This is a genomic window from Candidatus Thiothrix sulfatifontis, assembly GCA_022828425.1.
Taxonomy (GTDB): domain Bacteria; phylum Pseudomonadota; class Gammaproteobacteria; order Thiotrichales; family Thiotrichaceae; genus Thiothrix; species Thiothrix sulfatifontis.
In genome coordinates this window covers 1147393-1375053 of sequence record CP094685.1, presented here as the reverse complement: position 1 = coordinate 1375053, position 227661 = coordinate 1147393, and the positions used below count along the sequence as shown (strand labels likewise).

Here is a 227661-nt window from a genome sequence, read left to right as displayed (position 1 = left end):
TTGCAAAATCATCTTCTGCAATATAGCGAATATCGCTTAAATCAAGTCGTCCATCTTCGGTAACGTTCTTTATTCCAAGAAATATTGCACCTGATTCACTTTCTTTAGGTGTTGCATGGGGTCCATCATACAAGCCGTCATATACTGCTTCTAAATTAACTTTTTGCCATTCAAAAATCATAATTTAGTTTCCTGAATAGCCGTCATCAAGGTATTAGCTTCACGATGAAGGGCGGAGAGTTCAGCGTGGATTTCGGTGATGCGTTTTTGGTAGTCGAAGGCTTCGTTGACATCGACGGTGTAGCCGACGTAACGACCGGGCGTGAGGCTGTAATCGTTCGCGGCGACTTCCGCCAAATCGACGATTTTGCACAAGCCTTCCACATCCCGATACGCGCCATCAGGAAAATAATCCTCCAACGCCTGCCAATCCTTCACCGCCTGTTTCAGGCTCACCAATTCATCGCTGTTTTTTTCAAAATAGCCCTTCACCAACGCCCCCAACGTTTTTAACAACTTACCCTGCGCATCCAATTGCTTTTTCAACGCCTTATTATCAGGCGTACCCTGCACAGATTTTTCCAACGCCGCAAACGCTTTACGGGCTTGTTCCCACGACGCTTGATAGCCTTCCAGCCCAGCACTCAACACTGCCACCGGCTGTTCAAACACACCGCACAAAGCGCGACTACTCGCCAACGTCAGCGCTTCATCAACAATAATTTCCGCCCGCAATTCCGCAATATCCCACTCCGTGCCTTCCAACACCCCCAAACACGCCCGCCGCAACCCTTCCGCCGCCGCCCGCAACGTAATCGCCACATCCGCAATATTGGCTTCATGCTGTTCTGCCGCGTGGCGAATCGCGTCTTTATCACCCCGATACGCCGCCATCATCGCGCTGAAATTCACCAACTGCCCCGGCGAATAATCGTTAATGGTATTCGTGACCACACGGAACGTAGCCCGCGCATCAATCATCAGGATTTTGTCTTTATTCGCCGCCCGCTTACCCTTATCCAAAAACCACACATGGCACGGCAACGAGCGCGTGTAGAAAAAGTTATTCCCCACCGACACAATGCAATCCACCGCCTGCGTTTCGATCAACGTCTGCCGAATCAGCTTCTCGCTATTGCCCGCATCGGTCGCAGAACTCGCCATCACAAACCCCGCCCGCCCCTTCGCATTCAGGTAATGGTAGAAATACTGAATCCACAAATAATTGCCATTATCCGCCGCCGGAATTCCCAAACGCGGCGGCGCTTTCTTCTTTTTATCGGTGTCGGCATCATCGGCGGTAACGGCTTCCACCTTGCCAAACAAACGCACGTCGTTTTTAACGTACTGGTTATCCTTATCGACTTTTTTCACATTAAAAGGCGGATTCGCCATCACAAAATCGCATTGCCCCACTAACTCATGCGGGTCAGCCAAAAAGCTGTTGGCTTCCAAAATCTTGCCATCCAAGCCATGAATCGCGAGGTTCATTTTCGCCAACTTCACGTTATTGGATTTTAATTCCGTGCCGTAGCAACGAATCGCCGCATTGACAGAAGCCACCCGCCGGTTTTCTTCCAAGAAATGTCCAGTTTGCACAAACATCCCGCCAGAACCACACGCCGGGTCATGAATCACCCCGCGATCCGGCTGAATCAGGTTCACGATCAACTGCACCAAAGCGGGCGGCGTAAAGAATTCACCGCCTTCCTGCGCCCCCGCGCCATCCATCGAAAACTTCATCAGAAAGAATTCGTAAATACGCCCGAACACATCACCCGTCAGGTTCTTAACGCTGTCTTTATTGAACACGCGGATCAGTTCGCGCAACAGCTTATCGCCCTCACCTTCACTCGCGAGTTCGTTATAATTTTTCGGTAAAACCCCTGCCAATTCAGGGTTGGCGGCTTCAATCAGTGCCATCGCGTTATTCAGTGCATCGCTGATCGACTCGCCTTCCGGTCGGTTTGCCAAATAGTCGTACCGCGACATCTCAGGAATGAACATTGCGCCCTCACCCTTGAATTGATCGGGTGATAACAACTTTTGGGTACGCCCCGGCGCAACGGGTGGCAAATTGGCTTCGAGTCGCACTTTAGCCTGTTCAAAACGGTTTTGCGCGTAACGCAATAAAATCAAGCCCAACACAGGTTCTTTGTATTCGGCAGCCGTGAGTTTCGAGGTCGCACGCAAGGTATTCGCGCTATCCCAAAGATCGGCTTCGAGCTGTCTGATTTCTTTTTGGTTCAAGGGGGTCACATCCGGTGAAGGGGGTTTAAACAGAAGCCGGAATTATACGGAGATTTGACAGATGGCGGGGGAAATTTGGAGCGGGTGATGGGAATCGAACCCACGTATGCAGCTTGGGAAGCTACCGTTCTACCATTGAACTACACCCGCTTATTGAGATAGTGTCAGCAGATCGCTATTGTAGTGCGTTTTCGCCGAGACAACAATGATGATGATGACATTTGCTGGCAAAGTACTGGCGTGGTTCGACCGGCATGGGCGCAAAGACTTGCCTTGGCAGCAAAATCCCACCCCTTACCGTGTCTGGGTGTCGGAAATTATGCTGCAACAAACCCAAGTCACCACCGTCATTCCCTACTACGAACGCTTTATGCAACGCTTCCCCGATGTGCAATCGCTCGCCGCTGCACCGCCAGACGATGTGCTGAAACTCTGGGAAGGCTTAGGTTATTACAGCCGCGCCCGCAACCTGCACAAAACCGCACAACAAGTCCGCGACATCTACGCAGGCGAATTCCCTACCGACATGCCCGGCATGGAAACCTTACCCGGCATTGGGCGTTCCACCGCCGCCGCCATTCTTTCACTCAGCCACGGGCAACGCGAAGCCATTTTGGATGGCAACGTCAAGCGTGTATTGGCACGTTACCACGCCGTAGCAGGCTGGGCAGGCGAACCACGTGTGCAAAAACAACTCTGGGCATACGCCGAACAACACCTGCCCGCTGAGCGCAATGCCGCTTACACCCAAGCCATGATGGACATGGGCGCAACCCTCTGCACCCGCAGCAAACCGCTGTGCCTGCTTTGCCCCTTGCAAGACAATTGCCAAGCGTTTAAACAAGGCAAACCACAAGCCTACCCCGGCAAACGCCCGCCAAAAGCGCTACCCGAAAAAACCGCGCTGGCGTTGCTATTACGCAATACTGCGGGCGAATTACTGTTGCAACAACGCCCCCCAACCGGCGTTTGGGGCGGATTGTGGAGTTTCCCCGAATTTGCCGATGAAACCGCCATGCATGACTGGCTGGCACAGCATTTCGCCCCGACACAGACCATTGCAACCCGTTTACCCGTATTAACGCACACGTTTTCGCATTATCGCCTGCATTTACAGCCCTTGCAGCTCGATTTAGACGCGCAACCCGCACGGATAATGGAAGGCAACGGCTGGCTCTGGTATAAAGCAAACACCGAATATACCGGCGGGCTGTCAGCCGCTGTCCGCCAATTTTTCCAGACCATTGACTGAATCACTGAGGAAAACACATGACACGCATGGTGAACTGCATCCATTTAGGCCGCGAAGCCGAAGGCTTAGACCGCCCCACTTACCCCGGCGCCTTGGGCGTGAAGATTTACGAAAACGTTTCCAAAGAAGCCTGGGGCAAATGGTTGAAACAACAAACCATGTTCATTAACGAATACCGCCTCAGCACCATCAACCCCAAAGACCGCAAATTCCTGCAAGAAGAAATGGAAAAATTCTTCTTTGGCGAAGGCGCGAGTGCGATTGATAATTTCAAGCCGGTCTGAAGAAACCCCTCAGTTGGCAGGTGGTTTCCAGATCATGGCTTCCATCTGCCAATTGGCTAATACATCTTTCGGCGGCACTGAACCATCCGGGCCATTCCATGTACCGCCAAACAAATACAGCACATTGCCAGTTTTCGGCGCGTAACACAGCACTTTGCCAGATAATTCCTCCGCCCCAGCGCGACACTCTTCGGTTTCACCGTAGGCATAGACTTCGTTGAAACGGCTACCCAGCGCATGACCCAAGCCATTACCGATCAAATTATCGTGCACCATGACCGAAAACACTTTTTCGTGTTTCGCATCAGGGTTAATGCTCAACAGCGGTTTTAAATCCTGACTAACGGTGATAATCGGGTATTCCTGACCTTCCGCATAATTGATGCGCTGTGCAACATTTAAACCCTGAAAAGCCATGGTAATGTCATGCAGGTTGAATGGCGTATTGCCGTTGATTGGCCCAATGCCATCCACCGACAGCATTTCGATGGGTTTAACGGTCGGTTGCACCACGGTATTGGCTTGATCGTCACAAGCAGTCACACTCAACAACGCCACGGTTGCGCCTAACACCCATCTCTTTCCAGCCAAACGTTGCATATTCGCTCCTTTACTTAATCGCCGCATCAACATTCTTCCATAAAAAGCCCAGCCGTGCATTTTTATGCTTCCCTGTTTATAGTCCAGAACCTTAGCCATCACCTGAAAAATACCATGCCTGAAAATCCCGTCTGGCTGATTGATGCCAGCATTTATGTGTTCCGCCCGTGGTTCATTCGCCAACCCATGGTGTTAGATCGTGAGGGCAATCCCGTGAATGCGGTGCTGGGTTTCCTACGCTTTATTTACAACCTGCTGCAAACCGAACAACCGCAGCGCATTGCGTTTGCTTTCGACATCAGCCTGCAAACCTCCACCCGCAAAGCCATCTACCCCGCCTACAAAGCCAACCGCACCCCTGCCCCCGCCGAACTCAAAATGCAATTCCAACTGTGCCGCGATTTTTTGGATGCGCTCGGCATTGTGCAAGCCGCCAGCCCGCATTTTGAAGCCGATGACGTGATCGGTACGTGGGCAAAACAGCAACGCAATAACGGGCAAGCCTGCATGATTATCAGCGGCGACAAAGACTTAGCGCAATTGGTCGGGGAAGGTGATATTTGGTGGGATTACGGCAAACGCACGCCGCTGCCGCCCGGTGGTGTGAAAAAAGAATTCGGGGTCTGGCCTGCGCAAATCGCCGATCAACTCGCGTTGGCGGGGGATGTGGCGGATAACATTCACGGCATTCCGGGCGTGGGCATGTCGACCGCCGCCAAACTGTTGCAGAAGTTCAGCAGCGTGGAAGTATTGCTATCGCGCATCCCCGACATCGGGCTGATGAAAACGCGGGGGGCAAAACGCCTGCAAGAGTTGGTCGAGGAACATCAAGCCACGGTACGACTGGCACGGCAATTAACCGAGATTTATTGCGACGTGCCGGATGTGCCGCTGGATTTACGGCGTAAGGCTAAAGATTTGGTGCAGTTGCAGGCATTGTGCGAACGGTTGGGGCTGACAGAACAACAATTTCACCTATGGCAAAACGTGTAGGGGCGTATTGCATACGCCCATCCCCGCACGATTTAAGAGGGCGTATGCAATACGCCCCTACGCATCATCCGTCATGCCCATGTCGTATTCTTCGCTGCGCTCCATCCATTCCATCTCAACCTCCTCCAATTTGGCATCGAGGTTGCTTTTGTCGAGCACCAGTTGCTTGAGCTTGTGGCGGTTGGCATCGCTGTAAATGTCGGGGTCGGCAAGCTGTGCTTCTAACGCGACTTGTTGTTGCTGGAGCTTGTTCATTTCCTGCTCCAACTTGTCGATCTTTTTCTTTAAGGGCTGTAACTGTTTGCGCTTCTCGGCGGCTTCGCGGCGCTGGTCTTTACGTCCGGCGGAGGTGTGCGCGGCAGCTTGATCACCCGGTTTGCTGGCAACTTCTTCCGCACGGAAACGGTTTTGCAACCACGCCGCGTAGTCGTCGAGATCGCCGTCGAATTCCAGCGCTTTGCCGCTATCCACCAGCAACAGCTTGTCGGTGACGGTTTTGAGCATGTGGCGGTCGTGCGAGACGATGACCATTGCACCCTTGAATTCCTGCAACGCCATGCTGAGGGCGAGGCGCATATCGAGGTCAAGGTGGTTGGTTGGTTCGTCCAGCAGCAGCAAATTCGGGCGTTGGTAGATCAGCAAAGCCAGCGCTAGACGCGCTTTTTCGCCACCGGAAAAGGGCGCAATCGCTTCTTCCACTCGTGTGCCTTGGAACGCAAATCCGCCAAGGAAATTGCGCAAATCTTGTTCGCGAGCTTGTTTATCCATGTCGCGCAAATGTTGCAGCGGCGATTGATCCACTTTGAGTTGTTCGAGCTGATGCTGGGCGAAATAGCCAATTTTGAGGTCGGGGGCTTGCCAGCTTTCACCGGCTTGCGCTGGCAATTGTCCGGCAAGGAATTTGATCAGGGTAGATTTACCCGCACCGTTGGGGCCGATCAGCCCGATGCGGTCGCTGGGGAAAATTTGTAACTCCACTTTTTCAATGATGGTTTTGTCGGCGTAACCGAGGCGTGCTTCGCGCACATGCAACAAGCGATCCGGCAACTTTTCGGGGTCGCGGAAGCTGAAATGGAATTGCGAATCGACATGCGCGGCGGAGATGACTTGCATCCGTTCCAAGGCTTTGAGGCGGCTTTGTGCTTGGCGGGCTTTAGTGGCTTGGGCGCGGAAACGGTCAACATACTTTTGCATGTGTTCGCGTTCGCGCTTTTGCTTTTCGTAAGCGGATTGCTGTTGAGCGAGTTTTTCCGCACGGGTGATTTCAAAGGTCGAATAGTTGCCGGTATAGAGCGTCAGGCGGCTGTGTTCGATGTGGGCAATGTTGGTGCAAATCGCGTCGAGGAATTCGCGGTCATGCGAAATCAGCAGCAGCGTGCCACGGTAATTTTTCAACCAATCTTGCACCCAGATGACAGCATCGAGGTCAAGGTGATTGGTCGGTTCGTCGAGCAGTAACAGGTCGGAACGGCACATTAGGGCTTGCGCGAGGTTGAGGCGCATCCGCCAGCCGCCGGAAAAACTGCTGACGGGGTTATGAATTTGTTCGGGTTTGAAACCGAGTCCGTGCAGCAAGGTGGCAGCGCGGCTTTCAGCGGTGTAGCCGTCGATGGCATCGAGGCGGGCGTGGAGTTCGCCGAGGTGTGCGCCGTCGGCGTGTTCGAGTTGCTGGCGCAGGCTGACGTATTCGGTGTCACCTTCGAGCGCGTAATTGAGCGCGGACTGGTCGGTGGCGGGCGTTTCTTGCTGGACGTGCGCGATGACCCACGCGGGCGGTATCGAAAAATTGCCCGTGTCTTGGTGCAATTCCCCGCGAATCAGCGCGAACAGGGTGGATTTGCCGACACCGTTCGCACCCGTAACCCCGACGTTCTGACCGGGATGGATGCTGAAGGAAGCGGATTCGAGCAGGGCTTTGGCGCCGCGCCGTAGGGTTAGGTCGGAGAAGACTAGCATGGGTTGGTTCTATCGCTCATTCTGATGCCGTAACGAATGGGCGAGTATATCACCAAACCTAGCACTCTTTTCACTTGCCAGCATCCAACAGCTTAGCTAGACTTATGACTAACCAAGGAGCCAACCATGCAAGTCAACATCCACGAAGCCAAAACCCAACTTTCCCACCTCATACAATGCGTGCTGAACGGGGAAGAAGTCATCATTGCCCGCAACAACCAGCCCGTGGTACGCCTGCAAGCACTCACCAAACCACCTGCCAAACGCAAGCTCGGCTCACTTCGCGGTTTAGTCAAACATATCGCTGCTGATTTCGACGCACCACTGGATGATTTTCAAGAATACATGGTATGAGAGCATTATTGGATACGCATACCTTGTTATGGCTAGTCGATAGCCCAGACAAACTGCCTGCCGCAGTCACAGCCATCTGCGAAGACGAAAACAATGCCCTATTCATCAGCGTTGCCAGCTTTTGGGAACTGTCGATCAAAATGAGCTTGGGCAAAATTGAACTCGAAGATAACGCGCTGGCAAGGCTGCAAACCTGGTGTGACGAGAATACTGTGCAACTACTGCCCATGCAGGTCAGCCATTGCCAACAAGTGCAAACCTTACCATTCCATCATCGTGACCCGTTTGACCGTTTGCTGATTGCGCAAGCCATCTGCGAGAAATTAGTTCTGCTCAGCGCTGATGGACATTTCGCTGATTATGCGGTTGATGTCATCTGGAAACATTAACTGAACCCTCCACACCAATCATCTGCCAAACACCCCACTTCATCGAATCCCCTCACCTTAATTAATCATACAGCCGTAAAATCAAGGTCATAAAATCTGTTATTAGACTACTTTCAGGACACCCCCCATGAAAAAGTTTCTTGTCGTCAATGCTGGTCTTGCCGCGCTCATGGGTTCAAGCATGGCAGAAGCAGGCTTTTCCCCTTATTACGCTGGAGCAGCCATTGGTGCATCCCAAAACAACGGCAATGAAGCCCAATTTTGTGATGAATGCACTGGCTCACAATTCACCATGCACAAGAAAAATACCGGCGGCGCCAAAGTCCACAAAGTCTACGCGGGTGCCAATTTAAACCCGGTGTTTGGCGTCGAAGCGGAATATGCCAATCTTGGTGACACCTACGCTATCGACATGTACCGCCCCGAATTCGGCATTCCCGGCGGACGCGCTGAATACGCCAAAGCCCGTCAAAAAACCCGTGGCATCGGCATCAGCGCCAAAGCCAATCGCCGCATTACCCGCAAGACCTCGGTCTACGGCAAAGCCGGTGCATTTGCTTGGGAAAATAAAAACAGCATGGATTACACCAACCTCGACGGCATCAATGAACGCTACAAAAGCACCGACCGGGGCGTCAGCCCAACGGTAGGGCTTGGCGTTGAACACGAAGTCACCGATAAAATCAGCATTCGGGTGGGGTGGGATCGCACTTTTGACACCGGCAGCAGCGACCGTTTCTTGGAGTTGGATGCGAATAAAAACGTTGTTGATCTACACAGCGTTAAAACCGACACCGACATGATCTACGTCGGCGCAACCTTTAACTTTTAAACCGACGGCGGGGCAAATAAACACTTGCCCCCAGCCTTCGTGATAGCGGCAATACGTTCCGCATGTGCCGCCAATTCATCTTCACTTGCCGGAATTACCCGCAAGCGACTCACGTCTGCCGTCACGCGCCGAATGACTGCTCCACCTTGTTGTCCGTCACGATTGCCATCTTCTGCCCCTAGCAACAAGCTGACTTGCCCGCCCGTCATTGCTAGGTAGACATCCGCCAAAATCTCCGCATCCAGCAACGCGCCATGCAACGTGCGGTGAGCATTATTGATTTCGTAACGCTTGCACAACGCATCCAAACTGGCGCGTTGACCGGGGAACAATTGCCGTGCCATCCGCAACGTATCGGTCACGCTGCAATCATCCGTGATCGGCTGATGCGCCGGGTTCACCAAGCGCAATTCGTGATTAAGGAAACCAATATCAAACGGCGCATTGTGGATAATTAGCTCAGCCCCACGCACATACGCGAGAAAATCATCCATAATCGCTTCAAAACGCGGCTTATCTGCCAGAAAATCATTGGTGATGCCGTGAACTTCAATCGCCCCCGCATCAATTTCGCGATCCGGTTGCAAGTAAACGTGGAAATTATTCCCCGTCAAGCGCCGGTTGAGCATTTCCACGCAACCGATTTCGATAATGCGGTGCCCCTCTTTCGGTTCAAGGCCGGTGGTTTCAGTATCGAGGATAATTTGGCGACTCATAATTTCTTCTCGTCGATGGCTTGATTAGCCAATTGATCTACCCGTTCGTTTTCGGCGTGTCCGCTATGGCCTTTCACCCAGCGCCAATCAATCTTGTGTTGGGCGGAAGCGATATCCAGACGTTGCCACAACTCTTGATTTTTGACCGGCTTGCCCGCTGCTGTTTTCCAGCCTTTGCGTTTCCAACCGGCTAACCATTCGGTAATGCCTTGGCGGACGTATTGGGAGTCGGTGGTTAATATCACGTCGCAGGGGCGTTTCAACGTTTCCAAGGCTTGGATGGCTGCCATCAGTTCCATTTGATTATTGGTAGTCAGCGGTTGATAGCCATAGAGTTCGCGCTCTACACCATTATAGCGTAGCAAAGCACCCCAACCACCCGGCCCCGGATTGCCACGGCACGCCCCATCGGTGAAAATTTCAACGGCATTATTTGACATCTTTTGGCTCTTTACGGGACGCACGCCCTGCCCCCGGATTCACAATCATCCCCGGACGCAACAACGGTTTTACCTTACGCGCAGGCAATAACGGCGTCATATTGGATACTTTTTTCTGCACATGAATAACGTACACATTGCCCGTCATTAAGCGGTACTGACTGCCCAAATGGTCTAACCAACGTGTCCGTTTGAAGAGGTAATCGCCGCCAAATACCGGGCAAAAACCAGCCGATGCGGTTTCACACACTTCAAACCCTAATACGCTCAACCATTCACGCACCCGAAACGTGGAATAAAACTGGCAAGGCCGAGCTTTAGGGTTATGCCAGTAGCGCAGTTGCGCCAATCCCTTGAAACTCATCGGGTTAAAACCAATCAAGATGCAATGGCCTTCCGGCACCAACACCCGCTCAATTTCACGCAACACTTGATGCGGGCTATGCATACAATCCAACGCGTGGCTGGCAACGACCAGATCCAAGTTATTTAAGGCAAACGGCAATTGTTCAGGCGTGCCGACAATACTGGCTTGTTCACCGGGCAATATGCCTAAAGAAAACTGGCTCGCCACCCGTGATTCTTGCAAAAATGAATGCTGCCCCGCCAACACACCCGTTTCCAGCGCGTAATAGCCGAAAATGTCCGCGCTCATCCGACTGACAATGCTTTGCACCCGCGCCAAGGTTGCCTGCCCTGCCGACGTAGCGTACCAATCCCGACACAGTTTGACTCCGGCGGGTGGCAATGAAGTGGTAGAGGTGGCGTTCAGCGATTTTTCCTTGTTCACAAGTGACAGACGTATTATATTCGCAACAGACAAGACTAATCAGAAAAAATTATGAGAGTATTCAGTTACTCGACTGCTATCGTGTATACCATTATAACGACGAATCAAGAGCAACATAAGAACAACAAGGTCAATGGGGTTTTAAACATGATAATAATAAATAAGCAGACGCTGATGGCAGCGTCTATCCTAGCACTGTTTACCGGCACCGGCTGCTCCAACACCCTAGGCAAAGCGGAACAGGCCAGCCAACAACCGACGCTACGCAAAGCCGCTTTACACACATCCAATCTTGCTAACGCGCAACCACAAAAGCCGACCTTGGATGAAGATTTCGATACCTGGGAACGGGTATTTCGGGGTTTCCAGCTCAGCGATCAATACAGCAAACACCCGCAGGTGCAACGCTTTGTTAATTATTACGGGCGCAATCCGGCACAATTAAACCTACTCTCCGAACGCGCCAGCGTGTTCCTGCACATGATCGTACACGAAGTGGAACGCCGTGGAATGCCCAACGAATTGGCACTGCTGCCTTTTGTGGAAAGCGCCTTCGACGCGGACGTATTTTCTCATGCCGGTGCAGCGGGTCTGTGGCAATTTATCCCCGATACCGGGCGACGCTACGGCTTACAGCAAGCGAAATCCTACGATGCCCGCATGGATCCGTTTGCCGCCACCGGCGCGGCATTGACGTATTTGCAAAAACTTAATGATGATTTCAACGGTGATTGGTTATTGGCACTCGCCGCTTACAATTGCGGTGAAAACCGGGTGCAACGTGAAATTGACCGCAACCGCGCCAAAGGCTTGCCCACCACGTTTTGGCATTTGTCATTGCCCAAAGAAACCCGTGAATACGTACCGCGTTTGCTGGCCTTCAAAGAGTTGATTGGCAATGCGCCGCGTTACGGCATTACGCTGCCAAAAACGCCGAATCAAGCCCGTTTAGCGCAATTGCACATCGACAAGCCGGTGGATTTACGCCAAGCCGCCTTACAAGCCGGTTTGGAAGCTGACACCTTATTGAATTTAAACCCGTGTTTCCGCAGCGGCGTGACGACTCCGCAATATTCCAACCGCATTGTGCTGCCGCGCCAATACGCCCAGCAACTGATGACCGTGATTGATGCTTTGCCTGCTGCCAGTCGCCCGGTGTATGCCAGCGCCCCGGCGAGCGGTTACAACAACTTGGCGACCACCCGCATTGGCAAAAAATCCAGTAAAATTGCCAAAGCCAAAACGAAAACCAGCGCCAAAGTGCATACCGTGCGCCGGGGTGACACCTTGCAATCCATTGCCCAGCGTCACGGCACGTCCGTACAAACCTTGATGAAACGTAACAGCAAACGCAGCTCCAAATTAAAAGTGGGCGAGCGTTTGGAGGTGATTGCAGCGACCGAGGGAGCGATTGGCCACTCATGAGCGAACTAATTGTCATGTTTGATAAACAAATTCTCAAACGCCTTGCGGTAAAAAAAACCAGCATTACCTTTGGGCGGCATGGCAAATCCGACATTGCGCTACCCGACCGCACCATCAGCAATAACCACGCGCGAATTACCGTGGTGCGCGATGATTGCTTTTTGGAAGATTTGCAAAGCACCAACGGCACTTACGTCAACCAACAACAGATTGACCGCCATTTGCTGACAGATGGCGACATCATTGGTTTGGGGAAATACCAAGTGGTGTTCCGTACTGATCAGGGCTTAGCGGTGCAACTCAAACGCCTCAGCATCCACCCCAAACTGATGGATTCAAGTTACACGGCCTGGCTGCAAGTGCTGGATGGCGGCAAGTCTGGGTACATTATCCCCTTAAAAGCCGAACGTTTGGTGCTGGGCAATCAAACGACGGGGCAAATCGTCATTGAGTGCTCTCCCCAAGGGCAGTATATTACGCGGGAAACGGGGACGATGAATAACCACCGTACCCGCACGTTGGTCGCTGGCGATACCCTGCGAGTAGAAGAAACCAGCTTCCAATTTTGCCTGAAGGATCCTGATGCCAGTAATCTCGACGCCCCTCCCCACTAAGCCTAATTCCATCTTGCGGCGTAGCATTCAACGCCGCCGCGCGGCTCTGCCTCAAGCGCTACACACACAATTTTCCGCCCAAGCCGTCCGCCATTTGACCGCGCAACGCCTGTTTTGTAACGCGCGGCACATTGCGTTGTATTTACCCGTAAGAGGAGAAGCCGACCCCCGCACTGTGCGCAAACACGCCTTGCCGCACCAACGTTTTTATTTGCCGGTGTTATCGCCTTTCAAAGATGGAAGACTGTGGTTTGTACGCTGGGATGCCAATACCCGGTTTCGCTTGAATCGCTTTCGCATCCCCGAACCTTACCCGCGTTACCGTGAGGCCAGACCAGCCGCTTGGCTGGATTTGGTCATTACACCCTTGGTTGCTTTCGATCATACTGGTACGCGCATGGGCATGGGTGGTGGTTTTTATGACCGAACTTTTGGCTTCAAACGCACCCGACTTTGCGGCAAACGCCCCTATCTGTGCGGCTTCGCTTATGGCTTTCAGCAAGTCGATCATTTGATACGCCAGCCGTGGGATGTGCCGCTGGATGCCGTCAGTTCTGAACGGAGTTTTTTTCATTTCGACACTGGCATATATTAGAATATACTGATATAGTGTTTGCATGGTCAGGTTCAACCTGATATGACATAACCGCATAGGAGACATTGAGATGAAAAAATTATTAATCGGTTTAAGCCTGTTGGCTTTCTCGGCTGGCGCAAGCGCTAACGACTTCTTTGGTGGCAACAACGGCGAATGGAAAATGGGTCCGCAAGGCCCTTACTACGAAGAAAGTGATTTTCCAGAATGGACGCCAATGTACTGGATGGAAGAAATGATGGACAGCTTCGACAGCGAAGATGGCTATGGCGGTGGTGATGAAGGCTTCATGGGTGGTATGCCATTCATGGGCAACAATAGCAATATGCCGTTCATGGGCAACAATAACAACTACCCAATGATGGCGCCGCAAATGGGTATGCCAATGGGCACGCCGATGATGGCTCCACAAATGGGTATGCCAATGGGCGCTCCAATGATGGCTCCACAAGGTATGCCGATGGGCGCTCCAATGATGGCTCCACAAGGTGTGCCAATGGGCGCTCCAATGATGGCGCCGCCGCCGATGCCAGCAATGCCAACTGCTCCGGGCGCAACCCCAGGCCCTTCTGCTAAATAATTTTAGCCAAAGCAGTTATACTAAGCAGGTCGGTTTATCCGGCCTGTTTTCGTATTAGCATGACAAAATACACTAGGAGCGACTCCATGAAAAAAATGATTGTAAGCATCCTCTTGGCAGGCATCGCAGGCAATGCCAATGCAGGCGGCTGGGGCTTTGACAACTTCGATATGAATCCCAATATGAATTGGGGCAATAACCAATCATGGGGCAACAGCCCCGGCAATGGTTTCAATATGGGCAATAGCCCGTCATGGGGAGGTGGCCCGAATATGGGATGGGGAAATGGCTCGACCATGCCGTTTAACTGGAATAATCGCCCATCATGGGGTAACACTAATCCTTGGAACAATGGCATGAACATGCCCTTCAACTGGAACAACGGCCCCTCATGGAATGGCGCTAATATGCCGTTCAACTGGAACAATGGTCCGAGTTTTCCCGGCATGGGCTGGAGCAATAACACCCAACCCCGCTATGCACGCCCAATGGCACCGTTTGGAATGCAACCCGGCATGAACAACAATTTGCCACCGTTCATGATTCCGCCAATGCCGCCGGTAGCGCCGACCGCACCTAGCGTCATGCCAGAAACATCAACAACTGCGCCCGCGACCGATACTGCATCACCCGCAGCGACGCCAGCACCAGCGACAACGACAACCACTCCAGGGCCTGTCACCCAGTAATCACTTGGTAGGGGCGAACAATGATTCGCCCCCCACCTGCTGTATCTCGCCTCGAAACTGTCACGGAACGACCAACTTGCTAAGCTATCGACACGCTTTCCACGCAGGCAACCACGCGGATGTCCTCAAACACTTAGTATTGGTGTCAACGCTGGAATACTACTTACGCAAAGATAAACCCTTCTGGTACATCGACACCCATGCTGGCAGCGGCTTATACCAACTCCGCAGCGCGGCAGCCCAAAAAACCCGCGAATTTGCCCAAGGCATCCAAACCCTGTGGGAAGCGTCCAATGTGCCGGACGAACTGCAAGTTTATCTGCAACAAATCCGCTCGCTCAATCCCAGCACAACACTGAACCATTACCCCGGTTCACCTTGGTTAGCCGCCAATTTACTGCGCAACGCTGACCAATTACGCCTCTTTGAATTGCACCCCAGCGATTTCAGCGCACTGAACCAAAATTTAGGCGACGACAAGCGCGTTCACATTAGCAAACAAGACGGTTTGCAAGGCTTACTCGGCTTATTGCCCCCGATTACACGCCGTGCCGTCACACTCATCGACCCGTCTTACGAACTCAAAACCGACTATAACGACGTAATCAGCACCCTTAGCAAAGCCCACCAACGCTTTGCAACTGGCACTTACTTGCTGTGGTATCCGGTAATTGAACGCCAGCGCGTCAAACAAATGGCAGCAGCTTTGCAACAAACGGGGATCGCAGGCATTTTGCAACTCGAATTTTGCCCCTTAACCGATAGCATTGGAATGGGCATGACGGGCAGCGGCTTATTCATCATCAACCCACCTTGGTTACTCGCCGGACAAATGCAAACATTGCTACCTTGGCTTAACCAGCAGATGGCACAGGGCAACGGACACTTCACCGTCGCTTACATCACCCCCGAAAAAAATACCGGAAGCAAAGGATAACCCCATGCAATACTGGCTGATGAAATCAGAACCCGATGTATTCGGTATTGATGACTTACAGAAAGTAGGCATCGAACCGTGGGATGGTGTGCGCAATTACCAAGCTCGCAATATGCTGCGCGACCAAATGCAAATCGGTGATCAGGTATTTTTCTACCATTCCAATTGCGACGTTCCCGGCATCGTCGGTATCGCCAAGATCGCCACTCAAGGCTACCCCGATGACACCGCTTTTAACCCGGAAGCAAAATACTTCGACCCCAAGAGTGACCCACAAAAACCACGCTGGTATCGAGTCGATGTGCAATTCGTGCGCAAACTAACCCGAACCATCAGCTTATACGAAATGCGGGAACAAGCTGCTTTGCAAGACATGCCGCTAGTGCGTAAGGGCTGCCGCCTATCGGTCATGCCAGTAAGCGCAACCGAGTGGCAAACGATTCTCGACTTAGAATAAACCTCAGGGTTTATCCTCAGCCCCCGGTCGACACGCGGCTGCTCCTGGCCCAAAGAGTGGACAAAAATCCTTGGGCATCTCAGCGTTTGGTGCTGGCGCGGGTGCGTCAGGTAATGATTTTTCAGCGGGTTTTATTGCCGCTGGGGGAGCTTCTGGTACTTTGGGCGACTCATTGAAACGTGACAAGCGCAAATCATGAAACACCCGCTTCGCCTCCCAATAATCTTTTTGATATTGATGGCGCGTTAGTAAAGCCTGTTTGGTATCGGCATCCACCTTTAACGTTTCCACGCGTTCATCCATCAAACGCAGTTGGGTAAGAAGCGCATCCGCTTGACTGACTAAGCGTGCGTGTTTGGCGTATTCTTCAACCCCGACTTTCTCTTGCATCTCAAATTCACGTGCTAAGGTCGTTAAATGTTGCGCTTCTTGCGTGTAGGCGAGAGGCAATATCGCAGTCGGCATGGCAGGTACGTCATTTTCCAGCACCGTCGGCTCGTGAGACTCACGGGACAAATAGAACAATAATACAGCAGCAAGTGCAATACTAAATAACAACACAGGCAAAACAACCCGCAATAAACCTTCCAATTTTTCAATAAGGGACGGCTCAGGCAGGTCTTGTTTAATGACTAATTTTGGCATGGGGCATTCCACTTCATTGATACGACCATTCACAACAGTGCGATGCCAACATAACAGCTCTTTATTGAGTTATACCAGTAACCGACTGACGAAATGGTGTTTTTTGCTTGTATACGGGCACAATCACTATATAAGCTTGAATAGTAAATGAATGCAATAGAAATGAACAAAGCCAACAAGGAAGTTGGCTTTTTGACTAAAATATAATCTTATATGGCTTGTTCGTTCGCGGGAGGCGTAACGGGAGGTGGCGGCGTCGTTGGGGGAACGGTCAGCTCTTGTTTCAACTGATCCACGCCTTGTTTCAAACTCTTGTTTAACTCTTGTACGCTGTCAGACAACGCTTTATCCAAATCTTGCAGACCGTTTTCCATGAAGGTATTTAGTTGATCAGCCACTGCGCCCATTGCGCCGCTGACCATCGAACCCATGGTTTTTTGCACATCGACTTGCCACACATCTTTATTGCGGATTAACACCGTGCGTAACGGTATCGTCATATCGCCTTTTTCACCGCTATGCAGCACCGTTGCCACTTCAGCAGTCGTGCCATCCACCTTGATTTCACCCGTCTCGAAACGCTTGGCGGCAACACTTTTACTGGTAAGAAATTGCAAATATTGCGCACTCTCCCACGTTGTCAGATTTTTAGCCGTATCCATGTCTTCCGCCAGCACCGCCTGCCAAAACTTATCGGCAACTTCACGCGCTTGTTGCGACTCCGAAGAGAAAATGCACCCAGACAGCAACACGCTGGCTATGAGTAAATAAAAACCCAAAAAATAGATTTTATAGCTGTTAACGTTCATCGCTCACACCCTCCCTTCAAGAACACCCGCTTCAAGCACACCTGTCAGCATCGTCGGCTTAATGGTATTTTCCAGTATCTCATGGTTTGCTACCGCGACGGTCACTTTGCTGTAATTAGGGGTATAGCCGGTGTAAATCTGCTGTCCGGCGTCACCAGCGCGACCGTACTCCCACAATACCGGCACCGTATGACCCACTTGTTGCGTCAGCCACTGCTGCTTCAAACGTTCGCCCATTGCGTGCAAGGTTTGGCTACGGGCTTTCTTCAGCGGTTCAGCCACTTGGTTTGGCAAACCCGCTGCTTTTGTTCCCGTGCGGATTGAATAGGTGAAAATATGCAGGTGTCCAAAGCCCACCGACTCCACATACGCCAGCGTTTGCTCCCATTCCTCAGCGGTTTCCCCCGGAAATCCAACGATAATATCGGTGGTCACGTTGAAACCCGGCACACTGCGCCGCGCTTCAGCCACCAATTGCGCAAACTCGGCGGTCTTGCAACGCCGTGCCATGCGCCGCAACACCGTATCTGCGCCACTTTGCAAGGGCAAATGCATGTGTGGCATTAAGCGTGGATTGGCAAAAAGTGCGAAAAAATCATCCGGCAAATCCCACGGCTCGACCGAAGCAAAGCGAATACGCGGCATATCGGTTTCACGCAAAATGGCTTGCACGAGCGCATACAATGAGGTGCCCGTATCGCTGCCATAGCCGCCAACATGCACCCCAGCCAACACGACTTCCTGAATGCTTTGCTGATGCAATGTATTGATTTCTGAAACAATGTCGGCTTCAGTACGGCTGCGCTCATCGCCACGCGCCACCGTCACAATGCAAAACGTGCAACGGTAGCGGCAACCATCTTGAATTTTGATAAAAGCGCGGTGGCGCCCACGCAAAAACAACGGCGATTCCCCCGGCTCACTCGCCATCGCAGGCATCACCGGCAGGGAAAATTGTTGCATCACCGTTTGGGGAAGTTGGTCTTTTTCGGTATTGGGTACGACTAAATCCACACCCAACGTTTGGGCGACTTCATCCGCTTGCAGGCTGGCATAACAACCGCTAACCACCAATTTAGCGGCAGGGTTTTCGCGGTAAAGGCGGTGCATGAGACGACGTGATTTGCCGGATGCCTCATGCGTTACCGCACAAGTATTCAGCACTAACACGTCAGCATCGGGCGCGTTGGGGACAATTTCATGCCCCTCTGCACGGAATTGCTGCGACCATTGTTCCAATTCCGCCTCATTTAGACGGCATCCCAACGCTTTCAGATGGACTTTCATGTACCTACTTACAAATTCTCAGGGTGAGTTTCAACATCGGCAGCATCGCGCAAACCTTTCAGGAACGCTTCCAATTCACGCCCGCCGGTGCTTTGGCTGTAAACGGCTTCAGCATCCGCACCCAAAGCAGCGTCACCGGCTTTAACCGATTTCAGCGCAACAATAGCGTAATCCCCATTGCCTAAGGCAACGCTGCCCCACGTGGATTTGCCTGCTGCCGGATGCGTCATGGCAAATGCCTGTTGCACAATCTCAGGCGACAGTTTTGCATCAGTACGTCCAATCAAGCCTGTTTTTTCGACCGCTGTTTCCACACCAAGGCCAGAGGCTGTCAACGCTGCCCAGGATTGCGCGGTGGTCAACTGTTTTAACAATTCCTCACCTTTTTGCGCCGTCAACTTGCGGGCTTCCTGCGCCAGCAACGCAGTACGAATCTCTTCACGCACCGTATCCAGCGGTTTCTGTGCCGCAGGTTCATGGTTAACCACGCGAATCACCACCGCATTGCCATCTTCCAACTCCAATACCTCGGAGTTTTTGCCAGACTTCAACACGTCTTCACTGAAGGCCGCCGCACGTACTTTGTCGTTCGCGGCAATGCCCTGCCCTTGCACCGGCGTAATCCAGTCGGTTTGTTGCACAGTCAAACCCGTTTCCTTAGCAGCGGGTGCAAGATCACCGTCTTGCTCATACGCAATCCGCCCCAGCACTTCGCCCTTGTCGAGGAAGGCTTGTTCGGCTTGTTCCTTGCGATAATCGGCCTCCACTGCGGCACGGGATTCTTCAAACGTTTTTGGCTGTGCCGGTTTAATTTCAGTCACACGGATAATTTCATAACCGGCTTCGGTTTTTACCGGCTTCGAGGTTTCACCCGCATTGAGGGCAAATACCGCCTTTTCAAACTCAGCGCCCCAGTCACCCGCCACAATTGCCCCCATCTGCCCGTCTTTTTCGGCGGCAATTTTGTCATCGGAATCAGCGCGGGCAATCGCCTCAAAGGTGCGCGTCCCGGCTTGGATTTCGGCATACAGTGCATCAATACGCTTTTTAGCATCGGCGTCTTTGGCGGGATCATCAACCCCGACCAAAATATGGCTAACCATACGTTGTTCTGGTTGCGCGTAGGTATCCGCATTCGTCTCAAACCACGTTTTCAACGCCGCCTCGTCCACGCTCACTTGTGCGGCAAGGTCATCGCGTTTGAGTTCCACATACGCCAATTGCGCCCGCTCATCGGTCATATAAGACGCTTTGTTTTGCTCATAATACTGGGCAATCTGCTCATCGGTAACTTGCACTTGCGTCTGAAAATCTGCCAGCTTCAAGGTGAAGATTTCCAACTCACGTTGCTGATTGCGCAGGACTTGGTATTGTTCCGCTTCTGATTTCGGCAAGAAAGCCGTTGCCAGCACCGCATTGCGCAACTGCTGTAGGGAAAGATCAGTACGCACCTGCATTTCAAACTCAGCAGGGTCACGCCGCTGCATTTTCAGGAAGTTTTCGTAAGTCGCTTTATCGAACTTCCCATCTTTTTGAAATACCGGGATAGCAGCAATGGCATCAGCCACTTCCTGATTACTCGCACGGTAGCCACCATCACGAATGGTTTGCTGGACTAAGGTTTGGTTAATGACGGATTCCAGCGCGTTACTTTTGAGCGCATCATCCATGCCTTCTGGCAATTGTCCACCGAATTGCTGCTTCAATTGCACCAGCGCATTTTGTACGGCTTGCACCGGGATGTCTTCACCGTTGACAACCGCTGCAACGCGCTTGTCTCCCCCTTGCAAATAGTCGTAGATCCCGGTCAGTGCGAAGGGAACGATAATGACGCCTACGATAACATAGGCAATCCAGCCTTTGGCTTTGTCATGAATTGATTGCAGCATGGTCTTTTACGTTTTTGTGTGTAATGTTGATTAATGAACAATTAATGCGCACGCCCCACGCACGCAAGATCGCCATCATACAGGAAGAAAGGGGGGGATGAAATGGAAAAAGTTGGCGGAGCGGACGGGACTCGAACCCGCGACCCCCGGCGTGACAGGCCGGTATTCTAACCAACTGAACTACCGCTCCGCGATGTTGTGTTGAACAACTTGAAACAAACAAAAAGGATGCTGCTTGAGCATCCTTTCATAAATAGTTGGCGGAGCGGACGGGACTCGAACCCGCGACCCCCGGCGTGACAGGCCGGTATTCTAACCAACTGAACTACCGCTCCGCGATAAAAACTGTGATGAAGATGGTGGGTAGTGAGGGGCTCGAACCCCCGACATTCGCCTTGTAAGGGCGACGCTCTACCAACTGAGCTAACTACCCGTCGTTCATCAGAGGTCGCTACTGTACAGTATCTTTTAGGGCTTTACCAGCCTTAAATGAAGGAATTTTAGCAGCAGCGATAGAAATTGTTTCACCAGTACGCGGATTACGCCCAGAACGTGCCTGACGCTCACGCACAAGGAACGTACCAAAGCCAACCAGAGCCACTTGGTCGCCTTTTGCCATCGACTCGCTGATGACTTCAATAAATGCCTTGAACGCTTTATCGGTATCAATTTTAGTCAAACCGGACTTCTCTGCTACTGCATCAATCAATTCTGCTTTATTCATAGAACTTTCCTTATGAATTCATTATAGGGGAAAACTGAAACACTCCTGCCACTTCGCGGTCAGCAGAGCCACCCATGCGGATACGCCCGCTAGTTATACCAGCGCTATCTAAAATATGTCAACAAAATGACGGACTTCAGATGCACAGAAACATTTCAGCCTCCAGTGTAGACACGTTAATGCGGTCTCGCCGGAGTAATTTCCTCCTCCTCAGACGCCACCACCGGCGCTGCGGCGGGCGCTTCGGCATCATCATCCAAATCTTCGTCGTCAGCCAGTGGAATTGGCGCGTGTTCCAACGCCAACGCTAATACTTCGTCAATCCACTTCACAGGACGAATTTCCAAACCTTTTTTCACATTATCTGGCACCTCTGCCAAATCTTTTTCATTTTCTCGAGGAATCAATACCAACTTGATACCACCACGGTGTGCCGCTAACAACTTCTCTTTCAGCCCGCCAATTGGTAACACCTCGCCACGCAAGGTGATTTCACCCGTCATTGCCACATCAGCACGCACAGGGATGCGCGTCATGGCGGATACCATCGCTGTTACCATGCCGATACCCGCGCTAGGGCCGTCTTTAGGGGTTGCACCTTCTGGCACGTGGATATGGACATTGTTCTTACGCAATGATCTGCGTGTAATCCCCAAACTACGCGCCCGACTTTTGACCACAGTCTCAGCGGCGTGGATAGACTCTTTCATCACCTCGCCTAGGCGCCCGGTGCTTTTGATCATGCCATTGCCCGGCAACAAGGCACTTTCAATGGTCAGCAAATCACCACCAACCGAAGTCCACGCCAAGCCTGTCACCTGACCCACTTGGTTAACTTTGTCCGCGCGTCCAAAATCGAAACGTTTCACGCCAAGGTATTTCTCAATGTTACGCGGGGTAACAGAGCTCTTCTTCTTGTCAGTTAATAGATGCTCTTTGACGGCTTTGCGGCATAACTTGGAGATTTCACGATCCAGATTACGCACCCCGGCTTCACGGGTGTAATGCCGAATAATGTCCATCACCGCGCTATCGCTAATGGTCAGCTCGCCTTTTTTCAAGCCGTTTGCCTTGATCTGCTTTGGAACCAAGTAATTTTTGGCAATGCTGAGTTTTTCATCCTCGGTATAACCCGGAATGCGGATGACCTCCATGCGATCCAACAACGGCCCTGGAATGTGCATACTGTTGGAAGTCGCCACGAACATCACATCCGACAAGTCGAAATCCACTTCCATGTAATGGTCGGCGAAGGTGTGGTTTTGTTCCGGGTCTAATACCTCTAACAGCGCCGACGACGGATCACCGCGAAAATCGGTGGCCATTTTGTCAATTTCATCCAGCAAGAACAGCGGGTTGCGCGTGCCTACTTTGGTCAAATTCTGAAGAATTTTACCGGGTAATGAACCGATATAGGTGCGCCGATGCCCGCGAATTTCGGCTTCATCGCGTACTCCGCCCAATGCCATCCGCGTAAATTTACGCCCAGTCGCACGCGCAATGGATTGCCCTAAGGAGGTTTTACCCACCCCCGGCGGCCCTACCAAGCACAGAATTGGGCCTTTGATCTTTTTGACGCGCTGCTGCACCGCAAGGAATTCGAGGATACGTTCTTTGACTTCTTCCAAGCCGTAATGGTCTTCGTTGAGCACCTTTTCGGCATCAGGCAGGTTGTTATTAACTTTGGATTTTTTCTTCCAGGGCAAATTGACCAGCGCGTCGATGTAGTTGCGTACCACCGTGGCTTCCGCTGACATCGGCGACATCATTTTGAGTTTTTTCAACTCGGCGTCGGCTTTGTCTTTGGCTTCCTTGGGCATACCGGCTGCTTCGACTTTGCGCAGCAACTCTTCCATTTCATTAGGCGCAGCATCGTCCATTTCACCCAGTTCTTTCTGGATGGCTTTAATTTGCTCGTTGAGGTAATACTCGCGCTGGCTGCGTTCCATCTGTTGCTTGACGCGCCCCCGAATCTTTTTCTCGACTTGCAGCAAGTCGATTTCACCTTCCACCAACTCCATCAGGTATTGAATGCGCTCTTCGACGTCAAGCATTTCCAACACTTTCTGTTTTTCCGCAATCTTCAAACCCAGATGCGCGGCAATGGTATCCGCCAAACGTACCGGATCATCAATGCTGGATAAGGAAGAGAGAATTTCTGGTGGAACTTTTTTATTCAGTTTGACGTATTGTTCAAACAAGCTCACCAAAGAACGGCTCAGCACATCAATTTTGCGGCTGTCAGCGGAAACCGAAGCAGCTACTTTAACCCGTGCAGCGGAAAAATCACCGTCATTATCAATCGCGATAATTTCCGCACGCTCCAGCCCTTCCACCAATACTTTCAGCGTGCCATCCGGCAGCTTCAGCAATTGCAAAATGGTGGCAAGCGTCCCCATGGTGTGCACATCATCTAACTCAGGGGCATCCACTTCGGCGCTTTTTTGAGCAACCAACAGGATTTGCTTGTTGCTATCCATCGCCATGTCCAAGGCTTGGATGGACTTGTTACGCCCGACAAACAAGGGGATCACCATGTGTGGGTAAACCACAACATCACGCAACGGTAAAACGGGAACGATGATTGATTCAGCCATAATAAGTACTCACTGTGGCAGATAGGGAGGGTGGCGTACCGAGGCAGACACCTCGGTACGCCAACAAATGTTATTCGCCTGCGGCTAATTGCTGCTGCGGCTCGACATTTTCATAGATCAGATACGGTTGGGATTCGCCTTTGACGACGGAATCATCCACCACCACCTTGCTGACGTTCTGCTCGGATGGCAGGTCGTACATGGTATCCAGCAAGATTTTTTCCATAATAGAGCGCAAACCACGCGCCCCGGTTTTGCGCTCCATCGCTTTACGTGCAATCGAATGCAGCGCATCATCGCGGAAGACCAATTCTGCGCCTTCCATCTCAAACAGCTTGGCGTATTGCTTGGTCAAGGCATTGCGCGGTTCGGTGAGAATTTGCACCAATGCCGTTTCATCCAGCTCTTCCAAGGTGGCAATAACTGGCAAACGCCCCACAAATTCTGGAATCAAACCGTAATGCACCAAGTCTTCGGCCTCGATGTCTTTGATAACTTCACCGAAACTGCGGCTTTCTTCCGGTGATTTCACCTTGGCAGAAAAGCCAATGCTGCCCTTTTCGGTACGGCGGCGGATGACTTTATCCATACCGGAAAACGCACCGCCCACAATGAACAGGATATTGCGGGTATCAACCTGCAAGAATTCTTGCTGCGGGTGTTTACGCCCACCTTGCGGGGGTACAGAGGCTACCGTGCCTTCGATCAACTTCAGCAGGGCTTGCTGCACGCCTTCGCCCGACACATCACGGGTAATGGAAGGGTTATCGGCTTTGCGCGAAATCTTGTCGATTTCGTCGATATAGACAATGCCCGTCTGCGCTTTTTCGACATCGTAATCGCATTTTTGCAGCAATTTCTGGATGATGTTTTCCACATCCTCGCCCACATAACCGGCTTCGGTCAGGGTCGTGGCATCCGCAATCGTGAACGGTACATTCAGCAAGCGTGCTAACGTTTCCGCCAGCAAGGTTTTACCGCTACCCGTTGGGCCAATTAGCAAAATGTTGCTTTTTGCCAGTTCGACTTCATCCTTGCCGCCACCTTTTTTGTACAAGCGCTTATAGTGGTTATAAACCGCTACTGAAAGCACGCGCTTTGCTAATTCCTGACCAATCACGTATTCATCAAGGTTGCCTTTGATCTCACGCGGCGTCGGCAGGGAAGATTGTTCATCAGACCCTTGCGCGGTGTGCATTTCCTCTTGAATGATGTCATTACACAAATCCACACATTCATCACAAATGAACACCGAAGGGCCAGCGATCAGCTTGCGCACTTCGTGCTGGCTTTTTCCGCAGAAAGAGCAATACAGCAGCTTGCCGCTATCGTGATCGCCTCTTCTATCTTTACTCATCAGAACCTCTATCCTGTGCCGCTTCACGACACATCAACGATGTAAACCAAAGGACTATGTTGTGTCCGTATGACTGCTTTCAAGCTATATTATTCTAATAAACTTGTCTTGTTACAAGAATACTCGCCTTTTACAAGTATTTTATGCTTCTTTTGCTAAAAAATACCTGTCCAGACACGAAAACAGCCTGTAAAGACAGGCTGTTTTCTGACAAATGGCTATATAGATCGGACTTTAATCCGACAATCCATCACGTGCGAACTGTCAAGACCTCATCAATCAAGCCGTATTCACGCGCCTGCATCGCATCCATAAAGTTATCCCGATCCGTGTCTTGCTCAATACGCTCAACCGTTTGCCCGGTATGACCCGCCAATACCTTGTTTAAAACCTCACGCATTTTGAGAATTTCACGCGCTTGGATTTCAATATCAGAAGCTTGTCCACGCGAGCCACCCGACGGCTGGTGAATCATAACGCGCGAATGTGGCAGTGCGAAACGCTTGCCCTTCTCACCCGCTGCCAATAACACCGCGCCCATGCTGGCGGCTTGACCGATACACAAGGTGCTGACTTGTGGCTTGATAAACTTCATGGTGTCGTAAATCGCCATGCCTGCGGTAATCACCCCACCCGGTGAGTTGATATACAGGTGAATATCTTTCTCAGGGTTTTCGGATTCGAGGAACAGCAACTGTGCCACAATCAGATTAGCCATGTAATCTTCGACTTCACCCACACAGAAAATGACCCGTTCCCGCAGCAAGCGCGAGTAAATGTCAAAGGCGCGTTCGCCACGAGCAGATTGCTCGATAACCATTGGCACGCCAACAGCGCGTGGTTCAATCGGGTTTATTCCAAACATTACAACCTACCTTTATCTGTTTACGGGACTCAGGCTTGTGCCTGTTCCGGCTTTTTGGGGTTCATGACGCTATCGAAGTCGCGGGTTTCGTCGTTGACGGTGGCCTTTTCCATCACCCATTCAACGATCATTTCTTCCATTACCGCTGCTTCGATGGTCTGCATGGCTTGACGGTTGCCACGGTAGTAGTCTTTCAGCGCTTGCGGGTCTTCGTAGCTGGCAGCCACGGTTTCCAACATTGCCTCAACCCGTGCCGGGTCGCGTTGCAGGCTGTGTTGGCGAATCACTTCACCCACAATCAAACCCAACTTCACGCGGCGCTCTGCTTGCGGCGCAAACAACTCGTCGGGGATATTATCCGCCGGAGAGCCAGTGTTTTGCGAGAACTCATCACGAACGTAGCGGATTTCTTCCGTCACCAGTGACTTGGGAATATCAATAGCGTGCAATTCCGCCAAACCGTCCATCACCTGCTGCTTGAGCTGGGTTTTGATGGCGGTATCGAGTTCACGCTGCATATTCTTTTTGATTTCAGCACGGAAATCATCGACAGAACCGCTTTCCACGCCGAATTTAGTGATGAAATCGGTATCAACTTCTGGCAGCACAGCAGCGCGAACTTGCTTCATGGTCAGCTTGAATTGTGCGGTTTTGCCTTTCAGATTTTCAGCGTGGTAAGTATCAGGGAAAGCCACATCAATGGTTTTCACGTCACCGGCTTTCATGCCAACCAGACCGTCTTCAAAGTCTTTCAACATGCGGCCTGCGCCGAGTTCGACCGAATAATCTTCGGCAGCACCGCCTTCAAAGGCTTCGCCATCGACAGAACCGTCGAAATCGACTTTTACCGTGTCGCCTACCGCAGCAGCGCGGTCAACTTCATTCCATTCTTGATTTTGCTTGCGGATGACATCAATCATCTTGTCGAGATCAGCGTCAGCAATGTCTGCGACCGGGCGAGTAATCGTCAGGGTTTCAACGCCTGCAATCACCACGTCGGGGTAAACTTGGAAACTCGCCACGAATTCGAGATCTTTACCGGCTTCCATCGTTTTCAGGTCGATTTCTGGCAAACCGGCGACACGCAATTTTTCTTGATTAGCGGCATCTTGGAAGGCAGAACCCAGCAATTTTTCCACGACTTCGTAACGCACGCCATCTTCATAGCGCTTTTTGACCACGCCAAACGGCACTTTTCCGGGGCGGAAACCGTCGATTTTAACGCGACCCATCATCCCTTTCAGGCGTTTTTCTACTTCTTGGTCGATTTTTTGGGCAGGAACTGCCACTGTCATTTTGCGGTCGATGTTACCGATTGTTTCGACAGAAAATTGCATGTAAAAACCTCGTTACGGGTCTGACATCCACCAATGCAGGGCAGATAATCATTAAAATCAAGGAGTTAAAGTGGTGCGAAAAGAGAGACTCGAACTCTCACGCCTTGCGGCGCTGGTACCTAAAACCAGTGCGTCTACCAATTCCGCCATTTTCGCATGTATCTATTGCGGATTCCGGTCAGCAAACCTTACCGAGAATCACGAAGGAGGCGATTATACACAGCCCTTTGACTTTTGCATAATATTTGAAGCGGGAAAAAAGTGGGGTGGCTGATGGGACTCGAACCCACGACCACCGGAATCACAATCCAGTGCTCTACCAACTGAGCTACAGTCACCACTGAAAACATTGTCTGCTGGGGGCATTAATGGCGCGCCCGGCAGGGCTCGAACCTGCAACCTACGGCTTAGAAGGCCGTTGCTCTATCCGTTGAGCTACGGGCGCAAGTAAGAGTTGAATTGTTGGTCGGAGTAGAGGGATTCGAACCCCCGACCACCTGTACCCAAAACAGGTGCGCTACCAGGCTGCGCTATACTCCGACGTTGAGAGGTAGAATACGTTGATTTCATTCCTCAATCAAGAGCGCGAACTATACGTAGCACACGCTTTTGCGTCAAGCCCTAAATGGGGTTTTTATGCAGCTTTTGCTGTCGCGGGTTTCAATTCCACCACATTATCACTGACGACCACCCCTGCTTCCTTGTGTGAGTGTTTCTCATACAAGAAACGCAACACGTCGGCACGATAATGGTTGTACGTAGGGTTATCCGCCAATGCCAGCCGATTGCGCGGGCGCGGCAAATCCACTTTCAGAATTTCCCCCACCGTCGCTGATGGCCCATTGGTCATCATCACAATTCGATCCGACAGCAACACCGCCTCATCCACATCATGCGTCACCATGATCACCGTCTTGTGAGTGGCGGCAGTGATTTTCATCAGCTCATCCTGCAAATGCGCACGGGTCAAAGCATCCAACGCACCGAATGGCTCATCCAGCAGCAACACTTTCGGATCCATCGCCAACGCCCGTGCAATCCCCACCCGCTGCTTCATCCCGCCGGAAATTTCATTCGGAAACTTATGTTCCGCATGAGTCAGCCCCACCATTGCCAAGGCTTCGTGGGTACGCTGCTTAAGCTGTGCCTTCTTTTCCGTCGCGCCAAACACCCGATCCACCGCGAGGTACACATTGTCAAAGCACGTCAGCCAAGGCAGCAACGAATGGTTCTGGAACACCACCGCCCTATCCGGCCCAGGCCCTTTGATTTCGCGGTCAGCACACAACGCCACCCCACTGGTATGGTTCAGCAACCCCGCCACGATATTCAGCACGGTCGATTTACCGCAGCCCGAATGCCCAATCAGGGTAATAAACTCGCCTGCCGCGATGTTCAAATTGACCTCTTGCAGCGCCTGAAACGGGCCTTTCTTGGTGTTAAACACCATATCGACGTGTTCAAGCTGCACGTATTTGCTGGAATCCATAACCACCTCACTCGGTTCGCAAACGGCTGGCAAGCAGCAACAAAAATTGTTCCAATAGCAGACCAATCAGCCCCACCACGAAAATCGCAATAATGATGTGTTCAACGTTCAAGTTGTTCCACTCATCCCACACCCAGAAACCCAAACCGACCCCGCCAGTCAGCATTTCCGCCGCCACGATCACCAACCACGCCACGCCAATAGCAAGCCGCACCCCGGTCATCACATACGGTAAGGTTGCAGGCAACAAAATCTTGGTAAACATCTTCCACGACGACAGATTCAACACCCGCGCCACATTGAGATAATCCTGCGGAATCCGCGACACCCCGACAGCGGTGTTAATAATCATCGGCCAGATCGACGAGATGAAAATCACCCAAATTGCCGCTGGCTCAGCCTTCTGAAACACCAGCAAGCCAATCGGCAACCACGCCAACGGCGACACCGGACGCAGCAAGCTAATAATCGGTGCGAGCATGTCGTTGAAAAACTTCACCCGCCCGATAATGAAACCCACCGGAATCCCCACCAATGCCGCCATGCCGAAACCAATCCCGACCCGCGCCAACGAATTGAGAATATTCCAACCAATGCCTTGATCATTCGGGCCATTTTGGTAAAACGGGTCTTTGAACAACTCCACGGCGGATGCCCATGTTGACACCGGCCCCGGCAATTGCGGGTTGGTGGCGGAAACTAGCGACCACAGCAGCACGAAGCCGAGCAGTCCTAGGAAGGGGGCTAGTAGCCCTAGTGAACGTTCTTTCCACATACGAAACTCCTTACACCTTGACCGCAAACCCATCTGCATACGCTTTCGGGTCTTTGCCATCCCATTTCACGCCGTCGATCAGCGTCGATTCGCGCATATCGCTGGCGGGGATGCTGACTTTCGCCAGTTCTGCCGCTTGCTTGTAGATGTCGATTTGGTTGACCTTTTTGGCGGTTTCCAAATAGTCAGGGTGATCTTTGAGCAAGCCCCAACGTTTGTGCTGGGTCAGGAACCACATGCCATCAGACAGGTACGGGAAGTTCACCGCGCCGTCGTTGCAGAACTTCATGTAGTTGTCGTCTTTCCAGGTTTTGCCGATGCCGTTGTCGTACTCGCCTTTCATGCGCCCTTCGATAACGCTGGCTTCGGTATTGACGTAGGCTTTGGCAGCAATCGCTTTGGCAACCTCAGGACGGTTTGCCATGTCGTCGATGTATTTGGAGGCTTCCAACACCGCAGCGGTCAAGGCACGCGCTGTATTCGGGTTGGCTTTCACCCACTCAGCGGTGGTGCCGAGGATTTTTTCCGGGTGATCTTTCCAGATGTCTTGCGAAGTCACGGCGGTAAAACCGATCTTGTCGGCAATCGCCCGCGCATTCCACGGTTCACCCACACAGAAGCCGTCCATATTGCCGATGCGCATATTCGCCACCATTTGCGGCGGCGGTACGGTGATGGTTTTCACGTCTTTCATCGGGTTTACGCCTAAACTGCCCAGCCAGTAGTAGAGCCACATGGCGTGCGTGCCGGTCGGGAAGGTTTGCGCAAAAGTATATTCACGCGGGTTGTCTTTCATGAATTTGGCAAGGGATGCGCCATCGGTCACGCCCTTCTCATGCAACTGGCTGGAAAGGCTGATCGCCTGCCCGTTATTGTTGATGGTCATCAGGTTTGCCATGTCTTTTTGGGGGCCACCGATACCCATTTGCACGCCGTAAACCAAGCCGTACAGCACATGCGCTGCATCCAATTCGCCGTTGGTGAGTTTGTCGCGTACCGCTGCCCATGACGCTTCTTTGGTCGGGGTAATGGTTAAGCCGTACTTTTTGTCGAAGCCTTTCAAGTTCGCCATCACCACGCTGGCGCAGTCGGTGAGCGGGATGAAACCGACATTGATATTGGGTTTTTCCGGTGCATCCGAACCCGCTGCCCATGCCGCATTGCGCACGCCCGCAGGCACCATTGTCATGATTGAACCCGCTGCCATCAGCAAGCCACTTTTCAGCAAGAAATCGCGGCGGCTAGGGTTGGTGACGGACGTATCCGGTTTTTTGGTATCGCTCATAAAAACCTCAAATTCATTTCGTGTAGACAAAAAAAAGCCCTGACGCGCCTGTTGGGGAGGAGGAACCAACAGGGGGTCAGGGCAGCTTTACCCAAATACCGTACTACATCGCACGGTTAGGAGGAGGAGTCACTTCAAATCGTTGCAGTCGCCGTTGACTGCTTGGTGATTACAATGCAAGGGGTGTGCCAAGTATAAAAATAACGGGTTGGTGACGAGTTTGGTGGGTTTCGCTGCTGCTCTACCCACCCTACGATTCATTAGAATGCACTTATGTTGTGCTTTTTTGGCTTGAATCGGGCGTAATTGGTGCAACCTCAGCATCATTCCCTTATAATCATCCTATCTCATCATCCTATCTCATCATCCTAGGAAACATAGGCATGAAAACCGTTAACGTCAGCAGCCTGAAAAACAACCCCAGCGAAGCCTTGCGCTACGCCCACGAAGATATGGTATTGGTCATGAACCGTGACCAACCCGACGCACTGATGATCGGGCTGAACCAAACCGGCGGAATGCTGGATATGCCCGGTGTACGCACCGCGTTAGCCACCTCGCTATTCAAAGACAGCGCATTATCACTGGCACGTTCCGCACGGCTGGCAAACATGGTGCTGGCAGATTTCATCGCACACGTTTCCCGGCTGGGCATTCCCGTCATTAACCAAACTGCCGCCGAAGCCAACCAAGACATGGACACGCTGGAACAATGGCTCGCGTTGTAATTGCCGATGCCAGCCCATTGATTGGGTTAGCCATTGTCGATGGCTTGCAATGGTTGCCGCACCTGTTCGGCGAAGTTTGGCTACCCGAAATCGTGTGCAATGAAGTATTACCGGGCAAACAAGCGCGTGGCGAAGCCGCTATACAAGCTGCGTTATCCGCTGGCTGGTTGCGAGTCTGGGAACACCCCTTCCCTGCCCTCACCGGGCTTGACCTCGACGAGGGGGAAAGTGCCTGCATCAGCCTTGCTTTGCATCATCCCGACCCCGTGCTGCTGATCATGGATGAACGTGCCGGACGCGCAGTCGCCTTGGAGAAAGGGCTAACCATCACCGGCACTGCCGCCATCATTGGCATGGCAAAACAGCGCGGCTTAATCCCTGCCGCCCGCCCAGTATTTGAAACCCTGCACCAAGCGGATTTTCGGATTGCCGCCGCCGTTATCCGCCAAATCTTGACGCGGATTGGAGAATAAACACGCGATGAAACTGTTCTACTCCCCCACCTCCCCCTACGCCCGCAAAGTGCGCATGGTCGCGATTGAAACCGGCTTAGCGTCGCAAATCGACGTGGTATCGGTCAACGTCGCGCAGGAACAACCCGAACTTTTCGCCGCCAACCCACTCGGCAAAGTTCCCGCATTAGTGCTGGCAAACGGCGAAGCCTTGTTCGATAGCCCGGTGATTTGCCGCTATCTCGACAGCCTCAGCGGTAACACCTTGCTTCCACCATCCGGCTGGCAACACTGGGAAATAGTGCGTTGGGAAGCCCTCGCCGACGGCGTGATGGATGCCGCCTACAACCGGGTGATGGAAGAACGCAGCCGCCCCGAACACGAGCGTTCCCCCGCCGCCATGACACGCTGGGAAACGGAAATCACCCGCACCTTGCAACACATCGAAACCTGCCTCGACAGCTTGGGCGAAGACCTCACACTGGCACATCTGGCATTGGGTGCAGCGATTGGCTATCTGGAATTCCGCTTGCCGCACCTGTTGCAAGCCGCCGCTTGCCCGCAAACGCTGGCTTGGTATGCGTCATTCCGTGAACGCCCTGCGATGCAAGCCACTCAACCCGCCTAACCACCAGAGGCACACCATGCGTATCGGTTTTGAAACGTGGGAATCGCCCGTCGGCACATTGACTATCGCCGCCACCGCTGAGGCGGTGTGTGCCGTCGCTTTCGACAGCAACTGGCAACATATCCGCACCGCTTTGGGTGAGGTGCAAGCGCACAGCAACGCCCTGACACGCGAAACCATCAGCCAGTTGCAGGCATATTTTGCCGGAACACGGCGCACCTTCGACTTACCGCTAAGCGTGCATGGCACAGATTTCCAGCAACGCACTTGGCAAGTGTTGCGCGACATTCCCTATGGCGAAACCCGCAGCTATTCCGAACAAGCGCAAATGATTGGACAACCGCAAGCAGTGCGGGCGATTGGGCATACCAACGGGCTGAACCCGATCAGCATTATCGTGCCGTGCCATCGGGTGATTGCCAAATCGGGCAAACTCGCGGGTTATGCGGGCGGGTTGGCGGCGAAGGCGGATTTGTTAGCGTTGGAAGGCTGTGAAGCAAATCACTGTACTACCGCTTTCCAATAATCAATCAAGGCGCGTAAGCTAGCGGAAAGTTGTTTGCGGCTGGGATAATACAGAAAGAAATCCGTATCAGTAGGGCAATAATCCGCCAATACTTGTACCAATTGTCTGCTTTGCACATCATCGGCGACCTGCTGTTCCAGCAAATACGCAAACCCCAACCCTTGCAACGCCGCTTCGTGCATCAGGTTGGAATCGTTCGCGGTTAACCTGCCCTGCACATCAACGGCGTAAGTCTCTTTATCCCGCGCAAACTCCCAGTGGTAAATTTCGCCATTGGGGAATCGCCGACGGATACATTCAAATTGCGTTAATTCCGGCGGCGTTTGGGGAATACCGTATTGCCCACAAAACGCGGGCGAAGCCACCACGACAAAGCGTTGTTTTTGCCCAACGGAATCGCCACCATGTCTTGCGGCAAGGTTTCCTGACAACGAATTCCCGCATCAAAACCGCTCGCTACAATGTCGAGCAAATGATCATCGCTAATCAGTTCCAATTGCACATCGGGGTAAGTTTCCAGAAAGCCAGCGAGTTTCGGCGCAAGCAGAAACCGTGCAGCATCCGGCGGCACACTCAAACGCAACGTGCCACGCGGTGTTTCCCTAAACGCATTAATACCATCAAGCGCGTCTTGAATGTCCCACAACGCAGGCTGCAAGCGTATCAATAATGCCTGCCCCACCCTGTTAACGCGACACTGCGCGTGGTGCGGTGGAATAAGCGCACGCCTAATTGCTCTTCGATATGGCCGAAGCGTGTGACTCAACGCGGAAGCCGACACGCCAATTCCAGCGCGGCTTTGCGGAAACTGCCATGTAAGGCAATGGCATGAAAGGCAGTCAAATCGGGCAAACTGGGACGACTCATTGTTGAGTTATTCTCACTAACGCATTTAGGATTATGCAGATTATCAAACAACCCAAGGTGCTGCATACTGAGTACAACTTAACAATACGAGGAATGCAGTATGCAACACCTCTTCAGCGAGTTAGCAGACGAAAAGAGGCATCCATGAAATCTGATCGTTACCAGCGCGGCTGGGAAAAGCTAAAGGAAATCGACGGTCACGCGGGAGAACGGGTAATCGAAGCGTTGAAAGACATAGCCCCGGATCTTGCTCGCTATACCATCGAGTTTCCATTTGGGGATGTTTACTCGCGCGGCGTTCTTTCACTCAAGGAACGTGAAATCGCCACCGTAGCTGCGCTGGCGGCATCGGGTAATGCGCAACCACAGCTCTGAACGTTCATATTCACGGTGCGCTGAATGTCGGCTGCACAAGGCAAGAAATAGTGGAAATCATGATCCAAATGGCAGTGTACGCGGGGTTTCCGGCTGCACTGAATGGCGTATTTATAGCCAAAGCGGTTTTTGTGGAACGAGATAGCGCGGGTCAGTCAAATTGCAACGCCAAGATACAGAACCAGCATTACAGAACCTGCCATTAGCAAACGTTTCAAGGTATTCCCCTTTGCTCCTGATGTTTTGCCATCAATGCCGCCACCCCGCGCTCGTTTTCTCTGCCACTGGCTTCGAGGGCTTGCATGACATTGCGCTGATCTGCCGCACTGCGGTTTTGGCTCAGTTTGTATTTGGCTTGCAGCGATTCGATGGTGATTTCAAAACCGACGATGGCTTCCAGCATTTTGGCGGGGTAGCTCGGAATCCATGCGTTGGGGGTGTCGCCTTCGTAGTAATGGCTGAGGCGTTCCACCTGCGCTTGCAGCCATGCGGTATCGTGGATGACGCGCACTTTGCCGTAGACATGAACGGCGGTGTAATTCCAAGTGGGTACACCCGCGCCTTCGTACCATGTGGGTGAAACGTAGGCGTGAGCTCCTTGGAACATTGCCAACACCTGTGGGTTTGCTGACAAGTGCTGCCATTGCAGGTTGGCTTTGGCAAGATGACCGGACAGCGTGAGCGTGTCGCCCTGTTCCAGCAGAAAAGGGATGTGGCTGGCGAAGGGAACGCCTGTATCAACCGTGACCAGCGTACCGAATGCATTGGCTTGGATGAAGCGCAGAATTTCGGCTTGGTCGTGTTCGGCAAAGTGTTTTGGGATGTACATCAGAACTCCAATATCACTAGAGCAAGGTTTTCAGTTTGCGCCCGCCCGTGATCGCAAAGCCTTCACGCTCATAGAATGCGAGAGTGCGTTCAAAAGCAGGCAATGGCGGCGTGGTCATTTCCAAGCGTGTCCAGCCCCTGCTTGCACCGAAGGCACGGGCGGACGCCAGCAATTGTTTGCCTGTGCCATGCGAGCGGTAAGTGGGGCGCACGTACAATTCGGGAATCGTGCCGAAACTGCCTTCAGCGTACAGCGCGTAACTTTGGTACAGGGTCAAAAATCCTGCGGCTGTGCCGCCTTCATCCGTTGCCACGAACACATGATAATGCCCGTCGCGGATAAAGGTTTGCAGGCGTTCGGTGGTTGCTGGCAGGTCAAAGTTGAATGCCTGTTCGCCAATGGCTTGCATGATTTCCTGCAACAATTCGCCGACCAGCACGGCGATGGTGGGGGCATCAGCGGGGGTGGCGGGATGGATGTGCATGGTTATTCCCTCTCAAACACGTTCAATATCGGGCAGGTTCGCATACACCGCTGCCACCGTTGCGCTGCTTTCCAACACCTGCACCACCACAGGCAGCGGCTCAGCAAAAATCCCCGGTAAATCCTGTTCGTGCGAATTCAACAGCGGAAATGCCAGCTTTTCGGTGGGCGGGCAGAATTCGGCAGCCACGCCCGGCTTATTGCCACGCGCATCGACCCGATACCAGCCGTAATCAGGCAAGTAGAGTGCGTTCAGCCCGTGCAGGCAAAACGGCGGTTCATCGGTAATGGTCAAACGCTGATAACACAAGCCCGCCGGAATGCCATTCGCCCGCAACAACGCTGCCAGCAAATGGCTTTTGGCGTAGCAATAGCCCGTGCCGTGTTGCAACACCTCCGACGCTTTGCATGTCAACGGGTTCAGGCGGTAATCCCAACTGTGTTTGATGGCATCGCGCACAAACTCGAAACAGGTTTTGGCGATAGCTTCCTGTGTGGTGCAACTTGCCGCTAGTGCTTGGGCTTGTGCCAAAACGTCTGGGTGTTGCCAGTCGATGTAGTCGCTATTGACTAGGTAGGTTTGCATGAATTTGAGTTAACCTTGCTTAATGACTAAACCGACCAATTTCCGCACCATCGGACTGACCAGAAAAACAATGGGGAAGGCGACTGAAAAAGCAAATCCCCAAGCTTTTAGCCAAATATGCAAAAGGTTATCCACCATACCGACGTTGAAGATGCTAATGACGAGTGACATGACACATGACATAAGCAATGCCATGAAAAAAGCAAACACAATGGGCTGATATTTTTTGTCGATCATAAATTATTCCAAGAAGCTAAATAGTTGTAGTGTCACCATTATCGCTTGCACTTTACCGATCGGTCAATTACGATAATAACCATGAAAGCATCCACCGATACCCGCCAACGCCTGCTCGACAGTGCCCGTGAACTGCTCTACTCGCGCAGCTACGGCAACGTGGGCGTGAAGGAAATCTGTGACATGGCAGGGGTACAAAAAGGCAGCTTCTACCACTTTTTCCCTTCCAAGCAAGAGCTGACGCTGGCAGTGCTGGATGAGTTCTTCATTATTTCAAAACAGGAGATTTTCTCCCGTTCGTTCCGCCCTGAATGGTCGGGAATGAAGCAACTGAACGCCCTACTGGAAAATATTTATGTATTCCAAAAAGGCACCAAGGAACAAATCGGCAAAACGCTGGGTTGCCCTTACGGAAATATGTCGTCAGAAATGAGTACGCAGGATGAAGTCATCCGCCAGCGTCTCAATGGTCTGTTGCAGCAAATGGAAATGTCACTGAAAACCGCGCTGGATAAAGCCTTGCACGAGGGGGAAATTTCCCCGTGCAATACGGCTGCCACGGCTGCGGCGATGTTTGCCTTCATAGAAGGGCTAATGCTGTTGGCAAAAACCCGCAATGATCCCGAATTGATACGCGAAATCGGTGTTGCCATGCTGACTATCCGCATTGGAGAGCAAGCGATTAGCTGAAAAAATTTTATACTAAAACTTGACTGACCAGTCGGTAAAATTCTGCCCGTTTTTAACCACATCCGTAAATCGTAAGGAGTTGCACAATGACCGCTACTGCCCAAACCAGCCCGATGGGTTTTGATAAAGCCTTGTTTGACCAATGGTTCGATGAACGTTTTCAGCACAAAATGGATGAACGCGAAGCCAACCACATCCCCTCCATGACCATCATCTCTACCAAAGGGACACTGGATATGGCTTATCCCCCGTTCATTCTTGCCTCCACCGCCGCTGCCTTAGGCTGGGACGTGACAGTATTTTTCACGTTCTATGGTCTGGATTTGCTGAAAAAGAAGCTGGATTTGAAAGTCAGCCCACTCGGAAACCCTGCCATGCCTATGAAAATGCCGATGGGACCGGAATGGTTACGCAAGACCAATTTGCCCATCCCCAATGTGCTGATGGCGGGTATTCCCGGTTTCGAGACTGCCGCTACGAGCATGATGAAGGAAACCATGAAACAGAAGGGCGTCGCCTCTATCGAGGAGCTGCGTGAGTTGGCATTGGAAGCCGAAGTAAAAATGGTGGCGTGTCAGATGACAGTGGATTTGTTCGGTCATGACAAAACCGACTTCATTGATGGTATCAGCGACTGGGTGGGTGCGGCGAGTTTCCTGCCGATTGCACAGAAAGCGGATGTGAACCTGTTTATTTAATTTCGCCATTCATCAAACCTATAAGACTATTACCATGTTAGAAAACAACACCGTCTCAACGCGATCTATCGCGTTAATGCCAGATACGCTTGCGGGTATTCTTGACTGGGATACCCTCGATCAGATTTGGAATGCCATACAGCATTCGGAGAATACCCAATGGCATCTTCACAATAATGATGCCTCTACCGCTGGTTATGTTCGGCTCAATGATGTCAATACCAGTGGTGACATTAGCGCTGCGTTAACAGCACTTAAAGACTACCTTCGACAATCACATCAGCGTGACTACTGCGGACTCGCCTTCGCCGACTCATTAACAACACCCACATTAGTTCGTGTTTTTGACCCCAAATATCTCACTTCCATGTGCAATATTTATGGCAATACGCCCGCGCCAAGTTGGGTAATTTCAACAATGGATGCCTCACAGCTTGCTTCCAAGAAAATGACCTCATCAAAATTGCAAAATCATAGTTTAGGCAAGGCACTACCCAACGCACCAAAACACCCACAGATAGCAGATTCTCTTGATGCTAGACGCATGGGATGCCCGCTACCGTTAGTGCATACTGCCCGCTCACTGCGTCGCTTAGCCGTGGGGGAAATACTCGAAATCGTTACGATTGAGCCGGGTTCTGTCAACGATATTGAATTTTTATGCAAATCCACAGGCTCAAAACACATAGCACTAGCGGAAGGAGAATACGGTTATTCATTCTATATAGAGCGCGGTCTCGATATGAAAACCAACAATGAATCACGGCATCCTCTCGATTGAGGAGCTGCGTGAGTTGGCATTGGAAACCGATGTAAATAACGTTTATTGGGAATCACTAAAGATGAAATACGCGCAAATCTTTCAGTACAGATTGACACTTTCGCCAGAGCAGTATGATACGCATTGGGTAAAACCCTATGCCACGGCAATCGCTGATGTGCCGGGGCTGATTAGTAAAACATGGATGGCGGATTTTGAGAATGGTGTCTTCGCGAGCTTCTACCTATGGAATGACAAGGAATCTATGGACTGCTTTATGGCATCGCCTGCTATTGCACAGGTGGCTGCTGAACCTTTCTTGAAAGATCTGGTAATAACCGCTATTCCGGTTCAGGAAGAGGCATCTTCGATCACACGGGGTATTTAAGGGTGTAACCCCCTTTCATTGTTACTGACTATACCAACCAAGGAGAAGCCACATGAGTTATCTGAAAACTGTTGCTACCAGCGAAGCCACTGGCGATGTTGCCGACGTTTACCAAGAAATGACCGCCAGCTTTGGCGGCGTGCCGGGCATTATGCAGGTGCATAGTGCCGTGCCTTTCCACTTGCGTCAGAAGTGGGAATTCATCAAGCACAGTATGCAGAATCCGAACTTGTCGGGCGCATTGCAAGCCACCATTCGCATGACCGTTTCACAGAGTACAGCGTGCGCTTACTGCATCGACATGAATGCGGGAATGCTGATCAATATGTTCGGCTGGACACCCGACCAAGTGGCTGCAACGCAAGCCGACCCTGCCAATGCCAATTTGGATGAGCGCGAAACCGCCCTGCTACTGTTCATCCTCAAAGCGGTTAAGGATTCCAACAGCACCACACAGGCGGATGTCGATACGCTGCGGGCATTGGGCTACAGCGATGAAGACATTTACGAAGGCTTGGCACTGGGCGCGTGGATGGTGGCAGGCGACATTGTGTCGAATGCGCTGCATGTTGAACGCGATTTTTAACCCGCTACCCCAGCCGTAACCGTTCCAACGCCACGTAACTATTCCCCATCGCGATCGGCTGGCTGGCATCGCGCAACACCCACGGCGCGAGGCAATGCACTGACGGCAAATAATCCACCGTCGGGTACGGCAAGCTCAAGGTTTCCGCAGCTAAACGGTACAACGGCGTGCAATACACCCGCGCCAACAGCGCAGCAGAGTCAGCGGGCAAGGTTGCCAACTGACCCGTTGCGTGCATTTGCGCCAAAAAGTACGCGCCATGCGAATGCCAGGGGAAATTAGCCGCATAACGCGCAAACACGTTGAAATCGGGCAGCAAACGTTCCGGCTCATCCGGCGCATAGCGGTAACGCCCCAACAACGGCGGCTGGATCAGGGCAAGCGGCACATCCAAATATTCCGGTCGGGTTAGTAATTCAGCAATACGCACGCGATTATGCGGCTCATCCAACCAGTGCGCGGCTTCGAGCAAAGCACACAGCAAGGCTTGATGCGTTTCGGGATTGGCTTCCGCCCACGCTTGGGTCACGCCCAGCACTTTTTCAGGACCATTGTTCCATAAATCGTAGCTGGTAACGGCAACCTGCCCGATGCCTCGGCTGACGGCTTGCTGATTCCACGGTTCGCCCGCGCAATAGCCATCAATCTGACCTTGCGCCAAGGATTCGACCATTTGCTGCGGGGGAATGACGCGGATTTCCACATCCTGCCCCAATACCAAACCGCCATCCTGCAACCATGCTTGCAACAGGTAATGGTGCTGCGAAAAAGGGTAGACGCAACCGAATACCAGTTTGCGCGGCGTTTGCGCACTTAAAAGATGCTTGAGACCGTGCGAGCGCACCGGAGCGGTGCATAATGCCTGCGGGTAATGTTCCCGCATGGCTTCCATCAACGGGCTGGCGACAGTAATCGCGCTGCCATTCAGAGCCAAGGCTAAACGCGGCTTGCATGGGAATGCCCAAACCGTCGATGCCCAAGGTTGCCGCCAAGGGCATGGGGGCAAGCATGTGCGCCGCGTCGAGTTCGCCGAACGCCACGCGGTCGCGGATATTTGCCCACGACACTTCGCGCTGCAAGGTGACGTGCAGGCCGTATTTTTCAAAGAAACCGCGCTCCAATGCCGCTACCAGCACGGCACAGTCGGTAAGAGGCAAAAAGCCGATGCGTAAGTCTTGTTTCATCAGAATTTCCCCCCTAGCAGAGCCATTGCCGCGACGAAATTGCGGGCGGCTTCACCGATTTTCATATTGCGATCCATCGCCATTTTGCGCAGGAGTTGGTATGCCTCTTCTTCCGTCAGATTGCGGTGCTGCATGAGGATGCCCTTGGCTTTATCCACATCTTTGCGGTCTTGCAGGCGCGATTTGTAGTCTTCCAGCTCATCTTTGAGCTTTTGGTGCTCTTGAAAACGGGCAATCGCCACTTCCAACACCGATTTCAGGCGTTTTCCGGGCAAATCATCGACGATGTAGGCACTGACTCCGGCACTAATGGCAGCGCGGGTGGTTTCAAGGTCGCTTTGTTCGGCAAAAAATACGATGGGTTTGGGCATTTCGCGGCTGACATTGCGCAACGATTCCAACGTGTCACGGTCGGGGCTTTGCATGTCGATGAGAATGATGTCGGGCTGGTGGGTACGCACGGCGGCGAGCAGGTTTTCACCTTGCCCAACGCGGATAATGTGGGCGTAACCGGCGGCAAGGAGCGCGACTTCGAGACTCGCGGAACGGTCGGGGTCGTGATCGACCAACATGAGTTTGTGCATGTGAACCTTGTTATAAGCAACAGCTAATGTAAGACCAATGCAAAAATTACGCCATTTTGCGACTAACGCATGGGCGACACAGAATAGGTTATGATGGTGTTTTCGGAAATTGTATTGTCAGGAGTTTTACCATGCGAATCCTTCACACCATGCTGCGCGTCGGCGATTTGGATCGTTCGATTGCGTTTTACACCAATGTCCTTGGTATGCAACTGCTGCGCCGCAAAGATTACCCGGCGGGCGAATTCACTCTCGCCTTCATCGGTTATGGCGACGAAATGGAGAATACCGTGCTGGAGCTGACCTACAACTGGGGCGTGAACCAGTACGAACTCGGCACGGCTTTCGGGCATATTGCGCTGGAAGTGCCGGATGTGTACGCCGCGTGCGACAAAATGCGGGCAGCGGGCGGCAAGATCATTCGCGAAGCCGGGCCGATGAATGCGGGCACGACCATCATTGCTTTTCTCGAAGACCCGGATGGTTATCAGATTGAATTGATTGGTGAAAAGCACCAGCGCACTTAAAACAATACCATGCAATTACCCGAACGGGAACACTACCGCTACCAGTCTCGCTACTGCGAAGAAAATATCTGGCATCTGTGTCAGCAGCCAGAATTCCGGCACAGCGAGGTGGTGGTGATGGCGGCAACAGGTAGGTTTTTCCCCATCCTCTGCCAGCGCGGTGCGAATGCGCCGACTGAACCGCTGCTGTGGGATTACCACGTCGTGTTGCTGTGGCACGCCGCGCCGGATGCGCGTTACCTCCTCGATTTCGATACCACCCTACCATTTTGCACGCCGGTCGCGGATTATTTCCGCCAAGCGTTTTTGGATGAATCCGTGTTAAAACCGAGGTTTGTACCGCTGTTTCGGGTCATGCCTAGCGCGGAATATGCCGAGAAACTGTTGAGCGACCGGCGGCACATGCGCGATGCGAATGGTTGGTTGGCAGAGCCGCCGCCTTGGTCGCCGACCAGCCTTACCGACAGTAATTTGCACAAATTTACCGATATGAACGATGCCGACTATGGGCAAATCTTGACGGCAGCGCAGGTGTTGAGGCACACGGGTAAATTGAGGCAATAACGCGCATAGCGCAGTTCTTCGGTTTTACGCAGCACGCCTAAGTTTTAGGCTTGGTAGCCCCCGGTTTGCCTGTGACGATTTTTAGCAGGTAGTCCTCATCCCAGCCCGCGTTGAGGCGTTTGTTTTTCACGCCGAGTTTGACGGTTTTCTCGGTTTTGATTAAATTGAGAGCAATATGCCGGACAACTGCCATGTTGGCATCGCTGTTGCCGGAACGCATTCGTTGGTCATCTTCACGGAAAGCATAGTCCAACACCCAATGCAGGTTGTTCTCTATGCCCCAATGCGCCCGCACGATTTGCCCCAAACGTTCGGGGTTGGCGGCATCCATGCTGCTGATGAAGTAACGCGTTTCCTCAGTGGTTTTATCCTTGCATTCGCGGATAGCGGTGACGGCAATGATGCTGGTGAGTTTCGTCCAATGGGGATGGTTTTTCTTTAGCCACTTAATGTCTGAAGTAGCCCGCACGATGCGGGTTTCAATCCGCCCATGCCCGCCGTCATAACTGGTATGCCCAATCGGTGGGCAGGTGTTGGCAGATTCAAAGAACAGCTTCACCTCTTGGTGGAGTGTGCCTTGGTTGCCCTTCAGACTAAGCAGGTAATCAGCCCCCTGATCCACGATCTGCTGGGCAATCGCCGTTTGGCATCCCATGGCATCTATGGTCACGACTGCCCCTGTAATATTAAGCTGCATCAACAGTTTAGGAATGGCGGTGATTTCATTGGACTTGTCATCTACCCGCTGTTGCCCCAGTACTAACTGGTTTTGGCTTGCCCACGCACTGACCATGTAAATGGCGGCTTTATCGGATGCGCTATCGAGACTGCGGCGCAAGCATTTACCATCAATCGCAATGATTTCACCGCCACTGAGGTCGGTCAAGTCCGCTACCCAACGGCTAAAACACTCACTGAACCGCTGGGTGTCGATCAAGGCAAAAACCCGCCCAAACGTATCGTGTGATGGGATGCCATGCTTTAAATCCAATACGGCGGTAAACCACTTTTCCTTGGCTTTGCCAAACTGTTCGATGGATGCCCAATCATCTGCGCCGCAAATCGCCGCACACAGGGTGATGAAAAAAATATCACTCAGTTTGTGCCGCTTGCGGCGATCCATGCGTGGGTCAGGGATTGAAGCAAAATGGTCGGCTATCGAAGCGGTTGAACGGAGTTTCATGGAGCCACAAAAAGCCTGACAGGAAATGAGATTATGGTGGTTTTGTCAAGAGCGTTTTAATGCGATTGCCCTATGCAAGTCGCGGGTAGCGGTTGCACGGGAAGCGCTTGCACACTGCCACTGTTGAGGTATTCACCTTCAATAGCCGAGGTTTGCATGGCTTCGTTGCTGATTATTTCCACTTTCAGTTGGGTGCGACCCTCTTCCGTCAGGTGTGTGAATGCGCCCAGCAGCAAGCCGGATTCGTGTACAAAAGCGGTTTCCAAAGGCATCAGCTTCAGCGGGTCGAAGCTGAAATTAGGCCAGTCGGGTTGTTGCCAGTTCCATGTCATGAGTCATTCGCCGTTATTCTATAGCTCATTTATAGCTGTATTTTGTGAGGTATAGGAATGATGTGATCGTTTATTTTAGACATTCAGTCATTATTCCAAAAATTGGCATACGCACTGTCTGTGCCAGGCGCATCACCAATCTTTTGGCATACTCTGCCTCTATAGCAAATAGCGTCAGCAAAGGATAATTTGGCATGTCTGCCCGCGATCTGTTTCATCAAGCCGTTGTCATTGCACTGCAAAAAGAAGGATGGGTGATTACACATGACCCGCTCGCCGTTCCCATCGGTGGCATTGATCTCTACATTGATTTGGGTGCAGAACGGTTATTAGCCGCAGAACGTGAAGGGCAACGTATCGCTGTTGAAATCAAGTGTTTCTCTCTGCCTCGTTAGTTTCCACCTTTCATACAGCACTAGGGCAGTACCTCAATTACCGACTGGCGTTAGAGGAAAATGAGCAACAGCGTGAGCTTTATCTTGCCATACCGCATGATGCTTCAGCAATTCTTTTGTTGCCCTTTACGCAACTTGCCTCAGAACGTCGCCAAGTTGACTGTTGGCCTGCCGATCCAGCGGAGTGAATTTCATGCGCTTGCTCAGCCCGTTTGCTGACGAAATGCCCGATCCATCAGCAACAAACCCCAGCCATCCGGCAAGGAGTCGTAAAGAACCCCGTGCAAGACCGCCAAATTCCTGTGGCTCTGGGGAAAGCTTGCGGTTCTGCCTGAAGCGGCAGCGTGCTGGGTGACAGATCAAACCCCGTCTCGAGCCACGCTGGATCATACTGGAAATAAAGCCGCCCCCGCGCATCTGTTTCACAGCCTCACCCACGGGGTCGGATTGTCAGCGATGGAATCGCCAGTTTTACAAGCCGCTTGATAATTTTTTCATAAACGCCCCCGTTGGCGCGGCGTAGTTTGCAATTCGGCGATGGTTTGCAGTGGTTTTTCCGCAAACAGGCGATTGAAATCATCCATACAATTCAGGGCAAACGCGAGTTTCAGCAAACTGTGAAAGCTGATTTGCCCCGTGGTTTCAAAACGTTTGATACTGGCTTCGGCAACGCCGGATTTTTCTGCCAACGGTAACATGGCGTATCCGTGAAAAAAGGCTGGGGTTGGACTTACGGAGGCATTCCCGCAGACAATGCGTTTTTCATTCGGGGATAGCCCATCATGACACCACGTAACCTGTTTGACCTGATCCTGCTGGCAGCCCTGTGGGGCGGGTCGTTTCTGTTCATGCGCTATGCAGCGCCGTCATTCGGGGCGGTGGCGCTGATTTGGCTGCGAGTGGCGATTGCAGCGGCGTGCCTGTTGCCGTTGTTGTGGTGGCGCGGGCAAAGCGGGCTGTTACGGCAAAATATGGGCGCAATGCTGGTGGTGGGTTTGCTGAATTCCGCTGTGCCGTTTGTGCTGATTGCCTGGGCGGTGCTGTCGATTACGTCGGGGTTGGCGTCGATCCTGAATGCGGTCACGCCGATTTTTACCGCGCTGATTGGCGCATTGTGGCTGAATGAGCGGCTCAGCAAGTCGCAGATGCTGGGCTTGCTGATCGGGTTTGTCGGGGTATTGCTGCTGGCGGCGGACAAGGCCGATTTCAAGGCGGGCGGTTCCGGCTGGGCGATTGTGGCGCTGCTGGGCGCAACCTTGTGCTACGGAATTGTGACCCATTATACCCGCCACAAGCTGGCTGGGGTTCCCTCATTAGTCACGGCAACCGGGGCGCAACTGGCGGCGGCGATTGTGTTATTGCCGTTGGCGTATGCGTTTTGGCCTGCGGTTATGCCTGACGTTAAGGCATGGCTGGCGGTGATTGGGCTGGGCGTGGGGTGTACCGCGCTGGCGTTCGCGCTGTTTTTTCGGTTGCTGGCGCAAGTGGGGGCGTCGCGGGCGGTGACGGTTACGTTTTTGATTCCGGTGTTTGGGGTGTTGTGGGGCAGCCTGTTTCTGGGTGAAGCGGTGAGTGCGTCGATGCTGGTAGGTGGGGCAGTGATTGTGTTGGGAACGGCGCTGGCAACAGGGGTGGTGCGTTTGCCCGCCGTTTTAGCTTAAGATCACGGCTTTGCAGCCAGTTCAGGTCAATACCATGTCAGACAATGCCAGCAACCCCGCCGAACCCGTGTGGACAGTTGTCCAACAAGCCGCCGCCGATGACGGTTTACACCTGTTACGGCTGCTGGATGTGGGGGTGAATTTCCCGTTTCGTAACTACCCGGAACGCTTCAGCATCTTGTGGGAATTTACCGAACTCGACGCCGAAGGCTTGCCCAGCGCGGCAGAACTCACCCGCATGAAGGATTTTGAAAATGCCTTGTGTGCGGTGATGCAAGCCGACCATGCCGCCTTATTGGTGATGGTGTTCACTGAGCCTACCCACCGCGAATTTATCTGGTTGGCACGCAACAAATCCGCTTTCCAAAATCGGCTCAATACAGCGGAAAGTTTAGGCGCGAAACTCCCGATCACGCTCGACCATGAAACCGATGCGCAGGGCGAGTTTTACCTGTCGTATGCCACGAAAGTGGTGGAACGCTTGAAACCCGTGCCATGAAATTACCCGAATGGGAGCACTACAACCAACGCTCCAAGCCCCTATCAGTAACGCGACGTTTGCCAATAGCGGCGAGTCAGGGCGCAACAGCCATTGTGACAGCCCAACCATCACCAAACAAAACAACACCGGTCGGATTAAAAAACGCCAATCAATCGGCTGAAACAACCACCCCAGCTAAACGCTGCTCTGGCAACGCCTCTGCCAGCAACGCCTGCGCATCCAGCGGTGTAACGGCAGGAACCAGTAATCCGCCCTGCTTCGGCTGAATCAGCCCGTGGTGCTTGAATTTGCTCGAAATGCACATTGCAGCGCCCAAACACACGATCCAGCCAACTTTGTTGCAACTGCACCCATTGCAAGCGTGACAGTTTCATACTCACTTCGTGGCGGGTGAATAAGCCGCAGCGCTGGATATAACGCTCGCCCCGCTGCACCAAGCTGTAATCAAAAAAGCTCAACATCGCACCAGCGACCGACAACAACCCCGTGATCACCACCACCAACAACGCAATACCCAGCGCCAGCACGACCAGATTCAGTGGCAGAAAAATAACGGAGGCAATCGTCAATACCCGAACGATTCCCATCGGTGCGCTGGTTAGTCGCCGAGAACCGTAGATCCCCGACATGCCTAGCATCAACCACACAAAGCCATTACTGCGAGGCCAGTCCCGGCATATGCTCGAAATTCGTGCCGAAAATACCCGCCGGCAAATTCAGTGGCAGAAAACAACGGAGGCAATCGTCAGTGCCCGAATGATTTCATTGGTGCGCTGGTTAGTCGCCGAGAAATAGATTTGCACCAGACTTTCCGAATCATTTTGCAAGATTTCCGCGTCGCGGCTAACCCGCCGGAAATGTTCCAGCACGTCATTCCGGCGTGTTTCAGTGCGCGAGCAACACCCATTCATCCAAGGCTTCATTCCTGGCGGCTCAGACCACGGTCATAGCGCGCAACTGCATGCAACTGGCTACCGGCTTTCAACAAAGCAGGCCAGTGGCGGAAATCAGAATCCGGAGTGCAAGCGTCAGTTCCCGGCAGTGCTCTCATTGGTGGGCAAACGGGTAGTCGCCGAGTGATCTACTGGTCAGTCAGCCACGTCAGCATCTGACACAAATCATTTTGCAAAGATTTCCGCGTCGCGGCTAACCCGCCGGAAATGTTCCAGCACGTCATTCAGGCGTATTTCAGTGCGCGAATCCAGTTCCAGTTGGTTTCATCCAGCCATTCATCCAGGCTTCTTCCTGCGGTTCACCATGGTCAAGCGGTAACGCAACTGGCTACCGGCCTTCAATAAAGCAGGCCAATGTCTGCCAGTGCTCTAATTGCTGGGCGAACGGGTGTCGCAAGTTGAGATACCGGTCAGTCAGCCACGTCAGCAACTGACACAAAATACCGGCGGCGGTGATCGGGAGCGCACCTTGCAGGCGCTACAGTAACCAACGCGCGCGTAACAAGTGAAAATCGGTTTTGAGGGTTGTATGCACTCAGCAGCACATTGCCTGCCACAAAAAATACAATCGGCGATGACTCAATCTGGAAGCTACCCAGTTGCAAGGTTGTGTGGGTCAGCCCCCGAAAAACCAGCATTTCGTATTGCTGAGCCGCGTCGAAAAAAGGCGGATGGGTTGAGTTTTGCGCATCCTGCACATGCTGTTCATCAATACTGAAACCCATAATCTCTTCGACTTCCACTTCCCAGCCAGCATCGTGCGGCAAATATCCAGCCAGGCACATCTGCCGCTGCCATGCAACCCGCGCTGGAAGCCTTGGGATTATGAAGTCACCACCAGCACCATGACATCCGGCTTGAGCGGGGTAGTGATTACCCCGCAGGGCTTGCAAGGCGGGGCTGATCCGCGTCGGGATGGCACGGTGTTGGGGGACTGAAACCCAATAATCCCTCGACTTCCACTTCCCAGCCAGCATCGTGCGGGTAAATATCCAGCCAGACAATCCCGCTAGAGGTGGCAGCCTGTTGCAAAGTAATGGCTTCTGCCTGCATGGTTGAACTGCTGATCTGGGTAATGTTCACGCCCGCTTGCCCGCCCACGGCACAACCGCCGTCACTAACGCCTGCACCGCCACCAACGGGTCGGTTTCATCCGTGGTTCTCACCCGCACGCCGTATTGCTTCATCTGATTGATAAAACTTTTCCCACAGGGGCCGGTGATCAAATAATCCAACGCTAACAGCGGGTGATCACCGCGCTTGTCCCATGCGTGGATCGACATTTCCATCGGCAACTCCAATGACTCGACGGGTTGCAGCGCTTGCTCGGCAGTCCATTCGTACATTAGAAAGCTGCGGGCTTTGCTGGCGTGCCCGGTAACGGTACGCAAATTTTGGCTGGTAACGCCGATTTTCATAAGGGTGGCTCTTCATCAGGGGGTTGGTCATGCGCGGATGGTACAGCACGTTACCAACCAGCGTCTAATCTTAGCCCAACAACGCCTGCAATTCCGGCAAACACGAGCCGCAATTCGTGCCTGCATTCAAGCAACGCCCAATCGCCTCCACACTGCTCAAACCCTGCTCCGCAATCGCCTTGCGGATGGTTTTTTCGCCCACGTTGAAACACGCGCACACCGTGCGTCCTTTGTCTTCGCCTGCCACTGCCGGTTTGCCTGCCAGCAAACTGGCGCGATCGGCTGGGGACAGCGTTTCCTGTGCAAACAAGCTCACCAGCCAATCGCGGGGGGGCAAACGGGCGGCGGATGCGCTGATGAACAAGCAGCTTTCTAACTGCCCACTGATGAAACGCGCAGCGCGGTAAGTTTGGCGGGCCACGTCTAGGTATTCCGTCCAGTTCACGTCGTCGGCGTGTTGGCATAGCAGGTCGCGGGCGAAGGTTGCCCAATCTGCTGACGGTTGTTGACTGGCGAGTTCGTAACGCCAAGCGTTGGGGACTTTGATGGCAGTCCAGTAATCGGTGAGGGGAGTTAATTTCCTTCGCGAAATCAAAAAACCCTGCCAAGCTGCCTGATACGCCTCAATCGCCACCACTGCGTGTTTGCCTTCCGGCTGCCCCGAAATCGGGTCAACAATTGCCGGAATCAACGCCCCCACGCCTGCCGCGCCGCTGAATTGCCCGCTCCAGTGCATCGGCACAAACAAGCTGCCGCGTTGCTGGTCACGGCTGGTTTTCACCTTGACCAAGATGGATTGGGTGGCGGTGTAGATCCGTGCAATCCCGCCGTCTTGCAAGCCTTGATCCCGTGCATCACAGGGGTGCATTTCCACGTAAGGTTCGGCGACGTGCGCGGACAAGCGCGGCGAAATGCCAGTGCGCGTCAGCGTGTGCCAATGATCGCGCACCCGCCCGGTATTCAACACAAACGGGAATGCGGGCGTGCGTTGTGATTGCGGCAAACGCGGTTGCACGGCGATGAATTGCGCCTTGCCGGATGGGGTGAAAAATTTGCCATCGGCAAACAAGCGTGTCGTCCCCTGCCCTGCGGCATCCAGCGGCCATTGCGTCGGTGGTAACTGGTCGTAATCCGCTGCTGTCAGCGTTTGCCACGCGCCCAGGTTGAAGCAACGTGCGCCGTGATTTTCAAACGCGGAAAGCGCAGCATGTTCGCGGAAAATTTCGTGGGCGGATTGATACGCAAACGCCGCACCAAAGCCCATTGCCTGCGCCACGTCAGCCAAGATTTTCCAATCCTGCTTGGCCTCGCCCGGTGCAGGCAAAAACGGCGGTTGGCGTGAAATCGTGCGGTCGCTGTTCGTCACCGTGCCGTCGCGTTCACCCCATGTCAGCGCGGGCAAACGGATATGCGCCAAATCCACGGTATCGGTATTGCGCACGCAATCGGATACCACCACCAGTTCGCACGCCAGCAAGGCGCGGCGCACTTGCGCACTGTCCGGCAAACTCACCGCCGGATTTGTACCCATAATCCACACCGCTTTGACCTTGCCCGCTTCCATCGCTTGGAACAAATCCACCGCTTTCAATCCTGCCTGTGGCGCAATGCGCGGCGATTGCCAGAAACGTTGCACCAAGTCGCGGTGCTGCGGGTTGTCGATGTCGAGATGCGCGGCAAGCTGGTTGGCAAGCCCGCCGACTTCGCGCCCGCCCATCGCATTCGGTTGTCCGGTGAACGAAAACGCGCCAGCCCCAACTTTGCCGATACGCCCCGTCAGCAAGTGGCAATTGATCAGCGCATTGCCTTTGTCCACGCCGCTGGAGGATTGGTTGATGCCTTGCGAAAACACCGTGACCACCCGTTGCGTCGCTGCAAACAGCTTGAAGAACTGTTCCACGGCTTCAACCGCGAGATTGCATTGGGTTGCGACGGCTTGCACTGAAGACGCTGTGGTTTTCGCCAAATCCACCGCCTGTTCCATACCGTTGGTAGATTGGCTGACGAACGCGGCATCGGTATGCCCATTTTCCGCCAACCAGTTCAGCAAGCCGTTGAACAGGAACGCATCGGTGCCGGGGGCAAGCCCCAAGTGCAAATCGGCAAGGTCGGCAGTTTGGGTACGGCGCGGGTCAATCGTGACCACTTTTAACGCGGCATTGTACTTTTTCGCTTTGACCATGCGCTGGTACAGCACGGGGTGACACCACGCGGTATTGCTGCCCACCAACACGATGAGTTCCGCCGCTTCCAAATCTTCGTAGCTGCATGACACGAGGTCTTCGCCAAAAGCGCGTTTGTGTGCTGCCACTGCCGACGACATGCACAGGCGTGAATTGGTGTCGATATTCGCCGCGCCGAGGTAGCCTTTCATCAGCTTGTTGGCAACGTAATAATCTTCGGTCAGCAGTTGACCGGAGACGTAGAACGCCACCGCGTCTGCGCCGTGTGCCGCGATGATCTGCTGGAAACGGCTGGCAATGGTGGACGTTGCCACATCCCAGCTCACGCGCTGCCCGTCGATTTCGGGGTAGAGCAAGCGTTGCGGGTGGTCGAGCGTTTCCGCCAAGGCTGTGCCTTTGGAACACAGCCTGCCGAGGTTGGCGGGGTGTTCCTTGTCGGGGCGCACCTTAAATGCGCCCGCCGCGTCTTGTTCGACGATGACCCCGCAGCCTACGCCGCAGTAGGGGCAGATGGTTTTGGTTTGCATAAATCATTCCTTAAGAACCCTCACCCCAACCCCTCTCCCAGAGGTAGAGGGGCTAAGAGAAGAGAGCCATCTTTATCTTGCTCCCCCTCTACCTCTGGGAGAGGGGGCTGGGGGGTGAGGGTGTCTTAAAGCTGAAGAAACACCCTGCCCCCCTCCACCTTCACCGCAAACACATTGCTACACCCATGATCCGGCGCAAGCGCATTGCCGCTGCTCAGGTCGATCTTCCAGTTGTGCAACGGGCAAGTGACGGTCGAGCCGTGCATAATCCCCTGCGACAACGGCCCGCCTTTGTGCGGGCAAGCGTCGCGAATCGCGTACACCTGATCATCCGACCCGCGAAACACGGCGATGTCGGTGTCACGGGTTTTGATCAGGCGCGAACCGAGTACCGGAATTTTGTTTAATTCGACGACTTCTATCCATTTGCTCATTATTGTGTACTCCTAGGCTTCGATCATGATCGGGGTGAATTCAGCGGCTTCTGCACCGTCGGCGCGGGCTTTCCACGGGTCGATTTGCGCGGGCTGTTGCGAAATCAGGAAACGCTCGTACAAGGCTTTGCGGTTGGCGGCATCGCCTAAAATCGCGGTTTTGACCTTTTCCAAGCCGACGCGCTCAATCCACGGGGCGGTGCGTTCCAGATAATGCGCGTCTTCGCGGTAGAACTGGCAGAACGCGCCGGTGTATTCCAGCACTTCCTCCTCAGTGGCGACTTTGCACAGCAAGTCGGTGACACGCACTTTGATACCGCCGTTGCCGCCGATGTGCAGCTCGTAGCCGGAATCGACGCACACCACGCCAATGTCCTTGATGGTCGCTTCCGCACAGTTGCGCGGGCAACCGGAGACTGCCAGCTTGAACTTGTGCGGCATCCACGAACCCCATGTCAGCTCTTCCAGCTTTACGCCGAGTCCGGTGGAATCTTGTGTGCCGAAACGACACCATTCGCTGCCGACACAAGTTTTCACGGTACGCATTGCCTTGCCGTAAGCGTGACCCGACACGAAACCCGCCGCGCTCAAATCCTTCCACATCGCAGGCAATTGTTCTTTTTTGATGCCGAACATATCAATACGCTGCCCGCCCGTGACTTTCATGGTCGGCACTTGGTATTTGTCGGCAACGTCGGCAATGGCGCGTAATTGGTCGGAGGTACACATCCCGCCAAACATGCGCGGCACGACCGAATACGACCCGTCTTTCTGGATATTGCCGTGAGCGCGTTCGTTGATGTAGCGCGATTGCGCATCGTCCACGTATTCAGTCGGGTAAGCGCACAGCAGGTAATAATTGAGTGCGTTCCGGCACGACGGGCAACCATCCGGCGTTTTCCACTCGAAATGTTCACGCACCGCAGGCATGGTTTTCAGGCTGTGCTGAATAATGCCGTGGCGGATGTCGTCATGGGTGTAATCGGTGCATTTGCACAGCGGTTTGGTTTTCGGCGTAGCGGAATAGTCGCCGCCAACGGTATGCGCCAGCAAGGATTCGACCAAGCCGGTACACGAGCCGCACGAAGCCGATGCCTTGGTATGCGCCCGTACTTCATCCAGCGTGAACAGTTTTTTCTCGGTAATGGCTTTTACGATGTCGCCTTTGCACACGCCGTTACAGCCGCAAATTTCGGCATTGTCCGGCAAGCTGGCAACGCGGGTGTCGGGGTTATGCCCGGAATCGCCCAAGTGGTGTTGCCCGAATAGCAGGGTGTCGCGGAAGGCGGATACGTCCGTGCCGTCTTTCATCAATTGGAAATACCAACTGCCATCGACCGTATCGCCGTACAGCACCGCGCCCTTGACCTGATTGTCTTGCAGCACGATCTTTTTGTACGTGCCGGACGCTGCGTCTTTAAACACAATGTCTTCGGTCTTATCGTTGCCGATAAAGTCGCCAGCGGAAAACAACTCAATCCCCGTCACTTTGAGTTTGGTGGATGTCACCGTCCCCACGTAGCGGGCAATGCCATGTTTGGCGAGGTGATTGGCAGCAACTTTGGCTTGCTCAAACAGCGGTGCAACCAAGCCGTAGGCAATGCCGCGATGTTGCACGCATTCGCCAATCGCGTAGATTTTCGGGTCGGTGATAGTTTGCATGGTGTCGCTAACCACGATGCCGCGTTCGCAATACAAGCCGGCGGATTTGCCAAGTTCGGTGTTGGGTTTGATGCCGACTGCCATCACCACGAGATCGGCGGGAATTTCGGTGCCGTTTTTGAAACGCACGGCGGTAACGCGCTCTTGCCCAAGGATTTCAGCGGTGCTGTGTTCCATCAGGAAAGTCATGCCGCGCTCTGCCAGCGATTTTTGCAGCATGGCGGCGGCGGGTTTGTCGAGCTGGCGTTCCATCAGGGTGTCGAGCAGGTGGACGACGGTGACGTTCATGCCTTGCTTCATCAAGCCATTCGCCGCTTCCAGCCCCAGCAAGCCGCCGCCGATGACGACCGCGTGTTGATACTGGCTCGCGGTGTCGAGCATGGTGTCCACGTCTTTGATGTCGCGGAAACCGATCACGCCCGCTTTATCCGCACCGGGCAAGGGCAGCATGAACGGCACGGAACCCGTGGCAATAATCAGGCGGTCGTAATGCGCTACCGTGCCGTCGGTAGCGATGACTTCGCGGCGGGCACGGTTGATTTGCTCGACCTTTTTGCCTTTGTGCAAGGTGATGCCGTTGTCGATGTACCACTGTTCGCCGTTGAGCATGATTTGCTCGATGGTCTTTTCACTGGCCAGTACCGGCGAGAGCATGATGCGGTTGTAATTGCCGTAAGGTTCTTCGCCGAATACTGTGATGTTGTAGTGGTCGGGGGCCAGTTTGAGCAGTTCTTCGAGGGTGCGTACCCCTGCCATGCCGTTGCCGATCAGTACTAGATTTTCTTTCTGCATTGTTGCGTCTCCTGAAAACAAAAAAGCCCTGAACCGTTACGCCGGAGAGGGCGTAGGGTTCAGGGCTTCGTTACCCGTGATATGTGTGTCACGCAACAGTGCGTGGTGGGCTGTACCTCGATCGCCGTTGACCGGGGGGCAGCTTGTTGTGGGGAGTTATGCAAGGGTTGTGCCAAGGGCGGCTGCGCCGTTACCCCCCTTCCCCAGCCCTTCCCCCGCAAGGGGTGAAGGGGGTAAGAGGATTGGGTGCGGGTGTGAGGATGCGCTAACTTAGGGAGTGGGTGGGGAGGTTTGCACTGGAATGGGGAATTTCAGTGGCGTTAGTATTCCCACGGATTCACGATCTCAACGCCTGTCGGTTTGAAATCATCCACATTGCGGGTCACAACCGTCATCCCGTGAACCATCGCGGTTGCCGCAATCAGTGCATCCCGATCTGAGCGCGGGTCTGGCACATGCAGGCTGGCACATTGCCGCGCAACAGCGGTATCCACTGCCAACACACGTTTAGCAAAGCTGGGCAACACTTGGGTTTCCAACCACTGACGTAAGATTGCACCTTGGGTAGCATCGCGCCGTTCCAGCAATAAGATGCCGGTTTCCAGCTCCAAAATGCTGATTGCCGACACAAACAAGCTAGTAGCAGGCACGCTTTGCGCCCAAGTGACGACGTGCGGGTCTGCCTTGCCGGTTTTAGCTTTGCGTAGTTCGGAAACCACGTTGGTATCCAACACATACATCAGAGTAACTCCGCAGACTGGTACAGTTTGCCGCTCAAACGTGGTGGCTCGAATTCGATGTCAGCCGCTGCTGGCATTGCTAACAAGTCAACGATACTCACCTGCTGACCAATGATGCGCAGGTATTCTCCAATACTGAGTAACACGTGGGCGGGTTTGCCCCGGTCAGTGATAAATACCGGGCCATTGAGTGCCGCTTTCTTGGCACGGCTGGCATCCTGATTGAATTCGCGGCTGGAAAGGGTCGTGATCATGACAACACCTCTTGCATTAAGTCATTGTAGAAACAATACTACAAAAATTCGATCAATAGTAGCCATTAGGCTTACGTTTTGGCGGTTGATTCTGCCCAGAACACGCGCATATCTGCGTTGTCCACGCGCTCGTAAATCGCTTCGACCGCGACCGTTAAGCCGATGGATTCCAGCGTGACGGTTGAGCCGGGGTAGTAATAGGTGGAACGCCATGCCTCGCTGCGCCGTTGTACCACCACTTCGGCAATGTCTTGCTCGATCAGCACGTATTCCAACAGGCTGGGCAAGGCGAGGTATTCGGCGCGTTTTTCGGTTTTATCCTTGCGGTGGGTGCTGCCTGATAGCACCTCCACAATCAGAATCGGGCTTTCGCGGACATAGGTATCTTGCGATGGGTCATCGTCACACACCACCATCAAATCGGGATAGCGAAAACGCTTGGCGGTGGTTTTCACCAGCATGTCACTGGTCATCGGGAAACAGGATTTACCGCGCTGGTAATACCAGATCAACGCATACAAGTTGCCTGAAATACGATTATGGTTGGTGCTTGCTGCCGCCCTTGCGTACACCTTTCCCTCGACATATTCGTATCGCTGTTCGCTCTCGCGTTCGCCTGCGAGGTAATCTTCGACGCTGAGGTAATCGCGTGGGTGTACTGGTAGCATCGGACTTTCTCCTAAACGAGTTCTTCGTTTGAAATTAGCACAAGTGGCAAAATGGCGGTATTTTGCTGCGAATGTGTGTTTTATTTATAGGATTCAATCATCAACTTATGATAGAGTTTTAGGCAGTTCGTCAAATGTTGGCGACAACCCAATACACGCCATAGCAATCATAACAACACGCGACTGACCCTATGCTGGTTTCGACGTGGTAGGGCGGTAGCGTGTTTACGATTCGTATGGTGCTCTTTGAAAGACGGCAACCACAATCCCAAAATACGAGGAACACTTGACGAACTAAATGGATAGTCTCTGCTTGTTGGTTGAGGGAAGGCTGCCTGTTCTGAGATTCCTAAACGCCATCCAACAAGACATTTATGCCCAGTGCTGCCGCACACAGCATAAAATTATTTAACGTTAGGTACCAAAATAGCTCTACCAAAACAACAGACAAAAGGAAATAATGCTTAATGTCAGATAGAATTGCTGATAGCACGATTAAAGGTTTTTTATATCAATTTAATAAAACCATTCTTGAGATAGTTAATGCTGACAGAGAGGACATAATTACCGTTGAAGGTGTAGTGGAAGACGTAGATGTTCTAACCGCCGGTGGTGAACTAGAGGCTATTCAATGCAAATACCATGAGTCAAAAGATAAGTTTATACCAAGCCTAATATTCAAGCCTTTACTCCAAATGGCAGAAGCTTTCGATAAAAATCCAACGGCAAAGATTAAATACACAATTTTTATTTATGTCCCGAATGAAAATCATGGTGAGAAAAAGATTGAGCCTTCAACTCTATATTCTGCTTTAACCACCACTGATAAATCCTTATCAAAAATCGCATCGAGAATTTCAACAAAATTCGACAAGGGTGAATTCTTAAAGAATACAAGGATTGTTTTTGGTCCTTCTTTAGATGAAATTGAAGACAACACGAAAGCCGCCCTAGAGTTGCTCGAAATTCAAGGAAGTGATGTTGATACGTTACTTTATCCAAATTCGATAGCAAAAATTGCAAAATTGTCGAGCATTAAAGATGAGAAGAAGAGGCAGATAACAAAGACTGAATTATATAAGTACCTTTCAAACGCTACATATACAGCAATATCCAAATGGACACTAGCACTAAAAAATCGAAGCGAAATACTCAAGCGTATCAAACAACAACTATCTACTTCTTTCTCTCAAAACAGCCGGGACAGATATTTTTATATTAATAAAAACGAAATCAATGACTATGAAGAAAGAGTTGTCGTATTTTTTGGAAACTATATAAATAAATACTATTCTAAGCCGAGCCACCTTAAGGCACCAACATTTATTATCAACGACAATTTCGAAGCCATCAGGGATCTTGAGTCCCGATTATACAAGAAAGGATTGAAAGCAAACACGGGGCTTGTTGGAAACTTTTTTGAAGTAGAATATTTTTACAGGGATCCAATGCGAAAAATTATTGGTAATCGTGTTGAGGAGCGAGAGTTCGATTTTAGGTTGCTAGCAATGGAATCTGAACAAGAGGCAATAAATCATAGAAAAGGTGATGACTTTTATTTGGTTAGTAACAAAATACCAAATAGTATTGAGCTAACTGACGTGAATTTATACCAAGTTGGAACAAGCAACTTTAATGAACTTGAATATGTAATAGGGATGAGGAATAGCCATGAGTAAAATTGGACACGTATTATCAAGTTCTCCAGAGAAAATATCAATTGGAATTGGTAATCTTAAGACTCTTGAAGAAAACAAGACTGATTTACAAGTTGGTAAATTCCTGAAAATTGAAGATGGCAATCACAATTATGCAGTTGCAGTCATTAATAACTTGACGGCTCAAAAATTCGAGAAAAATGGCTCTGTCGAATGGAGTTTTGTGATAGAAGCTTCTCCAGTCGGCGCTCTTATAAAAAATGACGATATTTTTGAATTCAAAAGAGGAACTCAAGTATTGCCAGTCCCTACGGAAATTGCGCATTGCTTCAGTTCCGAAGATCTTTCCATAATCTTTTCAGATGATAGTAATTTTGGCTTTGAAGTTGGTAGGCTATCAGGAAATCCTACTGTGCCGTTTTGTATTGATGGTGATAGGTTTTTTGGTAAGCATATTGGGATCGTAGGGTCTACAGGATCAGGAAAGTCGTGCGCAGTGGCAAGCCTCATTCAAAACGCCGTTGGTATTTCCAATGCAAAAAACTCGAATAAGGACACGCAAAAGAACGCTCATGTCATAATATTTGATATCCACTCAGAGTATTCGTCAGCCTTCACTGTTGACGATGAAGAAAAGTTCAGCCTTAACAAGCTTGATGTTGACAATTTAAAGCTCCCATATTGGCTAATGAATGCAGAAGAATTAGAATCTATTTTCATTGAAAGCAATGAACAAAACTCACACAATCAAGTATCCCAGTTTAAGCAAGCAGTCACTCTAAATAAGGAGAAGCACAATCCTGATTTAGATAAAGTTACATATGACTCTCCTGTTTTTTTCAGCATCGAGGAAGTTTATAACTATATTTTCAATAAGAATAATTTGACTGTCTATGAAAAAAACAATCTAAAGTATTTTGCAACACTAGATGAGGATGTCAAATTTGACGAAGAGCGTCTTTGGAAGAAAATTAATTTTTTATCATCAACTGGAAATTCTAAGCATCCAAAGCTTGATGCAAAAATATCCAAGGATGGGGGATTTAATGGTGAGTTTGACCGGTTTATATCAAGATTAGAGACCAAGCTAAATGATAGGAGGCTAGGTTTTTTGCTTAATCCTATTAAAAACGACGGCTCAGCATATAAGACGAATGACTTCAATGAAGTGTTAAAGCAATTCTTAGGATATATTCATAAAGCTAATGTTACTATTGTAGACTTAAGCGGTATACCATTCGAAGTTTTAAGTATAACCGTAAGTCTTATATCTAGGTTGATGTTTGATTTTGCATTTCATTACTCGAAAATAAGACATGCCACAGATCAAACCAACGATGTTCCCTTTTTAATTGTTTGTGAGGAAGCTCACAACTATATTCCAAAGACAATCAGTGCGGAATTTAAGGCTTCTAAGAAGTCTATTGAGAGAATTGCAAAAGAAGGACGTAAGTATGGACTTAGCCTAATGGTTGTGAGTCAACGACCGTCAGAAGTATCAGAAACGATATTCTCTCAGTGCAATAATTTTGTAGCCATGCGACTTACAAATAGAGTCGATCAGAACTACATAAAAGCTTTGTTGCCTGATAGCTCAAGTAGCCTTATAGATTTACTGCCGTCGCTCAACCAAGGTGAAGCCTTTGTTGTTGGTGATTCAGTAATCATTCCAAGTCTAGTCCAGTTGCCTAAGCCAAACCCTGAGCCTAAATCTGCAAGTATCGATACTTATAAGGAATGGGCTGAAAGTTGGAAAGACATTACGTTTGATAAAATAGTAGAACGGTGGAGAAAGGAGGGGTAGGTTGATGCGCCTCAGCCACCAATTAATCACCGAATCCAGCGTATTGCCCAACGTCGCCACCGCAATTAGCAGCCAAAACGCATCCTGTTCGTTGAGCAATAACCCAATGAGCAGGGCTTCCCATTGAGCGGAAATCAAAGTAACGGCGAGTAACACCGAAGTGAACAACAGCAGATAATCCATTACGGCATTATCTGCCAAACAGACGGACTATGCCGCTGCTTTCGCCGCATTAGGTTTCATGTAGCTAAACCTAAATCCACAATCGTTCAAAGCAACTGCCATCAGCAAGCCGGTATACCGAGAAATCCCGCTCATCCACGGTCAGTATGTGCCGGACTTTGAGTATACCTGCCAACATCACCAACACTGCGTCGGTAATATCAATATCAAAAGGGGCAGAATAGATTAATCGACGGCAAAATCTAAAGCGGATTCAGTGAAATCAATCGAATCCGCCCCCCTATCCTTTGATTTAGCCCATGCCGCCACATCCAGAATTTGTGATAAACTGGGACATCACGCATCGCCGGAAGCAAGCATGAAGCCCAGAGTCTACATCGAAACGTCAATTCCCAGTTATCTCACTGTCAGACCAAGCAACAACATTCGGGCAATGGCGAACCAGAACACAACAATCGAGTGGTGGAAGAAAAACCGTGGATCCTATTATCAGAGAAACACGCGAATTGCGTAACCAATATGCAGCACAATTTAAACATGACTTAGATGCCATCTTTGAAGATATTAAAGCAAGGCAAGAAAAATCAACGCGGAAGCGGGTATCTTTTCCACCACGCAAGCCTGCTGTCATCAAAAAGTGCGCTTAATCAACAGGAATCCCATGACCCCAGAAGAACTCAAACGCTACCGCGAACGCGCCAAGAGAGCAAAGCGCGAACTCCTCAAAGAAAAACAACAATACGGATACATCAACGACGGCTCAGGCAAACGCTACCTCGCCCCCGTCTATTACATATTGGCTGGCGATAATGACAAAGCATTAGCCTTTTACTCATGGTTTGAAGAAGAGTTCGATGATGACATCGGCGAACCCGTCTTCGATTTGTATTGGGCACTGGCTGAATTTCGGGCTGGCAACACAGTACAAGCACGTTACCGCCTACAAATCGTCATGCTCAACAATTTGTACCTGCTGCCATTCCTGTTCAACAAACCCATCGACACACTGGATATATGGCACGGGTCAACCCAAGCCGACAACAGTTACCTAAGGGAAATTCAAGAATACCTGCATGAACCCACCCCCGCAGAACGCCAATGGATTGAAGCTGAATACAACAGCCAACCGTTCACAACCTTACGCCAAGAATACATTGCCACGTACCATCAGTTAAAACACGAACGCGATGTTCCAAAGCGTAAGGAAATACTGGATAAATGGCGCAAATTCTCCGCAACCTTTCTGCAAAAACCCGCTTAGTCACCACCGCTATCACGCCCCCACACATGCTATATTTGCATCAAGCCCTTCATGCTTTTAGATCATGGCTGCCACGGAAATCATTGGAGTGTGCTAAGTTTAACACGTTTCAGCAGACACGAGCCTAGACCATGACCGACCTCAACACCCAACTGGTTTCCATCCTCAGTCGCGTGCGCCGCCCCGGTAATTTTTACGCCAGCGGCAACGTTGATTTTGCCTTGCCACGCCTTGAAGTTGAGGGCGTTGGCAATATTGCTTTGCCGCTGTTACCCCAGCAAATCAGCGCGTTGGTGCAAGCTGCCGAGCAAGCCCCTTACGGCAAGGGTGAGGAAACCTTGGTCGATACCAGTGTGCGTAAAACTTGGCAGATTGCCCCTGAAAAAATCCGCATCAGTGGTAAACAGTGGCAACCCATGCTGGATGGCATTGTCGCGCAAGCCGTCGATGGCTTGGGGGTGACAGGTGAGGTTCATGCCGAGTTGTACAAAATGCTGGTGTATGACGAAGGCAGCTTTTTCGTCAATCACCGCGATACGGAAAAGGCGGCGGGCATGTTCGCCACGCTGATTCTTGCCCTGCCTGCCAGCTATACGGGCGGCGAATTGCGCATTGAACACGCGGGGCAAAGCGTCACCCTCAATGTGCAGGCGGATGATCCGGCAGAAATTGCGTTTGCCGCTTTTTATGCCGATTGCGTGCATGAAGTCCTGCCCGTTACCAGCGGTTGCCGCATGGTGCTGGTGTATAACCTGTGCCGCAATGGAGCAGGGGAATTGCCGCGCCCGCCGGATTACCAACAGGAACAAGCCAAAGCCGCCGCCTGTTTGCGCCAATGGACGACGATGGAACATACCGGCGAAGACATTCCGCTCAAGTTGGTGTACTTGCTGGAACACGCTTACACGCCGGAAGGCTTGAGTTTTGCGGCACTCAAAAACGGCGATGCGGCGATTGCCAGCGTGATGATTCCGGCGGCTGAACAAGCCGATTGCGATTTGTATCTGGCACTGGTGTCGGTGGAAGAGTCCGGCTGGGCAGAATACGGCGGTTCGTATGGGCGCAAAAAACGCTACTGGGAAGAAGATGACGAGGATGACGATGACTTTGAAATCGGCGAAGTGACCGAACAGGATCAGTACATTGCTGATTGGCATACGCCGCAAGGGGCGCTGAATGCGCTGGACAGATTGCCGTTTGACGATGAAGAGTTGTGCTTGCCCCACCGTTTGCAAAGCCTCGCTGCCGATGCCCTGCACTTCCACGAAGCCACCGGCAATGAAGGCGCATCGTTTGAACGCACCTACCGCCGTGCCGCGCTGGTCATGTGGCCTCGCGCTTACCGTGTCGATGCGTTGAGCGTGGGCGGGGTGGAGGCGATGCTCAACTACCTTGACTACTTGATGACGTTATCGCAACGGCAGGAAGCCGTGCATTTTATGCAAGGGGTCATCAGCAACTGGGAAAGCACGGATAGCAGTTGGCATCCCAGCCGTGCCGATGCGCCATACCTGAGCCGCTTTCTCCAGTACCTGCTGGTGCTGGCGGACACCCACTTAATCGAAGCCGCGCTTACCCGCATTCCGATTGCAGGGAAATCCTACCAGCGGGAAGACAACCCCGTGCTGCTGGCAGCCTTGGCGTTATTACCCGATGCGCAGGCGCAACACTTGCTGGCGGCTCTGCTTGAGAAACGGGCGGCTGACCGTCTGGCAGCGTGTGGGCAATTGTTGCGGCTGGCATTGCCGCGTTATGCGCAGGCGGAAAGCGCTGCGTTTCTGCCCGCCGCGCAAGCTTTGCTGGACAGTCTGGCGAATACTGAACCTAGCACCAGCCCCTATCGGGTGGTTGAGCGGCTGACGGTCGAACACGTGGTGGATGTGTTGATCGCTATCGGCAATGTCGATGCCGGTTTGGGCAAACAGGCGGTGGTACATTTGTTGGCACAGCGGCAACGCTTCCCGATGGATGACAGCCTGATTCCGGCGGCGATCATGGCAGCCATTGCGGACGATTGCCCGCCCTTGGTAGTGGGGTTGCTGCAACAGCAATGTCTGGCGTATCTGGAATCTTGCATTAGCGAACCGCTGGCAGCACCCGCTGACTGGACACGCGCAGCCGATTTTGAGTGTCCGGGCAGGGATAATGCGGATTGTGAAGCCCTCAAACGTTTTATGCTCGACCCGAATCAATCCAGTTGGGCTTTTGTTGCCGCCGAAAGCCGCCGTGATACCTTGGCGCGTATTGCAGATTATAAGCGGCTGGATGTTAATATGATGACACTCAAGTCGGGGCGACCTTACACCCTTCATTTTGTTAAAACACAGGCCAGTTATGAACGCAAAGTGGCGCAACGCCAGCGGGATGAGGGGAATCGGGAATGCTTGCTGGGCTTACGTTTTGGTGGTTAATGCGGGAAATGGGCGCAGTCAATTGGGGATATTATACCGTATGATTAAACGTTTCCGTTTCCTGATCGTGGCACTCAGCCTGATGGTGGTATTTCTGGCTGGTCCGACGGCTGAACGCGACCTGCGTATCAAGCCCGTACAGTTGCCGGATGACATTGATCAATATCTGGCGGTGTCTGAAGCCAGCTTGCCCGACATCATCCCCGGTGCGGAAAAAACCGTGGTGTGGGCAAATCCGACCCAAACCCGCACCCCGCTGTCCATCGTTTACCTGCATGGTTATAGCGCCACCCGCCAAGAAACTGCCCCGCTGAGCGACATGCTTGCCAAACGCTTGGGGGCAAACCTGTTTTACACCCGTTTAAGCGGACACGGACGTGACGGTGAGGCATTGGCGCAAGCCAGCATCAACGACTGGCTGAATGATGCCCATGAAGCCCTTGCCATTGGTAAACGGCTGGGCGAACGGGTCATTGTTATTGGCACATCCACTGGCGGAACCCTCGCCACTTGGTTGGCAGTGCAGGACGATAGCGAAGCCGTGCTGGCTTATGTGCTGATTTCACCCAATTTCAGGCCCTACGATGCCACATCGGAAATGCTCCTCTGGCCGTGGGGGAAATACATTGCGCAATTAGTGGTCGGCAAAGAATACGCTTGGACACCGCATAACCCGCAACATGCCCATTACTGGACACACCGTTACCCAACCACTGCCCTAGTCAACATGATGGGTCTGGTTGATCTGGTGCGCGATTCAGCCTTGGAAAGCATTACCAAACCGGTGTTAGTGCTGTACTCCCCACAAGATACCATCGTTGCCCCGGCTGAAATTGAACACCACTATGCACGGATTGGTTCGCAAGCCAAAACCATCCATGCCATTCGCAACAGTGGCGACCCCGACAACCACCTGTTGGCAGGAAACACGCTTGCCCCTAATAACACCCAAAACATCACCAACATCATTCTGGATTTTGTGGCAAAACTGCCGCCTGCCAGATAGCACCTCCACAAGATGAACTACCCCATCACCACCCACGCCAACACCCCATACCGCCCCCCTTTCGCCACTGCCACCACCAGCACAAACGGCAACAACGGCATCCGCATCACCCCCGCCACCACCGTCAGCGGATCACCGATAACCGGCAACCAACTCAACAACAACACCCCCCACCCATAACGCTGAAACCACCGTTGCGCCCGTGCCAAACTTGCCGCCTTCACCGGAAACCAGCGTTTACCCTGAAAGTGTTCCAGATAACGCCCCAACCACCAATTAATCACCGACCCCAGCGTATTGCCCAAGGTCGCCACCACCAGTAACAGCCACAGCACTGCCTCCCCCTGAAGCATCAAGCTCACCAGCAAGGCTTCCGATTGCGCGGGAATCAGCGTGGCAGCCAACAGTGCCGATAAAAAAAGCAGAAGGTATGACATCATTTTCCCATCAAACCACGAAACATTGTCATACGCCAGCAACAATCACCTGCTAGATTAATAGGTTTACCACTGCCCTCGGAGTAAACCACCATGCTCGAACGCTATACAGGCTGCACCGTCAGTGAGGCTTACGCCACCGGCAGTAACGGCATCCACATGCCGCGCTACCCCTACTACGCCGCGTATGATTTGCCGGGCGAATGCCATTACTACTACCGCCGTTCGGTGCAATACCTGACCTGCCAGACAGCGCGTTTCCTGCTCATCGGCGGCGAAGCCACCACCTTGGTGAAAGAAGGCGTGGTGGATTTCAGCCGCGATTTAAACCCCTGGTGGCACGGCTTTTTCCAAGAACACTTCGGCAAGCAAATGGGTGAGGTGGTGCGTTACGCAGGCGGACACAGCTATCTGGAATACCTCGGCAACCACCCGCAAGCGAAACTGGTCGTCCCACACCCCTACCCCGCCGATCAAATTGCCAACGACCATTACTATCTGGAAAACCCGGAACTGATCGTGCAACTCAACGACAAGGGGCGCATGGCAGACATTTCCTCGCATTGCATCCCCTATGAAGTCTACGACGCCGCCACCTTTGCAGGCAAAACTTGGCGGGAACATTGGGAATTGCCCTTCGTCATCAAGCTGGCAGCCCCCTCCGGCGGTGGCGATGGCGTCGCGATTTGCCAGACCGAAGCGGATGTGCAAGCCGCGCAAGAACGTTTTGGCGGGCATCGGGTCAAGGTTGAACATTTCATCGGCGGTTACTTAGCCAATTACAACCTCAACCTGCACGTTGAGCGTGCCGGTACGATCCGTTTCATTGGCGGCTCGGAACAGCGCATTTCCGCCAGCGCCCGCTACGAAGGCAATTTCATTGACCTCTGCTGGCACCCTTCCCCCGAACTCGAAGCCATCGCGGTGGAGATTGCCCGCAATGCCGCAAACTTGGGCTGGTTTGGGGTGTGCGGGCTGGATGTGATCAAAGCCGCCGACGGCAAGCTGTATTTCATCGACCCCAATTTCCGCCTCAACGGTTCGACCCCGTTCCATTTCATCCGTGAACATTTCCTGACGCATTTCCAACGCCCCAATCTGGAAACCGGCTATTTTTGCTACCAAGGCAATCCGCTGGCGTTTTTGGAAACATTCCGCCCTGAAATCGAGAAAAAAATCCTGATGCCAGTTGGTTTGTACTACGACCCTAGTTATGATCAGAAGACGCGGGTTTATTTGGCACAAGTGACCGAAAATGACGTGGATGCCCATGTCAGCCTGCGTGACACGTTGGCGCAGCGCGGGCTGCTGCCGGGGATTCATTTATAATTGACGCAGCACACATGGAAATTGACCAAAGCCCCTTCCAATACATTGAAGGGGAAAGTCCTGTTTTATTGGAATTACCGCATGGCGGTCACTTGACCCCGGATGAGGTCAGACCTTACTTGCACCCCAAGTTCACGCCCGGCGACCGCCGCGAAGATGCCGATGAATTTTCTGACGCGCTCTACCTCGATTTGCCCAGCAAGCCGCACGTATTGCGTTTCCGGTTTTGGCGTGCGCACGCCGACCCCAACCGCCGTTACGACGATTTCAGCGCGGATGGCGTGGTCAAAACGCATACCAGCCAAGGCGTCAAAATCTATCAATCCGAACGCGGAATGCCGGAAACCGTGCGGCAAGCGGTCATTGAACGTTACGTGATGCCGCACCAGCAGCAAATGCTGGCATTGCTGGCGAATCCGGCGATTAAACAAGTGCTGTTTTGCCACACCATGCCGGGGATTGGCACGAGTGTTTCCAAAGATCGGGGCAATTTGCGCCCGCTGTTCATGTTTGGCAACGGCGGCGACCTGCACGGCAAGCCGCACCACAATTGCTATGCGCATAAAAAGACGTTAGAGCTGATGTCGAGCATTATTGAAGACCATTTCCACGAGCTGGATGTCGGTTTCAACTTTTGCGATGTGATCCGCTGCAACAACCCGTATTCAGGGATTAACTCGTTGGGGCGTTTTACCTGTGAGCAATTCAAGGGCAAACACCCGTTCACGCTGGAAATTAATCGTGATTTATTGTTGCACAACCCCGAAAACATCATTCCGGTGCGGCACATTATCGACCTGATCGTGCAGGAATTGGCAGCGGGGCAAGCCTAAGCCTACCCGCTGCCGCTACAACTTGCGTTTAACTACGCGCCGTCAACCACTCGCCAATCGCAGGTGGAATCGTTTTCTGCGCTTTGCCGCTCACGTAAATACCGATGTGACCGCCTTTGAAAGACAGCTCGGTATAATCGCTGCTACCCGTCGCCCCCTTCAAAGCACGTGATGCATCCGGTGGCACGAGATGATCTTGCTCCGCAAAAATATTCAGGATCGGCGCAGTCACATTTTTCAAGTCGATGGTGTACTCACCAACCTGCACTTCACCTTTCAGCAATTTGTTTTGCTGGAAGAAATCCTTGATGAACTGGCGGAAAGTTTCACCCGCCTGATCCGGGCTATCGAAAATCCACTTTTCCATGCGCATGAAGTTTTTCAGGGTCTGGCTATCACCCATCACATCCACCATGCCGAGGTATTTCTGCCCCATTAGCTGGTAAGGCTTGAGGTTGAGGAATGTCCAGTTGAGCATTTCGCCGGGAATATTACCGATGGTATCGACCAGTTGGTCAATGTCGATGTTTTGCACCCAGTGGCTCAGCATATTATCCGGCGTTTGGTAATCGACTGGCGTCACCATCGTCACCAAATTTTTCACCTTTTCAGGGTGCATGGCGCTGTAACACAGGCTAAATGCACCGCCTTGGCAAATCCCTAACAAATTAACGGCATCAACCTCATGCCGCGCACGCACTTCATCCACGCAGTTATCCAAATAACCGTTGAGGTAATCATCCAGCGTCAGGTAACGGTCGGACGCATCCGGGTAGCCCCAGTCGATCAAATACACATCTTGACCCGCATCCAGTAAACCTTTGATAGTGGAACGGTTTTCCTGAATGTCGGTCATATAAGGGCGGTTTACCAGCGCGTACACAATCAGCAGTGGCACTTTATTCGTCGGCTCGGCAGTACCGGTGTAATGCAACAACTTGAGCTTGTCTTCGGTGTAAACGACTTCAAACGGGGTTACGCCTGAAGAAATCTCACCGACTTCCATCAGATTGGTCATACCCTGCGCGAGTTTTTCATTGAAGGTTTTAACTTCGTTCAGAATCTGGTCTGGACGCATTTGAAACGGCATGTTCGTTCTCCTTGAATATCCAGTGCAGGTTAGGCGTTCTTGGTGCTGGCGCTAGGGGTTTTCGGTTTCGCGGCTGCTTTAGGTTTCGGTGCGGCAGGTGAGGCGGCTAAAGCATCCACTTTGCGGGATAATTCTTGTAATTGTTTACGCAAGGTGCGGTTTTCGCGGCGCATTTCTTGCTGCTTGGCAAATGCGGCGTTCAACTCTTTACGGGTTGGCAAATTCGCGGCTTCATAGGTGCTGTCCAATTCCGCATTGATGCCTTGTTTGAGCGCCATCAGCGAATTCACCAAATCGCCATACACCACCTGATATTCGTCAGTCATGGCAAACTTGGCGTAGACCTGTTCGTTAACATCGACCCACAGATCGTAGAGTTCGCGCAAAGAATGGATTTTCTTGTCTTCCGCCCGCAGGGTGGCGACACGCTCACGCAACACTTGCACCGACTCAATGCCCTGTTTCGCAAAAGCTTTCAGGTAATCATCCATCGCTGCCTGATAATTCGCCCCCAGTTGCACCAGTGCTTGCTGGCGTTCTTGCGATTCACGGTTGTACCCCACAGCGGGTGTCGCCAAGACTTTACGGAATTGCTCCATCCAGTTTTCCGAGGTTGGCAGGTGGAAACCGCCCGCGCCGACTTGCTGGAATGCTTGCATTCCCATGCTATTCATCACGCGCTGCCAGCTATCCAGCGCTGCTTGACCGACGCCGAAACCGTGGGCGGTGAATTTACCCATTTCGAGTTGACCGCAACACTGACGGAAACCGGCTTCCATCGCGTTCATCCACGCATCCATTGCGTCGGATCCGTTGCCGTCAGCGTGTTGTACATTGTAGGCATTTTCCGCAAGGTTCATGTACACCTTGCCCATTTCGACCATACGCTGGAAGGCATCGGTAGACGCGCCGGGAACAGTGTGCGGGCTAACCGCTTTCCACCATTGCTCCAGCCCTTGCGTCCAGGCGGGCGCGGCTCCAAAACCCGGTACCGCTTGTGGCTGCCCCATTTTGGAGAGATCTGACCACGCATTCCAATAACGCTGTTGCGCATCAGACCAGTTTTTCATCATATCGTCCGACCAATCTACCATGACAGTACCTATCCTCCACGTATAAAAATATTGCCTTTTGCCAGCTTACCATGCTATTTTGTGCATCGCAACAATGTTGACAGTGTGGTACTTTTACGACTTGCCAAAGCCACCTCTGCCAGCTTATTGTTGACACGCTAAAGATATACCACAGATTTTGTGACATTTTATACCCTAGGAGAACGTTTCATGCGCGAAGATATTGTGATCGTAGCCGCTGGCAGAACTGCACTTGGTACTTTTGGTGGTTCACTCGCCGCCATCCCTGCTTCTGAACTCGGCGCAACCGTCATTAAAGGCTTACTGGAACGTTCTGGCTTGAAACCTGAACAAATCAATGAAGTTATCTTAGGTCAAGTTCTGACTGCGGGTGTCGGTCAAAACCCTGCACGTCAAGCGGTGTTGTCTGCTGGTTTGCCGGTTGAAGTTCCAGCGATGACCATTAACAAGGTTTGCGGCAGCGGTTTGAAAGCAGTGCATCTGGCGTATCAAGCGGTGGCGTGTGGCGATGCTGACATCGTGATTGCAGGCGGGCAGGAAACCATGAGTGCTTCTGCCCATGTCGTGCCTAATTCACGCAACGGTCAGAAAATGGGCGACTGGAAAATGGTCGACACCATGATCAAAGACGGCCTGTGGTGCGCGACTAACGACTACCACATGGGCATGACGGCGGAAAACATCGCCGCGCAATACGGTTTTACCCGTGAAGCACAAGACGAATTCGCTGCCGGCTCCCAGCAAAAGACGGAAGCCGCGCAAAAGGCAGGCGTGTTCAACGACGAAATCATTCCGGTCGTGATCCCGCAGCGTAAAGGTGAGCCGCTGGTTTTCAACACTGACGAATTCCCACGCGCTGGCACCACCGCCGCTTCGTTGAGCAAACTGCGCCCTGCATTCAAAAAAGACGGCTCAGTCACGGCGGGTAACGCTTCCGGCATTAACGACGGTGCGGCGGCGGTGATCGTGATGACCGCATCCAAAGCGGCTGAATTGGGCTTGACCCCAATGGCTCGCATCGTCGCGTTCTCTAGCGCGGGCGTTGACCCGGCTATCATGGGCACAGGCCCCATCCCTGCCACCACCAAATGCTTGGAAAAAGCAGGCTGGCGCGTGGCTGACCTCGACTTGATCGAAGCCAACGAAGCGTTTGCCGCCCAAGCGATGTCGGTTAATGAGAGTCTGGGCTTTGACCTAAGCAAGGTCAATATCAGCGGCGGCGCGATTGCGTTGGGTCATCCGATTGGTGCTTCCGGCGCACGGGTGCTGGTCACGCTGCTGCACGGCATGAAGCGTACCGGCGCGAAAAAAGGTCTGGCGACACTGTGTATCGGTGGTGGTCAGGGTGTCGCGATGGCGGTTGAAGCGGTTTAATGACAACATTTGAGGAGTATAGATGATGAATAAAGTTGCACTGGTAACAGGCGGTACGGGCGGCATTGGTAATGCGATTTGCAAGCAATTTGCAGCAGATGGCTACAAAGTTATCACTACCTATTTCGAGCCGGAAGAGCAAGCCAAAGCATGGCAAGCCAAACAAGATTACGAAGCAGCGATTTACCCTTGCGATGTCAGCAGCTATGACGATTGCGCCAAACTGAAAGAAGCGGTGATCGCGGATTTCGGTCAGGTGGACATTATCGTCAACTGCGCGGGCATTACCCGTGACGCCACCTTCAAGAAAATCACCCCGGCGCATTGGGCTGCGGTCATGAAAACCAACCTGGACAGCGTTTTCAACGTGACGCACCAGTTCGTGAACGAAATGGCTGAGCGTGGCTTTGGTCGCGTGATCAACATTTCTTCCATCAACGGTCAGAAAGGCCAGTTTGGGCAAACCAACTACAGCGCGGCCAAAGCGGGCGTACACGGTTTCAGCATGGCGTTGGCGCAAGAAGTGGCGCGCAAAGGTGTCACTATCAACACTTTGTCACCGGGCTACATCGCGACTGAAATGGTCATGGCTATCGCGGAAGACGTGCGTAACAAAATCATTGCGCAAATTCCGGTAGGCCGTTTGGGTACGCCAGAAGAAATGGCAGCCATCGTGTCTTTCTTGGCATCCGACAAAGCAGGCTTCATCACGGGTGCGAACATTTCCGCTAACGGCGGTCAGTTCATTCACTAAGTTAAACAGGGGCGTATTCAATACGCCCCTACCCCCGCTATTCCCTGCTTTTGTGCATCGCCGTACTGTTTTTGTGTGCATAACAAAACATTAACCTATAAAATCAGGCTTGATTTTATTTGTTTCATCACAGTAGCACCGACGAAGATCCTATGGCCGAAGAACGCATTATTAAGAAATACCCCAATCGCCGCTTGTACGACACCAACCAGAGTTGTTATATCACCCTGAGTGATGTCCGCGATTTAGTCTTGGCGGAAACGCCTTTCAAAGTCATCGACCGTCAGTCTGGCGATGACATTACCCGCAGTATCTTGCTGCAAATCATTATGGAACAGGAATCGGGCGGACAGCCCTTGTTCAGCACCGATATTCTGGCGCAATTTATCCGCAACTACAGTGACGCGACCCGCAAGGGCTTTATGGAATACATGGAGCAAAGCGTCGGGCTGTTTACCAGCCAGCAAACCGCAATGCAGGAACAGATGCACAAAGTGCTGGCTGGCACACCGCTGGAGATGTGGATGAAAGTCGGCGAGCAAAACATCGAGACTTGGAAAAAAATGCAGGAAAGCATCTTGGGCAATGTGCAGCCGAAGAAATAATGCACCCGTTTAACCTGCCGATTGCCCGTTACCGTTTGACGCTGCGGGCGCTGACCCCGATTCAATTCCCCGCTTATGCTGGCTCGACTTGGCGCGGCGCGTTTGGTCATGCCTTGCGGCGCACGGTGTGCATTACCCGTGAGCCGGATTGTCGCCAGTGTTTGTTGTGGCGTTCCTGTGTTTACAGTCAGGTGTTTGAAACGCCTGCGGGTCAGGGGCCATTGCTGGAAAAGATTAATGCCGCCCCCCACCCTTACATTATGCAGCCCTTGGCAACATCCGGGCGGCAGTATGCGCCGGGGGAAGTGTTTGCGCTGGAGTTGAGTTTGCTGGGGGCGGCGATCGGGCATTTGCCGTATTTGATCCACGCAATGCAGCAGGTGGGGGAACGCGGAATCGGTAAGGGCGATGGGCGTTATGCGTTGATGGCGGTGGCACAGGAGCTTGCGCCGGGGGCGGGGGAATGGGCGCAAATTCAGGCGGAGGGGGGAAGTTTGCAAGCGTTAGCGGGGGTTGTGCCGCTGATTCCGCCGATGCCACAAGGGGTGCGAGTACGTTTGTTGACGCCGTTGCGCTTGTTGCAGGAGGGGACGCCGATACGCAGCAGCCGGTTTATGTTTCAGTTGTTTATCAATGCGTTGATGCGGCGGATTACCTTATTGCACGCTTATCATGCGGGAGTGGAATTGCCGGGTGATTTTAAGGCGTTGAGCCAGCAAGCGGCGGCGGTGACATTGGAAGAGGCGGATTTGCACTGGCATGAGTGGGCGCGTTATTCCAATCGCCAGCAAAATCATGTGCAGATGGGCGGGCTGGTGGGTAGCTTTTCGCTGGAATTGAGCGGGTTGGAAGATTTCTGGCCTTGGCTGTGGTTGGGGCAATGGGTACACGCGGGGAAAGGCGCGGTGATGGGCATGGGCGGGTATGCGCTCGACTGCTATACTGGGGAAAAGGCGATTTGAGAGGCAAGCATTATGCAGTTTCAGTTTAGTCAGCTTCGCTTCCCGGAAAATGCGGAAGTGGTGATTAATGATGTGTCTTGGGCAGATTTCGAGCGCTTCATGGATGAATTGGGTGACAGGAGCAGCCTGCGCATTTCTTACAATCAACGGAGTATTCATTTGATGGCACCATCGGTTGGGCATGAAATGCCAAAAACGTATATCGGCGATTTTATAAAATATTTGTTGGAACACGCCGAGGTGGACTTTAGCCCACTGGGTTCGTTTACGATGCGTAAGCAGAGTGTGCAAAAAGCGGCTGAGCCGGATGAGTGCTTTTATATTGAACATGCAGCGGCGGTGCGTGGCAAGCGCCAGATTAGTCTGGATAGTGACCCGCCACCGGATTTGGCAGTGGAAATTGACATTTATTCGCCGACAGATCGGGCGTTGTACGCGGCGCTGGGTGTGCCGGAGTTGTGGCTATACGATGGCAAACAGTTGGTGATTTGGGTGTTGCGGGCGGGTGAATATCAGGCTGCTGAATTTAGCCCGCATTTTCCGGGGTTGGCGGTGCGGGAAAAAATCCCGGCGTTGCTGAACTTGGCGGAACGTGAGGGGCGCATGGTGGCGATGAAGGCGTTTCGCGCTTGGGTGGATGAAAATCCCTATTCAAACGCTGCTGAGGTGGTGTAAGATTAATCTATTCACACGGACACAGGGCTGCGTTGCTTGCTTAAAAACCTAACTTGATCAGTTTTCTTTCAAGACAACTTTTTATACAGTGCATTTCCTGCTAAGGGTCTCTGTAACTCATTGATTCAAAACGCTGATTAGACACGAGCCTTCTGAAGACCGCCCTGATTTAAAAGGGATTAAGACATCCGGGAAAGGCTACATGGGGCGGTAAATGGAATTTCTGAAGACCGCCCTGATTTAAAAGGGATTAAGACGCTGCGGTGAATGCACCCATAATGGTCTGCATTTCTGAAGACCGCCCTGATTTAAAAGGGATTAAGACTTGTCCAGATACTATACAATTCTGGACGAAAAAAGCTTCTGAAGACCGCCCTGATTTAAAAGGGATTAAGACGAAAAGCGCAGGTCTAACGCTGGTAAATGTGGCGTTCTGAAGACCGCCCTGATTTAAAAGGGATTAAGACCTAACAATACCGTCACACCTTGCCATTCCCTGTTCTGAAGACCGCCCTGATTTAAAAGGGATTAAGACCCCCTGAGAAGTGCCTTAGTTGTGTTTCGGTAACTTTCTGAATACCGCCCTGATTTAAAAGGGATTAAGACACAAATCCTATTAACAGGAAGATTCCGATTGCTTGTTCTGAAGACCGCCCTGATTTAAAAGGGATTAAGACTGAGGGCAAATATAGACTTACTGACTACTGTTTCTGAACAGATTTATTGCCTTCGACTACGCTCAGGCAACGAACTGATTAAGACTTGAATGGATTAATGATGCGTAAGCATCCCCGAATTTGCAGATTGTGTTGCATATCTTCTGAATACAACGTGTCGCAGTCCCCACGTAATGCGGCGGCAACAATCAGGCTATCCCAATAGGATAAGCGGTAGTCCAGCCGCAAACCTGCGGCTGTCAGTATGTCTTCTTTTTCTTGCGACAGCACCGGATAGCTTGCCATGAAATCCGTGAGGAAGATTTGAATATAAGCGTGATCTTTCCCTGCTTTACGCATCAGATTGACGCTGATCTCGTTAGCCACTTGAACGCTACTGACAATACCCTCTTCCTGAGTAATCAAATCGGTGGCGATTTGGTACTTAGCTTCATCCGATTTAATCAGTGAATAGAGCCAAATATTGGTATCACAGAAGATTTTACCGGACATAGATGTCGTCCCGCGTCATCGGCGTGAAGTCGGGTAGCTGAATAGGGTGTTGCAGGTAAGTATTAACGAATGCCCGCCGAGGCATTTGCTGTTCGCGGCGTAAACGCACCAGTTCTTGCAAGGCAAGATGGATGACTTCGCGCTTGCTGCGCGTTTTGGTAAGGCGAATCGCTTCTTTTATGAGTGTTTCATCTAACACGATATTGGTACGCATAGCGAACTCCTGTTGTGTATGGCTATACACATAGTAGGGTTTCAACCAAGATTCAGCAAGAAACAAAGTCGTGTTCTGCTGCCGATTCCGCCTATAATTGCCGCATGACACACCCCGATCCCACCCAACCGCACACCTACCCGCGCCGTATTTTGCTGGCGGTGGCGGCGAATTCCCCGCAAATTGTCACCGAAACCGTTTACGCCCTCACCCAACACACCACGCCCGCGTGTATGCCCACCGAAGTACACATTATCACCACCTGCCAAGGTGAGCCGTTTGTGCGTCAATTATTGTGCGGCACGCAACCCGGCTGGCTGGCGAAACTGTGTGCGGATTACGCCCTGCCCGCCCCCACTTGCGCCCCCTCGCACATCCACCTGATCACGGATGCGGCGGGGCAAGCGCTCGACGACATTCGCACCCACCGCGACAATACCCACGCCGCCGATTGCATCACCCGCATTGTGCAACAACTGACCGCCGACCCGCACAGCCAACTCACCGTTTCGCTTTCCGGCGGGCGACGCACCATGACGTTTTACGCTGGCTACGCGCTTTCGCTGTTGGGCAGGGCGCAAGACCGCCTCACCCATGTGCTGGTCGATCAGGAGTATTTTTTTCACCAAGAATTCTTCTACCCACCGTCGCGCAGTGTTTGGGTGGTGCGCGAAGACGGCTCCGGTTTTGATGCCAGCAAGGTGGAAGTGACGCTCGCCGACATCCCGTTTGTGCGCCTGCGGGAAGGTTTGCCGCAAGAGCTGTTGCAAGGCAGCAGCAGTTTCAGCGCTACGATTGCAGCGGCGCAACGCCGTTTTGACCCCGCGCAGGTACGCCTCGATTGGCAACGCGCCAGCCTCACTTGTGGCGGAATTCCCGTCACCATGTCCCCCGTGCAACTCGCGTTTTATGCGTGGATGTTACAACGCCGCGCCAACGATTTACCCCCCATCCACTGGACTAGCGCCGAAACCCCTGATCTTGCCAGCCAATTCCTCACCGTTTACGCCCGCCTTCACGGGCAAACCGGCAGCTACGCACAGGTAGCGCTGGCCCTGCGCGATGGCATCACTAAGGCGTGGTTTGAGGAACGTAAATCGAATACCCACAAAGCGTTACGCGCCGCGCTCGGTCAGGCGGCGGCAGAGGCGTATTTGCTGCACCCGCATGGGAAAAAACCTCGTACTTGTTTTGGGTTGACGTTGGCGGTGGGTGTGTTGATGTTGGTTTGATGAAATGTGAGCGTTGTCACCGTACTTAACACATTATTCAGCCATAATTTCGACTGGGCTTTCGCTAGACATATTTCAGGGTATTAACACTAGAGAGTCAAGGCTAGGTATCGGGTTTGACAAGCTTGTCATGGGTGACAAGTGGGGGTGTTTAGTTAATACTCAAAGCATAAATTTATTGCATCAACGGCAAAGGGCTTATCATGGCACTAACCTTCAAAGAACCACACATCATCCGGGCGGGTTGCATTAGCGGCATTTTTGCACGACTTGGGGAAGTTTGCAGAACGGGCGCGTATCGACGAAGCCCATCAAAAAGACGCAGACGGCAACCAACGCCGCGACCTGAACGTGCAGCTTTATTGCCCGAAGTATAACGAACGGCATACCCACATCCATGCAGCTTACACCGCGATGGGTTTTGATTTGCTGGAACAGCACATGCCTGATCTGGTCGGGGATGACATGACCCCGTTCAAATCGTGGAAAGATCGCAATGCCGATGATTCATTGATCAATGCAGCGGCAATGCACCACAAACCGGGTACGTTTTTGCAATGGGTGATTGCCACTGCCGACCGCGTAGCTTCTGGTTTTGAGCGCGAGAAGTTTGAGGACTACAACAAACTTGCCGATGATGAAAAAGCCAAACTCAATCACTACACCACCCGCCAGCTCACCCTGTTGGAACAAATCCGGCTGGATGGCAAAGCAGCAGAAAAACTGAATTACCGCTATGCGTTGCAAGCGTTGACGGTTGATAGCCTGTTCCCGCAGAAAAAAGAACAGTGCGAGCCTGAAGGCAACAACGCCAAGGCACAGGCAGAATACAAAGCATTATGGCAGGGTTTCCGTGAAGCATTGACCAAGATTCCCGATGCACACCGCAAAAATCTACCGTTATGGTTAGACCATTTCGATACGCTTTGGCAGGTGTACGCCCATGCCATCCCAGCGGCTACCGTGTCACCGATGAATCAGAACATCAAAGCGGATGTGTCGCTGTATGACCATTCCAAAACCACCGCAGCGTTGGCAGTAGCATTGTGGCAGTACCATCATCAAAACAATCTGGAAACCGGCGAATCCTTAAAACAAGGTTGGGAAACACCTAAATTCTTGTTGGTGCAAGGTGACTTTTTCGGTATTCAAGATTTCATCTTTGCCAGCGGTGGCGAAACCCGTAAACGTGCCGCAAAGCTGTTGCGTGGGCGTTCGTTCTACGTTTCCCTGCTGATGGAATGTGCCGCGCTCAAGATTATGGATGTGCTGGGTTTACCCTCCACTAGCCAAGTGACCAATGCGGCTGGTAAATTCCTGATCGTTGCGCCGAATACGCCAGAAACCATCCAAAAACTCGAAAAGGTGCAGCACGAACTGAATCAATGGTTCATTGACCATACCTTCGGGCAATCGGGCGTAGGGTTGGCGTGGTTGCCTGCTGCGTGCAATGACTTCACGCAAGGCAAGTTCAGCGACTTGATGAAACGGCTGTTTGAGCAATTGGAAAAGGTCAAACTGTGCCGTTTTGATTTGTGTACGGCTGAAGCACCGATGGTATTTGACGGGTTCTTGGATGCGTTCGATAACAATAAAACCGTGTGCGCCATTGATGGGCGTTCACCCGGTGTTGTGGCATTGGAAGATAAATGGATTAGCCGTCTTGCCGCCGATCAAATCAAGGTGGGGCAATACCTGACCAGCTTCAAACGCTTGCTAATAACCCGTGATGACTTGAACCATAACACCCTGAAACTGCCGATTTTTGGTTTCCATGTTAGTTTCACCAAAAGCGAAGATATTACCGGCAAATTCGGACAGTTGGCACGAGAAGCAAACCTGTTGCGAGCCTTCGACTTTTCCTTACCGGATACCGCCGACAAACCATTATGGAAAGGCTATGCCCGCCGCGCCATCAATGCTTGGATTCCGCGCTTCACCAAAGCTGATTTCGACACCTTCGACAAATATACCGATACCGACGAAATCTATGAGAAGGCTGAGGGCGAAACCAAAACACTCAACCATCTTGCCGATGAAGATCAATGGATGGATGAAAAAGGCAATTGGATTGGCATCAGTGCCTTGATGACCTTGAAAGGTGACGTAGACAACCTTGGCATCATTTTTCAACGCGGCATCGGTGCGCCCAGCTTTGCAAAAATGGCGGCATTATCGCGTCAGATGAATGCCTTTTTCTCTATCTGGTTGCCGTATCTGTGCCAGAAGGAATTCCCGAACACTTACACCGTGTTTGCGGGTGGGGATGACTTTTTCCTCGATTGGGCAGTGGCGTTCTACCATGAAACTGGCGCAGCGGATGCAGGTGGAATTCAAACGCTACGTCGGTGAAAACCCCGATGTGCATTTCTCGGCGGGGCTTTCCATCACCAAACCGGGCTTGCCGATCAACTATTTGGCGGATATGGCAGAAGCGGCACTTGATCAAGCCAAGTCTTACAACAAAAAGGGAAATGTTTCACCCAAAAATGCGGTTACATGTTTTGCTCATCCGCGCAAGCTGGGAACATTTCAATGATCTGCTGGAATGTGCCCAGCAACTGAATATCATGCGCAAAGATTTTGATTTGAGTACCGGCTACCTATACGGGCTGCTAAACCTCACCAGTCTTGCCGAAGACCGCAGCAAACCAGAAAACGCCGTTTGGCATTCACGCTTTGTCTACCGCACTTACCGGATGCTGGAAACCCGTCGTCGGGATGGACGCAAGCTGGATGAAACCGAGCGCAGACGTTTGCAAGCTGAATTGAGTCTGGCAATCGCCAGCCAAGGCATCGAAAAACACAAGGGTAACTACCGCATCGCCTTGTTTACCCACATCTATCAACACCGGAGATAAGTGCATGGATATAAAACTGATCAAGTTCAACCCGATTGATGCGGAGTTGTTCAATAGCGTTGCACAACAAACCGCACAAACCTTAGCGGACACGCAAAGAAGGGAACAAAACAAGTCCACCCAAATCCGGCGTTTCTACGATGAATTGCTGATGTGGGAAACCAAAGCCACTCAAAATCCGGCGAAATTTGCGGAGTATCTACCTTTCATCCGCATGTTAAACGCTAAAGCAGCGTATGCCGAAGGGCGCGGGCATGTGGATAATAACTTCACGATGCTCATGCAGCACTGCCTGCAACAAGTGACAGATGACAAAACACTACGCACCTTCAAGCTGTTTTTTGAGGCGATGCTGGGCTTTTACAAACTGGAAAAGAAAGACTGACGGAGAACCGACATGCAATTGACCAATATCCAACTTCTGCAAGGCAAAATCCGCCTGTTGACTGGCTTGCACATCGGTGCAGGTAGCGAAGAAATGCACATCGGTGGCACGGATAATCCCGTCATCAAAAACCCGCTGACCGGACAACCGTATATTCCCGGCTCCAGTTTGAAAGGCAAAATGCGTAGCCTGCTCGAATGGCAACTGGGTGTTGTTGGCTTGACCGAAGGCAAACCGTTGAGCTTCAAAGACATCACCAAAACCCCGAATCAGGCAGCAGCCAAGCAATTGCTGAAGCTTTTTGGTGGTTCGCCTGATCCAAAAAATGACGAAAAACTGATTGCAGAAATCGGCCCCACCCGTCTGGCATTCTGGGATTGCTCACTGAATCAGAACTGGGCAAAACGTGAAGTATCCGACAAAAACCGTCTGTTCACTGAAACCAAAATGGAAAACACCATTGACCGTATTCAAGGTGTCGCGCAACACCCGCGTAATACCGAGCGTGTTCCAGCAGGTGCAGAGTTCGATTTCAGACTGACACTGAAAGTACATGACGGCGAAGACCTGAGCGATATGCTGTTCCAAGGTTTGAAGCTGATCGAATTGACGGGCTTGGGGGGTTCATTGTCACGCGGTTACGGGAAGATTGAATTCGTTGACCTCAAACTGGGCAATACCGACATACAAGCCAAACTGGATGCCGTGACTTTCGGTGAGGCAGCCTGATATGCAAACCCTGACCCTGACATTACGCCCGCTGTCTGCCTTCGGCACATTGCCGATGGGTGACACGCTGTTTGGACAGTTGTGCTGGTTATTGCGGGATGGCATGGGCGAAAGCAAGTTGAAGGAATTGCTCGACGATTATACGACTGGCAAGCCGTTTGCAGTGGTATCCGATGCCTTGCCACACGGTTATGTGCCACGCCCGAATGTACCGCTGTATTTCTTCCAGCCAATCGAAAATGCCGACCGTAAAGCCGTAAAAAAGCAGGCTTGGCTAACCTTGAGCGCACTCGACAAACCGTTTGCGGACTGGTTGTCAGTGTGTGAAGCGAAGGATTTCATTGAAGAACACCTTCAGCAACACAACAGCATCAGCCGTTTAACAGGTACAACCGGGGATGGTTTTGCCCCTATGCGCTGGATCAACACTGGTACAAAGCAGATACCTTGCTGGATGTGCACGTGGTTTTTGATGAGAGCAAATTAACGGCGGAAACACTAACACAGCTTTTCGAGCAAATGGGGAATGTGGGTTTCGGGCGTGATGCCAGTGTTGGTTTAGGCAAATTTGAAGTGCAGGCAACGACCACTCAAGCCTTGCCAGCCAATCCAAACGCCAATGCCGTGCTGACGCTTGCCCCCAGTGCGCCTCAAGGTTTGAACTTTGATGCAGCCAACAGCTATTACCAGCTTTTTACCCGTTTCGGGCGGCACGGTGGGCAGGCTGTACAAGCGGGTAAACCGTTCAAAACACCTGTGTTAATGGCAAAAACAGGCGCAGTCTTCAGTTCAGCACAACTCAGTGCAACGACCACGTTTATCGGGCAAGGGCTGGGTGGAAACGGGCAATTATCCAAACAGATTCCTGAAACGGTGCAACAAGGCTACGCGCCCGTGATTCCGATTCACTTTAAGCCGGTGGAGCAAGCATGAAAACCAACACAATGGAAAGCGTCACCCTGCACATCACGCCGTTATCACCTGTGCATGTGGGGATCGGCGAAGACTACGAACCCACCAATTACGTGATGGAAGAGGAAGCCCTGTTTGCGTTTGACAGCGATGTCGCCAACCGTGTTTTGACCGAACGGCAACGTAAAGACCTGTTGGAGATGGTGAGTAAACCGACTCGCCGCGCCGAAGACATGATCAAACAGGTACAGGATTTCTTCTACAACAACCGCAAGCCATTGGCGGCTGCATCCAGCCATTTCCTGCCTGTCAGTGCTGGGGTGTTTGATTTGTACCAGAAGCGTGTTGGGCAAAGTGCCAACCGTGAAAGCGGTGGCAAAAGCGTGGTCAACAAGTTGGAAATCCAGCGCACCTTTTTCAACCCGTATAGCCGGCATCCATTATTCCCGGTAGCAGTATCAAAGGCGCAATCCGCACTGCTTTGCTGGATGATGTGAATGATGGGAAACCATTGCAGCACCGGAATGAAAAAAATAGAGAACTACAAGAACGTTTGATGCAGGGTAAATTTGCCACTGACCCAATGCGGCTAATCAGCTTGGGCGATGCGAATTACCAGACCCCAACACTCTTTGGTAGTGAAATCCGCTTCGCCGTTGACCGTAAGAAAAAAGAAGTCGTCAAAGACGGGCAAATTGTGCAATCACAAGCTGAAGCCCAAAACCTTTACCAGCTTCTGGAATGTTTGCCAGCACTACGCTACCGCAGTTTTGGTGGCACATTGAGCGTGCAAGACTTGCAAGGCATGACAGGCAAAGGCACACCAACCAAAGAATTACGCTGGACGGTGCAAGATATTGCCTCTACTTGCAATTATTTCTATCACAAGCGTTTCGTCGCCGAAATGAAAGTTTTACGGGAACGTCGCTATCTGCACCCGGACTGGGAAAAACTCGCCGAAGCCATTACCAGTGGCGTGATTTACCAGAAAATGAAAGCAGGCAAAGCCTTTTTGCTACGCGTCGGGCGGCATAGCGGGGCTGAATCTGTCACCATCGAAGGTGTCCGCAGTATCAAAATACTGGAAGGTAAAGGTGCAGACGGCAAACAAAAATCTTCTTACCAAGCAGAAGCTAAAACCGTATGGTTGGCAGCCAACACTGAAAAAGACCGTAGCGGGATGTTGCCTTTCGGTTGGGTATTGGTGGAACTGGATGATGCCTCCGATGCCGAACTGCAAACATTGATGAAACCTTGGCAGGACAAAGACCAGCAACGGCAGGAAAAATTGCAGCAAGCCAGCGGCAAACACAGTGCAGTATTGCAGACACAACAAGCCGCGATTATTGCCGAATCTCAACCGCAAGCCATTGAAGGATACCTGAAATTTAATCTTAAAAATGGCACATTGCACCTTGAGCAAAAGGGCAAGCCAATTGCTTACGCTTACCAGCCTAAAGGACGTGAACTACTGGAAACGTTAGCAGAAAACATCAGAAAAGAGGTGCAAAAGCCCAACTCACGCATCAAAGTCAACGCCGAAGTTAATGGTAAAGATTTAGTCAGGGTTTGGATATAACATCATGCTTAGTATACCCTATATGGCTTTACAAACCCCACAAGAATGACGCATCATGCCAGAATCGAAAGCAAAGCTGCTCCACAAGTTCCGCCAAGCCTACGGTGACGGAATTATTGAAGGCGTGGTATGGGAAGTTCCAACACCTGTACCGCCCTCCGAACATCCGTACAAATACCGTCTGGTTTACATCGTTGAGGGTAAACGTGTGATCGGTTATGACAACGAACGCGGCAAAGGCGACCATAAACATATGGGGGTGCTGGAAGTCGCTTATGTTTTCAACAATGTACCAACGCTATTGGCAGACTTCAAACGTGACCTAGAGGGTGCAATATCATGAGCCATGTACTACACGTCGAAATTCAACCCGCCACTGCTGCCCTAGCCACCTTTAGCGCAACCCTGCAACAGCTCGAAGCAGGCCAAGCCATCGCGCCCCATTTCAGCATCGGCTTTGAAACCGTGCCGCAGTTCGCCAAGGTCTTCACCCCCAAACGCTGGGAGTTGATCAGCGAACTCAAGAAACTCGGCGCGGTTTCCATCTACGAACTGGCAAAACGGCTGGATCGCCACTACCGCAATGTACATCAGGATGTCGCCTTGCTCAGCGAATGGCTGGTGATCGAGAAAGACAAACACGGTAAGGTCTTCGTGCCTTGGGATGAAATTGATGTGCGCTTGCCGTTGCAAGCTGCCGCTTAACTTGGGATAAAAACACCGCATGAAAACACTAATTTGCACTGTCGGTGGTTCACACCAACCGATTATCAAAGCCATCCAAGACAATGAGCCGGACTTTGTGCTGTTTGTGTGTTCGGAAGACGATGCAGGCGGCAATCGGGGTTCTTACGAGCAAATACTCAAAGCGGGTATCTTCCTCAAACAAGGGCGCGATGACCCGAAGCCAACCTTGCCCAATATTCCCACCCAACTTGATTTGCCAGTAGCGCGTTATCAGGTCTTGTGCGTTTACGCCGATGATCTTGATCACGCTTACCGCCAGATTGCCGAGTGTATTAATGTTTACGTGCAACGTGGCGACAACATCGTTGTTGATTACACAGGCGGCACTAAAACCATGTCAGCAGCGCTGTGTTTACCCGCGTTGGATCATGATGACATTAGCCTGCAATTGGTCACAGGAGTCCGGGCAGATTTGCATAAGGTGAAAGACGGTACGGAAGAATCCCAAACAGCGGAAATTGGGCGTACCCGTTTTAAACTCAAAGCCACCCAAGCCTTGGAAGCTTGGCAGCAATACGCCTACGACGATACTTTGCAACAATTACGCAAGCAAAAACCAGCGCATCGCGAAGACAAAGCCAGACTGACCGCTATCCGAGAACTCAGCCGTGCGTTTAGTCATTGGGATCGTTTTGATCATGTGGCAGCACAAATAATTCTGCAAAACCTGCCGCGCTATGAGCATGAGTTAAAACCTTACTTGGCTAATCTGCGGGATTTGTGTCGTGAAGGTAAGCGTCAAATGCCGAGTCGTCTGTTGGATTTGTGGCGCAATACCCAAAGGCGGGCGACCCAACAACGCTATGATGATGCGACTGCCCGTGCTTACCGCTTGACTGAGTGGACTGCTCAGTGGTTATTGGAGGCGCAAGCCAATATCAAAACCAGTGAGGTTCCAGCGGATAAAATCCCTGAAGGCATGGAGTTGCATGAACAAAAAGGTAAATATTTGGCGTCATTAATGCAAGCTTGGCAATTGGCAGCATTGCATGGTAGGCCGGAAGTGGCAGAATTCTGGAAAAATCATGAAGGGCGTTTGAAAAATTGGCTGCAAATCAGGAATTACTCCATTCTCGCACACGGTTTTGAAGCCATTTCACTGGAAAAGTGGCAAGAAATCGAAAGATTCATGGAAGATGCCCTTATTCCATTGATTTTATCGCAAGTAAACGGTCTGGGGATGCGCGAACTTCCGGCACAGCTCCCGCAGACCTTTGTTGTTTGACAGTATCAACGGAACTGCCGAATAATCCTTCCATTTTTCAAAAAATCATTGTAAAATCAGCACACTAACACGAAAAACCTGAGCGTGTCGCTTCTTTAACAATCTGCCAGTGATACATTTTCGCCCAAGGCAACTTTTTATACAGTGAATTTCCTGCTAAGGGTCTCTGTAACCCATTGATTCAAAAGGCCGATTAGACACGAGCCTTCTGAAGACCGCCCTGATTTAAAAGGGATTAAGACTATTTCTTAGCACCAAACGTCAACACAGCAGCTTCTGAAGACCGCCCTGATTTAAAAGGGATTAAGACTTTTCTGCTTTTTTACGACACGCTTTACAGCAATAATTCTGAAGACCGCCCTGATTTAAAAGGGATTAAGACTGCCTGCTCCTTCATCTTACGGTACATCTTAGGCTTCTGAAGACCGCCCTGATTTAAAAGGGATTAAGACTGAGAGCATGACATGACCTTAGTGTACTCTTCTTTCTGAAGACCGCCCTGATTTAAAAGGGATTAAGACGGATTTTGTATTTCTTACCCGACGTGACGTTGTATTCTGAAGACCGCCCTGATTTAAAAGGGATTAAGACTTGTGAACATGGTTGATACCTCTTATTTAATCGTTCTGAAGACCGCCCTGATTTAAAAGGGATTAAGACGCCCTGCCAACCCGCTAGGAGAGGAGGAGTTACTTCTGAAGACCGCCCTGATTTAAAAGGGATTAAGACTTTACCCATCCTGCATAGTTATCTTCAACATCATTCTGAAGACCGCCCTGATTTAAAAGGGATTAAGACGTTTTGCGGTTTACTTTGGTAACATAACCAAAATCTTTCTGAAGACCGCCCTGATTTAAAAGGGATTAAGACTCCCATTTAATCCTTTTTCGTAAACAAATTTCTTCTGAAGACCGCCCTGATTTAAAAGGGATTAAGACCCTAAATGTGGTATTCAATTCCCGATCTATCGCTTCTGAAGACCGCCCTGATTTAAAAGGGATTAAGACTTGAACCTTTCGCCTTTATCGCTTTCGGATGATTCTGAAGACCGCCCTGATTTAAAAGGGATTAAGCCTCTTTCATTACAAAATCTTTTAGTCCGAACTAAGATTTTCAGGATTAAAAGATTTCCAAGATGCCCACTTACATCCCACTAATCCTTTAATCCTAAAAATCCCAGTTCAAGACAAAAATCAAAGAGAATATTTATGATTAATATATTAAGTCTAAAAAACGAAGGAGATTCATAGCCTTTAACTAACTGGAGAAAAGGTTATGGGGTATCTCAAAAAACCCAAAACACACAGTGAAGCAAAACTGTATTTTGATGCCATTGACCAAGATGTTAAACCTCGCGCCAAGCGCTGCCCTAAAGGTCTTGCTAATGCGTGGGATGACAAAATCAAGGCCTGTTATCACCATAAATGCTGGAAACGTCACCGTGTGACGCAATACAAATAGTGATGCGCTGCATCTCCCTTCGGAGGTGCAGTTTCACCACCTGCTATTTTTAAAGCATTAGCTTGCTGATAATAATGGGTGTGATGTGTGGCGGAAACTTGATCCGGTCATCATTGGTAACAAAATAGGTACAGCCGCTGGTGAGTGCGGTGATCAGATGGATGGTATCCGGCAACTTGTTCTTGAAAAACGCCCGCAATTGCGCCGCATCTTTGAGGATTTGGCGTGATACCGGAATGACCAGCAACGCCTCAGACGGGCTGATATGCTGCTCATATTGCATCTGTGACCCGACATCCTGTTTCTCGAACGGTTTGACCAAACACTCTGCCAAAGTCAGCTCACTGGTGACACTGATACTGCCTGTCGCTGCAATCACTTCAAACAACGCTGTTACCTGCCCGACAAATTCGGGGTGTGCTTCCAGCGCATAAATAAACGCATTGGCATCCAGATAAAAAATACCCTTGCCAATGCTGCTCAGTTCCATTCATCCCTCAGCTTGCGGATAAAGTTATCGGCATCCTGCGCGGATTTGTACAGGTTGCTGCCCTTGTTCGCCCCAATCATTGCCAACAAGGGGCTGCGGGGTTGTACAGCCGGACGTTGGCTCACCGCTTGGGGAACTAACACCAGCAATCCATCCTGTTCCCGTACTTCCAGCATATCGCCTTCGTGCAGGTTGAGGCGTTTGCGCAGGGCTGCGGGAATCGTCACCTGATATTTGTGTTTTACCTGAACATAGGTCACGGGCATCACCTAAACGTTAGAAAATTGGAAAGTCAAACTTAACCATTGAGTCTAGGCGTTTGTATGCAAGAGTCAATAAGCATTGAAGACTCATTTGTTACTGAGTAAAATTACTCAACACACTGAGTAATTCGGAGAGCCACATGCACCAACGCCCGCAACTGGCGCAGCTTACCAGCCGTTTGCAACAACCACGCCGCTTCCTGCATCTGCTTGCTGGCGATTGAGGTCAAAAGCGGGCGCAATAAAGGCGTGGTTGGCTTAAACCAACACCTCGCTTTTCCACCCCTCCACCGTCTTCGCCTCACCTTGATCTACTGCCTTCGCTATTTATTTTTAGCTTGATCAGCCATGTATTACTACAATACCAAGGTGTTTTTAAGTTAAGAGGTCATGGTTATGTCAACACGGTCAAGAATAAAACTAATGCATCAAGGTGTGGCTCTTGCGCCATTTATTACTCTCACGATGGTCATGTGTGGAATTTTGCACCTGAATTAATTGAAGCACTTCAGGCAACAACGCCTCGCAGTCTTTTAGCAAACAAAGCTATGCTCAAACTTATGGGTCTATACGCTCTGGATGCAGATGGTGAAAGAGATATGCATCTGGATTATTTATGCGAAGTTGATTTATCCCAAGAAGATTAGATGATCAGGCTGAGTGAGTGGGGCGAAGGATTGGTATTTGAAGGCAACCTGACGGCGTTTTCCCAACAATATGGCAAGAAAGATAATCGGTAAACCCTGCTTTCGGTGATGCGCCAAGTATAGCACGACAAGCTTGCCAACCTCGCGCCGCCCCCTGCCCTGCTTTACACTGCGGTTTTTCTAACATAACGCGGATACAACAAGGGGAAACCATGACCACTTACTTCATCTCGCGCCACCCCGGTGCGGTCGATTGGGCAGAATCGGAAGGCTTTCACGTCGATGAGCGGCTGGCGCATTTCGATGTGGCTATCGTGCAGCCGGGTGACAGAATCCTTGGCACGTTGCCGATCAATCTGGTGGCGGAAGTGAATGCGCGGGGCGGCACGTATTTTCACCTGACGTTGGAATTGCCAGCGGATGCGCGGGGTAAGGAATTGACGGCGGAAGATATGCGTACCTACGGGGCGCGGTTAGAAGGCTATGCGGCACAACGGAAAGCCGTATGAAAACCCACCTTTACCTCGTTTCTGGGCAAGCAACACCCAATATTACGCCCACGCTGGATGCCGACATCCGCCCTGACCGAGTTATCCTGCTGGTCAGCCCTGACATGCAAACCCGTGCAGACTGGCTGGAACAAGTCCTGAAAGCGACAGCAGGTGTCAAAGTATCGCGTTGGTCAATTGAACACCCGTGGAATATCGAACACATCCGCGACCGGGTGCTGGATTTGCTGGTGCAACACGATGATGAAAACATCATGCTGAATGCCACGGGCGGAACCAAGCCGATGAGCATTGCCGCTTATGAAGCCTTTCGCGCCTTGGACAAACCCATTTTCTATGTGCACCCGGAAAAAGACCAAATCATCTGGATGCATCCAACGGGTCAAGCCCGCCATCAGCTTGCACAGCGTATCCGTATTCCACACTTCATCCAAGCACACGGGCGACGGGTAACGGAACGTGGGTCAGTGCAAGTGCCGCCGGATTACCGTGACTTTGCGCAGGAGCTGATTCAACACATCCAGTATTTTTCCGGGGCGCTCGGTGTATTGAACTGGTATGCCAATACAGCGGAACGTAGCCTGCGCTCGGAGGTACTGGACAAGCAACACCAGCGATTTGATGCCTTGCAAGACTTGCTCGACCGACTCGAACAGATCGGTGTATTGCAACAACAGGATCAACGTCTGGTGTTCAGCAGCGAATCAGCCCGCTTTTTTGCCAACGGTGGCTGGTTGGAACAGTACGTGTTTGCCACGGTGAACAGCCTGAAAAAACAGCTTCCGTCGATTCAAGACACCGCGCAAAGCCTGTCAGTGGAACGTGACCCCGGCAAAATCCCCAATGAACTGGATGTGGTGTTTTTAGCGGATAATCGCTTGCACCTGATTGAATGCAAAGCCAAAAACTTTAAGCGCGGCGATAGCCACAGCGGGGCGGAAACGCTCTACAAACTCGACAGTCTGGCGGATGCGATTGGTGGCCTGCAAGCGCGTGCCATGCTGGTCAGCTACAAACCGTTGCCGGATTACGACATGCAGCGAGCCAAAGACTTACGCATCAAGGTGCTGCATGGCACGCAACTGCAACAACTGCGTAGCCATCTGGAGCAATGGATGCAGCCTAACTGACAAGCTTGTCATTGCCGACTTCTTCCCCTATTTGCGGCATGATGTTTCAAAGACCCTCACCCCAACCCCTCTCCCATAGGTAGAGGGGCTAAGAAAAACAAGCTCTTGCCCCCCTCTACCTATGGGAGAGGGGGCTGGGGGGTGAGGGTTCTTTAACGTTCAAACAGGGGACACCATGCAACCACTACTCGACATTATCACCACCATCCTCGACCCGCTCGGTATCGTCATCGGGCTAATCCTCGCCATTCCGGTGTTCTGGACGTGGTATCAGGTGGTATGGGGCAATCGCCGCCGTTACCGCCAATACCTGCAAGCCATCCGCACCGCTCCGGGCAATCGCCCTGCCATTTTCATTATCGACTTGTTGCCGGGGCGCAATATCCGCGCGGCGGTGGAAAACTATTGCCAGCAACACGACAACTTGCGCGACATTCCGCGTGAACGGGTGTTTCACCTGCAACGTGACGGGCTGGGCGTGTATCAACTCGATGCCTTCAAAGCCAGTGTGCGCCAGCAAGTCGGGAAAATGTACGCGCAAGGCGTTGACCGTATCCACTACTTCCACGCAGGCCCCGGCATGGCGGCGGCAATGGTCGGCGCGGAACTCGGCAACGGTTGCCCGGTGCTGTTGTATCACCACGAGGGTGAGGGCTACCACGGGTTTGGCTTGCTGAAACTGCCCGCCGTACCCGCGTTTAGTGGGGTGGAACATGGCTGACAGTCAGCGGGTGTTGTACCTCGCGGCGTATGACGTGAGTGATGCGGGGCGGCTGCGGGCGGCGTTGCATTGTGTGCGGGCGTATGCCACGGGTGGGCAAAAGTCGGTGCATGAGGTGTGGTTGACGGATGCGGAAAAAGGCGAATTGCTGGGCGATATGAGCTTTATTCTGGATGAGGATGACGACAGTTTTCTGCTGATTCGGCTGGATGCGCGGCAGACAGTGCATACGCTGGGCTTGGGGGTCGCGCCGGTTGACCCGGACTGGTTTTATCTGGGGTGAAGGGGGGGAATCATGACAACGTTATACATTGATCATAAAAATGCCACGTTGGAGGTGGAAGGCGCAACGCTGGTGGCGCGGCTGGGTGAGGTGCGCCAGCGCCCGGTGCCGTTGGCGTTGCTGGAGCGGGTGGTGTGCCTTGCCAATGTGCAATTGGATACCAGCGTATTGGGGACATTGGCGGAACACGGCATTGCGTTCAGTGTTGCCAGCCAGCGCAAACCGCAGCGGCGGGCGGTGTTGCTGGGCAGCGGGCATAACGATGCCAGCATTCGTTTGCTGCATTATCGGCTGGCGCAAGATTCGGCGTGGCGGCTGGCGTTTACGCGGCAGGTGTTGGCGGCGAAATTCGCGGCGCATTTGCGCTTGTTGGATGAGATGCTGGTGGAGCGGGCGGATCAGCGTAAGGCGTTGACGGATGCGCAGCAGCAATTGCGGACGCAATTGGCGAATCTGGAAAACGCCGAAAGTTTGGCATCGTTGTTGGGGATGGAAGGCGCGGCGGCGCGGGCAATGTTTGGCGCGTTTGCGGCGGTGTTGCCTGCGGCGTTGGGGTTTGCGGGGCGTAAACGGCGTCCGCCGCCTGACCCGGTGAATGCTACCTTGTCGCTGGCGTATACCTTGTTGCATAACCGCGCGGTGCAGATTATCCACACGCATGGGCTGGAGCCGTTGCTGGGGTTTTATCACGAAACCAGTTTCGGGCGGGAATCGTTGGCATCGGATTTGATCGAGGTGTGGCGACCGCACATTGATGCGTGGGTGTGGGAATGTTTTCGTACCCAGACGTTGCGCGAACACCATTTCAAGACGGATGTGAACGGCTGCTTTTTGGATAAGGCGGGGCGGCAGGTGTTTTTTGCGAGTTTGGAAACGCGCTTGCGCCCCTTGGGGCGGGCGATGCGCTGGCAGGTGCGTGGGTTGATCAAAGCCATGCGGGAATGGGAGGGGGAATCTTATGCGTAAACCGTTGTATTTGGATGTGGCGCAGGCGAATGCGGTGGGGTTGGATGCGGTGGCGTTGCGGGTGCAAGCGCATGAGCAGGCGGATCGTTTTTACCCGTTGCGGCGCATTTCGCGGGTGGTGGTGACGGGTAAGGTGGAGTGGGAAACGGCGGCGTTGCTGGCGTGTCTGGAATACGGGATTCCGGTGGCATTTCGCGGGCGCGATGGGGTGTTGGTGGGGCATTGTTTGAGTGACCGCAGCAGCCAAACCTCGTTGGAGGCGTTGTTGCACGCTTGCGCGGATGATGCGCTGGGGGATGCGTTGTATCAGCAGTGGCGGGTGCATGAGGAAAGCCGCTGGGTGCAGCGCATGGCGCGGGCTTGCCAACGTCCGTTACTGGGGTCGGTGGCGCAGCGGGTGATGGCGCAGGTGGAACCGTTGGTGCAGGCGCAATTGCCGTGCCGCTTTGCGCTGTTTGTGGCGCAGTTGCAAGCGCCGATTGCCAGCCATGTGAGTGAGGTGCTGGCGGTGTATGGGTTTAGTGACAATATCCAGTTGCCGTTGACGCGGCGGGTGCATCTGTCGCGGGATGTGGAAAAGCTGTTGCTGCTGGAAGCGTATTGGCTGGTGGTGCGTGGGGATGTGCCGCAGGTGTTTGCGGAAAAGGGTTTGCGTTACAGCATGGTGCATTTTTACGAAACGCATCACGGGCATTTTGAGGAACGCGCACGGGTGGCGTTGAATCGCTTGTGGCGTTTGCTGAAACATCAGGAGGCGGACTAATGGCGCATCGGCGTTTGCCGCATATTATTGCGTATGACATTGCCAGCCCTAAGCGGTTGGGGCGGGTACACCGTTACCTGAAAAAGATTGCGTTGCCGTTGCAGTATTCGGTGTTTTTGATTGAGTTGGATGCAGAACGGCGCGAGAAGGTGTTGAAGCATTTGCGTACCTTGATCCACCCCAAGCAGGATGATATTCGGGTGTACCCGTTGCCGAATGCGCCGGAGTGGGTGACGTTGGGCAAGGCGTTGTGGGATGACGGCGTGCTGCTGACGGGGGCGAAGTTGCCTGCACAACTGCGCTATAATCGGGATACGTTGTAGATGGAGTATGGCTATGTTGCTGAGCAAGATAACACCCGATCATCCGGCTTACATCAGCGAACAGGCGTATTGGGAAGGTGAAAAACGCGCTGAGATACGCCATGAATACGTGAAAGGCAAAGTGTTTGCTATGCCGGGTAATTCACGGCGACATAACCATATCGTGTTGAATGTAGCGCTCGCCTTGGATTTGGCAGGGAAATCCATTGGCTGCCCGGTTAATATATTGACAGTCAAAGTTCGGGTGCAAGGTGCTGATGCTTATTACTACCCGAATGTGATGGTAGGTTGTGAACGGGATGATACTCATGCCTATTATCTGGAAAAACCGTGTTTGTTGGTGGAGGTAGGTTCTAAAGCGACTGCGTGGAAAAACTTCACCGAAAAAGCCCTTGCTTACCAAAAACTGGCATCGTTACAGGTTTATTTGATTGTGGCGCAAGATCAGCCGTTAGTGACAATGTATTACCGCGATGCAGAAACGGGCTGGGAAGTGGCGCGGTTTGATGCGCTGGAACAAGCGCTCATTCTGCCCTGCCCTGAGAGCATGTTGACACTGGCGGAGATTTACGAAGGGGTTGATTTTACCCAACCTGCTGAATAATCCTTCCATTCGCCGCTAAATCATTGTAAAATCAACCCATTAACACGCAAAACCTGAGCGTGTCGCTTCTTTAAAAACTCATCTTGTTGTATTTTCGCCCAAGACAACTTTTTGCACAGTGAATTTCCTGCTAAGGGTCTCTGTAACCCACTGATTCAAAAGGCCGATTAGACACGAGCCCTCTGAAGACCGCCCTGATTTAAAAGGGATTAAGACACCACAAACAGGGCATTCTGCCTGATGCTTAACCTCTGAAGACCGCCCTGATTTAAAAGGGATTAAGACCAGCCCTCATTGTGATTAAAGTCTTCTAAAGCTCTGAAGACCGCCCTGATTTAAAAGGGATTAAGACTTCCGTGATTCACGCGTGCACGGGAAATACGGCTCTGAAGACCGCCCTGATTTAAAAGGGATTAAGACCCCTTGACCCGTCGTGTACCCCTTCATTGCCCTCTCTGAAGACCGCCCTGATTTAAAAGGGATTAAGACTACTTGACCCGCACCTTCCTTGGTGCATGTTCTCTGAAGACCGCCCTGATTTAAAAGGGATTAAGACTGTCGCCAAGCCTTACATCCATTGGTGCAACGGCCTCTGAAGACCGCCCTGATTTAAAAGGGATTAAGACGCCTCTTCTTCAGGCACGCTGGCAATCTTGCCATCTCTGAAGACCGCCCTGATTTAAAAGGGATTAAGACGTGTTGGGTTCCACAGAGCCCCGGAACGTGATAGCTCTGAAGACCGCCCTGATTTAAAAGGGATTAAGACAATAATTTTTATTCTGTACAGCAAATTTTGACTCTGAAGACCGCCCTGATTTAAAAGGGATTAAGACGTTCCAAAAGTCACGTTGCTCATAACACAAACTCTTCTGAAGACCGCCCTGATTTAAAAGGGATTAAGACATTTTGCTAGACCATTGTGTTACCTCAATTTCTTCTGAAGACCGCCCTGATTTAAAAGGGATTAAGACACGGTTTCTTTGAACGTATAGCGTACCTTAGTAGGTTCTGAAGACCGCCCTGATTTAAAAGGGATTAAGACGTTTTAGATACTTTACCAATTGAAAAAGACACTTCTGAAGACCGCCCTGATTTAAAAGGGATTAAGACCACCTCTATTGTGCGTTTTTGGGAAGTGGAATGGTTCTGAAGACCGCCCTGATTTAAAAGGGATTAAGACCTCATCATCCCGCCTTCTTTTGCGTAGTGAAAAATTCTGAAGACCGCCCTGATTTAAAAGGGATTAAGACCCGTCAAATCTAGCAATAGCATTATCGGTACTATTTCTGAAGACCGCCCTGATTTAAAAGGGATTAAGACTTGGTAAGTAAGTGTTAGTTTGTTGGCAACAAGTTCTGAAGACCGCCCTGATTTAAAAGGGATTAAGACGATGACAAGCTGGCTGATTCGGCATCTGCAAAAATTCTGAAGACCGCCCTGATTTAAAAGGGATTAAGACGCTTGATCTTCTTCGTTACACCCGTTTCAAGGTTTCTGAAGACCGCCCTGATTTAAAAGGGATTAAGACGAATCCCGACACACCTTTGAAGGTAGAAAGAGGTTTCTGAAGACCGCCCTGATTTAAAAGGGATTAAGACGCCTTTCGATTCATGAGGGTAGCTTTAATTTCAGCAAAAGTGTCGGACTAAAGTCCGACCTACGGGTCACGCGCTTAAATTAATCGTTGTGCTCTATACGCCCATCTCCTCCGCTGCTATCATTAATTTAACTTATTAATAAAAACAGCACGGGGCTTCTCATGGCAACACGCATACACACCGCTATCGCCGGTTCGATCTTCGCGGGCATCGGCTTATTCTGGGTGCTCGGCACCGCGATTGAAGCGTTTGGCATTTACCAAACCCTCGCCAGCATCGTACTAACCCTCGCGCTCGCGGTGTTCTACCGCATCGGTTACAGCGACGGCAAACACGCCTGCTACATGAACGCCAAACCCGGTGACACCACACCACCACGCGCCGAACCGCTGCGCCGCGAACCCCGAATGTAAACGCCCCCCAACACTGACAAGCTTGCCAAACTGCCCTTCGTCGCGGGTTGCGCCTATACTCTGCGCATCCAGTAACCAAGGGCTATCACCATGCAAGACACCACCATCGAATGCCACCAGTGCGGCACAACCATTGCCATTTCCGACGTACTACGCGGGCAAATGCGCCAAGAACTCGCCGCCGAACAGCAACAAGCGATCATTGCCGCCACCGCCCGCGCCGAACAACAAGCGCAACAGCGCCTGCAACACGAGCGCGAACTGCTGCAACAACAAGTGAGCGAACAACAGCGCCAAGCCTTGCAAGACATTGCCCTGCTGAAACAACAACTCGACGCCAGCCAACAGCGCATCGCCACCGCTAACCAAGCCGAGCTGCAATTGCGCCAAGAAAAAGCCGAACTCGAAGCCCGCGCCCGCGACATGGAAATCGAAATTCAACGCCGTCTCGACACCGCCCGCCAGCAACTCGAACACAGTCTGCGCAATCAAATCGCCGAGGAACAAGACCTCAAGCTCAAACAAAAAGATCAGCAAATCAGCAATCTGCTCAAAGACTTAGAAAACGCCAAACGCCGCAGCGAACTCGGTTCCCAAGAGTTACAAGGCGAAGTGCTAGAACAGGACATGCAAACCACCCTGCAACACACCTTCCCGCACGACAGCATCCAACCCGTGCCGAAAGGAATGCGCGGCGCGGATATTATCCAAACCGTGATCAACAGCCAGTTGCAAGAATGCGGCGCGATCATTTGGGAATCGAAAAACACCAAAGCTTGGCAACCCGCTTGGCTCGACAAACTCAAAGAAGACCAACGTACCGCCGGAGCAGCACTGGCAGTCTTGGTGTCGGTCGTTGTGCCGGAACAGATTCGCGGTTTCGGGCGCATTGACGGCATCTGGGTCAGTGATTTGAAAAGCTGGCCTGCCCTCGCCGCCGTATTGCGCGAACAATTGCTGGCGGTGAGCTTTGCACGCGCCGCCAATCAGGGTTTGGATGCGAAAATGGAATTGCTGTGGCGTTACCTGTCCGGTGACGAATTCCGCCAACGGGTGGAAGCGATTGTGGAAGCCTTCGACACCATGCAAGCGCAAATCCACAAAGAACGCCGCGCGATGGAAAAACATTGGGCAGAACGTGAAAAGCAGTTGCAACGGGTGATCGGCAGCACGACAGGCATGTACGGCGCATTGCAGGGGATTATCGGTCACGCCATGCCGGTAGTGGCGGCGCTGGAATTTGACGCGGAATAGGCAAAAAATTGCCCGCTACAAGAGCGGGCAATGGAGGAGAAGCGGGTCAGGTCGCTAGAGAGAGGAGAGGAGGAGTTACACACCCTGACCCACTGTCAAAACCGTTATTTAAGCAGCTTTGGTTTTAGCAGCAACTTTCTGAGTGGCTTCAACCGCTTTATCAGCCGCTTCTTTGGTCATTTCAACGACTTCAGCAGACGCTTTTTCAACCGCAGCGGTAGTTTTTTCTACGGCTTCAGTCGCAACTTTTTTACCTGCTTCTACCGCTTGCTCAGCACCAACTTGGGTGTATTTTGCCGCTTCTTCCATGATGGCAGTCAGTTCGTCACGCACGGATGTCAACATTTCGGTAGCTTCACGCATGTTAGCTACCCATTTTTCGCCACAAGTGCGCGTCACGTCTTGTTGCATGGCGGTCAGTTCAGTCAAGTCTTTGACTTTAGTCGCTGCTTCTGCGTTTTTAGTGCCCATTTCGACGCAAGATTTCATCAGGTCAGCTTGCTTAGTCGCCAGTGTTTCAAACGTTTTCATGTTCAGTTCGCCGATTTTCTTGGCAGAAGCCATGGCGCTGTCACTGAATTGTTTGACGATGTTCATCATTTCGTTTTGCATATTGTATCTCCTAGTGCGGTTGTGAAATTGGGGGTTGCCATGCATTCCTGCATTTGATGCAGTGCACAATATCGCTTTCCCAAAACAGAGTCAACGACTTTTTTGCTGCATTGCAACAAAACGCCAAAACTTCACGCGTTTGTCATCTTTTACTGGCGGCTTTGTGGCTTGTGACACTTCAGGCATAATGCCGGTCTACTTTTTGCATGTTTTTTGCATGTAATTGTGTATTAACTATCAGGGGACACCACAGACCATGAATTTCACTACAGAAAAGCCTTTCGACGTTGCCAAGTTGCAGCACAATATTCGCCAGTTTGGTGAACTGCTAGGCGAAATCATCAAGGAACAGGAAGGCGAAGCCGTGTATACCATGGTGGAAAAATTACGCCGTGGCTACATTCGCCTGCGTAAAAATAACGATGACGCCGCCCGCACCGAGTTGATGCAATTGATTGACGCGCTGGATGTGGACATGCTCGAACAAGTGATTCGGGCGTTTAACACCTTTTACATCCTCACCAATATTGTCGAAGAAGATTTCCAGCACCGTGAACGCCGCCGCGAAATCCAAAAAAATGACAGCGAATTGTGGAAAGGGTCGGTACGTCGCACCGTATTGGAGCTTCAGCAAGAAGGCTTGACTGCCGAGCAAATGCAAAGCCTGTTGGATCAAATGCGCTACATTCCGGTATTCACCGCGCACCCCACCGAAGCCCGCCGCCGTACCCTGATGGAAATTCAGCGCCGCATCTTTTTGGTGATCGACCAGCTCAATAATCACCCCGAAGAGAGTGAACGCGAATCGCTGATGCGCCACCTGAAAGCGCAAATTCAGCTCATGTGGCGCACCAACGAAGTGCGTACTCGCAAGCCCACGGTTGAAGATGAAATCCGTTACGGCTTGTACTACTTCCGCGAATCCTTGTTTGACGCCATTCCCATTGTTTACCGTTATTTTGAACGCGCTACCCGCAAAGCCTACGGCTGGGGTGCTGTCACCGTGCCCAGTTTCCTGCGCTTTGGCTCGTGGATCGGCGGCGACCGTGACGGCAACCCGTTTGTCACCCCCGCCCTGACGCGCAAAGCGATTCGGATGCAAATGCAGCTCGCCCTGCAAGCCTATATTCACCGCGTGCAAGACTTGCGTTCGATCCTCTCGCATTCGGTGGAATTCATCACTCCGACCCCGGAATTCACCGCGTATTTGCAGCAAGAAGACCAGCGCATCGGTATCGGCGAAGTCATCTTTCATTACGCCCACGAAAGTTTTCAGCAAGAACCTTACCGGCGCTTGCTCAGCATAATGCACCACAAATTGCGCCAAACGCTCGAAACCGTGAATGCACGCCTGCAAAGTGAACACGCGCAACTTTCAGCCGATGCTTACACCGATGTCAGTGAATTCATCAACGAGTTGTACCTGATTCGCGACTCGCTGCGCAGCCACGGCGACTGGGTAATTGCCGGGCGCGAACTCAAAGACCTGATTCGTTTGGCCGAAACCTGTGGGTTTGGCTTGTACAAACTCGACATTCGCCAAGAATCCACCATCCACAGCGAAACCGTCGCCGAAGTGCTGCAACTCTCCGGTCTGTGCCACAACTACTTGGAATTGCCCGAAGCCGAACGCATGGAAGTGCTGGCGGAATTGATTCTACGCCCACGCTTACCCATGCCACACCGCCCCAAGCTCAGCGAACGCACGGCCGAAACGCTGGAAATTTTCGACTCCATTGTCGAAATGCGTAACGAAGCGGGCGCGGGCATTTTCGGCACTTACGTGATTTCGATGACGCATCACGCCAGCCACATTATGGAAGTCATGTTGTTGGCACACATGGCGGGCTTGGTCGGTTACGATGCGCAGCGCGAATTGTTCTGCCACATCCAGATTTCACCGCTGTTTGAAACCATCGACGACCTTAAGCGCATTAGCAGCGTGTTAAGCCATTTGCTGGAAAATGACGCGTATCGTGCCTGCTTAACCGCGTCAGGCAATCTGCAAGAAGTGATGCTGGGCTATTCCGACTCGTGCAAAGACGGCGGCATCCTCGCTTCCAACTGGAACTTGTACAACGCACAGCAAGAAGTCATTGCCCTGACCGACCGTTACGGGGTGAAATGCCGTTTGTTCCACGGGCGCGGCGGCACGGTTGGGCGCGGCGGTGGCCCGACTCACGAAGCGATTATTGCGCAACCACCCGACACCGTACACGGGCAAATCAAATTCACCGAACAAGGCGAAGTGTTGGCGGCAAAGTACAGCAACGTGGAAACGGCAGTGTATGAATTGGGCGTGGGTTGCACCGGGCTGCTCAAAGCCAGCGTGGGTTTGCTGAAAAAACGCGGCGCATATCCCGACGAATTCCACCAAGCCATGTCCACGATTGCGGCGAGCGGCGAACAGCATTACCGCCAATTGACCGACTGGACGCCGGGGCTGATGGATTATTTCTACGAAGCTACCCCGGTGCAGGAAATCGCCTTGCTGAACATTGGCTCACGCCCGTCACACCGCAAGAAAACCGTGCGTGACAAAGGCTCGATCCGTGCGATTCCGTGGGTATTCGGTTGGGCGCAATCGCGGCATACCCTGCCCGCTTGGTACGGCATCGGCACGGCGTTAAGCACGTTCCGCGCAGCACACCCCGACAACGGCAAATTGCTGGAACGCATGTATGCGCAATGGCCAGCCTTCCGTTCCTTGCTCAGCAATACGCAAATGGCGTTGTACAAAGGCGAAATGGATACCGCCAAGGAATACGCCGCCCTCGCCAGCGATCAGGAGAATGCGCAGCAGATTTTTACTGACATCCGCACCGAATACGAGTTGACGGTGGCGGAAGTGCTGGCGGTAGCACACATCAGCGGGCTGATGGAAGAAACGCCATTGCTGCAATATTCACTGCAACGCCGCGACCCTTACCTTGACCCGCTGAACCATATCCAGATCACGCTGATCCGGCGGCATCGGCAGTATGTGGCGGAAACGGGGAATACCGATTCGCCTTGGTTGCCGACCTTGTTGCGGACGATTAATGCGATTGCAGCGGGGATGCGCAATACGGGGTAAGCCTTGAACATAAAAAAAGCCGCGAAAGCGGCTTTTTTTATCAATGCAAATACAGCTTACGGGCTGAAAGACGACCCACAACCACAAGTCGTGGTCGCATTCGGGTTACGAATAACGAATTGCGCCCCTTCCAGACCTTCGGTGTAGTCGATTGTTGCACCGACCATGTATTGGAAGCTCATCGGGTCAATCAACAGCGTCACGCCAGCATTTTCCACGGCGGTGTCATCTTCGTTCATGTTTTCATCGAAAGTGAAGCCGTACTGGAAGCCGGAACAACCGCCGCCTTGCACGAATACGCGCAGTTTCAGTGCTGCATTGCCTTCATCTTCAATCAGGGCTTTGACTTTAACAGCAGCAGCGTCAGTAAAGACCAACGGTGCAGGGATAGCGGTTTCAACGCTCATGGGTGATCTCCTTAAAACAAATGTATTGTGTTACGTTACCATTGCCGGGGTAACAAGGCAAAAAGGCCTTATTCGCTGTCGGATGCTGGTGCACTGAGCGCAGGTGGCGGCGCAAATTTGCCGGACTCTGGTTTCTGGCGTACTAACTTGCCGTTGACTTCCGCACCTACTGCCATTTCCAGCAAGTTGTAGTACACATCACCACAGATACGGGCTTTTTCAAACAGCTCCACTTTGCCACCGGCAAACACGTCACCGTCGATTGCGCCGTTTAATACCATGCTGGGAACACGCACTTCACCCTGAATATGCCCATGCTCACTCAAAATCAGCGTGGCATTGTCGCCATCGGCTGCCAAATTACCCTTGATGACGCCCTCGACATGCAAACCACCGGAGAAACGCAAATCGCCGTCAATGGTGGTGCCTTTGCCAATAATCGTGTCAATCTGGGCGCTGCGAATTTTCTGGTCGCCATGATGACTGGGGGCAGGACTACTGGTGCTACCGCTGTTAGACTTGGCGGATTTTCCGAACATGTTCATTTACTCCTTGGTGATGGATGCGGTGGAGTCAGTCACCACGGCGCTGACTTTATTACTAAAAGAAGACCAATCATAACTTTTCGCCAAGCGCTCCGGGGTTTCACCCGACGCCAGCGTCACTTTGACTTTAATGGATTCTGGCACAAAATCTTTAGGGAAGACTAAATTGCCCTCCAGACTTTGGTAATGCTTCACTTCAAATGCCGTATTAGCTGTTTCGCCCGGCGGGGTAACGTCTTTATGCAACACGCTGGCGGATTTGCCATCTTGCTTGCCACTGATCGCGATGCTGTAGCTGCCCTTGATAACTTCCTCGCCACTGCGAATATGCGCCAACACAAGGTGGTACTGATACAGACGCGTCTCATTGATTTTCTTGCCATCGTTATCAACCAAACGTTCTTTGACGGCGAAATGCTGGAGGTGCAAGCCTTGCTCTAACCCCGCTGGCGACAGAATTTCTTCATACAAGGCGAGTTTGCCACGCTGCACGGTGAGATCCGCTTCGGCAGCGGCAAATTTGCGCTTAAGTTCTTCATTGGCGACCACCTGAACGTCTTCGCCACGTTTGGCAGAGGCTAATTTATCTTCCAGTTCGCGGAGGGTGGTGGCTTGCTGGGCAATCAGGCGCTCTTGCTCGTCCATTTTACCGCGCAAGGTCATGGCATGGATACCACCCGACGCATTCGCAGGGGTCATGTAGCCACTAAAAAATAACCAGCCCGCTAAGGCAGTCAACAACAACAGGACACCTACCAGCATGTACCAACACGGGCTGCGTTTGTCGCTCCCGGTCGGGCGCACTTGTACCGTGCCGCGATTTTCAAATTTATACTCTAGACTCATGAGTGTTTACTATCTCTTGGTGTATTCATCAGGGCAATAAGCCCGGCTGCTTTAACGCGGTATCTTCTGCTAAACCCAGCATCAAATTCATGTTTTGCACGGCCTGACCCGCTGCACCTTTGACCAGATTATCAATCACCGAGAGTACCACAACGCGTGCGGCATTACCGGGACGGTGAATCGCCATGCGACACATGTTTGCGCCACGCACGGAGCGGGTTTCAGGGTGCGAACCGGCAGGCATCACATCCACAAACGGCTCGTTGGCGTAGCGGGTGGTATAGAGCTGCTGCAAATCGGCCTCGCTGGTCAGCATTGCATACAGTGTAGCGTGAATACCGCGAATCATCGGCAATAAATGCGGAACAAAAACCGGGCTAACCGACGTGCGGGCAAGCGTGGAAAGCGTTTGCGCAATTTCCGGCTGATGGCGATGCCCGGCTACCGCATACGCTTTGAAATTATCCCCCGCTTCTGCCAGTAAAGTATGCACTTCGGCTTTACGCCCCGCGCCACTGGCACCGGATTTAGTGTCGGCGATAATCCCTGCCACATCAATCAAACCGTTTTCCACCAAGGGCAATAAGCCCAAGGTAACAGCGGTGGGGTAACAACCGGGATTAGCGACAAGCCGTGCATTGCGAATTTGCGCCCGGTTTAATTCGGGCAAACCGTACACCGCTTCTTCCACCAATTGCGGGCTGGCGTGTTGCATTCCGTACCATTTTTCCCAGACCGCAATGTCTTTAATGCGAAAATCGGCGGCAAGGTCAATCACCTTAGTGCCAGCATCCAACAAGGTTTGCGCACTTTTCATCGCAATGCCGTTGGGTGTCGCAAAAAATACCAAATCGCACGCGCTCAAGGCGTCATCAGAGGGTGCGGTGAACGCCAAATCGACATAACCCCGCAAGTTGGGGAACATCGCATCCACCCGGCTGCCCGCGTATTCACGGGAGGTCACGCACGTAATATCAACCTCAGGATGGCTCACTAACAAGCGCAACAATTCGACGCCGGTATAACCTGTCGCGCCCACAATGCCAATCTTCCTTTTCACACTACCTCTTTTTATGTCGGCTCGAAAAATCCCTGTATAATACGCCTTCCTTAACGATTAACAAACACCAAGCCTATGAAACTGGATCTCAAAGGAATCGCCATTTTGGCATTCATCGCAGGCATTGTAGCCTTTTTCTTACTCGCTCCAGCGGGCGGTATCAATGCCGCGCCTGCTATCACGTTGCAAACCATTGATGGGCAAGCGATTGAGTTGGAAAAGCTCAAAGGCAAGCCCTATCTGATGGTGTTTTGGGCAACCGATTGCCCCGGCTGCGTGAAAGAAATCCCACATTTGGTAGACCTGAACCAAAAGCTGCAAGGCACGGGATTCCGCACCATCGCCGTTGCGCTGCCGCACGATAAAGAAGCCTCCATCCAAGCCATGCGTCAGCAGAAAGGGATGCAATACGATTTGGTCTACGACAAAACGGGCGAATGGAGTCGGGCGTTTGGCGGTATCAAAGTCACGCCAACGTCGTTTCTCGTCAACCCAGACGGAAAAATCACCCGAATGCAACTCGGTAATTTCGATTTCGACCAACTGGAACAGCAAATCCGTTCCATGCTTAAAGGATAATTTATGTACGAATGGATCAAAGCTATTCACGTCATCTTCATGGTGACTTGGTTTGCGGGGCTGTTTTACCTGCCACGCTTGTATGTTTACCACGCCATGCCAGAAAACAGCGGCAGTTTCGCGCTGTTTAAAATCATGGAACGGCGCTTGTTTGCGATTATGACCATTGGGGCGGGAATCACGCTGGTCTGTGGACTGATTATGCTGGCGCTTAATTGGCAATATCTGATGGTCGCAACCCATTGGTTTCACGCCAAACTGCTGCTGATTGTATTGCTGCTGGGTTATCACCACGCGTGTTACTCGCTGATGGTTAAGTTTCGCAATGACGCGAATACGCACGATCACAAATGGTATCGCTGGTTCAATGAAGCGCCTAGCGTATTGCTGATCGTGATTGTGATTTTAGCGATAGTGAAGCCGTTTTAAGAAATCCCCTCACCCCAACCCCTCTCCCAGAGGTAGAGGGGCTAAGAGAAGAGATCTAGCTATCTTTGTCTTGCTCCCCCTCTACCTTTGGGAGAGGGGGTTGGGGGGTGAGGGTCTTCTCATCCTAACAACGGCGCTAATTCGTTGAGCGCTCGGTGGTATACACGACGTTTAAAAAACACCACTTGGTGGGCAGGATGCCAATAATCCACCCATTCCCAGTGATCAAATTCCGGTTTCCCGGTAGCCTGCAAATTGACATCATAGTCGTGGGACAACAGGCGCAGCAAAAACCAGCGCTGCTTTTGCCCGATGCACAACGGCTTCGCACGACGGCGAATCATGTAATGGGGGATGCGGTACCGCAACCAGCCACGAGTTTGCCCGACAATTTCCACCTGATCGTGCCGTAAACCGACTTCCTCGTACAGTTCACGAAACATGGCGTCTATCGGCGATTCTCCTTGATCTATTCCTCCCTGTGGAAACTGCCAGGAATCCTGTCCTAACCGTTTCCCCCAAAACACTTTCCCGTCGCAATTGCAGAGGATGATGCCCACATTGGCTCTGAATCCTTCCTGATCAATCACGATTCATTCTCCAAAGCTGAACTTTCCCTGATTTTTCCACAACTGTCATCATTCAGCAATTTAACGTGAGTGAAAAGCGGGTACAATCAGCGGTTTTCGTCAACTAAGGTGAGAAAAACATGACTTTGGCACTTTTTGATCTGGATAACACCCTCCTCAATGGCGACAGCGATTATGCATGGGGACAGTTTCTAGTCAGCAAAGGCTTGGTCGAACGTGAGCATTACGAAACGGCCAACCAGTATTTTTACGATCAATACAAACAAGGTGTGCTCGATATTCACGAATTCGCGGCATTTTCATTCCAGCCGCTAAGTGAGCGCAGCATGGCAGAACTGGCGGCATTGCACCGCGAATTCATGATCAGCAGCGTTCACCCCATGATCACCGACGCGGCACAGCAATTGGTCGAACAACACCGCCGCCAAGGGCACACGCTGGTGGTGATTACCGCCACCAACAGCTTTATCACCCGCCCGATTGTAGAAGCCTTTGGCATTCCACACTTGTTAGCAACTGAACCCAAAGTGATGGACGGGCGCTATACCCGTGAAATCGTGGGCGTTCCGTGTTTCCAAGCGGGCAAAGTCACGCGCCTGCAACACTGGCTGGAAAACCGTGCGGAAACCTTGGCGGGCAGTTATTTCTACAGCGATTCCCGCAATGATTTGCCCTTGTTGGAAATGGTGGACAACCCCGTCGCTGTTGACCCCGATGACACCTTACGCACTATCGCGCAGGAAAAAGGCTGGCCGATCATTTCCTTACGCTAAGCATTTGCCCGAATACGCTCTGAGCAATCGCTAGGAATTCTGCTTCCTGCGTTTCCAGCGGATTGCTGTCACGGTACAACAAGCGGTATTCGGGCTTTTCGCATTCGCCTGCAAAATTGCCGCTGCCCTCCCACGTACTCATGACTTTTGCCACCTCCGGCTCTTTTTGCTCCATCAAATTGAGACCGGATTTGGGGAAAAACGGTAACGGTGCTTGCAAACCCTGCCAATACCACGCTAACAATTGCTGCAACTGTTCACGCGCATCGCTGACGGGTTCAAGCTGATAACTTTCTTCCGGTGTATGAATCAGCGTGACGTGGGGGCAAAAGCTTTCCGGCAAGGTATTCAGCGCCAGATGGTGTAGCCACGCATCCAACCAGTTCCAGTAACTCAGTTTGCCGAGTTCGTAGAGTGTGCGCCCTGCCCTCACATCCAGTTTATTGAGCGTGCCACTGAGGTAGAAATCCCCATCGGTCAGGCTAAACGGCTCACGCTGCCACACCGCTAACGGTTGGATGCGGTTGAAAAATTCCTCGGTAACATCTGCCTCTTTTCTAAACACCAACTCACCGGGTTTGCCGTGTGGCAATAAGCCCTGCGCCCGCAACAACGGCTCGGCAGTACTCACCGGCAAGGCTTGCTGCAATTGCTGAAAAATACAGTCGCGCACGTCACGCTCACGGAATTTTTCCAAGCCGAATGGCTCACGTACCGGCAGATCTTCCGCGTATTCGCTCAAGCGTAAACCAAAGCGCTCTTTGAGAAACACCCGCGCTGGGTTCTGGTAAAAACGAATCAAATCAGCCAGATTTAGGGAACGGTAGGCGGGGTCAGGTTCGGGAAGCGTGAAATCTTGCCAAAAAGTCGGGCAAACGGTCAGGGTCGCATTACCCGCTTGCGGCTCAATGTACGAATTATACGTAAACAAACCCTTCTCACCCCGCAGATATTTTTGGCTAAACGCTTGCAACGGGTGTTTAGTCAACAGCGTTTCGCGGCAGTCGGGAGCGCAACGTTCCAGATAATCCATGAGTTCGCTGACCAGCACCGAGGGGGGCAATTCGCTGTTATCGTGCGGGCTTTGCCCAACATAACTGAGGTACAACCAATCGCGAGCCGAGAGGATACTTTCCAGAAACAGGTAACGGTCTTCGTCACGTTTGAGGCGGTCGCCCCGTTTGATCCCTTGCCCCATGCGGTCGAAACTGGCGCGGGCATCGCGGCGCGGGTAAATGCCGTCATTCATGCCAATCAGCGCCACAAACCGAAACGGCACGGTGCGCATCGGCATCAAGGCACAGCAAGTGATACCGCGCCCCAAAAAGCCGTCGGATTCGCTGCGTTTATCAAGTTGTTCCGCCAAGGCACTTTGGAATACCGCCCATTCCAGCGACTGCTCAAAACCGGCTTGCGCCACGGTTTTTTCCAAATTATCCAAGGCTTGCCACACGGCTTGCAGCGGTGCATCGTCGCCCACCACTGCATCCAACAAGTAGCGAAAACGTCGGTTCCACTCCGCCAAAGTTTGCGACTGTCGCCCCCAGCTTGCCAACTCGAATACCGCTTCCAATACCTGCTGCAAGCGCCCTAGCATTTCGGCTTGGCTGCCTTCAATCTCATTCCAAGGCAAAATACCGTTGAACAATGCCTCACCCGGCATGGCGTAACCCAACAGCAAACGATCCAGCCCGTAACGCCAGGTATGTTCGGGCGTGTTAGCGCCGCCGAGTTCGGGGCGCATTCCCGCATCCGTGCCCCAGCGAATATTGACGGCACGAATCCAAGCGCGGCATTGCTGCACTTGCGCTTCATCCACGCCGATACGCGCCCGCACTTCCTCGAATTCCAGCAAAGTCAGCACGGTTTCGACATCGCAACGCCCTTGCGGAATACTCAGCAAATGTTCGCACAGATTGGTGATGCTTTGCGCATAACCGGGGCTGCGATCCGCAATGCTAAACGGCAACGGGTACGGCGCACTGGAAAATACCGCATCCAAATACGGCGCATACTTATCAATATCGGGGGTCATAATCACCACATCCGCCGGAGTCACGTCAGGATGCGCGGTAAACAACGCCAGCAATTGGTCGTATAACACTTCGGCTTCGCGCATCGGCGAATGGCAAGCGTGAAACGCGATGGACGTATCTGCCGCGTCCCACTCCATCACTTCCGGCATTCGCAGCAACAGCATGTCGGTTTGAATCCGCCCCAGCAACGTGCTTTCATCCGGTTCGCCGAACAGTTCCACGTCATCCAAATCGGCATTGGCTTCAATCAGCAAATCCAGAAAATCACGCCCCTGCCGCCCCCACGATGCCAGCAAAGGGTTGCCAACGCTGAAATAATCTTGCACATCGGCTTGCTGTTTATGCTTGCGCTTTTCGGACTCGATGTCCCCCCAATAATCCGCGCACGGGTTCATCAGGTAAATGTGAATATCGAGGTATTCCGCCACCTTGCCCAGCAATTGCACATAACCGGGCGACAATACCGGCACGGAAAAAAAGCAGATACGTTCAGGCAACACCGCCGGATCAATACCAGCCAGCGCGTGCGCAAAACGTTCTTGCAGGCGCACCCAATGCGGCAACTGTTGTTCCCCAGCAACGCGCCACCACAACCGCGCTTGCCAATCATCACTTGCGCCTTTGCCACTTTCCCATTCGCGAATCCAGTCTGGGCGAAAAAACAGGTATTGGTCGAAAACTTTGGCAACCTGCGCCGCCAATTGCCAAGCGGCGGTCGCGCCCTCACTCAGGTAACGCGCCAGTTCCGGCCATTGTTCGGGTTCATTCAGGAAAATATCAAACAATCGCCAACGCATCACCGTTGGCGCACACGGGTCTTTTGCGGGAACTTCCGCCAACACCATGCGCAATAATTCCCACGTCATTTCCGCCGGGAACAAATAGCGTATATTGGCAGTAATGCCGTTGTATCCAGCGGTTTGCAGCGAAAGCCAGCGCCCCATGCCGCTGTTTTGCACCACCACTTGTTCTTTCGCCAAGGGTTCGAGCGGATTTTCGCGCTGTAACTGTGCAAATTGCTGCGCAAGTTGTTCGAGTTGGTTGGAATGGTGCAGGTACAACACGGCTATGCACTCATCTGCGGTGGTGGCTCATAATCTGTGTATAAAATTGAACCCAAGAGCAAAAACAGAAATGTCAGGTAATGATCCATAATGTAGCCGTCAGAAAAAAAGATGACCGCATAAAATACTGGAAAACCCAACATCAACGGGCGTAGCGGACTCAGCGAACGTTGATACATTACCAACATCACGTAAAACCAATACAACAACACCCCCAAACCCAAGACACCCAATTGCACCAATTCCAACAAATACACGTTATGTGGGTGGTAGAAAACTTCACCGCGATCCGCTGCGGGGAAGTTTTTCTGATTCACCTTGGCATATTCTTGCTTGTAATCGCCCGTCCCTACGCCAAACCAAGGATTTTCGCGAATAATCTCTAACGCATTCAAAGACATAATAACGCGCAAACCGACGCTGGAGTTGGGCTCTTGCTGGTAATACTGTGCTTCATGAATCGCCATATCCACCCGCTCCTGCACAACCGGACTCAACACATAAGCCATTGGTACAATCGTAGTCACTAATAGCAACGCCACAAGCGCTGGCTTAAGCAATTTGTTGCGGTAAAATTGAAATACAAACAGCGTCAGTAACACTAAAAACACGAGTTGCCCCATGCGCCCCTGTGTTAAGAACATATTAATCCCCATCCACACAAACACCACGCCCCCTAGCACCCTGAAGGTGGGCGACAAGGTTTTCTGAAAAAACACCAGATACAAAAGAATGTAAAGCGTCATAGCCAGCACCGGGTTGTAAACGATATGGCTAAACAAAGGGGTGAAATCTTGTGCATCTTCCAACTTGAAGGCAGCATAAGCAGGAAGTATGTCCCAATACAAACCGTAGGAGACACCGACCAATAACGCCATCGACCCAATCAAGGCGAATAAGTAATACTGAATGTGTTCTTGGCGCACGACCGTCATTAAAACAGGTAACAACAAGTATTTTGCTTCTTTTTTCAGAACCAAATCCACCGATTCCCAGTCGCTAGTCCACAATAATCCCACCAAGTGTAACCCGACAAACAGCACCGCTGCCCAAGCGAAACGGTTATGCCTCAAAGCATGGAATTTTTCAGCAAATCTGCCTTCCACTAGCCATAACAGTAAGATGAGTGTGAGTAACACCCCACCCAAAGCCATGCTCAGCATGAATGTCGCAGCAAATATCACCAGCAACCATGAGTTTACACGGGCAATATTAAGCGTTGCTTCCTCGGCACCTACCGGGGTTATAATTTTCATTATGGCTATCCCATCCCTCTATCCATATCACGGCACAACAGGTGTCTCTCACAAAATTGTGCTAGAATTCCGACTTTTGCGAAAACAAATTCGACGGTCTGACCATCAAGGGAATTCAGCGACACGCTGTTTGTAGATTGCGCCCAGCTATTGTTGCAGACACGTTTGATCAAGCCAAGGTTTTTAGATGCAAGTAGCTCTCGTGCATGAATGGTTTAACGAAGTGGCAGGCTCGGAAAAGTGCGTAGGAGAATTCAATACACTCTATCCCGACGCTGATATTTTCACCTTGGTGGACTGGCTGGATGCTACCAGCCGTGAATCGTTGTTAGGCGGCAAGCAAACCCAAACGTCCTTTATCCAACGTTTGCCGTTTGCGCGTAAACATTTTCGCCAATACCTGCCCTTATTCCCGATTGCGATCGAACAGTTCAATTTGGATAAGTACGACTTGGTGCTGTCCTCATCCCATTTGGTGGCCAAAGGCGTGCTGACGCATCACGGGCAATTGCATGTATGTTATTGCCACACGCCGGTGCGCTATGCGTGGGACATGTATCACGACTATCTGCGCGGCGGTAACTTGCAAAACAGCAGCATTAAGTCATGGCTAAGTCGGCGCACTTTGCACCATTTGCGCCTGTGGGATGTGCTGAGCAGCAATCGCGTGGATCATTTCATCGCCAACTCGCATTACATCCGCAAACGCATCCAGAAAATTTACCGCCGCGAAGCACACGTCATTTACCCCCCGGTGGATACCCTGCGATTCAGCTTATCGACGGATAAAGATGATTATTATCTGGCCTTCTCACGTTTAGTCCCCTACAAGCGTATCGACCTGATTGTGCAAGCCTTTGCGCACACGAAGCGCAAATTGGTGGTGGTGGGCAATGGCCCGGAAATGGAAAAACTGCGTGGCATGGCTACCCCGAACATCGAGTTCCTCGGTTTTCAGGATGATCAACGGGTCGCCATCTTAATGCAGCAGGCAAAAGCCTTGGTGTTTGCCGCGCTGGAGGATTTCGGCATTATCCCGGTCGAAGCGCAAGCCTGTGGCACGCCGGTAATTTGCTTGAATCAAGGCGGAACGGCTGAAACCGTGCTTCACGGCAAAACCGGCATTCATTTTCAAGAACAAAGCGTGGCAGCAATTCGCCAAGCGGTGAATGAATTTGAAGCTCGCCAAAACCAGTTGCTGGATGCCGCCAGCATCAGTGAATTTGCGCAACAATTTTCCATCACTCGGTTTCGGCAGGACATTAATCAACATATTGCGCAACTGCTAGAGCAGAAAATATAGAAATTAGCTACTATCTACTAACCGATCAAAAAGCAAAGACAAATACCCACTATGAAGGTTATCCACGTAGCCGAATCATTCGCAGCCGGTGTACTACATTTTGTGGCGCAACTGACTCATGCCATGCCGGAACATGAGCATATTGTCATTCACGGGAAGCGCCCCGACACGCCCAATAATTACGCAAGTCTTTTTTCTAACAAGGTAAAATTGTTAGCTTGGCACGGTGTCAGTCGTGACATTTCTCCATTGGGCGATGTGTTGGCGTTGTTGCGCCTAATGCGTTTATTGAGCAAACACGATGCGGACGTTATTCATCTGCATTCCTCCAAAGCGGGATTTTTGGGGCGTATTGCGGCAAAATTGCTCTGGCAATCCAGCAAGGTTATTTACACACCACACGGGGTTGCCTTCCTGCGCCAAGACGTGACTTCACTCAAACAAACACTGTTTATTGGCTTAGAAAAGGTTGCCAGTTTATGCAGCGGTCAGGTGATTGCGTGCTCAGCGTCGGAAGCGGCGAGTTTTCACGCCCACGGTATTGATGCCGATTACATCAACAATGGCATTACTTGTGCGCGGCTACCGGAATCAGCTCTGAGCAAATCGGATGATGCGCCTTGCACCATTGCGGTGGTTGGCAGAATTTCTAACCAGAAAAATCCGGCGCGTTTTAATGCGATTGCACAAGCATTCGCCAATGAATCCCAGTTCCGCTTTGTTTGGATCGGCGATGGTGAATTGCGTCATTTGTTGACCGCACCGAATATTCGCTGCACCGGCTGGGTCAGCACCAAAGAAGTCGCGCAACACTTGCAGCAGGCTGACATTTATTTATCCACCTCCTTATGGGAAGGCTTGCCACTGTCGGCGTTAGAAGCGATGTGTTATCGCTTGCCAATGGTATTGAGTGAATGCACCGGGCATACCGATATTGTGCAGGATGGGCGCAATGGCTATTTGTTTCAGCATGATGATACGGCGATTCTCGCACTCAAAACGCTGGCAAACGATGCGGTATTGCGTGAGCGGCTGGGGCGTGCCAGCCGGGAATTGTTGGAACAGCAGTTTACGGTGCAGCAGATGGCGGATAGTTATCGGCGGGTTTACTTGCAAAGCGGGGATTCGTTGGTAGTGTCTCCGTCATAAGGTATTCGCTGTCAATTGACCAAATCGCCCCCTCAAGCCATGCCAAACGCCCAATGCCATCATGCGCCAATGTGCCAAGCGTTGTGGGGCGAACACAATATAAATGCCGCATTTAAGCAGCAATCTAGCGCCATCCGCTACTTTCCACTGATACGGAATCCAAGCCATTTTATAGAGCAGCACAGCATTCCGGCACAAATAGTAATGCCGCAATGGACTATGCAACGGAATGTTCCTATTAAACACCTTAAGATGTGAATCCCCTAATTGGTGGTGCAAATGCGCCGCACAAACCCCATAACTGCATAAACCATGATGCGCGGCACGTAAGCCCCATTCAAAATCCACGTAATCAATGAACAACTCATCACGCATCCCCCCGACTTTTTCCAATACAGACAGGGGAATTAAACAACCGGAGGACACCAAGTAGCTAACAGGAATAATGCCCCCCTCGCTGTCACACGCATAACGTTTCAATTTAAGGCCGTCACGTCGAATGAAGGAGGCTAAGTTTTGTTGACGTGAGGCTTGGCGCTCATCCCAATACCGTGGCCCGACGGCTGCGACGGCTGGCAATTTCACTAATGCAGCGAACAAATGCACCACCATATCCGCTGCTGGCACGCTATCCTGATCCATGAATAACACACACGTCACCTGCTGCTGTTGCGCCCACCGAATCCCAATGTTTTGTGCCGTTGCAATACCCTTGTTAATCCCCAACGGTATCACCTCACTAGCCGCTGACATGGCTTTGAGCTTGCGCTCGGCATTCCATGCCAGTATATCAATATTGGAACCATTATCCACTAACACCACCGCTGCAACCTGCGGCACAAGACGCGTCAATTGCTCACCCAACATCTCAACGTCAGGAAAATGCGTGACCACAATCGCCACGATCGAAGCAGGTGTCGACGCTAACATTTGATACCCGTTATTTGGACACGACACGTTTAAGCAAGGTCAATAGCTCTTGCGCCTGTTCGTCAAAGAACCGGATATGGCTGACACCCAATGCCACCGTTTCACCGGACGGGATACGCTCAAAATGTTGCGTTGTATCAAGAACAGCTTGCCGCAACCCTGCTCCCGTATCCGCAAACGGAATGATATACCCGTTCTGACCGGGAATAATATCTTCCACCACACCGCCCGCATCCGTCGCAATCACCCATACGTGTCTAGCCAGCGCCTCGCGCACCGACAACCCGAAACTTTCCTTCCATTGCGTCGGAAACAACAACACATCAATGTTCGCAAAGAAATCATCAATCGTTTGCTGCGTGTAAGCAGGCACAATCTCGACGTTGGGAATGCCCACCAAATCTTGCTGATGGTAGGAAGAGAATCCCAAGTTCACGGCATTATCGACCAGTACCAATTTCACTTTATTCGCCGGTAAAGCCGCAAACACCTGCTGAATCAGGTGGAACCCTTTGATGGGTGTATTACCACCAACATACCCAAACCGTAGCGCCCCGTCTCCGCGCACCCGGCAGCGCGAGGCTGGCTTCACAATACCATTTTTATTGACCTGCACCTGTTGAAAGCCATTATCCCGATAGAAATTCGCAAAAAACTGGCTGGGGGATAACAATAATGCCGCCTGTCGCAGTGCAGTCAGCAAGCGTTCGCGGCGCAAATCATTCAAGGCAGGCTGATCGACGCAAGCCGTACAAACCGAATGCTCGATTTTTTCCTGCCCGCAAAACTTGCCCTGCTGATTGATCATGAATTGCCGCCCACACAACCACCAAGCATCATGCAGCGTTACCACATAAGGAATCCCTTGCTGAATACAAACATCCATCACCGCCACCCCAATGGTTTGGATGCTGTGAAAATGCACCACATCAGGCTGCACCACCGCCAACACAGCGGTAAACGCGGCTACCATATCGGGATTATCAAACTGTGCTGTTTGATCCAAGGTATCGGGCACTCCCACACCGTACACGTTCACCCCACCCGCTTCATAGCGGTGCAATGCATAAGGTGTAGCCACTGCGGTTGGTACGGTGGTAAACACGTGGACTTCAGCATCTTCTTGCGCATGAATCCACTGATTCACTGCCTCCGCCACAATGGTCGCCCCCCCAAATGAACGCGGCGCGTAGTAGCAATTCACGGATAACACCCGCACCGTAGCAGGGCTTCTGCGATAATCAGCCAACAAAGGCGCAACCTGTTCTTGTGCAACCGTTTCCGGCGTGTAATGGTGCATGACGGTAGCGTAAGCGGCCTCTCCTACCTGCACGCGCTTGGCTTTATCCGTTACCAGCACGGTCAACGCAGCTTCCCATTCTGCCGGTGTATCACACAAAAAGCCGTTTTCACCATTAACCATCACTTGCGTAAATGCGGCACGCGGCGAACAGACCGAGGGCAATTTTACCGCAGCGGCCTCAAGGTATTTGATATTGCTTTTGGAATCGTTAAACACATAATTTTCCAGCGGCGCAATACTGATGTCACACGCTGCCATACTGCGTAAATACGTGGGGTAATCACAGAACGGAATGGTTTCTACTTGGCTGGCATAATGTGTAAATTCGTCTGGAAGCTCCAACTTACCAATTAAACGAAAGTATACCTGCGGAAACTTCGCCAGTATTGCGACAATTGCCGCCGCCGCTTCCTCAAAATCAATGTTGTGCGTATTCGTCCCCGAACCGTAAACAATGCGCACGATACCACTATCATCCGCAGCAGGCTGTTCGGCTAAAACCGCAGCAGCAACCGTCAACGTTTGGCTATCCAAGGCATTTTCGATGACCAGGACCTCAGCTAACCCAACCGCTTGCATCGCCGCCGCTAAGCCGGTGGTAGAGGCGATTCCCCGCTCACACAACAACATGGCTTGACGGTATAAACCCGCCCCCTCCACTAATTGGGCAAACGTATGCTTGTCGAGTGCTGCCAAGGTTTTACTGTTGCTCAATACCTCGGCATCGAAGATAAAATCATCCACCTCCCAATACGTCGGCAAACCGAGTCGTTTTGCTTCTGTAATCAGGGATATGACCGAATCGTAAGCCGGTACACGGTAAAAAATCACCAACGAATGCGTTTGCAAGGCAGCAAGGCACGCCAGCGTATCCCCCCAACTCAAGTGCGTACAGTCCACACCCAAAGACAGCAGCATCGCGTGTTTTTGTTGTACCCGATACTTCACGCATTGGGGAATACTCATCTCGGCAATGATCAAAACGCGCGGCACCAAGTAAGTTTCAGCCGAATGACTGAAGGCTTGCAAATACAAGGGATCCACCACTTTCACTTCATGCAACTGCTGCGATAAAGCGGCGAGCCGAAAGCCACGCTTGATCCCCGCCAATCCTTCATTTTGGTACAAGCGCAACGCTTTACGGGCGGCATTCTTAACGCCACCAGCCCGACGTACCGCAGGCAGCGCTAACGTCACCGCGCGGCGGACACGCTTAAGCTGATCCAATGCAAAACGCAAGGGATAGGTCATACGCCAACTGGTAGACGTCAACACCACCGCCAGATGTGTTTCTCGCTCTGCCAATGCCTGATGAAGCTGGGCAATTTGACGGTCATGTGCCGCAACGGTTTGCGCCAACTGCTGCTTGGCTTGCTGCTTGTCCCGTTGCTTGGCCTGAGACAACCCTTCCCATTGTTCTTCAGGCGCAACGCTCATGGTTGCCCAAGCGTTCGTTGCCTGAGAAGGCGCAACTAATGACTGACCACGCACACCATGATGTCCCGGCACAACCACTTCCACTTGACCCGCGACACAACGCTCACCCAAGGCATTCAACCCGGCGGGACGTTTATGCACGACACACAACGAATTGGAGAATTCGATGGCATGAATCTCTTCCAAGCCCACCGTATCAAACGTCACACCCAAATGTTCCGCAAACCCTTGCAAAATTGCCTGCCGCTCGCGCTCAATGCCCCAATGTTCATGGTTAATCACATCGGCGAGTCGCTTAAAGAAGGCGATAGACGTATACGGGTAATACAAGCCACCCTCAAACGTCTGCCAATAGCTGCAATGCAGATCTTCCGCCACAAACACGCCGCCGGGCTTGAGATACTGAAAATACCGCACAAACGCCAAAATAATATCCGCTGACGTGTGTGAGCCATCATCAATTATCACATCATAATCACGCGCGTGTGCGAGTATTGCTTGTTCAGCCGCATCCGTATTCGCATTCGCCACCACCACATGGATACGCGGGTCATCGTACTGCAAACGCGCACAATCAGGGTTAATATCACACCCCACTAGGGTTTGCGCCTGCGCAAAATACTGCGCCCAAATTTCCAGCGAACCGCCATTCTGAATGCCAATTTCCAGCAAATTCAGCGGTTGATCTTGAAAAGGGGCCAATAAGCGATCGTATGCGCTCAAATAACTTGCCCACCGATCTGATACTTTACCTTGGTGAGCTTGATGCAACGCTTTGATAGATTTCATGCAATTTCTTTAAGATTAACGTTATCGAACGCGATACCCACTAGCCCCCAGCGCACCGTGCTAGAAGACACGTTTAAAATGACCGCATCATGCAACCAGTGGTGCTGCACATGGTTATGAATATCACCATTGGCCAATGAGGCCATCACGACGTACTGACCATTGGGCAACATGGGTAAACGAAAGACAAATTCGCCGGTAAAAACTTTACCGGCGGCAATGGGATGAGGGTTTAACCCTGTAAAAGCCAACGTATTTTCACCAAACAAATCCTGCCCCAAACGATCACGCACCAAAAACCCCAAGATAGGGCTATTCATGTCTTGATAGGCTTTCGCGGTAATCACTAGGCGGATTTTTTCTCCGCCACGAAATACGCTACTGGACGATGAGGTCAGATGCTCCAAACGCACTTCCAGAATCTCACCATCGCCAGTCTTCCAACCATTGGCTGCCAACAAATTATCATTGGCTTGCACTTCGCTGCCGTAATCAATCAAGGGAGCAACGTTCTCTGCTGCAACGGGTTCAGGTATCGCAGCGGGAGCAACCTGAATCTCCTGCAATTGCACGTCTTGCCCATACGTTTCTTGCAACGTGTGTTGCAAATAAGCTTCAGCCACCTCTTTAGATGCCCCCACCTGCCGCAATTTCCCGGTGTGCAACCATAAGGCGCGTTCACACAAATTCAGTACCGACCCCATGTCATGGCTGACAAAAATCAAAGTGCCATTTTCTTTAAACTGGCGCAAAAAACGCATACATTTTTGGGAAAAAACGGCATCGCCAACCGACAACGCCTCATCAATCACCAAAATATCCGCATCCACATGCGCGATCACCGCAAAGGCCAAACGCACGAACATCCCGCTGGAATAGGTTTTCACCGGCTGCTCAATAAAGTCACCAATATCCGCGAATGCTGCAATCTGCGCAAAACGTGCGTCAATCGCCTCGTGACTCAAGCCCAATACCGCCGCATTCATGTATACGTTTTCGCGCCCGGTAAATTCAGGATTGAAGCCCGCCCCCAACTCCAACAGCGCCGCCACACGCCCATTCACCGCAATACTGCCCGTAGTCGGTGTTAAGGTGCCGCAAATCATTTGCAACAAGGTTGATTTACCGGAACCATTACGCCCAATAATCCCCACCGTTTCACCCTTGCGCACACTAAACGACACATCGTTGACCGCCCAAAAATCCCGGTAATAGATTTTCTTCTCGCCGCGCAACATTTGCAGCAAACGGTGATGCGGCTTGTCATACAGGCGGTAATTCTTGCCCACCCCTTCCACTTTAATCGCAAACTCAGAGGACATCCGCAAACCCTCCTCTGGTTTTCTGGAACCACACAAACCCCAGCCACGCCACCAAACACGCCGCCACACTGTACAGCAGCAAACCGCCCCAATCCGGCGTATTGCCCCAGATCACCAATTGCCGCGTTTGCTCAATCATAAACGTCAAAGGATTCAACAAGAGCAAGGTCTGGAAATGTTCGGGCAATTTAGACAAGGGGTAAAACACCGGACTCATAAACAGCAATACCGTCGTCACCAAGCCGGTAATTTGCGCAACATCACGCACATACACCCCCAACGCCGCCAAAAACCAACTAACCCCCATAATGCCCATGACAAACGGCAGCCACACCAATGGCAACAACAGCACCGTCCACGGCACATACTGCATCAACATAAGCTCGGCTATCAGCAACACCAACAAGCTAATGCCCGTATGAAATAACGCCGATACCAACGTAACCCACGGCAAGATTTCCAAGGGAAACACCACTTTTTTCACATAATTGGCATTGGATAAAATCAAACCGGGCGCACGATTCACACATTCCGCCAACAAACCGTGTACCACCAGACCCGCAAACAGAATGACCGCAAAACTCCCGCGACTTTCACTGGTATTCACGCCCCAACGCGATTCAAACACCACGCTAAATACAAAGGTGTATACCGCCAGCATAAACAGCGGATTAAAAAACGACCACGCCATTCCAATCATGGAGCCACGGTAACGCCCTAGCACATCGCGTTTACTCATTTGCCAAATAAGCTGACGGTTACGCCACACCGACTCCAGCATGGCAAGGGGACTAAGCGGAAGAGGCTGATAAAGCTGCATAAATAACTTCAAATCTTTTTTAAAATAGCGGCGGCAATGAGTCCCAAGTGACTCCCCAACGGCTCGCGATAAATACCGGATTGCCAGAAACCCAGCAAGCGGGGTAATAACCAACGGTTTCGCGCCAACATAAACCGATCCAATATCACGCGATTGGCGGGGATAAGTTTAGCACGCATCGCTTGTAACGCCTGCATTTGCCGATGATTACCGGCACGAAATGTACCCTGCCATACCTCGCGAATCGTGCGCAACCGCACCAACCGCGCCAGCCAGTGTGTTTTCATCCCGACCAGATTGCCACCGTGTTGACGGTAACGCACGCTAGGATGTGCATCATAAAACACCTGCCCGCCCGCGCCACTCACCAACAAATATAACCACCAGTCATGCGCCACGACCGCCACTTCGCTCCCCGCAGCACGCAATAACGCGATAGCAGCATGATTAAATACCATCGCATTCCCACTGGCGATATTTTGCGTCAGCGCATGAGCAAACCCCGGCGAACGGGTAAACGGCGCAGACAACCCCAATTCACCATTATTCGCATCCACCAACCGTGTCCGCGAACCATACAGCGCCGGAATATCCACTGGCACTGCTTGCAAGCAATCCAGCGCCCGCTGAAGTTTATCCGCCTCCCATACATCATCCTGATCACAAAAAGCGTAATAATCCGCCTGAATTTCAGCACGGCAGCAGAGCGACAGAAAATTAGCCACGAATCCCTGCGCATTACCCTGCACAATAGATAAGCGCCCACTCGACCATTTTGACCTATACTCTGTCAGAATTGAGGGAGTATCATCTTGCGAGCCGTCATCCGATGCCCACATACGCCAGTGCGGGTAAGTCTGGGTAGCCACTGAATCCAGTTGCTCACTCAAGTAACGCTGACCATTATAGGTACAGAGCAGGATAGCAACCGCTGGCATGGCACTTCTGTTCAAGATGCAATAACTTCTTTTCACTATAAAAAACGCATGAAATATACCCTGTTCAAACTGACTCTGTATACACTGCTGCTGCTACTGAATCTGCTACTGGCACGCTGGCTGGCAGAATGGCTGCTCCCCGATGCACACGCGCATCCCGCCAGTAAGTATCTGTGGCAAGTGATGGTTTATTTGCTAATTTTTTTCTATCTGCGCCTATTAACCAGACGGATGGTCACTACGTCAGAAACCTGGTTAATCATCAAAGGCAGTGCGATCGCCCTGATTATCAACTTCGCACTGATGTCACTGTTCAAGCAATCGGATCAATATTCGCGCCTGATCATTCTAATGTTTTTCAGCCTCAACCTAGTATTGCCTATCTGGATTTACTACGTAAAACGCCGCTGCTTGCAACACCCACTGCTGCGCGAACAAGTGCTGCTCATCTGCGACGAAGCAGCGTGTGCGGACTCCCACCAATGGCTAAAAGCTGACAACCCGTTTGGTTTCGATGTTGCCGCCACCGTGAATATCAACCACTATTCCCCCGAAGGGCTAGAATCCAAAGTCGCGCAAATTTTAGAAAAACAGCACTTTTTTGCCACCATTATTATGCTGGAAAATACCGGCATGGAGCGCATGTTCCACCTCATGGATCAAATTCAACACAAAGTGAAACGCATCCTCCTCGTCCCGCGCATGACCTCGTTACCCATGTTTAATGCCGAAGTTTTCAACTCTATCAACCAGAAAGGCTTGATTTTCTTTGTCCGCAACAACCTGCTGAGTGACAGTGATCGGGCATTCAAACACATTTCGGATTTCATCTTGGCGCTCCTGCTGACCCTGACGCTATCGCCGTTTTTGTTTGGGCTGTATGCCTGGGTCTGGCTGGCAACCGCTGGCAAACCGATTTTCAAACAAAAGCGTATCGGGCAGAATGGCAAACTGTTCAAAATTTACAAGTTCCGTACCATGCGTGCCGATGCTGCCGAACAACTGGAAAAAATCCTTGCCGCCGACCCCGCCGCACGGGAAGAATGGGAACGTGACCGCAAATTAAAAAACGACCCACGCATTACCCGTGTGGGGCAATTTTTACGACGTACTTCGCTGGACGAGCTCCCGCAATTGATCAATGTCTTGCGCGGGCAAATGTCACTGGTCGGGCCACGCCCGATCATTGGGGAAGAAATTGTTGATTATGGCGAATACATCGACTATTACCAGCAAGTCAGACCGGGCATTACTGGCTTGTGGCAAGTCAGCGGGCGCAATGAGCTAAGCTACGCCGAGCGCGTCCAGTTGGATGTCTGGTATGTGCGCAACTGGTCACTGGAGCTGGATTTAATCATTCTGACCAAAACTTTTGTGGCGGTGCTCTTACGCAAGGGCAGCTATTAAACAAGCAAACACGAGACGTATACATGCAAAAACTAACCTGTTTCAAAGCCTACGACATTCGCGGCAAGCTAGGGGACGAGCTTAACGACGACGTGGCTTACCGCATTGGGCGGGCGTATGGGGAATTTATCGGCGCGGGCAAGCAAGTCGTGGTCGGCGGCGACGTGCGTTTGACCTCCGAAACCCTGAAGCTGGCACTCGCGAATGGCTTGCAAGACGCAGGCGTGAATGTGATCGACATCGGTATGACGGGCACGGAAGAGATTTATTTCGCCACTTTCCACCTCGGTGTGGATGGCGGCATTGAAGTCACCGCCAGCCACAATCCGATGGATTACAACGGCATGAAGTTGGTGCGTGAAGGTTCACGCCCCATCAGCGGCGACACGGGTTTGAAAGACATTCAGCGTATGGCGGAAGAGAATAACTTCCCGCCCGTCACGCAACGCGGCGCACTCACGCAGCAATCGTGCCTTGCCGATTACGTGCAACACTTGCTCGGTTACATAGACCTGAAAGCGATTAAGCCGCTGACATTGGTGGTGAACGCGGGCAATGGCGCGGCGGGTCATGTGGTCGATGCGCTGGAAGCTGAGTGCCAACGCCTGCAAGTGCCGATTACCTTCATCAAAGTGCATAACGAACCGGATGGCACGTTCCCGCACGGTATCCCTAACCCCTTGCTGCCGGAAAACCGTGCCGATACCCGTGATGCAGTGTTGGCACACAACGCCGATATGGGGATTGCGTGGGATGGCGATTTCGACCGCTGCTTCCTGTTCGACGAAACCGGCGAATTCATCGAAGGCTATTATATCGTCGGCTTGCTGGCGGAAGCGTTCTTACAACAGCATCAAGGTGCGAAAATCATCCACGATCCGCGCCTGACCTGGAATACGATTGACGTGGTGCAAGCGGCGGGTGGCGTACCGATCCAATCCAAAACGGGGCACGCCTTCATCAAGGAACGGATGCGACTGGAAGATGCGATTTACGGCGGCGAAATGAGTGCGCACCACTACTTTCGCGACTTTGCGTACTGCGACAGCGGCATGATTCCGTGGTTGTTGGTAGCGCAATTGATGAGCGTAAAAGGGCAAACACTCTCCACGCTGGTGAGTGAACGCATTGGCAAATTCCCGTGCAGCGGTGAAATCAATTTCCACGTTAGCGATGTGAAAGCGTGTATCGCGGCGGTGCGTGAACACTTCGCGGCATTGCAACCGCTGGTGATTGATACCACCGACGGCTTGAGCATGGAGTTTGCGGAATGGCGCTTCAACTTGCGCGGTTCTAATACCGAGCCTGTCCTGCGTTTGAATGTGGAATCGCGCCAAGACATGGCGTTGGTGCAAGAACAGGTTGCGAACATCAGCCGCTTCTTTTAAATCCGTAAGGGCGGTTCGCGAACCGCCCTTACACTCCGCCTCTACACTACTGCCTACGCTAAATCTGTTCCACAAATGCCCAATCAATGCTGAGATCAGGCAAAACTTGCAGGGCAAGCGGCTCATCCATGCCATACACAGAGGGGCGGCTGTACTTGCCTGCCTCATCCAAGGTATACACCATGACCCAGCGTTCGGTGGGATGCACAATCCAATATTCACGCACGCCGTGCTGTTCATACAACCGGGTTTTGGTGTGCATGTCCTTGAGCGTGGTGGCGGGTGACAACACTTCCACAATCCAATCCGGCGCACCTCGACAGCCTTTATCATCCAACTTGGAGCGGTCACAAATCACGGTTAAATCGGGTTGCACCACGGTATCTACCTTATCATCCGCCTCATTCTGACGTGGCAAACGCACATCGAACGGCGCAACATAACCTCGGCAAGATTTACCTTGCAGGTAATTACCGATCTGTCTGCCCAACTCAAACACGATTTCCTGATGGATACGGGACGGCGCAGCCATCGCATAGGCTATACCGTCGATTAGCTCCCAGCTCTCGTCTTCCGACCAGCGGGCGTAATCGGCGTAGGTGTAACGTTCTTCCAATTTTTCGGCAGTAGACATTGCTGTTCTCCACAAAGCAGGCACACCGCAAACATAGCACAGCCGCTGGTTTTGGGGCAGGCTATCACTCCAAAAGTATAAGCATGACAACTTCTAATCACGAGTAAAACGACATTTTCTTATCGTGATGTGCTTCCTGTCACATTAATTTTTAATTTCTAAATGCATGATCCAGTCTTGCAAATATGCTCACGCAAAAAATCCATAATCACATTTATATCAATTTATCTGAAAGAATCATTGACAGAGGAATTTAATATGCCATCAACAAAGTTGAAAACCGTATGCAGCAGTTTATTATTTGCATCTATCTGTTTCGGAACATCTTTAGCTTTTGCAACTGAAACTGATGATTCTGATAAAATCCAAAAATATTATATGCAATTTGCAGGCGATAGATGTCAGGCGGGAAAGGATATGGCTAATGCGGAGTGGGGAGATTGCATGTTTTCCGCACAAGAATATAGTGTAAAAGAGTTGGAACAAAACTTTAAAGACATATTGCAACACATTGATTCTATCAATCTCGAAGAACTTGGTTTGTCATCAACGACAACTAAACAGTCTTGGAAAGATATGCTAAAAAAATCACAAAGCTATTGGGAAAAATATCGTGATCTGGAATGTAACGAGGCAGAGGTTATTATGATGGGATCGGCCATGGGGGCAGGAAATGCTTCGATGGGATGTCACATGGAAAAAAACTTCTATCGGATAAAAGAGCTGCGTAGCTCTTCTGGAATGGATGATCCTCAGTAAATTGTACCTGCTGTATCAGCGTTGACACTCGTACCCCAGCAAATTTACTTGCGGGGTACAGTGAACAGATAGGATTATGAACACACCATCCCAAGATACCCAGCAAATGCTGGATGTGATGCGTAAAGCCGTTGAAAAAGCCTTAGACCGCAAAAAACGCCTCGGTCAATACGCCGTCATTTGGCAAGATGGCAAACCCGTGCTGGTCGGAGAAGATGCGCCCAAGCAGCATCCCAAATCAGAAACGCAGCCACACTAACAACACATCCACTCAATCATTGCGCAACTTGACGGTTTCGCGCACAAATCGCAAAAACTCACGCACTGCCATCTCAGGATCATCGCTGATATAACTGGCAGTCACATTACCTTCCGAACCATCATGGTAATGCTTGGGAAAAGTGCTAACTGACTGCCATCATTCAAAAAAATACGCAGCTCGTTGACTTCGCCGAGTACGGTGCTACTGATGATGTCGGGAAATTCGCGCTCTACGATGCCTTGTAAAAGCTGCATATTCATTGGAGAGTCCGCAGTAGCTTGCTCAGTTCATCACGCTGAAATTCCAAGCGGTCGAGCCGTTGCAAATCACGCCAAGAATCAGCTTCTTCCAACGTACCGTCCTGATACCGTGCTTCCATATCCTCGACACTGGATACCCCGTAACGTAGGTGCAAAATGAAAACTTCCGCGTTCAATCCGCGCAATTGTTGCTCCAAAAAACTACGCAGGCTTTCCCGCATCAAGGTGGATTCAGAAATGTGCAAACGGGTAGCAACATTGCTCAGAACAGTTTGATCTTGTAGCTGCATCTCGTGTTACCTCTTCAATACCAGAATGCTTCAATTGTATAGGACACACTCCCGAACATCCCGCATAATTAGCGTTTTCCGCACTCTGGAGCATTGGATGGCACAGTACATTTACACCATGAACGGTGTCGGCAAGGTCGTCCCGCCGAACCGTTACATTCTCAAAGACATTTACCTGAGCTTCTTCCCCGGCGCAAAGATCGGCGTACTCGGCTACAACGGCGCGGGTAAATCCACCTTACTGCGCATCATGGCTGGCATCGACACCGACATCCTCGGCGAAGCCCGCCCGCAACCCGGCATCAATATCGGCTACCTCTCGCAAGAGCCACAACTTGACCCAACCAAGGATGTGCGCGGCAACGTCGAAGAAGGCTTAAAAGTCATCAAAGATGCACAAGCCCGCCTCGATGAAGTCTACAACGCCTACGCCGAACCCGATGCTGACTTCGACGCACTCGCCGCCGAACAAGCGCGTTTAGAAAACATCCTGCAAGCCGCCGACGCACACAACCTCGAACACACCCTCGAAGTCGCCGCCGACGCACTGAGACTCCCCCCTTGGGATGCCGATGTCACCACGCTATCCGGTGGTGAAAAACGCCGTGTGGCACTGTGCCGCCTGCTACTGTCTTCCCCCGACATGCTGATTCTGGACGAACCGACCAACCATTTGGATGCCGAATCCGTCGCATGGCTAGAACGCTTCCTGCAAGACTTCCCCGGCACAGTCGTTGCTGTTACCCATGACCGTTACTTCCTCGACAACGTGGCGGGCTGGATTCTGGAACTCGACCGTGGGCAAGGCATCCCGTGGGAAGGCAACTATTCCTCATGGCTGGAACAAAAGCAAAACCGCCTCGCCCAAGAAAGCAAGTCCGAGCAAGGTCGCCAAAAAGCCATGAAACAGGAATTGGAATGGGTACGTTCCAACCCCAAAGGCCGCCACGCCAAGAGCAAAGCGCGGATGCAACGCTTTGAAGAACTCTCGTCCAGCGACTACCAAAAACGTGCCGAAACCAACGAAATCTACATCGCTCCCGGCCCGCGCCTTGGTGATTTGGTGATCGAAGCCAATGGCATCAGCAAATCCTTCGGCGATCGCTTGCTGTATGAAAACGTCAGCTTCAGCCTGCCCAAAGGTGGCATTGTCGGCATTATCGGCCCCAACGGTGCAGGTAAAACCACCCTATTCCGCATGATTACCGGGCAGGAACAGCCGGATAGCGGCACGTTCAAAGTCGGCGAAACCGTCAAAATTGCTTACGTTGACCAATCCCGTGACGACCTCGACCCCACCAAAACCGTGTTCCAAGAAATTGCCGACGGGCACGACATTATGACGGTCGGCGGCTACCAGATTCAGGCGCGGGCGTATTGCGGACGTTTCAACTTCAAAGGGGATTCCCAGCAAAAACGTCTGTGTGATTTGTCGGGCGGGGAACGCAACCGCGTGCATCTGGCGAAATTGCTCAAAGAAGGCGGCAACCTATTGCTGCTCGACGAACCGACCAACGACCTCGACGTGGAAACCTTGCGGGCGCTGGAAGAAGCGATCCTCAATTTCCCCGGCTGTGCGGTGGTGATCTCGCATGACCGCTGGTTCTTAGACCGGATTGCCACGCACATCCTCGCGTTTGAAGGTGATTCAACCGTGACGTGGTTTGAGGGGAATTACAGCGATTACGAGGAAGATTACAAGCGTCGCCACGGCAACGACTTGAATCCGCATCGCATTAAGTACAAGAAACTGAAAGCGTAAGCCAAATGCCAAGGGCTACTGTTTGTTCAACACAGCATTAAGCCCTTTGGTATCCCGATTATTTCGCACCAACAGCAACCACATGCCAATAACCAACAATCCCAACGCCAAAGCAGCACTCACAATAATTTCCAGCAAATGGTCGCTCAACCACATATTCACGTTTTCAATCAGATAAATAACCGCATAGCCCCCTAGCAAAAACGCCAACAATTGCCCTAGGTATTCGGTAAAACCGTGTCCGATATGGCGAGCAATCCAAATGTATTGAAGCGCTGTAGCACTCAGCGTAAAAAACAATGCCAAAGCTGCTCCCATATAACCGTATTTACCTCCCAAGTAATACAGCGCAGCAAAATATATAACGCCTGCCACAATTGCCATGAGTGCGGTCAACTTAGCCTGTCCCGCGCTTTGCAACACCCAATACCCCACCACGGTATTGGACTGAAGGAAGAAATACAGCGCCATCACTTGCAATACTACGCTGGTCTTTTGTGCAAATTCTGGGGAAATCCACAGCGCCAAGAAATCATCCCCCACCGTAATCAACAACACCGCAATCACCAAACTGAGCAAAAACACCAAATTATTCGCCAAGCGATACAACTTCAACACACCCGCCCGATCATTCAAGCTAAACATCTCGGTGAAACGCGGGAACGCAATGTGCACCAGCGTGTGGATAATGCCATTCGCCATTTGCGCAATCGTAAACGGAATTTGGTAATACGTGACGGCCTCGGTACCAATCACAATGCCAATCAGTAATTTATCGGCACGCGAAACCAAAGAGCCGATTAAATTCCCCAGAAAGGTGTACGAGCTAAAAGAAATAATGTCCATAAACACGCGGCGCTGAAATGCCGGATGCGGTTTGATGCCACGGGGCAAGACTTCCACACTGGCAAAATAGCCACTGATAATGGCTACGAATTGTACCAACGCGTATCCCCACAGCACCTCAGTCAGCCCATAACCTGCCAGCAACAAGCCGGTAGCCAACACAATCCCCCCCAAATTCCCTGAGTTATGAATAATCGCAGGCAAATCAAAGCGATGGTATGCCTTGCACACATTCAGAAAAAATTGGTTGAGATAGCTGAAAAACAGTGGCACAACCGTAATCCGTAAAGCTTCCGTTGCCAACACTTGTTTGTCGGGTTGCAAATACAGCCCCTTAGCCAACAGTGGTGCAAAAGCATACAAACTAGCCACACCAAACAAACCAATAACCAAGTAAATCAACAAGGCGACGCCCAATACTGGCTTAACTTTGTCACGCTGATTAGTCGCCTCATATTCTGCCACGTATTTAACAACGGTTTGCCCAATGCCAAAATCCACAAAAGTCATAAAACCAATCAGCGATATGCAAATAATGTACAACCCGTACAAATCAACGCCTAATTTTGAAACAATAATAGGGATGGTGGCTAACGCTGCCAATAATGGCAAGGCGTAACCAACTCCAGTAAAAACCACATTTTTACGCGCATTATTCATGAATTTTTTGAACCCGCTCAATACTTGATTTAATCTAATAAATTTATAGAAAATTATAGTCGTCAATCAGGATTAGGCAAATAGCATGTAAATATTACAACCAATAAAAATAAATGATGGATACTGTTTTTCTTATTAAAACACCATTTACATAAAAAATAACACACAAGGATTCAAAAGATTTTTTACAATCATGCAGAAAATAGAATATTATTCTTATTGTAAGTTCCAAAAACGATTCACCGCCGAGGTTGCCATGAACCTGCCAACCATAAAACAACTTCGCTACTTTGTTGCCCTAGAAAGCCATGAACACTTCGGCAAAGCTGCTGAGGCTTGTTTTGTCTCACAATCCGCTTTCAGTACCGCCATCCGCGAATTGGAAACGACGTTAGAAGTGCAACTGGTGGATCGCACCAACAAAAATGTCACCGTCACCCACATAGGCCGCCAAATCGCAGTCGAAGCGCGGCGGTGCTTGCGGGATGTGGAAAATCTAGTCGAATTAGCGCGTAGCAATCATGCGCCTCTCACTGGCGAACTCCGGGTAGGCATTATTCCCACAATAGCCCCGTTTTTGTTGCCACGGGTATTGCCCGCGTTGCGTCAACAATTTCCGCACTTGCGCTTATACTTAACGGAAGACATTACCCAACGTGTTTACGAAAAACTCATGAACGGTGAGCTGGATCTCATCATCATTGCGTTGCCGTATGCACTGCGCAATGTTGAAATTATGTCGCTGTTCAAAGACCGTTTTTTCCTAGCTTGCCGCGAAGACACCCGCCATACCCGTCCCAGAAGGCACATTTTTAACGACCTCAATCCAGAAAGCATTTTGCTATTGGAAGACGGGCATTGCCTGCGCGACCACACGCTGTCAGCCTGCCATTTGCAGGACATGGACAAAATCAGCCGTTTCACCGCCAGCAGCCTGCTCACATTGACGCAAATGGTTGATGCAGATTTAGGAATTTCTTATTTACCAGAAATGGTGAAAGGTTCAACGTTATTAACCGGTACAAATGTTAAAATTTGGACATTGCCAGAAGAAAGTTACCGTGAAGTGGGCTTAGCTTGGCGACGGGGCAGCGCCCGTGAAGTGGAATTTAAGCAACTAGGTGAATTCATTAAAACGACTTGGTTAACATTACTCGAAAACCAGGGATTAACCGAGTAAGCGTTCTAACCAAGGTTTTTGAATAGATGCCGCATGTATTGATGCTCTATTGGCACATAAACCAGCAGGCAATAATACCTCACTAGGCTCAATATTATCCAAAATCGCCAAGGGTCTATCATTAACCATTCGCATAATTTCGGTATCATCGCCCGTAATACGCATGGCCGCTTCAATACCGGCGGATAAAATCGGCGGTCGATAATTTACATTGTGCGCATCTGACGCAATAATATGCACCACCCCATCCAATAATAAGCGCTCGGCACAACGTTTTGCGGTACGCCCAAACGTGCCTGCAATCGCACCCGCTGTCACTTGCAACCACGCGCCCATTTGCGCCGCCGCAATAAACTCTTGGTAGTTCGCCTCACACCAACGCAAACGTTCTGGATGGGTGATCACCGGCACGTATCCCGCTGCGAGAAACGTTTCAATATGGCGTAAAAAATGCGGTACTGGCAGGCTATGTGACGGCTCCAGTAAGAAGTACCGCGAATTATCCAGCGTCGGAATAATGCCTTGCTGTAAGCCTTCCAGCACCCCAGACACCAACCGCACATCCGCCCCGATCACCAAGCGCAGCGGAATATCACGCGAATACAGCTCTATTTGCAACATACGCATGGCACTGGCAATGATATCGGTGGAATTGTCATACACCCCCGGATAAATATGGGGCGTACAGGCCAAATGCGTCGTGCCATCGGCAATGGCTAAGCGTGCCATTATTAACGAGGTTTCCAAATCTTGGGAACCATCACAAAGAGCGGGTAAAATATGGCTATGTAAATCGATCATAGTGCGTAATAAACGACTCAATGCTGCAAACAAAGACACACGTTAAGGGCTAAACCGTGCGTTCATTAATTAAAATTATTATTAATATTAGTAATAAAAATTAACACAACAATAGCAAATAATCCTCAGAATCTGACCAATGGCAGTTAAACTACCGCCCATCTGAACACTTAATCCCACCCTGTCCACTAATCAGAATTATTGCTCACTTAGCCTCAAGAAATAACTAAAATCAATCATCACTTACTACAATAACAAAATAAGAAAGCTAGTCAGAAACCCCGAGGACAATATGCTTATAATATCGCTAATCACGAGTCTGTGCATGACAGGGATAGCACTCTATTTATTGAAACCCGTGGCTTACCACGCCAAATTATTAGACATTCCCAAAGGACGTAAACAACACAAAGGTGCTATTCCGCTGATCGGCGGTATGTCCATTTTCATCGGCGTTGCCACGGCAGTGATGCTAACCCTTCCCAATGATGCCGCCGTTACCAGTTGGCTATTGTGCGCTTTAGGCATTGTGTTATTAGGTGTCGCGGATGATGCCGAAGACCTCTCAGTCAAATTGCGGATTATGATGCAAGTGCTGCTCACGTTGGCGTTATGCATTGGCACTGGCGCGTCACTGGCTAACTTGGGCGATTTATTGGGCATGGGTGAAATCGACTTAAGCGTCTTCAGCTACCCGTTCACCGTTTTAATCGTCTTGGGCGTGATTAATGCCTTCAATATGATCGACGGTATTGATGGGTTACTGGGTTCGATTGCCATGGTCGCACTGTTGAGCCTGATTACCTTGTTTAGCCTCTCCACGCACGCCACGTTGTTGAGTATTGGCGTAATCTTCGTCGCTGCCCTGATCCCCTACCTGATGAACAATTTGGTGCTACCGCCGTTTAAAGAGAAAATTTTCATGGGGGATGCCGGTTCCATGCTCATCGGTTTAAGCATCAGTTGGTTGCTGATTGAAGGCACGCAAGACCCAACGCATCCAGCCTTCCGCCCTGTCACTGCGTTGTGGTTGATTGCCCTGCCGCTGATGGACATGGTACGGGTGATTCTGGTGCGTCTACGTGATCGCCGCTCACCGTTTGCGGCTGGGCGCGACCATCTCCACCACCTATTGCTGGAAATTGGTATGAGCAAAGGTGCAACATTGGCAACAATGGCTATGCTTGCCGCGATATTCGCCAGTATTGGCGTGCTCAGCGAATACTGGCACACCAATGCCAGCGTGATGTTCTACGGCTTCTTGCTGACCTTCTTGGCGTACCTGTTAGCGGTCGCGCCCTTGGTTCATGCAGAAAAAGGCAGCCTGAAACGCTGGATTGAAGCCGCCACCGTTACTCAAACTGCGCGGAAGATTCTTGCAAGATACGGAAATAATTAACAAACGGCGGGGTTTGCCCCGGATTTAGCCGCAACGACCGCTCTTCAAAATACGGAGGAGCGGTTTCGTCGGAGTACACTCTGATTTGCATCCGGTACAAGGGTTGTTGCGTAGGGTCGAGAAATTCCGCACCGAAATCGGGTTGCACGTATTCACCGTCGGATTCAGCGCGTTGCTGCATATACGCATCGACTTTCGCCGCATCACCCTCTGCTAACAACAGCAAAGTTTGACGCGGCGCTAACATCGGGTTAATGCCCTTGCCACCGGAATTTACGGTCAGCAAGCGTGTCAGGGCTTGATAAAGTGGCGGCGTCATTCCCAATACTTGCTGCAATTCCTCAATACGCTCAAATGGCGCATCTTTTGCCCCAAATGGCAAACCCGCGCTGTCATAATCAGCGTCTTCTGCGCCGTTGATGCGTTTTAAGTCATCCACATCACGGAAGTCTTCCAAGGTATCCAACATCCGCTCAATCGCTGATTCATCCAACCCGGCTTGTTTAAGAATCAAGCGAATCAACGGCGGGCTGGCAAAACCAATATCCACCAGACCATTTTCGCCGACGACACGAATTTCCACTTTGGAACCTTCATACTCCCACAGCAAAGGAGCGCCGCCGAGCTTGAGTTCACGGTCTTTATTGGGCAGGAATAATTGCATCACCGCGTAGTGTGCCGCCGCATCCGCCACGGCTCGCGCTTGCGCACTGCGGCGAGCGTAATCCACCATGCTGGTTTCGGTGCGAGTGGCGTATAACAGACTAGCTGCCAACGTCATCATGACCATGATCATCCATAACACCACGATCATGGCAACCCCGGATTGTTTATTTTGCATAATCAGTTACCTGTGGCAAATCCACCAACAGCTCCGGCCAAGCGCGTTCTTTATCCGCCAAGGTGAGTTTCAGCATATCGGGGTAGCGCGGCTTGTCTTCCCAATCGGATGTCCAATCAGAATCGTTGCCCGCTTCTTCCGCCCCGAAATACTCGAATTCCGCCGCTTGCAAGCCCTCGAAAATCAAAACGGGTTCGGCTTCAGCAAACGCATCCTTCCACGTCAGTTCCGGGCGATACGGGGCAAACAGCATTTCCAGTTTCTTACCGTCTTTATCACCGACAATATTGAGTTCGATCAGAAACACCCCGCCCTGATGCTGCAAGGGTTGCAAGGGCGCGGCATAGCGCAATGACGTCGCTGTCCCCTCAAACGCATACACTTTGGCTTCTTTTTCACCGGCAATGCGCACCACCATCGCCTGCCCCAACTGGCGGCGCAGAAAGTCACTGATCAGGCGCATGTCTTCAGTTTTATTCATGCGCGTATCTGCCGCATCCCAACTCCGCGCAATGGTATTGAAACTGGCGAATAACGCGAGAAACAGCAAGGAAACCAACGAAAACGCAATCAACATTTCCAGTAAAGTGAAACCGCGTTGCCTCATGTCGCCTCCCCAAAACGCAGGGAGGATAAGTGGAATTCACGTGAGCTATCGCCACTTTTCCACGTCACAACCACTTCAACCCGGTAAAGTTGTAAAGCGACTGGCAGTTTTTCCAATGCCTCGCTGAGTTCGAGCGGAGACATTTGCACTTCCCAACGGTAGCCTGAACCTTGTTCTTCACCGCTGACGTTGCCTTCTTCCACCTCGATCTCATTGCCCACCGCTGCTAAACGGGATTCGGCGACCTGTATCGCAAAGCTGTATTCATCCGCCAACGCCACACTGCGCATCGACGAACCAAACAATTGCAGCAAGACCCCGACCACCAAGCCCATGACCACGAAAGCGACCAGCACTTCGAGCAGGGAAAAACCTTTATTGGATTGAAACACGCCCCGTCACCCATTCCACATTGACCTTGTAGGTCTGTTGGTTGTGCGTCAATTCCACCGAGCCACCGGTAGAACTGCCATCAGGAAAAAAGCGAATGCCGCCCTGATTGGCGGCATCGACTTCGGCGGAAGTGGTGTTGATTTTGGCAGTAATCGCCGCACTGAGCTGGCGCTCCTCAGCGGTTGCGCCCCCGTCAATCCAGAAACGTTTTTCCTCAATCTGCATTTTCCACAGCGTCGGCTGTTGACGCATCACCGCTTGCGCCCGCGCATGACGCAAACTCGCCGCGACTTCGCGACTGCTTTTGCGCAATACCGGGCCTCCGGAGAGTGACGTTGCCACCACCCCCATCAATAGCCCGCCGATAACCAAGACCAGCAGAACTTCGAGCAGGGTGAAACCCTTATTTCCAGAGCGTAATGTCGGCATCTTCGCCTTCACCACCGGCGGCACCGTCTGCGCCAAATGACAACAAATCATACGGCTGACCGTTACTGCCGGGGCGTTTGTATTGATAGTCATTGTTCCACGCATCTTTGGGCACTTCGCCTTTTTTCAAGTAAGGGCCATTCCAGCCACGCGCACTCGACGGCGCGGTCACTAACGCTTTCAAACCGTCGGCGGTGGTGGGGTAACTGCCCACTTCCAAACGGTACATATCCAGCGCCGCACTGATGTTTTCAATCTGGACTTTGGATGACTGTGTTTTGCCCTTGCCAAGGTATTTCATGGCTTGTGGGCCGACGATCCCGGCAATCAAGCCGAGAATCACCAGCACGATCATCAGCTCGATCAAGCTGAAGCCGCCATGAGCGGCAGACCGGCGGGATTGAGATTGGATTCGCATATTAACTCCTTGTTATTTATTATAATTTCAATAGTTTGTGGTTTTCTTGGGAAACTATTTAACCAAATCAGCCATATTGATCATCGGTAACAATACCGAACCAATAATCACCAAAATGGCAAGCGCCATGATCAGAATCAGCACCGGCTCCAGCAAGGCTAATAGCTGTTTCACCGAGGTTTTGACTTCATCGTCGTAAATATCGGCGACTTCACGCAGCAATTCTTCCATGCGCCCGGTTTCTTCCCCGACGCGCAACATATGCAAGGCGTAAGGGGGAAACACGCCTTTGCTTAATAATGTACGGGTGAGGCTTTCGCCTTGCTTAAGGCTGTCGGCGGACTCTTCCACTGCCGCTGCCATGACGCGGTTGCCCACGGTGTTTTTGGCGATTTTCAACGCACCCAGTAACGGCACGCCATTGTGTAATAACGTGCCTAAGCTGCGCGAAAAGCGGGCGGTTTCAATCTTACCGACCAGCCCCCCTACCAACGGCCAGCGCAACATACTGCGATCCAACCCAGTACGTGCCTTTTCATTGCTCAATACGTATTGCACCAGCATTAGCAGTAGCAAGAATCCGCCCAATACTGCCCACCAATAGTCACGCAAGGTCGCCGCCGCACCCATCACCACTTTGGTAATCGTCGGTAACTCCGCCCCCATATCACCGAACATTTGCGCAAATTGCGGCACCACAAACGCCAGCAACGCAAAAATCGACACCACTGCCACAAACGCCAAAATCGCCGGGTAAATCAATGCCGAAATAACCGTACCGCGCAATTCCTTCGCCCGCGCCATGTATTCCACCAAACGCGCCAAAGCATCGTCAATCGAACCGCCAGCCTCCCCTGCCCGCACCATATTGACGTAAAACTTTGAAAACTTGCCGCTGGTTTCCAGTGAATCCGCAAAGCGCTTACCGCTACGTACTTGATTTTGAATACCTTGCACCAATTCCAATACCGGCGGTTTATCGCCAATTTCCAGCAGAATGCCCAAGGCACGGTCTAACGGCAAACCTGCCCGCAACATGGTCGAAAGTTGCTGCGTCAGCGCCATAATATCGGGTTGGCTCACCGTTTTGCTGGCAAAAAATCCCTTGGATTTTTTTTGCGCAGCGTTGTTGACGGACGCATTAGATGCCGCTTTTCCCGCCACAATTTTGATCGGAATCAGCCCTTGAGCATTCAGATTTTCGGCGGCTTGCGCTTCATTCGCGGCTTCTAATCTGCCTTCTTTTGCTACCCCTTGGGGAGTAATCGCTTTGTAACTATACGTGGGCATTCGGGGTTTCCTCCGCCACGCGCAGCACTTCTTCCAAGGTGGTCACGCCTTTAAGCGCCTTGTACAAACCGTCTTCGTACATGGTGCGCATTCCGCCTTTACGCGCTTGTTCTTGTAACACTCCGGCATCTTCATGCTTGAGGATTAAGCGCCGCAAGGGGTCATCCATCAGCAACACTTCGTGAATGGCACTGCGGCCTTTGTAGCCAGAATTGCCACACGCACTACAGCCTTTGGCGTGCCACAAACGCAATTCCCCTTCCGGTTGGTAATGGCGCAAACCCAATTCTTGCTCGATTTCTGGCAATACCGGATGTGATTCGCGGCATTGCGGACACAAACGGCGCACCAAGCGTTGCGCCAGAATGCCATTCACGGTGGAAGTGATCAGATAATCCTCAATCCCCATGTCCATGAGACGGGTAATACCACTCGCTGCATCGTTGGTGTGCAAGGTGGAAAGCACTAAGTGACCCGTCAACGCCGATTGAATCGCAATCCGTGCCGTTTCCACGTCACGCATTTCCCCGATCATAATAATGTCAGGGTCTTGGCGCACAATGGAACGTAATGCGTCCGCAAAATTCAGCCCGATTTTGGGATTGGCTTGAATTTGGTTAATGCCTTCGAGTTCGTATTCCACCGGATCTTCGACCGTCAGCACTTTGTTTTCTGGGGTATTCAATTGCGTCAGGGCGGAATATAGCGTGGTGGTTTTGCCCGAACCCGTCGGCCCCGTGACCAGAATAACCCCGTGCGGCGCATCCAATTGCTGCTGCACCTTGCGTAAATTGTCATCGGAAAAGCCCAGCGTATTCAGATCCAATTTGACACTGTGCTTATCCAGCAAACGCATGACTACACTTTCGCCGTGCATCGTCGGCACGGTGGAGACCCGCATGTCGATTTCTTTACCTTGCGCCCGCATCTGAATGCGCCCGTCTTGCGGTAAACGGCGCTCGGCAATATTCAGCCGTGCCATCAATTTGAGGCGTGAAATAATCGCGGCGGTCAATTGTGGCGGTGGCGATTCGACTTCGTGAATCACCCCGTCAATCCGATAACGCACTTTCAGGTGGGTTTCAAACGGCTCAATGTGAATATCGGAAGCGCGTTGCGTCATCGCATTGGTCATAATCTGATTCACCAAACGAATCACGGGCGCTTCACTCGCCATGTCTTTGAGGTGTTCAATGTCATCCAGATTGTGATCTTGGCTGGTAATTTCAAATTCATCGTCACCACCCGCCCCCGACTCCTGCTTGCTGGCTTCTCCGCCGTACAAACGTTCGATATTGGCACGAATTTCGGTCGGCAAACCCAGCAGTGGCTCAACCAATTTGCCGCTTGCCATGCCAATCGCCTGACAGGTAAAGGCGTCTTGCGGGTTAGACATTGCCACCACCAAACGCTCTTCTTCCGCTTGCAAGGGGACAATTTCAGCATTGCGCATGTAATTAATGGCAATGCCGAGGTTTTCGACGGGTAATGAAGGGTAGTCTTTGCTCAGAGCCATGCGCACGTTCAGATGACGTGATAACACGAATGCCACTTCTTGTTCGGTGAGCATTCCTAAACGGACTAGCACGCTGCCCAGTGGCTGACGGATTTCCGCCTGCGCCCGCAGCGCACGTTCCAAATCAGCGGGTTTGAGTTTGCCTAGTTTGACCAGCCTTTCGCCAAACAGTGCGGCTGGAGCATGGGATGTCGCAACCTGCATAATCGTATTTCTTTATTATTGTAATTCGGCATTATTCTAGGGATGAAAATAAAACATGCAAGCAGTTTCCCCCCGAACGGTCGGATAATTACGCGGCAATGATTTTCACCGTGCGCTCACGATTCTTCTCACGGAAATAGCCCCTGTCCCGGTAAAATTCCAGCGTCGTATTCTCCCACCAACCGGGAACCCCCAACAGCGGAAAAGGATTCAGGCAAGCGGTGGAAGCCAGCCCACCGTGCTGCAAGCGCCCGGATACCACCTGATCCAGATAAGCGTGCTGTTGCGCCAACGGCAAATGGAAAAACGCGGGGGTGACTTCCACCAACAGCGCATGAGCGGTTACGCCCACATACGGCGTCAGCATTTTTTCCAGCGTGGCATGACCAATCATGAAACACGCGATTTCCTGCCCCCACGCCGCCCGTTCTTCCCAGAACAAGGTTTCCCAGGCGAAATCCAACACCTGCTGCAATAGCTCGCGGCGACTGGCAACGATGATCACCCCGCTTTCATCCAATACCGTTAACGCATCGCGCTGGGGGGTGCGCGGTTTTCCGTACTGCTGAATGTCGGCGGCGTGCACGGCATTAATCATCACCTTGGTGTGTGGAAACACGCTCCACATCAAGGCATTAAAAAAATCGTGCCAATTCGCGCGTGTCGCCACCATGCCATGCTGAAAAATGCGTTCTTCATAATATAACTCAGGAAATGGCAGCGTATTATCTTGTGGAAAAAAACGCAGTGGCAACCCCGACTGTGCACACAGCGCCGCTGGCAACAATTGATTCAAGCATTCACATGCAGGCCAGTGCATTAATCCCGCCCAACAACGACGGTTCTGCAACTGCTGAAAGCACGGGTGCACGGCATCAAAATCAGCATTCCAAGTGTCAAGTGGCATCGCGAGTCCGTTCATAACCAAAACCCTGAATTTTAACGCAACTCAAGCTCCCTTATCGCGGTCTTTTTAGCTATAGTCATACAGCGGTAACAGATCAACAGAGGTCGGAGTGAAGCATTCCAGTAGCGTGTCATCGAGTTCCTTGCGTCAACAACGCGGTTTTGTGTTTAAAATGATTCATTCCCTGATATTGGTAGTGGGTGTGGTCAGCCTCGTGGTGTTGTATAAAGCCGGGAAATTGCCCTTTATTAATTACCCGGTTGATCTTTCAAGCTGGAATCTCGGCAATGGTAATATCAGCAATGACGACTCGGACAATAACACCGTCTGGGAATCCACCAACAACTATATCCAAGCCCAACAGCGCAAGTATGTGCCCGTCATTCGCGAAGATGAGAACACGCGCTATACCAACAACCGTTACGCCGTACAGGTAGCAGCAGGCTATGATTCTAGGCAACTGTACGGTTGGCGAGACGCCCTTGCTCAAGATGGCTACGATGCTTATCTGGTCAGCCTGAATACCCCACGTGGGCTAATGTTCAAATTACGGGTTGGCGCATTCGCCTCCCGCACTCAAGCCGAAACGTTGCAAAGCAAACTCCGCAACCGTTACCCCACCAATTTTGGCGAAAGTTTCATTGTGGAAGGCGATTGAACTCCAAGCCCTTGTTATTGCGCAAACAAATCGTACTGGAAGTTTTGCAAGCCCTGATCCGCGCAGTGCACACTCCCCTGCATAATGTAAGCAGAGGGTGTAACCGCCCCGCCCTTGATGACCAAGCCCTGTACCTCTTGCCCGCAGCGATTGCCCTTAACGGACGTACCCACCACGGCAACCACCGCCGTGGTTTTATCGTGCCGATAAACTTGCACGCCTGCCGTCCCCGGTGATTTCATGAAATAACACGGTGCCATTGGCTTAAGCCAAACAGGTGGCGCCGTTTTGCCCACTTGCAACTGACACCCGCCACCGTTGTCACTTAACACCAAAGCGAAGCCTGCGGCTTGCGTCTGATCGGTGACGTGCGGCGTTGCAAAGCGTTCAGGCAACACCAGCGCTTGGTTATCCGGCTGCTTATCCGGTTCGCAAGCAGTCAAGAGCAGCATTAAACTACCTGCCACCCAGTAGGTTAATGAACGGGCCAGAACCATACTTCCTCCGAACGCTCAAAGTAGTCCAAGGAACCGTCTGCCAGCGCAGGGCCTTCCCAGCCCGGATTTTTTTCACGCATCAAAATGCCAGTGCCATCCCACAAGTCGATATGATCGCCCTGATTGCCTTCACCCCAGAAATTGTGAAAACACACAAAACCCGTGCGCCCCACAAACGCGCCCCATGACACATTGCTACGAATTTCTACCGCGCCAAAGCGCCCCGGATTGCGGCGCATCCAATCCGCGACCTCCCGCGCCCGCAAAGTATGGCCTTTGTGCCCGCTATACCAGCAAGTGGTTTTGTCATAGCCTTGAAGTAAATTGCTGCGCAATAAACAGGTGCCCATGAGGATGGCACACTGATTCCCAAAATGAGGGTTGCCCTCCGTGTCACGGCATGGAAACGTTTCGCCGGTCTCAACGGTTGGATGGTTATTCCACACCAGCCGAAACCCTATATTAGGCCCTTCCTGTGGCAGAACCTGTTCCAAGATTCCCACATCAATATCAGGCAGTGACGGCGTATTTTCTAACGTTGTGAGTGCAGGAGGGCGCGGCGGCGGGGGTGGCAAGGAAGGCGCAATCTCTAATTCCGCCACAATAGCCGCGCGTTCGGCGGCGGAGATAACGGGTGGTGTCACTGGCGGCGGACTCACCACAACAGGTGCGGCAGGTCGGGGACGAAACAATGACAACAACCAGTTCCAGAACGAATTTGATTCAGGCATAGAATACTCCTTGATGGACATGCCATGACTATAGGCAAAAATCCGCACAACAGCCCGCTTAAAATCCTTTCAATTGCCCACGTTCGCGTAACTTGCTGGTTCGCGGGAAATGCGCACTCAAGAATTCCATCTGGTCAGCAAGAATATTGCGCCCCTGCAAAAAAATGTATTCGGCATAGGTTGGCTGAAACGGAACTGCCAACAGCGGCATGTGCGCCTGCTCCGGGGTACGCCCACCTTTACGGCTATTACACGGCTTGCAAGCGGCTACCACATTCGTCCAACGATCCGGGCCACCCAGCACCAACGGGCGCACGTGATCGCGGGACAGATCTCGTTCCTGAAAAGGTTGCCCGCAATACATGCAAATGTGGTTATCACGCCGGAACAGCAAGGGGTTACTGAGCGGTGGCACATAATGCTGGTGTAATTGCTGTTTGCTGCCGTGCGTGGCAATGATGGAATTCAAGACAATCTGGCTGCGTTGCCCGGTGATGGCATTAATGCCGCCCCGAACGGCGAGAATAGGTGTCCCGCAGGTGTAAGCCACTTGCTCGGAATAATACAATTTGACTGCCGTTTGGAAATGAATCCATTCCAACGGCATCCCGCTAACGTCAGTGCGCAGGATTAGTTGGTTTAAGCTGATCATGTGCTGCATGATCACAGATTTCTGACATAAATCAAGTACGCATAATATTCTTCATGAAGTTGTCATCGCTCGCCAAAATCCTTGAGCCATGTCAAGTTTCAACGCCTCCACTTCAGGCACACTGCATCCATTCATTGTTTTAAAGATATTCTGAAAGGAGATCACCATGTTTAGTTTTGATTATGGCTTGCCTGCTGCGATCGTGATTGCGCTAATTCTGTTCGGATGGTTCAGCTTTTTCTCGGTGGTCTTTTCCTAACACCATACTGGTCGTCTTGCCCGCCTTGACGCTTCCTGATCTTGTCAGGAAGACGCTATTCCTTTATCCTCTTGCCTATAAATATTTTAGAGGTATATGGGTATGTTTAGCTGGGATTTTGGTATTCCGATGTTGATCGTGGTGGGTTTGATTACGATGGCGTGGTTCAGCTTCCTTTCGGTAGCTTTTTTCGGTTAAGTATTGCATTTCGTAAAAAGGCCGCTAATGCGGCCTTTTTTATGCGGCTTCCACCACGGCTAAGCGCAATTTACTCACCGCCGCATTTTCCAATTGGCGAATGCGTTCCGCCGACACATTGTATTTATCCGCCAGCTCGTGCAAAGTTGCTTTTTCTTCAGCCAACCACCGACTTGCCAAAATATCACGGCTACGCGCATCCAAATTAGCCAAAGCGGTTTGAAAACGCCCACGGGTATAAGTATCCCACTCTTCGGCTTCCAACATTTCCGCTGGGTCAGCCGCTTCTGCTACCAAATACTGGCTAGGGGAAAAATTGGCGGAATCGTCATCATCCTGGTCAACGCTGAGGTCAAATGAAACATCGTGCGCACTCATGCGCTTTTCCATTTCCAATACTTCAGCGGTCGTCACGCCCAAATCGTCAGCCATCGACTGCGCTTCTGCATGATTCAACCAGCCCAAGCGCTTTTTGCTGCTGCGCAAATTGAAGAACAGTTTGCGTTGCGCTTTGGTCGTCGCCACTTTGACGATTTTCCAGTTGCGCAAAATGAATTCGTGAATTTCGGCCCGAATCCAATGCACCGCAAACGAAATCAGGCGCACATTCATATCCGGGTCGAAACGCTTCACCGCTTTCATCAAGCCAACGTTGCCTTCTTGCACCAAATCACCCAGTGGCAAACCGTAACCGCTGTAACCACGCGCAACTTTCACCACAAAACGTAAGTTGTGCAAAATGAGCTGCCGCGCGGCTTCCAGATCACTGGCGTATTTAAGGCGTTCGGCTAATTCACGTTCTTCTTGTACTTCCAACACCGGAATGGCGTGAATCGCGTGGATGTAACTTTCCAGATTCCCCACCGGAACTGGAAGTGTCTGCCCTTTGAGCATCATTGCGTTGATCATGCGTGATCTCCTCATTTGCTGATTGCACTATCTTAGCACTCCTCACCTTAGAGTGCTAATAACCCATTTGGTTGCTGTTTTAATTTGATTCATGCCACGTTATTTTTAACACATTATGCTCTATGGTAGTGCATAAACAGATAAGCAGAATATTATAACAATGAACCGTGAAGAACAGACTCTTATCCAGCAACAAGAAGCCGTCATTCAGGAACGCGACCAGATTATCCGCGCGTTAGAACAGCGTTCTCGCGAGATTGAGCAACTATCCAGCCAAAAAGAAAAGTACATGCTGGAACGCGAAGACCAAATCCACATCCGCAACCGCCGCCTCGAAGAAAAAGACCATCACATTGGCAAACGCGACCGTGAAATCGAGAATCGCGACAAACAAATCAGCAAACGCGACACCAGCGTTCAAGAACTCAGCCAACAACTCGAAGCCCTCAACCGTTGGGTACGCGATCACCAACAGCGCATTTACACCCAAGAACAACTGCTTAGCGAACGCAACCGCCACCTTTCCGAACGTGACCGCCAGCTTCAAGAACGTGATCAACACATACTGCAACGTGATCAGAAACTGCGTGATGTTGACCAACGGTTGCAACGCCGTGATGACCTGATTTTCGAGAAAGATCAGCAAATTCGCCAACGCGACCATCTGGTGCGCCGCAAAGTGGATCAAATCAGCCAGCGCAATGAGCAATTAGCCGAACAATCCCGCCTGTTGCACGAAAAAGACCGCATTTCACAAGCACGCGAACAACAGCTACTGGAGCAAAATCAGCAAACGCTTGCCAAAGACCAGCACCTTGCCACCCGCGATCAAACCATTAACGAACGCGAACGCAGCCTGCAACGCCGCGATGCCCAAATTGCCGCGCAGTTTCAGCAACTTCAGGAACGTGATAAAGAAATTGCGCAGTTCAATGCACTCTTACTGGAAAAAGATCAGGTCATCCAACAATACCAACGCCAGCAACAACAGCTTGCGCAGCAACTCCGTGAACTCATCGAAAAGCAGCACACCCAGGAAAACAATCTGTTACAACAACTCACCGCGCTCACTGCAATCGTTAGCCAATCCCAAGAAAATGCTCAACATCAGCAAGCATGGGAACACAAATTGGAACAGCGTGACAAAGTACTCAATCTTAAAGACACCATTATCGCGCAGTTAAACCAGCAATTGCTGCACAAAGAAAAAGCCCTACAACAACGGGATGTGATGTTGCAAAAACTGGGGCAACAATTGCGCGTGTACAGTGCAACCGGCTAAGCAAATTGATGTAGATCAACACATACAGCGTTAGCTGGCGTCAGATTGATAAGCATCAATTACCCTGAATTTCGTAGCGGCGGATAATGAAACAATTCAATCATTCACCCGCAAGGCAAGCACTCATGAACGAAAAATCTCTCACTCGCCTCATGTATACCCTGATTATTGTCGGGTTGAGCCTTGCTGCTATCGGGGTTGGACTGGTGATTTTCACTGACATTGTGACCGGGCACGGCGTACAAGGTATCGGATTAGTGGCAGGATTAATTGCTGGCGGCTTATTTCTGTCGATTCCTGCCAAAATTTACCTGACGCTCCAACTCATGAAGCGTAATGATGAGAAAGTCAAAGCGATGCGTGAACGCGGTGAAATACGTTAAGCCACCAAGCAAAAAGGCCGCCAAGTGCAGCCTTTTCGCCTAACAATCATGCTAACGGTTACAGTTTGTGGATGCCAGGCTCGTCAGTCGCATCAATTTCAAACGGATCATGGTGAGCCATTTTACTGTCAATGCGTTTCATGAAACCGCGATAAATGTACCAATCCAAACTGAACCAGCGCCCCGCTCCCATGAAAAACAAGGCCAGCAACAGCACGAAATACACCAAGTACGCTTCTGTCACAGTGTTTGTCATGTCGGTATAGCCGTGGCTCATAACCAGTTGTTGCATGGTAGTGAGGAATCCGGCTTCGCCCATCGCAATCAGCGCCAACACGACCACGACAAACATCAGCGCTAACACTACCCAACGCACCGCAAAGCCCAATACCAGCAAGATAGCAGCGACAATTTCGATTGTACCGATCAAAATCAGCAGGGTTTCTGCGCCGAGCCCCGATAAAACAGTGTTGCCCATTGCCACGGCACTTTGCTGAAAAGCCTCGGTATTGACCCAAGTCAAAGGATTATAAATCACAAAATCAGAACTGGAAAACAGCCCTAAGTGTTTAACGCCTGCCACCCAAAACATCGGGGCGAGGAACAAACGGATAACCAACGGCGCAATAAAATCAAAAATACGCATCCATTCGAGGCTGAAAAAGCCAACAAGAAACTTCATGAAACAACTCCTCACGAATTGGGAAATACAGACGAAATCAAACTTTTCAGGGGATTATAGTCGATTTCTGACACTTTAATGGGTACCGTATTGTGGCACAGGGTACAAGGTTACGCCATTGCGAATCCGCCCACCATAACCCGCGTTGACGCGTTGTACAATACCTGCCGCATCCAAACCACAACTGGCGAGTTGCTCCTCGCGCTGCGCGTGTTCGATGTAACGATCCGGCAAGCCCAGATTCAGCACTTCCACCACGATGCCCGCTTCGTGCAAATATTCGTTTACTGCGCTGCCCGCGCCACCCATGATCGCATTATCTTCCAGGGTCACTAACAGTTCGTGGGATTGCGCCAATTCCCGCAACATCGCTTTATCCAGCGGTTTGACAAAGCGCATATTGACCAGCGTGGCATTCAACTCAGTGGCGGCGGCTTGTGCTTCCAGCAAGAGCGAACCAAACAACACAATGGCAATCGCGTGACCAGTGCGCAACTTGATCGCTTTGCCTAATGGAAGCGCTTGCATCGCCGTTTGGGGTTCAATGCCAATCCCTTTGCCGCGTGGGTAACGTACTGCGGTGGGGCAGTCCATCTGAAAAGCAGTGTACAACATCTGACGGCATTCGTTTTCATCGGCAGGTGCCATCACGACCATATTCGGGATGCAACGCAAGAACGACAAATCGTAATTCCCCGAATGCGTAGGGCCATCCGCCCCGACCAAACCCGCGCGATCAATTGCAAACACCACCGGCAAATTCTGAATAGCCACATCGTGTATCAATTGATCATACGCGCGTTGCAAAAAGGTCGAATAAATCGCCACTACCGGCTTCAAGCCTTCACACGCCAAGCCCGCCGCCAATGTCACCGCGTGTTGTTCCGCAATCCCCACATCGAAATACCGTTCGGGGAAACGTTCCGAAAACGCCACCAAACCCGAACCCTCACACATTGCCGGGGTAATGCCTATCAAACGCGCATCCTGTGCTGCCATATCGCAGAGCCATTGCCCGAATACTTGCGTGTACGTGGGAGTGGATTTTTTTGCGTTAGTAACCAATCCCGTTTTCAGATTGAACGGAACCACGCCATGATAAGTGCAGGGGTCTTCTTCTGCTGGCTCGTAGCCTTTGCCTTTCTGTGTTAAGACATGCAGTAAACGCGGGCCTTTGATATTTTTGAGATTTTGTAAAACCCGCACCAGCTCTTCCACGTCATGCCCGTCGATCGGGCCGTAATATTTGAAGCCCATCTCCTCAAACAAAGTACCCGGCAACACCATGCCCTTCATGTGTTCTTCGGTCAACTTCACCAATTTTGACAGCGATTTGCTGTGCGACAGGGCTTTTTTACCGCTTTCGCGCATGGTCGAATACATGCGCCCGGTCAACAAGCGCGTCAAATATTTACGCAACGCCCCCACGTTGGGCGAAATCGACATTTCATTGTCATTGAGAATCACGATCAGGTCAGCGTCTAAATCACCCGCGTGGTTCATCGCCTCATACGCCATCCCCGCCGTCAAGGCACCGTCACCGATAATCGCCACCGAATGGTAATCTTCGCCTTTGTGCTGCGCGGCTAACGCCATGCCCAAGGCCGCGCTGATCGAGGTACTGGAATGCCCCACCCCAAAGGTATCGTATTCACTTTCGCTGCGTTTCGGGAAACCCGCCAAGCCATCTTTTTGGCGAATACTGCTCATCTGCTCGCGTCGCCCGGTGAGAATTTTATGCGGGTATGCCTGATGCCCCACATCCCACACCAGCTTGTCTCTGGGCGTGTCAAACGCGAAATGCAGCGCCACCGTCAGCTCGACCGTGCCTAAATTGGAGGAAAAATGCCCTCCGCCAGTGGAGACTGAATTCAGCAAAAATTCGCGCACTTGGGCGCACACTGCTGGCAATTGCTCCAGTTCTAACTGACGCAGGGCGTCAGGCGAATAAATCGTATTAAGCACGTTGGCTAACCCCTAATCGTCAAACCGTAAATATGGGTACTGTGGTGGGTTCTAATCTTGCTATTAGTATTTATCGTATGCGCTTAACCGTGAACTCGGCAATTTCACGCAACAAATGCGCCGATTCATCGAAGGATACCAAAGCGTCCAGCGCTTCGTCATACAAATCTTGTAGCTTGGTTTTGGATGCGGACAAGCCAATGATGGAAGGATACGTCGGCTTACCGGCAGCCTCATCAGCGCCACGGATTTTACCCAAGGTCTGGGTATCACTTTCCACATCCAAAATATCGTCCTGCACTTGGAACGCCAAACCGATGCATTTCGCAAAATGATCCAATTGTTGCAAGCGCTGCGCATCCAATGCTTCCACACTATACGCCGCCAATAGCACGCTCGCACGGATCAATGCGCCGGTTTTGTGGATGTGCATGTTTTCCAACGCTATCTCGGTCAGGGTTCCTCCCACGGCTGCCAAATCAAGCGCTTGCCCACCGACCATGCCGCGAGAACCCGCTGCCTGCCCCAGCAGCTCAATCATCCGCAAACGTTGCGCAGGTGAAGCTGTCATCCGGGGGTGTGCCGCCAATACTTGAAATGCCAAGGCTTGCAAAGCATCCCCTACCAAAATCGCGGTCGGCTCATCGAACGCTTTATGACAGGTTGGTTTACCCCGACGCAAATCATCATTATCCATCGCTGGTAAATCGTCATGCACCAGTGAATACACATGAATCAGCTCCACCGCAGCCGCTGGAATATCCAAATGCTCCGGCGCAATCCCCAAGGCTTCCCCGGTGGCATACACCAACAACGGGCGCATCCGTTTGCCGCCATCCAGCACCGAATAGCGCAGCGCTTGATGTAATACTGCCGGATGCGTCGTCGCCGGTGGCAAGACACTCTCCAACACCGATTCAATACGCCCCTGCCAAGCTTGCAAACGGTTACGCACATTCAGCATCAGGCATCCCCTTGCTGCGGAAAGTCACTTTCCTGACCATCCGCACTCAGCAATTTGACTCGTTGCTCTGCCGCTTTCAGCGCTTCTTGGCACTGTCGCGTTAATAACACGCCACGTTCAAATTCTTTGAGGGAATCTTCCAAGGATAACTCGCCACTTTCCATGCGCTGCACCAACGTTTCCAACGCCAGCATCGCGGTTTCAAAATTGGCTGGGGTAGTGCTGACTTCCGCCTGTTTTCTCGGCATACACAATCCTGTTCATGCGGGTAAATAAAGGTAGTAAAGCCTAAGTCGCCTTCAGGGGCAAGCCTAACTAAGGTATTCTTTGAAGAAGAGCCTACAAATACCGTAAACTATATCAAGAATATTATAATATTCTAATTATCAAATAATAGGAACGCGCAACCATGTTAAACCGTTATCAACAAGCAACCGCATACTTAATACTCATCGGCACGTTAGCGATTGGTACGCCGCTGAGCAAGGCGGAAGAAGCCGTTATTACTCATCCCACTAGCACGACTTTACCCGTGCCCTCAGCACCGCCCAATCCAGCGCCTGACAGCACGCTTGCACCACAAGTAACCCGCGCTGCATTCACCACGGGCATTACCGCCCGCGAACCCAATGACCAGTTAAACCGTGTCAGCGCAGGACAAAATATCTATTACTTCACAGAGCTGCTTAACCTGCAAGGGCGCGTTATCACGCATCGCTGGGAAAAAGATGGCGCATTCCAACTCGGTTTACAATTTCCGGTGGGTGGGCAACGCTGGCGCGTGCACTCTAACAAAATGATTGCCCCCAATCTGCCCGGTGCTTGGAAAGTCAGTGTCATCAATGACGACGGCTCAGTATTACATCAAGACACGTTAGTGGTTGAGGCAATTGCAGCGGTTGAACCCGTGACAGCAACCCCCGGAAGATTGCCAGAGACCTCGGCAGCACCGGCTGCTCCGCCCGTTAGCACCCCCAAGCCCGAACCAGCGCTTCAAGCCATTTGGGATACCTTACCGCGCTAAGCAATCTGCACCAGAAACGCACAGCGGGCTAAAAAGCCCGCCTGCCGTCATCTATTGCCTAAGAACTGTCGTCAGAAAGAACACAGTACCAAGGTAAAATTCACATCTTTTTGATTTTGCTTACCACGCTCTGCCAGCATGTCTGCATTCACAAAGCGCAGCGTGAAACGCTGTTTTCCTGCACTGATTTCAGGATAATAATCAACACTATCGGGCAGTTCCACCCGCATCATTTGATAAGGCTTACGCGTTTCCAGCATCGACTGGTAGAAACCTTCCTTAGCCACTTCTGCATGACGCTCACCGAAATCACGCACAATATTCAGCAACTCACGAGCGGCAGCATTGGCGGTCACATAAGGCTCAATCCATTCACGCAAATCATCAACTCGCACATTGATCGCTTGCTCTTGCCAATAATGGAACAGCGGAATATCAAAGCCATTCAAACCACCCGGCAAAGTGGAGCGTTGGCGCAAACTGTTGAAAAACGTATGAGTCTTCAAATGTTGCCCCAGTTGCCCGCGTTGCTGGTACAACACGTCGCTATGGTGGTTAAGCTTTTCTAATACTGCATCAAGACGTGTGGCATCCGCATCTTCACGGCGCAACAGCAAGCGTGCGGATTGCCCCATACGGTCAATTTCTTTCAAGATTTCACTTTTGACATCAAGGCGGGCAGAAAGATTGTACAAATCCAGCAACAAATGCAATGCCGCTACCGTATCCTCAGGTTTGGGATCAGCAGAAATATGGTATTGAAATCGCCCCATTAGCAATTCCAATCGCATAAACAAACGGATTTTTTCGTTTAACGGCTGCTCATAACCAATCATGTATGGCTCGGAAATTCGGCGAATATCTTCACTCAGCGGTTGTGCATAAATCATCATAAAACACTTACAAGCCCTATTGAATTGCCTTTATACCAAAAAGCCAACAGAACAAGCAACTAAGCTTCTGACAATTTCATGTATTTGAAATTTAAATCGTCAATTTTTTCATAAAAATCAATAATAGACGCAGCGTTGCTAACAATATCGTCAGCTTGCTGCAAACGTGCCGCGCGAGCAATTTGCGACTGCATGATAGACGTAATCACACCATCATCACTGCCGTCACGTTGCCGGACACGCAACACTTGCTGATCTGGCAAACAATCAATTACCAAGATTCGCTCGAAAAGTTGAGTATAGCCCTTTTCAAACAATAGGGGGACGTCAACGATCACATAAGCGCTGTGCGCACAAGCAGCAATTCTGGCAAGGATTTCAGCGCGAATGCGCGGATGAAGAATCGATTCGAGTTGCTGTAAGCGTGCCGGGTCACTGAAAACGGTTTGACGCAACCACGCACGATGAAGCGCACCATCGGCTTGAAGTGCCTGTAAACCAAAGCGCTCAGCAATTTCCTGCAACGCTGGCTGCCCTACTGCGACGACTTCACGGGCAATGAGGTCAGCTTCAATAACTGGAACACCCAGTTCCCGAAAACGCCGCACTGCCGTGGATTTGCCACAACCGATACCGCCAGTTAAACCAACCTTTAGCATAAACACCACACAAACGCGAAAGGCCGGTAGTTAACAACCGGCCTTGAAAAACGCATCAAACCAATCGAATGATTAGGCTTGCAGCGCTTTAATGTGTGCGTTCAGACGGCTTTTGTGGCGTGCTGCTTTGTTCTTGTGAATGATGCCTTTGTCAGCAATCGAATCAATCACCGGCACCGCCGCTTGGTAAGCAGACAGAGCAGCTTCGCGGTCGCCAGCGTCGATAGCACGCAGAACATTTTTAATTTGTGTACGTAACCGTGTGCGCATATGACGGTTGTGCATACGGCTTACTTCGCTCTGGCGAACACGTTTCTTAGCTGAAGCTATGTTAGGCAAGGGTATTCTCCCGAAAAACCAATCCGAAAAACAAGGCGCGTATTATGCAGCGATTCCGTCTTCGCAGCAACACCTTGAGCATAAAATTTACTGAATATGACCCAGAATTCCGTCAAGCTCATCTAAACTGTTGTATTCAATGACTAACTTACCTTTGCCGGTGCGGTTGTAGCGAATCGCCACCTTAGCACCAAGGGTATCGGCAAGGGTTTGTTCTAACTTTAAGACATCGGGTGATGGCTTGAATTCAGGTGTTGGCTTTTGAGCGGTGTCTAACAGGCTTTTAACGAGGCGCTCGGTTTCGCGTACCGACAACTGGCGTTCAGCAACTTTTTGCGCCGCGTCGATTTGCTGTTGACCTTGCAGGGCTAACAAGGCACGAGCGTGCCCCATTTCAAGCTGTCCGGCATCCACCAAGGCTTTGGTTTCTGGCTGTAACTCCAGCAAGCGCAGCAGATTGGTGACAGCCGCACGCGAACGCCCTACCGCTTCAGCAGTTTGTTGGTGAGTCAGACCGAATTCGTCAATTAAGCGCCGCAATGCACCGGCTTCTTCCAACGCATTCAGGTCTTCACGCTGGATATTTTCAATCAGCGACATGGCGGCGGCGGCTTGGTCGGGAATTTCACGCACGACCGCAGGAATTTCATGCAAATCTGCCAACTGTGCCGCCCGCCAACGGCGTTCACCGGCAATCAGCTCGTATTCACCACCGCCAAGTTTGCGCACCACCACCGGCTGCACCAAGCCATGCGCTTTGATGGAATCAGCCAGCTCTTGTAAAGCATCAGGATCCATGCGGGTACGGGGTTGATACTGACCGGGGCGAATGCGCTCAATGGGAAGTTTTTTCAGAACGGTATCATCCGCCTGTTCACCGTCGCCGCGTACTGAGCTGAGCAGTATGTCGAGACCACGACCCAAAGCCGGTTTTTTTACCATGCCTTCTCTCCATCCGCTGCCACTTTGCTGGAATCTTTGCGCAGCATTTCGGCAGCCAAGGCGAGATAAGCTAATGCACCGCGTGAGCCCTTGTCGTATTCCAACACCGATAAGCCGTGGCTAGGGGCTTCTGCTAAACGAATATTGCGCGGGATAGCGGTATTGTAGACTTTGTTGCGGAAAAATGCCTGAATCTGCTCGGATACGTCACGCGATAAGTTGCTGCGCGGGTCGTACATGGTGCGCACCAAACCCATGACTTGCAGCTTAGGGTTAGCCGTCTGAGTAATGCGTTCAATCGTGCCGACCAAGGCGCTCAAACCTTCCAGCGCGTAATATTCGCATTGCATGGGAATAATTACCCCATCTGCTGCCACCAGTGCATTAACAGTGAGCATATTGAGGGAAGGAGGGCAATCAATCAGGATGTAATCGTAATCATTGAGCAGGGGTGCAAGCGCATCACGCAAATGGTATTCACGCCGCTCACGGCTCATCAACTTGACTTCGGCTGTCGTCACATCCGGTGAGCCAGGTAATACATGCAAAGAACTGTTGGGCAGCTCCTCCAAAATATCAGCGGCATGAGCTTCGCCCAACAGCACATCCGTCAAGGTGACGGCTTGCCCGTGCTTTTCTAAACCAACACCCGTGGTGGCATTGCCTTGCGGATCCATATCCACCAGCAGGATACGGCGTTTCATGGCCGCTAAAGAGGCGGCTAAATTCACAGTGGTGGTGGTTTTGCCGACGCCGCCTTTTTGATTGGCAATGGCGATAACTCGCGTCATGAAATGGTTCTCGCTTATACGTGCTGTAATTCCAACAGATGCCGTTCCGCATCCAGACTGGGTACGTGCAGGGTGTGTTGCGCCATGACTTGCCAGCCACTGGGCAACGCTGCCAGTTCGCTGTCAGGGTAGCGCCCCTTCATCGCGTAGAGGATACCATTTTCGCAGGCATGTTTGCCGGTAAAGGTCACAAAATCCTGTAGGGAAGCGAAAGCCCGACTGATAATCGCGTCAAAACACCCGACAGGCTGCCAGCTTTCGACGCGCGTTTGGATCACGCTCACGTTAGACAAGCCCAACTCCAACACCGCTTGCTGCATGAAACGGGTTTTCTTGCCATTGGTGTCGAGCAAGGTGAATTGACGTTGCGGCTGAATGATCGCCAGCGGAATGCCCGGCAACCCTGCCCCGCTGCCGACGTCAAGGCAAGTCGTGCCCCGTAAATAGGGCGCAACACTGAGGCTATCCGCGATATGCAGAGATTGCATTTCAGCCGGATCACGCACCGCTGTCAGATTGTAAACTTTGTTCCAGCGTTGCAATAATTGCAGGTAACGGTTGAGCAATTGTTTTTCACGAGCATCCACCTCCATCCTTCAACCTGCCTTTTTCAAATGCACCAGCAATAAGGAAATCGCGGCGGGGGTAATGCCGGGAGTCCGCGCCGCTTGACCTACTGTCGCGGGGCGTTGCATTTGCAATTTCTGGCGCACTTCGTTGGACAGACCGCGTACTTGGGTGTAGTCCAACCAATCAGGCAAACGGGTTTCTTCGTGGCGACGCTGCTTATCGATTTCGTCGTGCTGGCGCTCAATGTATCCGGCGTATTTGCACTGAATTTCGACTTGTTCCGACACTTTTTCATCGGTCACGGGGCTGCCGACCGCTGGCAAACTGGTTAAGGCGGCATACGTGACATTGGGGCGGCGTAGCAGGTCGTGTAATTTGTAATCGCGTGACAATACATCGCCGAATACCCGCTGGCTGTCTTCGGCACTGACGGCTGAAGGTTGCAATACGGTGGCGCGTAGCCGTTGCTGTTCTTGTTCAATCGCTTCGCGCTTGTCACAAAATGCTGCCCAGCGCGTCTCATCGACCAAGCCTAGCTCGCGTCCTATTTCGGTCAAGCGCAAATCGGCGTTATCTTCGCGCAGCAATAAACGGTGTTCCGCGCGGCTGGTGAACATGCGGTACGGTTCTTTCGTGCCTAGCGTGATCAAATCATCAACCAATACGCCGAGGTAAGCTTGATCACGGCGCGGATACCAGCCGGACTTTTCTTGGGCGTATAAACCGGCGTTCAAGCCTGCGAGCAAACCTTGCGCGGCTGCCTCTTCGTAGCCCGTCGTGCCATTGATTTGCCCCGCGAAAAACAAACCCTGCACTGCTTTGGTTTCCAAGGTAGGCTTGAGATCACGCGGATCAAAGAAATCGTATTCGATCGCATAGCCGGGACGGGTGATATGCGCATTTTCTAAGCCTGCCATTGAGCGCACCAGCGCGTATTGCACATCAAACGGCAAGCTGGTGGAAATGCCGTTAGGGTAAACTTCGTGCGTGTCCAATCCTTCGGGTTCGATGAAAATCTGGTGGCGGTCTTTGTCGGCAAAGCGCACCACTTTGTCTTCAATCGACGGGCAATAGCGCGGACCAATACCTTCGATGACCCCCGAGTACATCGGCGAACGGTCTAAACCGCCACGGATAATCTCGTGGGTTTCGGTGTTGGTATAGGTGATGTAGCACGAAATTTGCGGCGGGTGTTCATCCACATTGCCCAGAAACGAAAATACGGGCGTGGGGGTATCGCCGGGCTGTTCTTCCAGCTTGCTGAAGTCGATACTGCGGGCATCAATGCGCGGTGGTGTACCCGTTTTCAGGCGATCCACGCGGAACGGCAGTTCTCGTAAACGTTGCGACAACGCAATCGAGGGCGGATCACCCGCACGTCCACCGGCATGATTGCTCAACCCAATGTGGATTTTACCTGCAAGAAACGTTCCTGATGTTAGCACCACAGCACGGGCAGAAAAGCTCAAGCCCATTTGGGTACGCACCCCAACAACTCGCTCCCCTTCCACCAGCAAATCATCCACGGCTTGCTGGAACATCTGCAAATTGGGCTGATTTTCGACGATGGTGCGAATCGCCGATTTGTAGCGAATGCGGTCAGCTTGGGCGCGAGTCGCCCGTACTGCTGCACCTTTGCTGGAATTGAGGATGCGGAATTGGATGCCACCACGGTCAGCCGCATGTGCCATTGCGCCGCCCATTGCATCGACTTCCTTGACCAGATGACCTTTGCCGATACCGCCGATAGCGGGGTTGCAGCTCATTGCGCCGATGGTTTCGATATTATGAGTCAGCAGTAAGGTGCGCTGCCCCATGCGGGCGGCGGCAAGCGCGGCTTCGGTTCCGGCGTGTCCGCCACCGATGACGATGACATCGAAAGATTGGGGGTAATGCATGATGCCCTGCTCCTTACATGTGAACGCTGCCAGCCTGCCCTGCTTCCGCCTGAATCCCCAGACGTGCAAACAGTTGCTGGTCATGATTCGCGGCGGGGTTATCAGTGGTCAATAATTTTTCGCCATAGAAAATCGAATTTGCACCGGCAAAAAAGCACCACGCCTGCATTTCATCGGTCATCTCGGTACGACCTGCGGAGAGGCGCACATAAGATTTCGGCATCATAATGCGGGCTACCGCCACGGTTCGGATAAACTCAAACGGATCGAGTTTTTCTACACCTGCTAATGGCGTGCCTTCGATTTTAACCAAATCGTTAATGGGCACCGACTCAGGGTGAAATTTCAGATTCGCCAGTTGCTGCAATAAACGCGCCCGATCTTGACGGGTTTCCCCCATGCCCAAAATACCGCCAGAACACACATTGATACCCGCATTGCGCACATGCTCCAGCGTATCCAAGCGGTCTTGAAAGGTACGCGTGGAAATCACGTTACCGTAAAATTCCGGCGAGGTATCAAGGTTATGATTGTAGTAATCCAACCCCGCATGTTTGAGACGCTCCGCCTGTCGGTCGGTCAACATGCCCAAGGTAACGCAGGTTTCCATCCCCAAGCCTTTCACCGCCTGCACCATTTCGATGACGCGCTCAAGATTTTTATCGGTAGGATTACGCCATGCAGCCCCCATGCAAAACCGGGTTGCACCTTGAGCTTGTGCGATTTGAGCGGAGTCGATCACTTCTTGCAAAGGCAGTAATTTCTCGCGCTCCAAGGAGGTATCGTTTTTTGCACTTTGTGAACAATAGCCGCAATCTTCCGGGCAAGCTCCGGTTTTAATACTCAACAAGGTGCTAATTTGCACTTGATTGGCAGGGAACTGCGCGCGATGCACTTGATGCGCCTTGAACATGAGGTCGCTAAACGGCATGGCTAACAAAGCATTAATTTCTTCGATGTGCCAATCATGACGTAATTCAGGCATTTTTCATTCCTCAGTGAAACGACGGCTTAACAGTATCTTGCCAAGTTTCACGATTGATTCGCAAGAGTTGGCGAACAGACAGGGGCACTAACACCGCAATACAGACAAGCCACAGTGCCCACCACCAATTTACAAAAAAATCGCCAGGGGCAAAGGTTAATACCGGCACCAAACCGCCTGCTAATCCATAATAATGGTAAGTAGCAATTTGCGTGTAGTAACCCACTCGCGGATTGGGGTGATGACGTAGCATTGCGTAAACCAATATTCCGGCGCCAAACCATAGAATAAACACCGGGAATGGAATCAGTACTGCTAAAAAATTGCCATAATAGAAAAACTTAGCCGTTTTGCGAGCGCTCTCTGCGGTCACTATTTGCGGATCATTTTGCATACTATCCCCTGAAAATAAGAAACGCAAAAAGGCCGAACAGTGTCGGCCTTCTCAGGAAGCGTAAAGCGATGCTTACTCGGCTGCGGCTTGTGCAGCGTCTGCTTCATCAACCAATGCAACATAAGCCATTGGCGCATTATCACCGGCGCGGAAACCGCACTTAATGATACGCAAATAACCACCTTGGCGCTCTTTAAAGCGTGGACCAAGATCATTAAAAAGCTTACCAACGATTTCTTTATCACGCAGGCGTGAAAAAATAATACGACGGTTGTGTACGGAATCTTCTTTCGCACGAGTGATCAGTGGCTCAGCTACACGGCGCAATTCTTTCGCCTTTGGCAGAGTTGTTTTGATCGTCTCGTGACGAAGCAGTGAGTTGGTCAAAGCTTGCAGCAGGGCTTTACGGGCGCTGCTATCGCGGCTTAATTGACGACCAGTATTACGGTGACGCATTTTCTATATCCTTCAAAACCCGTGGTTAAGCCACTTTGCTGTCACGGTGATCCAAACCTGCCGGAGGCCAGCTATCCAGCTTAGCGCCCAGTGTCAGACCATGCTGTGCCAGCACATCTTTAATTTCAGTCAAAGACTTTTTGCCCAGATTCGGAGTCTTCAGCAATTCAGTCTCAGTACGTTGTACGAGATCACCGATGTAGAACAGGTTCTCTGCTTTGAGGCAGTTAGCTGAACGTACAGTCAGCTCCAGGTCGTCAACCGGACGCAACAGAATCGGGTCAATTTCTGGTTGAGATTCTTCACGGCGAACCGGCTCATCAACACGCAGGTCGAAGAACACAGCCAATTGCTGTTGCAGAATCTGTGCTGCCATTCCAATGGACTCTTCCGCGTTGACGGAACCATCCGTTTGGATTTCCAGCACCAATTTATCCATGTCCGTGCGCTGCTCAACACGGGCGCTGTCTACATTGTAGGCAACGCGCGTAATCGGGCTGTAGCTGGCATCCAACACCAAAGTGCCTAACGGCAATTCAGGGGAGTCTGGGCCACGGCGTACCGATGCTGGTTGATAACCACGACCACGGGTAATGGTCAGGCTCATTTCCAGATCAGTGTCGTCCTTAGTGATGTGTGCAATCACATGACTGGGATTAATAATGTCCACGTCATGGTCGCGCTCAATATCCGCCGCAGTAACAACACCTTTGCCTTTCTTTTTCAAAGTCAAGGTTGCTTCGTCGCGGGCATTCAAGCGGATTGCCAAATTTTTGAGATTCAATAGAATCTCAACCACGTCTTCTTGTACACCCTCAATGCTGGTGTATTCGTGTACTACGCCACTGATTTGCACTTCCGTCACCGCGCTGCCCGGAATAGAAGACAATAAAATGCGGCGCAAGGCATTACCCAACGTGTGACCAAAACCGCGCTCTAATGGCTCAAGCGTAATGCGATAGGTATTTAAACCTGTCTCTTGCACATGAACATTGCGTGGTTTCAGCAATTCTGTTGTTTTCGAGGTCATACTTTTCCTCTCGAACGAATCGATGATTACTTGGAGTACAATTCCACGATCAGGGATTCATTAATTTCGGCTGGCAGATCGCTACGGTCTGGTACAGATTTAAATGTACCTGACAATCCCTTAGAATCAACATCAACCCATGATGGGAAGCCTAGTTGTTCGGCTACAGCAACAGAGTCCTGTATACGGGTTTGCTTCTTGGACTTTTCACGAACCGCTACGACATCACCGGCTTTAACCTGGTAGGATGGGATGTTCACTGATTGACCGTTAACAGTAATAGCCTTGTGGCTAACCAGTTGACGGGATTCAGCGCGGGTAGAACCGTAACCCATGCGGTAAACGACGTTATCAAGACGGCATTCCAGCAACTTCAACAGATTTTCACCCGTGGAACCTTTGCGGCGTGCTGACTCTTTAAAGTAGTTGCTGAATTGACGTTCCAGTACACCGTACATACGGCGAACTTTTTGCTTTTCGCGCAACTGAACACCGTAGTCAGACAAACGGGCTTTATTTTCGCCGTGCTGACCCGGAACTTTGTCCAGTTTACATTTCTTTTCGAGGGAAACACTGCGGCTTTTCAGGAAAAGGTCAGTGCCTTCGCGTCTGCTCAGTTTGCAGGTAGGGCCAATATAACGTGCCATATGACTATCTCCTACACACGACGTTTCTTAGGTGGACGGCAGCCGTTGTGCGGGATCGGCGTTACATCCACAATGCTGTTAATTCTGAAGCCAACGCTGTTCAGGGCACGTACCGCGGATTCACGACCAGGCCCTGGACCTTTGACTTCAACATCAAGGTTTTTCAAGCCGTAATCTTTTGCTGCGTTACCCGCACGTTCAGCAGCAACCTGCGCCGCAAACGGGGTACTTTTACGTGAACCACGGAAACCAGAGCCACCAGAAGTAGCCCATGCCAGCGCGTTGCCTTGGCGGTCGGTGATAGTCACAATTGTGTTGTTAAATGATGCATGGACGTGTGCAACACCGTCAGTGACAGTTTTCTTGACCTTCTTACGAAGGTTAACAGTTGCACCTTTTCTAGGCTGTCTTGCCATTACTTACTCTACCTGCAATCTATGTATTATTTGCGAATAGGACGACGCGGGCCTTTACGGGTACGCGCGTTAGTCTTGGTACGCTGACCGCGCATCGGCAGGCCACGTCTGTGGCGAATGCCACGATAGCAACCCATGTCCATCAAACGTTTGATTGACATGGAAACTTCACGACGTAAGTCACCTTCAACTAGGAGCTTACCTACTTCAAGACGCAAACGTTCAACTTGATCTTCACTGAGGTCACGAATTTTGGTGCTTGGCACTACATCCGCTGCCTTACAAATATCAGCAGCACGTGGACGACCAACACCATAAATAGCGGTCAAACCGATTACTACGTGCTTACTAACAGGAAGATTGATACCCGCAATACGAGCCATTAAAATCTCTCCAGACTACCGGGAAAACGGGCGATTGTGCCAGAACCCCTTTTAATTATCAACCTAAATCGACTCTTAACCTTGACGCTGTTTGTGGCGCGGGTCAGAACAGATAATACGAACCACACCGTGTCTGCGAACTACACGGCAATTGCGGCACAATTTTTTAACTGAAGCACGAACCTTCATGATAAAAACCTCTTGAAATAATCAAATCAGCGCACAGTGCCGGGGCGTGTCTGCGCTTTGAAATTGGCCTTTTTCATCAGACCTTCGTATTGGTGTGACATCATGTGTGCTTGTAATTGAGACAAAAAGTCCATGACGACAACCACGATGATCAGCAATGAAGTACCTCCAAAATAGAAAGGTACTTTCCAAACCAGAATCAGAAATTCAGGCAGCAGGCAAACCAATGTAATGTAAATAGCACCAACCCCAGTTAATCGGGTCATGACACCATCGATGTATTTAGATGTTTGTTCACCCGGCCTAATCCCCGGAATAAAAGCACCCGCTTTTTTCAGATTATCTGCCGTCTCACGTGAGTTGAAGACCAACGCAGTATAGAAAAAGCAAAAGAATACAATTGCGGTCGCATAGAGTAACACATAAACGGGCTCACCGGGCTTTAACATATCAAAAAAGCCTTTCAACCAACCCATACCCTCTGCATTACCAAACCATTGCCCCAGCGTTGCAGGAAACAAAATAATACTGGAAGCAAAAATGGGTGGGATAACACCGGCCATATTCAACTTCAGAGGCAGGTGGCTGGACTGCGCTTGCATCATTTTACGACCTTGCTGACGGTTAGCATAATTGACCGTGATGCGACGTTGACCACGTTCAACAAAGATAACCAATGCGGTTACTGCTAACACCAATAACAGCAATGCAATTACAAACAAAGAATGTAATTCGCCGGTATTCACCAACTCCAATGTGCCGCCAATAGCAGCAGGCAACCCAGCAACGATACCCGCGAAAATGATCAAAGAAATGCCATTACCAATACCACGCTCAGTAATTTGTTCGCCCAACCACATTAAGAAGAGCGTACCTGTTACCAGAGTGACAACTGTCGTAATCGTGAAACCGATACCGGGGTTCAAAGCAATGGTTTGACCATTGCCCGCATCAGTGCCACCTAAGGCAATCGCCACTCCAAAGCTTTGGAACAACGCCAAAACCACAGTGCCGTAACGCGTGTATTGCGTGATCTTACGGCGACCAGATTCGCCTTCTTTCTTGATTTGCTCCAAAGTCGGAACAACCGTCGCCATCAACTGCATAATGATGGAAGCTGAGATATACGGCATAATCCCTAACGCAAATACGCTCAAGCGCTCTAATGCACCGCCTGAGAACATATTAAAAACGCCGAGAATTGTACCGTTATTCTGGTCGAAAAATTGCGCCATGGCCGCAGGATTTACACCAGGAACAGGAATATAGGTACCAATGCGGTAAACGATCAACGCCAGCAGCACGAAAACTAGCCGCTGGCGGATTTCAACCATGTTTCCAAAGCCCCCAAGGGAACCTGTAGGGTTCTTGCGCATATTGTTTATCCGTTATTCTTCGATTGTGCCGCCTGCGGCTTCGATCGCGGCACGTGCGCCCTTGGTAACGCCAACACCCTTTACAGTGACTGCTTTCGCAACTTCACCGGAAAGAATGATTTTAGCTTGCAAGGTACGCGCATCAACCACATTCGCAGCAATCAGACCAGCCAGATCAATAACATCGCCTTCGACCAATGCCAATTCGTTCAAACGAACTTCGGCGGTGCGCTGACCAATGCGTGACGTAAAACCAAACTTAGGCAGACGACGATGCATAGGCATCTGACCACCCTCGAAACCCTTACGGTGATGGAAACCACCTTTACGGGATTTTTGACCTTTGTGACCACGACCAGCAGTCTTACCCAGACCAGAGCCAATACCACGGCCTACACGGGTGCGCTCAGGGCGGCTACCCAATTCAGGTTGTAGCGTATTTAATTTCATCTTAAGCTTCCTCAACCTTGAGCATGTAGGAAATCTTGTTGATCATGCCACGGTTTTCAGGGGTATCAATCACAGTAATTGTATTGTGAATCTTACGGATACCAAGGCCACGCGCACACTGCTGATGGGCTTTCAGGCGACCATTCAGACTGCGGTATAACGTCACTTTGAGTTGTTTCGCGGAAGTCATTGTTTACCCCTTAATGTCTGCAACGGCTTTACCACGTTTCGCCGCAATCATCTCAGGTGATTGCATTGAACCCAGTGCAGCGATCGTAGTGCGAACTACATTGCCTGCATTACGTGTGCCTTGGCATTTGGACAGTACGTTACGTACCCCCGCCACTTCCAGAACCGCACGCATCGCACCACCGGCGATAACGCCTGTACCTTCAGAAGCGGGCTGCATGTAAATACGTGCTGCGCCCTGTTCGTATTTGATAGGGTATTGCAACGTACCGTCTACCAAAGAAACTGTCACCATGTTACGACGTGCTTGATCCATTGCTTTCTGGATAGCAGCAGGCACTTCACGCGCCTTACCGTAACCAAAACCCACGCGACCATTGCCATCGCCCACTACGGTCAACGCAGTGAAACTCATGATGCGACCACCTTTAACCGTCTTAGCAACGCGGTTAACTTTAACCAACTTTTCTTGCAAGCCGTCGGACGGTGCTGATGTATGTTCTGCCTTCGCCATGATAAATCCTTAGAATTTCAGACCGGCTTCACGAGCGCTATCTGCCAGCGCCTTGATGCGACCATGATATTTAAAACCAGAGCGATCAAAAGCAACCGCGTCAATACCTTTTGCCAATGCACGCTCAGCAACCAACTTGCCCACTGCGATAGCAGCAGCAACGTTGCCTGAGTAGTCCAGACCTGCTTTCAGGTCTTTATCCAGCGTGGAAGCTGAAGCCAGTACTTGAGAACCATCAGAAGTCACCACTTGTGCATAGATATGCAGAGAAGTACGGTGAATACTCAGACGGTTAACACGCAACTCACGCATTTTCATGCGGCTACGCTTACCACGACGGATGCGGGATGTTTTCTTGTCCATCTTTAGTTCACCTTACTTCTTCTTCTTGGTCTCTTTGCGCAGAATAACTTCGTCTGAATACTTCACACCTTTACCTTTGTAAGGCTCTGGTGGACGGTATGCACGAACTTCTGCCGCAACTTGACCAACTTTCTGCTTATCGCTACCACGGATCAGAATTTCTGTCTGACTAGGGGTTTCGACCGTAATGCCTTCTGGCATATCGTGTACCACAGGGTGGGAAAAACCCAAGCTGAGATTTAATTTATTGCCTTGAGCTTGAGCACGATAACCGACCCCAACCAACTGCAATTTTTTCTCAAAGCCTTGGCTAACGCCAATCACCATGTTGTTTGCCAATGCGCGTGTAGTACCCGCTAATGCCCAACCAGCAGAATCGCCGTCACGCTTAGCTTTAAACTTCAGTACATTGTCTTCTTGTGAAACTTCTACAGCATCGTGCACTGCGAAATCAAAAGAGCCTTTGCCGCCTTTGACTTTCAGGCTTTGCCCGCTGATGCTAACTTCTACGCCTTTCGGCACAGTCAGCGCTTTCTTTGCAATTCTAGACATTTCAAAGCCCGCCTTTATTCAACCGTGCAAATGACTTCGCCACCCTGGCCAGAAGCCTTGGCGACGCGACCACTCATGACACCTTTGGATGTGGAAACGATAGAAACACCGTAACCACCCATAACTGTTGGCAGCTCATCTGCACCACGGAAGATACGCAGACCGGGGCGGCTGATACGTTTCACCTTGGTGATAACCGGCTTACCCTGAAAATACTTCAGTTTAACCGTTGTAACAGGCTTACCATCGACAGCATCTGTTGCAAATTCAGCAACATAACCTTCGCTTTGTAATACTTCTAGAATCGCCGTTTTCTGTTTAGAAGACGGAAATTTAACGCTCGCCTTGGTTGCCATTTGACCGTTACGAATGCGGGTCAGCATGTCGGCGATAGGATCACTCATACTCATTTTGCTTCTCCTTTACCAACTTGCTTTGGTCAAACCAGGCACATCGCCACGCATGGCAGCTTCGCGCAATTTATTACGGCACAGACCGAATTTGCGGTAAACAGCATGTGGACGACCAGTCAGACGGCAACGGGTCATTTGACGAACCGGGCTGCTATCACGTGGTAACTTTTGCAGCTTTTCGTTAGCTTCCATCACAGCTTCAAACGAGCTGTCGGGGCTGCTAATGATAGCTTTCAGTTCATCACGCTTAGCTGCGAATTTTGCGACAGCAGCAGTACGGCGTGTTTCACGAGCGATCATGGATTTCTTAGCCATGTGATCTTATCCTCTTACTGCTGACGGAAAGGGAATTTGAATGCTTCGAGCAGCGCTTTCCCTTCTTCGTTATTTTTTGCGGTGGTCGCAATCGTAATGTTCATACCACGCAGGACATCAATTTTATCGTACTCGATCTCTGGGAAGATGATCTGTTCTTTGATGCCCATATTGTAGTTACCACGACCATCAAAGGCACGAGCATTGAGACCACGAAAGTCACGGATACGGGGGATGGAAATATTAACGAGACGGTCAATGAACTCGTACATTTTCTCGCCACGAAGCGTTACCATGCAGCCAATCGGCCAACCGTCACGAATTTTGAAACCCGCCACTGATTTACGGCTCAGTGTCACCACAGGTTTTTGACCTGCGATCTTAGACATATCACCTGTTGCATGTTCAATAATCTTCTTATCACCGACAGCTTCACCCAAACCCATGTTCAGGCTGACTTTCACTAGCTTCGGCACTTCCATCACATTGCTGTACCCGAACTTGTCCATCAATTCCTTGATGACAGTATCGCGGTAATACTGTTGCAGTCTCGACATTTTACACCTTAAGCGTCTACGCGCTCACCATTGGACTTAAAGACACGGATTTTCTTACCATCGTCCAGGAGCTTGAATCCAACGCGGTCACCCTTGCCAGTGGCAGGATTGACCAGCATCACATTTGAAGTATCCATCGGCATTTCTTTTTCGATAATGCCACCTTGAACACCTGCATTTGGGTTAGGCTTAACGTGTTTTTTAACACGGTTAATGCCTTGAACCAAAACCTTACCTTCGTCTACCAACACCTGCATGATCTTGCCGCGACGGCCTTTATCTTTGCCGGTGATGACAACTACTTCGTCATTGCTGCGAATTTTACGCATTTCGTCACCTACTTCTGTCGTTGCAGTCTTACAGCACTTCAGGTGCCAGAGAAATAATCTTCATGAACTTTTCACCACGCAATTCGCGAGTGACAGGCCCAAAAATACGTGTGCCGATGGGGTCAAGCTTATTATTCAGCAAGACAGCGGCGTTACCATCAAAACGAATCTTAGAGCCGTCATTACGACGCACACCGTGAGCAGTACGCACGATGACAGCGTTGTAAACGTCGCCCTTCTTAACTTTACCGCGCGGAATCGCATCTTTAATGCTGACTTTGATGATGTCACCAATGCCTGCATAACGACGATGAGAACCGCCCAGAACTTTGATGCACATAACTCGTTTGGCACCACTGTTATCTGCAACTTGCAGAATGGATTGCATCTGGATCATTTACGTTCTCCGTCCCTTATGCTTGGCCTGGGGCGCGTTCAACAACTTTGATCAAGGTCCAGTGCTTTGTTTTAGACAAAGGACGGCATTCCTTGAACATTACGGTATCACCTTCACGACATTCATTGTTTTCGTCGTGAACATGGTATTTTTTAGAACGCTTAATGAACTTACCGTACATTGGGTGCTTTACTTGACGTTCCATCAGCACCACGATTGACTTGTCCATCTTGTTACTGACTACACGACCCATCAGGCTGCGTTCAACTTTTGCTTCTTCGCTAACAGTCATCGTTATTCACCTGCCACTTGCTTTTGTGCAAGCACTGTCTTGATACGGGCAATCTGACGACGCACACGCTTCACTTCGGAAGGACGTGATAACTGGCCAGCGGCTTTTTGCATACGCAGCTTAAACTGCTCCTTCAGGTTTTCTACCAGCTCAGTTTTGAGCTCAGTAGCTGATTTTTGCTTAAGTTCTGCTGCGTTCATCACATCACCTGACGGGAAACAAATGTAGTCTTAACCGGCAGTTTTGCAGAAGCAAGACGGAAAGCCTCACGTGCAATTTCTTCTGCCACACCTTCAATTTCGTAGAGAACCTTGCCGGGCTGAACCAGTGCCACCCAGTATTCAACGTTCCCTTTACCTTTACCTTGACGAACTTCCAACGGTTTTTTGCTGATTGGCTTGTCCGGGAACACGCGAATCCAGATTTTACCGCCACGACGGACATAACGATTGATGGCACGACGTGCCGATTCAATTTGACGCGCTGTCAAGCGACCGCGCTCTACCGTTTTCAGCCCGAAGTCGCCGAAGCTAACTTTGCTGCCCGCTAATGCTAGACCACGGTTGCGGCCTTTCATCTGTTTGCGGAATTTGGTTCTCTTGGGTTGTAACATCTCAAACCTCTATCACTTCTTCTTTCTGCCTTGACCTTGGTTTTGTTGACCTTGGTTTTGGCTAGATTGCTGTTTCTGTTCCAGGTCGAAGACTTCGCCCTTGTAGATCCAAACCTTGACACCGATGATTCCATAGGTGGTTAGCGCTTCGGCAGTTGCGTAGTCAATGTCAGCGCGCAGGGTATGCAATGGTACACGACCTTCGCGGAAAAACTCAGTCCGCGCAATTTCCGCACCGTTCAAACGGCCTGCCACACAAACTTTGATACCCAACGCACCCAGACGCATCGCGTTCGCCACTGCACGCTTAGCAGCACGACGGAACATGATACGACGTTCAAGCTGGCTGGCAATGCTCTCTGCCACCAATTGGGAGTCCAATTCAGGCTTACGAATTTCTTCGATATTCAGCTTCACATTGTTGATGTGCAAGCCCAGCTTAGCGGCTGTTTCTGCACGCAGCTTCTCAATATCTTCGCCTTTCTTACCAATAACAACACCCGGACGCGCGGTGTGAATGGTGATAAAAGCAGACTTTGCGGGACGCTCAATTTGAATACGGCTAACTGAAGCTTCTTTCAGTCTTTTCTTCAAGAATGTGCGCACTTCCAAATCTTTAAACAGGAAGTCGGCATAGTCCTTGCCTTCAGCGTACCACTTAGAGCGCCAGTCGGTGGCGATACCAAGACGAATGCCGGTTGGATTTACTTTCTGACCCATACTAAACCTTACTTCTCGCCTACAGCGACGGTAATGTGACTGGTACGCTTAAGGATGCGGTTAGCACGACCTTTAGCACGCGGCATGATACGCTTCATGGTTGGACCTTGATCAACGAATACACTCTTAATGCACAATTCGTCCACATCAGCACCGTCATTGTGTTCAGCGTTAGCAATCGCAGACTCCAGAACTTTCTTCAACATCGCCGCACCTTTTTTCGGGCTAAACGCCAGAATATTCAGTGCCTTATCCACCGGCAGCCCACGAATCTGATCAGCGACCAGTCGGCACTTCTGAGGTGAAATGCGTGCGAAACGCAATTTTGCAGCAACTTCCATTTCGACCTCTTACTTCGACTTTTTGTCGGCAACGTGACCACGATAAGAGCGGGTCAGTGCAAACTCACCCAACTTATGGCCTACCATATTTTCATTAACCAGCACCGGAATATGCTGCTTGCCATTATGTACTGCCACAGTCAAGCCGATGAATTCGGGCAGGATCATGGAGCGGCGCGACCATGTTTTGATTGGACGACGATCGTTAGCCGCTTTAGCAGTTTCAATCTTCTTCATCAGGTGATGGTCAACGAAAGGGCCTTTTTTGAGTGAACGTGGCACTGTGTAATCCTCTTACTTCTTGTTCCGGCGACGGACAATCATATTGTCAGTACGTTTGTTGCTACGAGTCTTGTAACCCTTGGTTGGAACACCCCAAGGAGTAACAGGGTGACGACCACCAGAGGTACGACCCTCACCACCACCGTGTGGATGGTCTACTGGGTTCATAACCACACCACGAACGGTAGGACGGACACCGCGCCAGCGCTTTGCACCCGCTTTACCCAGCTTAATCAAGGCATGTTCGGAATTACCGACTTCACCAATGGTTGCGCGGCAGTCAATCGGAACTTTACGCATTTCACCTGAACGCAAACGAATGGTGGCATAAGCACCTTCACGCGCCACCAATTGAGCAGAAGCACCAGCACTACGCGCTAATTGCGCACCCTTGCCTACTTTCATTTCAATGCAGTGGATCACACTACCGACCGGAATATTCCGCATTGGCAGGCAGTTACCGACAGCAATCGGCGCATGAACACCAGAAACAACTTCTGCATCAGCACTCAAGCCTTTCGGAGCAATAATGTAACGGCGCTCACCATCAGCGTACAACAACAATGCAATATTGGCGCTACGGTTAGGGTCATACTCCAAACGCTCAACACGCGCTGGAATATCATCTTTACGACGCTTAAAATCAACGAGACGGTAGTGTTGACGATGACCACCACCCACATGACGAACAGTAATGCGACCAGTGTTGTTACGACCGCCACTTTTACGCTTATTTTCCAACAAGCTCTTACAAGGTTCGCCCTTGTGTAATTCTTTATTAACAACCTTAACCTGGAAGCGACGCCCTGGGGAGGTTGGTTTTGCCTTAACGACTGCCATGATTCACCCTTGCCTTATTCTACTGCCGCATCCAAAGAAAAACCTTCGGACAGGCTCACATAAGCCTTTTTCCAATCGCTACGATGACCGGCGCGACGTCCAAAATTCTTTTGCTTGCCTTTTACATTGATGGTACGAACCTGATCAACTTTGACTTCAAATAAAGTCTCGACAGCATCCTTAATTTCTTGTTTAGTTGCTGTTTTGGCAACCTTAAACACGTACTGGTTTGCTTTTTCAGTAGCACGGACAGTTTTTTCCGTTACCCGTGGCGCAACCAAAACATGATAGAGACGTTCCATACTCATGCCAGCCACTCCTGAATTTTGCTTACTGCGCCAGTAGTCACCACAACTTTTTGGTGGCCTACCAAGCTAACTGGATTCAAACCAGCAACAGTCGCCACTTCACAGTGAGGAATGTTACGAGCAGAAAGCAACACATTAACATCATCCACATCAGACACCAGCAACACGTCGTTGGAACCATACTCTTTCAGCTTTGCCAGCATTAACTTGGTTTTAGGCTCTTCAATGTTGAATGAATCTACCACCACGAAACGCTCCTGACGCACTAGCTCAGAGAAGATGGCACGCATGGCTGCACGGTACATTTTTTTATTCAGCTTCTGCGTAAAATCACGCGGACGCGCTGCAAAAGACTTACCACCTGTGCGCCACAACGGGCTACGAATACTACCCGCACGCGCACGACCAGTACCTTTCTGTTTAAAAGGCTTGCAGCCACCACCGCTCACATCTGAACGGGTTTTCTGCGCTTTAGTACCAGCACGACCCGCTGCCATATAAGCAACAACCGCCTGATGCACCAAACCTTCGTTAAATTCGCGTGCAAAAATCTCGTCGCTTACTGCGACCGAGCCACCATTTGCAATCTGTAATTCCATTGCTGCCACCTTTATGCCTTGACCGACAGCTTGACAACCACATCGCCGTTAGTAGCGCCTGGAACAGCACCCTTAACCAACAACAGATTGCGCTCAGCGTCTACACGTACCACTTGCAGATTCTGGGCAGTACGCTGTACAGCACCCATATGACCAGCCATTTTTTTGCCTGGGAATACCCGGCCTGGCGTTTGGTTCTGACCAATGGAACCCGGAACTCGGTGCGACAAAGAGTTACCATGCGTGCGGTCTTGACCAGCAAAATGGTGACGCTTCAAAACACCAGCAAAGCCTTTACCCTTGCTAACGCCAGTCACATCAACCATTTGACCTGCTTCAAACATGCTGACTGCCAACTCAGCACCCAGTTCGTAGCCTGACGCATCATCAATGCGCGACTCACGAACATTGGTACCAGCAGGCACGCTCGCCTTGGCAAAATGACCAGCTTCCGATTTGGAAACGCGGGAAGATTTTTTCTCACCTGTAGATAACTGGATGGCATTGTAACCATCTGTTTCTACCGTCTTGACTTGTGACACGCGGTTTGCCGCAATCTCAAGCACAGTGACGGGGGTTGAACCTCCATCTTCACCGTATATCCGGGTCATACCTACTTTGCGACCCAGCAGACCGATAGCCATTTGCATACCTCTTCGAATTACTCACACCGAGCAACTTTCATTCTGTCTTTTAGAAAAACTCGGCTCGACCTAGGTCGAGCCGTGGAAAGCCGCGCATTATAGCAGAAAAATCTCTGCCGTTAAGTCTTTTTTTACAAATCAGTTAAGCTTGATTTGTACATCAACGCCCGCAGCCAAATCCAGCTTCATCAGAGCATCAACAGTCTTGTCAGTCGGATCAATAATATCCATCAGACGCTTGTAAGTACGGATCTCATACTGGTCACGCGCGTCTTTATCAACGTGCGGGGAAACCAGAATGGTGTAACGCTCGATACGTGTAGGCAAAGGAATTGGCCCTTTGACACGCGCACCCGTCCGCTTAGCTGTTTCAACGATCTCAGTCGCAGAACGATCAATTAAGCGATGATCGAATGCTTTCAGGCGAATACGGATTCTTTGATCAGACATAACTATTACTCAATAATTTTAGCAACAACATCGGTGCTGACAGTATCAACACCTTCACGGATCGCAAAACGCAGACCGTCTTTCATTTCAAATGCAAACAGTACCGACACACAAAAGCATCGTTACTCACCTTTTACTTTTCTTATCACCGCTTGCGTCACGGCAGCAGGCGCATCTGCATAGCGCACAAACTCCATGCTGTAAGCAGCGCGACCTTGGGTAGCAGAACGCAGGTCAGTTGCATAACCAAACATTTCACCCAGCGGCACTTCTGCTCGCACCACCAAACTGCCGCTTTCTTCATCCATGCCTTGAATGACACCACGACGGCGGTTCAGATCACCGATAACATCGCCCATATACTCATCAGGCGTAGTCACTTCAACCTTCATCACTGGCTCTAACAGAGCCGGTGCCGCATCCATGACTCCCTGACGAAGTGCTATAGAGCCTGCAATTTTAAATGCCATTTCACTGGAATCGACATCATGATAAGACCCGTCAAACAAGGTAACTTTCATGTCGACCAGCGGGAAACCGACCAATACGCCGTTACCCATTTGTTCTTGCACACCTTTGTCGACGGCTGGCACGAATTCTTTCGGCACTACACCACCCACCAAGGCATTTTCAAATTTGTAGCCTTCTGCTTCACCGAGCGGCTCAAGACGCAGCCAAACGTGACCATACTGCCCGCGCCCACCGGACTGACGTACAAACTTACCTTCAACCTCGACCGTTTTACGGATGGTTTCACGGTAAGCCACTTGTGGTGCGCCCACGTTGCAGTTGACTTTAAACTCACGCAGCATCCGATCCACGATGATTTCCAAGTGCAACTCGCCCATACCGGCGATAATAGTCTGCCCGGTTTCCTCATCAGTACGCACCCGGAACGAGGGGTCTTCTTGCGCGAGTTTACTCAGCGCAATGCCCATGCGTTCTTGGTCAGCCTTGGACTTTGGCTCCACCGCAACTGCGATAACCGGCTCAGGGAAATCCATCTTTTCCAAGGTGATGACGCGATTCATGTCGCACAGCGTATCGCCCGTTGTCACGTCCTTCAAACCGACAGCCGCCGCAATATCACCGGCACGTACTTCATCAATGTCTTCACGTGCATTCGAGTGCATTTGCACCAAACGCCCAATGCGCTCGCGCTTACCTTTTACAGGATTGTAGACAGCACTTTGTGATGTCAACACGCCAGAATATACCCGGAAAAACGTCAATGTCCCCACAAAGGGGTCAGTCGCAATCTTGAAAGCTAATGCAGCAAACGGCTCATCATCACTCGCATGACGCTCCGCTTCAGTTTCTGCTTTATCGCCCAGATGCCCCTTAATCGCAGGCACATCCAACGGTGAAGGCATCAACTCAACAATCTTGTCGAGTGCTGCTTGCACGCCCTTATTCTTAAAGGCCGAACCACAGGTCATCGGGATAATTTCAAGGCTAATGGTACGCTTGCGCAAACCAGCAACAATCTCTTCAGCAGACAAATCCCCTTCTTCGAGGTATTTGTCCATCAATACATCATCGGCTTCGGCAGCAGCCTCTACCATTTTCTCGCGCCATTCCTGACAAGACGCCACCATATCCGCCGGAATATCAACAGCTTCGTAGGTAACACCTTTATCGGCGTCATTCCACATGATCGCCTTCATGCGAATCAAGTCAACCACACCGACGAAATCTTCTTCTGCCCCAATCGGCAGTTGTAACGGCACAGGATTAGCGTTCAGCTTACTCTTCAACTGCTCGTAAACACGCAGGAAATTTGCACCAGAACGATCCATTTTATTGACGAAAGCCATGCGCGGCACATGATACTTATTCGCCTGCCGCCACACCGTTTCCGACTGCGGCTGCACACCGCCGACGGCACACAACACAAACATTGCGCCATCCAACACCCGCAAAGAACGCTCCACTTCAATGGTGAAGTCAACGTGCCCCGGCGTGTCGATAATATTGATACGGTGCAGCGGAAACTGTTTATCCATACCCGACCAAAAACAAGTGGTAGCAGCGGAGGTAATGGTTATACCACGCTCACGCTCCTGCTCCATCCAGTCCATGGTCGCAGCGCCATCATGCACTTCCCCGATCTTATGAGACACACCCGTGTAAAACAAGATGCGCTCGGTGGCAGTGGTTTTGCCCGCATCAATGTGTGCCATGATGCCGATATTACGGTACTGCTCAATGGGGGTGCTACGTGCCACTGATGGTCACTCTTATCATTACCAGCGGAAGTGTGCGAAGGCTTTATTAGCCTCTGCCATGCGATGCACGTCTTCACGCTTCTTCACAGCCGTACCACGCTTCTCAGAAGCATCCATCAACTCACCTGCCAACTTACGCGCCATGGATTTTTCACCACGCTTGCGAGCCGCATCAATCAACCAACGCATCGCCAGCGCATTTTGACGTGAAGGACGTACTTCAACGGGCACTTGGTAAGTAGCACCACCGACACGGCGGGATTTAACTTCTACCGCTGGGCGGACGTTATCCAGTGCATATTCCAGCACTTCAATACCGTCGCCGCCTTTCTTGCCAGCAATTTCAGTCAAGGCGCCGTAAATGATTTTTTCAGCGGCAGACTTTTTACCATCTTGCATAATGGCATTCATGAATTTAGTCAGCAATTGGCTTCCGAACTTAGGATCAGGCAGCACGATGCGTTTGGGGACTTCTCTTCTTCTAGGCATGATTCATATCACCAGTGAATTACTTCTTAGGACGCTTCGTGCCGTACTTGGAACGAGCCTGTTTACGGTTTTTGACACCCTGTGTATCCAAACTACCACGAACGGTGTGGTAACGAACACCCGGAAGGTCTTTTACACGACCGCCGCGAATCAGTACAACCGAGTGTTCCTGGAGATTATGGCCTTCACCACCGATATAACTGGTGACTTCAAAACCATTGGTCAGACGCACACGAGCAACCTTACGCATAGCGGAGTTCGGCTTTTTAGGCGTGGTTGTATAAACACGGGTGCAAACACCACGGCGCTGCGGACAAGCCTCTAGCGCTGGCACCTTGCTTTTCTCTACTTTGCTTTGGCGCGGTTTACGCACCAATTGGTTTACTGTTGCCATATCCTGAAATTATCTCCTGGAATCACGAGGAATCTGCTTGGCTTGCCTTGTCCCCATAAAGAAGTTAGACCGGAAATCGGTCTACTTAAGGAGGCAAGATTCTAGGGATCGGAAAGCCTCCTGTCAAGGAGGTTTTCTCGATTGTTACGTCTTCAACTAAGATTAATCGTCTGAACCCATGTCCAACGGCTCACCGAAGCTAATGGTTTCAGTGGATACCGGACGTTCATAAGCGAATTCATTGCGCTGGCTACGGCGATCGTCATGGTAGGCCAAGCCCGTACCCGCCGGAATCAAACGCCCCACAATGACGTTTTCTTTCAAGCCGCGCAACTCATCACGCGCACCGCGTACCGCAGCCTCAGTCAGAACCCGTGTGGTCTCTTGGAAGGACGCCGCCGACACAAAGGAGTCCGTTACCAAGGATGCTTTGGTAATGCCCATCAGCAGCCGCTCGTAAACGATTTTGAGCTTGCCTTCTTGATCCAAACGTTTGTTTTCTTCCACCACGCGCCAGTAGTCGGTTTGTTCGCCGCGCAGGAATTTGCTATCACCCGGATCAATCACGTCAACCTTGCGCATCATCTGACGCACAATGACCTCGATGTGTTTGTCGTTGATTTTTACACCCTGCAAACGGTAAACAGCTTGAATTTCACGCGCTTGGTATTCCGCCAGTGCAGTCGCACCCAACAAGCGCAGAATGTCATGCGGATTCGGCTCACCGTCGGCGATTACCTCACCACGGTTGAGTTTCTCACCTTCGAACACATCCAGATTACGCCACTTCGGAATCAGTTCTTCGTAATGCTCACCGTCTTCGCCGGTGATAATGACACGCTGCTTGCCTTTGGTTTCTTTACCGAAGGAGATTGTGCCGGTTTTTTCTGCCAGAATCGCGCCATCTTTTGGCTTACGTGCTTCAAACAAGTCCGCAACCCGTGGCAAACCACCCGTGATGTCACGTGTTTTAGAGGATGCTTGCGGCAGACGTGCCACAACCTCACCGACCTGTACGGTTGCACCGTTGGTGGAACTCACGATGGCGCCCGCAGGCAAGGGGTATTGCACTGGAATCTTTGTGCCTTCAAAGAACACGCTATCGCCGCGTTCATCCAGCAAACGCACGGTTGGGCGCAATTCACGACCGGCGGTAGGACGGTTTTTAGGATCCATGACTTCGATGGAGGACAAACCTGTCATTTCGTCCACTTTGGTCTGCACCGTGACATTATCAATGAAGTCACTAAAACTGACCTGACCCGCTACCTCGGAAATAATCGGGTGGGTATGCGGATCCCACGTTGCTACTTCCTGACCAGCGACCACTTTGTCGTAATGGTCAATCGTCAACAGCGCACCGTAGGTCAACTTGTAACGCTCTTTATCGCGCCCATTTTCATCGACCACGCCCAGTTCGCCGGAACGCGATACCACCACCAATTTGCCGTCTTTGTTGCGCACCGTTTTCACGTTGAGCAAATGCACCTGACCGCTGGACTTGACCGCAATGCTGCTTTCTGCCGCCGACCGGCTTGCCGCACCCCCGATGTGGAAGGTACGCATGGTCAACTGAGTACCCGGTTCACCGATGGATTGCGCCGCAATGACCCCGACAGCCTCACCCTTGTTGACAATATGCCCACGAGCAAGGTCACGACCGTAGCATTTCGCGCACACACCGTAACGGGTTTCGCAGGTAATCGCTGAACGTACCACGATTTCATCCACTGCCAGCGCATCAATTTGCTTGACCCATGCTTCGTCAAGGAAAGTACCGGCGGGAATCAAAACTTCGTCACCACGGGTAACATCTTGCGCTACCACACGACCCAATACACGCTCAGCCAAGGCTTCTACCACGTCACCGCCTTCGATGATCGGACGCATTTTGATGCCTTGCACTGTGCCGCAATCGTCAATCGTGACCACCATGTCTTGCGCCACGTCGACCAAACGCCGCGTCAGATAACCAGAGTTCGCGGTTTTGAGAGCGGTATCCGCCAAACCTTTCCGCGCACCGTGCGTCGAGATAAAGTATTGCAGGACGTTCAAACCTTCGCGGAAGTTAGAGGTAATCGGCGTTTCAATGATGGAACCATCCGGTTTTGCCATCAACCCGCGCATCCCCGCCAACTGACGAATCTGCGCCGCAGAACCCCGCGCCCCGGAATCCGCCATCATGTAAATGGAGTTGAAAGATTCTTGGTAAACCAAGTTGCCTTCCGCATCAATGACTTCCTGCTTACCAATCTTTTCCATCATCGCTTTCGCGACTTTTTCATTGGTACTCGCCCAGATGTCGACAACCTTGTTGTAACGTTCGCCCTGTGTCACCAAACCGCTGGAGAATTGCTTCTGGATTTCCAGTACCGCATCTTCCGCTTCTGCCAACAAACCGGCTTTCTTTTCGGGGATCATCATGTCATCCGCACAGAAAGAAACTCCGGCACGGGTCGCGTAACGGTAGCCGGTATACATCAATTGGTCAGCAAACACGACGGACGCTTTCAACCCCACCCGACGGTAAGCTTCATTGATCAGCTTGGAAATCGCCTTTTTCTTCAACACCGTGTTGAACAATTCAAACGGCAAACCTTCCGGCATAATGCTAGTCAGCAAAGCACGCCCGACCGTGGTATCCAGCACGCGAGTACGCTTGATGAATTCACCGTCTTCGTCTTTCAGGCTATCGGTAATCCGCACTTTCACTTTGGCGTGGAGCGACACATTGCCGGTATCGTAAGCACGTTGCACTTCCAACGGATCGGCAAAAATCATGCCTTCGCCTTTCGCATTGATCGCATCACGGGTCATGTAGTACAGACCCAATACGATGTCTTGCGATGGCACGATGATCGGCTCACCGTTCGCCGGTGACAGGACGTTATTGGTCGCCATCATCAGGGTACGCGCTTCCAACTGCGCTTCCAGTGACAACGGTACGTGTACCGCCATCTGGTCGCCGTCGAAGTCCGCGTTGAACGCGGAACACACCAGCGGATGCAATTGGATCGCTTTACCTTCGATCAGGGTCGGCTCGAACGCCTGAATCCCCAAACGGTGCAAGGTCGGTGCGCGGTTGAGCATGACCGGATGTTCACGGATGACTTCCGCGAGAATATCCCAGACTTCCGCCGTTTCACGCTCGACCAGTTTCTTCGCCGCCTTGATGGTGGTCGCTAAACCACGGCGTTGCAACTTACCAAAAATGAATGGCTTGAACAGTTCCAGCGCCATTTTCTTCGGCAGACCACACTGGTGCAAACGCAACGCAGGGCCAACCACGATAACCGAACGGCCGGAGTAGTCGACCCGCTTACCCAACAAGTTCTGACGGAAACGGCCTTGCTTACCCTTGATCATGTCTGACAACGATTTCAGCGGACGCTTGTTAGAACCCGTGATTGCACGACCGCGACGCCCGTTGTCGAGCAACGCATCCACCGACTCTTGCAACATACGCTTTTCGTTGCGCACGATAATGTCCGGGGCATTCAGCTCCAGCAAACGCTTCAAACGGTTGTTACGGTTGATCACGCGGCGGTACAGATCATTCAGGTCGGAAGTGGCGAAACGACCACCATCCAGCGGAACCAGCGGACGCAAATCGGGCGGCAACACGGGCAGCACGGTCATGATCATCCATTCAGGCTTATTGCCGGAATTGATGAACGCCTCCATCAATTTCAGACGTTTGCCTAAACGCTTGAGCTTGGTTTCAGAACCCGTCTCAGCAATCTCTTCGCGCATTCTGGCGACTTCTTCTTTGAGGTCGGTGGAACGCAGCAATTCTAAAATCGCTTCTGCGCCCATGCTGGCTTCAAATTCGTCACCGAACTCCTCGATGGCTTCCAGATAAGCTTCATCGCTGAGCAACTGCGAACGCTCCAGCGTGGTCATGCCCGGCTCTGTTACCACGAAGGTCTCGAAGTACAGAATGCGTTCAATATCCCGCAACGTCATGTCCAACAACAAACCGATGCGGGACGGCAATGATTTCAAAAACCAGATATGCGCAACCGGGCTGGCAAGATCGATATGCCCCATGCGGTCACGGCGCACTTTGGTCTGGGTCACTTCAACGCCGCATTTCTCACACACCACGCCACGGTGTTTCAAACGCTTGTATTTACCGCACAAGCACTCGTAGTCTTTGACTGGGCCAAAAATTTTGGCGCAAAACAAACCGTCACGCTCCGGCTTAAATGTCCGGTAGTTAATGGTTTCAGGCTTTTTGACTTCGCCAAACGACCATGAACGGATAACCTCAGGGGAAGCCAAACTGACTTTGATGGCATCAAAGTCTTGGGTTTCCTGCTCTTTCTTGTGAAAGTTCAATAAATCTTTCATCGGCAAAATCCTGTGTTAATCCCGTTCCAGTTCGATATTCAGACCCAGTGAGCGGATTTCCTTCATCAATACATTGAAGGACTCAGGCATACTGGCTTCCATGAAGTGGTCGCCGTCCACAATGTTTTTATACATCTTGTTACGCCCGTTCACGTCGTCCGACTTGACTGTGAGCATTTCTTGCAAAGTGTAAGCCGCGCCGTAAGCTTCCAGCGCCCAGACTTCCATCTCCCCGAAACGCTGACCACCAAATTGCGCTTTACCGCCTAATGGCTGTTGCGTAACAAGGCTATAAGGCCCGGTGGAACGTGCGTGCATTTTATCGTCAACCAAGTGATTGAGTTTGAGCATGTGCATGTAACCCACGGTTACTTTTCGCTCAAACATATCGCCGGTACGCCCGTCGCACAATTGCGTTTGCCCGCTTTCTGGCAAATCCGCCAAGCGCAACATGGCTTTGATTTCGGCCTCATCCGCACCGTCAAATACCTGCGTCGCCATTGGCACACCTTTGCGCAGGTTGTTTGCCAACGTGATCACTTCGTCATCGGTCAGATCGGCAATCATCTCGTTTTGATTCGGATTGCCGCCGGTTGCATACACTTCGCTAATGAATTGACGTAATTCATCGATTTTCGCCTTGGTGTCGATCATCCGCGCAATCTTTTCGCCCAAGCCTTTAGCCGCCCAACCTAAGTGGGTTTCTAATACCTGACCAACGTTCATACGCGATGGAACGCCCAACGGATTCAATACGATGTCAACGGTTTGACCATTGGCGAGGTATGGCATGTCTTCCACTGGCACGATGCGCGAAACCACACCCTTGTTACCGTGACGACCCGCCATTTTATCCCCTGGCTGCATCCGGCGTTTCACCGCAATGTACACCTTGACCATTTTCAACACGCCAGGCGCGAGGTCATCGCCCGCCATGAGCTTGTCACGCTGCTTGTGCAAACGGGTTTCGTAGTGCTTTTTCTTCTCGTCAATCTGGTGAGACAGCGATTCGAGTTGGGTATTCACCTCATCATCTTGCATACGGATGGCGAACCAATCCTTTTTCTCCAGATTATGCAGGTAAGATTCAGTCACGACCGTGCCAGACGTTAAGCGATTAGGGCCGCCAACGGCTTCTTTGCCAATCACCAACTTCGCAAAACGGTCAAAAATATCCGCCTCATAAATACGCAATTCATCGCGTAAATCTTTGCGAACTTTCTTCAAATCTTCTTCCTGAATCGCCAAAGCACGCGCATCACGCTCAACCCCATCACGGGTAAACACACGCACGTCGATAACCGTACCCGTCATGCCCGTTGACACCCGCAAAGAGGTATCTTTTACGTCAGACGCTTTCTCACCAAAGATGGCACGCAGCAATTTTTCTTCCGGGGTCAATTGGCTTTCGCCTTTAGGTGTCACCTTACCGACCAGAATATCGCCCGGTTTGACTTCCGCACCCACGTGGATAATGCCGCATTCGTCCAGCTTTGCCAGCAGGCTTTCACTTACGTTCGGAATATCCGCTGTGATTTCTTCTGGCCCCAGCTTGGTATCACGCGCCAAACACGCCATTTCTTCAATGTGAATGGAGGTATAACGGTCTTCATCCACCACGCGCTCAGACAACAAAATCGAGTCTTCGTAGTTGTAACCGTTCCAAGGCATGAAGGCGATGAACATATTCTGCCCTAACGCCAATTCACCCAAGTCCGTGGAAGAACCATCCGCCAATACGTCACCACGCGCAATGACGTCGCCCACTTTGACAATCGGGCGTTGATTAATGCAGGTGTTTTGGTTGGAACGGGTGTACTTGATCAAACTGTAAATATCGACACCGCCACGCACTTCGTCGGCTTCATCGTCATTCACGCGCACGACCACACGTCCCGCATCCACGGAGTCAATAATACCGCCACGCCGTGCTGATATGGCTGAACCGGAGTCTTGCGCTACCGCACGCTCCATACCCGTACCGGACAACGGTTTGTCCGCACGCAAGCAAGGCACTGCCTGACGTTGCATGTTAGAACCCATCAAAGCGCGGTTCGCGTCATCGTGTTCCAAGAAGGGGATTAAAGAGGCGGCAACTGAAACGATCTGCTTCGGCGATACGTCCATGTACTGGACTTCGTTCGCTTGCTTCAAGGTAAATTCATTACGGTGACGGCAAGAAACAAACTCATCCGACAAACGCCCCTCTTCATCCAGTTCCGCACTCGCCTGCGCGATGACGTAATTGGATTCTTCAATCGCGGACAGGTAGTCAATCTGCATGGTCGGCTTGCTGTCAATTACCTTGCGGTAAGGCGTTTCCAAGAAACCGTAGTCATTGGTACGCGCATACACTGCTAAGGAGTTAATCAAACCGATGTTCGGGCCTTCCGGCGTTTCGATTGGGCAAACCCGACCGTAATGGGTTGGATGCACGTCGCGCACCTCAAAGCCCGCACGCTCACGGGTCAAACCGCCCGGCCCCAATGCGGAAATACGGCGCTTGTGGGTCACTTCTGACAGCGGGTTGTTTTGATCCATGAACTGCGACAACTGGCTCGAACCGAAGAATTCCTTAATTGCCGCCGATACTGGCTTGGAATTCACCAACTCTTGTGGCATCGAACCTTCGCTTTCTGCCATTGTCAAACGTTCTTTGACCGCGCGTTCAACGCGCACCAAACCAACACGGAAGGCATTTTCAGCCATTTCACCGACACTACGCACACGACGGTTGCCGAGGTGGTCAATGTCATCCACGTCATCGCGACCGTCACGGATGTCGATCAGTTTTTTCAGCACATCCAGAATGTCGTCTTGATCCAATACGCCAGAACCCGTGGCTTCTTCGCGCCCCAAGCGACGGTTAAACTTCATCCGACCTACGCCAGACAAGTCATAACGGTCATCGACAAAGAACAAATTATTGAACAGATTTTCTGCTGCTTCTTTAGTCGGTGGCTCGCCAGGGCGCATCATGCGGTAGATTTCTACCTGCGCTTCTAACTGGCTGCTGCTGGGATCAATTCTCAAGGTATTCGAGACAAAAGGTCCACGATCCAGATCATTGGTATAAAGAATACTGAATAACTTAACATCATTGTCACGCAATTTTTCCAACAGTACGGGGGTAAGTTCGTCATTGGCAGACGCCAGCAACTCACCCGTGGAAGAATCGACAATGTTGTGGGCTAAAATTTTGCCCGGTGTGCTACCCATGCCTGTCATGTAGTCATTGGGTACCACCAGCTTATTCATGCCGGATTTCTCCAACTGACGAATGTGCTTAGCAGTAATGCGGCGACCAGTCTCTACCAACACCTGACCATCCAACATAATGTCAAATGAAGCCAAATCACCACGCAAACGCTCGGGAATCAATTCCATTTCAATGGAAGTGTCGCTCAAATGTACCGCTGTTTTATCGAAGAAAGCATCCAAGATTTCTTCATTTTGCATACCCAATGCACGCAACAAAATCGTCGCGGGCAATTTGCGGCGACGGTCGATACGTACAAAAATAGAATCTTTCGGGTCGAATTCGAAATCGAGCCATGAACCACGGTAAGGAATAACCCGCGCACTGTGCAACAATTTACCAGCGGAATTCGACTTACCTTTGTCATGCTCGAAGAACACACCCGGTGAACGGTGCAACTGAGAAACGATAACACGCTCAGTGCCGTTAATAATAAATGTGCCTTTATCCGTCATCAGCGGCAATTCGCCCAGATAAACGTCCTGCTCTTTAATGGCCTTGACCACTTTGGCATCCGCAGGTGCATCCTTATCATAAATAACCAGACGCAATTTAACACGCAGTGACGTCGCAAACGTCAAACCGCGCAACTGGCATTCCTGCACATCAAACACAGGTTCCGCCAAACGATAGTCGGCATACTCTAACGCAACATAATTATTGTAGCTAACAATCGGAAATACCGAGGAAAAAGCCGCGTGCAAACCAACGTCCCTGCGCTCTGCGACTGGCTTTTCCAATTGCAAGAAATGTCGATAGGAGTCTAACTGAATGGTAAGCAGGTCGGGCACTTCCAGTATCTGTGGCCGTTTCCCAAAGTCTTTGCGGATCCGTTTCTTTTCGGTATAACTCAGTCCCATCGTCTTTCCTCTCTGGAATCAGAACCCCGGCTCACAAACATAAACTGCCGGATCTTTCACTCGCCTTAATAAGCGAGAAAAGGCCGACAGTACAAATGCACTGCCAGCCTACAAGGTATATAAGAACTAGTTGCAGCGCAACACGCTCGACCTCAAGCTTACTTGAGTTCGACAGTAGCGCCTGCGGCTTCTAATTCTGCTTTCAATTTCGCAGCGTCGTCCTTGCTTGCGGCTTCCTTCACAACGGAAGGAACACCTTCAACCATGTCTTTCGCTTCTTTCAAGCCCAGACCTGTTGCGCTACGGACAACTTTGATAACGTTAATTTTGTTAGCACCGAAGCTAGTCATTACAACGTTGAATTCAGTTTGTTCTTCAACCACCGCAGCAGCTTCACCAGCCGCAGCAGGGCCAGCAACAGCAACCGCAGCCGTTACGCCAAACTTTTCTTCGATCGCTGAAATCAGGTCAACGATTTCAGTCACCGTCATGTTGGCAAAGGTTTCCAACATATCTTCTTTAGTACAAGCCATTTTGTTTCTCCAAAACCTAAATCAGTAATCAATCCAAGCTAATGCCAGCGGCTTCAGCTTTTTGGTCACGCAATGCAGCAAGAGTGCGAGCGAATTTATCCAACGGTGCACGCAGGACAGCGGCCAAAGTAGCCAGTGCCTGATCGCGGGTTGGCAATTTCGCCAGACGATCCAATTCAGAAGCGGGGAGCATAGTGCCGTCGATAGCGACGAACTTTACTTCCATCTTGTCATGGGCTTTGTCTTTCTTGAAGTCTTTAATCAGACGTGCCGCTGAGCCTGGGTCTTCCTGAGAAAACGCCAATACCAACGGGCCAACCAAACCGTCTTGGATACACTCGAAAGCAGTACCTTTAACAGCGATTCGCGCCAGATTATTCTTCACAACACGCAGGTACACCCCATTCTTACGTGCGTTTTGACGCAACGTAGTGAGCTGACCCACGGTTAATCCACGGTACTCAGCAGCTACCGCAGAATAAGCACTTGCAGCAACTGCGGCCACTTCAGAGACAATCTCTTTTTTCTCTTGCAGTGTTAATGCCACGTTATCTACTCCTGGTTTGGCGGATAATCCACCATTTATCGATCACTCACCGGAAACTCCGGCTTGCGAAGGAAACAGCGTCCCAAACCATCTTACTGACTCGGGGAACGCCATCTGCGCAGGTTCTCTACATTACATGCAGAACCATTAAGCTTCATACGAAGCACCTACGGTCTCTGACGACATACGTCCTGTATATCTTTTTGCCTTGCGGCTACTTCCATCCTTGGAAGCAGAGAATGGGGCAGCGCCCCAATTCATTAGTAAGACAGTGATGCGTTATCGACTGTCAAACCCGTACCCATGGTGGTGGATACAGAAACTTTTTTCAGGTAGATACCTTTGGAGGTGGAAGGCTTCATTTTTACCAAATCTGCTACCAGCGCATTGATATTGCCAACCAGCTTATCGGTATCAAAGTCCACATTACCAACAGAACAATGGATGATACCACCCTTGTCTGTACGGTAACGGACTTGACCAGCCTTGGCATTGCGGACAGCGCCAGCAACGTCAGGGGTCACAGTGCCAACTTTCGGATTAGGCATCAAACCACGTGGACCGAGGATTTGACCCAATTGACCCACCACACGCATTGCGTCTGGGCTGGCAATAACCACGTCAAAATCCATCTTGCCTGCTTTAATTTCAGCAGCCAGATCATCAAAACCCACGATGTCTGCGCCAGCAGCCGTTGCTGCTTCAGCGTTTGCACCTTGTGCAAATACAGCCACGCGAACCGTTTTACCGTTGCCGTTTGGCAATACGGTAGAACCACGCACGACTTGGTCAGATTTACGTGGGTCGACACCGAGGTTAAAGCTCACGTCAACGCTTTCCAAAAACTTGGCGCGTGGCAGAGATTTCAGCGTATCCAGTGCATCAGCAATGGCGTAAGCCTTGGTGCTATCGACCTTTTCAGCGATTGCCTTTTGGCGTTTAGTCAACTTTGCCATCTTACATGCCCTCCACTTCTAGACCCATGCTACGCGCAGTGCCAGCGATGGTGCGAATTGCCGCTTCCATGCTTGCTGCCGTCAGGTCTGGGGTTTTCATCTTGGCAATTTCTTCCAATTGCGCAACCGTGACTTTGCCTACTTTGTTGCTGTTAGGCTTCGCACTACCGGACTTGATGCCGACTGCTTTTTTCAGCAAGACAGAAGCCGGCGTGGTTTTCATCACAAACGTAAAGCTCTTGTCGCTGTACGCCGTAATAACGACTGGAGTAGGCAGGCCGACTTCAAGGTTCTGTGTCGCAGCATTGAATGCTTTGCAGAACTCCATGATATTCAGACCACGTTGACCGAGTGCAGGGCCGATAGGTGGACTTGGGTTTGCTTTACCAGCCGGAACTTGCAGCTTGATAAAGGCGATGACTTTCTTTGCCATGATGTTTTCCTATAAATGGGTAATAACGCCTGACGGCTTCCCGTGACTATCAGGTCAGGCTTTTTCGACCTGATAGAATTCAAGCTCAACGGGCGTTGAGCGACCAAAAATTTGCACAGCAACTAATAGGCGACTTTTTTCGTAATTGGCTTCTTCGACCACGCCGTTGAAATCTTTAAATGGCCCATCAGTCACACGCACGACTTCACCCGCATCGAAGAGGACTTTCGGGCGCGGCTTTTCAGCCCCCTCTTCCACGCGACGCATGATGTTGTCGACTTCTTTTTGCGTAATCGGCGCGGGCTTATCGGCCTTACCACCGATGAAACCCAGCACTTTTGGCGTTTCTTTCACCATGTGCCAAGTTTCATCGTTCATTTCCATTTCGACCAATACGTAGCCGGGAAAGAACTTACGCTCGCTTCTACGCTTTTGACCATCGCGCATTTCCACCACTTCTTCAACGGGTACCAACACACGACCGAAAGAAGTTTCCAAGCCGAAACGCGCAATGCGCTCTTCAAGCGAGCGCTTAACTTGATTCTCAAAAGCAGAATAAGCTTGAACTACATACCAGCGCATTGCCATCAGACACCCCCCCCGCCGAGCATACTTTTAACTCCCCAACCAAGCAGGGAATCAACGCCCCAGAGGAAAATGGATAGAATCAAAACAATGACCATCACCATCAAGGTAGTCTGTAAAGTTTCGGCACGTGTAGGCCAAACCATCTTGCGCACTTCGAGCCGCGAGTCTTTCATAAAACCCAGCAAACGCTTACCAGCCAAGCTAGAAAGAGCAACTGCAACTGCCACGCCAGCCACTAACAACAAACCTAACACGCGCAGCAATAAGGAAACCGGCTGACCTTGCCAATCCTCGAAATAGTAAAAACCCACAATCCCAGCAAACAGGAGTGCGAGAGAAATGATGAGCTTTACTGTATCCAGTGATGAGCCCTGCTCTTCGGTACGTACTGACATTTATTTTTTACCAAATCTGATAGCCGAATGACTTTGGGAAACACACTGTGAACAAATCAATGGTTGCTGCAATTCATTATCCAAAGCCATCTATAAAGATGGCAGGCCAAGAGGGAATCGAACCCCCAACCTGCGGTTTTGGAGACCGCCGCTCTGCCAATTGAGCTATTGGCCTGTAAAAACAGTAAAGAGCGAAGAGAATACCCTTCACCCTTCCAAAATACAAGGTGTTACTTACGCGATGATTTTAGCAACGACGCCCGCACCAACGGTACGACCACCTTCACGAATAGCAAAACGTAGGCCGTCTTCCATCGCGATTGGGTTAATCAGCGTAACAACCAACTTAACGTTATCACCCGGCATTACCATTTCGACGCCTTCTGGCAATTCGCAAGCGCCTGTTACGTCCGTGGTACGGAAATAAAACTGTGGACGGTAGCCTTTGAAGAATGGCGTATGGCGACCACCCTCATCTTTTGACAAAACGTAAACTTCTGCTTCAAATTGGGTATGTGGCTTGATTGAACCTGGCTTGCACAGAACTTGACCGCGCTCAACCTCTTCACGTTTAGTACCACGCAGCAACAAACCAACGTTGTCACCCGCCATGCCTTGATCCAGCAACTTACGGAACATTTCGACGCCCGTAACAGTAGTGGCCTTGGTGTCACGAATACCAACGATTTCGATGGTTTCACCAACCTTAATAATACCGCGCTCAATACGACCAGTTACTACCGTACCACGACCAGAGATAGAGAACACATCCTCAACCGGCATCAAGAAAGTACCATCGATAGCACGCACTGGGTCTGGAATGAAAGTATCAATAGCTTCAATCAAACGCGCAATGGATGGAACGCCGATGTCAGACTCGTCACCTTCCAGCGCCATACGTGCTGAACCCTTAACGATAGGGGTATCATCACCAGGGAAATCATAGCTAGACAGCAGCTCACGCAGCTCCATCTCGACCAGTTCTAACAACTCTTCGTCGTCAACTAAGTCACACTTGTTCATGTAAACAACAACGTATGGAACACCAACTTGGCGAGACAACAGAATGTGCTCACGTGTTTGTGGCATTGGGCCGTCAGCGGCTGAACAAACCAGAATAGCGCCATCCATCTGAGCAGCACCAGTGATCATGTTTTTAACATAGTCAGCGTGGCCTGGGCAGTCAACGTGTGCGTAATGACGTGTTTCAGATTCGTATTCTACGTGTGCAGTAGAAATGGTGATACCACGTGCTTTTTCTTCAGGAGCCGCATCGATCTGATCGTAAGCCTTTGACTCACCGCCAAATTTCTTGGATTGCACAACTGTCAACGCCGCTGTCAGCGTGGTTTTACCGTGGTCAACGTGACCGATTGTGCCGACGTTTACGTGCGTTTTATTACGCTCAAATTTACTTTTTGCCATGATCGATAACTTCCGTTAAATTCCTGAATAATTGGTGCTCTCAGGCAGAGTCGAACTGCCGACCTCATCCTTACCAAGGATGCGCTCTACCACCTGAGCTATGAGAGCAAAACCATTTTAACGACTCAGCCAGAAATTGGAGCGGGTGATGGGAATCGAACCCACACAATCAGCTTGGAAGGCTGAAGTTCTACCATTGAACTACACCCGCCTGAAGTCGTGTGCCCACACCGTACCGCATGACAATCTGTATCAAGCTGAACGTGCAAACTAAAATATGGTGGAGGGGGAAGGATTCGAACCTTCGAAGGCAGTGCCAACAGATTTACAGTCTGTCCCCTTTGACCGCTCGGGAACCCCTCCAACTGGAAAGGACAACATTCTGAGCGAATCACTCATCAATGTCAACCTTGAAAAAGCATTATTTTGCCATTAATTTTCGACAGCTAAACTGGTAAGCTCATCGCTTTAATTATCACAAAAATTGCGGTTTTGATCATAATGCGCATCATACACAAAAATCCAGTTTTTATTTAGGAACCATCAATGAAAGTTACCATTTACGGCTCAGGCTATGTTGGGTTAGTGACAGGGGCGTGCTTAGCGCAAGTTGGCAATGATGTACTCTGCGTCGACGTTGACGAGCGTAAAATCAGTATGTTGCTTAATGGGGAAATCCCCATTCATGAACCCGGTCTCGATAAAATGGTGCAAACCAATGTTGCAGCGGGACGTTTGAAGTTCACCTTATCAGCCGCTGAAGGCGTGGCACACGGTTTGTTTCAGTTTATCGCAGTGGGCACGCCACCGGATGAAGACGGTTCGGCTGACCTGCGCTATGTACTCACCGTCGCCCGTTCAATTGCGCAACACATGGACGGCTATCGCATTGTGGTCGACAAATCCACCGTTCCCGTCGGCACGGCTGACCGAGTACGCACGGCGATGCTGGAAGTATTGGAACAACGTGCTTTCAACGCCGAATTCGACGTGGTATCCAACCCTGAATTTCTAAAAGAAGGCGCAGCACTTGACGATTTCATGAAACCCGACCGGATTGTGATCGGCACTGACAACCCACGCACCACTGAACTCATGCGCGAACTCTACGCCCCGTTTAACCGCAGCCATGACCGATTAGTGGTAATGGACATCCGTTCCGCCGAACTCACCAAGTATGCTGCCAATGCAATGCTTGCCACCAAAATCAGCTTCATGAATGAACTGGCGAATATGGCGGAATTACTCGGCGCTGACATCGAGAAAGTGCGCATCGGCATCGGCTCCGACCCGCGCATTGGCTATCATTTCATCTATCCCGGTTGTGGTTACGGCGGTTCGTGCTTCCCCAAAGACGTGCAAGCACTGGAACGCACCGCGCGTGAAATCGGCTATAACGCCGAATTATTGTCGGCGGTAGAGGCCGTCAATTACCGCCAGAAAGACAAACCATTCGAGAAACTGCAAAAGCATTACGGTGCCAACCTCGAAGGCAAAACCGTAGCGCTGTGGGGCTTGGCTTTCAAACCCAATACCGATGATATGCGTGAAGCCTCCAGCCGTAACTTAATGGAAGCGCTGTGGAAACAAGGCGTTACCGTACAAGCCTTTGACCCGGTAGCGATGGAAGAATGCACCCGCATTTACGGGCAACGCCCTGACCTGAAATTGTGCCAGACAGCCGAAGCAGCGCTGGAAGGTGCCGATTGCCTCGTCATCGTCACCGAGTGGCAACAATTCCGCAGCCCCGATTTTGAGGTTATTAAGTCCAAGCTCAAAGATCCCGTCATCGTGGATGGGCGCAATTTGTATTCACCCGAACAAATGGCGAAAAAAGGCATTACCTATTACGCGATCGGGCGCGGCTGTTAAGTAACGGCTCAACGCCGCAGCGGGCCAGTATCGGTGTCGATCTTGTAAATCAGGTCGACACCTTGCTGAAGTCCCGCTTGCGCCTCAACCTGTAAGTGCTTGTTAATTTGATAAGTAATCGCCACCCGTTGCAGCGAGTCAAACAAACCCACGATGTAACGCACGTAGAGCCTTGCCCCCAAACGCTTGCCCAAAGCCAACTCACTCTGGTCGAAATCGCCGTTTTTGGCCTTCAGGCTTACATCATCCAAACCCAAGCTTCCCCCTAAACGTTGCGCAAGATTTTCGCCCCCCGCAATGCCCAAACCCGTAATCGCCTCCATCAACAGCGATGATTGATCACCACTCAAGCTGGACATTGCCCGCCCCGTCAGCAAATAACTCAAGGTATCGCTTTGCGTTTGCAGGGGAGTGGAAAATAACGTCGATTCCGGCTGTTGCACCGTGCCAGCCAGTGAAATACCCACTTTGATGTCACCATCAGCCACTTCACGCACCGCTCGCACATCCAGCCCCGGATTATTCAACGGGCCATTGAAAATCAGCCGTCCGCGCTCAATCGCCAAGCGCTGTTCATAAGCCTTGTAAACCCCATCCACCACATTGAGCACGCCTTCAGCAATAATATCCTGACGGGTACGCAACACCCGCAATTTGCCCGTCAGTCGCGCATCCAAGCCAAAGCCATTGAATGTAACCTTATCACCCAGCTCAATCACCACATTGGGCTTAATATTCAACGGCGCATCTTTCACCAAAACGGTCGCTGGCTCACCCGTAACGGCTGTAGCAGCGCTACGCCCCACGATCACCACATCACCCGAACGCGCACTGGCGGTCTGCGGAATTTCCCGCAAACTCACCGTCGCTTCAGGAATCAACACGCTACCGCTAATCGCCACCTCGCTAGGGCTGGCTTGAATCCGCAAATCCGGGGAAACCAATGCCTGTATTTCATGCGTATCCATCAATTTGAGCCGGTTGCCTTGCAAGCTCACATCCGCCTCCCACTGCGGCAGGTTTGCCAAGGACAACACCCCGTTAGCGGTCATCGTGCCACCACCTGCCCGCAACGAACCGTTAATCGTGGCACGTTCTGTCCCGCTGGCTTGCATGTTCAGAGTAATCGCATCCAAGGTTACACCCGCTTCCGGCAAATGCACCTGTCCCTCGGTTAAGCGCACCTCGCCATTCACGACCGGCTGTTTGAGCAAACCGCTGATCTGCACATCACCCGCCACTTTGCCCTGTAAACGGTCAATCTGCGGTGAAAAACGTTCCAACCACGCAATATCCGGCAGTGCCGCATTCAGGCGAGCATTAATTCGATGATTGCCATCCGTGGGCGATAGCTCGATACGCCCATCAGCACGTAATTGCCCATAACTCACCAAATCCAGTTGCGCCTGCACCTCCATCCGCCGATCATTGAGGCTGACATCCGCACGGGTATTGCTGTATTGCACGGTTTCGGTTTTGCCCTTGCTCCCACGCACACTGACGCTACTATCAGGCAAACGCAAGGCGACACTCGCCACCGGCTTGCCGCCACGCTGCTCAAAACGGTAATCGGCATTGGCTGTCCCTGCCACACTCACCGTATCCGGCAACCACTGACGCAACATCACCAGCGGAATTTGTTGCAAATCCCCCGCAATGCTGAATCCCGCAGCGGGCGTCCATGCCGGTTTACCGCAAGCACGCGCCCCCTGATTATTCAAACAAATCAACGAGCCACTAAACGCCTTAGCGGACACTTGCAAATTAATCGGCGCAACCGTCTTCCAATCACCCGCCGGAGTATCGCGCAATGCAAGACTGGGAATCGTGCCTTGCCATTGTGCATTTTTCCAACCACCGCTGGCAGTGACATCAAGCTTGCCCGACTCATGGATCACTTGCGCCTTCACTTGATGACTAATGATTGTCCCCTGCCCTTCAATAGTTGCTGCCTGAATCAGGGTTTCACCCGTTTTGAAATCCTTGAGCGTACCGTTCGCCTCGTAGCGTTCACCCACTTGTTGTGCCTGCAAATCCAACGCGCCCAAACGGTAATCCTGATAACGCAATTTGCTGCCGGTTAAATCCGCCTGAATCTCTGGCGCTTCTAATTTACCTTTGAAAATGCCTTCGCCCTGCAAACTGCCCTCCAAACCCTTCCACGCTTTGGCAAGGTTCTTAGCATCCACTTTCCAGCGCAAATCAAAGGGCGCGGTGGCTTGCCCGGACACTTCGAGCCGATTGCCGCCGGACTGAATCACCACCTCTTGCGCGGCGAGTTTGGCATCGCCCCAAGCGAGTTTACCCTTGGCATTGAGGTCGTAACCTTCCACGTTACCGGATAAATCCGCCACATCGAGTTGCAATTGCGAACCATCGAGCAGCCCCTGCAACGTCCCCTTACCCTTGGCATTGCCCCGTAAACGCGGGTCAAGCTGTGCCAGTTTTGGCGCATCTATTTGCCACAAAACGTCGAGCTTGTCGCTGGCAGCGCCATTCGCCAGCAAGCGGTTATCGCCAACTTTGGCATCCAGCGCTTGCAGATTGATGACCTTGCCGTTCCAGTCGCCCTGCCCGCTGATGTCCACAGGATATTCACGCAATTTACCCTGCAAGCGCGTCACGTTCAGTGTCGTTGCTTGCAGTTTACCCTGCTGAAAGGTGCCGCCCGAATTCAGTTGCACATCAAGCGCAGCAGGCCAGTCTTTGAGGAACGGCGCGGGGTTTAATTCACTGCCTTTCACATCGGCTTGCCAAATCAACGCATCCTGCCAATCCACATGCCCAGTGGCACTCAGCGCCCCCGCCGCACCATTAAGCTGCAATTGCGCTACCGTGAGGTCAGCAAACGAACCTTTACCCTGCAAAGTGCCTTGGTAGCGCGGGTAAGCCGCATAAGTCCAATCCGCCGTCATATCGAGGGTATATTGCAATAATTCACCGCCTACATTGGCTTTCGCTGTACCGACACCCCACGTTGTGCTGTTCGCATCCACCGCCACTCGCAACGCCAGCTCGTGCGGTTTAGCCAATTGCATCGTGCCATCCAGCGCCACATCGACCTTGCCTTGTGCGTCGTAAAGCTCAGCTTGCAAATTATCGAGGTGTAATTTACCGTCATGAGCTTGCGCATCCAATTGCACATCACGCAAGCGCAATGGGTGTTCACCTTGCCAAACTTCCAGTTCCTTGATGCGGATTTGTTGGGCATCAAGATTCAGTGGCAGTGCAATCGACATTAAGTCAAACGGGCTGCTGGCTGCCGCCTCCTGACTTTCCGGCAAGCGAATCACCAATTTATCAGCCAGCAAACGGCTGACCCGCAAGGTCGGCGGTGAAGCCACTTCCACCTGACTATCCACGTCCACGTTATCAGCTTCTAATGTCGCACTGTCGCTTTCCCAGCGGATGCGACTGGCTTTGAGACCCGTTGCCAGCGTGCCTTCGACATTTTCCAGCGTGAGTCCAGAAACAAAATAAGGCGCATTATTAACCAGAAGCCGCGTACCGGTTTGCGACAAGGTTAGGAAAGCCAAGCTCCCCAACACCAGCAAGAGCAGCAGGAAAATGACCAGCAAGGGATTAACCAATAAATGTTTCAGCCATTGATTCACAAGTCAGGCCCCAAACTGAAGTAGAAATGCACATCACCAAGGTCATCAGTCGGTGCGGCAATATCGGCACGTATCGGCCCCAACGGTGATTTGTAACGCACCCCGAACCCCGCCCCCACGTTCATGGTCAAATTTGCGGTATTATCGAATGCATCCCCGGCGTCCACAAAACCAGCGGCACTCCAGTTATCCACAACCGGACGTTCGTATTCGACGCTGGTGGTCAACAAATGCTTGCCGCCTAACACATCGCCTGCGGCATTGGTTTCCCCCAAAGACTCGAAATCGTAGCCGCGCACCGAGCTTTGCCCGCCCGCAAAAAAGCGTAGTGATTTGGGCATATCATCAAGATCGTTGGTCAGGGTAGTCCCTGCCGCACCTTGTAAAATCAGCTTATCGCGGTTGTCCAAGGTGTGCAGGTATTTACCACTCAATTTGCCTTGCAACACGCTTTGGTCGCTTAACACCCCTTCGGCTGCACCCTGCACTTCAGCAGCCACTTGCCAGCCGCGCGTCGGAAACAATAAATCGTCAGTTTCAGTCTTTTTGACTCGCACCCCGCCCAGCGTCAGTTGCGAACGGGTTTCCGTGCCACTGCTGGTCACGCGCGTGGTTTCATCGAGGTAATTGATGAATACCGTTTGTTGCCAATCGTGGCGATTGCGGCGGTTATAATCCAAGCCCAGTTTGAGCGCTTCGCTTTCGATACCGTTGTTGTCGGTGTGGCGCACCCCGCCGGAAAGACTCGCAAATTCGTGTTCCGGTTGCCACAGCGGTACTTTGTAAGCGCCTTCCACCGACTGCTCATTTTGCGCCAACGTGCCTTTGGCATTGAGTTTGTGGCCTTTATTATTAACCCAGTGCGCATCCATGCCAGTTTCCACCCGAAATCCGGTATCCGTGCCATACCCCACCCGTCCCTCATAGGTATAGCGTTTGCGCCGTGCCGCCGTAATGCCCACGGGTACGATACCGTTTTCGGCTTGTTGGTAAGCACCGCTTACTTGCACTTCGTTGTAATAACCGCTGCCTTCCAAAATCCGCTGCTGTTTCAGCAAATTTTCAGCGTTATAGGTATCGCCCTCACGCACGCGCAGGTAGCGATTGAGGTATTTTTCTGCCAGCACATCCTGCTCCACCTTGACCTTGCCCACTTGGTAGCGCTTGCCCGTCTCAAAATGCAGGCGTACTTGCGCTTGGCGTGTATCAGGGTCTACCTGAATTTCCCTTACCAGATATTCCGCGTCGAAAAACCCTAAGCGATTGGCAGTACTGTTGAGGCTGGCTTTGAAATCTTCGTAGCGTTGATGCACCAGCACATCGCCCTTTTGATAGGGTAACACTGCTGTAATGCTACGAAACTCTGGTAAATCCTTACCCGCACCCGTTACCTGCACCTTAACAACAGTGACCCGTACAGGATCACCGGGCTGTACCGCGACATGCAGCGCCAAGCAATTTCCCTGTTTTACGGCGGTAACATTGAAGCGTGCATTGTAATAGCCCATTGCCTCCGCACCTTCGGGCAGTTTTTCCTCAGCAGACTCGATGAAATCCGCCACCCGATCACTGGAGCTATCACACTTGAGGTTACGTAAGGATGGCATGAAGGCTTTGAGATTATCAGCCAGTGAAGTGTCTGCCCCTTGAATATTGACTTTTACCGGTGATTCGGTTGGTTTGGCGGTTTCTTTCTCGGTTTGCTGAAAAAAAGCAGCATACCCCGGTGCGCTTGCGCTCAGTAAACATAACCCCCAAATGATTGTTTTCATGCTGCGCTTCCGGCTCCTTATATGTTAGCTGCTACATGGCTTATTGCTCGAATGCCCATTTCAATAGAGCATCCTGCAAACGCCGTCCGCCACTCTGTGCTTCCCGACCATTATGCAATAACACGATGACTAGGCGCTTACCGCTGCGGGTCAACATATACCCTGCGATAGCCGTGGCATCATTCAACGTGCCCGTTTTCAGGTGGCTGCGCCCGCGCAAATCATCGTCTTTGAAACGGCTTGCCAGTGTCCCGTCTTCGCCCAGTAGCGGTAACGAGGCCATGAACTCCGGCATATACGGGTCACGCCATGCCATCTCCAATAACGCGCCTAACTGCCGTGCACTGACACGTTCACTGCGCGATAAGCCGGAACCGTTTTCCACTACCATACCAGTGTAGTCGATACCGGCTTTTTTGAGCATATCGGCGGTCGCCATCCGGCTTTTATCCAATGTCGCGGGCGCTCCCAGCACTTTCGCGCCGATGGTGAGGAACACATTGCGCGTCATCACGTTATTGCTCCACTTATTGATGAAGCGGATTTGTTCCCCCAAAGTACGCGACTCGTGGGTATGCAATAACACATCGCCGTCCTGTACCTGCCCGATTTGCAAGTTGCCGCCGAATTTGCCACCTTGCGACTGCCATACATCCCGAAACGCATTGAATACGTGCGCTTCAGGGGTGGACAACACCCGCAGCACAAAGTTTTTACCGCAATCGGGCGCATACGCCCCGGAAATCTTGATCGCCGCGTCGGTTTGCTGGAAAGTCGGCTGGTAATGCCCCTTGCGGCAACCGCCTTTTGCCAACACCATGCTATTGTCCAATTGCAAACCGGGAATCAGCGGGAACGGCGTAATTCCCACCTTACCCGTGGCTTGGTCGGCTTCCAACAGAAAACGGTTCGCCTGAAAGTTAAACATTAGCGCCGACGGCTGGGCGTTGTAGACACGGGTTGGTTCATTATCGAACGCCGCCGGATCGTAATCGGGAATCTTGAAATAGCTGTTATCCACCACCAATTGCCCGCGAATTTCTTTCAAGCCTTTGAGTTGCAAATCGTGCAGCAATTGCCAAAAAGCTTCATCGGTCAGAAATGGGTCGCCATAACCTTTTAAAATCAAATCGCCGTTGAGGATACCGTCCTTCAATTCACCGCGCGTCCAAGCTTCGGTTTTCCAGGTATAGCTGGGGCTAAGTAACTTAAGCGCCGTCCAAGTCGTCAGCAATTTCATCACCGACGCGGGGTTACGCGGCACGTTATCGTTATGCACCACCATCGGTACGTTGGCGTTTAAATCGCGGATATACACACTCAGGTTTTCAGAGGGAATCTTGGCTTGCTGCATGAACGCCTGAATATCGGCGGGTAAATCAGCAGTTTGTTGATGGCGAATCAGGGTGAGTTCAGCCGGTTGCGGGGCTGGACGAGCAGGCAGCAGCGGCTCTGCGGCACTAACGCCTCCCAGACTCACGCACAGCCCGATGGTGATGAATAATTTTTTCAACATAATGCATTCGTTATGGTTTTTAAGGGTTTTGTTTAAGGTCGGCTAATTCTAGCACCTCAATACCCGCTGCGGTGTAATGCCAGCGCAAATCAAAATCGTAGAGGCGCATGGCGTATACCCTGTCCACCACTTGCCCGTGCTGGTAGGAAGGGCGCGGGTCTTGACGCAGAATCTGCTCAATCAATACACGCACATCGGTGTGCCATTGCGCTTGTTTTTGCGCACATTGCTGAGCGGCTTGGGTAGAAAACGCCACTGGCTGCGGCGCAAGGGGCGCATCCGGCGCAAAACCTGCCCGTGCTTGCGGCAGGGCATCCGCATACGGAAGGTACGGTTTAATATCCAGAATCGGCGTGCCATCCAGCAAATCTGCCCCGGCGAGTTCGAGGGTGATGTTACTCCCTGACACCTGAATCCCGCATAACTCAGCCACCGTAAGACCAATGGGGTTGGGGCGGAAGGTGGAACGGGTGGCGAATACGCCTAGCCGTGCATTGCCGCCGAGACGGGGTGGGCGCACCGTGGGTTTCCAGCCTTGCGCTTGTGTGCCGTGGAAGACGAAGATTAACCAGACGTGGGAAAATCCTTCGAGTCCGCGCACCGTTTCGGGCAGATTGTACGGGGGCAACAGCGTGAGGGTAGAACGAGCGGCTGTGACCAAACCGGGCTGGCGGGGGATGCCGAATTTTTCTTTGTAGGGGGAAGTGATGGTGGCGATGGGAGAAAACGAGATGGCATTACTGAAGTGCATTTTGAATTTAATTTCCGATGGCAAAAATTAAGGCGTTCAGGGTAATGCATCTATGCTAGGCTTAACAACGTTCCTACATCTGAGGTGAACAATATGCAGGCCGTTAATATCCGTCAACTCAAAAACAACCCTTCGCAGGTGTTACGCACCGCACACGAAGACGATATGGTCGTCGTCATGAACCGTGATACGCCTACTGCTTTATTGATTGATCTGGAAAAATTGGGTTTACCCGACATGCTTAGCGTAAAGCTGGCATTAGCTGTAGCGCTATTCAAAAACGCAGCCATTTCAGCAGGTTCAGCCGCTCGCATGGCCGGAAAAACGCTGCCGGAAATGTTGACGCTGCTCTCCAATCTCGGCATTCCCCTTACCACAACCAATGCGGAAGAAGCGGCGCAAGATATGAGCGTTGCCCGTGAATGGCTACAACGACATACATGAGCGTCGTCATTGCAGATGCAGGGCCACTGATTGCCTTGTCACACATTCAACAATTGGATTTGTTGCGTGGCGTCTTTGGGGAAGTGCTAATCACCACAACCATTCGGGACGAAGTGCTGCCAACGGCTGATTATGTGGGCAAAGCCGCATTGCAGGACGCTTTAAACGCGGGTTGGTTACAAACAGTGGACGTGCCACTTGATGATTGGCAAGCACTCTGTTCCGGTGTTGATGCAGGTGAAGCCAGTGCGATTCACCTCGCGGAGCAATTATCAGATGTTTTATTGATCATCGACGATCGCTCAGGACGCGCCGAAGCACGCGCTCGTCATTTACGTTTTACTGGAACTGCCGCCGTTGTCGGACTGGCAAAGCTGAAGGGGTTGATTCCCACTGCCAGCCCGCTTTTATATGCGTTGCGTGATTCTGGCTACCGGCTCAGTGATGTTGTAATTCAATCCGTGCTGAAGGATGTGGGTGAATAACATTTTTGTAAATCACAAGCTATACTTTGAAATATCTAAAGCCTAACTTTATATTTGCAAATATGTTTACCGAACGCCGCCTCGCCCCCAAGCTTTTGACCGCCCTCAATAGCAGCCCCATTGTATTCATCAGCGGCGCACGCCAAGCTGGAAAAAGCACCTTGGTGCAAACGCTCTCCGCCAGCCACTTCCCAGCAGATTACGTCACCTTCGACAGCCCCACCGCAATGGCTGCCGCCGTCAGCAACCCCGATTTCTTCCTGAGCCGCGACCGCCCGCTGATTATCGACGAAGTGCAACTGGTTCCCGACATTTTCCGCGCCCTCAAAAAACGCATAGACGACTTACGCCTCAAAGACAAAGCCAACAGTAACGGACGCTACTTACTGACAGGTTCGGCCAATATCATGGCACTGCCCAAACTCGCGGATGCACTGGTCGGGCGCATGGCATTGCTACGCCTTTACCCCCTATCCGCACTGGAATTGCACGAGCAAAGCGGCACATTCCTCACCAACTTATTAAACAACCGCTTCCCCTATCAAACCTTCACCACCATTATGGAGGCCACGCTTACCACCATCCGCGATGCAACATTCCCAGAACTCCCCGGCAAAACCGATGCGGAACGCGAGTTGTGGTTTGACAGTTATATCAGCACCCTATTACAACGTGACGTGCGCCAAATTGCCGAGGTCGAAAAAATCACCCTGCTCCCCAGCCTATTGCGCCTAATGGCAACACGCGCAGGCAATCTGGTGAATGACAGTGAAATCTCCCGCAGTGTCGGTCTGAATGCCATCACCGGCAAACGTTACCGTACCCTGCTGGAGTTCATGTACCTCACTACCGACATTCCGCCCTGGTTTCGCAATATTGAAAAGCGTCTGGTCAAAGCGCCCAAAACCTACTTATTGGACACCAATTTGCTCTGCCACACGCTCGGCTACCGCCTACAAGACTTACCGCTACACAACCCCACGCTGTTTGGGCATGTACTGGAAAACTTTGTCGCCAGCGAACTCATTAAGCAATTATCGTTCAGCAATACCCGCGCCAACCTGTTTCATTTCCGCACCAGCGACGGCAAAGAGGTCGATTTCGTCTTAGAACAACCCAACGGACAATTAGCAGGTGTTGAAGTCAAAGCCGCCGGACAAGTTCAAAGCAGCGACTTCAAAGGCTTGCAAGAACTGCAACAACAAGTAGGCGCTGACTTTCTCTGTGGCGTGGTATTGTATCAAGGCACTGAAACCGTTCCATTTGGTGAAAAGTTGTGGGCAGTGCCATTACCCGCACTCTGGCATTAACTCTGCCCCGGCCCGATGTGCTGCAACTCACGCAAACCCGCCCCCGCCAGCACAAACGCTTGCCCAAACCCCATCACAAAGCGCCCAGATTGCGGAACCAGCCGAAACATCACAAAATCCCCCAAGCCGCGCAGCAAGCCCACCACATTGCCAAACCGCGCTTCCATCGCATCCAATAGCGGTGCATATTCCGCCGCTTCCCGCGCGACGACTTCTGCCACACAGCGGTACGTCACACGAGTACGTGCAAAAATTTGCCGCGCCTCTTGTTCATCCTCAATCAGCAAAATCGACAGTGGCGGGTGTTGCAAAATTTCCTGCGTATGGCTCGACAGCAAACTCACGAAAATATAAAAATGCCCCGCGTCATCCCGCACAAATGGCGCATAACTGATCGACGGCTCACCCCATGCATCCAAGGTTGCCAGTTGCAGGGTTTTTGCACGCTTCAGTAGTTGCCCCAGTGTTTCCTTAGGGTTCTTGCTCATGACTTTTCTCCGCAAATAAGCCCATCATACAACTCGTCAGTTCATTTTGCGTGATACGCGCTGGCGGGAGCATCATTCTGTGCAACTTTTTTCTGTTTCAAACCTCTATATAACCATAACAATACAGCACTTAGGAGTTAGACCATGCTCAAGGTATTCTTTTCCTCATTAACAAGGCAAATCATCGGCGCACTGGTGTTTTTAAGCATCATTTCTGCCTGTAGCTTTGACGCCAGAGAACCCGTACCTAATATGACATTAGCAAGCACCAGTTGGACATTGAAAACCTTGGATGGCAAACCCGTCACCATCGACAAATTACCCACGATTCAGTTTGATGATACACGCATGAACGGTTATTCCGGTTGCAACCAGTTTTTCGGCAACTATACCAGCAGCAGCGACGGCATTTTCACCACCAGTGCGGTAGGCGCAACCAAAATGGCCTGTCTCGATGACAAAAACGCCTTGGAACAACAATTTTTTGCCCAATTGGAAAAAGCCAATCAATACGCGATTACCCTTGAGCAACTCCATCTTTTGGATGACAAGCGCAATATTTTGATGGTTTTGAATGCAACAAAACCAGCCGCTGACCAAGCAAAATAAAATTTTTTACCGTTTATCATAAAAATAAAATGGGCTGGCATTTTCACACTGGATGACCAGCCCTTCATATTCTTAAACTGATACCCACATTTATACAATAACGGTTTCAGTCATGCCTAAGATATTGTCACTACGCACCTTGCTGCATTGCGCCACGCTGCTCTGTGCGCTAACACACTTACCACCAGCCACCGCCAACAACCTTGATCCGCTGAGTGCGGCTGAAATAGCACGTGCCACCCAGCGAGCTAATGCTGCCACCCCCGTCTCCACTATCCGTAGCACCACAACCAATAACGCCAACATACCCGCGCCAGAATTACTACTGGTCGAACGTCACCCCAACGCCAAAGGCCAAACCGCCCGCTTAGCCGATGTCTACACCTATGACTACAGCACCAATGAAACCCTTATTGAGGTGATTGACCTCGACACCAACCAAGTGATTTCCAGCAGACGTGAACAAAACCTACAACTGCCACTAACTGCCAACGAATTGCAACGCGCCTCCGCCCTCATCTTTGCCGATGACGAACAGCGCAGCCTATTGGATGCCGAATTTAAGCGCATTACCGGGCAAACCCTGAATAACCCCGCGCAACAATTGCAGGTCAAAGCCTTCGTCTTCCACGCCTCCAGCCTGCCCGAACAGCTTAATGCCGCGTCCCAGCAATGCGGTTTGCAGCGGTGCGCCCAAGTGCTGCTCTACACCGCCGATTCCGTGGTGTTTGAAGTCAGCCCCATCGTCAACCTGTCCGCAGGTGTCATTACGCAAAACATCGGCTTCTAAGGGAACACCACCATGCAATACCGCACTCCCCTACTGGCACTCAGCCTGCTAATCGCTTGGCAACAAGCCGCGTTTGCTGCCCCTAGCACTGCCTGCACCGGGCAAACACTCAGCAAAACCTTCGCATCCGGTGCAAGCTGGAATCTCTGCTGGACACCCCGCCAAGCCGAAGGCATTGTTTTATCGCAAGTCATCTACAAAGCCCCCAACCACCCCGCACGGCGCGTACTGGGTGAAGCCGCACTTTCCCAACTGGAAACCGCCCTTGATGACGGCTCAGTTGCGCCCTTATTTCTGAGCACCGAAGCCGGTTTCGGCGGCAATAATCTGCAAACCTTAAACGCGACCGATTGCAGCGGCGGCACACTACAAACCGCCAGCGGGCGTAATGTATTGTGTGCCACCACCCGCGACCACGGCTACTCCTACAAATACACCACCCAGCGCCAAGGGCAATTGTGGGAATTGAGCAGTCACTCGCAAATCGGCTCGCGTAATTACGCAGTACGCTGGCGCTTTTACGAAAACGGCACGATTGAACCCAGCCTTGGTTTAAGCGGCGAATTACCCGTCGTTGATGCCAGTGCTGTCCAATACGGCTGGCCTGCCATGCAAAGCGGCAAAATCGCCACGGGTTTCACCGATCATGCGCTCTGGCGGCTGGATTTCGACCTCGACACCACTCCTGCGAATGATGTGGTGGAAGAAATCAGCAGCACCCCGAGTGCGGATCGCTTACGCAAAACCAAAGCCATTGCCCCGCTCAACACCGAAACCGGGCGCAGTTTTGACCCCGAAACCAAACGTTTCTGGCGTATCCGCGATGGCATTCTCACCAATGGCAGCGTCGGGCAACTCTCCTATGAACTGATTCCCAACCGTTATGACCACAGCCGCGCCAATAGCAGCAATACCCCTTGGCTGGCGCACGACGTGTTTTTCACCCGCTATAACGCTTGTGAAAAACACGCTGCCAATAACCCCACCAGCAATTGCACCGCCAACGTCAGCCAATTTACCAACGCTGAGAGCCTCAATCAGCAAGACATTGTGGTGTGGTACAAACAAAGTTACCACCACCTCCCGCGCAGCGAAGACAGCAATCGCATTGGCACAGTGTGGAGCAGCTTCCAACTGTTACCGCGTGACTGGCATTCCACCAACCCTTTCTGATAGCGAGAACGATAACAATGAAACCATCAGTTTATGCGTATGCCGCCACCGTTTTGCTGGCACTCGGCAATTTCTTGCCCACCAACGTACAAGCCGCCGAATTTTGCGCCGATCAGTATTACGTTGATGCCACACTTCCCAATCAATCGCGCTGGGATATGTGTTGGGAACACCGTAACCGCGAAGGTATTGTGTTGCACCACATCCATTACACCCCCAAGAATGGCACGCGCCGCATGGTGCTGTATCAAGCAGCCGTGGCACAAATTCACGTACCCTATGACGACAATGGCGCACGCTACCATGACGTGTCCGACTATGGCTTAGGCAATAACTACATGTCTGCATTGACGGCACAAGAATGCGTTGGCGGGCAACTGCTCAGTTATTCCGGCAAAAATGTGCTGTGCAAACAAGTCACACCCCGCGACGATGCTTACAGCGTCGACAATGACCGTTTGCAAGGCGATGCCCTCAGTTTGTTCAGCGTTTCCGCTATCGGCGCGTACAACTACATCCCCGAATGGCGCTTTCTGGATGACGGCGCGATCGAACCGAGTATCGGTGCAACTGGCGCATTGCAACGTTTTGGCGCGAGTAACATTGCCCAACACGGCTGGCTCTTGGAAAGCAATAAAGTCGGCATTGCCCACTTACACAATTTTTTCTGGAAACTGGACTTCGACCTCGGCGGCACTGGCACCGACGATGTAGTGGAAGAAATCAACCACACTCAAAACGCCGGAAAACTAGCACGCACCCATACACCATTCACCAGCGAAGCCGCCCGCTCGGTCGACCCGGCAAGCTTGCGCAGTTGGCGCGTTATGGATGGCAGCCTGAAAAACAGCAAAGGCTTGCCACTCTCCTACGAGATTCAACTCCCAGAATCGGTGCAACGCGATGTAGGCCCCAGCACCGAACCCTTTACCCACAACGATTTCTACGTCACCAAGCAAAAAAGCTGTGAATTATTCGCCTCCCACAATCCCACCACCAACGCCTGTGCAGAAAACCTAAGCGCGTTTGTGAATGGTGAAAGCCTTAGCGGGCAAGACATTGTGGTGTGGCCTTCCACCACGTTCTACCACATGCCCCGCGCCGAAGACGCGCCGCGCATGGACACCCACTGGAGTCACATCCGCGTCATTCCTCGCGACTGGCACGACAAAAACCCACTGAGCAATAGCGCCGAAACCACGGCTGATACCATCTCACCACCGCCACCTCCGCCACCTCCCCCACCGCCTGCAACGGGCAGCGTGTCGAATAATGCCAGCGGTATCAGCGTCAACGGCAACCTAAACGACTGGGCAAGCCTGACATCATTTGGCGCTGATCCCGATGACGTAACCGGCACTAACAACAAACTCAATTGGCTAGAAGCGTGGGTAGCCAATGACGCTGAGCGTGTTTACCTTGCCTACAAAACCAAAGGCAATATCGACACCGGCGGTTTTTGGGGCTATCAGGCGTATTTGGATACCGATTCCAGCACCACCAGCGGCTACCGCACCGGCGCATTGGGCGCGGACTACTTAGTGGAAGGCGCGAACCTGTGGCGTTATACCGGCGACGGCACAAGCTGGAGTTGGGCATACCAAGGCAATATGACCGCGCAAACCAGTGGCAATGCCGCAGAATTCAGCTTCCCACGTAGCTGGTTAGGCAATGGCAATGAATTACGGGTTTTGTTCTGGGGGAACAATGCCGCGTTTGGTGGCGATGCGAAAGACGCTTACCCCGATGGTGCGTTCAACACCGCCAGCACCACGCGCTATTTCACCTATAAAATGTACACACCCACCACCACCGGAACCAACGGCATCAGCAACCCTGTCACCAGTCTTACCGTCAATGGCAATCTGAGTGACTGGAACAGTCTGACCTCTTTCGGTATCGACCCAACCGACGTGAGCGGTGCTAATAACCCGTTGGATTGGCAAGAAGGCTGGCTGGCGCACACCAGCAGCAATGTTTACCTCGCTTACCGCACCCTCAATGCGGTAGACACTAGCAAATTCTGGGGCTACCAAGTTTATTTCGACACCGACAGCAATGGCGCAACCGGCTACCAAAACAGTGCCTTGGGCGCGGAATACATGCTGGAAGGTCAAACCGTTTGGCGCTATACCGGCGATGGCGACAGTTGGAGCTGGACACCCCAAGGCACGACCACCAATGCAGCAAGCGGGCAAAGCGCAGAATTCAGCTTTCCGCGTAGCTGGTTAGGCAACCCAACCAACTTACGCCTAATGTTCCGAGGCAATAACGCTGCCTTTGGTGGCACGGCTGAAGACGTTTATCCGAATGCCACCGCAAGCCCGCGCTATTTCGCGTACCGTTTTCAATAATATGCGAATAAAACTACTCACCGTAACACTCAGCCTGCTAGTGGCAGGCTGCCAAAACAGCACGGCGCATACTGCCTGGCAGCTTCAACAAGCCAGTAGTAAAGCGCTGTACCAAGCCACCGTGACGTGTGCCGCGCCACCCAGCGTCGGCACATTTCAGGAATGCCGCTTGGAAGTCGACAGCCCGCAAGCCCTGCCCACCGATCTCGTGATTGCCGTGGATGGCGGAATGCCCTCCCACGGACACGGCTTGCCCACCGCCCCGCAAGCGATACCCACGGGCAAACCCGGTGAATTCCGCATCGACGGTTTAAAATACAGTATGCCGGGCGAATGGGTGCTGGGTTTCTGGCTGCATTCGGATAGTGCTCCCGCCGCACAAGACAAAATCGTCTTTTGGTTCACGCTATGAAAACCCTTACCTACTTACTGCTGTTAGTAACGCTGCTAGGCATGAAAGGCACACACAGCAGCAATCACAACTGGACAGTGCCGCAACTCGCCACACTGCAATCCCTATCGCTGGCAAACTTACCCCCGGCAATCGACCCCAGCAACCGCTTTGCGCAACACCCACCAGCACTAGCGCTGGGACGGGAATTATTCTTCGATCGACGCTTGAGCCGCCATGGGAATATCGCCTGCGCCACCTGCCACCGACCGGATAAAGTCTTTAGCGACGGCAAACCCGTAGCCATCGCTTTAGCCACTGGCACACGCAACACCCCCTCATTGCTCGGCGTTGCCCATCAAGACTGGTTTTTCTGGGATGGGCGCAAAGACAGCCTATGGTCGCAAGCCTTAGAACCCTTGGAAAACCCCGCCGAACACGGTTTAACCCGCACCGAAGTCGTCCGCTTATTGCTTACCGACACCCACTACCGACAACAATACCAAGCCCTACTGAAAAACATTCCAACAGCGGATGCGCTCCAACAACTACCAACCGCCGCCTCACCCCAAGGCGATTTGGCGCAATTACAAGCGTGGAAACAAATTCCGCAAGCCCAGCGCGAACAGATTGATGCAGTATTTGCCGCCACCGGCAAATTCCTCGCCGCCTACGTCAGCAGCCTAAGCCCGGCCCCCAATAAGCTCGACACACTCGCCCAGCAACCTGCCGCACTCACCCCAAACGAAAGCGCCGGAGCCAAACTGTTTATCGGCAAAGCGCAATGCATCCTCTGCCATTCCGGTGCATTGCTAAGCAACCAAACTTTCCAAAATATCGGCACGGGTATTCTCGGCAAAGACAGCGGACAGGCAGCGATATTGGACACGCTGCGCACCGATCGTTTCAATTGCCAAAGCAAACACAGCGACGCGCCCCCAGAAAGCTGCACCGAACTGCAATTCCTGACTCGTAGCCGCCACGCCGTCACCGGAGCATTTAAAGTACCGGGCTTGCGCAATGTCGCAAAAACCGCACCTTATTTTCACGACGGGCGTTTCGCTACCTTAGAGCAAGTCGTCGATTACTACACGCAAGCCGCCCAACCCAACGCGCAAAACGACAACGACCTTCCCCTCATTCAACTCAGCGATACCGAAGCACAACAACTGCTCGCTTTTCTTAAGGTATTGTAGCCAGACGCTAAAACGCCCGCTGGAGCGGGCGTTTCATCAGCAGCAAAGCAGCATGGGTTTAGTTTTTAGCCATCAACGCTTCGTACTTTAGCTGCAACTGCTGTTTGGATTCCTTGTGATCCGGGTCTAGCGGAATGCAATCCACCGGACACACCGAGACGCATTGCGGCTCATCGTAATGCCCGACGCATTCGGTGCAACGTTTCGGGTCAATCACGTAAATTTCATCACCTGCGGAAATTGCATCATTTGGGCACTCTGGCTCGCAAACATCGCAGTTAATGCATTCGTCAGTAATCATCAATGCCATAAAACTCTTCCTCTTGAATAGCTGTGTGGGGGCGATTCTATCAATCTACCTGAAAAGATAACATTAACTTCCATCAAAATAACAATACTCAGGCTTTTTCTAGTTCAACCCACGTTCGCTGCGAATCTGGACAATTTTGTGCTTCAGTTCAGCCAATACATGCGGTGCCACAAAGCGCGACACATCGCCATTTAAGATCGCCACTTCCTTCACCAAGGTCGACGAGATAAAGGAAAAACTTTCGCCCGGCATTAAAAACACCGACTCCACATCGGGCGCAAGGCTGCGGTTCATGCTGGCTAACTGGAATTCAAACTCGAAATCGGAAACCGCCCGCATTCCCCGAATCAATACCCGCGCATTCTGCCCACGCGCAAAGTCAACCAACAAGCCTTCAAAGCCCTGCACGCTGACCTGTGTATCCAGATGTTGCTCGACCAATTCACGCTGAATCATGGCAACGCGCTCTTCTAGGGAAAATAGCGGTTTCTTTTTCGGGTTAGACGCCACCCCCACCACCACGCTCGCACACAACTTGCTGGCACGCTTGATCAAATCAAGATGCCCTTTGGTGATCGGGTCAAACGTCCCCGGATAGACAGCGGTAATTTCCATAAATACAAGCCACCTTGGTTAATAATGAAAGGCTTAGGGATAACCCTAGTCAACCTCCTTGTAACACCTTATGCTGCGATGCACAATAAGTTTCTTGCTGAAATGCCCTGGTTACGCGCCACGTTGGGGCATGAGTTGCACCAATAAGAACAAAATACTCGCGGACACCACAATGCTGGGGCCGGTCGGCGTATCCAATTGCAAAGAAAGCCCCACGCCTGCCAGCAATGCCAGCACGCCAACCATTACCGCAAACACCGCCATTTGTTCCGGGGTACGCGCAAAACGCCGCGCCGTTGCCGCCGGAATTATCAGCAACGCCGTCAACAGCAACACGCCAACGACTTTCATCGCCACCGCCACCATTAACGCAATCAACAGCATGTAAGCCGCACTGATCCACCCAACCTTCACGCCTTCCACTTGCGCCAATTCCGCATGAACACTCAGCGATAACAGCGGACGCCAAATCCACACCATTACCCCGACCACCACCAATGCCAAGCTCCAGGTCAATACAATATCCGCGTGTGTTACTGCGAGAATATCACCAAACAGGTAGGCCATCAGATCAACCCTGACATTTGGCAGGAATGTCAACGCCACCGTTCCCAACGCCAAAGCGCTGTGCCCAATAATACTCAGCAAGGTATCACTGCCCAGTGCGGGATTATGTTGCACATACAACATCAGCAACGCCACGACCACACACACCGCAATCACCCACAGATTCAAGCTCATGCCGGTCATCAAGCCCAACGCCACGCCCAATAACGCCGAATGCGACAAGGTATCCCCAAAATACGCCATGCGCCGCCACAACAGGAATACGCCCAACAAGCCACTCATCAACACCACCGCCAAACCCGCCAGCAGCGCTCGCGCAATAAAATCATCCATGTTTGGTTTCCTGCTTGTCGGCTGGCAACGGCACAATGCACCCGTGCATATCGTGCTGATGGTCATGGTGGTGGGTATAAACCGCCAAACCCGCCGGTCGTAAATCGCCGAACAGACGCAAATATTCCGGGTGGCGCGACACTGCTTCCGGCTGCCCCGAACAGCAAATATGCCGATTCAAGCACAACACCTGATCGGTTGCCGCCATCACCAAATGCAAATCGTGCGACACCATCAGTACCCCGTAACCGTGTACCGCTTTCAAACGGTTAAGAAGCTGGTACAAATCATTCAACCCCGTGACATCGACCCCCTGCCCCGGCTCATCCAGCACCAGCAATTGCGGTTTATTCAGCAATGCCCGCGCCAGCAAAACCCGTTGCAATTCCCCACCGGAAAGCGATTGCACCGCTTGTGGCAATAAATCCCCGACACCGACTTCAACAGCACTCGCGCGCACCGCAGCGGCATTATGCCGGGGCAAATTCAAGCCAATGAAGCGCTCCACCGTCAGCGGTAACAAACGATCAAGGTGGAATTTTTGCGGCACATAGCCTACCCGCAACCCCGGCATCCGCCACACCGTGCCGCGATCCGGCGCTTGCAAACCCAATAAGATTTTCAACACCGTGGATTTCCCCGCCCCATTGGGGCCAATCAAGGTCAGCACACTTTCCGGGTACACTTCGAGGCTCACATCGTGCAAGATTGTGCGTTGCCCGAAGTTCAGACCAATGTGTGCTAACCTTGCCAATACCGTTTTTGTGGTGGACATACCTGCCAACGTCTATAAAGAGTGAAAAAATGCTGCGTATTCTAACGATTTTCCTGCTGTTATGCTTACCCGTTTTGCAGTCCTGCCAATCGGAAACGCCCACCAAACCCGTGATTGTCAGCACCATCAAACCGATTCACGCGCTGGTGTATGCGATTGCTGGCGGCGAAAACAGCCCGCTAGACATCCGCCAACTGTTGCCCGATGGCGCATCCCCGCACCATTACGCCCTCAAACCGTCGGACATGCGTACCTTAGAAACGGCGCGTGTGGTATTCCGCATCGGCAGTGGCTTAGAAACGTTTCTCGACAAACCCTTAGCCACCGCCATCCCCACCCGTGAAGTGATTACCCTTGCTGACACACCAGGTATTCAAGCCCTTGGCTCACGCCAGCAACACAGCAATGAGCACGCCGGACACGCGGCGCACAGTGCCGATTTGCACTTATGGTTAAACCCGGTGAATGCGATTTCCATGAGTCGGGAAATTGCCCGCGCCTTGAGTGCGGTCGATAGCGCCCACCAAGCCGAATATCTTGCCAATGCGCAACAACTGATTGCCGAAATTGAAGCCACCGATGCGCGTATCCGCCAACAACTTGCCCCGTTAAGCCAGCAACCTTACCTGAGTTTTCACGATGCATGGCAACACTTTGATACCCATTACGGCTTGAATTTTGCGGGCGCGGTGACGCTGGATGTTTCCCGCTTGCCGGGCGCACGCCATGTACAGGATATTCGCAAGATTATTGAGGAAAAGCAGGCGGTTTGCTTATTTCAAGAACCACAATTCTCACCCGCCATGGTGAAAACTTTGGTAGAAGGCAGCGCTATCCGTATTGGCGAACTCGACCCCTTAGGAATGGAATTACCGCTGGATAAAGACACCTACCCGAAATTACTGCAAGCCGCAGCAGACAGTTTTCAGCAATGCCTCGGTGGACAAGTGGCTCAGTAAATACCCAAATCCAATAAAGGATTAGCTTCGCGGCGACTTTCACGCAATGCGCCGCCAATGTATTCGTAACGCTGCCCGGTAGCGTGATCGTAGGCTTGCTGTTGGTAAAGGCTGACCCGGAAGGCACACCCCCCGCGTAACATCACAATATTGCGGTCGTGCATTTTGAGTTGTGCGTTCGCGCCACGTACCGTGTGTACCATGTCATCCGCAAACACCGGGTCGCCACGCTTGAGAATGCGCGACTCGCCGCTGCCGCTATTACGTGCCGTCACCTTACCGCGCTTGGACAATACAACACCGACTTCGTGGTGCTCGGTGGTGCTATTGGGTGCTGGCATAGACTACTCCGTCTGACGTTAATTGAAGGGGCTCACGGCTATTTCGTCCTTAAGAATAGCCTAGCCTGCGTGCCAAACGGTTTTTTTTCTGCGTAAAAAAGCTGAAGTGCAAAAAAAATCCGCCAAACGGTAGTGGCGGATTTTTTTAAATATAACCGTTACGGCAACACCTGTTCACCACGCAACAAATCATCCAAAGTTTCGCGGGTACGCACCACGTGTACCGTGTCACCATCCACCATAATTTCAGCCACACGCGGGCGCGTATTGTAGTTGGAAGCCATCGTAAAACCATAAGCCCCCGCCGAACGCACTGCCAGCAAATCCCCCGGCTGAATGTTCAAATCACGCTCTTTACCCAAAAAGTCGCCCGTCTCGCACACCGGCCCCACCACGTCGTAAGTCGTGGTTTCACCCGCTGGGCGCGGCACGACCGGAATGATTTCCTGCCAAGCACTGTATAAAGCGGGGCGGATCAGGTCGTTCATTGCGGCATCCACGATGGCGAAATTTTTGTATTCCGACAGCTTGAGGAATTCGACTTCTGTGACCAAAATGCCTGCATTCGCGGCAATCGCCCTGCCCGGCTCGACGAAAATTTCGTACTGACGCAAACGTTCGTCGGTGAACAATTGCGCCATGTAGTCGGCGGGGGAAGGCGCTGCCTGTCCTTCCTGATAACGCACGCCCAAACCGCCGCCGATGTCGAGGTGGTGAATAGTAATGCCTTGCGCTTGCAAGCGTTCTGCCAAAGCCAGCAAGCGTTGCAGGGCATCCATGAACGGCGTGAGCGTCAGCAATTGCGAACCGATGTGGCAGTCGATGCCGACCACCTTCAGGTGAGGCATGGTGGCGGCTTTCACATACACCGCTTCGGCGCGACCGATCTCAATCCCGAACTTGTTTTCTTTCAAGCCGGTGGAAATGTAGGGGTGGGTTTGTGCATCCACATCAGGGTTGACGCGCAACGAGATGGAGGCCACTTTGCCCATTTCACCCGCTACCGTGTTAATGCGATCGAGTTCGGCTTCGGATTCGATATTGAAGCAGCGGATGCCGACTTCTAGCGCCTTGCGGATTTCAGCGGCTTTTTTGCCAAGACCGGAAAACACCACTTTGCTGGGATCGCCGCCTGCGCGTAACACCCGCTCCAATTCGCCGCCGGATACGATGTCGAACCCTGAGCCTAAGCGGGCAAACAGGTTAAGGATGGCGAGGTTGGAATTCGCTTTGACCGCGTAGCACACGAGGTGTGGCTGTGCGCCGAAGGCATCGTTGAAGGCGTGCCAATGGCGTTCCAACGTGGCGCGGGAATAGACGTAGCACGGCGTGCCGTGGGCGCGGGCAATGTCAGTGACGGCGACATTTTCGGCGTGGAGTTGCCCGTTGCGGTATTCAAAATGATCCATGATTTATTTCGCCTGTTCCTGTTTTGGTTGCGCCTTATCCGGCAAGGTCAACGGGCCTTTGTTGCCACAACCTGCCAGCAAGGCCAGTACGATAGCGAATCCTAGGTATTTTTGCATCATGGTTAAATCCTGTTGTAAGTCATTAGGGTGCAATATAACCTTAGCATACCCTGACCCACGAAGGCTTGCCCCATGCCGGATGACTCACAACACCAACAAACGTTGCAGGAACAACTTAGCCGCCTGCAACAACAGCATGATCTTGAAACGCGCGTCGAAGACCAAATGCGGCTAGAACAGTCAATGAACAAAATCCGTCATGCCTTGAGCAACCAATTGCAGCAAGAAGCCCACCGTCGCAAACGTAATGGTGCGTATCAGGAAGCCATTGCGGTATGGCATGAGATCCGGTTTTACACACCCAATCAAGCCGGGGCAGCACAAGAAATTGCCGAGTTGGAACAATTACTGGCTCAAACCACCCAAGTGGCGGAACTCATCAAACATTTGTCTCGCATCAAAACACTACGTCCCCTTTTCAAAGACCTCAGTAATGCCCTCAAACAGCCCGCCAATACTGCCGAATACAGCACACTGTGGGAGCAAGTCGATTTTTTCTTGCATAACGATGCCCCAGATGTAGAAGGTTTTATGCTGTGGTGGGAGGAAGAACGCCCAACCACACCATCCCATGTGCAAAACGTCGATATTTCGCGCTTGGCAGGCAGGGTACAACGTGGCGAAATGGTGCTATTCCTTGGCTCTGGCATTGCGGCGACTTACGCAGATAACGGGCAGCAAGAAACTGAACTGGTACAGCAATTGGCACACCACATTGGCTATGAAAAATTCAAGGGAACATTGTCATCCATCGCCGAATATTACCAGTTGCGACCGGATTTTGGGCAATCAGCTTTATTAGAAAACTTGCGCATCCAGTTACCCGATAACCTGCGCCAAGTGTTGTTGTATCAGGCATTGGCAAAGGTTCAGTCGCCCTTGATCTTGATTTCGGCGGCTTACGATAACTTGTTGGAGCGTACTTTGCGTGAAGCAGGCAAGCGATTTGTGGAATTTGCCTCCATCGTGCGACGTAGCGAGGAATACGACATCGGGCATGTGCTGGTGAGCTTTTCGGATGATAGTGAACCGCCCGAAGTCTACCCAGAAGAAGCATTATCGCGGCGGCGCTTTCTGGAAAATGGCTATTCCATCATCTACAAAATTCGCGGGACGTGTGGAACAGCCGATCATGGGCAAAATGATATGCAGCGTGATGCGCTGACGCTTTCCGAGAGCAATTTTTTCAGCTTCGCACGGTATGCCGACAAGATGATTCCGGGCTATCTAGCGCGGCAGTTGCGCAATCGGGGTTTTTTGTTTGTGGGCTATCGACCGCGTGAGTGGGAAGACCGCTTGCTGGCAAGTGCCTTACTGGAAAAACGCCATTCGCAAGAACCCTGTTATGTCATTGGCGAAACGCCAGAGCCGCTGGAAGCGGCGTATTGGGAGTCACGCAACGTGAAGCAATATCGGATTGGGATTCGGGAGCTGGATAAGTATTTGGCGGAGGCGGTGGTATGAAGAAAGAAATCCCTCCCAGCCTCCCCTTGTCAGGGGAGGAGCCAAGAGAAGCGCCTTATCCTGGATTGCGACCTTACCGTGAAGATGAGCGTGGGAAGTTTTTTGGACGTGAGTCTGATGCGGAAGTGCTGATTGATAAGGTACTAACCAATCGGCTGACCTTGTTGTTTGCGGCGAGTGGGGTGGGCAAAAGTTCGCTGTTGCAGGCTGCGGTGATCCCGCGTTTGAAGTCTCCGACTGGGGAAAATCTGGAGGTGGTGTACCACATCGACTGGGTGAGTGAGCCGGTCAGCAGTGTACGGGCTGCGGTGCTGCAAGCCTTGCACAGCAGTGGCAAGTTGCCTGAAGGTGCGGCGGATGAAGTGGGGAAAACGCTGGCGGAGTTGCTAGAATTCTGCGGGCTGTTTGTGCGCCACCCGCTGGTGCTGATCCTTGACCAGTTTGAGGAGTTTTTCCGTTATCAACGAGCAACCGCCAGTTTCCAGCCGTTCATTGAGCAACTGACGGCGGTCATTACCAACCCGCAACTGCCCGTGAGTCTGGTGTTGTCGATGCGGGAAGATTTCGCGCTGGAACTCAATGCATTCAAGCCGCGTTTGCCGACCATTTTGTTTGAAAACTTCTATCGGCTGGAAAAGCTGGGGCGGGTCGGCGCACGCGAGGCGATTGTTACACCCGTGGAGCAAATCGGCTTCCATTACGAGCCTGTGCTGCTGAAAACGCTGCTGGATGATTTGCTCAGTCGTGAACTTGACCGCTTGCCACATTCGCCCGTGGTCGAATTGCTGGAAACCGTCGAACCGCCTTATCTGCAAATCGTCTGTGCGCAACTGTGGGAACTGAACAAGGCCGACCCGGACAAGCTGCTAAGGCTGGCAACTTACGAAAAAGCGGGCAAGGCGAAGGGCATCCTGAGCAATTACTTCGGTGGCGTGTTGCAGACCTTCACGTTGACGGAAAAGCAGCTTGCCTCCAAAGCCTTCGATCATCTGGCAAGCCAACGTGGGGTGAAGATGGCGTACACCGCCGCTGCCTTGGCGGAAACGGTGCGGGTAAATGAAGCGGCTCTGGGCAAGGTTTTGGAAAAACTGACGGCTGTGCGCATTCTGCGTAGCCAACAGCGGGGTGATGCGACGTGGTATGAGCTTTACCACGATATGTTTTCTGGCAGCATCGAAAAGTGGAATGATGCGTGGAAAGACAAGATGCTGCGGCGCAAGTTTGCACAGGTGGCATCTGCGGGGTTTGTCAGTATTGTAGCACTGTTTGCGGGGTGGGATTATTACATCAACTCCACTAACTACCATCTGCGCCTTAGTTCTAAGCTGGGTATTTCCGACCAAGTGGAGCTATGGAAAGGTAAACTGGGGAGTTTCGATCTGTTTCAGCAGGGGCGTTATGTGGCAGAGACGGATTTGCAGAGGGGACAGCTTGAACCAGATAAACAATTCAACCAAAAACAAATTGCTGATTATGTGGGCTTACAAATAGAATTGGTAAGTAATCAATCCGTTGATCAACGAATTAGAGCCTACGCTACAAGAGGAAATTATGAGGATGCGTTGCAATTGGCAAATAAGTCTATTGCTCCAGAAAATACTGACTTAGCTATCCGTGCGGGAGCACGTCTTGCTGCGATACAAGTACCAGAGTCAGCACGCTCGATTTACCATATTTTACAAAACTCATCCAGCAAGCTTATCAAGAAAGGAATTTTTGGAGATATTGCTGAAGATTCTCTGGATGACTATCGTTCTCAAAACAGAGACATGGGAGTTATTACTTCAGATATTGGGATCTTTTTAATGCATGATCAGCCTGTTTTTAAACCAGACATGCCTATCTCCAATAAGAAATTCTGGGTGCGGCAGTTAATTATGCAGATTGCTACTCAATCTTCTCGTGAACAGCTTATGACTATTTCATCATCTGACCACTCAAATAAATCCATTGATAATACAAGTATAATACAACATTTGACTTATGGACCCAATGCATCGCAAGTAATTCCCTATTTAATCAACTTACTTAAGAATGAAAACCTTAATGCTTTATCAGCAAAAGCTTTAGGCGAATTACAGGCTAATGAAGCGGCTTACGATTTATCAAAATCACTCGTGAATACATATATTTCCCGTAGTAACCTAGAAAATTATACGATAGACTCTCCCTTTCGCTTGTGTGCAGTGATAGAAGCTTTAGGGCAAGTACAGCCTAAATATGCGGTTACGTATGCAGTCCCTGTATTGTTAGATTTACTCAAGGATGAAGATGTACAAGTCCGTATTACAGCCGCAGAGGTTTTAGGTCAATGGCAAGTCAAGGAGGTGATTCCTACGTTGCTAGAGTGGCTTAAGTATAAACATCCAGTTAGTAAAAATTTTGAAGCATTCAGTTCTAGGTATGATGAAATAGAAAAACCTCGCATTGCAGCCGTAAAGATTCTAGGCCAATGGCAGATCAAAGACGTAGTTCCCATGTTGCGTGGATTACTTAAGGATAAAACAGTAGAGGTTCGTCTTGCAGCCGCAACGATTTTAGGACAGTGGCAAGTCGAAGACGCAGTTCCTGCAATGATCGGATTACTCAAGGATGAAAAAGAGAGCATTCGCATTGCAGCCGTAAAGATTTTAGGACAGTGGCAGACCAGGGAAGCGGTTCCTACGTTGCTAAGATTGCTCCAAGATGAAAATGCAAACGTCCTTATTACAGCCTTAACGATTTTAGGACAGTGGCAGGTCGAAGACGCAGCTCCTGCAATGATCGAATTACTCAAGGATAAAAATCCAGATATCCGCTATGAAGCAGCAATGGTTTTGGGTCAGTTACAGACTAAAGATGCGGTGCCTGTATTGCTAGAGTTGCTTAAGGATAAAGAAAAAAAGGTTCGCTTTGCAGCCAGCAATGCTTTAGAGCAGTTGCAGGCTAAAGATGCGGTTCCTGCATTGCTAGGTCTTATCAAAGATAAAAATGCAGATATTCGCTATGAAGCGACTGCGGTTCTGGGCCGATTGCAGGCTAAAGATGCGATTCCTGCGTTGCTAGGTTTACTTGAGGATGAAGAAAATACAGTCCGTCATGCAGCAATAATTAGTTTAAGCCAATTGCAGGCCAAAGATGTAATTCCAACACTACCGAAGTTTTTAAATGATTGGAATGATCAATATGGACGTCTTATAGCGGCAAAGGCATTAAGTCAAATGCAAACTAAAGAGACTATTCCTTTGTTAATAAAATTACTCAAGGATGAAGATCATGATGTTCGTAACATGGCGGCAAGGGGTTTAGGTCAATTAAAAGCTAAGGAAGGACTCCCTGCAATACTAGAACTACTCAGTGATAAAAGAAATAGCTTTAGCTTGGAGATTGCAGAGAGTTTATCTCAGCTACAAAGCAAAGAGATTATTCCTCAGTTATTAGGATTTCTTCAACATAGAAACAAAGATATTCGAGATGGAGTGGCAGGTGCTTTAGCAAATTTAGGAGAGGGGGTCTTAATACCAAATCTATTTTCTGTAATGGGGGATGAAAGTTCAGATGCCAACAGCTTTAGCTACGACTCTATTTTGAAGCCTGCTACTATTGGCAGCAGCAGCGCACATAGTATTGAATCGTTCAGTCGCATCGCTTCCGGTGAATTACTTGACTTCCTATTGCGTCGCCTGAAAAGCGGTAATCCCGACACCCGTCAAAGTGCTGCTATTGCAGCTACACGTATGGAACGCGGCAACAACCTAAACGAAGTTCAAAAGCGCCTACTCCGCAAAGCCTTATCCTTGATAGATCAACGAACCCGTGACGCAGCCGCAGAACAGCTAGCAGACGAAGATGAACAGAAAACCAAAGAAAAAGCGCTGCAAGTGTCGATCAATCAACCGGGTATGGAAGAAAAACCATTAACTATGGACGAACTAAAAAACAAACTAGACGAATTCGACCAAGCCTATGCCGACTGGCGCAAGCGCCGCGACGCTGAACCAACAACTGACCAGCGAGCCACCGACACCGCCGCCGATGAAGCCGACAAACTCACTGACCCCGCCCCCTTCATCTACGAATACGCCTACGCCATCGCCAACATGGACGAAGCCGAAGGCATCAAACTGCTAGGCCACAACCTCGCCAAAGTCCGCGAAGCCGCCGCCCGTGGCCTTGCCAACAGCGATTTCCTCGGCGTACTCCTGCTGCAAAAGCTCGAACAAGAATGGCTGGCAACCGACAACCCCATCACCCGCCAAGGCTTGTTCCACGCCATCGACATCGCCCTGCTGGCAATAGAAGGCATCGGTGCAGACAAGGAACTCGAAGCCCTGAAAACCTACGAACCCACCCTGACCAACGAGCATTCCGCCGCCTCCATCAAACCGCGTGTCGAATGGACACGCATCCAACTCCAATGGCGCGTGGATGCTCTCAAAGAACTCAAGGAACTAGCAGACCGCCAACTGCCGGGGCTGCTGAAAGAATACTGCCTCAACCCCGATGGCACGGACATGAAACCCGAAGAATGCACCATTGAACGCTAACCGCTATACTGCAACCATACCCGTTTGGAGAAAACATCATGGGCACTGTAGAACAAATTACCGAACATACCCGGCATCTGCCAGAACCTGCACAGCGTGAAATCCTGCATTTCGTCGAATTCATTCTGAGCAAATACAGTCGGACATTCACACCCGCATTGACTACCAAACGTCCTATCGGGCTGGCAAAAGGAGAGTTCAAGCTATCTAGCACTTTCTTTGAGCCACTACCCGATGAAATGTTTGATGCCTTTGAGGGACGTTAACCAATGCGCTTATTGTTGGATACCTGCACATTCCTGTGGCTAATCTCGGATGATGACAACCTGAGCGCAAAAACCCGCGACCTTTTCCAAATGCCTGAAAATGAAGTCTTTCTCAGCTCAATTTCATTCTGGGAAATTAGCGTCAAATACCAGCTTGGCAAACTGCCATTGCCGGAAGCACCGAAGCTCTACATCCCGCGCAAACGCGACCAACACCAGATTGCTTCATTGAGCCTGCACGAAGATGCCATACAACATTTGTCCAGCCTGCCGGATATTCACCGTGATCCTTTTGACCGTATACTGATCTGCCAAGCCATCCAGAATGATCTGGTGTTGCTCACCCCTGATCCGCTGATTCACAAATACCCGGTCAAAGTAGACTGGTAGCCACGGAGAATCAAATGCCTGACCTCTTCCTCAGCTACGCCCACGTTGACAAACATTGGGTAGACACCTTCGCCGCCCTACTCGAACAGCGCGTCAACCAATACGTAGGGCGAGCCAAACCCGACCGCCTCTGGAAAGACAACCGCTTCAGCGGCAACACCGCGATTTCCCCCGAAATTGAGGCGCAACTCGCACAAGCTCACTGCCTCGTCAGCTTCCTATCCCCCGGCTACCTCGCCTCCGAATGGTGCAAGTACGAACTCGCCACCTTCAGCACCCGTGTCGGCAAAAATTCCGGGCGCATTTTCTGCATCGAACTCGACCACATTCCGCAAGAACGCAAACCCGCCGCATTCACCCCCACACTCGGCTACCGCTTCTGGTGGCAAGACCCGCAAAGCAAACGCACCTACCCGCTAACAACAAATCACCCAGACTTTGAAACTCGCCTAATTGATCTCGCAAAAGACATCGCCACCACACTGCAAGAAAATCCCCCTCAATCCCCCTTTTGCGAGGGAAGCCAAGAACCAGCACAACTAATAAACACTTTTTCCTCCCCGCTTTGCAAAAGGGGGGCTGGGGGGGATTTCTCTTCCCAGCAAGCCCGCCGCAAATTTCTTCAAACCAAACTCGAACGCCTACAAGCCCAATACGACCTAGAAACCCGTGTCGAAGAACAAATGCGCATGGAAAAACTCATCGCCGAAACCCAAGCCACCCTCCAACAACTGTAGGGGCGTATTGCATACGCCCTCTTCATTCCTTACCCCTGAAACCGCATCGACAAATCCACCGCCCGTACATGCTTGGTAATTCCGCCAATCGACACGAAATCCACCCCCGTTTCCGCAATCGCCACCAACGTTTCTGGGCTAACCCCACCAGACGCTTCCAACGGAATCTTCCCCGCCGTCACCCGCACCGCTTCGCGCATATCCGCAAGGCTATACTCATCCAACATAATGATGTCAGCGTGTGCCGCCGTCGCTTCCGCCAATTCCTGCAAATTCTCAGTTTCCACTTCCACCAGAATACCGGGATGTAACTGCCGCGCCTGCTGAATCGCCTTTGTGATCGACCCCGCCGCCATAATGTGGTTTTCCTTAATCAACACCCGATCATACAAACCCATGCGGTGATTCGTCCCGCCCCCACACAATACCGCGTATTTTTGCGCGGTACGCAAACCGGGCAAGGTTTTGCGCGTATCCAAAATCCGGCAAGCGGTATGCGCCACCAAATCCACATACCGCCGCGTCGCTGTCGCCGTCGCCGACAAGGTTTGCAGAAAATTCAACGCCGCCCGCTCCCCACTCAAGATAGAACGCGCACTGCCCCGCAAGGTACATAGCAGCGCATTGGCTGCCACCCGCTCGCCATCTTGATACTGCCATTCCACTTGCACGCTTGGGTCAAGCTGGCGGAACACTTCATCAAACCACGCCACGCCGCACAACACCGCGTCTTCGCGAGAAATCACCGTTGCACTGGCTTGCTTATCCACCGGAATCAGCCCCGCAGTCACATCGCCCGTGCCAATGTCTTCCGCCAAAGCCCGCGCAACCGTTGCTGAAATATCGTTAGGTAATTGCATGAAAACCTCAAATAAAAATGGGAGGCTAAGCCTCCCACCAAGTGCCCCTGACTCCTCAGTCAGATCCTATTGGATGCGGGTAATGCCCATCATCTTCAAAATAGACTTTTCGTAGAACGGTTCGGAACTGCCTTTTTTCATCTTGCGGATGAAGTATTTCTCGAACGCGATCTTCGCCATGTGTACCCACTTGCCCTTTTTAAACCAAGCCACGTTACGCGGTGGAATCTGTGGCAGTGCGACAAACGCAGCACCCGTGTCACCCATGTCCGCCAAACAGATGGCGTTCCAAGTGGCGGTGGTGTGCGGCTCTTTACCGGCTAACTCATCGGCAATGTTGTGTACCAAAGAAGTGACCATGGATTCAATCATGTATCCGGTCTTCGGTGCACCTGTAGGGACAGGCGTAGCTTCTACCGGCGGAATGGCAATGCAAACACCCGCAGAATAGATGTTTTTGTATTTCGGGCTGCGGTGCAATTCATCCACAATCACAAAACCACGCGGGTTACACAGACCTTCCACCGCTGCAACCGCATCCACACCTTTGAACGCTGGCAACATCATCGCCATGTCAAAATCAAGGACGTGTTCTTTCTCGACTTCACCTTTATTGGTCATCTCCGTGACGTGCATTTTACCGGCTTCAACCTTGGTGGTTTTCGCATTGGTAATCCACGCCATGTGATGGTTGCGCAATTCGGATTCGAGCATTCCCTTAGAATCGCCCACGCCCCCCAGACCCAAGTGACCGATATACGGTTCAGAGGAAACGTAAGTCATTTTGAATTTGTGACGCAGCCCACGCTTACGCAAGTCCGCATCCACAATGAAGGCGAATTCATACGCCGGACCAAAGCAACTTGCGAACGGCATTGCGCCCACAATGATATGCCCCGAACCCTTGGTCAACAGCTTTTGATAATCGACATACGCATCTTCCGCGTGCGTCACATCACAAACAGACTTGGTATGACCACCGTGCGGGCCTGCACCTTCAACTTCTTGGAAATACAACTTCGGGCCAGTCGCGATAACCAGATAGTCATATTTTACGGTTTGACCGTCAGCCAAATGCAAGGTACTGCCTTCAGCATCAATCTTTTCGCAGCGACTGCAAATGAATTTAATGTCTTTCTTGGAAAGGTATTTTTCAATGGGAAACGTGATGTCTGAGCGGGTACGCCAGCCAACAGCAACCCACGGGTTTGAGGGTACGAACTGGAAGTAATCACGCTCGTTGACGACCGTGACTTCATGCCCTTTACCGAGCATTTCTTTCATCTCATAGGCGGCAGGCATTCCACCAGTACCAGCGCCGAGGATTACGATATGAGCCATTAATGCGAACTCCTAACTATTGAATGAGGGGGATTGATTTAATTATGAGATTTGTACTTGCCAGCGTTTCCCAGAACAAACAGAATCACACCACAAAACAAGCTCTAGGTCAATGTTATCCTTACTTATCAAAACATTAGCTCGAACTAATATACTATAAAAAAGATATACTTCCGCCCTCATCACACGCCATAATTTGTACATGAATACAATCACTGTTTATCTGGTTGGCGGTGCAGTCCGCGACCAATTATTGGGTTTACCCCTCAAAGACCGCGACTGGGTAGTCACGGGAGCCACGCCTGCGGCCATGTTGCAGCAAGGTTTTAAACCCGTGGGCAGCGATTTCCCGGTTTTTTTGCACCCGCAAACCAGCGAGGAATACGCGCTGGCGCGCACCGAACGCAAAACGGCAAAGGGTTATCACGGCTTCCAATTCCATGCCGCCAGCGATGTCACCTTGGAACAAGACCTTGCGCGGCGTGACTTGACCATCAATGCAATGGCGCAAGATGCCAGCGGCAAGCTCATTGACCCTTACGGTGGGCAAACCGATTTGCAGCAACGTTTATTGCGCCACGTATCCGCAGCATTTGCCGAAGACCCGGTGCGGATTTTGCGGGTAGCGCGGTTTGCGGCACGGTTCGCCCCGCTGGGTTTTCAAGTTGCCAGCGACACCCAACGCCTGATGCAACAGATGGTCGCGGCGGGCGAAGTCGATGCCTTAGTGCCGGAGCGCGTCTGGCAAGAAACCGTCAAAGCGCTATCCGAACCCACCCCCGCCCGCTTTTTCGAGGTATTGCGCGATTGTGGCGCATTAGCCGTATTATTCCCCGAACTGGAGCGCCTGTTTGGGGTGCCGCAACCCGCGCAATACCACCCGGAAATTGATTGCGGCATTCACACCCTGCTGGTGTTGCAACAAGCGGTAAAACTGAGCGCTGACCCGGAAGTACGCTTTGCTGCCCTCACCCACGATTTGGGCAAAGGGCTGACACCCAAAGAAATACTGCCCAGCCATCACGGGCATGAACGCCTTAGCCGCGAACTCACGACACAGTTATGCGAACGCTTAAAAATCCCCAATCGGTTTCGCGAATTGGCGGAACACGTCGCTGAACAGCACGGTCGAATCCATAAGGCACTGGAATTGCAACCCAAAACCGTGTTGAACGTGCTGGAAGTCACCGATGCATTCCGCAAGCCCGAACGTTTCGCGCAATTATTGCTGGCGTGTGAAGCGGATGCCAAAGGGCGTACAGGCTTTGAAAGCCGCCCTTACCCGCAAGCCCACTATTTTCGGGAAGCGTTACGGGCGTGTCAGCAAGTGGATGTGCAAACGGTTATCCAAGCCGGTTTCCAAGGGGTGCAAATCAAAGAGGAATTGCACCGACGGCGTATCGAAGTTATCAAGCAAATCCGCAAGGAATCTTGATATTCGCCCGCAGTAGCCGCATATTGGTGATAGCCTAGGATTATGAAAAATGTTGAGGAATTGTCATGATGGAAGAAAGAACCGCGTCATTCGGCATTGGTCAGGTGATTCACCACCGCCTGTTTAACTATCGTGGCGTCATTTTTGACGTTGATCCCGATTTCAAAGGCACCGAAGAATGGTTTCAGAAAAACGTGGAAGCCGGTAGCCCAACCAAAGAAGAGCCGTGGTATCACGTCTTGATTGACCAAGATGGGCGCGTTGCTTACGTTGCCGAACGCAATCTGGAAGCCGAGGAAACGGTCGAACCCGTTGAACACCCCTTGCTGGAAAACTTTTTCACCGGCTTTGCGGGCGACCATTATCAGGCACGGCAGACGCTGAATTGATGGCATGGGATTGGTTAAACCATTCCAGTTACTTGGCGGCTTTTCTGGTCGGGTTGCTGGGCGGTGTCCACTGCCTCGGCATGTGTGGCGGCATTGTCAGCGCCTTGACGTTTAGCTTGCCCGCCGCCCAACGCAATCATCCTGCTACCCTATTCCCCATCTTGCTGGCGTACAACACCGGGCGTATCGGCGGGTATACGCTTGCGGGGGCATTGGCTGGCGGTATAGGCGCGGCATTCCTGTCATTGGGCGGGTTGGACAGTATGCAGCACGGTCTGCAAGTGTTCGCTGCCTTATTTACCATCGCGCTGGGATTGTATTTGGCGGGTATCTGGGCAGGTGTGGCGCAAGTGGAAAACGCGGGGCGCACCTTATGGCGGCACATTGAACCGTTGGGGCGGCGTTTCATGCCGGTGAATTCCCCTGCGAAAGCGTTGCCACTGGGATTTGTGTGGGGCTGGTTGCCGTGCGGCTTGGTGTACAGCGTGCTGATTTGGACGTTATCGGCGGGCAGTGTCGCCAAGGGTGCGTTGCTAATGCTGGCGTTTGGGTTGGGGACGTTGCCGAACCTGTTGCTGATGGGCGCGGCGGCGGCGAAGCTTGCAAAATTTACCCGCAACCAAACCGTCAAACGGGTCGCCGGTTTGCTGGTAGTGGGGCTGGGATTGTTATTGTTATGGCAAGCGTTTTAAACCAACCAGTCCGCCATCCACAGACGTAAGCGTAAACCCCAACCGGAGGTTAGCCCGACTTCACGGAAACGAATGATGCCTTCCTCATCCAGCACGTAACTGGTAGGTACGCCTTTGATGCCGTATTGCCCCGATAATGAACCGTCTTCATCCACAATCGTGACCCACTCGGTGATTTTTTCGCGTTCCATGTAACGCTGCACTTCCTCAGCACCGCCCGATTGAAACGCAATCGTGATCACTTTCCAGTCTTTGGCAATGCCGCTAATGCTGCCTTGTTCCAATTCGCACATCGGACACCAACTTGCCCAAAAGTGCAGCAATACGGGCTTGCCACGGTAATTATCAAGGTGGATGACGTCACCATTCAAGGCAGTACGCTCAAAATCCGGGGCTTCGCCGTCGAGCATTCCGCGCTGCTGCCAAGTGCGCACCCCGAAAATGATCGCGAGGATAATCAGGGCTTCTAGCAACCAGCGTGGCCAACGGCGTTTTTTGGGTGGCTGGTCGTCATGATTCGAGGTGTGTGTGCTCATCGTCATCCGTTCGTGTTTATTGAATGCGGCGATTGTAGCACACCGTCATAAAACCGCCGCCCACCACATTCTTTCCCGCTAATCTGCTTTTCATTGCCGCCAAGATTAATTTTATGGATTATGTACTAGTAATATTGCGCAGTTACCAAACCCGTAATGCGCAAACACTCATTTTGACTGTATATAAATTAATAACAAATACGCTAACCGGGGGACTTCCTGATGAAGGGTTCTACTACTCAATCGCACACAACATTCGTGGCACAACCGCTGTCTGCTTTCACGCGCTGCATACGCTTGGCGTTAGGGCTTACCGTGAGTGGTGCTGTTTTGGTTTCACCTGCTTTTGCCGAGGGCACAAAGCAGTGGGCTCCGTCTTCCAGCCACTTCGCCGCATTAGGAGCAATGGAGAGCAATGGTGGTTCCGCCTACCCATTTGCCGGATATGAGCAACCAAAAGAGCGGCGTCTGCATATCCATATTGCTGATCCAGCGAACGAAATTGTTTACGTTGGCCTCGGCAAACTCACTGGCAATGCAGGCAATGATATAGATTTCAACTTTTATTGGCGTATTGTGGCACCCGATGGTTCTGTCGTGCATGGTTCGTCGCTGGCGGGTGGGGCGCAAGCAAATATTACCAGCCATGCTCAGGCAGTTGCCGGGCCAAGTGCCTTGGATCCTGCTGGCTATTCAACGTCGGGGAACTGGACATTCGACCCCGCGATAGCAGGAAAAGGGGCAGGCGATTACTACATTGAGTTTGACCTCAACGATAATGCAGCCTCTGCTGGTTCATATACCGAATCCGGTTATGCCCCAAGCAACGCAATGAATATCAAATGGTTTGATATTACTGTAGCGACGAAAGGAGGATCACCCCAAGCACTTGATGGACGTGTGTGGTCTAAATCTTGGGGGGTGCGGACGAATGACCCGGCGGTTTTCCCAAGTGCCCCTTTCGGCACACCATTCAACGGCAGTATGTATGCTTACGACAGCAACAACTTTGTCACCATGATTAACTTTCTAGGCTCTGGTCTGCGTCCACTGCAAGGCCAGTTCTCATTTAACAACACAGGTACCGGCTCAAGCGGCAATAAGGCAACAGACCGTAAATCTGTAAATGACGTCAATAGTGGCACCCCCCAACACAAGATATTCCTGAACCCACCGGATACCAATATTTATCCATTAGGCGTGGATGGCTCATTACAGAACCTGCCACTCTCCATAAATGACACCAACAACGCCAGCATCAAAATAGAAGCTACCCAGCCTGGTTCAGTCGAAGTCGTACTGGATATCAACAAGGATGGCTCATATACCGCTGGCATTGACCGTCGTTTGATTGAGAATGTTACCGCTGGTGTAGATTCCGTACCATGGGACGGTAAGGATGGCGCAGGAAATAAAGTAGCAAAATCCAGTTTCCCAATTGATGTCAAAATTGCCTATACCCAGGGTGAAACCCATTTTACTGCTTACGACGTTGAAGGGTTGGACAATGGTTTTGAGGTTTTCACTCAAACCAGTGGTGGCTCGTCAGGGCCAAACCTGTTGTTCTGGGATGACTCAAACATTTTGGATGACCCCGGCAGTACGCCAGACAGAGGGCAGGTAAACGTTGACGCAGGTAACACCCTGCGCCGCACATGGAGCCTCAACCCCTATGGTGACCTGAACACCATCAACACCTGGTGGTTTGCCTACCGCGATTACGAAAGTACCGTCCTCAACCTTGCTCCAGCGGTGGAGCTATCTGTAGCCACAGCTTCCGATGCCGAAGCAAGTGGTGGCAATCTGCCTGTCCTGGTAGTAAGCGGCAATTTGCTAACAGATGCAACGGTGGAAGTGGCACTCAGCGGTACGGCTGTGAGCGGCACAGACTACAGTCCAGCAACTGGCCCCATTAGCATCACCATTCCAGCAGGCAACTATGCCGACACCCAGATTCCTATCCCTGGTCTGACCATTACGAATGAAAGTGTGGTGGAAAGTGATGATACTCTCATCCTGACACTGCAAAACCCTGCTAATATTGCCATCGATGATGCCAACGCTAACGGCACAACTATTGATCAAAGCACTTACACCATCGTCAACGATGATTTCAACACCCCGCCAGTGGCCACCAATGACAGCGGCACCACCCAGGAAGATATTCCGTTCAATGGCACTACCCTACTGGTCAATGATAGTGATATTGATAACGACACGCTGACTATTAACACAACACCAACAACCGGCCCAAACAACGGCTCGGTGGTTATCAATGCCAATGGCACATACACATACACACCCAACCCGAACTTCAACGGTGCTGACAGCTTTGTTTATGCAATTTCCGATGGTAACGGTGGCACAGCTACTGCGACTGTCACCATCACGGTTACCCCGGTCAATGACCCGCCAGTAGCCACCAATGACAACGGCACCACCCAGGAAGACATTCCTTTCAATGGCTCCACCGTACTAACCAACGACAGCGATATTGATGGCGACACGGTGACTATCAACACCACGCCGGTGACCGACCCGACCAATGGCTCTGTGCTTATCAATCCGAATGGCAGTTACATCTATACGCCGGATCAGGATTTCCATGGCACAGACAGCTTTGAATACGAAGTTTCCGACGGTAAGGGCGGAACAGATACCGCGACAGTCACCATCACGGTTAATCCGGTCAACGATAATCCGGTTGCCGTCAATGACAGCGCCACCACGGCGGAAGATGTTGTCCTGCATGGTTCGACCATCCTGATCAACGATAGCGACGTGGACGGTAATACCCTAACGGCAACAACAACACCTGTCACGCTACCTGTGCACGGCATCTTGGCTCTGAACAGTAATGGCACTTACACCTATACTCCTGAACAGAATTACAACGGCACTGACAGTTTCGTTTACGCAATTACAGACGGAAACGGTGGCACTGCGACTGCAACCGTCGACATCACCATTACGCCTGTGGATGACCCACCGGTCATTACCTCCATCAACAACGTTACCTACCCTGAAAACGGCACTGGTACAGCACTGGACGTACAATCCACCGACCCTGATGGTGATACTGAAAACGCTGGCCTGACGTACAACCTGAAACCGCTGTACGATGGCGGCCTGTTCACGATTAATCCGAATACCGGTGCAATCACTTTCAACACGCCACCTGATTACGAAAATCCGCTGGATGCCAACGCTGACAACGCCTACATCATCATGACCGAGGTTTGTGACAGCACCAACCTGTGCACCCAGCAGGTGGAAGTCATCGTGGTCACCAACGTGGTGGAAACCAGCCCGCCCAGCATTATCAGCACCATCGCCCAGATCCCGGAAAATCAGGCGTTTGTCACGGATATCGACGCAAACGACCCAGACCCGGATACCCTGAGCTTCGCCATTACGGGTGGAACTGATGCAGCACTCTTTACCATTGACCCGGATACCGGCGAACTGAGCTTCCTGAGCGCACCGAGCTTTGAAAGCCCAGCCGATGCCGATGGCAACAACAAGTACGAGCTGGTCATCACGGTGACGGACAACACCGCACCTGACCATACCGACAGCCAGTCGCTGCAAGTCGTCGTGACCAACACCAATGAAGCGCCTGTCATTTCTTCTGATGGTGCCAGTGACACTGCTGCCCTGACTCACGATGAAAACGCCACTGCTGTAACGACAGTGACGTCTGCTGATCCGGATGCTGGCGATACGATTACCTACACCATCAATGGCGGAAGTGATGCAAACCTGTTTAGCATTGATCCTGTCACGGGCGAACTGCGCTTCAAGACCACACCGGACTTTGAAAACCCGAGTGACAGTGATGGCAACAATACTTACGTTGTGCAGGTCATGGCCGATGATGCCAACAGCCTGTTCGACTTGCAAACACTGACCATCACTGTCAACGACATCAATGACGCACCTGTCATTACCTCCGATGGTGGTGCAGCCACCGCCAACGTACACGTGGATGAGAACACCACCGTAGTAACCACAGCCACCAGTACGGATCAGGATGGCGATACACCTGTTTACAGTATTACTGGCGGTGTGGATGCTGCCCTGTTTACCATTGACCCTGCCACTGGGGCATTGACCTTTACCGCTGCGCCAGACTTCGAAAATCCAACTGACGTAGCTGGTGGCACATCTGCTACTGGCGACAACGTGTATGAAATCGAGGTCACCTCCGATGACGGCAATGGTGGCACTGATGTACAAACCCTGAGCGTCACGGTCGGTAACGTCAACGAACCCCCTGCCATTACCTCTGATGGTGGCGGCGATACCGCAGCCCTTAACGTGAATGAAAATACTATAGCCGTAACCACCGTAATCGGTGCTGACCAGGATACTGCCAACATCCTCACCTATAGCATTAGTGGCGGTGTAGATGCAGGCTTGTTTGCCATTGATCCAGCTACAGGCACGCTGACCTTTGTGACAGCCCCGGACTTCGAGAACCCGACTGATATAGCAGGTGGCACAAGCGCCGCTAGCGACAACGTGTATGAGATCGCCGTCACGGTATCCGACAGTAATGGTGGCACAGATGTGCAAACCCTGTTGGTAACGGTGGCCGATGCCAACGAAGCGCCAACCATCACCTCCAACGGTGGCGGTGATACGGCTACGGTAGGAGCGGCTGAAAACCAGACCGCTGTCACCACCGTAACGGCTGAGGATCAGGATGCAGGCGACACCCAGGACTTCAGCATCAGCGGCGGTGCGGATGCAGCTCTGCTGAGTATTGATCCAGCAACCGGCGTACTCACGTTTATTGATGCGCCTGACTTTGAAAATCCAAGCGATACGGATAAGAACAATGTGTATGAAGTTAGCGTAACGGTGACGGATGAGCAGGGTGGTGCGGATGTACAAACATTGTCGATTAGCGTTACGGATGCTAACGATGCGCCAGTGATTACCTCCAA

Annotated in this window: 244 protein-coding genes, 12 tRNA genes, 2 pseudogenes and 3 CRISPR repeat arrays (2 of these 261 cut by a window edge); of the genes and pseudogenes, 101 read left to right on the top strand and 157 right to left on the bottom strand. The window is 51.5% G+C overall.

Annotated elements, in window-relative coordinates:
- The 3 genes from L3K52_07105 to L3K52_07095 all read right to left on the bottom strand — a co-directional run.
- Positions 1-181 carry the start of a restriction endonuclease subunit S gene (locus L3K52_07105; GenBank protein ID UOG93485.1) on the bottom strand. Its footprint begins 1007 nt before the window's first position, so the window shows 181 of its 1188 coding nt (coding positions 1-181); it begins with the start codon at positions 179-181; the stop codon falls past the left edge of the window.
- Entirely contained in the window at positions 178-2250 is a 2073-nt protein-coding gene (locus tag L3K52_07100; protein UOG93484.1) for a type I restriction-modification system subunit M, read from the bottom strand. Before L3K52_07100 ends, L3K52_07105 begins: the two co-directional genes overlap by 4 nt.
- A gap of 76 nt (positions 2251-2326) precedes the next feature.
- A tRNA-Gly gene (locus L3K52_07095) sits at positions 2327-2400 on the bottom strand.
- A gap of 58 nt (positions 2401-2458) precedes the next feature.
- Between L3K52_07095 and mutY the strand changes: the two genes are divergently transcribed.
- Positions 2459-3502: an A/G-specific adenine glycosylase gene (gene mutY, locus L3K52_07090; GenBank protein UOG93977.1), complete on the top strand. Its 1044-nt coding sequence runs from the start codon at positions 2459-2461 to the stop codon at positions 3500-3502.
- Positions 3503-3519: 17 nt separating this feature from the next.
- Positions 3520-3786: an oxidative damage protection protein gene (locus L3K52_07085; protein UOG93483.1), complete on the top strand. Its 267-nt coding sequence runs from the start codon at positions 3520-3522 to the stop codon at positions 3784-3786.
- Positions 3787-3795: 9 nt separating this feature from the next.
- Here the strand turns inward: L3K52_07085 and L3K52_07080 are convergent, their stop codons facing one another.
- Positions 3796-4386: a DUF1131 domain-containing protein gene (locus L3K52_07080; protein UOG93482.1), complete on the bottom strand. Its 591-nt coding sequence runs from the start codon at positions 4384-4386 to the stop codon at positions 3796-3798.
- Positions 4387-4500: 114 nt separating this feature from the next.
- On the opposite strand from L3K52_07080, the gene L3K52_07075 reads away from it, so the two are divergent.
- Positions 4501-5379 carry a flap endonuclease gene (locus L3K52_07075; protein UOG93481.1) on the top strand — a complete coding sequence of 293 codons (879 nt, stop codon included), beginning with the start codon at positions 4501-4503 and terminating at the stop codon, positions 5377-5379.
- A gap of 57 nt (positions 5380-5436) precedes the next feature.
- Here the strand turns inward: L3K52_07075 and L3K52_07070 are convergent, their stop codons facing one another.
- Positions 5437-7335: an ATP-binding cassette domain-containing protein gene (locus L3K52_07070; protein ID UOG93480.1), complete on the bottom strand. Its 1899-nt coding sequence runs from the start codon at positions 7333-7335 to the stop codon at positions 5437-5439.
- A 126-nt stretch (positions 7336-7461) separates the two neighbouring features.
- Between L3K52_07070 and L3K52_07065 the strand changes: the two genes are divergently transcribed.
- The 3 genes from L3K52_07065 to L3K52_07055 all read left to right on the top strand — a co-directional run bounded on the left by L3K52_07065 (position 7462) and on the right by L3K52_07055 (position 8910).
- Complete coding sequence (locus L3K52_07065; protein UOG93479.1) at positions 7462-7689, top strand: type II toxin-antitoxin system Phd/YefM family antitoxin; 228 nt, start codon at positions 7462-7464, stop codon at positions 7687-7689.
- A complete protein-coding gene (locus L3K52_07060; protein ID UOG93478.1) occupies positions 7686-8078 on the top strand; it encodes a type II toxin-antitoxin system VapC family toxin in 393 nt (130 codons plus the stop codon). The genes L3K52_07065 and L3K52_07060 overlap by 4 nt, the downstream gene beginning before the upstream one ends.
- Before the next feature lie 127 nt (positions 8079-8205).
- A complete protein-coding gene (locus L3K52_07055) occupies positions 8206-8910 on the top strand; it encodes an outer membrane beta-barrel protein (GenBank protein ID UOG93477.1) in 705 nt (234 codons plus the stop codon).
- Here L3K52_07055 and dnaQ read toward each other — a convergent pair.
- The 3 genes from dnaQ to L3K52_07040 are packed head-to-tail and all read right to left on the bottom strand — an operon-like array spanning position 8907 to position 10856.
- Entirely contained in the window at positions 8907-9626 is a 720-nt protein-coding gene (gene dnaQ / locus L3K52_07050) for a DNA polymerase III subunit epsilon (GenBank protein ID UOG93476.1), read from the bottom strand. The genes L3K52_07055 and dnaQ overlap by 4 nt on opposite strands.
- The gene (rnhA, locus tag L3K52_07045) at positions 9623-10066 is read right to left on the bottom strand and encodes a ribonuclease HI (protein UOG93475.1); all 444 of its coding nucleotides are present in this window, start codon (positions 10064-10066) and stop codon (positions 9623-9625) included. The genes dnaQ and rnhA overlap by 4 nt, the downstream gene beginning before the upstream one ends.
- Entirely contained in the window at positions 10056-10856 is an 801-nt protein-coding gene (locus L3K52_07040; protein ID UOG93474.1) for a class I SAM-dependent methyltransferase, read from the bottom strand. Before L3K52_07040 ends, rnhA begins: the two co-directional genes overlap by 11 nt.
- A 174-nt stretch (positions 10857-11030) precedes the next feature.
- On the opposite strand from L3K52_07040, the gene L3K52_07035 reads away from it, so the two are divergent.
- From L3K52_07035 to L3K52_07005, 7 genes are all read left to right on the top strand, one after another.
- The gene (locus L3K52_07035) at positions 11031-12281 is read left to right on the top strand and encodes a transglycosylase SLT domain-containing protein (GenBank protein UOG93473.1); all 1251 of its coding nucleotides are present in this window, start codon (positions 11031-11033) and stop codon (positions 12279-12281) included.
- Positions 12278-12895 carry an FHA domain-containing protein gene (locus L3K52_07030; protein ID UOG93472.1) on the top strand — a complete coding sequence of 206 codons (618 nt, stop codon included), beginning with the start codon at positions 12278-12280 and terminating at the stop codon, positions 12893-12895. The genes L3K52_07035 and L3K52_07030 overlap by 4 nt, the downstream gene beginning before the upstream one ends.
- Positions 12864-13490: a 5-formyltetrahydrofolate cyclo-ligase gene (locus L3K52_07025; GenBank protein UOG93471.1), complete on the top strand. Its 627-nt coding sequence runs from the start codon at positions 12864-12866 to the stop codon at positions 13488-13490. Before L3K52_07030 ends, L3K52_07025 begins: the two co-directional genes overlap by 32 nt.
- A 70-nt stretch (positions 13491-13560) precedes the next feature.
- Positions 13561-14070 carry a hypothetical protein gene (locus tag L3K52_07020; GenBank protein UOG93470.1) on the top strand — a complete coding sequence of 170 codons (510 nt, stop codon included), beginning with the start codon at positions 13561-13563 and terminating at the stop codon, positions 14068-14070.
- An 86-nt stretch (positions 14071-14156) separates the two neighbouring features.
- A complete protein-coding gene (locus L3K52_07015; GenBank protein UOG93469.1) occupies positions 14157-14759 on the top strand; it encodes a hypothetical protein in 603 nt (200 codons plus the stop codon).
- 76 nt (positions 14760-14835) lie between these two features.
- A complete protein-coding gene (rlmJ, locus tag L3K52_07010; protein UOG93468.1) occupies positions 14836-15696 on the top strand; it encodes a 23S rRNA (adenine(2030)-N(6))-methyltransferase RlmJ in 861 nt (286 codons plus the stop codon).
- A 4-nt stretch (positions 15697-15700) separates the two neighbouring features.
- Complete coding sequence (locus L3K52_07005; protein ID UOG93467.1) at positions 15701-16153, top strand: EVE domain-containing protein; 453 nt, start codon at positions 15701-15703, stop codon at positions 16151-16153.
- A 3-nt stretch (positions 16154-16156) separates the two neighbouring features.
- Here L3K52_07005 and L3K52_07000 read toward each other — a convergent pair whose 3' ends face one another.
- The 19 genes from L3K52_07000 to L3K52_06910 form a co-directional block, all read right to left on the bottom strand.
- Positions 16157-16798 carry a hypothetical protein gene (locus L3K52_07000; GenBank protein UOG93466.1) on the bottom strand — a complete coding sequence of 214 codons (642 nt, stop codon included), beginning with the start codon at positions 16796-16798 and terminating at the stop codon, positions 16157-16159.
- A gap of 209 nt (positions 16799-17007) precedes the next feature.
- Entirely contained in the window at positions 17008-17607 is a 600-nt protein-coding gene (locus tag L3K52_06995) for a hypothetical protein (protein UOG93465.1), read from the bottom strand.
- 3 nt (positions 17608-17610) lie between these two features.
- A complete protein-coding gene (gene mtaB / locus L3K52_06990) occupies positions 17611-18894 on the bottom strand; it encodes a tRNA (N(6)-L-threonylcarbamoyladenosine(37)-C(2))-methylthiotransferase MtaB (protein ID UOG93464.1) in 1284 nt (427 codons plus the stop codon).
- Between the two features lie 8 nt (positions 18895-18902).
- The gene (locus L3K52_06985) at positions 18903-20783 is read right to left on the bottom strand and encodes a SurA N-terminal domain-containing protein (protein ID UOG93463.1); all 1881 of its coding nucleotides are present in this window, start codon (positions 20781-20783) and stop codon (positions 18903-18905) included.
- 113 nt (positions 20784-20896) lie between these two features.
- Positions 20897-20973, bottom strand: a tRNA-Asp gene (locus L3K52_06980).
- A 68-nt stretch (positions 20974-21041) separates the two neighbouring features.
- A tRNA-Asp gene (locus L3K52_06975) sits at positions 21042-21118 on the bottom strand.
- A 22-nt stretch (positions 21119-21140) separates the two neighbouring features.
- Positions 21141-21216, bottom strand: a tRNA-Val gene (locus L3K52_06970).
- A gap of 18 nt (positions 21217-21234) precedes the next feature.
- The gene (locus L3K52_06965; protein ID UOG93462.1) at positions 21235-21507 is read right to left on the bottom strand and encodes an HU family DNA-binding protein; all 273 of its coding nucleotides are present in this window, start codon (positions 21505-21507) and stop codon (positions 21235-21237) included.
- 176 nt (positions 21508-21683) lie between these two features.
- Positions 21684-24104: an endopeptidase La gene (lon, locus tag L3K52_06960; GenBank protein UOG93461.1), complete on the bottom strand. Its 2421-nt coding sequence runs from the start codon at positions 24102-24104 to the stop codon at positions 21684-21686.
- Between the two features lie 70 nt (positions 24105-24174).
- Entirely contained in the window at positions 24175-25461 is a 1287-nt protein-coding gene (gene clpX, locus L3K52_06955; protein UOG93460.1) for an ATP-dependent Clp protease ATP-binding subunit ClpX, read from the bottom strand.
- A gap of 250 nt (positions 25462-25711) precedes the next feature.
- Entirely contained in the window at positions 25712-26326 is a 615-nt protein-coding gene (gene clpP, locus L3K52_06950) for an ATP-dependent Clp endopeptidase proteolytic subunit ClpP (protein UOG93459.1), read from the bottom strand.
- A gap of 29 nt (positions 26327-26355) precedes the next feature.
- Positions 26356-27663, bottom strand: coding sequence for a trigger factor (gene tig, locus L3K52_06945; GenBank protein UOG93458.1), 1308 nt, complete (start codon positions 27661-27663; stop codon positions 26356-26358).
- Positions 27664-27734: 71 nt separating this feature from the next.
- A tRNA-Leu gene (locus L3K52_06940) sits at positions 27735-27819 on the bottom strand.
- A 106-nt stretch (positions 27820-27925) separates the two neighbouring features.
- Positions 27926-28001, bottom strand: a tRNA-His gene (locus tag L3K52_06935).
- 31 nt (positions 28002-28032) lie between these two features.
- A tRNA-Arg gene (locus L3K52_06930) sits at positions 28033-28108 on the bottom strand.
- A gap of 18 nt (positions 28109-28126) precedes the next feature.
- Positions 28127-28203, bottom strand: a tRNA-Pro gene (locus L3K52_06925).
- A gap of 94 nt (positions 28204-28297) precedes the next feature.
- The gene (locus tag L3K52_06920) at positions 28298-29152 is read right to left on the bottom strand and encodes an ABC transporter ATP-binding protein (GenBank protein UOG93457.1); all 855 of its coding nucleotides are present in this window, start codon (positions 29150-29152) and stop codon (positions 28298-28300) included.
- 7 nt (positions 29153-29159) lie between these two features.
- Positions 29160-29927: a nitrate ABC transporter permease gene (ntrB, locus tag L3K52_06915; GenBank protein UOG93456.1), complete on the bottom strand. Its 768-nt coding sequence runs from the start codon at positions 29925-29927 to the stop codon at positions 29160-29162.
- Between the two features lie 10 nt (positions 29928-29937).
- Positions 29938-31212 (bottom strand): ABC transporter substrate-binding protein, encoded by a 1275-nt coding sequence (locus L3K52_06910; protein ID UOG93455.1) that lies wholly within the window; start codon positions 31210-31212, stop codon positions 29938-29940.
- 383 nt (positions 31213-31595) lie between these two features.
- Between L3K52_06910 and L3K52_06905 the strand changes: the two genes are divergently transcribed.
- The 4 genes from L3K52_06905 to L3K52_06890 are packed head-to-tail and all read left to right on the top strand — an operon-like array spanning position 31596 to position 33546.
- Positions 31596-31940: a UPF0175 family protein gene (locus L3K52_06905; GenBank protein ID UOG93454.1), complete on the top strand. Its 345-nt coding sequence runs from the start codon at positions 31596-31598 to the stop codon at positions 31938-31940.
- Entirely contained in the window at positions 31925-32413 is a 489-nt protein-coding gene (locus L3K52_06900) for a DUF3368 domain-containing protein (protein UOG93453.1), read from the top strand. The genes L3K52_06905 and L3K52_06900 overlap by 16 nt, the downstream gene beginning before the upstream one ends.
- A 7-nt stretch (positions 32414-32420) precedes the next feature.
- The gene (locus L3K52_06895; protein UOG93452.1) at positions 32421-33020 is read left to right on the top strand and encodes a glutathione S-transferase; all 600 of its coding nucleotides are present in this window, start codon (positions 32421-32423) and stop codon (positions 33018-33020) included.
- Positions 33021-33036: 16 nt separating this feature from the next.
- Positions 33037-33546 carry a methylated-DNA--[protein]-cysteine S-methyltransferase gene (locus tag L3K52_06890; GenBank protein ID UOG93451.1) on the top strand — a complete coding sequence of 170 codons (510 nt, stop codon included), beginning with the start codon at positions 33037-33039 and terminating at the stop codon, positions 33544-33546.
- Here L3K52_06890 and L3K52_06885 read toward each other — a convergent pair.
- A pseudogene (locus L3K52_06885) lies at positions 33522-34117 on the bottom strand (LysR substrate-binding domain-containing protein). The gene L3K52_06890 and the pseudogene L3K52_06885 overlap by 25 nt on opposite strands.
- A gap of 440 nt (positions 34118-34557) precedes the next feature.
- Here L3K52_06885 and L3K52_06880 point away from each other — a divergent pair.
- The gene (locus L3K52_06880; protein UOG93450.1) at positions 34558-34788 is read left to right on the top strand and encodes a carboxymuconolactone decarboxylase family protein; all 231 of its coding nucleotides are present in this window, start codon (positions 34558-34560) and stop codon (positions 34786-34788) included.
- A 214-nt stretch (positions 34789-35002) separates the two neighbouring features.
- Here L3K52_06880 and L3K52_06875 read toward each other — a convergent pair whose 3' ends face one another.
- Genes L3K52_06875 through L3K52_06860 form a run of 4 tightly spaced genes read right to left on the bottom strand, consistent with a single transcriptional unit; the run spans position 35003 to position 36923 of the window.
- Complete coding sequence (locus L3K52_06875; GenBank protein ID UOG93449.1) at positions 35003-35617, bottom strand: FMN-binding negative transcriptional regulator; 615 nt, start codon at positions 35615-35617, stop codon at positions 35003-35005.
- A 16-nt stretch (positions 35618-35633) separates the two neighbouring features.
- Entirely contained in the window at positions 35634-36101 is a 468-nt protein-coding gene (locus L3K52_06870; GenBank protein UOG93448.1) for a GNAT family N-acetyltransferase, read from the bottom strand.
- A gap of 12 nt (positions 36102-36113) precedes the next feature.
- Positions 36114-36686, bottom strand: coding sequence for a transglutaminase family protein (locus L3K52_06865; GenBank protein ID UOG93447.1), 573 nt, complete (start codon positions 36684-36686; stop codon positions 36114-36116).
- 9 nt (positions 36687-36695) lie between these two features.
- Positions 36696-36923: a DUF2798 domain-containing protein gene (locus tag L3K52_06860; GenBank protein UOG93446.1), complete on the bottom strand. Its 228-nt coding sequence runs from the start codon at positions 36921-36923 to the stop codon at positions 36696-36698.
- A gap of 81 nt (positions 36924-37004) precedes the next feature.
- Here L3K52_06860 and L3K52_06855 point away from each other — a divergent pair, with 81 nt between their 5' ends.
- The 5 genes from L3K52_06855 (at position 37005) to L3K52_06835 (ending at position 40045) form a co-directional block, all read left to right on the top strand.
- The gene (locus L3K52_06855) at positions 37005-37613 is read left to right on the top strand and encodes a TetR/AcrR family transcriptional regulator (protein UOG93445.1); all 609 of its coding nucleotides are present in this window, start codon (positions 37005-37007) and stop codon (positions 37611-37613) included.
- Between the two features lie 203 nt (positions 37614-37816).
- Positions 37817-38311 (top strand): DsrE/DsrF/DrsH-like family protein, encoded by a 495-nt coding sequence (locus L3K52_06850; GenBank protein UOG93976.1) that lies wholly within the window; start codon positions 37817-37819, stop codon positions 38309-38311.
- 34 nt (positions 38312-38345) lie between these two features.
- A complete protein-coding gene (locus tag L3K52_06845) occupies positions 38346-39092 on the top strand; it encodes a sulfurtransferase TusA family protein (protein ID UOG93444.1) in 747 nt (248 codons plus the stop codon).
- Positions 39067-39459, top strand: a complete 393-nt coding sequence (locus tag L3K52_06840; GenBank protein ID UOG93443.1) for a YdhR family protein — start codon at positions 39067-39069, stop codon at positions 39457-39459. Before L3K52_06845 ends, L3K52_06840 begins: the two co-directional genes overlap by 26 nt.
- Before the next feature lie 52 nt (positions 39460-39511).
- Positions 39512-40045 (top strand): carboxymuconolactone decarboxylase family protein, encoded by a 534-nt coding sequence (locus L3K52_06835; GenBank protein ID UOG93442.1) that lies wholly within the window; start codon positions 39512-39514, stop codon positions 40043-40045.
- 4 nt (positions 40046-40049) lie between these two features.
- Here L3K52_06835 and L3K52_06830 read toward each other — a convergent pair.
- Together L3K52_06830 and L3K52_06825 are read right to left on the bottom strand one after the other, a co-directional pair.
- A pseudogene (locus L3K52_06830) lies at positions 40050-41229 on the bottom strand (ABC transporter substrate-binding protein).
- Positions 41229-41813, bottom strand: coding sequence for an ANTAR domain-containing protein (locus L3K52_06825; GenBank protein ID UOG93441.1), 585 nt, complete (start codon positions 41811-41813; stop codon positions 41229-41231). The pseudogene L3K52_06830 and the gene L3K52_06825 overlap by 1 nt, the downstream one beginning before the upstream one ends.
- Before the next feature lie 131 nt (positions 41814-41944).
- Here L3K52_06825 and gloA point away from each other — a divergent pair, with 131 nt between their 5' ends.
- Positions 41945-42340 carry a lactoylglutathione lyase gene (gloA, locus tag L3K52_06820; protein ID UOG93440.1) on the top strand — a complete coding sequence of 132 codons (396 nt, stop codon included), beginning with the start codon at positions 41945-41947 and terminating at the stop codon, positions 42338-42340.
- Between the two features lie 9 nt (positions 42341-42349).
- Complete coding sequence (locus L3K52_06815) at positions 42350-42904, top strand: hypothetical protein (GenBank protein ID UOG93439.1); 555 nt, start codon at positions 42350-42352, stop codon at positions 42902-42904.
- A gap of 37 nt (positions 42905-42941) precedes the next feature.
- Here L3K52_06815 and L3K52_06810 read toward each other — a convergent pair whose 3' ends face one another.
- Together L3K52_06810 and L3K52_06805 are read right to left on the bottom strand one after the other, a co-directional pair.
- Positions 42942-44087 (bottom strand): ISAs1 family transposase, encoded by a 1146-nt coding sequence (locus L3K52_06810; GenBank protein UOG93438.1) that lies wholly within the window; start codon positions 44085-44087, stop codon positions 42942-42944.
- Between the two features lie 56 nt (positions 44088-44143).
- Entirely contained in the window at positions 44144-44419 is a 276-nt protein-coding gene (locus L3K52_06805; GenBank protein ID UOG93437.1) for a DUF4172 domain-containing protein, read from the bottom strand.
- A gap of 194 nt (positions 44420-44613) precedes the next feature.
- Between L3K52_06805 and L3K52_06800 the strand changes: the two genes are divergently transcribed.
- Positions 44614-44814: a XisH family protein gene (locus L3K52_06800; GenBank protein UOG93436.1), complete on the top strand. Its 201-nt coding sequence runs from the start codon at positions 44614-44616 to the stop codon at positions 44812-44814.
- Positions 44815-45308: 494 nt separating this feature from the next.
- Here L3K52_06800 and L3K52_06795 read toward each other — a convergent pair whose 3' ends face one another.
- Entirely contained in the window at positions 45309-45512 is a 204-nt protein-coding gene (locus tag L3K52_06795; protein UOG93435.1) for a hypothetical protein, read from the bottom strand.
- An 84-nt stretch (positions 45513-45596) separates the two neighbouring features.
- On the opposite strand from L3K52_06795, the gene L3K52_06790 reads away from it, so the two are divergent.
- Positions 45597-46475, top strand: coding sequence for a DMT family transporter (locus tag L3K52_06790; GenBank protein ID UOG93434.1), 879 nt, complete (start codon positions 45597-45599; stop codon positions 46473-46475).
- Between the two features lie 34 nt (positions 46476-46509).
- Positions 46510-46974 carry a DUF695 domain-containing protein gene (locus tag L3K52_06785; protein UOG93433.1) on the top strand — a complete coding sequence of 155 codons (465 nt, stop codon included), beginning with the start codon at positions 46510-46512 and terminating at the stop codon, positions 46972-46974.
- A gap of 137 nt (positions 46975-47111) precedes the next feature.
- Here the strand turns inward: L3K52_06785 and L3K52_06780 are convergent, their stop codons facing one another.
- The 11 genes from L3K52_06780 to L3K52_06730 all read right to left on the bottom strand — a co-directional run bounded on the left by L3K52_06780 (position 47112) and on the right by L3K52_06730 (position 56608).
- Positions 47112-47615: a PH domain-containing protein gene (locus L3K52_06780; GenBank protein UOG93975.1), complete on the bottom strand. Its 504-nt coding sequence runs from the start codon at positions 47613-47615 to the stop codon at positions 47112-47114.
- 78 nt (positions 47616-47693) lie between these two features.
- Positions 47694-47888, bottom strand: coding sequence for a hypothetical protein (locus L3K52_06775; protein ID UOG93432.1), 195 nt, complete (start codon positions 47886-47888; stop codon positions 47694-47696).
- Positions 47889-48340: 452 nt separating this feature from the next.
- Positions 48341-48715: a hypothetical protein gene (locus L3K52_06770; GenBank protein ID UOG93431.1), complete on the bottom strand. Its 375-nt coding sequence runs from the start codon at positions 48713-48715 to the stop codon at positions 48341-48343.
- A gap of 88 nt (positions 48716-48803) precedes the next feature.
- On the bottom strand, positions 48804-49013 hold the full coding sequence (locus tag L3K52_06765; protein ID UOG93430.1) for a hypothetical protein: 210 nt from the start codon (positions 49011-49013) through the stop codon (positions 48804-48806).
- Positions 49010-49348, bottom strand: coding sequence for a nitrogen fixation protein (locus L3K52_06760; GenBank protein ID UOG93429.1), 339 nt, complete (start codon positions 49346-49348; stop codon positions 49010-49012). Before L3K52_06760 ends, L3K52_06765 begins: the two co-directional genes overlap by 4 nt.
- 70 nt (positions 49349-49418) lie before the next feature.
- Complete coding sequence (locus L3K52_06755; GenBank protein ID UOG93428.1) at positions 49419-52058, bottom strand: molybdopterin-dependent oxidoreductase; 2640 nt, start codon at positions 52056-52058, stop codon at positions 49419-49421.
- Positions 52059-52183: 125 nt separating this feature from the next.
- Positions 52184-52492 (bottom strand): nitrite reductase small subunit NirD, encoded by a 309-nt coding sequence (gene nirD, locus L3K52_06750; protein ID UOG93427.1) that lies wholly within the window; start codon positions 52490-52492, stop codon positions 52184-52186.
- A gap of 12 nt (positions 52493-52504) precedes the next feature.
- Positions 52505-54946 (bottom strand): nitrite reductase large subunit NirB, encoded by a 2442-nt coding sequence (gene nirB / locus L3K52_06745; GenBank protein ID UOG93426.1) that lies wholly within the window; start codon positions 54944-54946, stop codon positions 52505-52507.
- A 320-nt stretch (positions 54947-55266) separates the two neighbouring features.
- On the bottom strand, positions 55267-55686 hold the full coding sequence (locus tag L3K52_06740) for a type II toxin-antitoxin system VapC family toxin (protein UOG93425.1): 420 nt from the start codon (positions 55684-55686) through the stop codon (positions 55267-55269).
- Positions 55686-55940: a type II toxin-antitoxin system Phd/YefM family antitoxin gene (locus L3K52_06735; GenBank protein ID UOG93424.1), complete on the bottom strand. Its 255-nt coding sequence runs from the start codon at positions 55938-55940 to the stop codon at positions 55686-55688. Before L3K52_06735 ends, L3K52_06740 begins: the two co-directional genes overlap by 1 nt.
- A gap of 71 nt (positions 55941-56011) precedes the next feature.
- On the bottom strand, positions 56012-56608 hold the full coding sequence (locus L3K52_06730; protein ID UOG93423.1) for a Uma2 family endonuclease: 597 nt from the start codon (positions 56606-56608) through the stop codon (positions 56012-56014).
- Positions 56609-57075: 467 nt separating this feature from the next.
- Between L3K52_06730 and L3K52_06725 the strand changes: the two genes are divergently transcribed.
- From L3K52_06725 to L3K52_06700, 6 genes are all read left to right on the top strand, one after another.
- Positions 57076-58287 carry a hypothetical protein gene (locus tag L3K52_06725; protein ID UOG93422.1) on the top strand — a complete coding sequence of 404 codons (1212 nt, stop codon included), beginning with the start codon at positions 57076-57078 and terminating at the stop codon, positions 58285-58287.
- Entirely contained in the window at positions 58280-60070 is a 1791-nt protein-coding gene (locus L3K52_06720; GenBank protein UOG93421.1) for an ATP-binding protein, read from the top strand. The genes L3K52_06725 and L3K52_06720 overlap by 8 nt, the downstream gene beginning before the upstream one ends.
- Positions 60071-60729: 659 nt before the next feature.
- Positions 60730-60900, top strand: coding sequence for a hypothetical protein (locus L3K52_06715; GenBank protein UOG93420.1), 171 nt, complete (start codon positions 60730-60732; stop codon positions 60898-60900).
- A gap of 14 nt (positions 60901-60914) precedes the next feature.
- Positions 60915-61514, top strand: a complete 600-nt coding sequence (locus tag L3K52_06710; GenBank protein UOG93419.1) for a hypothetical protein — start codon at positions 60915-60917, stop codon at positions 61512-61514.
- A gap of 131 nt (positions 61515-61645) precedes the next feature.
- Entirely contained in the window at positions 61646-63925 is a 2280-nt protein-coding gene (locus L3K52_06705; GenBank protein ID UOG93418.1) for a 2OG-Fe(II) oxygenase, read from the top strand.
- A 40-nt stretch (positions 63926-63965) separates the two neighbouring features.
- Entirely contained in the window at positions 63966-64931 is a 966-nt protein-coding gene (locus L3K52_06700; GenBank protein UOG93417.1) for a lysophospholipase, read from the top strand.
- Between the two features lie 17 nt (positions 64932-64948).
- On the opposite strand, the gene L3K52_06695 is transcribed toward L3K52_06700, so the two are convergent.
- A complete protein-coding gene (locus L3K52_06695) occupies positions 64949-65368 on the bottom strand; it encodes a DedA family protein (GenBank protein ID UOG93974.1) in 420 nt (139 codons plus the stop codon).
- Positions 65369-65461: 93 nt separating this feature from the next.
- On the opposite strand from L3K52_06695, the gene L3K52_06690 reads away from it, so the two are divergent.
- Positions 65462-66697 (top strand): hypothetical protein, encoded by a 1236-nt coding sequence (locus tag L3K52_06690; protein UOG93416.1) that lies wholly within the window; start codon positions 65462-65464, stop codon positions 66695-66697.
- A gap of 14 nt (positions 66698-66711) precedes the next feature.
- The gene (locus L3K52_06685) at positions 66712-67530 is read left to right on the top strand and encodes an N-formylglutamate amidohydrolase (GenBank protein UOG93415.1); all 819 of its coding nucleotides are present in this window, start codon (positions 66712-66714) and stop codon (positions 67528-67530) included.
- A gap of 28 nt (positions 67531-67558) precedes the next feature.
- Here L3K52_06685 and L3K52_06680 read toward each other — a convergent pair whose 3' ends face one another.
- Both L3K52_06680 and phaE read right to left on the bottom strand, forming a co-directional pair.
- A complete protein-coding gene (locus L3K52_06680; GenBank protein UOG93414.1) occupies positions 67559-68620 on the bottom strand; it encodes a class III poly(R)-hydroxyalkanoic acid synthase subunit PhaC in 1062 nt (353 codons plus the stop codon).
- Positions 68621-68649: 29 nt separating this feature from the next.
- Positions 68650-69714 (bottom strand): class III poly(R)-hydroxyalkanoic acid synthase subunit PhaE, encoded by a 1065-nt coding sequence (gene phaE / locus L3K52_06675; GenBank protein ID UOG93413.1) that lies wholly within the window; start codon positions 69712-69714, stop codon positions 68650-68652.
- 189 nt (positions 69715-69903) lie between these two features.
- Between phaE and L3K52_06670 the strand changes: the two genes are divergently transcribed.
- The 5 genes from L3K52_06670 to L3K52_06650 all read left to right on the top strand — a co-directional run bounded on the left by L3K52_06670 (position 69904) and on the right by L3K52_06650 (position 74084).
- Positions 69904-71088, top strand: a complete 1185-nt coding sequence (locus L3K52_06670; protein ID UOG93412.1) for an acetyl-CoA C-acetyltransferase — start codon at positions 69904-69906, stop codon at positions 71086-71088.
- Between the two features lie 25 nt (positions 71089-71113).
- Positions 71114-71842 (top strand): acetoacetyl-CoA reductase, encoded by a 729-nt coding sequence (phbB, locus tag L3K52_06665; GenBank protein ID UOG93973.1) that lies wholly within the window; start codon positions 71114-71116, stop codon positions 71840-71842.
- A 152-nt stretch (positions 71843-71994) separates the two neighbouring features.
- A complete protein-coding gene (gene phaR / locus L3K52_06660; protein ID UOG93411.1) occupies positions 71995-72447 on the top strand; it encodes a polyhydroxyalkanoate synthesis repressor PhaR in 453 nt (150 codons plus the stop codon).
- On the top strand, positions 72447-73409 hold the full coding sequence (gene cas6, locus L3K52_06655; protein ID UOG93410.1) for a CRISPR system precrRNA processing endoribonuclease RAMP protein Cas6: 963 nt from the start codon (positions 72447-72449) through the stop codon (positions 73407-73409). The genes phaR and cas6 overlap by 1 nt, the downstream gene beginning before the upstream one ends.
- A 12-nt stretch (positions 73410-73421) precedes the next feature.
- Complete coding sequence (locus tag L3K52_06650; protein ID UOG93409.1) at positions 73422-74084, top strand: Uma2 family endonuclease; 663 nt, start codon at positions 73422-73424, stop codon at positions 74082-74084.
- Between the two features lie 150 nt (positions 74085-74234).
- Positions 74235-74761: direct repeats of the CRISPR family, unit length 36 nt; unit sequence TTCTGAAGACCGCCCTGATTTAAAAGGGATTAAGAC.
- 78 nt (positions 74762-74839) lie between these two features.
- On the opposite strand, the gene L3K52_06645 is transcribed toward L3K52_06650, so the two are convergent.
- Positions 74840-75253: a PIN domain-containing protein gene (locus L3K52_06645; protein UOG93408.1), complete on the bottom strand. Its 414-nt coding sequence runs from the start codon at positions 75251-75253 to the stop codon at positions 74840-74842.
- Positions 75243-75467, bottom strand: a complete 225-nt coding sequence (locus L3K52_06640) for a type II toxin-antitoxin system VapB family antitoxin (protein UOG93407.1) — start codon at positions 75465-75467, stop codon at positions 75243-75245. Before L3K52_06640 ends, L3K52_06645 begins: the two co-directional genes overlap by 11 nt.
- A gap of 104 nt (positions 75468-75571) precedes the next feature.
- Between L3K52_06640 and csm6 the strand changes: the two genes are divergently transcribed.
- The 13 genes from csm6 to L3K52_06575 all read left to right on the top strand — a co-directional run bounded on the left by csm6 (position 75572) and on the right by L3K52_06575 (position 85137).
- The gene (gene csm6, locus L3K52_06635; protein ID UOG93406.1) at positions 75572-76699 is read left to right on the top strand and encodes a CRISPR-associated ring nuclease Csm6; all 1128 of its coding nucleotides are present in this window, start codon (positions 75572-75574) and stop codon (positions 76697-76699) included.
- A 261-nt stretch (positions 76700-76960) separates the two neighbouring features.
- Entirely contained in the window at positions 76961-79051 is a 2091-nt protein-coding gene (gene cas10, locus L3K52_06630; protein ID UOG93405.1) for a type III-A CRISPR-associated protein Cas10/Csm1, read from the top strand.
- A complete protein-coding gene (locus L3K52_06625) occupies positions 79002-79238 on the top strand; it encodes a hypothetical protein (protein UOG93404.1) in 237 nt (78 codons plus the stop codon). The genes cas10 and L3K52_06625 overlap by 50 nt, the downstream gene beginning before the upstream one ends.
- The gene (locus L3K52_06620) at positions 79189-79560 is read left to right on the top strand and encodes a hypothetical protein (GenBank protein UOG93403.1); all 372 of its coding nucleotides are present in this window, start codon (positions 79189-79191) and stop codon (positions 79558-79560) included. The genes L3K52_06625 and L3K52_06620 overlap by 50 nt, the downstream gene beginning before the upstream one ends.
- 4 nt (positions 79561-79564) lie before the next feature.
- Positions 79565-79945 (top strand): type III-A CRISPR-associated protein Csm2, encoded by a 381-nt coding sequence (gene csm2 / locus L3K52_06615; GenBank protein ID UOG93402.1) that lies wholly within the window; start codon positions 79565-79567, stop codon positions 79943-79945.
- 12 nt (positions 79946-79957) lie between these two features.
- Entirely contained in the window at positions 79958-80674 is a 717-nt protein-coding gene (csm3, locus tag L3K52_06610) for a type III-A CRISPR-associated RAMP protein Csm3 (protein ID UOG93401.1), read from the top strand.
- 1 nt (position 80675) lies between these two features.
- Complete coding sequence (locus L3K52_06605; GenBank protein UOG93400.1) at positions 80676-81161, top strand: hypothetical protein; 486 nt, start codon at positions 80676-80678, stop codon at positions 81159-81161.
- On the top strand, positions 81137-81607 hold the full coding sequence (locus tag L3K52_06600) for a hypothetical protein (GenBank protein ID UOG93399.1): 471 nt from the start codon (positions 81137-81139) through the stop codon (positions 81605-81607). The genes L3K52_06605 and L3K52_06600 overlap by 25 nt, the downstream gene beginning before the upstream one ends.
- Complete coding sequence (locus tag L3K52_06595) at positions 81604-82083, top strand: hypothetical protein (protein UOG93398.1); 480 nt, start codon at positions 81604-81606, stop codon at positions 82081-82083. The genes L3K52_06600 and L3K52_06595 overlap by 4 nt, the downstream gene beginning before the upstream one ends.
- Positions 82080-83165 (top strand): hypothetical protein, encoded by a 1086-nt coding sequence (locus L3K52_06590; protein ID UOG93397.1) that lies wholly within the window; start codon positions 82080-82082, stop codon positions 83163-83165. The genes L3K52_06595 and L3K52_06590 overlap by 4 nt, the downstream gene beginning before the upstream one ends.
- Positions 83166-83220: 55 nt before the next feature.
- A complete protein-coding gene (locus L3K52_06585; GenBank protein UOG93396.1) occupies positions 83221-83508 on the top strand; it encodes a DUF6516 family protein in 288 nt (95 codons plus the stop codon).
- A complete protein-coding gene (locus L3K52_06580; GenBank protein UOG93395.1) occupies positions 83505-83870 on the top strand; it encodes an HTH domain-containing protein in 366 nt (121 codons plus the stop codon). The genes L3K52_06585 and L3K52_06580 overlap by 4 nt, the downstream gene beginning before the upstream one ends.
- Positions 83871-83889: 19 nt before the next feature.
- Positions 83890-85137 carry a TIGR02710 family CRISPR-associated CARF protein gene (locus tag L3K52_06575; protein ID UOG93394.1) on the top strand — a complete coding sequence of 416 codons (1248 nt, stop codon included), beginning with the start codon at positions 83890-83892 and terminating at the stop codon, positions 85135-85137.
- Between the two features lie 206 nt (positions 85138-85343).
- A CRISPR array of direct repeats spans positions 85344-86212; the repeat unit is 36 nt; unit sequence TTCTGAAGACCGCCCTGATTTAAAAGGGATTAAGAC.
- Positions 86213-86647: 435 nt separating this feature from the next.
- Here the strand turns inward: L3K52_06575 and L3K52_06570 are convergent.
- Both L3K52_06570 and L3K52_06565 read right to left on the bottom strand, forming a co-directional pair.
- Complete coding sequence (locus L3K52_06570; GenBank protein ID UOG93393.1) at positions 86648-87088, bottom strand: PIN domain-containing protein; 441 nt, start codon at positions 87086-87088, stop codon at positions 86648-86650.
- Entirely contained in the window at positions 87079-87348 is a 270-nt protein-coding gene (locus tag L3K52_06565) for an AbrB/MazE/SpoVT family DNA-binding domain-containing protein (protein ID UOG93392.1), read from the bottom strand. The genes L3K52_06570 and L3K52_06565 overlap by 10 nt, the downstream gene beginning before the upstream one ends.
- Positions 87349-88210: 862 nt before the next feature.
- Here L3K52_06565 and csx16 point away from each other — a divergent pair.
- From csx16 to L3K52_06515, 10 genes are all read left to right on the top strand, one after another.
- Complete coding sequence (gene csx16, locus L3K52_06560) at positions 88211-88507, top strand: CRISPR-associated protein Csx16 (GenBank protein UOG93391.1); 297 nt, start codon at positions 88211-88213, stop codon at positions 88505-88507.
- A complete protein-coding gene (locus L3K52_06555; protein UOG93390.1) occupies positions 88504-89637 on the top strand; it encodes a DUF1887 family CARF protein in 1134 nt (377 codons plus the stop codon). The genes csx16 and L3K52_06555 overlap by 4 nt, the downstream gene beginning before the upstream one ends.
- A 175-nt stretch (positions 89638-89812) precedes the next feature.
- Positions 89813-90358, top strand: coding sequence for a hypothetical protein (locus tag L3K52_06550; GenBank protein UOG93389.1), 546 nt, complete (start codon positions 89813-89815; stop codon positions 90356-90358).
- Positions 90351-90641 (top strand): CRISPR-associated endonuclease Cas2, encoded by a 291-nt coding sequence (locus tag L3K52_06545; GenBank protein UOG93388.1) that lies wholly within the window; start codon positions 90351-90353, stop codon positions 90639-90641. The genes L3K52_06550 and L3K52_06545 overlap by 8 nt, the downstream gene beginning before the upstream one ends.
- 12 nt (positions 90642-90653) lie before the next feature.
- Positions 90654-91607 (top strand): CRISPR-associated endonuclease Cas1, encoded by a 954-nt coding sequence (gene cas1, locus L3K52_06540; protein ID UOG93387.1) that lies wholly within the window; start codon positions 90654-90656, stop codon positions 91605-91607.
- Complete coding sequence (locus L3K52_06535) at positions 91600-92370, top strand: CRISPR-associated endonuclease Cas1 (GenBank protein ID UOG93386.1); 771 nt, start codon at positions 91600-91602, stop codon at positions 92368-92370. Before cas1 ends, L3K52_06535 begins: the two co-directional genes overlap by 8 nt.
- A complete protein-coding gene (gene cas2 / locus L3K52_06530) occupies positions 92370-92693 on the top strand; it encodes a CRISPR-associated endonuclease Cas2 (protein ID UOG93385.1) in 324 nt (107 codons plus the stop codon). Before L3K52_06535 ends, cas2 begins: the two co-directional genes overlap by 1 nt.
- 13 nt (positions 92694-92706) lie before the next feature.
- The gene (locus tag L3K52_06525) at positions 92707-93297 is read left to right on the top strand and encodes a Uma2 family endonuclease (GenBank protein ID UOG93384.1); all 591 of its coding nucleotides are present in this window, start codon (positions 92707-92709) and stop codon (positions 93295-93297) included.
- Between the two features lie 180 nt (positions 93298-93477).
- Positions 93478-94895: direct repeats of the CRISPR family, unit length 35 nt; unit sequence TCTGAAGACCGCCCTGATTTAAAAGGGATTAAGAC.
- Between the two features lie 161 nt (positions 94896-95056).
- The gene (locus L3K52_06520) at positions 95057-95308 is read left to right on the top strand and encodes a hypothetical protein (protein UOG93383.1); all 252 of its coding nucleotides are present in this window, start codon (positions 95057-95059) and stop codon (positions 95306-95308) included.
- 90 nt (positions 95309-95398) lie between these two features.
- On the top strand, positions 95399-96562 hold the full coding sequence (locus L3K52_06515; protein UOG93382.1) for a DUF2130 domain-containing protein: 1164 nt from the start codon (positions 95399-95401) through the stop codon (positions 96560-96562).
- A gap of 108 nt (positions 96563-96670) precedes the next feature.
- Here L3K52_06515 and L3K52_06510 read toward each other — a convergent pair whose 3' ends face one another.
- On the bottom strand, positions 96671-97174 hold the full coding sequence (locus tag L3K52_06510) for a phasin family protein (protein UOG93381.1): 504 nt from the start codon (positions 97172-97174) through the stop codon (positions 96671-96673).
- A gap of 256 nt (positions 97175-97430) precedes the next feature.
- Here L3K52_06510 and ppc point away from each other — a divergent pair, with 256 nt between their 5' ends.
- Positions 97431-100250, top strand: a complete 2820-nt coding sequence (ppc, locus tag L3K52_06505) for a phosphoenolpyruvate carboxylase (protein UOG93380.1) — start codon at positions 97431-97433, stop codon at positions 100248-100250.
- A gap of 56 nt (positions 100251-100306) precedes the next feature.
- Here ppc and erpA read toward each other — a convergent pair whose 3' ends face one another.
- From erpA to argC, 4 genes are all read right to left on the bottom strand, one after another.
- Positions 100307-100657 (bottom strand): iron-sulfur cluster insertion protein ErpA, encoded by a 351-nt coding sequence (gene erpA / locus L3K52_06500; protein UOG93379.1) that lies wholly within the window; start codon positions 100655-100657, stop codon positions 100307-100309.
- Between the two features lie 68 nt (positions 100658-100725).
- The gene (locus L3K52_06495) at positions 100726-101202 is read right to left on the bottom strand and encodes a polymer-forming cytoskeletal protein (GenBank protein UOG93378.1); all 477 of its coding nucleotides are present in this window, start codon (positions 101200-101202) and stop codon (positions 100726-100728) included.
- Positions 101203-102048 carry a hypothetical protein gene (locus tag L3K52_06490; GenBank protein UOG93377.1) on the bottom strand — a complete coding sequence of 282 codons (846 nt, stop codon included), beginning with the start codon at positions 102046-102048 and terminating at the stop codon, positions 101203-101205. It abuts the gene before it with no gap.
- 28 nt (positions 102049-102076) lie between these two features.
- On the bottom strand, positions 102077-103108 hold the full coding sequence (gene argC / locus L3K52_06485) for an N-acetyl-gamma-glutamyl-phosphate reductase (GenBank protein ID UOG93376.1): 1032 nt from the start codon (positions 103106-103108) through the stop codon (positions 102077-102079).
- 105 nt (positions 103109-103213) lie between these two features.
- On the opposite strand from argC, the gene L3K52_06480 reads away from it, so the two are divergent.
- A complete protein-coding gene (locus L3K52_06480) occupies positions 103214-103687 on the top strand; it encodes a TlpA family protein disulfide reductase (protein UOG93375.1) in 474 nt (157 codons plus the stop codon).
- 3 nt (positions 103688-103690) lie between these two features.
- Complete coding sequence (locus L3K52_06475; GenBank protein UOG93374.1) at positions 103691-104116, top strand: CopD family protein; 426 nt, start codon at positions 103691-103693, stop codon at positions 104114-104116.
- A gap of 119 nt (positions 104117-104235) precedes the next feature.
- Here L3K52_06475 and L3K52_06470 read toward each other — a convergent pair whose 3' ends face one another.
- Positions 104236-104706, bottom strand: a complete 471-nt coding sequence (locus L3K52_06470) for an RNA pyrophosphohydrolase (protein ID UOG93373.1) — start codon at positions 104704-104706, stop codon at positions 104236-104238.
- A 119-nt stretch (positions 104707-104825) separates the two neighbouring features.
- On the opposite strand from L3K52_06470, the gene L3K52_06465 reads away from it, so the two are divergent.
- Entirely contained in the window at positions 104826-105479 is a 654-nt protein-coding gene (locus tag L3K52_06465; GenBank protein UOG93372.1) for an HAD-IB family hydrolase, read from the top strand.
- Here L3K52_06465 and recC read toward each other — a convergent pair.
- Both recC and L3K52_06455 read right to left on the bottom strand, forming a co-directional pair.
- Entirely contained in the window at positions 105463-108579 is a 3117-nt protein-coding gene (gene recC, locus L3K52_06460; GenBank protein UOG93371.1) for an exodeoxyribonuclease V subunit gamma, read from the bottom strand. The two genes, L3K52_06465 and recC, sit on opposite strands and share 17 nt — an antisense overlap.
- Positions 108580-108581: 2 nt before the next feature.
- Positions 108582-109835, bottom strand: coding sequence for an O-antigen ligase family protein (locus L3K52_06455; protein ID UOG93370.1), 1254 nt, complete (start codon positions 109833-109835; stop codon positions 108582-108584).
- A 187-nt stretch (positions 109836-110022) separates the two neighbouring features.
- Here L3K52_06455 and L3K52_06450 point away from each other — a divergent pair, with 187 nt between their 5' ends.
- Together L3K52_06450 and L3K52_06445 are read left to right on the top strand one after the other, a co-directional pair.
- Positions 110023-111138, top strand: a complete 1116-nt coding sequence (locus tag L3K52_06450; protein ID UOG93369.1) for a glycosyltransferase family 4 protein — start codon at positions 110023-110025, stop codon at positions 111136-111138.
- A 51-nt stretch (positions 111139-111189) separates the two neighbouring features.
- On the top strand, positions 111190-112287 hold the full coding sequence (locus tag L3K52_06445) for a glycosyltransferase (GenBank protein UOG93368.1): 1098 nt from the start codon (positions 111190-111192) through the stop codon (positions 112285-112287).
- Here the strand turns inward: L3K52_06445 and L3K52_06440 are convergent.
- The 5 genes from L3K52_06440 to L3K52_06420 form a co-directional block, all read right to left on the bottom strand.
- A complete protein-coding gene (locus tag L3K52_06440; protein ID UOG93367.1) occupies positions 112282-113217 on the bottom strand; it encodes a glycosyltransferase family 2 protein in 936 nt (311 codons plus the stop codon). The two genes, L3K52_06445 and L3K52_06440, sit on opposite strands and share 6 nt — an antisense overlap.
- A 10-nt stretch (positions 113218-113227) precedes the next feature.
- Positions 113228-116746, bottom strand: a complete 3519-nt coding sequence (locus tag L3K52_06435) for a glycosyltransferase (protein UOG93366.1) — start codon at positions 116744-116746, stop codon at positions 113228-113230.
- Positions 116743-118068 (bottom strand): ABC transporter ATP-binding protein, encoded by a 1326-nt coding sequence (locus tag L3K52_06430; protein UOG93365.1) that lies wholly within the window; start codon positions 118066-118068, stop codon positions 116743-116745. The genes L3K52_06435 and L3K52_06430 overlap by 4 nt, the downstream gene beginning before the upstream one ends.
- On the bottom strand, positions 118058-118807 hold the full coding sequence (locus L3K52_06425) for an ABC transporter permease (GenBank protein ID UOG93364.1): 750 nt from the start codon (positions 118805-118807) through the stop codon (positions 118058-118060). The genes L3K52_06430 and L3K52_06425 overlap by 11 nt, the downstream gene beginning before the upstream one ends.
- Positions 118808-118896: 89 nt before the next feature.
- Positions 118897-119841 (bottom strand): glycosyltransferase family 2 protein, encoded by a 945-nt coding sequence (locus L3K52_06420; GenBank protein ID UOG93363.1) that lies wholly within the window; start codon positions 119839-119841, stop codon positions 118897-118899.
- A 33-nt stretch (positions 119842-119874) separates the two neighbouring features.
- Here L3K52_06420 and L3K52_06415 point away from each other — a divergent pair, with 33 nt between their 5' ends.
- Positions 119875-121233 (top strand): exopolysaccharide biosynthesis polyprenyl glycosylphosphotransferase, encoded by a 1359-nt coding sequence (locus tag L3K52_06415; GenBank protein UOG93362.1) that lies wholly within the window; start codon positions 119875-119877, stop codon positions 121231-121233.
- 23 nt (positions 121234-121256) lie between these two features.
- Positions 121257-122621 carry a phosphomannomutase CpsG gene (locus tag L3K52_06410; protein UOG93361.1) on the top strand — a complete coding sequence of 455 codons (1365 nt, stop codon included), beginning with the start codon at positions 121257-121259 and terminating at the stop codon, positions 122619-122621.
- A 58-nt stretch (positions 122622-122679) separates the two neighbouring features.
- Here the strand turns inward: L3K52_06410 and L3K52_06405 are convergent, their stop codons facing one another.
- A complete protein-coding gene (locus L3K52_06405; GenBank protein UOG93360.1) occupies positions 122680-123255 on the bottom strand; it encodes a Uma2 family endonuclease in 576 nt (191 codons plus the stop codon).
- 258 nt (positions 123256-123513) lie between these two features.
- Here L3K52_06405 and L3K52_06400 point away from each other — a divergent pair, with 258 nt between their 5' ends.
- Together L3K52_06400 and L3K52_06395 are read left to right on the top strand one after the other, a co-directional pair.
- Positions 123514-124014, top strand: a complete 501-nt coding sequence (locus L3K52_06400; GenBank protein ID UOG93359.1) for a DUF1311 domain-containing protein — start codon at positions 123514-123516, stop codon at positions 124012-124014.
- A gap of 76 nt (positions 124015-124090) precedes the next feature.
- Positions 124091-124273, top strand: coding sequence for a hypothetical protein (locus L3K52_06395; protein ID UOG93358.1), 183 nt, complete (start codon positions 124091-124093; stop codon positions 124271-124273).
- Positions 124274-124374: 101 nt separating this feature from the next.
- Here L3K52_06395 and L3K52_06390 read toward each other — a convergent pair whose 3' ends face one another.
- Together L3K52_06390 and L3K52_06385 are read right to left on the bottom strand one after the other, a co-directional pair.
- A complete protein-coding gene (locus tag L3K52_06390; GenBank protein ID UOG93357.1) occupies positions 124375-124536 on the bottom strand; it encodes a hypothetical protein in 162 nt (53 codons plus the stop codon).
- Positions 124533-124826: a hypothetical protein gene (locus L3K52_06385; protein UOG93356.1), complete on the bottom strand. Its 294-nt coding sequence runs from the start codon at positions 124824-124826 to the stop codon at positions 124533-124535. Before L3K52_06385 ends, L3K52_06390 begins: the two co-directional genes overlap by 4 nt.
- A 97-nt stretch (positions 124827-124923) precedes the next feature.
- Between L3K52_06385 and ettA the strand changes: the two genes are divergently transcribed.
- Positions 124924-126588 carry an energy-dependent translational throttle protein EttA gene (gene ettA, locus L3K52_06380; GenBank protein UOG93355.1) on the top strand — a complete coding sequence of 555 codons (1665 nt, stop codon included), beginning with the start codon at positions 124924-124926 and terminating at the stop codon, positions 126586-126588.
- A gap of 15 nt (positions 126589-126603) precedes the next feature.
- Here the strand turns inward: ettA and L3K52_06375 are convergent, their stop codons facing one another.
- Complete coding sequence (locus tag L3K52_06375) at positions 126604-128094, bottom strand: flippase (protein UOG93354.1); 1491 nt, start codon at positions 128092-128094, stop codon at positions 126604-126606.
- A 256-nt stretch (positions 128095-128350) separates the two neighbouring features.
- Here L3K52_06375 and L3K52_06370 point away from each other — a divergent pair, with 256 nt between their 5' ends.
- A complete protein-coding gene (locus L3K52_06370) occupies positions 128351-129274 on the top strand; it encodes a LysR substrate-binding domain-containing protein (GenBank protein ID UOG93353.1) in 924 nt (307 codons plus the stop codon).
- On the opposite strand, the gene L3K52_06365 is transcribed toward L3K52_06370, so the two are convergent.
- A complete protein-coding gene (locus tag L3K52_06365) occupies positions 129263-130075 on the bottom strand; it encodes a capsular biosynthesis protein (GenBank protein ID UOG93352.1) in 813 nt (270 codons plus the stop codon). The two genes, L3K52_06370 and L3K52_06365, sit on opposite strands and share 12 nt — an antisense overlap.
- Before the next feature lie 325 nt (positions 130076-130400).
- Here L3K52_06365 and wecA point away from each other — a divergent pair, with 325 nt between their 5' ends.
- Complete coding sequence (gene wecA, locus L3K52_06360; protein ID UOG93351.1) at positions 130401-131474, top strand: UDP-N-acetylglucosamine--undecaprenyl-phosphate N-acetylglucosaminephosphotransferase; 1074 nt, start codon at positions 130401-130403, stop codon at positions 131472-131474.
- On the opposite strand, the gene L3K52_06355 is transcribed toward wecA, so the two are convergent.
- From L3K52_06355 to L3K52_06320, 8 genes are all read right to left on the bottom strand, one after another.
- Positions 131428-132315, bottom strand: a complete 888-nt coding sequence (locus L3K52_06355; protein UOG93350.1) for a general secretion pathway protein GspK — start codon at positions 132313-132315, stop codon at positions 131428-131430. The genes wecA and L3K52_06355 overlap by 47 nt on opposite strands.
- Positions 132305-132922: a prepilin-type N-terminal cleavage/methylation domain-containing protein gene (locus L3K52_06350; GenBank protein UOG93349.1), complete on the bottom strand. Its 618-nt coding sequence runs from the start codon at positions 132920-132922 to the stop codon at positions 132305-132307. The genes L3K52_06355 and L3K52_06350 overlap by 11 nt, the downstream gene beginning before the upstream one ends.
- Positions 132919-133314 carry a prepilin-type N-terminal cleavage/methylation domain-containing protein gene (locus L3K52_06345; protein UOG93348.1) on the bottom strand — a complete coding sequence of 132 codons (396 nt, stop codon included), beginning with the start codon at positions 133312-133314 and terminating at the stop codon, positions 132919-132921. The genes L3K52_06350 and L3K52_06345 overlap by 4 nt, the downstream gene beginning before the upstream one ends.
- Entirely contained in the window at positions 133298-133744 is a 447-nt protein-coding gene (locus L3K52_06340; GenBank protein ID UOG93347.1) for a GspH/FimT family protein, read from the bottom strand. The genes L3K52_06345 and L3K52_06340 overlap by 17 nt, the downstream gene beginning before the upstream one ends.
- The gene (gene gspG / locus L3K52_06335; GenBank protein UOG93346.1) at positions 133719-134162 is read right to left on the bottom strand and encodes a type II secretion system major pseudopilin GspG; all 444 of its coding nucleotides are present in this window, start codon (positions 134160-134162) and stop codon (positions 133719-133721) included. The genes L3K52_06340 and gspG overlap by 26 nt, the downstream gene beginning before the upstream one ends.
- A 54-nt stretch (positions 134163-134216) precedes the next feature.
- Positions 134217-135452: a type II secretion system F family protein gene (locus L3K52_06330; protein ID UOG93345.1), complete on the bottom strand. Its 1236-nt coding sequence runs from the start codon at positions 135450-135452 to the stop codon at positions 134217-134219.
- Positions 135439-137172: a type II secretion system ATPase GspE gene (gene gspE / locus L3K52_06325; protein ID UOG93344.1), complete on the bottom strand. Its 1734-nt coding sequence runs from the start codon at positions 137170-137172 to the stop codon at positions 135439-135441. Before gspE ends, L3K52_06330 begins: the two co-directional genes overlap by 14 nt.
- A gap of 88 nt (positions 137173-137260) precedes the next feature.
- Positions 137261-138094, bottom strand: coding sequence for a DUF3025 domain-containing protein (locus L3K52_06320; protein ID UOG93343.1), 834 nt, complete (start codon positions 138092-138094; stop codon positions 137261-137263).
- A 94-nt stretch (positions 138095-138188) separates the two neighbouring features.
- Between L3K52_06320 and L3K52_06315 the strand changes: the two genes are divergently transcribed.
- The gene (locus L3K52_06315) at positions 138189-138737 is read left to right on the top strand and encodes an SPOR domain-containing protein (GenBank protein ID UOG93342.1); all 549 of its coding nucleotides are present in this window, start codon (positions 138189-138191) and stop codon (positions 138735-138737) included.
- 14 nt (positions 138738-138751) lie between these two features.
- Here the strand turns inward: L3K52_06315 and L3K52_06310 are convergent, their stop codons facing one another.
- From L3K52_06310 to rpoH, 4 genes are all read right to left on the bottom strand, one after another.
- On the bottom strand, positions 138752-139189 hold the full coding sequence (locus L3K52_06310; GenBank protein UOG93341.1) for a hypothetical protein: 438 nt from the start codon (positions 139187-139189) through the stop codon (positions 138752-138754).
- Between the two features lie 23 nt (positions 139190-139212).
- A complete protein-coding gene (locus L3K52_06305; protein ID UOG93340.1) occupies positions 139213-139965 on the bottom strand; it encodes a type VI secretion system amidase effector protein Tae4 in 753 nt (250 codons plus the stop codon).
- A gap of 58 nt (positions 139966-140023) precedes the next feature.
- A complete protein-coding gene (locus tag L3K52_06300; GenBank protein ID UOG93339.1) occupies positions 140024-140626 on the bottom strand; it encodes an HNH endonuclease in 603 nt (200 codons plus the stop codon).
- Positions 140627-141113: 487 nt separating this feature from the next.
- Entirely contained in the window at positions 141114-141983 is an 870-nt protein-coding gene (gene rpoH / locus L3K52_06295; protein ID UOG93338.1) for an RNA polymerase sigma factor RpoH, read from the bottom strand.
- Positions 141984-142143: 160 nt separating this feature from the next.
- Here rpoH and L3K52_06290 point away from each other — a divergent pair, with 160 nt between their 5' ends.
- Positions 142144-143265 carry a hypothetical protein gene (locus L3K52_06290; protein ID UOG93337.1) on the top strand — a complete coding sequence of 374 codons (1122 nt, stop codon included), beginning with the start codon at positions 142144-142146 and terminating at the stop codon, positions 143263-143265.
- Positions 143266-143390: 125 nt separating this feature from the next.
- Complete coding sequence (locus L3K52_06285; GenBank protein UOG93336.1) at positions 143391-143648, top strand: hypothetical protein; 258 nt, start codon at positions 143391-143393, stop codon at positions 143646-143648.
- A gap of 58 nt (positions 143649-143706) precedes the next feature.
- Here L3K52_06285 and L3K52_06280 read toward each other — a convergent pair whose 3' ends face one another.
- The 4 genes from L3K52_06280 to L3K52_06265 all read right to left on the bottom strand — a co-directional run bounded on the left by L3K52_06280 (position 143707) and on the right by L3K52_06265 (position 147507).
- Positions 143707-144330 carry a DoxX family protein gene (locus L3K52_06280; GenBank protein UOG93335.1) on the bottom strand — a complete coding sequence of 208 codons (624 nt, stop codon included), beginning with the start codon at positions 144328-144330 and terminating at the stop codon, positions 143707-143709.
- Between the two features lie 75 nt (positions 144331-144405).
- Positions 144406-146295 carry a 1-deoxy-D-xylulose-5-phosphate synthase gene (gene dxs, locus L3K52_06275; GenBank protein UOG93334.1) on the bottom strand — a complete coding sequence of 630 codons (1890 nt, stop codon included), beginning with the start codon at positions 146293-146295 and terminating at the stop codon, positions 144406-144408.
- A gap of 70 nt (positions 146296-146365) precedes the next feature.
- A complete protein-coding gene (gene ispA, locus L3K52_06270) occupies positions 146366-147259 on the bottom strand; it encodes a (2E,6E)-farnesyl diphosphate synthase (GenBank protein ID UOG93333.1) in 894 nt (297 codons plus the stop codon).
- Positions 147259-147507: an exodeoxyribonuclease VII small subunit gene (locus L3K52_06265; GenBank protein UOG93332.1), complete on the bottom strand. Its 249-nt coding sequence runs from the start codon at positions 147505-147507 to the stop codon at positions 147259-147261. The genes ispA and L3K52_06265 overlap by 1 nt, the downstream gene beginning before the upstream one ends.
- A gap of 161 nt (positions 147508-147668) precedes the next feature.
- Between L3K52_06265 and L3K52_06260 the strand changes: the two genes are divergently transcribed.
- The gene (locus L3K52_06260) at positions 147669-148283 is read left to right on the top strand and encodes a DUF2914 domain-containing protein (GenBank protein ID UOG93331.1); all 615 of its coding nucleotides are present in this window, start codon (positions 147669-147671) and stop codon (positions 148281-148283) included.
- Between the two features lie 71 nt (positions 148284-148354).
- Here the strand turns inward: L3K52_06260 and zapD are convergent, their stop codons facing one another.
- From zapD to L3K52_05995, 53 genes are all read right to left on the bottom strand, one after another.
- Complete coding sequence (gene zapD, locus L3K52_06255) at positions 148355-149176, bottom strand: cell division protein ZapD (GenBank protein UOG93330.1); 822 nt, start codon at positions 149174-149176, stop codon at positions 148355-148357.
- Between the two features lie 59 nt (positions 149177-149235).
- Positions 149236-149835: a dephospho-CoA kinase gene (gene coaE / locus L3K52_06250; protein UOG93329.1), complete on the bottom strand. Its 600-nt coding sequence runs from the start codon at positions 149833-149835 to the stop codon at positions 149236-149238.
- Positions 149836-149907: 72 nt separating this feature from the next.
- Positions 149908-150174: a 30S ribosomal protein S20 gene (rpsT, locus tag L3K52_06245; GenBank protein UOG93328.1), complete on the bottom strand. Its 267-nt coding sequence runs from the start codon at positions 150172-150174 to the stop codon at positions 149908-149910.
- Positions 150175-150261: 87 nt separating this feature from the next.
- Positions 150262-151116: a ParB/RepB/Spo0J family partition protein gene (locus tag L3K52_06240; protein UOG93327.1), complete on the bottom strand. Its 855-nt coding sequence runs from the start codon at positions 151114-151116 to the stop codon at positions 150262-150264.
- Positions 151110-151907: an AAA family ATPase gene (locus L3K52_06235; protein ID UOG93326.1), complete on the bottom strand. Its 798-nt coding sequence runs from the start codon at positions 151905-151907 to the stop codon at positions 151110-151112. The genes L3K52_06240 and L3K52_06235 overlap by 7 nt, the downstream gene beginning before the upstream one ends.
- A gap of 14 nt (positions 151908-151921) precedes the next feature.
- Positions 151922-152500, bottom strand: a complete 579-nt coding sequence (gene rsmG / locus L3K52_06230) for a 16S rRNA (guanine(527)-N(7))-methyltransferase RsmG (protein ID UOG93325.1) — start codon at positions 152498-152500, stop codon at positions 151922-151924.
- A gap of 3 nt (positions 152501-152503) precedes the next feature.
- Positions 152504-154375 (bottom strand): tRNA uridine-5-carboxymethylaminomethyl(34) synthesis enzyme MnmG, encoded by a 1872-nt coding sequence (mnmG, locus tag L3K52_06225; GenBank protein UOG93324.1) that lies wholly within the window; start codon positions 154373-154375, stop codon positions 152504-152506.
- Between the two features lie 13 nt (positions 154376-154388).
- Positions 154389-155360 carry a biotin synthase BioB gene (bioB, locus tag L3K52_06220; protein ID UOG93323.1) on the bottom strand — a complete coding sequence of 324 codons (972 nt, stop codon included), beginning with the start codon at positions 155358-155360 and terminating at the stop codon, positions 154389-154391.
- 10 nt (positions 155361-155370) lie between these two features.
- Positions 155371-155754 (bottom strand): hypothetical protein, encoded by a 384-nt coding sequence (locus tag L3K52_06215; GenBank protein ID UOG93322.1) that lies wholly within the window; start codon positions 155752-155754, stop codon positions 155371-155373.
- Between the two features lie 72 nt (positions 155755-155826).
- Positions 155827-156210, bottom strand: coding sequence for a 50S ribosomal protein L17 (gene rplQ / locus L3K52_06210; protein UOG93321.1), 384 nt, complete (start codon positions 156208-156210; stop codon positions 155827-155829).
- Positions 156211-156235: 25 nt separating this feature from the next.
- The gene (rpoA, locus tag L3K52_06205) at positions 156236-157240 is read right to left on the bottom strand and encodes a DNA-directed RNA polymerase subunit alpha (protein UOG93320.1); all 1005 of its coding nucleotides are present in this window, start codon (positions 157238-157240) and stop codon (positions 156236-156238) included.
- Between the two features lie 26 nt (positions 157241-157266).
- A complete protein-coding gene (rpsD, locus tag L3K52_06200) occupies positions 157267-157887 on the bottom strand; it encodes a 30S ribosomal protein S4 (protein ID UOG93319.1) in 621 nt (206 codons plus the stop codon).
- Between the two features lie 11 nt (positions 157888-157898).
- On the bottom strand, positions 157899-158303 hold the full coding sequence (rpsK, locus tag L3K52_06195; GenBank protein ID UOG93318.1) for a 30S ribosomal protein S11: 405 nt from the start codon (positions 158301-158303) through the stop codon (positions 157899-157901).
- A gap of 26 nt (positions 158304-158329) precedes the next feature.
- Positions 158330-158686 carry a 30S ribosomal protein S13 gene (rpsM, locus tag L3K52_06190; GenBank protein ID UOG93317.1) on the bottom strand — a complete coding sequence of 119 codons (357 nt, stop codon included), beginning with the start codon at positions 158684-158686 and terminating at the stop codon, positions 158330-158332.
- 75 nt (positions 158687-158761) lie between these two features.
- The gene (gene rpmJ, locus L3K52_06185; protein ID UOG93316.1) at positions 158762-158875 is read right to left on the bottom strand and encodes a 50S ribosomal protein L36; all 114 of its coding nucleotides are present in this window, start codon (positions 158873-158875) and stop codon (positions 158762-158764) included.
- A gap of 26 nt (positions 158876-158901) precedes the next feature.
- Entirely contained in the window at positions 158902-160251 is a 1350-nt protein-coding gene (gene secY, locus L3K52_06180) for a preprotein translocase subunit SecY (GenBank protein UOG93315.1), read from the bottom strand.
- Between the two features lie 12 nt (positions 160252-160263).
- Positions 160264-160701: a 50S ribosomal protein L15 gene (rplO, locus tag L3K52_06175; GenBank protein ID UOG93314.1), complete on the bottom strand. Its 438-nt coding sequence runs from the start codon at positions 160699-160701 to the stop codon at positions 160264-160266.
- A 1-nt stretch (position 160702) separates the two neighbouring features.
- On the bottom strand, positions 160703-160891 hold the full coding sequence (rpmD, locus tag L3K52_06170) for a 50S ribosomal protein L30 (GenBank protein ID UOG93313.1): 189 nt from the start codon (positions 160889-160891) through the stop codon (positions 160703-160705).
- A gap of 3 nt (positions 160892-160894) precedes the next feature.
- Positions 160895-161404: a 30S ribosomal protein S5 gene (rpsE, locus tag L3K52_06165; protein ID UOG93312.1), complete on the bottom strand. Its 510-nt coding sequence runs from the start codon at positions 161402-161404 to the stop codon at positions 160895-160897.
- A gap of 9 nt (positions 161405-161413) precedes the next feature.
- A complete protein-coding gene (gene rplR, locus L3K52_06160) occupies positions 161414-161767 on the bottom strand; it encodes a 50S ribosomal protein L18 (protein UOG93311.1) in 354 nt (117 codons plus the stop codon).
- 12 nt (positions 161768-161779) lie between these two features.
- Positions 161780-162319, bottom strand: coding sequence for a 50S ribosomal protein L6 (gene rplF, locus L3K52_06155; protein ID UOG93310.1), 540 nt, complete (start codon positions 162317-162319; stop codon positions 161780-161782).
- Positions 162320-162333: 14 nt separating this feature from the next.
- On the bottom strand, positions 162334-162729 hold the full coding sequence (gene rpsH / locus L3K52_06150; protein ID UOG93309.1) for a 30S ribosomal protein S8: 396 nt from the start codon (positions 162727-162729) through the stop codon (positions 162334-162336).
- Positions 162730-162741: 12 nt separating this feature from the next.
- The gene (gene rpsN / locus L3K52_06145) at positions 162742-163047 is read right to left on the bottom strand and encodes a 30S ribosomal protein S14 (GenBank protein UOG93308.1); all 306 of its coding nucleotides are present in this window, start codon (positions 163045-163047) and stop codon (positions 162742-162744) included.
- A 14-nt stretch (positions 163048-163061) separates the two neighbouring features.
- On the bottom strand, positions 163062-163604 hold the full coding sequence (gene rplE, locus L3K52_06140; protein ID UOG93307.1) for a 50S ribosomal protein L5: 543 nt from the start codon (positions 163602-163604) through the stop codon (positions 163062-163064).
- An 8-nt stretch (positions 163605-163612) separates the two neighbouring features.
- Positions 163613-163933 (bottom strand): 50S ribosomal protein L24, encoded by a 321-nt coding sequence (rplX, locus tag L3K52_06135; protein ID UOG93306.1) that lies wholly within the window; start codon positions 163931-163933, stop codon positions 163613-163615.
- Positions 163934-163961: 28 nt separating this feature from the next.
- Complete coding sequence (rplN, locus tag L3K52_06130) at positions 163962-164330, bottom strand: 50S ribosomal protein L14 (protein ID UOG93305.1); 369 nt, start codon at positions 164328-164330, stop codon at positions 163962-163964.
- 16 nt (positions 164331-164346) lie between these two features.
- Positions 164347-164622 carry a 30S ribosomal protein S17 gene (gene rpsQ, locus L3K52_06125; GenBank protein UOG93304.1) on the bottom strand — a complete coding sequence of 92 codons (276 nt, stop codon included), beginning with the start codon at positions 164620-164622 and terminating at the stop codon, positions 164347-164349.
- Positions 164623-164624: 2 nt separating this feature from the next.
- Positions 164625-164822 carry a 50S ribosomal protein L29 gene (gene rpmC / locus L3K52_06120; protein ID UOG93303.1) on the bottom strand — a complete coding sequence of 66 codons (198 nt, stop codon included), beginning with the start codon at positions 164820-164822 and terminating at the stop codon, positions 164625-164627.
- Positions 164822-165235 (bottom strand): 50S ribosomal protein L16, encoded by a 414-nt coding sequence (gene rplP, locus L3K52_06115; protein UOG93302.1) that lies wholly within the window; start codon positions 165233-165235, stop codon positions 164822-164824. The genes rpmC and rplP overlap by 1 nt, the downstream gene beginning before the upstream one ends.
- A 12-nt stretch (positions 165236-165247) precedes the next feature.
- Positions 165248-165955, bottom strand: coding sequence for a 30S ribosomal protein S3 (gene rpsC / locus L3K52_06110; protein UOG93301.1), 708 nt, complete (start codon positions 165953-165955; stop codon positions 165248-165250).
- An 8-nt stretch (positions 165956-165963) separates the two neighbouring features.
- Positions 165964-166296, bottom strand: a complete 333-nt coding sequence (gene rplV / locus L3K52_06105) for a 50S ribosomal protein L22 (GenBank protein ID UOG93300.1) — start codon at positions 166294-166296, stop codon at positions 165964-165966.
- Positions 166297-166305: 9 nt separating this feature from the next.
- Complete coding sequence (rpsS, locus tag L3K52_06100) at positions 166306-166578, bottom strand: 30S ribosomal protein S19 (GenBank protein ID UOG93299.1); 273 nt, start codon at positions 166576-166578, stop codon at positions 166306-166308.
- Between the two features lie 12 nt (positions 166579-166590).
- Positions 166591-167418, bottom strand: a complete 828-nt coding sequence (rplB, locus tag L3K52_06095; GenBank protein ID UOG93298.1) for a 50S ribosomal protein L2 — start codon at positions 167416-167418, stop codon at positions 166591-166593.
- 14 nt (positions 167419-167432) lie between these two features.
- Positions 167433-167726, bottom strand: coding sequence for a 50S ribosomal protein L23 (rplW, locus tag L3K52_06090; GenBank protein ID UOG93297.1), 294 nt, complete (start codon positions 167724-167726; stop codon positions 167433-167435).
- The gene (gene rplD, locus L3K52_06085; protein UOG93296.1) at positions 167723-168325 is read right to left on the bottom strand and encodes a 50S ribosomal protein L4; all 603 of its coding nucleotides are present in this window, start codon (positions 168323-168325) and stop codon (positions 167723-167725) included. Before rplD ends, rplW begins: the two co-directional genes overlap by 4 nt.
- Positions 168326-168336: 11 nt before the next feature.
- Positions 168337-168969 (bottom strand): 50S ribosomal protein L3, encoded by a 633-nt coding sequence (rplC, locus tag L3K52_06080; protein UOG93972.1) that lies wholly within the window; start codon positions 168967-168969, stop codon positions 168337-168339.
- Positions 168970-169107: 138 nt separating this feature from the next.
- A complete protein-coding gene (gene rpsJ / locus L3K52_06075; protein ID UOG93295.1) occupies positions 169108-169419 on the bottom strand; it encodes a 30S ribosomal protein S10 in 312 nt (103 codons plus the stop codon).
- Positions 169420-169541: 122 nt separating this feature from the next.
- Complete coding sequence (fusA, locus tag L3K52_06070; protein ID UOG93294.1) at positions 169542-171647, bottom strand: elongation factor G; 2106 nt, start codon at positions 171645-171647, stop codon at positions 169542-169544.
- A gap of 18 nt (positions 171648-171665) precedes the next feature.
- Complete coding sequence (gene rpsG / locus L3K52_06065) at positions 171666-172136, bottom strand: 30S ribosomal protein S7 (GenBank protein ID UOG93293.1); 471 nt, start codon at positions 172134-172136, stop codon at positions 171666-171668.
- Between the two features lie 19 nt (positions 172137-172155).
- Positions 172156-172530 carry a 30S ribosomal protein S12 gene (gene rpsL, locus L3K52_06060; protein UOG93292.1) on the bottom strand — a complete coding sequence of 125 codons (375 nt, stop codon included), beginning with the start codon at positions 172528-172530 and terminating at the stop codon, positions 172156-172158.
- Between the two features lie 162 nt (positions 172531-172692).
- Positions 172693-176883 carry a DNA-directed RNA polymerase subunit beta' gene (gene rpoC / locus L3K52_06055; protein ID UOG93291.1) on the bottom strand — a complete coding sequence of 1397 codons (4191 nt, stop codon included), beginning with the start codon at positions 176881-176883 and terminating at the stop codon, positions 172693-172695.
- Between the two features lie 15 nt (positions 176884-176898).
- The gene (gene rpoB, locus L3K52_06050; protein UOG93290.1) at positions 176899-181002 is read right to left on the bottom strand and encodes a DNA-directed RNA polymerase subunit beta; all 4104 of its coding nucleotides are present in this window, start codon (positions 181000-181002) and stop codon (positions 176899-176901) included.
- A gap of 158 nt (positions 181003-181160) precedes the next feature.
- On the bottom strand, positions 181161-181535 hold the full coding sequence (gene rplL / locus L3K52_06045; protein UOG93289.1) for a 50S ribosomal protein L7/L12: 375 nt from the start codon (positions 181533-181535) through the stop codon (positions 181161-181163).
- 28 nt (positions 181536-181563) lie between these two features.
- On the bottom strand, positions 181564-182082 hold the full coding sequence (rplJ, locus tag L3K52_06040; GenBank protein ID UOG93288.1) for a 50S ribosomal protein L10: 519 nt from the start codon (positions 182080-182082) through the stop codon (positions 181564-181566).
- A gap of 260 nt (positions 182083-182342) precedes the next feature.
- Positions 182343-183038: a 50S ribosomal protein L1 gene (gene rplA, locus L3K52_06035; protein UOG93287.1), complete on the bottom strand. Its 696-nt coding sequence runs from the start codon at positions 183036-183038 to the stop codon at positions 182343-182345.
- A 1-nt stretch (position 183039) separates the two neighbouring features.
- Positions 183040-183471, bottom strand: a complete 432-nt coding sequence (gene rplK / locus L3K52_06030) for a 50S ribosomal protein L11 (protein ID UOG93286.1) — start codon at positions 183469-183471, stop codon at positions 183040-183042.
- A gap of 54 nt (positions 183472-183525) precedes the next feature.
- Complete coding sequence (gene nusG / locus L3K52_06025; protein ID UOG93285.1) at positions 183526-184059, bottom strand: transcription termination/antitermination protein NusG; 534 nt, start codon at positions 184057-184059, stop codon at positions 183526-183528.
- Positions 184059-184454, bottom strand: coding sequence for a preprotein translocase subunit SecE (secE, locus tag L3K52_06020; GenBank protein ID UOG93284.1), 396 nt, complete (start codon positions 184452-184454; stop codon positions 184059-184061). The genes nusG and secE overlap by 1 nt, the downstream gene beginning before the upstream one ends.
- Before the next feature lie 99 nt (positions 184455-184553).
- Positions 184554-184629: transfer RNA gene (locus L3K52_06015), tRNA-Trp, on the bottom strand.
- 59 nt (positions 184630-184688) lie between these two features.
- Positions 184689-185879 (bottom strand): elongation factor Tu, encoded by a 1191-nt coding sequence (tuf, locus tag L3K52_06010; protein ID UOG93283.1) that lies wholly within the window; start codon positions 185877-185879, stop codon positions 184689-184691.
- Between the two features lie 32 nt (positions 185880-185911).
- Positions 185912-185987 (bottom strand) — tRNA-Thr (locus tag L3K52_06005).
- A 29-nt stretch (positions 185988-186016) separates the two neighbouring features.
- Positions 186017-186090, bottom strand: a tRNA-Gly gene (locus tag L3K52_06000).
- 67 nt (positions 186091-186157) lie between these two features.
- A tRNA-Tyr gene (locus tag L3K52_05995) sits at positions 186158-186242 on the bottom strand.
- Between the two features lie 183 nt (positions 186243-186425).
- On the opposite strand from L3K52_05995, the gene L3K52_05990 reads away from it, so the two are divergent.
- On the top strand, positions 186426-187751 hold the full coding sequence (locus L3K52_05990) for a UDP-glucose/GDP-mannose dehydrogenase family protein (protein ID UOG93282.1): 1326 nt from the start codon (positions 186426-186428) through the stop codon (positions 187749-187751).
- 8 nt (positions 187752-187759) lie between these two features.
- Here the strand turns inward: L3K52_05990 and L3K52_05985 are convergent, their stop codons facing one another.
- The 4 genes from L3K52_05985 to tsaA are packed head-to-tail and all read right to left on the bottom strand — an operon-like array spanning position 187760 to position 195404.
- Complete coding sequence (locus L3K52_05985; GenBank protein UOG93281.1) at positions 187760-191365, bottom strand: translocation/assembly module TamB domain-containing protein; 3606 nt, start codon at positions 191363-191365, stop codon at positions 187760-187762.
- Complete coding sequence (locus L3K52_05980; protein UOG93280.1) at positions 191362-193137, bottom strand: autotransporter assembly complex protein TamA; 1776 nt, start codon at positions 193135-193137, stop codon at positions 191362-191364. The genes L3K52_05985 and L3K52_05980 overlap by 4 nt, the downstream gene beginning before the upstream one ends.
- A gap of 40 nt (positions 193138-193177) precedes the next feature.
- Complete coding sequence (dacB, locus tag L3K52_05975) at positions 193178-194653, bottom strand: D-alanyl-D-alanine carboxypeptidase/D-alanyl-D-alanine-endopeptidase (GenBank protein ID UOG93279.1); 1476 nt, start codon at positions 194651-194653, stop codon at positions 193178-193180.
- 19 nt (positions 194654-194672) lie between these two features.
- A complete protein-coding gene (tsaA, locus tag L3K52_05970; GenBank protein ID UOG93278.1) occupies positions 194673-195404 on the bottom strand; it encodes a tRNA (N6-threonylcarbamoyladenosine(37)-N6)-methyltransferase TrmO in 732 nt (243 codons plus the stop codon).
- Positions 195405-195497: 93 nt separating this feature from the next.
- On the opposite strand from tsaA, the gene L3K52_05965 reads away from it, so the two are divergent.
- The 3 genes from L3K52_05965 (at position 195498) to L3K52_05955 (ending at position 197643) form a co-directional block, all read left to right on the top strand.
- Positions 195498-195848 (top strand): type II toxin-antitoxin system Phd/YefM family antitoxin, encoded by a 351-nt coding sequence (locus L3K52_05965; GenBank protein UOG93277.1) that lies wholly within the window; start codon positions 195498-195500, stop codon positions 195846-195848.
- Positions 195827-196333: a DUF3368 domain-containing protein gene (locus tag L3K52_05960; GenBank protein UOG93276.1), complete on the top strand. Its 507-nt coding sequence runs from the start codon at positions 195827-195829 to the stop codon at positions 196331-196333. Before L3K52_05965 ends, L3K52_05960 begins: the two co-directional genes overlap by 22 nt.
- A 62-nt stretch (positions 196334-196395) precedes the next feature.
- Positions 196396-197643: an ATP-binding protein gene (locus L3K52_05955; GenBank protein UOG93275.1), complete on the top strand. Its 1248-nt coding sequence runs from the start codon at positions 196396-196398 to the stop codon at positions 197641-197643.
- On the opposite strand, the gene L3K52_05950 is transcribed toward L3K52_05955, so the two are convergent.
- Entirely contained in the window at positions 197640-198131 is a 492-nt protein-coding gene (locus tag L3K52_05950; GenBank protein UOG93274.1) for a pyridoxamine 5'-phosphate oxidase family protein, read from the bottom strand. The genes L3K52_05955 and L3K52_05950 overlap by 4 nt on opposite strands.
- A gap of 144 nt (positions 198132-198275) precedes the next feature.
- Between L3K52_05950 and L3K52_05945 the strand changes: the two genes are divergently transcribed.
- The 6 genes from L3K52_05945 (at position 198276) to L3K52_05920 (ending at position 204644) form a co-directional block, all read left to right on the top strand.
- A complete protein-coding gene (locus tag L3K52_05945; GenBank protein UOG93273.1) occupies positions 198276-198740 on the top strand; it encodes an META domain-containing protein in 465 nt (154 codons plus the stop codon).
- A 112-nt stretch (positions 198741-198852) separates the two neighbouring features.
- Positions 198853-199530 (top strand): hypothetical protein, encoded by a 678-nt coding sequence (locus L3K52_05940; protein UOG93272.1) that lies wholly within the window; start codon positions 198853-198855, stop codon positions 199528-199530.
- 12 nt (positions 199531-199542) lie between these two features.
- A complete protein-coding gene (locus L3K52_05935) occupies positions 199543-200703 on the top strand; it encodes a hypothetical protein (GenBank protein ID UOG93271.1) in 1161 nt (386 codons plus the stop codon).
- A gap of 17 nt (positions 200704-200720) precedes the next feature.
- Positions 200721-203057, top strand: coding sequence for a hypothetical protein (locus L3K52_05930; GenBank protein UOG93270.1), 2337 nt, complete (start codon positions 200721-200723; stop codon positions 203055-203057).
- A gap of 1 nt (position 203058) precedes the next feature.
- Positions 203059-203469 carry a hypothetical protein gene (locus L3K52_05925; GenBank protein ID UOG93269.1) on the top strand — a complete coding sequence of 137 codons (411 nt, stop codon included), beginning with the start codon at positions 203059-203061 and terminating at the stop codon, positions 203467-203469.
- The gene (locus tag L3K52_05920) at positions 203466-204644 is read left to right on the top strand and encodes a hypothetical protein (GenBank protein UOG93268.1); all 1179 of its coding nucleotides are present in this window, start codon (positions 203466-203468) and stop codon (positions 204642-204644) included. Before L3K52_05925 ends, L3K52_05920 begins: the two co-directional genes overlap by 4 nt.
- Positions 204645-204702: 58 nt before the next feature.
- Here L3K52_05920 and L3K52_05915 read toward each other — a convergent pair whose 3' ends face one another.
- From L3K52_05915 to znuC, 4 genes are all read right to left on the bottom strand, one after another.
- Positions 204703-204954, bottom strand: coding sequence for a YfhL family 4Fe-4S dicluster ferredoxin (locus L3K52_05915; protein UOG93267.1), 252 nt, complete (start codon positions 204952-204954; stop codon positions 204703-204705).
- A 99-nt stretch (positions 204955-205053) separates the two neighbouring features.
- Positions 205054-205569, bottom strand: coding sequence for a pantetheine-phosphate adenylyltransferase (gene coaD, locus L3K52_05910; protein UOG93266.1), 516 nt, complete (start codon positions 205567-205569; stop codon positions 205054-205056).
- Between the two features lie 111 nt (positions 205570-205680).
- Positions 205681-206469 (bottom strand): metal ABC transporter permease, encoded by a 789-nt coding sequence (locus L3K52_05905; GenBank protein ID UOG93265.1) that lies wholly within the window; start codon positions 206467-206469, stop codon positions 205681-205683.
- On the bottom strand, positions 206462-207244 hold the full coding sequence (znuC, locus tag L3K52_05900) for a zinc ABC transporter ATP-binding protein ZnuC (protein ID UOG93264.1): 783 nt from the start codon (positions 207242-207244) through the stop codon (positions 206462-206464). The genes L3K52_05905 and znuC overlap by 8 nt, the downstream gene beginning before the upstream one ends.
- Before the next feature lie 29 nt (positions 207245-207273).
- On the opposite strand from znuC, the gene L3K52_05895 reads away from it, so the two are divergent.
- Positions 207274-208203, top strand: a complete 930-nt coding sequence (locus tag L3K52_05895) for a zinc ABC transporter substrate-binding protein (GenBank protein ID UOG93263.1) — start codon at positions 207274-207276, stop codon at positions 208201-208203.
- On the opposite strand, the gene L3K52_05890 is transcribed toward L3K52_05895, so the two are convergent.
- From L3K52_05890 to L3K52_05880, 3 genes are all read right to left on the bottom strand, one after another.
- Positions 208197-208544 (bottom strand): hypothetical protein, encoded by a 348-nt coding sequence (locus L3K52_05890; GenBank protein ID UOG93262.1) that lies wholly within the window; start codon positions 208542-208544, stop codon positions 208197-208199. The two genes, L3K52_05895 and L3K52_05890, sit on opposite strands and share 7 nt — an antisense overlap.
- A 158-nt stretch (positions 208545-208702) precedes the next feature.
- Positions 208703-209953 (bottom strand): diaminopimelate decarboxylase, encoded by a 1251-nt coding sequence (gene lysA / locus L3K52_05885; GenBank protein UOG93261.1) that lies wholly within the window; start codon positions 209951-209953, stop codon positions 208703-208705.
- A gap of 3 nt (positions 209954-209956) precedes the next feature.
- The gene (locus L3K52_05880) at positions 209957-210073 is read right to left on the bottom strand and encodes a lipoprotein (GenBank protein UOG93260.1); all 117 of its coding nucleotides are present in this window, start codon (positions 210071-210073) and stop codon (positions 209957-209959) included.
- Between the two features lie 72 nt (positions 210074-210145).
- Here L3K52_05880 and L3K52_05875 point away from each other — a divergent pair, with 72 nt between their 5' ends.
- From L3K52_05875 to L3K52_05855, 5 genes are read left to right on the top strand one after another with little or no spacing between them, the layout of a single operon-like run.
- Positions 210146-211537 carry an SIR2 family protein gene (locus L3K52_05875; protein ID UOG93259.1) on the top strand — a complete coding sequence of 464 codons (1392 nt, stop codon included), beginning with the start codon at positions 210146-210148 and terminating at the stop codon, positions 211535-211537.
- Positions 211534-216063 carry a HEAT repeat domain-containing protein gene (locus L3K52_05870; GenBank protein ID UOG93258.1) on the top strand — a complete coding sequence of 1510 codons (4530 nt, stop codon included), beginning with the start codon at positions 211534-211536 and terminating at the stop codon, positions 216061-216063. Before L3K52_05875 ends, L3K52_05870 begins: the two co-directional genes overlap by 4 nt.
- A gap of 38 nt (positions 216064-216101) precedes the next feature.
- On the top strand, positions 216102-216329 hold the full coding sequence (locus tag L3K52_05865; protein UOG93257.1) for a DUF2281 domain-containing protein: 228 nt from the start codon (positions 216102-216104) through the stop codon (positions 216327-216329).
- A gap of 3 nt (positions 216330-216332) precedes the next feature.
- Positions 216333-216719 carry a type II toxin-antitoxin system VapC family toxin gene (locus tag L3K52_05860; GenBank protein ID UOG93256.1) on the top strand — a complete coding sequence of 129 codons (387 nt, stop codon included), beginning with the start codon at positions 216333-216335 and terminating at the stop codon, positions 216717-216719.
- A gap of 14 nt (positions 216720-216733) precedes the next feature.
- Positions 216734-217456: a toll/interleukin-1 receptor domain-containing protein gene (locus L3K52_05855; protein ID UOG93255.1), complete on the top strand. Its 723-nt coding sequence runs from the start codon at positions 216734-216736 to the stop codon at positions 217454-217456.
- A 29-nt stretch (positions 217457-217485) separates the two neighbouring features.
- Here L3K52_05855 and nadC read toward each other — a convergent pair whose 3' ends face one another.
- Both nadC and L3K52_05845 read right to left on the bottom strand, forming a co-directional pair.
- Positions 217486-218316 (bottom strand): carboxylating nicotinate-nucleotide diphosphorylase, encoded by an 831-nt coding sequence (nadC, locus tag L3K52_05850; protein UOG93254.1) that lies wholly within the window; start codon positions 218314-218316, stop codon positions 217486-217488.
- Between the two features lie 66 nt (positions 218317-218382).
- Positions 218383-219657, bottom strand: a complete 1275-nt coding sequence (locus tag L3K52_05845) for an NAD(P)/FAD-dependent oxidoreductase (GenBank protein ID UOG93253.1) — start codon at positions 219655-219657, stop codon at positions 218383-218385.
- 211 nt (positions 219658-219868) lie between these two features.
- On the opposite strand from L3K52_05845, the gene L3K52_05840 reads away from it, so the two are divergent.
- The 3 genes from L3K52_05840 to L3K52_05830 all read left to right on the top strand — a co-directional run bounded on the left by L3K52_05840 (position 219869) and on the right by L3K52_05830 (position 222173).
- Complete coding sequence (locus tag L3K52_05840) at positions 219869-221092, top strand: multifunctional CCA addition/repair protein (GenBank protein ID UOG93971.1); 1224 nt, start codon at positions 219869-219871, stop codon at positions 221090-221092.
- Positions 221093-221157: 65 nt separating this feature from the next.
- A complete protein-coding gene (gene hspQ / locus L3K52_05835; protein ID UOG93252.1) occupies positions 221158-221481 on the top strand; it encodes a heat shock protein HspQ in 324 nt (107 codons plus the stop codon).
- Positions 221481-222173, top strand: a complete 693-nt coding sequence (locus L3K52_05830; GenBank protein ID UOG93251.1) for a sulfite exporter TauE/SafE family protein — start codon at positions 221481-221483, stop codon at positions 222171-222173. The genes hspQ and L3K52_05830 overlap by 1 nt, the downstream gene beginning before the upstream one ends.
- Here L3K52_05830 and L3K52_05825 read toward each other — a convergent pair.
- On the bottom strand, positions 222170-222709 hold the full coding sequence (locus L3K52_05825; GenBank protein ID UOG93250.1) for a protein disulfide oxidoreductase: 540 nt from the start codon (positions 222707-222709) through the stop codon (positions 222170-222172). The two genes, L3K52_05830 and L3K52_05825, sit on opposite strands and share 4 nt — an antisense overlap.
- A gap of 222 nt (positions 222710-222931) precedes the next feature.
- On the opposite strand from L3K52_05825, the gene L3K52_05820 reads away from it, so the two are divergent.
- A protein-coding gene (locus tag L3K52_05820; GenBank protein UOG93249.1) for an Ig-like domain-containing protein crosses the window boundary here: on the top strand, positions 222932-227661 show its 5' portion. It continues 2347 nt past the right edge of the window; the window shows 4730 of its 7077 coding nt (coding positions 1-4730); the start codon lies at positions 222932-222934; its stop codon lies off the right edge, out of view.

Excerpts from the sequence above, each read along its gene's own strand:
- L3K52_06405 (UOG93360.1), bottom strand. The coding sequence starts at position 123,255 with ATGTCTACTGCCGAAAAATTGGAAGAACGTTACACCTACGCCGATTAC.
- dacB (UOG93279.1), bottom strand. The coding sequence starts at position 194,653 with ATGTTGAAAAAATTATTCATCACCATCGGGCTGTGCGTGAGTCTGGGA.
- rpmC (UOG93303.1), bottom strand. The coding sequence starts at position 164,822 with ATGAACGCAGCAGAACTTAAGCAAAAATCAGCTACTGAGCTCAAAACT.
- L3K52_06550 (UOG93389.1), top strand. The coding sequence starts at position 89,813 with ATGCAACCACTACTCGACATTATCACCACCATCCTCGACCCGCTCGGT.
- L3K52_05915 (UOG93267.1), bottom strand. The coding sequence starts at position 204,954 with ATGGCATTGATGATTACTGACGAATGCATTAACTGCGATGTTTGCGAG.
- tig (UOG93458.1), bottom strand. The coding sequence starts at position 27,663 with ATGCAATTTTCTGTCGAAACAATCGGTAACATCGACCGCAAAATGACA.
- mnmG (UOG93324.1), bottom strand. The coding sequence starts at position 154,375 with ATGCATTACCCCCAATCTTTCGATGTCATCGTCATCGGTGGCGGACAC.
- L3K52_06395 (UOG93358.1), top strand. The coding sequence starts at position 124,091 with ATGAACACACCATCCCAAGATACCCAGCAAATGCTGGATGTGATGCGT.
- L3K52_06905 (UOG93454.1), top strand. The coding sequence starts at position 31,596 with ATGAAAACCGTTAACGTCAGCAGCCTGAAAAACAACCCCAGCGAAGCC.
- L3K52_06920 (UOG93457.1), bottom strand. The coding sequence starts at position 29,152 with ATGGATTCCAGCAAATACGTGCAGCTTGAACACGTCGATATGGTGTTT.
- L3K52_06465 (UOG93372.1), top strand. The coding sequence starts at position 104,826 with ATGACTTTGGCACTTTTTGATCTGGATAACACCCTCCTCAATGGCGAC.
- phbB (UOG93973.1), top strand. The coding sequence starts at position 71,114 with ATGAATAAAGTTGCACTGGTAACAGGCGGTACGGGCGGCATTGGTAAT.
- L3K52_06370 (UOG93353.1), top strand. The coding sequence starts at position 128,351 with ATGAACCTGCCAACCATAAAACAACTTCGCTACTTTGTTGCCCTAGAA.
- tuf (UOG93283.1), bottom strand. The coding sequence starts at position 185,879 with ATGGCAAAAAGTAAATTTGAGCGTAATAAAACGCACGTAAACGTCGGC.
- L3K52_06625 (UOG93404.1), top strand. The coding sequence starts at position 79,002 with ATGAAACTGGCGCAGCGGATGCAGGTGGAATTCAAACGCTACGTCGGT.
- ettA (UOG93355.1), top strand. The coding sequence starts at position 124,924 with ATGGCACAGTACATTTACACCATGAACGGTGTCGGCAAGGTCGTCCCG.
- csm6 (UOG93406.1), top strand. The coding sequence starts at position 75,572 with ATGACACACCCCGATCCCACCCAACCGCACACCTACCCGCGCCGTATT.
- nirB (UOG93426.1), bottom strand. The coding sequence starts at position 54,946 with ATGCAGAAAGAAAATCTAGTACTGATCGGCAACGGCATGGCAGGGGTA.
- L3K52_06215 (UOG93322.1), bottom strand. The coding sequence starts at position 155,754 with ATGCAAAATGATCCGCAAATAGTGACCGCAGAGAGCGCTCGCAAAACG.
- L3K52_06520 (UOG93383.1), top strand. The coding sequence starts at position 95,057 with ATGGCAACACGCATACACACCGCTATCGCCGGTTCGATCTTCGCGGGC.
- rpmD (UOG93313.1), bottom strand. The coding sequence starts at position 160,891 with ATGACTTCCGCGAAACAACTCAAAGTGACGTTATACCGCAGTCTGAAT.
- L3K52_06300 (UOG93339.1), bottom strand. The coding sequence starts at position 140,626 with ATGCAGCACATGATCAGCTTAAACCAACTAATCCTGCGCACTGACGTT.
- L3K52_05855 (UOG93255.1), top strand. The coding sequence starts at position 216,734 with ATGCCTGACCTCTTCCTCAGCTACGCCCACGTTGACAAACATTGGGTA.
- L3K52_06410 (UOG93361.1), top strand. The coding sequence starts at position 121,257 with ATGCAAAAACTAACCTGTTTCAAAGCCTACGACATTCGCGGCAAGCTA.
- rpsJ (UOG93295.1), bottom strand. The coding sequence starts at position 169,419 with ATGTCTGATCAAAGAATCCGTATTCGCCTGAAAGCATTCGATCATCGC.
- L3K52_07070 (UOG93480.1), bottom strand. The coding sequence starts at position 7,335 with ATGCTAGTCTTCTCCGACCTAACCCTACGGCGCGGCGCCAAAGCCCTG.
- L3K52_06790 (UOG93434.1), top strand. The coding sequence starts at position 45,597 with ATGACACCACGTAACCTGTTTGACCTGATCCTGCTGGCAGCCCTGTGG.
- L3K52_06585 (UOG93396.1), top strand. The coding sequence starts at position 83,221 with ATGCCAGAATCGAAAGCAAAGCTGCTCCACAAGTTCCGCCAAGCCTAC.
- L3K52_06770 (UOG93431.1), bottom strand. The coding sequence starts at position 48,715 with ATGTGCCTGGCTGGATATTTGCCGCACGATGCTGGCTGGGAAGTGGAA.
- L3K52_06730 (UOG93423.1), bottom strand. The coding sequence starts at position 56,608 with ATGCTACCAGTACACCCACGCGATTACCTCAGCGTCGAAGATTACCTC.
- rsmG (UOG93325.1), bottom strand. The coding sequence starts at position 152,500 with ATGGAGGTGGATGCTCGTGAAAAACAATTGCTCAACCGTTACCTGCAA.
- L3K52_06725 (UOG93422.1), top strand. The coding sequence starts at position 57,076 with ATGTCAGATAGAATTGCTGATAGCACGATTAAAGGTTTTTTATATCAA.
- L3K52_05950 (UOG93274.1), bottom strand. The coding sequence starts at position 198,131 with ATGAGCAAGAACCCTAAGGAAACACTGGGGCAACTACTGAAGCGTGCA.
- L3K52_05890 (UOG93262.1), bottom strand. The coding sequence starts at position 208,544 with ATGCCAGCACCCAATAGCACCACCGAGCACCACGAAGTCGGTGTTGTA.
- cas6 (UOG93410.1), top strand. The coding sequence starts at position 72,447 with ATGCACCCGTTTAACCTGCCGATTGCCCGTTACCGTTTGACGCTGCGG.
- L3K52_06260 (UOG93331.1), top strand. The coding sequence starts at position 147,669 with ATGTTAAACCGTTATCAACAAGCAACCGCATACTTAATACTCATCGGC.
- L3K52_07020 (UOG93470.1), top strand. The coding sequence starts at position 13,561 with ATGAAAAAATTATTAATCGGTTTAAGCCTGTTGGCTTTCTCGGCTGGC.
- nusG (UOG93285.1), bottom strand. The coding sequence starts at position 184,059 with ATGGCAATGCGCTGGTATGTAGTTCAAGCTTATTCTGCTTTTGAGAAT.
- secY (UOG93315.1), bottom strand. The coding sequence starts at position 160,251 with ATGCGCAAGAACCCTACAGGTTCCCTTGGGGGCTTTGGAAACATGGTT.
- L3K52_06705 (UOG93418.1), top strand. The coding sequence starts at position 61,646 with ATGACCGACCTCAACACCCAACTGGTTTCCATCCTCAGTCGCGTGCGC.
- L3K52_05830 (UOG93251.1), top strand. The coding sequence starts at position 221,481 with ATGGCATGGGATTGGTTAAACCATTCCAGTTACTTGGCGGCTTTTCTG.
- rpsH (UOG93309.1), bottom strand. The coding sequence starts at position 162,729 with ATGAGTATGAGTGATCCTATCGCCGACATGCTGACCCGCATTCGTAAC.
- L3K52_05935 (UOG93271.1), top strand. The coding sequence starts at position 199,543 with ATGCAATACCGCACTCCCCTACTGGCACTCAGCCTGCTAATCGCTTGG.
- ispA (UOG93333.1), bottom strand. The coding sequence starts at position 147,259 with ATGCTGAATGTGCGTAACCGTTTGCAAGCTTGGCAGGGGCGTATTGAA.
- L3K52_05940 (UOG93272.1), top strand. The coding sequence starts at position 198,853 with ATGCCTAAGATATTGTCACTACGCACCTTGCTGCATTGCGCCACGCTG.
- coaD (UOG93266.1), bottom strand. The coding sequence starts at position 205,569 with ATGGAAATTACCGCTGTCTATCCGGGGACGTTTGACCCGATCACCAAA.
- L3K52_06555 (UOG93390.1), top strand. The coding sequence starts at position 88,504 with ATGAAAACCCACCTTTACCTCGTTTCTGGGCAAGCAACACCCAATATT.
- L3K52_07025 (UOG93471.1), top strand. The coding sequence starts at position 12,864 with ATGCCAGTAATCTCGACGCCCCTCCCCACTAAGCCTAATTCCATCTTG.
- L3K52_06860 (UOG93446.1), bottom strand. The coding sequence starts at position 36,923 with ATGATCGACAAAAAATATCAGCCCATTGTGTTTGCTTTTTTCATGGCA.
- rpsL (UOG93292.1), bottom strand. The coding sequence starts at position 172,530 with ATGGCAACAGTAAACCAATTGGTGCGTAAACCGCGCCAAAGCAAAGTA.
- L3K52_06890 (UOG93451.1), top strand. The coding sequence starts at position 33,037 with ATGCGTATCGGTTTTGAAACGTGGGAATCGCCCGTCGGCACATTGACT.
- rplQ (UOG93321.1), bottom strand. The coding sequence starts at position 156,210 with ATGCGTCACCGTAATACTGGTCGTCAATTAAGCCGCGATAGCAGCGCC.
- rplK (UOG93286.1), bottom strand. The coding sequence starts at position 183,471 with ATGGCAAAGAAAGTCATCGCCTTTATCAAGCTGCAAGTTCCGGCTGGT.
- dnaQ (UOG93476.1), bottom strand. The coding sequence starts at position 9,626 with ATGAGTCGCCAAATTATCCTCGATACTGAAACCACCGGCCTTGAACCG.
- rplF (UOG93310.1), bottom strand. The coding sequence starts at position 162,319 with ATGTCTAGAATTGCAAAGAAAGCGCTGACTGTGCCGAAAGGCGTAGAA.
- L3K52_06580 (UOG93395.1), top strand. The coding sequence starts at position 83,505 with ATGAGCCATGTACTACACGTCGAAATTCAACCCGCCACTGCTGCCCTA.
- L3K52_06880 (UOG93450.1), top strand. The coding sequence starts at position 34,558 with ATGAAATCTGATCGTTACCAGCGCGGCTGGGAAAAGCTAAAGGAAATC.
- L3K52_06700 (UOG93417.1), top strand. The coding sequence starts at position 63,966 with ATGATTAAACGTTTCCGTTTCCTGATCGTGGCACTCAGCCTGATGGTG.
- L3K52_06305 (UOG93340.1), bottom strand. The coding sequence starts at position 139,965 with ATGCCTGAATCAAATTCGTTCTGGAACTGGTTGTTGTCATTGTTTCGT.
- clpP (UOG93459.1), bottom strand. The coding sequence starts at position 26,326 with ATGTTTGGAATAAACCCGATTGAACCACGCGCTGTTGGCGTGCCAATG.
- L3K52_07015 (UOG93469.1), top strand. The coding sequence starts at position 14,157 with ATGAAAAAAATGATTGTAAGCATCCTCTTGGCAGGCATCGCAGGCAAT.
- L3K52_06870 (UOG93448.1), bottom strand. The coding sequence starts at position 36,101 with ATGCACATCCATCCCGCCACCCCCGCTGATGCCCCCACCATCGCCGTG.
- L3K52_06900 (UOG93453.1), top strand. The coding sequence starts at position 31,925 with ATGGCTCGCGTTGTAATTGCCGATGCCAGCCCATTGATTGGGTTAGCC.
- L3K52_06455 (UOG93370.1), bottom strand. The coding sequence starts at position 109,835 with ATGAAAATTATAACCCCGGTAGGTGCCGAGGAAGCAACGCTTAATATT.
- L3K52_06330 (UOG93345.1), bottom strand. The coding sequence starts at position 135,452 with ATGCCCACGTATAGTTACAAAGCGATTACTCCCCAAGGGGTAGCAAAA.
- rpsD (UOG93319.1), bottom strand. The coding sequence starts at position 157,887 with ATGGCACGTTATATTGGCCCTACCTGCAAACTGAGCAGACGCGAAGGC.
- csx16 (UOG93391.1), top strand. The coding sequence starts at position 88,211 with ATGACCACTTACTTCATCTCGCGCCACCCCGGTGCGGTCGATTGGGCA.
- L3K52_06895 (UOG93452.1), top strand. The coding sequence starts at position 32,421 with ATGAAACTGTTCTACTCCCCCACCTCCCCCTACGCCCGCAAAGTGCGC.
- L3K52_07075 (UOG93481.1), top strand. The coding sequence starts at position 4,501 with ATGCCTGAAAATCCCGTCTGGCTGATTGATGCCAGCATTTATGTGTTC.
- L3K52_06235 (UOG93326.1), bottom strand. The coding sequence starts at position 151,907 with ATGACGCGAGTTATCGCCATTGCCAATCAAAAAGGCGGCGTCGGCAAA.
- rplV (UOG93300.1), bottom strand. The coding sequence starts at position 166,296 with ATGGAAGTTGCTGCAAAATTGCGTTTCGCACGCATTTCACCTCAGAAG.
- L3K52_07035 (UOG93473.1), top strand. The coding sequence starts at position 11,031 with ATGGCAGCGTCTATCCTAGCACTGTTTACCGGCACCGGCTGCTCCAAC.
- nadC (UOG93254.1), bottom strand. The coding sequence starts at position 218,316 with ATGCAATTACCTAACGATATTTCAGCAACGGTTGCGCGGGCTTTGGCG.
- rpsK (UOG93318.1), bottom strand. The coding sequence starts at position 158,303 with ATGGCAAGACAGCCTAGAAAAGGTGCAACTGTTAACCTTCGTAAGAAG.
- L3K52_06280 (UOG93335.1), bottom strand. The coding sequence starts at position 144,330 with ATGAAGTTTCTTGTTGGCTTTTTCAGCCTCGAATGGATGCGTATTTTT.
- L3K52_06605 (UOG93400.1), top strand. The coding sequence starts at position 80,676 with ATGCAAACCCTGACCCTGACATTACGCCCGCTGTCTGCCTTCGGCACA.
- L3K52_06910 (UOG93455.1), bottom strand. The coding sequence starts at position 31,212 with ATGAGCGATACCAAAAAACCGGATACGTCCGTCACCAACCCTAGCCGC.
- coaE (UOG93329.1), bottom strand. The coding sequence starts at position 149,835 with ATGCTAAAGGTTGGTTTAACTGGCGGTATCGGTTGTGGCAAATCCACG.
- L3K52_06995 (UOG93465.1), bottom strand. The coding sequence starts at position 17,607 with ATGAACGTTAACAGCTATAAAATCTATTTTTTGGGTTTTTATTTACTC.
- rplB (UOG93298.1), bottom strand. The coding sequence starts at position 167,418 with ATGGCAGTCGTTAAGGCAAAACCAACCTCCCCAGGGCGTCGCTTCCAG.
- gspE (UOG93344.1), bottom strand. The coding sequence starts at position 137,172 with ATGCAGGTTGCGACATCCCATGCTCCAGCCGCACTGTTTGGCGAAAGG.
- L3K52_05860 (UOG93256.1), top strand. The coding sequence starts at position 216,333 with ATGCGCTTATTGTTGGATACCTGCACATTCCTGTGGCTAATCTCGGAT.
- L3K52_06850 (UOG93976.1), top strand. The coding sequence starts at position 37,817 with ATGACCATCATCTCTACCAAAGGGACACTGGATATGGCTTATCCCCCG.
- L3K52_06535 (UOG93386.1), top strand. The coding sequence starts at position 91,600 with ATGCGTAAACCGTTGTATTTGGATGTGGCGCAGGCGAATGCGGTGGGG.
- L3K52_06320 (UOG93343.1), bottom strand. The coding sequence starts at position 138,094 with ATGAACGGACTCGCGATGCCACTTGACACTTGGAATGCTGATTTTGAT.
- rpoB (UOG93290.1), bottom strand. The coding sequence starts at position 181,002 with ATGGGACTGAGTTATACCGAAAAGAAACGGATCCGCAAAGACTTTGGG.
- L3K52_06845 (UOG93444.1), top strand. The coding sequence starts at position 38,346 with ATGTTAGAAAACAACACCGTCTCAACGCGATCTATCGCGTTAATGCCA.
- L3K52_07085 (UOG93483.1), top strand. The coding sequence starts at position 3,520 with ATGACACGCATGGTGAACTGCATCCATTTAGGCCGCGAAGCCGAAGGC.
- rplP (UOG93302.1), bottom strand. The coding sequence starts at position 165,235 with ATGTTACAACCCAAGAGAACCAAATTCCGCAAACAGATGAAAGGCCGC.
- L3K52_06435 (UOG93366.1), bottom strand. The coding sequence starts at position 116,746 with ATGAAATCTATCAAAGCGTTGCATCAAGCTCACCAAGGTAAAGTATCA.
- L3K52_06490 (UOG93377.1), bottom strand. The coding sequence starts at position 102,048 with ATGAGTCTAGAGTATAAATTTGAAAATCGCGGCACGGTACAAGTGCGC.
- L3K52_06795 (UOG93435.1), bottom strand. The coding sequence starts at position 45,512 with ATGTTACCGTTGGCAGAAAAATCCGGCGTTGCCGAAGCCAGTATCAAA.
- L3K52_06965 (UOG93462.1), bottom strand. The coding sequence starts at position 21,507 with ATGAATAAAGCAGAATTGATTGATGCAGTAGCAGAGAAGTCCGGTTTG.
- cas1 (UOG93387.1), top strand. The coding sequence starts at position 90,654 with ATGACAACGTTATACATTGATCATAAAAATGCCACGTTGGAGGTGGAA.
- L3K52_06735 (UOG93424.1), bottom strand. The coding sequence starts at position 55,940 with ATGATCACGACCCTTTCCAGCCGCGAATTCAATCAGGATGCCAGCCGT.
- rplO (UOG93314.1), bottom strand. The coding sequence starts at position 160,701 with ATGAAATTAAATACGCTACAACCTGAATTGGGTAGCCGCCCTGAGCGC.
- L3K52_06400 (UOG93359.1), top strand. The coding sequence starts at position 123,514 with ATGCCATCAACAAAGTTGAAAACCGTATGCAGCAGTTTATTATTTGCA.
- L3K52_07080 (UOG93482.1), bottom strand. The coding sequence starts at position 4,386 with ATGCAACGTTTGGCTGGAAAGAGATGGGTGTTAGGCGCAACCGTGGCG.
- lysA (UOG93261.1), bottom strand. The coding sequence starts at position 209,953 with ATGGATCATTTTGAATACCGCAACGGGCAACTCCACGCCGAAAATGTC.
- rplD (UOG93296.1), bottom strand. The coding sequence starts at position 168,325 with ATGGAATTACAGATTGCAAATGGTGGCTCGGTCGCAGTAAGCGACGAG.
- secE (UOG93284.1), bottom strand. The coding sequence starts at position 184,454 with ATGTCAGTACGTACCGAAGAGCAGGGCTCATCACTGGATACAGTAAAG.
- L3K52_06785 (UOG93433.1), top strand. The coding sequence starts at position 46,510 with ATGTCAGACAATGCCAGCAACCCCGCCGAACCCGTGTGGACAGTTGTC.
- L3K52_05845 (UOG93253.1), bottom strand. The coding sequence starts at position 219,657 with ATGGCTCATATCGTAATCCTCGGCGCTGGTACTGGTGGAATGCCTGCC.
- L3K52_06775 (UOG93432.1), bottom strand. The coding sequence starts at position 47,888 with ATGAATGGGTGTTGCTCGCGCACTGAAACACGCCGGAATGACGTGCTG.
- gloA (UOG93440.1), top strand. The coding sequence starts at position 41,945 with ATGCGAATCCTTCACACCATGCTGCGCGTCGGCGATTTGGATCGTTCG.
- L3K52_06815 (UOG93439.1), top strand. The coding sequence starts at position 42,350 with ATGCAATTACCCGAACGGGAACACTACCGCTACCAGTCTCGCTACTGC.
- gspG (UOG93346.1), bottom strand. The coding sequence starts at position 134,162 with ATGCGAATCCAATCTCAATCCCGCCGGTCTGCCGCTCATGGCGGCTTC.
- L3K52_06645 (UOG93408.1), bottom strand. The coding sequence starts at position 75,253 with ATGTCCGGTAAAATCTTCTGTGATACCAATATTTGGCTCTATTCACTG.
- rnhA (UOG93475.1), bottom strand. The coding sequence starts at position 10,066 with ATGTCAAATAATGCCGTTGAAATTTTCACCGATGGGGCGTGCCGTGGC.
- L3K52_06265 (UOG93332.1), bottom strand. The coding sequence starts at position 147,507 with ATGCCGAGAAAACAGGCGGAAGTCAGCACTACCCCAGCCAATTTTGAA.
- L3K52_06475 (UOG93374.1), top strand. The coding sequence starts at position 103,691 with ATGTACGAATGGATCAAAGCTATTCACGTCATCTTCATGGTGACTTGG.
- L3K52_06310 (UOG93341.1), bottom strand. The coding sequence starts at position 139,189 with ATGCTGCTCTTGACTGCTTGCGAACCGGATAAGCAGCCGGATAACCAA.
- L3K52_06570 (UOG93393.1), bottom strand. The coding sequence starts at position 87,088 with ATGGAACTGAGCAGCATTGGCAAGGGTATTTTTTATCTGGATGCCAAT.
- L3K52_06495 (UOG93378.1), bottom strand. The coding sequence starts at position 101,202 with ATGAACATGTTCGGAAAATCCGCCAAGTCTAACAGCGGTAGCACCAGT.
- L3K52_05870 (UOG93258.1), top strand. The coding sequence starts at position 211,534 with ATGAAGAAAGAAATCCCTCCCAGCCTCCCCTTGTCAGGGGAGGAGCCA.
- wecA (UOG93351.1), top strand. The coding sequence starts at position 130,401 with ATGACAGGGATAGCACTCTATTTATTGAAACCCGTGGCTTACCACGCC.
- L3K52_06355 (UOG93350.1), bottom strand. The coding sequence starts at position 132,315 with ATGCAAAATAAACAATCCGGGGTTGCCATGATCGTGGTGTTATGGATG.
- L3K52_06290 (UOG93337.1), top strand. The coding sequence starts at position 142,144 with ATGAACCGTGAAGAACAGACTCTTATCCAGCAACAAGAAGCCGTCATT.
- rplX (UOG93306.1), bottom strand. The coding sequence starts at position 163,933 with ATGCGTAAAATTCGCAGCAATGACGAAGTAGTTGTCATCACCGGCAAA.
- tsaA (UOG93278.1), bottom strand. The coding sequence starts at position 195,404 with ATGCACTTCAGTAATGCCATCTCGTTTTCTCCCATCGCCACCATCACT.
- rpoA (UOG93320.1), bottom strand. The coding sequence starts at position 157,240 with ATGACCTCGAAAACAACAGAATTGCTGAAACCACGCAATGTTCATGTG.
- L3K52_05905 (UOG93265.1), bottom strand. The coding sequence starts at position 206,469 with ATGGATGATTTTATTGCGCGAGCGCTGCTGGCGGGTTTGGCGGTGGTG.
- L3K52_06640 (UOG93407.1), bottom strand. The coding sequence starts at position 75,467 with ATGCGTACCAATATCGTGTTAGATGAAACACTCATAAAAGAAGCGATT.
- ppc (UOG93380.1), top strand. The coding sequence starts at position 97,431 with ATGAATTTCACTACAGAAAAGCCTTTCGACGTTGCCAAGTTGCAGCAC.
- L3K52_05925 (UOG93269.1), top strand. The coding sequence starts at position 203,059 with ATGCGAATAAAACTACTCACCGTAACACTCAGCCTGCTAGTGGCAGGC.
- L3K52_05955 (UOG93275.1), top strand. The coding sequence starts at position 196,396 with ATGTTTACCGAACGCCGCCTCGCCCCCAAGCTTTTGACCGCCCTCAAT.
- L3K52_07005 (UOG93467.1), top strand. The coding sequence starts at position 15,701 with ATGCAATACTGGCTGATGAAATCAGAACCCGATGTATTCGGTATTGAT.
- L3K52_05920 (UOG93268.1), top strand. The coding sequence starts at position 203,466 with ATGAAAACCCTTACCTACTTACTGCTGTTAGTAACGCTGCTAGGCATG.
- L3K52_07060 (UOG93478.1), top strand. The coding sequence starts at position 7,686 with ATGAGAGCATTATTGGATACGCATACCTTGTTATGGCTAGTCGATAGC.
- bioB (UOG93323.1), bottom strand. The coding sequence starts at position 155,360 with ATGCCTGAATTACGTCATGATTGGCACATCGAAGAAATTAATGCTTTG.
- L3K52_06695 (UOG93974.1), bottom strand. The coding sequence starts at position 65,368 with ATGTCATACCTTCTGCTTTTTTTATCGGCACTGTTGGCTGCCACGCTG.
- mutY (UOG93977.1), top strand. The coding sequence starts at position 2,459 with ATGATGATGACATTTGCTGGCAAAGTACTGGCGTGGTTCGACCGGCAT.
- rpsC (UOG93301.1), bottom strand. The coding sequence starts at position 165,955 with ATGGGTCAGAAAGTAAATCCAACCGGCATTCGTCTTGGTATCGCCACC.
- L3K52_06780 (UOG93975.1), bottom strand. The coding sequence starts at position 47,615 with ATGCTAGGCATGTCGGGGATCTACGGTTCTCGGCGACTAACCAGCGCA.
- rpoC (UOG93291.1), bottom strand. The coding sequence starts at position 176,883 with ATGAAAGATTTATTGAACTTTCACAAGAAAGAGCAGGAAACCCAAGAC.
- L3K52_06755 (UOG93428.1), bottom strand. The coding sequence starts at position 52,058 with ATGCAAACCAAAACCATCTGCCCCTACTGCGGCGTAGGCTGCGGGGTC.
- L3K52_06810 (UOG93438.1), bottom strand. The coding sequence starts at position 44,087 with ATGAAACTCCGTTCAACCGCTTCGATAGCCGACCATTTTGCTTCAATC.
- L3K52_05980 (UOG93280.1), bottom strand. The coding sequence starts at position 193,137 with ATGAAAACAATCATTTGGGGGTTATGTTTACTGAGCGCAAGCGCACCG.
- nirD (UOG93427.1), bottom strand. The coding sequence starts at position 52,492 with ATGAGCAAATGGATAGAAGTCGTCGAATTAAACAAAATTCCGGTACTC.
- L3K52_06855 (UOG93445.1), top strand. The coding sequence starts at position 37,005 with ATGAAAGCATCCACCGATACCCGCCAACGCCTGCTCGACAGTGCCCGT.
- L3K52_05895 (UOG93263.1), top strand. The coding sequence starts at position 207,274 with ATGCTGCGTATTCTAACGATTTTCCTGCTGTTATGCTTACCCGTTTTG.
- rpoH (UOG93338.1), bottom strand. The coding sequence starts at position 141,983 with ATGATCAACGCAATGATGCTCAAAGGGCAGACACTTCCAGTTCCGGTG.
- L3K52_06805 (UOG93437.1), bottom strand. The coding sequence starts at position 44,419 with ATGACATGGAACTGGCAACAACCCGACTGGCCTAATTTCAGCTTCGAC.
- rpsQ (UOG93304.1), bottom strand. The coding sequence starts at position 164,622 with ATGACTGTTAGCGAAGAAGCAAAAGTTGAACGCAGCCTGATGGGTCGT.
- L3K52_06515 (UOG93382.1), top strand. The coding sequence starts at position 95,399 with ATGCAAGACACCACCATCGAATGCCACCAGTGCGGCACAACCATTGCC.
- L3K52_05960 (UOG93276.1), top strand. The coding sequence starts at position 195,827 with ATGGCTACAACGACATACATGAGCGTCGTCATTGCAGATGCAGGGCCA.
- L3K52_06385 (UOG93356.1), bottom strand. The coding sequence starts at position 124,826 with ATGCAGCTACAAGATCAAACTGTTCTGAGCAATGTTGCTACCCGTTTG.
- ntrB (UOG93456.1), bottom strand. The coding sequence starts at position 29,927 with ATGTGGAAAGAACGTTCACTAGGGCTACTAGCCCCCTTCCTAGGACTG.
- phaR (UOG93411.1), top strand. The coding sequence starts at position 71,995 with ATGGCCGAAGAACGCATTATTAAGAAATACCCCAATCGCCGCTTGTAC.
- rpsE (UOG93312.1), bottom strand. The coding sequence starts at position 161,404 with ATGGCGAAGGCAGAACATACATCAGCACCGTCCGACGGCTTGCAAGAA.
- rplE (UOG93307.1), bottom strand. The coding sequence starts at position 163,604 with ATGTCGAGACTGCAACAGTATTACCGCGATACTGTCATCAAGGAATTG.
- L3K52_06720 (UOG93421.1), top strand. The coding sequence starts at position 58,280 with ATGAGTAAAATTGGACACGTATTATCAAGTTCTCCAGAGAAAATATCA.
- L3K52_07055 (UOG93477.1), top strand. The coding sequence starts at position 8,206 with ATGAAAAAGTTTCTTGTCGTCAATGCTGGTCTTGCCGCGCTCATGGGT.
- rplC (UOG93972.1), bottom strand. The coding sequence starts at position 168,969 with ATGGCTATCGGTCTGCTGGGTCGCAAAGTAGGTATGACCCGGATATAC.
- csm3 (UOG93401.1), top strand. The coding sequence starts at position 79,958 with ATGCAATTGACCAATATCCAACTTCTGCAAGGCAAAATCCGCCTGTTG.
- L3K52_06865 (UOG93447.1), bottom strand. The coding sequence starts at position 36,686 with ATGCAAACCTACCTAGTCAATAGCGACTACATCGACTGGCAACACCCA.
- L3K52_05875 (UOG93259.1), top strand. The coding sequence starts at position 210,146 with ATGCCGGATGACTCACAACACCAACAAACGTTGCAGGAACAACTTAGC.
- L3K52_06425 (UOG93364.1), bottom strand. The coding sequence starts at position 118,807 with ATGAGTAAACGCGATGTGCTAGGGCGTTACCGTGGCTCCATGATTGGA.
- L3K52_06710 (UOG93419.1), top strand. The coding sequence starts at position 60,915 with ATGACCCCAGAAGAACTCAAACGCTACCGCGAACGCGCCAAGAGAGCA.
- L3K52_06510 (UOG93381.1), bottom strand. The coding sequence starts at position 97,174 with ATGCAAAACGAAATGATGAACATCGTCAAACAATTCAGTGACAGCGCC.
- L3K52_06240 (UOG93327.1), bottom strand. The coding sequence starts at position 151,116 with ATGGTAAAAAAACCGGCTTTGGGTCGTGGTCTCGACATACTGCTCAGC.
- phaE (UOG93413.1), bottom strand. The coding sequence starts at position 69,714 with ATGGTAGATTGGTCGGACGATATGATGAAAAACTGGTCTGATGCGCAA.
- rplA (UOG93287.1), bottom strand. The coding sequence starts at position 183,038 with ATGGCAAAGTTGACTAAACGCCAAAAGGCAATCGCTGAAAAGGTCGAT.
- L3K52_06415 (UOG93362.1), top strand. The coding sequence starts at position 119,875 with ATGAAATATACCCTGTTCAAACTGACTCTGTATACACTGCTGCTGCTA.
- rpsG (UOG93293.1), bottom strand. The coding sequence starts at position 172,136 with ATGCCTAGAAGAAGAGAAGTCCCCAAACGCATCGTGCTGCCTGATCCT.
- L3K52_06835 (UOG93442.1), top strand. The coding sequence starts at position 39,512 with ATGAGTTATCTGAAAACTGTTGCTACCAGCGAAGCCACTGGCGATGTT.
- L3K52_06825 (UOG93441.1), bottom strand. The coding sequence starts at position 41,813 with ATGCACAAACTCATGTTGGTCGATCACGACCCCGACCGTTCCGCGAGT.
- rpsN (UOG93308.1), bottom strand. The coding sequence starts at position 163,047 with ATGGCTAAGAAATCCATGATCGCTCGTGAAACACGCCGTACTGCTGCT.
- L3K52_06340 (UOG93347.1), bottom strand. The coding sequence starts at position 133,744 with ATGCCGACATTACGCTCTGGAAATAAGGGTTTCACCCTGCTCGAAGTT.
- L3K52_06545 (UOG93388.1), top strand. The coding sequence starts at position 90,351 with ATGGCTGACAGTCAGCGGGTGTTGTACCTCGCGGCGTATGACGTGAGT.
- erpA (UOG93379.1), bottom strand. The coding sequence starts at position 100,657 with ATGAGCGTTGAAACCGCTATCCCTGCACCGTTGGTCTTTACTGACGCT.
- L3K52_06680 (UOG93414.1), bottom strand. The coding sequence starts at position 68,620 with ATGCCGTTTCAAATGCGTCCAGACCAGATTCTGAACGAAGTTAAAACC.
- rpsM (UOG93317.1), bottom strand. The coding sequence starts at position 158,686 with ATGGCTCGTATTGCGGGTATCAATCTTCCTGTTAGTAAGCACGTAGTA.
- L3K52_06390 (UOG93357.1), bottom strand. The coding sequence starts at position 124,536 with ATGAATATGCAGCTTTTACAAGGCATCGTAGAGCGCGAATTTCCCGAC.
- rpmJ (UOG93316.1), bottom strand. The coding sequence starts at position 158,875 with ATGAAGGTTCGTGCTTCAGTTAAAAAATTGTGCCGCAATTGCCGTGTA.
- L3K52_07065 (UOG93479.1), top strand. The coding sequence starts at position 7,462 with ATGCAAGTCAACATCCACGAAGCCAAAACCCAACTTTCCCACCTCATA.
- L3K52_05945 (UOG93273.1), top strand. The coding sequence starts at position 198,276 with ATGCTCAAGGTATTCTTTTCCTCATTAACAAGGCAAATCATCGGCGCA.
- L3K52_07000 (UOG93466.1), bottom strand. The coding sequence starts at position 16,798 with ATGCCAAAATTAGTCATTAAACAAGACCTGCCTGAGCCGTCCCTTATT.
- mtaB (UOG93464.1), bottom strand. The coding sequence starts at position 18,894 with ATGAAAGTCCATCTGAAAGCGTTGGGATGCCGTCTAAATGAGGCGGAA.
- L3K52_06575 (UOG93394.1), top strand. The coding sequence starts at position 83,890 with ATGAAAACACTAATTTGCACTGTCGGTGGTTCACACCAACCGATTATC.
- L3K52_06450 (UOG93369.1), top strand. The coding sequence starts at position 110,023 with ATGCAAGTAGCTCTCGTGCATGAATGGTTTAACGAAGTGGCAGGCTCG.
- zapD (UOG93330.1), bottom strand. The coding sequence starts at position 149,176 with ATGATGATTTATGCACAACCGCTGAGTGAAGATATTCGCCGAATTTCC.
- L3K52_06365 (UOG93352.1), bottom strand. The coding sequence starts at position 130,075 with ATGATCGATTTACATAGCCATATTTTACCCGCTCTTTGTGATGGTTCC.
- lon (UOG93461.1), bottom strand. The coding sequence starts at position 24,104 with ATGGCTGAATCAATCATCGTTCCCGTTTTACCGTTGCGTGATGTTGTG.
- L3K52_06985 (UOG93463.1), bottom strand. The coding sequence starts at position 20,783 with ATGCTGCAATCAATTCATGACAAAGCCAAAGGCTGGATTGCCTATGTT.
- L3K52_06620 (UOG93403.1), top strand. The coding sequence starts at position 79,189 with ATGCGGTTACATGTTTTGCTCATCCGCGCAAGCTGGGAACATTTCAAT.
- L3K52_06800 (UOG93436.1), top strand. The coding sequence starts at position 44,614 with ATGTCTGCCCGCGATCTGTTTCATCAAGCCGTTGTCATTGCACTGCAA.
- L3K52_06440 (UOG93367.1), bottom strand. The coding sequence starts at position 113,217 with ATGTTAGCGTCGACACCTGCTTCGATCGTGGCGATTGTGGTCACGCAT.
- L3K52_06690 (UOG93416.1), top strand. The coding sequence starts at position 65,462 with ATGCTCGAACGCTATACAGGCTGCACCGTCAGTGAGGCTTACGCCACC.
- L3K52_06740 (UOG93425.1), bottom strand. The coding sequence starts at position 55,686 with ATGTATGTGTTGGATACCAACGTGGTTTCCGAACTACGCAAAGCTAAA.
- L3K52_05865 (UOG93257.1), top strand. The coding sequence starts at position 216,102 with ATGGGCACTGTAGAACAAATTACCGAACATACCCGGCATCTGCCAGAA.
- L3K52_06445 (UOG93368.1), top strand. The coding sequence starts at position 111,190 with ATGAAGGTTATCCACGTAGCCGAATCATTCGCAGCCGGTGTACTACAT.
- L3K52_06670 (UOG93412.1), top strand. The coding sequence starts at position 69,904 with ATGCGCGAAGATATTGTGATCGTAGCCGCTGGCAGAACTGCACTTGGT.
- L3K52_06525 (UOG93384.1), top strand. The coding sequence starts at position 92,707 with ATGTTGCTGAGCAAGATAACACCCGATCATCCGGCTTACATCAGCGAA.
- L3K52_05990 (UOG93282.1), top strand. The coding sequence starts at position 186,426 with ATGAAAGTTACCATTTACGGCTCAGGCTATGTTGGGTTAGTGACAGGG.
- L3K52_06350 (UOG93349.1), bottom strand. The coding sequence starts at position 132,922 with ATGAGGCAACGCGGTTTCACTTTACTGGAAATGTTGATTGCGTTTTCG.
- rplN (UOG93305.1), bottom strand. The coding sequence starts at position 164,330 with ATGATCCAGATGCAATCCATTCTGCAAGTTGCAGATAACAGTGGTGCC.
- rplW (UOG93297.1), bottom strand. The coding sequence starts at position 167,726 with ATGAGTATGGAACGTCTCTATCATGTTTTGGTTGCGCCACGGGTAACG.
- L3K52_05930 (UOG93270.1), top strand. The coding sequence starts at position 200,721 with ATGAAACCATCAGTTTATGCGTATGCCGCCACCGTTTTGCTGGCACTC.
- L3K52_06375 (UOG93354.1), bottom strand. The coding sequence starts at position 128,094 with ATGAATAATGCGCGTAAAAATGTGGTTTTTACTGGAGTTGGTTACGCC.
- L3K52_06840 (UOG93443.1), top strand. The coding sequence starts at position 39,067 with ATGAATCACGGCATCCTCTCGATTGAGGAGCTGCGTGAGTTGGCATTG.
- L3K52_06685 (UOG93415.1), top strand. The coding sequence starts at position 66,712 with ATGGAAATTGACCAAAGCCCCTTCCAATACATTGAAGGGGAAAGTCCT.
- L3K52_06595 (UOG93398.1), top strand. The coding sequence starts at position 81,604 with ATGAAAACCAACACAATGGAAAGCGTCACCCTGCACATCACGCCGTTA.
- L3K52_06650 (UOG93409.1), top strand. The coding sequence starts at position 73,422 with ATGCAGTTTCAGTTTAGTCAGCTTCGCTTCCCGGAAAATGCGGAAGTG.
- L3K52_05965 (UOG93277.1), top strand. The coding sequence starts at position 195,498 with ATGCAGGCCGTTAATATCCGTCAACTCAAAAACAACCCTTCGCAGGTG.
- csm2 (UOG93402.1), top strand. The coding sequence starts at position 79,565 with ATGGATATAAAACTGATCAAGTTCAACCCGATTGATGCGGAGTTGTTC.
- rplL (UOG93289.1), bottom strand. The coding sequence starts at position 181,535 with ATGGCTTGTACTAAAGAAGATATGTTGGAAACCTTTGCCAACATGACG.
- L3K52_07030 (UOG93472.1), top strand. The coding sequence starts at position 12,278 with ATGAGCGAACTAATTGTCATGTTTGATAAACAAATTCTCAAACGCCTT.
- cas2 (UOG93385.1), top strand. The coding sequence starts at position 92,370 with ATGGCGCATCGGCGTTTGCCGCATATTATTGCGTATGACATTGCCAGC.
- hspQ (UOG93252.1), top strand. The coding sequence starts at position 221,158 with ATGATGGAAGAAAGAACCGCGTCATTCGGCATTGGTCAGGTGATTCAC.
- znuC (UOG93264.1), bottom strand. The coding sequence starts at position 207,244 with ATGTCCACCACAAAAACGGTATTGGCAAGGTTAGCACACATTGGTCTG.
- L3K52_06875 (UOG93449.1), bottom strand. The coding sequence starts at position 35,617 with ATGTACATCCCAAAACACTTTGCCGAACACGACCAAGCCGAAATTCTG.
- rplR (UOG93311.1), bottom strand. The coding sequence starts at position 161,767 with ATGGACAAGAAAACATCCCGCATCCGTCGTGGTAAGCGTAGCCGCATG.
- clpX (UOG93460.1), bottom strand. The coding sequence starts at position 25,461 with ATGAGTAAAGATAGAAGAGGCGATCACGATAGCGGCAAGCTGCTGTAT.
- L3K52_05825 (UOG93250.1), bottom strand. The coding sequence starts at position 222,709 with ATGAGCACACACACCTCGAATCATGACGACCAGCCACCCAAAAAACGC.
- L3K52_05880 (UOG93260.1), bottom strand. The coding sequence starts at position 210,073 with ATGATGCAAAAATACCTAGGATTCGCTATCGTACTGGCCTTGCTGGCA.
- L3K52_06430 (UOG93365.1), bottom strand. The coding sequence starts at position 118,068 with ATGTCCTCTGAGTTTGCGATTAAAGTGGAAGGGGTGGGCAAGAATTAC.
- L3K52_06760 (UOG93429.1), bottom strand. The coding sequence starts at position 49,348 with ATGAAAATCGGCGTTACCAGCCAAAATTTGCGTACCGTTACCGGGCAC.
- L3K52_06285 (UOG93336.1), top strand. The coding sequence starts at position 143,391 with ATGAACGAAAAATCTCTCACTCGCCTCATGTATACCCTGATTATTGTC.